This is a genomic window from Cellulosimicrobium sp. G4 BAM 1002 (assembly GCF_057126935.1).
The window spans coordinates 1997049-2227734 of sequence record NZ_CP182109.1; the positions used below are offsets into that span (position 1 = coordinate 1997049).

197 protein-coding genes, 7 tRNA genes, 3 rRNA genes, 3 pseudogenes and 1 riboswitch (2 of these 211 only partly in view) are annotated in these 230686 nt (G+C 73.5%); of the genes and pseudogenes, 140 read left to right on the forward strand and 70 right to left on the reverse strand.

The window, feature by feature from the left end; translation table 11 throughout:
- Together ACMXGY_RS08965 and ACMXGY_RS08970 are read right to left on the reverse strand one after the other, a co-directional pair.
- A protein-coding gene (locus ACMXGY_RS08965; RefSeq protein WP_483776492.1) for a glutamate ABC transporter substrate-binding protein crosses the window boundary here: on the reverse strand, window positions 1-229 show its beginning. Its footprint begins 644 nt before the window's first position; 229 of the gene's 873 nt are visible here — the first part of the coding sequence; the start codon lies at window positions 227-229; the stop codon falls past the left edge of the window.
- A gap of 77 nt (window positions 230-306) precedes the next feature.
- Window positions 307-1173 (reverse strand): amino acid ABC transporter ATP-binding protein, encoded by an 867-nt coding sequence (locus ACMXGY_RS08970; protein WP_483776493.1) that lies wholly within the window; start codon window positions 1171-1173, stop codon window positions 307-309.
- Between the two features lie 101 nt (window positions 1174-1274).
- Here ACMXGY_RS08970 and miaB point away from each other — a divergent pair, with 101 nt between their 5' ends.
- Window positions 1275-2924: a tRNA (N6-isopentenyl adenosine(37)-C2)-methylthiotransferase MiaB gene (miaB, locus tag ACMXGY_RS08975; protein ID WP_483776494.1), complete on the forward strand. Its 1650-nt coding sequence runs from the start codon at window positions 1275-1277 to the stop codon at window positions 2922-2924.
- A gap of 155 nt (window positions 2925-3079) precedes the next feature.
- Here the strand turns inward: miaB and ACMXGY_RS08980 are convergent, their stop codons facing one another.
- Entirely contained in the window at window positions 3080-3592 is a 513-nt protein-coding gene (locus ACMXGY_RS08980; RefSeq protein ID WP_483776495.1) for a type III secretion system chaperone family protein, read from the reverse strand.
- Entirely contained in the window at window positions 3589-4194 is a 606-nt protein-coding gene (locus tag ACMXGY_RS08985; RefSeq protein ID WP_483776496.1) for a type III secretion system chaperone family protein, read from the reverse strand. Before ACMXGY_RS08985 ends, ACMXGY_RS08980 begins: the two co-directional genes overlap by 4 nt.
- Window positions 4195-4329: 135 nt before the next feature.
- Between ACMXGY_RS08985 and ACMXGY_RS08990 the strand changes: the two genes are divergently transcribed.
- The gene (locus tag ACMXGY_RS08990; protein WP_483776497.1) at window positions 4330-4974 is read left to right on the forward strand and encodes a hypothetical protein; all 645 of its coding nucleotides are present in this window, start codon (window positions 4330-4332) and stop codon (window positions 4972-4974) included.
- Here the strand turns inward: ACMXGY_RS08990 and ACMXGY_RS08995 are convergent.
- The 3 genes from ACMXGY_RS08995 to ACMXGY_RS09005 are packed head-to-tail and all read right to left on the reverse strand — an operon-like array spanning window position 4964 to window position 9431.
- A complete protein-coding gene (locus ACMXGY_RS08995) occupies window positions 4964-6922 on the reverse strand; it encodes a hypothetical protein (protein ID WP_483776498.1) in 1959 nt (652 codons plus the stop codon). The genes ACMXGY_RS08990 and ACMXGY_RS08995 overlap by 11 nt on opposite strands.
- Window positions 6919-8916 carry an HSP90 family protein gene (locus ACMXGY_RS09000; protein ID WP_483776499.1) on the reverse strand — a complete coding sequence of 666 codons (1998 nt, stop codon included), beginning with the start codon at window positions 8914-8916 and terminating at the stop codon, window positions 6919-6921. Before ACMXGY_RS09000 ends, ACMXGY_RS08995 begins: the two co-directional genes overlap by 4 nt.
- Window positions 8913-9431 carry a type III secretion system chaperone family protein gene (locus tag ACMXGY_RS09005; RefSeq protein ID WP_483776500.1) on the reverse strand — a complete coding sequence of 173 codons (519 nt, stop codon included), beginning with the start codon at window positions 9429-9431 and terminating at the stop codon, window positions 8913-8915. Before ACMXGY_RS09005 ends, ACMXGY_RS09000 begins: the two co-directional genes overlap by 4 nt.
- A 134-nt stretch (window positions 9432-9565) precedes the next feature.
- Here ACMXGY_RS09005 and miaA point away from each other — a divergent pair, with 134 nt between their 5' ends.
- A complete protein-coding gene (gene miaA, locus ACMXGY_RS09010) occupies window positions 9566-10651 on the forward strand; it encodes a tRNA (adenosine(37)-N6)-dimethylallyltransferase MiaA (protein WP_483776501.1) in 1086 nt (361 codons plus the stop codon).
- Window positions 10648-11547, forward strand: a pseudogene (gene dapF, locus ACMXGY_RS09015) (diaminopimelate epimerase); the annotation flags it as partial. The gene miaA and the pseudogene dapF, both read left to right, overlap by 4 nt.
- A gap of 231 nt (window positions 11548-11778) precedes the next feature.
- Here the strand turns inward: dapF and ACMXGY_RS09020 are convergent.
- Window positions 11779-12432 carry a class I SAM-dependent methyltransferase gene (locus ACMXGY_RS09020; RefSeq protein WP_483776502.1) on the reverse strand — a complete coding sequence of 218 codons (654 nt, stop codon included), beginning with the start codon at window positions 12430-12432 and terminating at the stop codon, window positions 11779-11781.
- A 114-nt stretch (window positions 12433-12546) separates the two neighbouring features.
- Between ACMXGY_RS09020 and hflX the strand changes: the two genes are divergently transcribed.
- The 3 genes from hflX to ACMXGY_RS09035 all read left to right on the forward strand — a co-directional run bounded on the left by hflX (window position 12547) and on the right by ACMXGY_RS09035 (window position 17375).
- Window positions 12547-14094 (forward strand): GTPase HflX, encoded by a 1548-nt coding sequence (gene hflX, locus ACMXGY_RS09025; RefSeq protein ID WP_483776503.1) that lies wholly within the window; start codon window positions 12547-12549, stop codon window positions 14092-14094.
- A 115-nt stretch (window positions 14095-14209) separates the two neighbouring features.
- On the forward strand, window positions 14210-16333 hold the full coding sequence (locus ACMXGY_RS09030; protein ID WP_483776504.1) for an ATP-dependent DNA helicase: 2124 nt from the start codon (window positions 14210-14212) through the stop codon (window positions 16331-16333).
- A 28-nt stretch (window positions 16334-16361) separates the two neighbouring features.
- Window positions 16362-17375 (forward strand): L-lactate dehydrogenase, encoded by a 1014-nt coding sequence (locus tag ACMXGY_RS09035; RefSeq protein WP_483776505.1) that lies wholly within the window; start codon window positions 16362-16364, stop codon window positions 17373-17375.
- A gap of 64 nt (window positions 17376-17439) precedes the next feature.
- Here ACMXGY_RS09035 and lexA read toward each other — a convergent pair whose 3' ends face one another.
- Window positions 17440-18168: a transcriptional repressor LexA gene (gene lexA / locus ACMXGY_RS09040; protein WP_483776506.1), complete on the reverse strand. Its 729-nt coding sequence runs from the start codon at window positions 18166-18168 to the stop codon at window positions 17440-17442.
- Between the two features lie 340 nt (window positions 18169-18508).
- Here lexA and ACMXGY_RS09045 point away from each other — a divergent pair, with 340 nt between their 5' ends.
- Both ACMXGY_RS09045 and nrdR read left to right on the forward strand, forming a co-directional pair.
- A complete protein-coding gene (locus tag ACMXGY_RS09045; RefSeq protein WP_483776507.1) occupies window positions 18509-18868 on the forward strand; it encodes a LysM peptidoglycan-binding domain-containing protein in 360 nt (119 codons plus the stop codon).
- 394 nt (window positions 18869-19262) lie between these two features.
- Window positions 19263-19826 (forward strand): transcriptional regulator NrdR, encoded by a 564-nt coding sequence (nrdR, locus tag ACMXGY_RS09050; RefSeq protein WP_483776508.1) that lies wholly within the window; start codon window positions 19263-19265, stop codon window positions 19824-19826.
- A 40-nt stretch (window positions 19827-19866) separates the two neighbouring features.
- Here the strand turns inward: nrdR and ACMXGY_RS09055 are convergent, their stop codons facing one another.
- Window positions 19867-20922: an aldo/keto reductase gene (locus ACMXGY_RS09055; protein WP_483776509.1), complete on the reverse strand. Its 1056-nt coding sequence runs from the start codon at window positions 20920-20922 to the stop codon at window positions 19867-19869.
- 144 nt (window positions 20923-21066) lie between these two features.
- Here ACMXGY_RS09055 and ACMXGY_RS09060 point away from each other — a divergent pair, with 144 nt between their 5' ends.
- A complete protein-coding gene (locus ACMXGY_RS09060) occupies window positions 21067-21261 on the forward strand; it encodes a DUF5302 domain-containing protein (protein WP_483776510.1) in 195 nt (64 codons plus the stop codon).
- A 68-nt stretch (window positions 21262-21329) separates the two neighbouring features.
- Here the strand turns inward: ACMXGY_RS09060 and ACMXGY_RS09065 are convergent, their stop codons facing one another.
- The 3 genes from ACMXGY_RS09065 to ACMXGY_RS09075 all read right to left on the reverse strand — a co-directional run bounded on the left by ACMXGY_RS09065 (window position 21330) and on the right by ACMXGY_RS09075 (window position 25400).
- Window positions 21330-21749 (reverse strand): pyridoxamine 5'-phosphate oxidase family protein, encoded by a 420-nt coding sequence (locus tag ACMXGY_RS09065; RefSeq protein WP_483776511.1) that lies wholly within the window; start codon window positions 21747-21749, stop codon window positions 21330-21332.
- A gap of 119 nt (window positions 21750-21868) precedes the next feature.
- Window positions 21869-23068, reverse strand: coding sequence for a phosphoglycerate dehydrogenase (gene serA / locus ACMXGY_RS09070; protein ID WP_483776512.1), 1200 nt, complete (start codon window positions 23066-23068; stop codon window positions 21869-21871).
- A gap of 76 nt (window positions 23069-23144) precedes the next feature.
- Window positions 23145-25400, reverse strand: coding sequence for a HelD family protein (locus ACMXGY_RS09075; RefSeq protein WP_483776513.1), 2256 nt, complete (start codon window positions 25398-25400; stop codon window positions 23145-23147).
- Between the two features lie 159 nt (window positions 25401-25559).
- Here ACMXGY_RS09075 and ACMXGY_RS09080 point away from each other — a divergent pair, with 159 nt between their 5' ends.
- From ACMXGY_RS09080 to ACMXGY_RS09100, 5 genes are all read left to right on the forward strand, one after another.
- Window positions 25560-26876, forward strand: a complete 1317-nt coding sequence (locus ACMXGY_RS09080; protein ID WP_483776514.1) for a PP2C family protein-serine/threonine phosphatase — start codon at window positions 25560-25562, stop codon at window positions 26874-26876.
- Entirely contained in the window at window positions 26873-28555 is a 1683-nt protein-coding gene (locus ACMXGY_RS09085; RefSeq protein ID WP_483776515.1) for a sensor histidine kinase, read from the forward strand. The genes ACMXGY_RS09080 and ACMXGY_RS09085 overlap by 4 nt, the downstream gene beginning before the upstream one ends.
- Complete coding sequence (locus ACMXGY_RS09090; protein ID WP_483776516.1) at window positions 28552-28992, forward strand: response regulator; 441 nt, start codon at window positions 28552-28554, stop codon at window positions 28990-28992. Before ACMXGY_RS09085 ends, ACMXGY_RS09090 begins: the two co-directional genes overlap by 4 nt.
- A 155-nt stretch (window positions 28993-29147) precedes the next feature.
- Window positions 29148-30074 (forward strand): proteasome assembly chaperone family protein, encoded by a 927-nt coding sequence (locus ACMXGY_RS09095; protein ID WP_483776517.1) that lies wholly within the window; start codon window positions 29148-29150, stop codon window positions 30072-30074.
- 306 nt (window positions 30075-30380) lie between these two features.
- Entirely contained in the window at window positions 30381-30584 is a 204-nt protein-coding gene (locus tag ACMXGY_RS09100; RefSeq protein ID WP_125775282.1) for a cold-shock protein, read from the forward strand.
- Between the two features lie 81 nt (window positions 30585-30665).
- On the opposite strand, the gene ACMXGY_RS09105 is transcribed toward ACMXGY_RS09100, so the two are convergent.
- On the reverse strand, window positions 30666-31625 hold the full coding sequence (locus ACMXGY_RS09105) for a spermidine synthase (RefSeq protein ID WP_483776518.1): 960 nt from the start codon (window positions 31623-31625) through the stop codon (window positions 30666-30668).
- A gap of 89 nt (window positions 31626-31714) precedes the next feature.
- Between ACMXGY_RS09105 and ACMXGY_RS09110 the strand changes: the two genes are divergently transcribed.
- From ACMXGY_RS09110 to ACMXGY_RS09120, 3 genes are read left to right on the forward strand one after another with little or no spacing between them, the layout of a single operon-like run.
- Window positions 31715-32158 (forward strand): SAV_6107 family HEPN domain-containing protein, encoded by a 444-nt coding sequence (locus ACMXGY_RS09110; protein WP_483776519.1) that lies wholly within the window; start codon window positions 31715-31717, stop codon window positions 32156-32158.
- Between the two features lie 19 nt (window positions 32159-32177).
- On the forward strand, window positions 32178-33434 hold the full coding sequence (gene dinB, locus ACMXGY_RS09115; protein WP_483776520.1) for a DNA polymerase IV: 1257 nt from the start codon (window positions 32178-32180) through the stop codon (window positions 33432-33434).
- A gap of 37 nt (window positions 33435-33471) precedes the next feature.
- Window positions 33472-33867 carry a DUF3040 domain-containing protein gene (locus ACMXGY_RS09120; RefSeq protein ID WP_483776521.1) on the forward strand — a complete coding sequence of 132 codons (396 nt, stop codon included), beginning with the start codon at window positions 33472-33474 and terminating at the stop codon, window positions 33865-33867.
- Here ACMXGY_RS09120 and ACMXGY_RS09125 read toward each other — a convergent pair.
- The 3 genes from ACMXGY_RS09125 to ACMXGY_RS09135 are packed head-to-tail and all read right to left on the reverse strand — an operon-like array spanning window position 33815 to window position 38464.
- Window positions 33815-36115: a transglutaminase TgpA family protein gene (locus ACMXGY_RS09125; RefSeq protein ID WP_483776522.1), complete on the reverse strand. Its 2301-nt coding sequence runs from the start codon at window positions 36113-36115 to the stop codon at window positions 33815-33817. The two genes, ACMXGY_RS09120 and ACMXGY_RS09125, sit on opposite strands and share 53 nt — an antisense overlap.
- Window positions 36112-37452: a DUF58 domain-containing protein gene (locus tag ACMXGY_RS09130; RefSeq protein WP_483776523.1), complete on the reverse strand. Its 1341-nt coding sequence runs from the start codon at window positions 37450-37452 to the stop codon at window positions 36112-36114. Before ACMXGY_RS09130 ends, ACMXGY_RS09125 begins: the two co-directional genes overlap by 4 nt.
- 1 nt (window position 37453) lies before the next feature.
- A complete protein-coding gene (locus ACMXGY_RS09135) occupies window positions 37454-38464 on the reverse strand; it encodes an AAA family ATPase (protein ID WP_483776524.1) in 1011 nt (336 codons plus the stop codon).
- Window positions 38465-38827: 363 nt separating this feature from the next.
- Between ACMXGY_RS09135 and mraZ the strand changes: the two genes are divergently transcribed.
- The 24 genes from mraZ (at window position 38828) to ACMXGY_RS09255 (ending at window position 65649) form a co-directional block, all read left to right on the forward strand.
- Complete coding sequence (gene mraZ / locus ACMXGY_RS09140; RefSeq protein ID WP_483776827.1) at window positions 38828-39262, forward strand: division/cell wall cluster transcriptional repressor MraZ; 435 nt, start codon at window positions 38828-38830, stop codon at window positions 39260-39262.
- 185 nt (window positions 39263-39447) lie between these two features.
- Window positions 39448-40509 carry a 16S rRNA (cytosine(1402)-N(4))-methyltransferase RsmH gene (gene rsmH / locus ACMXGY_RS09145; RefSeq protein WP_483776525.1) on the forward strand — a complete coding sequence of 354 codons (1062 nt, stop codon included), beginning with the start codon at window positions 39448-39450 and terminating at the stop codon, window positions 40507-40509.
- Window positions 40506-40958 (forward strand): cell division protein FtsL, encoded by a 453-nt coding sequence (ftsL, locus tag ACMXGY_RS09150; RefSeq protein ID WP_483776526.1) that lies wholly within the window; start codon window positions 40506-40508, stop codon window positions 40956-40958. The genes rsmH and ftsL overlap by 4 nt, the downstream gene beginning before the upstream one ends.
- A 275-nt stretch (window positions 40959-41233) precedes the next feature.
- Window positions 41234-42955, forward strand: a complete 1722-nt coding sequence (locus tag ACMXGY_RS09155) for a peptidoglycan D,D-transpeptidase FtsI family protein (RefSeq protein WP_483776527.1) — start codon at window positions 41234-41236, stop codon at window positions 42953-42955.
- A 115-nt stretch (window positions 42956-43070) separates the two neighbouring features.
- The gene (locus ACMXGY_RS09160; RefSeq protein WP_483776528.1) at window positions 43071-44726 is read left to right on the forward strand and encodes a UDP-N-acetylmuramoyl-L-alanyl-D-glutamate--2,6-diaminopimelate ligase; all 1656 of its coding nucleotides are present in this window, start codon (window positions 43071-43073) and stop codon (window positions 44724-44726) included.
- Window positions 44723-46162: a UDP-N-acetylmuramoyl-tripeptide--D-alanyl-D-alanine ligase gene (locus tag ACMXGY_RS09165; protein ID WP_483776529.1), complete on the forward strand. Its 1440-nt coding sequence runs from the start codon at window positions 44723-44725 to the stop codon at window positions 46160-46162. Before ACMXGY_RS09160 ends, ACMXGY_RS09165 begins: the two co-directional genes overlap by 4 nt.
- Entirely contained in the window at window positions 46159-47241 is a 1083-nt protein-coding gene (mraY, locus tag ACMXGY_RS09170; RefSeq protein ID WP_483776530.1) for a phospho-N-acetylmuramoyl-pentapeptide-transferase, read from the forward strand. Before ACMXGY_RS09165 ends, mraY begins: the two co-directional genes overlap by 4 nt.
- Complete coding sequence (gene murD / locus ACMXGY_RS09175; RefSeq protein WP_483776531.1) at window positions 47241-48686, forward strand: UDP-N-acetylmuramoyl-L-alanine--D-glutamate ligase; 1446 nt, start codon at window positions 47241-47243, stop codon at window positions 48684-48686. Before mraY ends, murD begins: the two co-directional genes overlap by 1 nt.
- Window positions 48687-48698: 12 nt before the next feature.
- Window positions 48699-50042, forward strand: a complete 1344-nt coding sequence (gene ftsW / locus ACMXGY_RS09180; protein WP_483776532.1) for a putative lipid II flippase FtsW — start codon at window positions 48699-48701, stop codon at window positions 50040-50042.
- 110 nt (window positions 50043-50152) lie between these two features.
- Complete coding sequence (gene murG, locus ACMXGY_RS09185; RefSeq protein ID WP_483776533.1) at window positions 50153-51307, forward strand: undecaprenyldiphospho-muramoylpentapeptide beta-N-acetylglucosaminyltransferase; 1155 nt, start codon at window positions 50153-50155, stop codon at window positions 51305-51307.
- Window positions 51308-51384: 77 nt separating this feature from the next.
- Window positions 51385-52755, forward strand: coding sequence for a UDP-N-acetylmuramate--L-alanine ligase (gene murC, locus ACMXGY_RS09190; RefSeq protein ID WP_483776828.1), 1371 nt, complete (start codon window positions 51385-51387; stop codon window positions 52753-52755).
- A gap of 314 nt (window positions 52756-53069) precedes the next feature.
- On the forward strand, window positions 53070-53795 hold the full coding sequence (locus tag ACMXGY_RS09195) for a cell division protein FtsQ/DivIB (protein ID WP_483776534.1): 726 nt from the start codon (window positions 53070-53072) through the stop codon (window positions 53793-53795).
- Window positions 53796-53933: 138 nt separating this feature from the next.
- The gene (gene ftsZ / locus ACMXGY_RS09200; protein ID WP_483776535.1) at window positions 53934-55283 is read left to right on the forward strand and encodes a cell division protein FtsZ; all 1350 of its coding nucleotides are present in this window, start codon (window positions 53934-53936) and stop codon (window positions 55281-55283) included.
- A 4-nt stretch (window positions 55284-55287) separates the two neighbouring features.
- Window positions 55288-56097 (forward strand): purine nucleoside phosphorylase YfiH/LACC1 family protein, encoded by an 810-nt coding sequence (locus ACMXGY_RS09205; protein WP_483776536.1) that lies wholly within the window; start codon window positions 55288-55290, stop codon window positions 56095-56097.
- 139 nt (window positions 56098-56236) lie between these two features.
- Window positions 56237-56725, forward strand: coding sequence for a cell division protein SepF (locus ACMXGY_RS09210; protein ID WP_483776537.1), 489 nt, complete (start codon window positions 56237-56239; stop codon window positions 56723-56725).
- Between the two features lie 163 nt (window positions 56726-56888).
- On the forward strand, window positions 56889-57179 hold the full coding sequence (locus tag ACMXGY_RS09215; protein ID WP_483776538.1) for a YggT family protein: 291 nt from the start codon (window positions 56889-56891) through the stop codon (window positions 57177-57179).
- Between the two features lie 217 nt (window positions 57180-57396).
- On the forward strand, window positions 57397-58065 hold the full coding sequence (locus tag ACMXGY_RS09220; protein WP_483776539.1) for a DivIVA domain-containing protein: 669 nt from the start codon (window positions 57397-57399) through the stop codon (window positions 58063-58065).
- 134 nt (window positions 58066-58199) lie between these two features.
- A complete protein-coding gene (locus tag ACMXGY_RS09225; protein ID WP_483776540.1) occupies window positions 58200-58661 on the forward strand; it encodes a TraR/DksA family transcriptional regulator in 462 nt (153 codons plus the stop codon).
- Between the two features lie 71 nt (window positions 58662-58732).
- Entirely contained in the window at window positions 58733-59467 is a 735-nt protein-coding gene (locus ACMXGY_RS09230) for a signal peptidase II (RefSeq protein ID WP_483776541.1), read from the forward strand.
- Window positions 59464-60396: an RluA family pseudouridine synthase gene (locus ACMXGY_RS09235; protein WP_483776542.1), complete on the forward strand. Its 933-nt coding sequence runs from the start codon at window positions 59464-59466 to the stop codon at window positions 60394-60396. Before ACMXGY_RS09230 ends, ACMXGY_RS09235 begins: the two co-directional genes overlap by 4 nt.
- Window positions 60393-60923: a GNAT family N-acetyltransferase gene (locus ACMXGY_RS09240; RefSeq protein WP_483776543.1), complete on the forward strand. Its 531-nt coding sequence runs from the start codon at window positions 60393-60395 to the stop codon at window positions 60921-60923. Before ACMXGY_RS09235 ends, ACMXGY_RS09240 begins: the two co-directional genes overlap by 4 nt.
- 218 nt (window positions 60924-61141) lie before the next feature.
- Entirely contained in the window at window positions 61142-64681 is a 3540-nt protein-coding gene (dnaE, locus tag ACMXGY_RS09245; RefSeq protein WP_483776544.1) for a DNA polymerase III subunit alpha, read from the forward strand.
- The gene (locus ACMXGY_RS09250; RefSeq protein WP_483776545.1) at window positions 64678-65196 is read left to right on the forward strand and encodes an NUDIX hydrolase; all 519 of its coding nucleotides are present in this window, start codon (window positions 64678-64680) and stop codon (window positions 65194-65196) included. The genes dnaE and ACMXGY_RS09250 overlap by 4 nt, the downstream gene beginning before the upstream one ends.
- A 48-nt stretch (window positions 65197-65244) precedes the next feature.
- Window positions 65245-65649: a pyridoxamine 5'-phosphate oxidase family protein gene (locus ACMXGY_RS09255; protein ID WP_483776546.1), complete on the forward strand. Its 405-nt coding sequence runs from the start codon at window positions 65245-65247 to the stop codon at window positions 65647-65649.
- 21 nt (window positions 65650-65670) lie between these two features.
- On the opposite strand, the gene ACMXGY_RS09260 is transcribed toward ACMXGY_RS09255, so the two are convergent.
- Entirely contained in the window at window positions 65671-65904 is a 234-nt protein-coding gene (locus ACMXGY_RS09260) for an RNA-binding S4 domain-containing protein (RefSeq protein ID WP_483776547.1), read from the reverse strand.
- Between the two features lie 121 nt (window positions 65905-66025).
- On the opposite strand from ACMXGY_RS09260, the gene hisD reads away from it, so the two are divergent.
- On the forward strand, window positions 66026-67351 hold the full coding sequence (gene hisD, locus ACMXGY_RS09265) for a histidinol dehydrogenase (protein WP_483776548.1): 1326 nt from the start codon (window positions 66026-66028) through the stop codon (window positions 67349-67351).
- Between the two features lie 8 nt (window positions 67352-67359).
- On the forward strand, window positions 67360-67848 hold the full coding sequence (locus tag ACMXGY_RS09270; protein WP_483776549.1) for a GNAT family N-acetyltransferase: 489 nt from the start codon (window positions 67360-67362) through the stop codon (window positions 67846-67848).
- 7 nt (window positions 67849-67855) lie between these two features.
- On the opposite strand, the gene ACMXGY_RS09275 is transcribed toward ACMXGY_RS09270, so the two are convergent.
- From ACMXGY_RS09275 to ACMXGY_RS09285, 3 genes are all read right to left on the reverse strand, one after another.
- The gene (locus ACMXGY_RS09275) at window positions 67856-70114 is read right to left on the reverse strand and encodes a RecQ family ATP-dependent DNA helicase (RefSeq protein WP_483776829.1); all 2259 of its coding nucleotides are present in this window, start codon (window positions 70112-70114) and stop codon (window positions 67856-67858) included.
- A gap of 268 nt (window positions 70115-70382) precedes the next feature.
- Window positions 70383-71405 (reverse strand): alcohol dehydrogenase AdhP, encoded by a 1023-nt coding sequence (adhP, locus tag ACMXGY_RS09280; RefSeq protein ID WP_483776830.1) that lies wholly within the window; start codon window positions 71403-71405, stop codon window positions 70383-70385.
- 81 nt (window positions 71406-71486) lie between these two features.
- Entirely contained in the window at window positions 71487-71966 is a 480-nt protein-coding gene (locus ACMXGY_RS09285) for a hypothetical protein (protein ID WP_483776550.1), read from the reverse strand.
- A gap of 184 nt (window positions 71967-72150) precedes the next feature.
- Between ACMXGY_RS09285 and ACMXGY_RS09290 the strand changes: the two genes are divergently transcribed.
- From ACMXGY_RS09290 to ACMXGY_RS09320, 7 genes are all read left to right on the forward strand, one after another.
- Window positions 72151-72633: a Rieske (2Fe-2S) protein gene (locus ACMXGY_RS09290; RefSeq protein ID WP_483776551.1), complete on the forward strand. Its 483-nt coding sequence runs from the start codon at window positions 72151-72153 to the stop codon at window positions 72631-72633.
- A gap of 70 nt (window positions 72634-72703) precedes the next feature.
- Window positions 72704-73867, forward strand: coding sequence for a histidinol-phosphate transaminase (locus ACMXGY_RS09295; RefSeq protein ID WP_483776552.1), 1164 nt, complete (start codon window positions 72704-72706; stop codon window positions 73865-73867).
- On the forward strand, window positions 73864-74463 hold the full coding sequence (gene hisB, locus ACMXGY_RS09300; RefSeq protein ID WP_483776553.1) for an imidazoleglycerol-phosphate dehydratase HisB: 600 nt from the start codon (window positions 73864-73866) through the stop codon (window positions 74461-74463). The genes ACMXGY_RS09295 and hisB overlap by 4 nt, the downstream gene beginning before the upstream one ends.
- Complete coding sequence (locus tag ACMXGY_RS09305) at window positions 74460-74978, forward strand: hypothetical protein (RefSeq protein WP_483776554.1); 519 nt, start codon at window positions 74460-74462, stop codon at window positions 74976-74978. The genes hisB and ACMXGY_RS09305 overlap by 4 nt, the downstream gene beginning before the upstream one ends.
- Window positions 74975-75634 carry an imidazole glycerol phosphate synthase subunit HisH gene (gene hisH / locus ACMXGY_RS09310; RefSeq protein ID WP_483776555.1) on the forward strand — a complete coding sequence of 220 codons (660 nt, stop codon included), beginning with the start codon at window positions 74975-74977 and terminating at the stop codon, window positions 75632-75634. Before ACMXGY_RS09305 ends, hisH begins: the two co-directional genes overlap by 4 nt.
- 85 nt (window positions 75635-75719) lie before the next feature.
- Complete coding sequence (gene priA, locus ACMXGY_RS09315) at window positions 75720-76451, forward strand: bifunctional 1-(5-phosphoribosyl)-5-((5-phosphoribosylamino)methylideneamino)imidazole-4-carboxamide isomerase/phosphoribosylanthranilate isomerase PriA (protein WP_483776556.1); 732 nt, start codon at window positions 75720-75722, stop codon at window positions 76449-76451.
- Complete coding sequence (locus ACMXGY_RS09320; RefSeq protein WP_483776557.1) at window positions 76448-77194, forward strand: SseB family protein; 747 nt, start codon at window positions 76448-76450, stop codon at window positions 77192-77194. The genes priA and ACMXGY_RS09320 overlap by 4 nt, the downstream gene beginning before the upstream one ends.
- Before the next feature lie 42 nt (window positions 77195-77236).
- On the opposite strand, the gene ACMXGY_RS09325 is transcribed toward ACMXGY_RS09320, so the two are convergent.
- The 6 genes from ACMXGY_RS09325 to ACMXGY_RS09350 all read right to left on the reverse strand — a co-directional run bounded on the left by ACMXGY_RS09325 (window position 77237) and on the right by ACMXGY_RS09350 (window position 82031).
- On the reverse strand, window positions 77237-77752 hold the full coding sequence (locus tag ACMXGY_RS09325) for a hypothetical protein (RefSeq protein ID WP_483776558.1): 516 nt from the start codon (window positions 77750-77752) through the stop codon (window positions 77237-77239).
- A gap of 96 nt (window positions 77753-77848) precedes the next feature.
- Window positions 77849-78601, reverse strand: coding sequence for a S1C family serine protease (locus ACMXGY_RS09330; RefSeq protein WP_483776559.1), 753 nt, complete (start codon window positions 78599-78601; stop codon window positions 77849-77851).
- Entirely contained in the window at window positions 78598-79323 is a 726-nt protein-coding gene (locus ACMXGY_RS09335; RefSeq protein ID WP_483776560.1) for a hypothetical protein, read from the reverse strand. Before ACMXGY_RS09335 ends, ACMXGY_RS09330 begins: the two co-directional genes overlap by 4 nt.
- On the reverse strand, window positions 79320-79691 hold the full coding sequence (locus ACMXGY_RS09340; protein ID WP_483776561.1) for a DUF1844 domain-containing protein: 372 nt from the start codon (window positions 79689-79691) through the stop codon (window positions 79320-79322). Before ACMXGY_RS09340 ends, ACMXGY_RS09335 begins: the two co-directional genes overlap by 4 nt.
- A 196-nt stretch (window positions 79692-79887) precedes the next feature.
- Complete coding sequence (locus ACMXGY_RS09345; RefSeq protein WP_483776562.1) at window positions 79888-81402, reverse strand: catalase; 1515 nt, start codon at window positions 81400-81402, stop codon at window positions 79888-79890.
- Between the two features lie 164 nt (window positions 81403-81566).
- Window positions 81567-82031: a Fur family transcriptional regulator gene (locus ACMXGY_RS09350; protein ID WP_483776563.1), complete on the reverse strand. Its 465-nt coding sequence runs from the start codon at window positions 82029-82031 to the stop codon at window positions 81567-81569.
- 455 nt (window positions 82032-82486) lie between these two features.
- On the opposite strand from ACMXGY_RS09350, the gene infC reads away from it, so the two are divergent.
- The 10 genes from infC (at window position 82487) to thiD (ending at window position 92719) form a co-directional block, all read left to right on the forward strand.
- Window positions 82487-83500 carry a translation initiation factor IF-3 gene (gene infC / locus ACMXGY_RS09355; protein WP_483776831.1) on the forward strand — a complete coding sequence of 338 codons (1014 nt, stop codon included), beginning with the start codon at window positions 82487-82489 and terminating at the stop codon, window positions 83498-83500.
- A 100-nt stretch (window positions 83501-83600) separates the two neighbouring features.
- On the forward strand, window positions 83601-83795 hold the full coding sequence (gene rpmI / locus ACMXGY_RS09360; protein ID WP_047233980.1) for a 50S ribosomal protein L35: 195 nt from the start codon (window positions 83601-83603) through the stop codon (window positions 83793-83795).
- Between the two features lie 68 nt (window positions 83796-83863).
- Window positions 83864-84250 (forward strand): 50S ribosomal protein L20, encoded by a 387-nt coding sequence (gene rplT, locus ACMXGY_RS09365; protein WP_024840664.1) that lies wholly within the window; start codon window positions 83864-83866, stop codon window positions 84248-84250.
- Between the two features lie 92 nt (window positions 84251-84342).
- Window positions 84343-85206 carry a TrmH family RNA methyltransferase gene (locus tag ACMXGY_RS09370; RefSeq protein WP_483776564.1) on the forward strand — a complete coding sequence of 288 codons (864 nt, stop codon included), beginning with the start codon at window positions 84343-84345 and terminating at the stop codon, window positions 85204-85206.
- Window positions 85203-85871 carry an RNA 2',3'-cyclic phosphodiesterase gene (thpR, locus tag ACMXGY_RS09375; RefSeq protein ID WP_483776565.1) on the forward strand — a complete coding sequence of 223 codons (669 nt, stop codon included), beginning with the start codon at window positions 85203-85205 and terminating at the stop codon, window positions 85869-85871. The genes ACMXGY_RS09370 and thpR overlap by 4 nt, the downstream gene beginning before the upstream one ends.
- 284 nt (window positions 85872-86155) lie before the next feature.
- On the forward strand, window positions 86156-87265 hold the full coding sequence (pheS, locus tag ACMXGY_RS09380; RefSeq protein ID WP_483776566.1) for a phenylalanine--tRNA ligase subunit alpha: 1110 nt from the start codon (window positions 86156-86158) through the stop codon (window positions 87263-87265).
- Window positions 87265-89880 carry a phenylalanine--tRNA ligase subunit beta gene (gene pheT, locus ACMXGY_RS09385; protein WP_483776567.1) on the forward strand — a complete coding sequence of 872 codons (2616 nt, stop codon included), beginning with the start codon at window positions 87265-87267 and terminating at the stop codon, window positions 89878-89880. The genes pheS and pheT overlap by 1 nt, the downstream gene beginning before the upstream one ends.
- Complete coding sequence (locus tag ACMXGY_RS09390; protein ID WP_483776568.1) at window positions 89877-90770, forward strand: SDR family oxidoreductase; 894 nt, start codon at window positions 89877-89879, stop codon at window positions 90768-90770. Before pheT ends, ACMXGY_RS09390 begins: the two co-directional genes overlap by 4 nt.
- 233 nt (window positions 90771-91003) lie before the next feature.
- The gene (locus ACMXGY_RS09395; RefSeq protein WP_483776569.1) at window positions 91004-91675 is read left to right on the forward strand and encodes a YceI family protein; all 672 of its coding nucleotides are present in this window, start codon (window positions 91004-91006) and stop codon (window positions 91673-91675) included.
- Window positions 91676-91692: 17 nt separating this feature from the next.
- Window positions 91693-91791, forward strand: a riboswitch (TPP riboswitch).
- Window positions 91784-92719 (forward strand): bifunctional hydroxymethylpyrimidine kinase/phosphomethylpyrimidine kinase, encoded by a 936-nt coding sequence (thiD, locus tag ACMXGY_RS09400; RefSeq protein WP_483776570.1) that lies wholly within the window; start codon window positions 91784-91786, stop codon window positions 92717-92719. Its footprint overlaps the riboswitch before it by 8 nt.
- Here thiD and ACMXGY_RS09405 read toward each other — a convergent pair.
- Window positions 92680-92958: a hypothetical protein gene (locus ACMXGY_RS09405; protein WP_483776571.1), complete on the reverse strand. Its 279-nt coding sequence runs from the start codon at window positions 92956-92958 to the stop codon at window positions 92680-92682. The genes thiD and ACMXGY_RS09405 overlap by 40 nt on opposite strands.
- On the reverse strand, window positions 92955-93980 hold the full coding sequence (locus tag ACMXGY_RS09410) for a quinone oxidoreductase family protein (RefSeq protein WP_483776572.1): 1026 nt from the start codon (window positions 93978-93980) through the stop codon (window positions 92955-92957). Before ACMXGY_RS09410 ends, ACMXGY_RS09405 begins: the two co-directional genes overlap by 4 nt.
- A gap of 296 nt (window positions 93981-94276) precedes the next feature.
- Between ACMXGY_RS09410 and ACMXGY_RS09415 the strand changes: the two genes are divergently transcribed.
- From ACMXGY_RS09415 to ACMXGY_RS09540, 26 genes are all read left to right on the forward strand, one after another.
- Window positions 94277-94657 carry a VOC family protein gene (locus ACMXGY_RS09415; RefSeq protein ID WP_483776573.1) on the forward strand — a complete coding sequence of 127 codons (381 nt, stop codon included), beginning with the start codon at window positions 94277-94279 and terminating at the stop codon, window positions 94655-94657.
- Between the two features lie 224 nt (window positions 94658-94881).
- The gene (gene argC / locus ACMXGY_RS09420) at window positions 94882-95976 is read left to right on the forward strand and encodes an N-acetyl-gamma-glutamyl-phosphate reductase (protein WP_483776574.1); all 1095 of its coding nucleotides are present in this window, start codon (window positions 94882-94884) and stop codon (window positions 95974-95976) included.
- Window positions 95973-97184 carry a bifunctional glutamate N-acetyltransferase/amino-acid acetyltransferase ArgJ gene (gene argJ, locus ACMXGY_RS09425; protein ID WP_483776575.1) on the forward strand — a complete coding sequence of 404 codons (1212 nt, stop codon included), beginning with the start codon at window positions 95973-95975 and terminating at the stop codon, window positions 97182-97184. Before argC ends, argJ begins: the two co-directional genes overlap by 4 nt.
- Window positions 97181-98161 carry an acetylglutamate kinase gene (argB, locus tag ACMXGY_RS09430; RefSeq protein WP_483776576.1) on the forward strand — a complete coding sequence of 327 codons (981 nt, stop codon included), beginning with the start codon at window positions 97181-97183 and terminating at the stop codon, window positions 98159-98161. Before argJ ends, argB begins: the two co-directional genes overlap by 4 nt.
- Window positions 98162-98184: 23 nt before the next feature.
- Window positions 98185-99459 carry an acetylornithine transaminase gene (locus ACMXGY_RS09435; protein WP_483776832.1) on the forward strand — a complete coding sequence of 425 codons (1275 nt, stop codon included), beginning with the start codon at window positions 98185-98187 and terminating at the stop codon, window positions 99457-99459.
- Window positions 99459-100394, forward strand: coding sequence for an ornithine carbamoyltransferase (argF, locus tag ACMXGY_RS09440; RefSeq protein ID WP_483776577.1), 936 nt, complete (start codon window positions 99459-99461; stop codon window positions 100392-100394). The genes ACMXGY_RS09435 and argF overlap by 1 nt, the downstream gene beginning before the upstream one ends.
- Window positions 100391-100903: an arginine repressor gene (locus ACMXGY_RS09445; RefSeq protein WP_483776578.1), complete on the forward strand. Its 513-nt coding sequence runs from the start codon at window positions 100391-100393 to the stop codon at window positions 100901-100903. Before argF ends, ACMXGY_RS09445 begins: the two co-directional genes overlap by 4 nt.
- A 57-nt stretch (window positions 100904-100960) precedes the next feature.
- Entirely contained in the window at window positions 100961-102469 is a 1509-nt protein-coding gene (gene argH / locus ACMXGY_RS09450; RefSeq protein ID WP_483776579.1) for an argininosuccinate lyase, read from the forward strand.
- Window positions 102470-102512: 43 nt separating this feature from the next.
- Complete coding sequence (locus ACMXGY_RS09455; RefSeq protein WP_483776580.1) at window positions 102513-103187, forward strand: uridine kinase family protein; 675 nt, start codon at window positions 102513-102515, stop codon at window positions 103185-103187.
- 24 nt (window positions 103188-103211) lie between these two features.
- On the forward strand, window positions 103212-103901 hold the full coding sequence (locus ACMXGY_RS09460) for a DNA-3-methyladenine glycosylase (RefSeq protein ID WP_483776581.1): 690 nt from the start codon (window positions 103212-103214) through the stop codon (window positions 103899-103901).
- 113 nt (window positions 103902-104014) lie between these two features.
- Complete coding sequence (gene tyrS / locus ACMXGY_RS09465) at window positions 104015-105277, forward strand: tyrosine--tRNA ligase (protein ID WP_483776582.1); 1263 nt, start codon at window positions 104015-104017, stop codon at window positions 105275-105277.
- A 600-nt stretch (window positions 105278-105877) separates the two neighbouring features.
- Window positions 105878-107401, forward strand: a 16S ribosomal RNA gene (locus ACMXGY_RS09470).
- A gap of 510 nt (window positions 107402-107911) precedes the next feature.
- A 23S ribosomal RNA gene (locus tag ACMXGY_RS09475) occupies window positions 107912-111019 on the forward strand.
- 104 nt (window positions 111020-111123) lie between these two features.
- Window positions 111124-111240 (forward strand): 5S ribosomal RNA (rrf, locus tag ACMXGY_RS09480).
- Together the 16S, 23S and 5S rRNA genes form the textbook arrangement of a ribosomal RNA operon.
- A 734-nt stretch (window positions 111241-111974) precedes the next feature.
- Entirely contained in the window at window positions 111975-112637 is a 663-nt protein-coding gene (locus ACMXGY_RS09485) for a hypothetical protein (protein ID WP_483776583.1), read from the forward strand.
- Window positions 112634-113656, forward strand: coding sequence for an HAD-IIA family hydrolase (locus tag ACMXGY_RS09490; protein ID WP_483776584.1), 1023 nt, complete (start codon window positions 112634-112636; stop codon window positions 113654-113656). The genes ACMXGY_RS09485 and ACMXGY_RS09490 overlap by 4 nt, the downstream gene beginning before the upstream one ends.
- 186 nt (window positions 113657-113842) lie before the next feature.
- Entirely contained in the window at window positions 113843-114013 is a 171-nt protein-coding gene (locus ACMXGY_RS09495; RefSeq protein WP_483776585.1) for a hypothetical protein, read from the forward strand.
- Window positions 114014-114015: 2 nt separating this feature from the next.
- Window positions 114016-115005 carry a TlyA family RNA methyltransferase gene (locus ACMXGY_RS09500; RefSeq protein ID WP_483776586.1) on the forward strand — a complete coding sequence of 330 codons (990 nt, stop codon included), beginning with the start codon at window positions 114016-114018 and terminating at the stop codon, window positions 115003-115005.
- Window positions 115002-115973 (forward strand): NAD kinase, encoded by a 972-nt coding sequence (locus ACMXGY_RS09505; protein WP_483776587.1) that lies wholly within the window; start codon window positions 115002-115004, stop codon window positions 115971-115973. The genes ACMXGY_RS09500 and ACMXGY_RS09505 overlap by 4 nt, the downstream gene beginning before the upstream one ends.
- A 2-nt stretch (window positions 115974-115975) precedes the next feature.
- Window positions 115976-117739 carry a DNA repair protein RecN gene (gene recN / locus ACMXGY_RS09510; RefSeq protein WP_483776833.1) on the forward strand — a complete coding sequence of 588 codons (1764 nt, stop codon included), beginning with the start codon at window positions 115976-115978 and terminating at the stop codon, window positions 117737-117739.
- Between the two features lie 6 nt (window positions 117740-117745).
- Window positions 117746-118933: a putative cytokinetic ring protein SteA gene (steA, locus tag ACMXGY_RS09515; protein ID WP_483776588.1), complete on the forward strand. Its 1188-nt coding sequence runs from the start codon at window positions 117746-117748 to the stop codon at window positions 118931-118933.
- Between the two features lie 120 nt (window positions 118934-119053).
- Window positions 119054-120133, forward strand: a complete 1080-nt coding sequence (locus ACMXGY_RS09520; RefSeq protein WP_483776589.1) for a copper transporter — start codon at window positions 119054-119056, stop codon at window positions 120131-120133.
- Window position 120134: 1 nt separating this feature from the next.
- Window positions 120135-120974: a hypothetical protein gene (locus tag ACMXGY_RS09525; RefSeq protein WP_483776590.1), complete on the forward strand. Its 840-nt coding sequence runs from the start codon at window positions 120135-120137 to the stop codon at window positions 120972-120974.
- Window positions 120971-122647, forward strand: a complete 1677-nt coding sequence (gene murJ, locus ACMXGY_RS09530) for a murein biosynthesis integral membrane protein MurJ (RefSeq protein WP_483776591.1) — start codon at window positions 120971-120973, stop codon at window positions 122645-122647. Before ACMXGY_RS09525 ends, murJ begins: the two co-directional genes overlap by 4 nt.
- Before the next feature lie 74 nt (window positions 122648-122721).
- Entirely contained in the window at window positions 122722-124407 is a 1686-nt protein-coding gene (locus tag ACMXGY_RS09535) for a CTP synthase (RefSeq protein WP_483776592.1), read from the forward strand.
- On the forward strand, window positions 124407-125081 hold the full coding sequence (locus tag ACMXGY_RS09540; RefSeq protein ID WP_483776593.1) for an NUDIX domain-containing protein: 675 nt from the start codon (window positions 124407-124409) through the stop codon (window positions 125079-125081). Before ACMXGY_RS09535 ends, ACMXGY_RS09540 begins: the two co-directional genes overlap by 1 nt.
- A gap of 505 nt (window positions 125082-125586) precedes the next feature.
- Here ACMXGY_RS09540 and ACMXGY_RS09545 read toward each other — a convergent pair.
- The 3 genes from ACMXGY_RS09545 to ACMXGY_RS09555 form a co-directional block, all read right to left on the reverse strand.
- Window positions 125587-126564 (reverse strand): COX15/CtaA family protein, encoded by a 978-nt coding sequence (locus ACMXGY_RS09545; RefSeq protein ID WP_483776594.1) that lies wholly within the window; start codon window positions 126562-126564, stop codon window positions 125587-125589.
- Between the two features lie 79 nt (window positions 126565-126643).
- A complete protein-coding gene (locus ACMXGY_RS09550; protein WP_483776595.1) occupies window positions 126644-127456 on the reverse strand; it encodes an ABC transporter permease in 813 nt (270 codons plus the stop codon).
- Window positions 127453-128385 carry an ABC transporter ATP-binding protein gene (locus ACMXGY_RS09555; protein WP_483776596.1) on the reverse strand — a complete coding sequence of 311 codons (933 nt, stop codon included), beginning with the start codon at window positions 128383-128385 and terminating at the stop codon, window positions 127453-127455. Before ACMXGY_RS09555 ends, ACMXGY_RS09550 begins: the two co-directional genes overlap by 4 nt.
- Before the next feature lie 208 nt (window positions 128386-128593).
- Between ACMXGY_RS09555 and ACMXGY_RS09560 the strand changes: the two genes are divergently transcribed.
- The 14 genes from ACMXGY_RS09560 (at window position 128594) to ACMXGY_RS09625 (ending at window position 143302) form a co-directional block, all read left to right on the forward strand.
- On the forward strand, window positions 128594-129367 hold the full coding sequence (locus ACMXGY_RS09560) for a helix-turn-helix transcriptional regulator (RefSeq protein WP_483776597.1): 774 nt from the start codon (window positions 128594-128596) through the stop codon (window positions 129365-129367).
- A gap of 102 nt (window positions 129368-129469) precedes the next feature.
- A complete protein-coding gene (gene sufB / locus ACMXGY_RS09565) occupies window positions 129470-130930 on the forward strand; it encodes a Fe-S cluster assembly protein SufB (RefSeq protein ID WP_483776598.1) in 1461 nt (486 codons plus the stop codon).
- A 1-nt stretch (window position 130931) separates the two neighbouring features.
- On the forward strand, window positions 130932-132185 hold the full coding sequence (sufD, locus tag ACMXGY_RS09570; protein ID WP_483776599.1) for a Fe-S cluster assembly protein SufD: 1254 nt from the start codon (window positions 130932-130934) through the stop codon (window positions 132183-132185).
- Entirely contained in the window at window positions 132182-132526 is a 345-nt protein-coding gene (locus ACMXGY_RS09575; protein WP_483776600.1) for a non-heme iron oxygenase ferredoxin subunit, read from the forward strand. The genes sufD and ACMXGY_RS09575 overlap by 4 nt, the downstream gene beginning before the upstream one ends.
- Window positions 132527-132593: 67 nt before the next feature.
- Window positions 132594-133376, forward strand: a complete 783-nt coding sequence (sufC, locus tag ACMXGY_RS09580; RefSeq protein ID WP_483776601.1) for a Fe-S cluster assembly ATPase SufC — start codon at window positions 132594-132596, stop codon at window positions 133374-133376.
- A gap of 31 nt (window positions 133377-133407) precedes the next feature.
- Window positions 133408-134727 (forward strand): cysteine desulfurase, encoded by a 1320-nt coding sequence (locus ACMXGY_RS09585; protein ID WP_483776602.1) that lies wholly within the window; start codon window positions 133408-133410, stop codon window positions 134725-134727.
- Window positions 134728-134736: 9 nt separating this feature from the next.
- A complete protein-coding gene (gene sufU, locus ACMXGY_RS09590; protein ID WP_483776603.1) occupies window positions 134737-135255 on the forward strand; it encodes a Fe-S cluster assembly sulfur transfer protein SufU in 519 nt (172 codons plus the stop codon).
- Entirely contained in the window at window positions 135252-135608 is a 357-nt protein-coding gene (locus ACMXGY_RS09595) for a metal-sulfur cluster assembly factor (RefSeq protein WP_483776604.1), read from the forward strand. The genes sufU and ACMXGY_RS09595 overlap by 4 nt, the downstream gene beginning before the upstream one ends.
- A 173-nt stretch (window positions 135609-135781) precedes the next feature.
- Window positions 135782-137164, forward strand: a complete 1383-nt coding sequence (locus tag ACMXGY_RS09600; RefSeq protein ID WP_483776605.1) for a helix-turn-helix domain-containing protein — start codon at window positions 135782-135784, stop codon at window positions 137162-137164.
- Window positions 137165-137526: 362 nt separating this feature from the next.
- Complete coding sequence (gene nirB / locus ACMXGY_RS09605; RefSeq protein WP_483776606.1) at window positions 137527-140082, forward strand: nitrite reductase large subunit NirB; 2556 nt, start codon at window positions 137527-137529, stop codon at window positions 140080-140082.
- The gene (locus tag ACMXGY_RS09610) at window positions 140079-140465 is read left to right on the forward strand and encodes a nitrite reductase small subunit NirD (protein ID WP_483776607.1); all 387 of its coding nucleotides are present in this window, start codon (window positions 140079-140081) and stop codon (window positions 140463-140465) included. The genes nirB and ACMXGY_RS09610 overlap by 4 nt, the downstream gene beginning before the upstream one ends.
- A gap of 156 nt (window positions 140466-140621) precedes the next feature.
- The gene (locus ACMXGY_RS09615; protein WP_483776608.1) at window positions 140622-141857 is read left to right on the forward strand and encodes a glycosyltransferase; all 1236 of its coding nucleotides are present in this window, start codon (window positions 140622-140624) and stop codon (window positions 141855-141857) included.
- Window positions 141835-142518 carry a lysophospholipid acyltransferase family protein gene (locus ACMXGY_RS09620; RefSeq protein WP_483776609.1) on the forward strand — a complete coding sequence of 228 codons (684 nt, stop codon included), beginning with the start codon at window positions 141835-141837 and terminating at the stop codon, window positions 142516-142518. Before ACMXGY_RS09615 ends, ACMXGY_RS09620 begins: the two co-directional genes overlap by 23 nt.
- A gap of 70 nt (window positions 142519-142588) precedes the next feature.
- Window positions 142589-143302, forward strand: coding sequence for a lysoplasmalogenase (locus ACMXGY_RS09625; RefSeq protein ID WP_483776610.1), 714 nt, complete (start codon window positions 142589-142591; stop codon window positions 143300-143302).
- On the opposite strand, the gene ACMXGY_RS09630 is transcribed toward ACMXGY_RS09625, so the two are convergent.
- Together ACMXGY_RS09630 and ACMXGY_RS09635 are read right to left on the reverse strand one after the other, a co-directional pair.
- Window positions 143299-144585, reverse strand: coding sequence for a PP2C family protein-serine/threonine phosphatase (locus ACMXGY_RS09630; protein ID WP_483776611.1), 1287 nt, complete (start codon window positions 144583-144585; stop codon window positions 143299-143301). The genes ACMXGY_RS09625 and ACMXGY_RS09630 overlap by 4 nt on opposite strands.
- A gap of 123 nt (window positions 144586-144708) precedes the next feature.
- Window positions 144709-147159 carry a DNA gyrase/topoisomerase IV subunit A gene (locus ACMXGY_RS09635; RefSeq protein WP_483776612.1) on the reverse strand — a complete coding sequence of 817 codons (2451 nt, stop codon included), beginning with the start codon at window positions 147157-147159 and terminating at the stop codon, window positions 144709-144711.
- A 246-nt stretch (window positions 147160-147405) separates the two neighbouring features.
- On the opposite strand from ACMXGY_RS09635, the gene ACMXGY_RS09640 reads away from it, so the two are divergent.
- The 4 genes from ACMXGY_RS09640 to ACMXGY_RS09655 all read left to right on the forward strand — a co-directional run bounded on the left by ACMXGY_RS09640 (window position 147406) and on the right by ACMXGY_RS09655 (window position 152902).
- Window positions 147406-150276 (forward strand): bifunctional acetate--CoA ligase family protein/GNAT family N-acetyltransferase, encoded by a 2871-nt coding sequence (locus tag ACMXGY_RS09640; protein ID WP_483776613.1) that lies wholly within the window; start codon window positions 147406-147408, stop codon window positions 150274-150276.
- Window positions 150277-150346: 70 nt separating this feature from the next.
- The gene (locus ACMXGY_RS09645; protein WP_483776614.1) at window positions 150347-150940 is read left to right on the forward strand and encodes a DUF5998 family protein; all 594 of its coding nucleotides are present in this window, start codon (window positions 150347-150349) and stop codon (window positions 150938-150940) included.
- The gene (locus tag ACMXGY_RS09650) at window positions 150937-152166 is read left to right on the forward strand and encodes an alkaline phosphatase family protein (protein WP_483776615.1); all 1230 of its coding nucleotides are present in this window, start codon (window positions 150937-150939) and stop codon (window positions 152164-152166) included. Before ACMXGY_RS09645 ends, ACMXGY_RS09650 begins: the two co-directional genes overlap by 4 nt.
- Before the next feature lie 94 nt (window positions 152167-152260).
- The gene (locus ACMXGY_RS09655; protein ID WP_483776616.1) at window positions 152261-152902 is read left to right on the forward strand and encodes a thymidine kinase; all 642 of its coding nucleotides are present in this window, start codon (window positions 152261-152263) and stop codon (window positions 152900-152902) included.
- 14 nt (window positions 152903-152916) lie between these two features.
- Here ACMXGY_RS09655 and sepH read toward each other — a convergent pair whose 3' ends face one another.
- Entirely contained in the window at window positions 152917-154071 is a 1155-nt protein-coding gene (gene sepH / locus ACMXGY_RS09660) for a septation protein SepH (RefSeq protein ID WP_483776617.1), read from the reverse strand.
- Between the two features lie 156 nt (window positions 154072-154227).
- On the opposite strand from sepH, the gene ACMXGY_RS09665 reads away from it, so the two are divergent.
- The 3 genes from ACMXGY_RS09665 (at window position 154228) to ACMXGY_RS09675 (ending at window position 156410) form a co-directional block, all read left to right on the forward strand.
- Complete coding sequence (locus ACMXGY_RS09665; RefSeq protein WP_483776618.1) at window positions 154228-154893, forward strand: trimeric intracellular cation channel family protein; 666 nt, start codon at window positions 154228-154230, stop codon at window positions 154891-154893.
- Window positions 154894-154896: 3 nt separating this feature from the next.
- A complete protein-coding gene (locus tag ACMXGY_RS09670) occupies window positions 154897-155748 on the forward strand; it encodes an inositol monophosphatase family protein (RefSeq protein WP_483776619.1) in 852 nt (283 codons plus the stop codon).
- 362 nt (window positions 155749-156110) lie between these two features.
- Window positions 156111-156410: a DUF4193 domain-containing protein gene (locus ACMXGY_RS09675; protein WP_483776620.1), complete on the forward strand. Its 300-nt coding sequence runs from the start codon at window positions 156111-156113 to the stop codon at window positions 156408-156410.
- A gap of 125 nt (window positions 156411-156535) precedes the next feature.
- On the opposite strand, the gene ACMXGY_RS09680 is transcribed toward ACMXGY_RS09675, so the two are convergent.
- Window positions 156536-157072: a DUF3093 domain-containing protein gene (locus tag ACMXGY_RS09680; RefSeq protein WP_483776621.1), complete on the reverse strand. Its 537-nt coding sequence runs from the start codon at window positions 157070-157072 to the stop codon at window positions 156536-156538.
- Between the two features lie 116 nt (window positions 157073-157188).
- On the opposite strand from ACMXGY_RS09680, the gene dut reads away from it, so the two are divergent.
- From dut to ACMXGY_RS09705, 5 genes are all read left to right on the forward strand, one after another.
- Window positions 157189-157665 carry a dUTP diphosphatase gene (gene dut, locus ACMXGY_RS09685; RefSeq protein ID WP_483776622.1) on the forward strand — a complete coding sequence of 159 codons (477 nt, stop codon included), beginning with the start codon at window positions 157189-157191 and terminating at the stop codon, window positions 157663-157665.
- 103 nt (window positions 157666-157768) lie between these two features.
- Entirely contained in the window at window positions 157769-158533 is a 765-nt protein-coding gene (locus ACMXGY_RS09690) for a DUF3710 domain-containing protein (RefSeq protein ID WP_483776623.1), read from the forward strand.
- 1 nt (window position 158534) lies between these two features.
- A complete protein-coding gene (locus tag ACMXGY_RS09695; protein WP_483776624.1) occupies window positions 158535-158909 on the forward strand; it encodes an OB-fold nucleic acid binding domain-containing protein in 375 nt (124 codons plus the stop codon).
- 88 nt (window positions 158910-158997) lie between these two features.
- On the forward strand, window positions 158998-159894 hold the full coding sequence (locus ACMXGY_RS09700) for a DUF3159 domain-containing protein (RefSeq protein WP_483776625.1): 897 nt from the start codon (window positions 158998-159000) through the stop codon (window positions 159892-159894).
- A 66-nt stretch (window positions 159895-159960) separates the two neighbouring features.
- Entirely contained in the window at window positions 159961-160302 is a 342-nt protein-coding gene (locus ACMXGY_RS09705; RefSeq protein ID WP_483776626.1) for an Imm10 family immunity protein, read from the forward strand.
- 584 nt (window positions 160303-160886) lie between these two features.
- On the opposite strand, the gene ACMXGY_RS09710 is transcribed toward ACMXGY_RS09705, so the two are convergent.
- Complete coding sequence (locus tag ACMXGY_RS09710) at window positions 160887-161636, reverse strand: potassium channel family protein (protein WP_483776627.1); 750 nt, start codon at window positions 161634-161636, stop codon at window positions 160887-160889.
- The gene (locus tag ACMXGY_RS09715; RefSeq protein ID WP_483776834.1) at window positions 161636-162289 is read right to left on the reverse strand and encodes a potassium channel family protein; all 654 of its coding nucleotides are present in this window, start codon (window positions 162287-162289) and stop codon (window positions 161636-161638) included. Before ACMXGY_RS09715 ends, ACMXGY_RS09710 begins: the two co-directional genes overlap by 1 nt.
- Window positions 162290-162427: 138 nt before the next feature.
- On the opposite strand from ACMXGY_RS09715, the gene ACMXGY_RS09720 reads away from it, so the two are divergent.
- The 4 genes from ACMXGY_RS09720 to ACMXGY_RS09735 all read left to right on the forward strand — a co-directional run bounded on the left by ACMXGY_RS09720 (window position 162428) and on the right by ACMXGY_RS09735 (window position 169227).
- Window positions 162428-164431, forward strand: coding sequence for an APC family permease (locus ACMXGY_RS09720; protein WP_483776628.1), 2004 nt, complete (start codon window positions 162428-162430; stop codon window positions 164429-164431).
- Between the two features lie 181 nt (window positions 164432-164612).
- Window positions 164613-165872, forward strand: a complete 1260-nt coding sequence (locus ACMXGY_RS09725) for a class I SAM-dependent RNA methyltransferase (RefSeq protein WP_483776629.1) — start codon at window positions 164613-164615, stop codon at window positions 165870-165872.
- Window positions 165873-165957: 85 nt separating this feature from the next.
- Window positions 165958-166164, forward strand: a complete 207-nt coding sequence (locus ACMXGY_RS09730) for a hypothetical protein (protein WP_483776630.1) — start codon at window positions 165958-165960, stop codon at window positions 166162-166164.
- A gap of 243 nt (window positions 166165-166407) precedes the next feature.
- Window positions 166408-169227 carry an aconitate hydratase gene (locus ACMXGY_RS09735; RefSeq protein ID WP_483776631.1) on the forward strand — a complete coding sequence of 940 codons (2820 nt, stop codon included), beginning with the start codon at window positions 166408-166410 and terminating at the stop codon, window positions 169225-169227.
- A gap of 185 nt (window positions 169228-169412) precedes the next feature.
- Here ACMXGY_RS09735 and ACMXGY_RS09740 read toward each other — a convergent pair whose 3' ends face one another.
- Entirely contained in the window at window positions 169413-170336 is a 924-nt protein-coding gene (locus ACMXGY_RS09740; RefSeq protein ID WP_483776632.1) for a sugar phosphate isomerase/epimerase family protein, read from the reverse strand.
- 201 nt (window positions 170337-170537) lie between these two features.
- Between ACMXGY_RS09740 and ACMXGY_RS09745 the strand changes: the two genes are divergently transcribed.
- On the forward strand, window positions 170538-171026 hold the full coding sequence (locus ACMXGY_RS09745) for a DUF1801 domain-containing protein (RefSeq protein ID WP_483776633.1): 489 nt from the start codon (window positions 170538-170540) through the stop codon (window positions 171024-171026).
- A gap of 28 nt (window positions 171027-171054) precedes the next feature.
- Here the strand turns inward: ACMXGY_RS09745 and ACMXGY_RS09750 are convergent, their stop codons facing one another.
- Both ACMXGY_RS09750 and ACMXGY_RS09755 read right to left on the reverse strand, forming a co-directional pair.
- Complete coding sequence (locus ACMXGY_RS09750) at window positions 171055-171744, reverse strand: NUDIX hydrolase (protein WP_483776634.1); 690 nt, start codon at window positions 171742-171744, stop codon at window positions 171055-171057.
- Window positions 171741-173192, reverse strand: a complete 1452-nt coding sequence (locus ACMXGY_RS09755; RefSeq protein WP_483776635.1) for a GuaB1 family IMP dehydrogenase-related protein — start codon at window positions 173190-173192, stop codon at window positions 171741-171743. Before ACMXGY_RS09755 ends, ACMXGY_RS09750 begins: the two co-directional genes overlap by 4 nt.
- 204 nt (window positions 173193-173396) lie before the next feature.
- On the opposite strand from ACMXGY_RS09755, the gene dxs reads away from it, so the two are divergent.
- The gene (gene dxs, locus ACMXGY_RS09760) at window positions 173397-175319 is read left to right on the forward strand and encodes a 1-deoxy-D-xylulose-5-phosphate synthase (protein WP_483776636.1); all 1923 of its coding nucleotides are present in this window, start codon (window positions 173397-173399) and stop codon (window positions 175317-175319) included.
- Between the two features lie 83 nt (window positions 175320-175402).
- Window positions 175403-176062 (forward strand): HAD family hydrolase, encoded by a 660-nt coding sequence (locus tag ACMXGY_RS09765; protein ID WP_483776637.1) that lies wholly within the window; start codon window positions 175403-175405, stop codon window positions 176060-176062.
- 64 nt (window positions 176063-176126) lie between these two features.
- Here the strand turns inward: ACMXGY_RS09765 and ACMXGY_RS09770 are convergent, their stop codons facing one another.
- On the reverse strand, window positions 176127-177224 hold the full coding sequence (locus tag ACMXGY_RS09770) for a carboxylate-amine ligase (protein ID WP_483776638.1): 1098 nt from the start codon (window positions 177222-177224) through the stop codon (window positions 176127-176129).
- A gap of 341 nt (window positions 177225-177565) precedes the next feature.
- Here ACMXGY_RS09770 and pflB point away from each other — a divergent pair, with 341 nt between their 5' ends.
- The 5 genes and pseudogenes from pflB to ACMXGY_RS09795 all read left to right on the forward strand — a co-directional run bounded on the left by pflB (window position 177566) and on the right by ACMXGY_RS09795 (window position 184490).
- A complete protein-coding gene (gene pflB, locus ACMXGY_RS09775; protein ID WP_483776639.1) occupies window positions 177566-179872 on the forward strand; it encodes a formate C-acetyltransferase in 2307 nt (768 codons plus the stop codon).
- An 11-nt stretch (window positions 179873-179883) separates the two neighbouring features.
- Window positions 179884-180823 (forward strand): annotated as a pseudogene (pflA, locus tag ACMXGY_RS09780) (pyruvate formate-lyase-activating protein).
- A 92-nt stretch (window positions 180824-180915) separates the two neighbouring features.
- A pseudogene (locus ACMXGY_RS09785) lies at window positions 180916-181509 on the forward strand (GrpB family protein); the annotation flags it as partial.
- Window positions 181479-183725 (forward strand): DEAD/DEAH box helicase, encoded by a 2247-nt coding sequence (locus ACMXGY_RS09790; protein WP_483776640.1) that lies wholly within the window; start codon window positions 181479-181481, stop codon window positions 183723-183725. The pseudogene ACMXGY_RS09785 and the gene ACMXGY_RS09790, both read left to right, overlap by 31 nt.
- Before the next feature lie 9 nt (window positions 183726-183734).
- The gene (locus ACMXGY_RS09795; RefSeq protein WP_483776641.1) at window positions 183735-184490 is read left to right on the forward strand and encodes a PIG-L deacetylase family protein; all 756 of its coding nucleotides are present in this window, start codon (window positions 183735-183737) and stop codon (window positions 184488-184490) included.
- Window positions 184491-184606: 116 nt separating this feature from the next.
- Here ACMXGY_RS09795 and ACMXGY_RS09800 read toward each other — a convergent pair whose 3' ends face one another.
- From ACMXGY_RS09800 to ACMXGY_RS09820, 5 genes are all read right to left on the reverse strand, one after another.
- Window positions 184607-186757 (reverse strand): 3-hydroxyacyl-CoA dehydrogenase NAD-binding domain-containing protein, encoded by a 2151-nt coding sequence (locus ACMXGY_RS09800; protein WP_483776835.1) that lies wholly within the window; start codon window positions 186755-186757, stop codon window positions 184607-184609.
- A gap of 62 nt (window positions 186758-186819) precedes the next feature.
- Entirely contained in the window at window positions 186820-188118 is a 1299-nt protein-coding gene (locus ACMXGY_RS09805) for a thiolase family protein (protein ID WP_483776642.1), read from the reverse strand.
- Window positions 188119-188303: 185 nt separating this feature from the next.
- Window positions 188304-189359 (reverse strand): lipid II:glycine glycyltransferase FemX, encoded by a 1056-nt coding sequence (locus tag ACMXGY_RS09810; RefSeq protein ID WP_483776643.1) that lies wholly within the window; start codon window positions 189357-189359, stop codon window positions 188304-188306.
- A 9-nt stretch (window positions 189360-189368) separates the two neighbouring features.
- Window positions 189369-190658, reverse strand: coding sequence for a ribonuclease D (locus tag ACMXGY_RS09815; RefSeq protein ID WP_483776644.1), 1290 nt, complete (start codon window positions 190656-190658; stop codon window positions 189369-189371).
- A complete protein-coding gene (locus ACMXGY_RS09820) occupies window positions 190655-191257 on the reverse strand; it encodes a DUF3000 domain-containing protein (RefSeq protein ID WP_483776645.1) in 603 nt (200 codons plus the stop codon). The genes ACMXGY_RS09815 and ACMXGY_RS09820 overlap by 4 nt, the downstream gene beginning before the upstream one ends.
- Window positions 191258-191507: 250 nt before the next feature.
- Here ACMXGY_RS09820 and gndA point away from each other — a divergent pair, with 250 nt between their 5' ends.
- The 4 genes from gndA (at window position 191508) to ACMXGY_RS09840 (ending at window position 198665) form a co-directional block, all read left to right on the forward strand.
- On the forward strand, window positions 191508-192944 hold the full coding sequence (gene gndA, locus ACMXGY_RS09825) for an NADP-dependent phosphogluconate dehydrogenase (protein WP_483776646.1): 1437 nt from the start codon (window positions 191508-191510) through the stop codon (window positions 192942-192944).
- A 93-nt stretch (window positions 192945-193037) separates the two neighbouring features.
- A complete protein-coding gene (locus ACMXGY_RS09830) occupies window positions 193038-194222 on the forward strand; it encodes a DegT/DnrJ/EryC1/StrS family aminotransferase (RefSeq protein WP_483776647.1) in 1185 nt (394 codons plus the stop codon).
- 118 nt (window positions 194223-194340) lie between these two features.
- Window positions 194341-197079, forward strand: coding sequence for a cation-translocating P-type ATPase (locus ACMXGY_RS09835; RefSeq protein ID WP_483776648.1), 2739 nt, complete (start codon window positions 194341-194343; stop codon window positions 197077-197079).
- A 65-nt stretch (window positions 197080-197144) separates the two neighbouring features.
- Window positions 197145-198665, forward strand: a complete 1521-nt coding sequence (locus ACMXGY_RS09840; RefSeq protein WP_483776836.1) for an MFS transporter — start codon at window positions 197145-197147, stop codon at window positions 198663-198665.
- Window positions 198666-198669: 4 nt separating this feature from the next.
- Here the strand turns inward: ACMXGY_RS09840 and ACMXGY_RS09845 are convergent, their stop codons facing one another.
- Window positions 198670-201309 (reverse strand): winged helix-turn-helix domain-containing protein, encoded by a 2640-nt coding sequence (locus ACMXGY_RS09845; protein ID WP_483776649.1) that lies wholly within the window; start codon window positions 201307-201309, stop codon window positions 198670-198672.
- 113 nt (window positions 201310-201422) lie between these two features.
- On the reverse strand, window positions 201423-201806 hold the full coding sequence (locus tag ACMXGY_RS09850) for an SHOCT domain-containing protein (RefSeq protein WP_483776650.1): 384 nt from the start codon (window positions 201804-201806) through the stop codon (window positions 201423-201425).
- Window positions 201807-202010: 204 nt separating this feature from the next.
- Here ACMXGY_RS09850 and ACMXGY_RS09855 point away from each other — a divergent pair, with 204 nt between their 5' ends.
- From ACMXGY_RS09855 to ACMXGY_RS09870, 4 genes are all read left to right on the forward strand, one after another.
- Window positions 202011-202922: a DUF6325 family protein gene (locus ACMXGY_RS09855; RefSeq protein ID WP_483776651.1), complete on the forward strand. Its 912-nt coding sequence runs from the start codon at window positions 202011-202013 to the stop codon at window positions 202920-202922.
- Window positions 202923-202957: 35 nt separating this feature from the next.
- Window positions 202958-203290 carry an SHOCT domain-containing protein gene (locus tag ACMXGY_RS09860; protein WP_483776652.1) on the forward strand — a complete coding sequence of 111 codons (333 nt, stop codon included), beginning with the start codon at window positions 202958-202960 and terminating at the stop codon, window positions 203288-203290.
- 46 nt (window positions 203291-203336) lie between these two features.
- Window positions 203337-204788 (forward strand): anaerobic C4-dicarboxylate transporter family protein, encoded by a 1452-nt coding sequence (locus tag ACMXGY_RS09865; protein ID WP_483776653.1) that lies wholly within the window; start codon window positions 203337-203339, stop codon window positions 204786-204788.
- 71 nt (window positions 204789-204859) lie between these two features.
- Entirely contained in the window at window positions 204860-206212 is a 1353-nt protein-coding gene (locus ACMXGY_RS09870) for a M20/M25/M40 family metallo-hydrolase (protein ID WP_483776654.1), read from the forward strand.
- Window positions 206213-206238: 26 nt separating this feature from the next.
- Here the strand turns inward: ACMXGY_RS09870 and ACMXGY_RS09875 are convergent, their stop codons facing one another.
- Window positions 206239-207471 carry a carboxylate--amine ligase gene (locus tag ACMXGY_RS09875; protein ID WP_483776655.1) on the reverse strand — a complete coding sequence of 411 codons (1233 nt, stop codon included), beginning with the start codon at window positions 207469-207471 and terminating at the stop codon, window positions 206239-206241.
- Between the two features lie 98 nt (window positions 207472-207569).
- Window positions 207570-208199, reverse strand: coding sequence for an HAD family hydrolase (locus tag ACMXGY_RS09880; protein ID WP_483776656.1), 630 nt, complete (start codon window positions 208197-208199; stop codon window positions 207570-207572).
- An 85-nt stretch (window positions 208200-208284) separates the two neighbouring features.
- Between ACMXGY_RS09880 and cuyB the strand changes: the two genes are divergently transcribed.
- Complete coding sequence (cuyB, locus tag ACMXGY_RS09885; protein ID WP_483776657.1) at window positions 208285-209025, forward strand: cysteate racemase; 741 nt, start codon at window positions 208285-208287, stop codon at window positions 209023-209025.
- Between the two features lie 57 nt (window positions 209026-209082).
- Here cuyB and ACMXGY_RS09890 read toward each other — a convergent pair whose 3' ends face one another.
- Both ACMXGY_RS09890 and ACMXGY_RS09895 read right to left on the reverse strand, forming a co-directional pair.
- A complete protein-coding gene (locus ACMXGY_RS09890; protein WP_483776658.1) occupies window positions 209083-209568 on the reverse strand; it encodes a hypothetical protein in 486 nt (161 codons plus the stop codon).
- 5 nt (window positions 209569-209573) lie between these two features.
- Window positions 209574-210467, reverse strand: coding sequence for a dihydrofolate reductase family protein (locus ACMXGY_RS09895; RefSeq protein WP_483776659.1), 894 nt, complete (start codon window positions 210465-210467; stop codon window positions 209574-209576).
- Window positions 210468-210504: 37 nt separating this feature from the next.
- On the opposite strand from ACMXGY_RS09895, the gene zapE reads away from it, so the two are divergent.
- Window positions 210505-211620, forward strand: a complete 1116-nt coding sequence (gene zapE, locus ACMXGY_RS09900) for a cell division protein ZapE (RefSeq protein ID WP_483776660.1) — start codon at window positions 210505-210507, stop codon at window positions 211618-211620.
- A 7-nt stretch (window positions 211621-211627) separates the two neighbouring features.
- Here the strand turns inward: zapE and ACMXGY_RS09905 are convergent, their stop codons facing one another.
- From ACMXGY_RS09905 to glgX, 5 genes are read right to left on the reverse strand one after another with little or no spacing between them, the layout of a single operon-like run.
- The gene (locus tag ACMXGY_RS09905) at window positions 211628-212173 is read right to left on the reverse strand and encodes a GNAT family N-acetyltransferase (protein ID WP_483776661.1); all 546 of its coding nucleotides are present in this window, start codon (window positions 212171-212173) and stop codon (window positions 211628-211630) included.
- Window positions 212170-213099 (reverse strand): PPK2 family polyphosphate kinase, encoded by a 930-nt coding sequence (locus tag ACMXGY_RS09910; RefSeq protein ID WP_483776662.1) that lies wholly within the window; start codon window positions 213097-213099, stop codon window positions 212170-212172. The genes ACMXGY_RS09905 and ACMXGY_RS09910 overlap by 4 nt, the downstream gene beginning before the upstream one ends.
- 14 nt (window positions 213100-213113) lie before the next feature.
- Window positions 213114-214952, reverse strand: a complete 1839-nt coding sequence (treZ, locus tag ACMXGY_RS09915) for a malto-oligosyltrehalose trehalohydrolase (RefSeq protein ID WP_483776837.1) — start codon at window positions 214950-214952, stop codon at window positions 213114-213116.
- A 29-nt stretch (window positions 214953-214981) separates the two neighbouring features.
- Window positions 214982-217618, reverse strand: coding sequence for a malto-oligosyltrehalose synthase (gene treY, locus ACMXGY_RS09920; RefSeq protein WP_483776663.1), 2637 nt, complete (start codon window positions 217616-217618; stop codon window positions 214982-214984).
- Window positions 217615-219834 (reverse strand): glycogen debranching protein GlgX, encoded by a 2220-nt coding sequence (gene glgX / locus ACMXGY_RS09925; protein WP_483776664.1) that lies wholly within the window; start codon window positions 219832-219834, stop codon window positions 217615-217617. The genes treY and glgX overlap by 4 nt, the downstream gene beginning before the upstream one ends.
- 203 nt (window positions 219835-220037) lie before the next feature.
- On the opposite strand from glgX, the gene ACMXGY_RS09930 reads away from it, so the two are divergent.
- Window positions 220038-220250 (forward strand): hypothetical protein, encoded by a 213-nt coding sequence (locus ACMXGY_RS09930; protein ID WP_483776665.1) that lies wholly within the window; start codon window positions 220038-220040, stop codon window positions 220248-220250.
- A gap of 3 nt (window positions 220251-220253) precedes the next feature.
- On the opposite strand, the gene ACMXGY_RS09935 is transcribed toward ACMXGY_RS09930, so the two are convergent.
- The 9 genes from ACMXGY_RS09935 to ACMXGY_RS09975 form a co-directional block, all read right to left on the reverse strand.
- Window positions 220254-220565 (reverse strand): hypothetical protein, encoded by a 312-nt coding sequence (locus ACMXGY_RS09935; RefSeq protein WP_483776666.1) that lies wholly within the window; start codon window positions 220563-220565, stop codon window positions 220254-220256.
- Between the two features lie 29 nt (window positions 220566-220594).
- Window positions 220595-220951, reverse strand: coding sequence for a DUF2277 domain-containing protein (locus tag ACMXGY_RS09940; protein WP_483776667.1), 357 nt, complete (start codon window positions 220949-220951; stop codon window positions 220595-220597).
- 55 nt (window positions 220952-221006) lie between these two features.
- Complete coding sequence (locus tag ACMXGY_RS09945) at window positions 221007-221897, reverse strand: hypothetical protein (RefSeq protein WP_483776668.1); 891 nt, start codon at window positions 221895-221897, stop codon at window positions 221007-221009.
- 62 nt (window positions 221898-221959) lie between these two features.
- Window positions 221960-222034 (reverse strand) — tRNA-Val (locus ACMXGY_RS09950).
- Window positions 222035-222062: 28 nt separating this feature from the next.
- Window positions 222063-222133 (reverse strand) — tRNA-Cys (locus tag ACMXGY_RS09955).
- Between the two features lie 50 nt (window positions 222134-222183).
- Window positions 222184-222255, reverse strand: a tRNA-Gly gene (locus tag ACMXGY_RS09960).
- 159 nt (window positions 222256-222414) lie between these two features.
- A tRNA-Val gene (locus tag ACMXGY_RS09965) sits at window positions 222415-222486 on the reverse strand.
- A gap of 21 nt (window positions 222487-222507) precedes the next feature.
- Window positions 222508-222578 (reverse strand) — tRNA-Cys (locus ACMXGY_RS09970).
- 47 nt (window positions 222579-222625) lie between these two features.
- A tRNA-Gly gene (locus tag ACMXGY_RS09975) sits at window positions 222626-222697 on the reverse strand.
- A gap of 153 nt (window positions 222698-222850) precedes the next feature.
- Here ACMXGY_RS09975 and ACMXGY_RS09980 point away from each other — a divergent pair.
- From ACMXGY_RS09980 to ACMXGY_RS09995, 4 genes are all read left to right on the forward strand, one after another.
- Window positions 222851-223993, forward strand: coding sequence for a chorismate-binding protein (locus ACMXGY_RS09980; RefSeq protein WP_483776669.1), 1143 nt, complete (start codon window positions 222851-222853; stop codon window positions 223991-223993).
- Window positions 223990-224910 carry an aminotransferase class IV gene (locus ACMXGY_RS09985; protein ID WP_483776670.1) on the forward strand — a complete coding sequence of 307 codons (921 nt, stop codon included), beginning with the start codon at window positions 223990-223992 and terminating at the stop codon, window positions 224908-224910. The genes ACMXGY_RS09980 and ACMXGY_RS09985 overlap by 4 nt, the downstream gene beginning before the upstream one ends.
- Window positions 224911-224976: 66 nt before the next feature.
- Window positions 224977-225048: transfer RNA gene (locus ACMXGY_RS09990), tRNA-Val, on the forward strand.
- A 375-nt stretch (window positions 225049-225423) separates the two neighbouring features.
- Window positions 225424-227979, forward strand: coding sequence for an excinuclease ABC subunit UvrA (locus ACMXGY_RS09995; protein ID WP_483776671.1), 2556 nt, complete (start codon window positions 225424-225426; stop codon window positions 227977-227979).
- Between the two features lie 14 nt (window positions 227980-227993).
- Here the strand turns inward: ACMXGY_RS09995 and ACMXGY_RS10000 are convergent, their stop codons facing one another.
- The 3 genes from ACMXGY_RS10000 to ACMXGY_RS10010 form a co-directional block, all read right to left on the reverse strand.
- Window positions 227994-229475 (reverse strand): MFS transporter, encoded by a 1482-nt coding sequence (locus ACMXGY_RS10000; protein WP_483776672.1) that lies wholly within the window; start codon window positions 229473-229475, stop codon window positions 227994-227996.
- Window positions 229476-229700: 225 nt separating this feature from the next.
- Window positions 229701-230408 carry a phosphonatase-like hydrolase gene (locus ACMXGY_RS10005; protein ID WP_483776673.1) on the reverse strand — a complete coding sequence of 236 codons (708 nt, stop codon included), beginning with the start codon at window positions 230406-230408 and terminating at the stop codon, window positions 229701-229703.
- Between the two features lie 58 nt (window positions 230409-230466).
- A protein-coding gene (locus ACMXGY_RS10010) for a TIGR03364 family FAD-dependent oxidoreductase (protein ID WP_483776674.1) crosses the window boundary here: on the reverse strand, window positions 230467-230686 show its 3' end. Its footprint extends 905 nt past the window's final position; 220 of the gene's 1125 nt are visible here — the last part of the coding sequence; its start codon lies beyond the right edge, outside the window; it ends in the stop codon at window positions 230467-230469.

Sequence of the window (230686 nt, forward strand, 5' to 3'; positions counted from 1 at the left end):
CGACGTCGACGTCGAACCCGGTGTACTCGGAGCCGTCCTGGTAGCCGAGGCCCGGCTGGTCGAACTTGATGCCGATCCTGATCGTGCCTTCGGCGCCGTCCGTGGCGCCGGCGGACTGCTCGGGGTCCGTGGTGGTGCTGTCGCTACCGACCTCCCCGCCGCCGCACGCGGCGAGCGTGACCGCCGTGAGTGCGGCGAGGACGGCGGCACCTGCGTGTCGTGTGCGCATCGTTCAATACCCTTCGTGAGTGGTGGCCGTCCGTCGAGGTGTGCCTGGCGGACGACCGGTGGGGCTGCTCGGATCGGTCAGTGGGTGAGGATCTTCGAGAGGAAGTCCTTCGCGCGGTCGCTCCGGGGCGCGGTGAAGAACTCCTCGGGCGGCGCCTCCTCGACGATCTGCCCGTCGGACATGAACACGACGCGGTTCGCGGCCTTGCGGGCGAACCCCATCTCGTGCGTGACGACGATCATCGTCATCCCCTCCCTGGCGAGGGCGACCATGACGTCGAGGACCTCGTTGATCATCTCCGGGTCGAGCGCCGACGTCGGCTCGTCGAAGAGCATGACCTTGGGTCGCATGGCGAGCGCCCGGGCGATCGCGACGCGCTGCTGCTGGCCGCCGGAGAGCTGGGCCGGCATCTTCTGCGACTGGTTCTTCACGCCGACACGGTCGAGGAGCTCGAGCGCGCGGTTCTTGGCGTCCGCGGACCGCTCGCGCCGGACCTTGACCGGACCGAGGGTGACGTTGTCGAGGATCGTCTTGTGCGCGAAGAGGTTGAACGACTGGAAGACCATGCCGACGTCGGACCGCAGCTGTGCGAGCGCCTTCCCCTCCTCGGGCAGAGGGACGCCGTCGATGCGGATCTCGCCCGAGTCGATGGTCTCGAGGCGGTTGATCGCGCGGCAGAGCGTGGACTTGCCCGACCCGGACGGGCCGATGACGACGAGCACCTCGCCGCGGCGGACCGTGAGGTTGATGTCCTGCAGGACGTGCAGGGCGCCGAAGTGCTTGTTGACGTCGACGAGCTCGACCAGGGGGTCACCGAGCGCGTCGTCGGACTGCGGCGTCACGTCTTGGGGCCCGGAGTCGGCTGCTGGCACGCTGGCGCCGGTGGGCGCGTCCGTCTCCGACGGCACGACACCGTCGGACGACGTGGGGGAGTCGTCGACCATTTTTCGAACATAGGGGGCATCTGTTGCGGGCGCCACCGAATCGCGCAACAGTCAGGCAACAGTTCAGTAACACCGGTGGTGGCGCCGTACCCTGGACGGTGATGTCCACGATCGCCCCCGCACCCCACCCGCAGCCCGTCGTCGCCGACGAGACGCCGCGCACCTATCTCGTGCGCACGCTCGGCTGCCAGATGAACGTCCACGACTCCGAGCACATGGCCGGCATGCTCGAGCAGGCCGGCTACACGCGCGCGACCGCGCAGGACGAGGCCGCGAACCGCGCGGACGTGGTCGTCATCAACACGTGCGCGGTGCGCGAGAACGCGGCGACGCGCCTGTACGGGAACCTGGGCCAGCTCGCGTCGGTCAAGGCGCAGCGCCCCGGCATGCAGATCGCGGTCGGCGGCTGCCTCGCGCAGAAGGACCGCGGGACGATCGTCGACAAGGCGCCCTGGGTCGACGTCGTCTTCGGCACGCACAACCTCGACGCGCTGCCCGTGCTGCTCGAGCGCGCGCGGCACAACGAGGCCGCACAGGTCGAGATCGCGGAGTCGCTGCAGGTCTTCCCCTCCACGCTGCCGACCAAGCGCGAGTCGGTCTACGCCGGCTGGGTCTCGATCAGCGTCGGCTGCAACAACACCTGCACCTTCTGCATCGTGCCCCACCTGCGCGGCAAGGAGCGCGACCGCCGCCCGGGTGACGTGCTCGCCGAGGTCGGCGCGCTCGTCGACGCGGGCGCGATCGAGGTGACGCTGCTCGGGCAGAACGTCAACAGCTACGGCGTGGAGTTCGGCGACCGTGGCGCGTTCGCCAAGCTGCTGCGCGCGTGCGGGACCATCGACGGCCTCGAGCGCGTCCGCTTCACCTCCCCCCACCCTGCCGCGTTCACCGACGACGTGATCGAGGCGATGGCGCAGACCCCGAACGTCATGCCGCAGCTGCACATGCCGCTCCAGTCCGGCTCGGACCGCGTCCTACGCGCCATGCGACGCTCCTACCGCTCCGAGCGGTACCTCGGGATCCTCGACCGCGTCCGGGCCGTCATGCCCGACGCCGCGATCACCACCGACATCATCGTCGGCTTCCCCGGGGAGACCGAGGAGGACTTCGCCCAGACGCTGCGGGTCGTCGAGGCGTCGCGCTTCGCGTCGGCGTTCACGTTCCAGTACTCGCCGCGTCCCGGCACGCAGGCCGCGACGATGGACGGCCAGCTTCCAAAAGAGGTCGTCCAGGAGCGCTACGAGCGCCTCCAGGCCCTCCAGGACCGCATCGCCGGCGAGGAGTCGGCCCGCCAGGTCGGTCGCACCGTCGACGTGCTGGTCGGCGAGGGCACCGGCCGCAAGGACGGCGCGACCCACCGCGTGACGGGCCGCGCCCCCGACAACCGCCTCGTCCACCTCGCGCTCCCCGACGGGGTCGCGCTCCCGGCGCACGACGACGCCGGCGCGCCGGGCGTCGTGGCGTCGCCGGAGTCCGTCGACCCGCGCCTGGCGGCCACGCCGGACGCACGCCTGCCCCGCCCGGGCGACGTCGTCACCGTCGACGTGACACGCTCGGCGCCGTACCACCTCATCGCCGACTCGGCGCTCGCGGGCGGGACGTTCTCCGTCCGCCGCACCCGCTCCGGCGACGCGTGGGCATCGCGTGAGCGCGCCCGGCTCGGCGGTGGTGACGACGCCCACGGGCACGGTCACGGCGGCGCCACCCCGTCCGGCCCCGTCGTCCTCGGCCTGCCGACCGTCCGCCCGTAGGACCGGCCCGTTGGGCCGTGCCGGTTCGTGGGTCGCTGGGGCGTGGGTCGCCGGGGCGTGGCCGGGGGGCGGCGGAGGGTTGGCGGCGCAGCGCCCGTGGATCCGAACACCGGCAACGACCCGACCGCGGCCCCGGCGAAGAGCGCGTCGAGCGATCAGTCCTCGAGGATCCCCGGCGGGAGCTGGGCGCCGACGGCGTGGAAGAGCTGGACGGCGGTGCCCAGTCCGCACGAGACGGTCTGCGCGAGCTGGGCGTCCGTGGCGCCGTGCTCGAAGTCGACGGACACCTCCGCGTACACCGCGAGACGACCGCCCTCCTCGCGCACGTAGACCTTCGGCCAGATCCGTTCCCGGTTCCAGTCGTTGACGGCCTGGAGCACGACGAGTCGCACCTCGAGCGGCAACGACGTCGTCCAGCGACCCCGCACCTGCAGGATCTCGGAGCGGTCGCCGAGGAGCAGGAACCAGAACCGGTGCCCGTCCCACGTGCCGGTGATGTCGCCGTCGTCGTCGACGCGGAAGTGGTAGCCGCGCCGCGTGAGGTGGTCGCCGATGCGGGCCATCGAGAGCGGGCGCGGCAGCTCCTCGTCGCGCGGGAGCGACTCCGGTGGCTTCGGGCGACGGTTGCCGAACAGGCGGGAGAACCAGCCGGTGCGTGCCGGGGTCATGGCGCCAGCCTCGCCGGGTCGGGGTAGTACTCGTCGAGCGAGTCGAAGAACATCGACCCCGTGCTCAGACCGCACTGGAGGAGCTGGTCGAGCTGGTCGTCGGTCACGCCGTGCTCGAGGTCGACGGTCACCTCGGTGAAGACCTGGATCATCCCGTTGTCCCGCACACGGGTGTACGTCTTGGGCCAGATGCGGTCGGCGTTCCACTCGTTGCAGAACTCGAGGATCTCCTCCAGCCGCTCGATCGCGAGGTCGCGGTTCCACTGGCCGCGCACCTGGAGGATCTCGTCGTTGTTGCCGAAGAGCAGGAAGTAGAAGAGGCGGCCGTGCCACAGGCCGCCGACGTCGCCGTCGGAGTCGACGAAGTAGCTGTAGCCGCTGTCGGTGATCCACTCGACGACCCGGTCGAGCGTGAGGCGCGTGGGGGCTCGACGCTCGTCGGTCACGACCTGGCCGAGCTCGCGGGCGAGGAGGTCCTCGACCTGCGAGCGCAGGGCGTCGTCCCCGAGTCCTGCACCCTGTCCGGACGCAGCGGCGTCCCGGGACCCGCCCGACTCGCCCTCCCGCCGGTCGTCGTCGTCCCGCGCTCCGAAGAACCTCACCGTCCCACCGTACTCGTGCACCGCAGCGGACGTCGCATCGCCGGCCCGCTGCGGCAACCCGGCGGTGACCGCCCGGGGACGGCGACGGGGACGGTGCGGGACGGCGCGACGGCGTTCGGCGGCTACGGTGGGGCCGTGACCGTCTGCGCCGTCGTCCTGCCCGGCAGCCCGCTCCTCGTCCCCGGAGCAGCGGGGCGGGCCGTCGTGCTGCGCGACGTCCGGGACGCGGTGCTCGCGGCGCTGCGCGAGCTCGTCGCCGACGCCCAGCAGGTGGTCGTCGTGGCGATGGGGCACGACGCCGTCCGGGACGTCGTGCGGGGACCCGCGCGCGCCTCCCTCGCTGCGGCAGGCGTGCCCGACACGCGCATCGACGACTCCTGGCTCCGGCCGACCCGGACCGACGCGCCGCGCGTCGCCGGCCTGGCGGCGTCGGTCGCCCTGCTTGCACTGTCCGCTGCGGGGTGGGCGGGACCCGTCGACGTCGTCGAGGTCGGCGCCCGCGCAGCCGACGACGACACGGACGACGCGAGCCGCACCGGGTCCCCCCGCGAGCGCTGCCGTGCGCTGGGCGAGGAGCTGCGTCGTCGGGGTGCGCGCGTCGTCGTCGTCGAGGACCCGCGCTCGAGCGCGGTGACCGCGGTGCTCGAGGGGGTGGTCGACCCGGCGTGGGAGGTCCACGCGGACGTATTGACCGGGGAGCACGAGGAGCGGGCGTACGAGGTGCGGCGCTTCACGCACCGCACCTCGTCGTCCACGCAGGCCGCGAACGTCAGTCGCTGAGGGCCGCCGCGACGGTCCCCGCCTCCTGGTCCCGCCCGAGCGTGCGCAACGCCGCGACCAGGTCGTTCGCGACCGTCGCGCGCAGGGGCTGGTCGTGCACGATCGCGAACCCCTCCATCGCCGACTCGAGCAGGTCGACCGCAGCCACTTCGTCGCCCTGCTCCCGGCGTGAGCGTCCCGCGAGCCAGAACGCGTGCGCCGCGTCGCCGACCTCTCCCGCTCGCGCGAACTCCTCGGCCACCGCCTCGGCGAGCGTGGCCGCCTCGTCGAGGTCGCCGGCCGTCGCGAGCAGCCGGGCCCGGGTGTCGCGCAGCTCGCGCCGTTCACGGGCCTGCGCGGCCGCGTCGCGCTCGACGAGGTCGGCGGCGCGCTCGACCTCGTCGGACCCGTCGGCTGCGTCCAGGTCGGTGAGCGTGCGGTCGACCTGGGCGAGAGCCACGCCGACGTCGCCGCGACCGGCCGCCACCCGGGCGAGCGCCCGGACCACGGGGCCGACGTAGCGGGCCGGGACGCCGCCGGCTCGTGCGAGCGCGATCGCCCGCGCGAACGCGGGCGCCGCCCCGGCGTCGTCGCCTTCCGCCGCGGCGAGCTGCGCGGCCTCGGCGAGCGCGAAGCCCGCCCGGTCGAGGTGCCCGTCCGTCTCGAGGAGCGCGGACGCTCGGCGCAGGAGCCGCGCCGCTCGGACCGGGTCGGCCGCCGCGACGTCGTCCGCGAGGGCGAGCAGACCCTCGGCGTCGTCCGGCTCCGTGCTCGCCGGACCGGCCGTCTCCTGAGCCGGGACCGCCGCTCCCGTGGAGCCGTCCGCCTCCGCCGTGGCCGTCGGCGCGGTGCCCACCGCGGTCGGCTCGGGGCCCAGCACCGACAGGTCGAGGGGCACGACCGCGCCGGAGCGCTCCCACGCCGCTGCGAGCCGCGCGGACGCCGCGTCGGTCCCGTTGCGCACGTCGAACGCGCGGGCGAGGGCGAGCGCCTCGCGCCGCACCCAGTCGTCGAGCTCGGCGAGCGTGGACGCGGGCACCTCACGGAGGCGTAGCGGCGCCTCACCGTGGTCGGGCCGCAGGGTCCGTGTCGCGACGCCGACGCTCGTGAGGAAGCCCAGCCGCTCGCCGGGCGAGTCCGCCTCGAGGAGGAACGACTGGTGCTCGACGAGGAGGCGCAGGACGCGGTCCGCGTTGCCGGTGCGGGCGAGGAACTCGAGGTGCCGGCCCTTCGGTCCGGTCATGGCCACCCCGTTGTCGAGGTGGCGCTGCCCACGGCGGTGCGTACGCGCCGCCGCCTCGAGGTCACGGACCTCGAGATAGGCGAGCTGGAGGTGCGACAGCATGTCGCCCGGCTCGGTCGCGCACGACGGCGAGCCCTCGAGCACCCGCTCCAGCAGCCGGATGCCCTCGTCGTGGCGGCCCGTCTCGAAGAGGTACGCCGCACGGTCGCCGGGCTGGCACGCCTCGCACTGCGAGTACTCGTCACGGGGGGTCGCGACCCACGCGAGGTAGGCGTCCTCGACGTCGGCCGTGCCGCGCTCGCGGGCCCACTCGAACCGTTCGAGGGCGACGGCGTTCGTCCCGTTCCCCGCGAGGGCGTAGCGGTGCGCCATGTCGTCGAGGGTGCGCTCGATCTGGCTCGCCGGGACGTCCGGGAACTCCATGAGGTGCCCGACCATCCACTTGAACGACCAGAACAGGGAGTGCGCGTCGTCGGCGTCGAAGTGCTCCGGGTGCTCGTCCCACCAGCGCAGCATCTTGGTGAACGGCAGGTACGCCTTGGCGACCTCGCCACCCCAGACGTACGACTCGACGAGGACGAACAGCGCGTACGCGCGCGCGCCGTGCGGGCCCTCGGCCTCGATGCGCTCCACCTCGGCGGCCGCGGCCGTGGAGCGGGCGAGGCCGTAGGGCATCCGCCGGACGTCGTAGAGCGCGGCGTTCGCCTGGTCCACGGACCGGGTCATGAGATCTCCTCGTCGGTGTCCTGATCAGGGTGCTCGGAGGCCGCACCGCGCTCCCGGCCCCCGTCGGGGCCGACGGCGCGCGGACCGAGGGCTCGCGCGAGCAGCAGCGTGAGCGAGTCGTTCATGACGTCCGCCTCGGCGGCCTGCAGCGCCTTGCCCGACGCGAGCAGCGCGGTCACGTACAGCGAACGCACGCCGGCGCCGCGCACGTCCTCCTCGGGCGACGCGAGGAGCGCCCGGACGGTGTCGTTCGCGTCGTTGAGCACGAGCTGCCGCGCGCGGGCCGGTGCGCTGAGCCCGGCCACGATCCCGCCCCACAGGTCGTCGGTCTCGGCGACGCGAGCCGCCTCGCGTGCGTGGTCGCCGTCGCGGTCGTGGAGGAGCATCGCCGGCAGCGCACCGGGCTCGAACCGCCGCAGCGCGACGTCGCAGTCCTGGTCGGCGAGCGCGTCCCCGAGCGAGGCGAGCGCGTCCGCGACCTCGAGCTCGCGCAGGGGCTCGACCTCGTCGAGGACGTGCGCGACGTCGTCGGACGTCGCGGGGACGAGCCGCCACCCGGGGAACCGTGCCGCGACCCGGGCCAGCAGGTCGGCGTCGTAGACGTATCCGCCGTTGACGACGGGCAGGCCCTGCGCGGCCGCGACCGGGGCGATGCGCCGGAACTCCTCGACGCTGGTCGTGAACAGCAGCCGCCCGTCCGGGTGGGCGCGCGCCAGGTCGGCGAGCGTCCCCGTCCCGGCCGTGGTCTCGAACGGCAGCACGCGTGCCGCGACGTCGAGCATCTCGTCGTCGGTGAGGGCGAGCGCGCGGACCGCGAGGTGATGGGTCTCGAGGAAGCGTCGCGACAGGACCGAGTCGGTCTCGAGGGTCTCCAGCAGCCACCGGCGGACCTGGGCGCCCAGCGCGTCCCGCGTCGCGAGCAGGACCTCGTCCTCGTACAGGCCCTCGCGCGACGCGGTCGGCCGCAGCACCGACGCGTCGAGCACGCACCGCACGAAGAAGGCCCACGGCGGCAGCAGGTCGTCGACGGCGCTGCCGAGGAGCATGCGCTTGAGGTACACGCGGTGCCGGGCCGTCGTCGTCGGCGGGACCGCGGCCGGCAGCACGTAGGCGACCCCGGACAGCCCCGCCAGGGGCAGGTCGAGGTCGATGCGCGCGAGCGGCGTGAACCCGAGCGTGCGCTCGCCGTAGGCCAGGAGCGCGGCGTCGCGCGCTGCGGTGGTCGCGTGGGGCGCCTGCCACGGCAGCTCCTCGCCGCTGAGGCGGCGCAGCGCGACATCGGGCTCGCCGACGCCCGACGTGTCGTCGAGACGTGTCTCGACCAGCACCTCCACCGGCAGGAGCGACCCGAAGTCCTGCGCGAGCGCGACGACCGTCTCCGGGGCGAGCCAGTGCTCGGTGTCGCGCCGGGGGAGCAGCCGCACGACGCTGCCCGCCTCCACGGGTGCCGCAGGGTCGTCGGGCGCGAGCTCGACGAGCTCGTACCGGCCGTCGGCGCGTCCGCGCCAGCGCACCGGTGCGGCGGGCCGCCCCTCGGCGTCGACACGGGCCGAGCGCGAGACGAGCTCGATCTCGTCGGCGACCATGAACGCCGAGAGCAGGCCGATGCCGAACTGGCCGAGGAACTCCTCGCGCCCGGTGCCGAGCTCGACGTCCCGCTTGGAGCTCCTGCCGATCGTGGCGAGGAGCTCGCGCGCCTCGTCCCTCGTCAGGCCGACGCCCGTGTCGCGGACCTCGAGGCCACCGCCCGTGAGCGGACGCAGGAGGATCCGGGCAGGCACCTGCGCGGCCCCGAGCGCGGCGCGAGCCGTGATCGCGTCGACGCCGTTCTGCAGCAGCTCGCGGAGGTAGACGCGGGGGCTCGAGTACAGGTGCCGCGCGAGGAGGTCGACGACGCCCCGCAGGTCGACCTGGAACGCGGCACTCGCACCGGCGACGTCGGTTCCCGCCGCGCTACGACCGGCGTCCTCGCTCGGCTCGTGCGCCGCGCTCACCGCGGGTCGACGTCGGTGCCGGCGCCGGTGTCGACACCGGCGCCGTCGGCGACGGCCTGGGCGGCCGTGTCCGGGAACCGCTCGTCGAGCAGGTCGAAGAACTGCAGACCCGTGAACAGGCCGCACTCGACCAGCTGACCGAGCTGGTCGTCGGCGACGCCGAACTCCAGGTCGGTGGCGACCTCGGTGTACACCGCGAGCTCGTCGCCCTCCACGCGGCCGTAGACCTTGGGCCAGATCTTGTCGCGGTTGAACTCGTTGGCGACGAGCGCGACCTGCGCCCCGGCCGCGGCGGGCAGCGTGCGGTGCCAGCGGCCGCGGACCTGCAGGATCTCCTCCTTCTCGCCCATGAGGAAGAAGAAGAACACCTTGCCGTCCCAGTTGCCCCCGAGGTCGCCGTCGGAGTCGACGAAGAACCGCCAGTCGCGGCTCGTGAGGAACGCCTGGATCCGCTCGCGCGACAGGGGCGCGTTCTGCGTCGTCGGGGCGTCGTCCGGCTTGGTGAAGAAACCCATGGCTCGAGTCCTTGTCGTCTGCGTGTCGGTCGGGCGGCGCGCGCCCGGGCCCGTGCCCCGACGTGCACGGACACCCTATGCAACGCCACCGACACCCCGCGGCGTCGGCAGGGCCGGACGGTACCGTTGCGCGGGTGAAACCCGAGCACGACCCGACCGTCCGCGCTCCCGCGCGCCTGTCCTCACCAGGAACCGCGACGGGCGACCGGCCCACGGACGGACGTCGCGTCGTCGTCGCCGTCGTGGGGCCGACGGCGACGGGCAAGTCCGACCTCGCGCTCGACCTCGCCGAGCGCCTGTCGCTGCCGGGCGCGCCGGCCGAGATCGTCAACGCCGACGCGTTCCAGCTCTACCGCGGCATGGACGTCGGCACCGCGAAGGTGCCCCCGGACGAGCGGCGGGGGGTGCGCCACCACCTGCTCGACGTTCTGGACCCGGACGAGGACGCCTCGGTCGCGCGCTACCAGGAGCAGGCCCGGAGCGCGCTCGACGAGATCGACGCCCGCGGCGCCCGCGCGGTCGTGGTCGGCGGCTCGGGGCTGTACGTACGAGCCCTGCTCGACGACCTGCGCTTCCCGGGCACCGACCCCGACGTGCGGGCGGCGCTCGAGGCGCGCGCCGAGACCGGGGGCGCGCGGGCGCTGCACGACGAGCTCGCGCGGCGCGACCCCGCGGCGGCTGCGAGCATCGGACCCTCGAACACGCGCCGGATCGTGCGGGCGCTCGAGGTCATGGAGCTGACCGGCGAGCCGTTCAGCGCGAACCTGCCGCGCGAGGTCTACGTGCGACCCACGGTCCAGATCGGCCTCGACTGCGACCGTGCGGTCCTCGACGCGCGGGTCGCCGGGCGCGTCGAGCGGATGTGGTCGCACGGGCTCGTCGACGAGGTGCGCCGGCTGGAGGCGGCGGGCATGGGGCGCACCGCGCGCCGCGCCGTCGGGTACGCCGAGGTGCTCGCGTACCTGCACGGCGAGAGCGACGAGGCGACGGCCCGCGAGGCCGTGACCGCGAACACGCGGCGCCTCGCGCGCAAGCAGATGGGCTGGTTCGGGCGCGACCCGCGCGTCCACTGGCTCGACGCGCAGTCACCGACGCTCGAGACCGACGCGCTCGCCGTCGTGCGCGCCGCCGACGCCGCTGCGGCGGCCGGTCCGCCGCACGGAACCGAGCCGGACGAAGCGGACAGGCCAGCGCGCGTCCGCCGTAGTCTGGGCTCATGACGCGCACCCGGTTCACCAAGGGCCACGGCACCCGCAACGACTTCGTCCTGCTCGCGGACACCACGGGCGAGCTCGACCTCACGCCCGAGCTCGTGCGCGCCCTGGCGGACCGTCGTGGCGGGATCGGCGGCGACGGCGTCATCCGGCTCGTCCCGACCGCGCTCGTACCCGAGTCGCGCGACGTGCTCGCCGAGGACCCGCACGCCATCTGGTTCATGGACTACCGCAACGCCGACGGCTCGGTCGCCGAGATGTGCGGCAACGGGGTGCGGGTGTTCGCCGCGTTCGCCGAGCGCCTGGGCCTCGTGAGCTTCGCGGGCGGCACCGAGGTCCAGGTCGGAACGCGCGCGGGCGTGAAGCGCGTGCGCAAGGAGGCGGACGGCTGGTTCGCCGTCGACATGGGCCCGTGGTTCCTTCCGGGCGGCCGCCCGGCGCTGCACGACGGGTACGACGCGACCGTCGTGGTCCGGGGCTGGGACGTCCCGCGGCCGGCGCTGAGCGTCGACCTCGGCAACCCGCACACCGTCCTCGCCGTCGCACGCGAGGACGTGCTCGAACGTGCCGACCTCACGGCGGCGCCGGTCGTCGAGCCGCACCCGGCGCACGGGACCAACGTCGAGCTCGTCGTGCCGCTGGGGGAGACCACCGCCGACGACGGCACGGTCGTCGGCCGCGTGCGCATGCGCGTGCACGAGCGCGGGGTCGGTGAGACGCCGTCGTGCGGCACCGGTGCGTGCGCGGCGGCGCTCGCCGTGCGGGTCTGGGGCGGCCCGGACGCGCCCGACACCTGGCTCGTGGACGTCCCCGGAGGTTCCGTCCGGGTCCGGGCGCTCGAGGGCGACCGGGTCGAGCTCGCCGGGCCCGCGGAGCTCGTGTACTCGGGCGAGGTGGACCTCGGCGCGCTCGTCGCGCCGGTCGAGCCGGTCGTCCTGACGGCCGGCGAGGCCGGGGAGCAGGTCGCCGCGACCGCCACCTCCGAGGACGTGCCCGTGGCACCGGCGCACGACCGGTCGACGGCGACGGAGACAGCGGCAGCGACCGCACCGTCGTCGAGCGGTCCCGGGACGACGAGCGACCAGGACGCGCAGGCCTCCGTCTGACGACGGTCGTAGGCGGCCGTGCGCGGCTCAGGCCGGGGCGCGGACCTCGAGGACGCGGAATCCCTTGGCGCTCGCGGCCCGCTCGACGCTCGCGCCGGGAAGGAGCGGCTGCAGGTGCTCGGCGAGCCAGCGCTGGAGCGAGTCCGAGCCGAGGTTGCGCTGCACCACGAGGTGCGCGACCGCGCCCGGCGCGAGGCGCGGGAGCCAGTGCAGGAGCATCGCGTGCAGCGCCTCCTTGCCGACGCGGATCGGTGGGTTCGACCACAGCGCGGCGAAGGCGACGTCGTCGGGCACGTCGTCCGGCGTGACCGCACGGACGTTGGTCAGCCCGAGGCGCTCGGCGTTGCGGCGCACGAGGTCGAGCGCGCGCTCGTTGACGTCGACGGCCCACACGGTCGCGGCGGGTGCCTCGATCGCCATCGTCAGGGCCACCGGTCCCCAGCCGCACCCGAGGTCGAGCACCTGCGCGGGGGCGCTGCCGCCGCGAGCGGAGAGCACGTCGTCGAGCGCCGGGACCGTGCGGAGCAGCACCTGCGTGCCCAGGTCGAGCCGCCCGGGGGAGAAGACGCCGGAGGCGACCTCGACCTCGACGTCGCGGCCCGCGAGGCGCACGGAGATCGTGCGCCGCTCGGCGGCGGACGCCGGCTGCGCCGTGAAGTAGTGGTCGTGCTCGTCGGTCACGACGGGTGATCCTACGCGGCACCCGTGGAATCCGGTGGCTCCGGGACGATTTCCCGTGCCACGCTTGTTCTAGCACCGGGCGCACGAGCGTCCAGCACCGACGGAAGGCGGCACATGACCCAGACCCCAGCGAACCCCACCGCGGCTCAGGACGAGCCGACCGGCGTGACGCGGGACATCGCGAGCGACGTCGTGGCACGGGTGCTCGCTCGGGCCGGGACGGCGCGCGCCGAGGGCGGCACGGTCCACGCAGAGCACGACGGCGAGCAGCTCGAGCTCGCGGAGCGCAGCGCGCTGCGGCGTGTCGCGGGCCTGTCGACCGAGCTCCAGGACGTCACCGAGGTCGAGTACCGGCAGCTGCGCCTCGAGAAGGTCGTGCTCGTCGGGCTGTGGAGCCCCGGCTCCGACCCGCGCGAGGACGGCGCGCCGTCGTCCGCGGAGGAGGCGGAGATCTCCCTGCGCGAGCTCGCGGCGCTCGCCGAGACCGCGGGCTCCCAGGTTCTCGACGGCGTCATCCAGCGGCGCGCCAAGCCCGACCCGGGGACCTATCTCGGGTCCGGCAAGGCCGTGGAGCTGGCCGACGTCGTCGCGGCGACGGGCGCGGACACGGTCGTCATCGACGGCGAGCTCGCACCCTCGCAGCGGCGTGCCCTGGAGGACATCGTCAAGGTCAAGGTCATCGACCGGACCGCGCTGATCCTCGACATCTTCGCCCAGCACGCCAAGTCACGGGAGGGCAAGGCCCAGGTCGAGCTCGCCCAGCTCGAGTACCTCCTGCCGCGCCTGCGCGGCTGGGGCGAGTCGATGTCCCGCCAGGCCGGTGGCCAGGTGGGCGGCGCCGGGGCGGGCATGGGCTCGCGCGGACCCGGTGAGACGAAGATCGAGCTCGACCGGCGGCGCATCCGCAACCGCATGGCCAAGCTGCGCCGCGAGATCCAGGCCATGGCGCCGGGTCGCGAGACGAAGCGCGCGTCGCGCAAGCGGCACGCCGTCCCCGCCGTCGCCATCGCCGGGTACACCAACGCCGGCAAGTCCAGCCTGCTCAACGCGATCACGGGCGCGGGCGTGCTCGTCGAGAACGCCCTGTTCGCGACGCTCGACCCGACGGTGCGCCGCACGCGCACCGAGGACGGGCGCGTCTACACGCTCGCCGACACCGTCGGCTTCGTGCGCGCGCTGCCGCACCAGCTCGTCGAGGCGTTCCGCTCCACGCTCGAGGAGGTCGGGCAGTCCGACCTGCTCCTGCACGTCGTCGACGCGTCCCACCCCGACCCGGAGGGCCAGATCGCGGCCGTCCGCCACGTGCTCGCCGACATCCCGGGCGTCGAGGACGTGCCGGAGGTCATCGTCCTCAACAAGGCCGACGTCGCGGACCCGGAGACGATCGCGCGCATCCGTCGTCGTGAGCGGCGGACCGTCGTCGTCTCGGCGCACACGGGCGAGGGCATCGCGGCGCTGCGCGAGCTCATCGCGCTCGAGCTGCCGCGCCCCGACGTCGCGATCGACCTCGTCGTGCCCTACAGCCGCGGCGACCTGGTGCACCGCGTGCACACCGAGGGCGAGATCGACCACGAGGAGCACACGCCCGAGGGCACGCTCCTGCGCGGCCGGGTCGCCGAGGCGCTCGCGGCCGAGCTCACCGGAGCCGCGGCCGGCGTCTGACGCACGCAGGACGACCCCGGGCCGTTGACGCCGACCCGGGGTCGTGCCGTGCTCGCTCCCCGGGGGTGTCCACAGGGCCCGACCCAGCGTCGGTGCGCGACCGTAGACTCGGCGGGTGCCCCCCTCCCGTGCCTCCGCCCGACCCGTCGTGGACCACACCGACCGAGCGGACGACGCCGGGCCGGACGACGGCCCGGCGGCGACGGCGTCCGTGCCGGAGGTCGACGCGCTCCTCGACCTCGCGGTCGGGCGGCTCGGGGGAGCGCGACGCGATGGGCAGCACGCGATGGCCGCGGCGGTCACCGCGGCGATCGAGGGCACCGAGCACCTCGTCGTCCAGGCCGGCACCGGCACCGGCAAGTCGCTCGGCTACCTGGTCCCCGCGGTACGGCACGCGGTGGCGACGGACGAACGCGTCGTCGTCTCGACGGCGACCCTCGCGCTCCAGCGCCAGGTGATCACACGCGACCTCCCGCTCGTCGCGGACGCCATCGCCGACCGCCTCCCGCGCCCCGCCTCGATCGCCCTGCTCAAGGGGTGGCACAACTACCTGTGCGTGCACAAGATCGCCGGCGGCTACCCGGTCGACGAGCCCACGCTGTTCGACCTGCCCGGCGAGTCCGCCGGCGCGGCGGACCACCCGGCCGCGCGGGGCGGGACGAGCGCGGCGGCGCTCGGCGAGCAGGTCGTGCGCCTGCGGGAGTGGGCCGACGAGACGGCGACCGGAGACCGCGACGACCTCGTGCCGGGCGTGAGCGACAAGGCCTGGCGCCAGGTGTCGGTGACCGCGCTCGAGTGCCTCGGCCAGCGGTGCCCGCTGCTCGCGGAGTGCTTCCCGGAGCGCGCACGGGCCGCCGCGCGCGAGGCCGACGTCGTCGTGACGAACCACGCGATGCTGGGCATCGCGGCGATGGGCTCACCCGGAGTCCTTCCCGAGCACGACGTGCTCGTGGTCGACGAGGCGCACGAGCTCGCCGACCGCGTGACCGCCGCGGCGACGGTGGACCTCTCCGTGCCCGCCATCGAGAGCGCCGCCCGGCTCGCACGGCGGCACGCCGGGGTGCAGACCGACGCCCTCGACGCGGCGTCGGCGGCGTTCGGGACGGTCGTCGGCGCGCTGCCGGCCGAGCGCTTCCCGGACGGGCTGCCGGAGGACGCGCGCACGGCCGTGGCGGCCGTGCGCGACGCCGCGCGCGAGGTGCTCTCGTCGCTCAAGCCCGAGACGGGCGTCACGAAGCCGGCACAGCCCGACACCGGTCTCAAGATGGCGCAGTCGACCATGCTCCAGCTCTTCGAGATCGCCGAGCGCATGGCGGCCGACCCCACCGGACACGACGTGCTGTGGTGCTCGCGCCCCGGGGAGGGCGGGTGGTCGGCCGACCGGTTCGGGGAGGGCGCGAGCCGCCTGCACGCCGCGCCCCTCGGCGTCTCCGGGCTCATCCGGACCCATCTGCTCGCGGAACGCACGGGCGTCTTCACCTCGGCCACGCTCGCGCTCGGCGGGACGTTCGACCCCGTCGCCCGGACGTTCGGGCTGGGTGGCGCAGACGGCGAGAAGGAGGACGCGCCGCGTTGGCGCGGCCTCGACGTCGGCAGCCCGTTCGACTACGCGCGCCAGGGGATCCTCTACGTCGCGAAGCACCTGCCGACCCCGGGTCGCGACGCGGCGACGGAGCACCAGCTCGACGAGATCGCCGCGCTCGTCGAGGCCGCCGGCGGTCGGACGCTCGGGCTGTTCTCGTCCCGGCGCGCGGCGGTCGCGGCGGCCGAGGCGATGCGCGAGCGGCTCGACGTGCCGATCCTGTGCCAGGGCGACGACCAGCTCCCGACGCTCGTCAAGGAGTTCGCCGCCGACCCGGCGACGTGCCTCTTCGGCACGCTGTCGCTGTGGCAGGGGGTCGACGTGCCGGGACCGTCCTGCCAGCTCGTCCTCATCGACCGGATCCCGTTCCCCCGCCCGGACGACCCGGTGAAGTCCGCGCGCGCCCGAGCCGTGGAGGCCTCGGGCGGGAACGGGTTCATGCAGGTCTCCGCCACGCACGCGGCGCTGCTGCTCGCGCAGGGCGCCGGGCGGCTCGTGCGGTCCACCCAGGACCGCGGCGTGGTCGCGGTGCTCGACCCGCGCCTGGCCACCGCGCGCTACGGCACGTTCCTCACGCGCTCGATGCCGGGCTTCTGGCAGACGACCGACCGCGACGTCGCCACCGCTGCGCTGCGGCGCCTGGTCACCCTAGGCTGAGGTCTCCGACCGACTTCACGGAGGCGAGATGACCACGAGCACGTCCGGGCAGGACAGCGAGGGCGCGACGACGGGAGGTTCCGGAGGGGGAGGCGCGCGGACCACGAAGCTCGCGATCGTGGGCGCTGGCGCCGTCGGGTCGACGCTCGCCTACGCGGCGCTCATGCGTGGCGCGGCGCGGACGGTCGCGCTGCTCGACGTCAACCGCGCCAAGGTCGAGGCCGAGGTCCTCGACCTCCAGCACGGCATCCAGTTCATGCCGATGGCCCGCGTCGAGGGCTCCGACGACGTCGCGGTGTGCGCGGACGCCGACGTCGTCGTGGTGACGGCGGGCGCCAAGCAGAAGCCCGGCCAGACGCGGCTCGACCTCGCCGAGGCCACCATCGGCCTCGTCCGCAAGATCTTGCCCGGGCTGGTGGAGGTCGCACCCGACGCGACCTACGTCATGGTCACGAACCCGGTCGACATCGTCACGTACGCCGCGCTCAAGATCTCCGGCCTGCCCCCGCAGCAGCTGTTCGGCAGCGGGACGGTCCTCGACTCGTCACGGCTGCGCTTCCTCGTCGCCCAGCACTGCGGGGTCGCGGTGCAGAACGTGCACGCCTACGTCGCCGGCGAGCACGGCGACACCGAGATCCCCCTGTGGAGCTCCGCCACGATCGGTGGGACACCCCTGCTGGAATGGCGCGGGATCGGCGGTGCGGGGCCGCTCACGGCGGAGGTTCGGGCAGAGATCGCGCACGAGGTGGTGCACTCGGCCTACCGGATCATCGAGGGCAAGGGGGCGACGAACTACGCCGTCGGCCTCGCCGGCACACGGATCATCGAGGCCGTGCTCGACGACGAGCACCGCATCCTGCCCGTGTCGACGCTGCTCGCGGGCGACTACGGCATCGAGGACGTGTGCCTGTCGTTGCCGACGCTCGTCGACCGGCGTGGGGCCGTAGAGCGCGTGGAGGTTCCCCTGTCGGGCGAGGAGCTCGCGGGACTGCACGCCTCGGCCGACTCGCTGAGGGCCGTCGCACGCCGCTTCGGGCTCTGAGCGCCCGAGCGTGAGCACGCACGGAGCCGGGTGATCGTCCTCGACCACCCGGCTCCCGGCGTGCTCAGAGGCTGCGCAGCACCGAGACGACGCGACCGAGGACCTGGGCGTCGTCGCCGGGGATCGGGTCGTACGCGGCGTTGCGCGGCATGAGCCAGACGTGCCCGTCGGCGCGGCGCAGACTCTTGACCGTCGCCTCGCCGTCGATCATCGCTGCGACGATCTCGCCGTTCTCCGCGACGGGCTGCCGGCGCACGACCACCCAGTCGCCGTCGCAGATCGCGGCCTCGATCATCGAGTCGCCCTGCACGCGGAGGAGGAACAGCTCGCCCTCGCCGACCAGCTGGCGAGGCAGCGGGAAGACGTCCTCGACCACCTGCTCGGCGAGGATCGGACCGCCTGCGGCGATCCGTCCGACGACGGGCACGTAGGACGGCGCGGGGTGCGCCTCGTCGTACTCGGGCTGGGGCGCGGACGCGGTGAGGGACGTGGCGCGCCGCGCGTCGTCGGGCTGGACGACCTCGATGGCCCGGGGCCGGTTCGGGTCCCGGCGCAGGTACCCCTTGCGCTCGAGCGTCGTGAGCTGGTGCTTCACCGACGACGGGCTCGTCAGGCCGACGGCCTCGCCGATCTCGCGCATGCTGGGCGGGTACCCGCGCTGCTCGACGCACGCCCTGATGGTCTCGAGCACGAGACGCTGGCGCGGGGTCAGCCCGTCGCCCCCCGCCGAGCCGTCCGGGAGCTCGCGCACCTCGGCGAGCCCCCGTGCGCTGTCCGTGCCTCGTCCCGCCATGGTCCGCTCCGCCCTCGTCCGTCGCGGGCCGCGGAGCTCGACTGCCCGCTCCCGGCCTCCCTCACCCGGGACGAGCGCCCCGGGCTCCGGCCGTGCCGGAGCGTCCAGGGATGGACATGTCCGGCGAACCGACCTGCCCCCAGGTTAGGGGAGAGCGCGACACGAATCAAACATTTGTTCGAGCATGTCTCGACTCCGTCGGTGGTTCGTGATAGACCTTCGTACAGATGTTCTACGTACAGGTGTTCGACCGGCGACATGTCGGCGGACGGACGACGGGGCTCGTGGGGCGGATCGACCGGGGAAGGCGATCCGCCCCAGGGGCCGGGACGGGGAAGACATGAGCACGATCACGCTGTCGGCGTCCGGGCCGGGCATCTCGCGGGTGCGTCAGCAGGCGCCCGAGGGTCGTCTGCGCCTCACGCGCCGAGGTCGGGTGGTGCTCGTCCTGCTCGTCGCTCTCGTCGCCCTGCTCGCCGCCCGGGTGGGTTCCGCGGTGGCAGGTGGCCCCGGTGAGCCCGTCGAGGTGCGGGTCCACGTGGTGTCGGCGGGCGAGACCCTGTGGGACCTCGCCGCGGCAGTCGCCGATCCGGGCGATGACCTCCGGGACGTCGTGGGTGGTCTCGTCGAGCTCAACGAGCTCCCGTCGGCCGGGCTCCAGGTGGGGCAGCGCGTGCTCCTGCCGGTCGAGAGCGCGTGACGCGGAGCTCGATGCCCTTCGCGCGCTCGCTCGGGGTGTGATCGAGGACACGTCGTGCGGCCGGACCTCGATCGCCCTCAGGGGTTGCGCGGAGTGATGAGGACTACCTAAGTTAGTCTCACCTCACACGCCGGGCTGGGGGGCTGGGCGAAGAGGCGAGGAGCACGCGGTCCACCGCGGCTCCTGCGCACGTCGGCGCGCGTGAGGCGAGTCATGCGCGAGATGGGGACGGGGGCGTCCCGACGGGGGCGGTCGGAATCGACCGCCCCCGTTCTGCTGTCCGCGCCCGGGAAGGTCCCACCCAGGGCGCGTGTTGCACGCGCACGCCGCGACGGCTTACGTTCGACGCGCCGACGCCGACGGCGCCGGCGCGACCCCGCGGAGGAGCCCGCCCATGCACTGCCCTTTCTGCCGCCACGCGGACTCCCGAGTCGTCGACTCGCGTACCTCCGACGACGGCGCGTCGATCCGCCGTCGGCGCCAGTGCCCGGAGTGCAACCGCCGGTTCACGACGATCGAGACCGCGAGCCTGTCCGTCGTCAAGAGGTCGGGCGTCACCGAGCCGTTCTCGAGGGAGAAGATCGTCAACGGCGTCCGCAAGGCGTGCCAGGGCCGCCCGGTCAACGAGGACGACCTGGCCGTCCTGGCGCAGCGCGTCGAGGAGACGATCCGCGCGAGCGGCAGCGCGGAGCTCGACGCCTACGAGATCGGTCTCGCGATCCTCGGCCCCCTGCGGGAGCTCGACGAGGTCGCCTACCTGCGGTTCGCGAGCGTCTACCAGGCGTTCGACTCCCTCGAGGACTTCGAGAGCGCGATCACCTCGTTGCGGGTCGAGCGCGCCGAACGTCGGCGCTCGGCGCCCGGGTCGGGCGACACCGTGGACCGCGACGGCGAGGGACCGGGCGGTGAAGGATCCGGCCCCGACGACCCGGTCCAGGAGGCGGCGTCGACGCGCTGACGGCACCCGCGGGAGATCCCGGGATCGAACCGCGGCCCGCCTACAGGTCGCTCGACCGGGCCGCCCAGATGTTGATGCCGCTGTCCGCGGGGATCGCCCGGACGGCGTCGAGCTCCTCGGCCGTGAGCGGCGGGCCGTCGAGCGCTGCGAGGTTCTCGTCGAGCTGCCGGGTCGAGCTCGCACCGAGGAGCACTGACGTCACGCGCTCGTCGCGCAGGGCCCACGCGACGGCGGTCTGCGCGAGCGACCTCCCGTTCGAGCGCGCGAGCCGGTCGAGCCGGCGGACGTGGGCGAGGTTCTCCTCGCGGAGGAACTCCCGGCGCAGCGGCCCGCCGCGCGCCGCGCGCGACGACTCGGGGACGCCGTCGAGGTAGCGGTCGGTGAGCATTCCCTGCGCGAGCGGTGAGAACGCGACGACCCCCGTGCCGGACCGTCCGGCCACGTCGAGCAGGCTCTGCCCGGCCGCGTCCGTCGGGTCCGGTTCCTCGATCCAGCGGTTGAGCATCGAGTACGACACCTGCGTCACGACGAGGTGCAGGCCGAGGCCGGCCGCGACGTCGAGCGCCTCTCGCGTACGGCGTGCCGAGTACGACGAGATCCCGGCGTACCGGGCCCGGCCGGAGCGAACCGCCGTCGCGAGGGCGCCGACGGTCTCGGTGAGCGGTGTCGTGGGGTCGAAGCGGTGGCTGTAGAAGATGTCGACGTGGTCGAGGCCGAGCCGGCGCAGCGACGCGTCGAGGGAGGAGAGCAGGTACTTGCGCGAGCCGCCCTCGCCGTACGGGCCAGGTCCCATGCGGTAGCCCGCCTTGGTCGTCACGACGAGCTCGTCGCGCACGGGCCGCAGGTCGCGGGCGAGCAGCCTGCCGAGCGACTCCTCGGCCGCGCCGCCGGGCGGGCCGTAGTTGTTCGCGAGGTCGAGGTGGGTCACGCCGCGGTCCACCGCGTGCAGCACGATCTCGCGCTGCGTGCCCGCAGGGTCGGCGTCGCCGTAGTTCTGCCACAGCCCCAGGGAGAGCGCGGGGAGCGTAAGACCGCTGCGGCCGAGCCGTCGGTGCGGGAGCGAGCCAGGGGCGGTCGGGAGCGGTGTGGGCGACACGTGCTCGACGCTACCGGACCCGGCACGAGCGGGCGGCTGCGCCGGCGGCGAAATCAGGTGGCGCTGCCGGAGGCGGTGCGAGACCCTGGCCGTGGGTCCGCCAGTCGGGCCCGTCCGCATCCCCCACCGACGAGGAGCCCGCCCATGGCGTCCGACGCGCAGCGACCTGCTGCAGACACCGCACCGACCGACGAGGCCAAGGCGAAGTTCCGCGAGGCGCTCGACCGCAAGAACGCGGCGCAGCACCGGACGGCGGACGGCGAGACGAACACCGGCTCGGTGCACGGCTCGGAGACCGTCGGCCCCGTCCAGCGCACGTTCCGCCGCAAGTCCGGCTGACCCGCCGCAGGCACCGCTCCGTCGTCCGGCTCCCCGTTCGGGGGCCGGACGACGTGCGTCCGGGGGCGTCAGCTCGCAGGACGCACGAACCGTCGTCCGGTCATCTCGTGCGGCTCGACGACGACCCACTCCTCGGTCGGCACGTCGACCGTCGGCGCGAGCCCGTCGACGGCACGCGCGACCTCGGCGATCTCGTGCTCCGTGACGAGTCGGCGTGCCACGCCGTGCACGACGACGCTCCACGCGCCGTCGTCGCTGACGTCGTCCCACTCCAGCGCGACGCGCTCGTTGGTCACGAGCGTCGCGAGCTTGGTCCCGGGCACGGTCCGGAAGGCGATCGTCCGGTCGTGCGCGCCGACCGTCACGGGGAAGATGTCGGGCTCGCCCCGCACGCTCACGGCGAGACGCGCGACGCGGGTGCCCTCCACGAGCTCCCACGACGCGTCGACGTCGAGGACCTGCGGTCCCTCGTTCGAGTATCCGGTCATGCCCCATCGTGGCACCGGGCCGCAGCGGGCGCGCAGCGGCGAAGGTCCCCGTCGCCGTGGACCTTCGCCGGATGCGCTCGCTCGGTGCCGTCGCGACCCGCGGTCGCCAGGTGCGGCGGTCAGTCGAGGACGCGCAGCGCGATCGTCTGGTCCATGCCCGCGAGGGCCTCGATGACCGCCGGCTCGACGCGCGAGCCGACGTCGGTGACGACGTAGCCGAGCTCGCCGCGGGTCGCGAGGAGCTGGCCCTCGATGTTGGTGCCGTGCTCGGCGAGGGTCGCGTTGACGGCGGCGAGCACGCCCGGGGTGTTGCGGTGCAGGTGCGTGATGCGCGTGATGCCCGTGGTCTGCTCGAGCGCGAGGTTCGGCAGGTTGACGCTCAGCGTCGTCGAACCGGTGGTCAGGTAGTCGCGCAGCTTCGCGGAGACGAACTGACCGATGGCCTCCTGGGCCTCCTCGGTCGACCCGCCGATGTGCGGCGTGAGGATGACGTTCGGCAGGCCGCGCAGCTCGGAGTCGAACGCGTCGCCCTTGCGCTTCGGCTCGTGCGGGAAGACGTCGACGGCCGCCCCGGAGACGTGGCCCGCGACGATCGCCTCGCGCAGGGCGCCGTAGTCGACGACGAAGCCACGCGACAGGTTGAGGAAGATCGCGCCCGGGCGCATGCGGGCGAACTGCTTCGCGCCGAACAGGCCGGCGTTCCCCTGGCGGCCGTCGACGTGCAGCGTCACGACGTCGGCCTGCTCGAGCAGCTCGTCGAGCGTGTCCATGCGGCGCGCGTTGCCGAGCGCGAGCTTCTCGGCCGTGTCGTAGAACACCACCGACATGCCGAGGTTCTCGGCGACGACGGAGAGCTGGGTGCCGATGTTGCCGTAGCCGACGATGCCGAGCGTGCGGCCGCGCACCTCGTGCGCGCCCTCCGCCGACTTGTCCCAGCGGCCCTCGTGCAGGGCCTTGTCGCGCTCGGTGAGGCGGCGCGTCAGCGCGATGATCTCGGCGAGCGCGATCTCGACCACCGAGCGCGTGTTCTGGAACGGGGCGTTGAAGACGGCCACGCCCTGGGTCGCGGCGGACCGCAGGTCGATCTGGTTGGTGCCGATGCAGAACGCGCCGAGCGCCACGAGGTCGGGGGCGTGCTCGAGCACGTTCGCGGTGACGTTCGTCTTGGACCGGATGCCGAGCAGGTGGACGCCGTCCAGAGCCTCGATGAGCTCGGACTCGTCGAGGGCGCCGGTGCGGACGGTGACGTCGATCCCGGCGGCCTCGAGGTTCGAGGCGGCGAGGGGGTGCAGGTTTTCGAGGAGGAGGGCGCGTAGCACCCACCCATGGTGCGCCGTGGAGTGCGCGCCGACCAAACGGGTCTTGACCCTCGGGACGAGGTGAACGGCGTCCCGGTCACGCCACGGGCGGCTCAGCGATCCCGACCGGCAGGTCGCGCGCGTGCACGACGACGAGCCGCTGCGTCGGGCGCGTCATGGCGACGTACAGGTCCGACGGACCCGACGGTCCCTCCGCGACGTCGGCCGGCTCGACGAGCACGACGGCGTCGAACTCGAGGCCCTTGACCTCCACGGGGTCGAGCACGACGACGGACGCGTCGGTGCTGCCGTCCTCGACGCCGAGCCCTCTGCGCAGGCCGGCGGTGCTCCCGCGCGCCGCCACGACGGCGACGCGACCGGCGTCGTCCGCCACGAACTCCGCCCGCGCGGCCTCGACCTGCGCGCGGACCGCCGCGACGAGGTCCGTCGTCCCGTCGGGACCGGCCGGCTCGGCCAGGCCCTCGCTCGGGACGGTGACGACGCGCAGCGCGTCGGGGACCTCGCGCGCGGACGTCAGGGGCGAGACCGGCAGGCCCGCGGCGACGGCCGCGCGCCGGGCCGCGTCCGCGACCGCGGCCGGGGTGCGGTAGTTGACGGTGAGCTCCTCGAGCCGCCACGCGTCGCGGAACACCGGGTCGAGCATCCCCCGCCACGAGCGGGCGCCCGCGGGCGACGACGTCTGCGCCACGTCGCCGACGATCGTGAACGAGCGCGTCGGGCAGCGACGCACGAGCATGCGCCACGCCATCGCCGACAGCTCCTGCGCCTCGTCGACCACGACGTGCCCGTACGTCCACGACCGGTCCTGCACGGCGCGCTCCGCCGTCGTGAGCCGGGGACCGCTCGCGGCGAACCGTTCGGCGAGAACGTCGGCGCCGACGATCCCGGCGCCCGCGCCCGACGACTCGAGCACCTGGCGCGCGTACTCGAGGTCCTGCGCGCGCTGCGCCGCCTGGGCCGCGGCCTCCGCGCGCTCGGCCTGGTCGTCCTCGCCGAGCAGCTCGGCCGCCTCGTCGAGGAGCGGGACGTCCGCCGGGGTCCAGGGAGAGCCCTTCGGCCGCGCGAGCAGCCGCCGGTCCTCCGGCGAGAGCTCGGGCGCCGCCTCGGCGAGGCGGTGCGGCTTGGTGAACAGGTCCTCCACGAGCCGCTCGGGCGTGAGGGGGAGCCACGCGAGGTTCAGCGCCACACGCACGTCGCGGTGCGAGCGCAGGTCCTCGAGGACGACGGCCCGGTCCTCGCCGACGAGCGGCTCGCCGAGCTGCGTGCCGTACTGGTCCACGAGCCGCGAGAGCATCTCGCGCACGAACGTCACGCGAGCGAGGTTGTGCGGCTTGTGCGCGCGCCGCGCCTTCGCGATCGCGTCCCGCACGTCCCGCCGGCGGATCACGAGGTCGCGGCCGTCGAGACGCACCGGGACGTCCTGCGCGGGGACGCGCTCGCGGGCCCGCACGGCGCGGCGCACCGCGCGCGCCATGACCGCCCGCCCCTTGACGCGCGCGACCTGCGGGTCCTCGTGGCCGTCCGCGACGATCCCGGGCAGGAGGTCTGCGATCGTCGTGCTGACGACACCGGTCTCGCCCAGGGACGGCAGCACCTGGTCGATGTAGCGCAGGAACGACAGGCTCGGGCCCACCAGCAGCACGCCGGAGCGCTCGAGCACGCGCCGGTGCGCGTAGAGCAGGTACGCCGCGCGGTGCAGCGCGACCGCGGTCTTGCCCGTGCCCGGCCCGCCCTGCACGACGAGCGCGCCGGCCAGCGCCGAGCGGATGATCGTGTCCTGCTCGGCCTGGATCGTCGCGACGATGTCGCCCATGCGCCCCGTGCGGCCCGCCGCCATCGCGGCGAGCAGCGCGCCCTCGCCGGACAGCGTGGTCCCGGTGACGTCGGCGGGCGCGTCGAGGTCGAGGAGCTCGTCCTCGAGCCCGGTCACCTCGCGCCCGCGCGTCACGAGGTGGCGACGGCGCACGACTCCGTCGGGGTGTGCCGCCGTCGCGCGGTAGAAGGCCTGGGCGGCGGGAGCACGCCAGTCGGTGAGCAGGGACGTGTGCTCGGCGTCGGCGAGCCCGATGCGGCCGACGTACCGGGCGGCGCCGTCCTCCAGGTCGAGGCGGCCGAACGCCAGGCGGTCCTCGACGGCGTCGAGCTGGGCGACGCGGTCCTCGTAGAGGGTCGCGAACGCGTCGCGCTCGCTGCGGTTCTGCGGCGACCCCGAAGGGCCCGAGCGACGCACGGCGTCGAGCCGTGCCCGTGCCGCCGCGCGCAGCTCGTCGAGGCGCGCGTAGAGGGTGTCCACGACGTCCTGCTCGAGCCGGAGCTCGTCGATGCGTCCCACGCTGTCCCTTCGTCGACCCGCTCCCCGTCGTCCCCGCCGGTGCGGCCGTCCATTATGGCGCACCGGGAGCCCGTCGCAGACACGCGCGCGAGCGGGAGGGCCGCACGGGAGCCGCCCGCTAGGATCGGGGGCCATGGCGACCAGAGGGGAGCGGGCGTCGTGACCGGGAACGACCGGCAGGTCCCCCCCGAGGGGCCCTCGGCACGGGGCGAGGTGCCGCGCCCGCAGCGCGCCGTGCTCGCGCCCACCGACGAGCTGCGCATCCTCCTCGTCGAGGACGACGACGGCGACGCGGTCCTCGTCGGGGAGCTGCTCTCCGACGCGAACCTCAAGGTCGAGCTCCACCGGGCGACGACGCTCGACGCCGCGCTCGACATGCTCCGCACCCACCACGTCGACTGCGTCCTGCTGGACCTCGGCCTCCCGGACTCCGTGGGCCTGTCCGCCGTCGAGCGGGTCCGGGCGGGCACCCACCCGCCCGCCCTCGTCGTGCTCACGGGCCACGCCGGCATCGACCTCGGCGTGCAGGCGGTCGCGGCCGGAGCCGACGACTACCTCGTCAAGGGCGAGGTCGACGGCGACCTGCTCGGGCGCTCGGTGCGCTACGCGGTCCAGCGCCGCATGTCCGTCGAGCAGCAGCGCGCGCTGTACCGCAGCGAGGTCCGGGCCGCGGAGACGGCCCGCCTGGAGCGTGCGCTCCTGCCCACCCCGCTCGTGCAGGACGACCGCCTCGACGTGATGGTCGGGTACGTCCCGGGAGGCAACGGCCTCCTGGGCGGGGACTTCTACGACGCCGTCGAGCGCCCGGACGGGTCCGTCCTGTGCGTCATCGGCGACGTCGCGGGCCACGGACCGGACGAGGCCGCGCTGGGGGCGACGCTGCGCACCGCATGGCGCACCATCGTCCTCAGCGACACCGAGCCGGGCGCGATCCTGCCGCTGCTCGAGCGCGTCCTCGTGCCGGAGCGCGCGCGCTCCGAGGTCTTCGTGACCCTGTGCCAGGTCGTCGTCTCCGCGGACCGGCGCCGCGCCCAGATCTACCTCGCGGGTCACCTCGCGCCGCTGCTCCTGCGGGAGACGTCGACGGAGATCCGCCCGACGGCCCGGGGCCGCGCGCTCGGGATCCCGGTCTCCGGTGGCTGGACGCCGCAGGAGGTCGACCTGGGGGAGCGCTGGGCACTCATGCTCTACACCGACGGACTCGTCGAGGCCACCGTCGCGGGGCGGCGGGAGGGTGCCGACGTCCGCGCGCGACCGGAGCGCGTCGGGGTCGAGGGCCTGCGCAGCGCCGTCGACGCGGCGCTCGAGCACGGTACGGAAGGAGTCGTGGAGCGCGTCTTCCACCGCGTGCGGGACCTGCACGGCGGGCCGCTGGCGGACGACGCCGCGCTCCTCGTCATCGGCTGGGGCGGCGACGCCACGTCGCCCGGCGAGCGCACGGCGACGCTCGCGGACTCCGACGAGTGGGCCCGGTGAGCGTGGCACCCGACGGCCGGCGCGGCGCAGCGCCCCGTACCGCCACCCGCGCCCCGACGCTGCGTCGCAGGCTCGGCTGGGCGCTCGTCGTCGCCGGGGTGATCCTCCTCGGGGTCCTCGCGACGTCGGCGATCGCGCTGTCGCGCGTGGTCACGCTGCAGGGCGAGGTCACCGGGCCGTACTTCGAGGCCGTCACGCAGGCGGACGCAGCCTACGTCGGACTGCTCGACGCCGAGGTCGCCGTGCGGGCCTTCGTCGCCACCGCGGACGCCACCGCGCTCGAGGCGTACACGCGGGCCGTCGGCCCCGACGCGCGCGGCGTGGTCCCCGACCCGACGCTCCTCGAGGGCCTGGAGATCGACGACGACCTCGCCGCGGCGATGGCGCAGGCCGACGAGTCCGTCCGTGCCTGGGTGACGGAGTACGCCGAGCCGGCGATCGAGACGACCGAGGAGCAGTGGCCGGCCCGGGTCACCGCACGCGAGCAGACGCGCGGGGCCGAGCTGTTCGGGCAGGCGCGGTCGGACACGTCCGACTACGTCGCTGCGCTGCGCGCGGACCGGGTCGAGCACGTCGAGGCGCTCGACCGGTGGAGCCGTGCGCTCTTCGGGAGCGTCCTCGTCCTCGTCGGCTCGGCGCTCGCGGTGGGCATCATCCTCTGGGTCTGCCTCAAGCGGTGGGTGACGGAGCCGATGGCGGCGCTCGCGCACCGCGTGCGGCTCGTGAGCTCGGGACGGCTCGACGAGCCCGTCGTGACGTCGGGCCCGGCCGAGATCGCCGACCTCGCGCAGGACGTCGAGCACATGCGGGTCGAGCTCGTGAACCAGGTCGCCGAGATCAAGGCGTCGCACGAGGACGCGGCGCGCTCGCACCAGCTCCTGGCCGAGCAGGCGAGCGAACTCGAGCGCTCGAACCGCGACCTCGAGCAGTTCGCGTACGTCGCGTCGCACGACCTGCAGGAGCCGCTGCGCAAGGTCGCGAGCTTCACCCAGCTCCTGAAGAAGCGGTACGGGGGCGAGCTCGACGAGCGCGCCGACCAGTACATCGACTTCGCGGTCGACGGCGCCAAGCGCATGCAACGGCTCATCCAGGACCTGCTCGGGTTCTCCCGCGTCGGGCGCACCGGGACCGAGCGGGTCGACGTGGACCTCGAGCGCGCGCTCGAGACAGTGGTCGAGGACGCCTCCGAGACCATCGCCGCGACCGGCGCGACGATCACGCACGACCCGCTGCCCGTCGTCGTCGGCGAGAGCGCCCTGCTCCACCAGCTGCTCGCCAACCTCCTGGGCAACGCCCTGAAGTTCCGTGACCCCGACCGCGCCCCCGTCGTGCACGTCGGCGTCCTCGCGCGGGACACGCACTGGGAGTTCTCCGTCGCGGACAACGGGATCGGGATCGACCCGCAGTACGCGGAGCGCGTGTTCGTGATCTTCCAGCGCCTGCACGCCAAGGACGTGTACGAGGGCACGGGGATCGGGCTCGCGCTGTGCAAGCGCATCGTCGAGTACCACGGCGGCCGCATCTGGATCGAGCCGCGCGAGGGCGGCACGACGATCCGCTTCACGCTCGCCCACGCGTACGTGCACGCCCAGGTCGGCTACGCTCGCTCCGACCGCGGCGACGCGACGCTGGAGACGGCACCCCGCGCGGGCCACGACGACGAGGAGAGCACCGCATGAGCAACGGCAGCAAGCCGATCGACGTCCTGCTGGTCGAGGACGACCCCGGCGACGTGCTCATGACGCGCGAGGCCTTCGAGGACCACAAGGTCACGAACCGCCTCTCGGTGGTCTCCGACGGCGTGAGCGCGCTCGAGTTCCTGCGCAAGCAGGGCGAGCACGCCGACGCGCCGACACCCGACCTCATCCTCCTCGACCTCAACCTGCCCCGGATGGACGGCCGCGAGGTCCTCGCCGAGCTCAAGGAGGACGAGGCGCTGCGCAAGATCCCGGTCGTCGTCCTCACGACGTCCGAGGCCGAGGAGGACGTGGTGCGCAGCTACTCCCTGCACGCGAACGCCTACGTGACCAAGCCCGTGGACTTCGACCGGTTCATCGACGTCGTGCGGCAGATCGACGACTTCTTCGTCTCGGTCGTGCGCCTGCCGGGTCGCTGAGCGCGCACCGGCCGACCAGGCGTCGGCCGGACCGGTGCCGACCACCCGCCGACGCGGGAAGGATCGGGCCGCCCCTCTTGTTACGGTCCTCAGGCCCTTCGCGCTGCTCGCGGCGCCGGGGCGCAGAAGTGGCAGGGACGTGACGAGGAGGATGCATGCTGGACCCTCGAGGGATCTACGAGCTCGACGAGCAGGCCGTCGCGCGCCTGTGGCCGACGGCTCCCGAACCCGGTGCGGGGCCCGTGCTGCTCCACGCCGTGGCGGGGTTCGTGGACGCCGGGAACGCGGGCGAGATCGCCGTCGAGCACCTGCTTGAGATCGGTGAGGTGACACGCGTCGCGACCTTCGACGTCGACCAGCTCCTCGACTACCGCTCGAAGCGCGCGACCATGACCTTCAGCACCGACCGCTGGAGCGACTACGACGAGCCTCACCTGGTGATCGACCACGTGCGCGACGCCGAGGGCAGCGGCTTCCTGCTCCTGCACGGCGCGGAGCCGGACGTGCAGTGGGAGCGCGTCGTCGCCGCGCTGCGCGACGTCGTCGAGCGCCTCGGCGTGTCGCTCACCGTCGGCTTCCACGGGATCCCCATGGGCATCCCGCACACGCGACCGCTGTCGGTGACGGCGCACGCGACACGGCCCGAGCTGATCGGCGAGCACTCGTCGTGGTTCGGCACCGTGAAGGTCCCGGCGAGCCTTGCGGCCCTCCTCGAGCTCCGGCTCGGGCGCGCGGGCCACGACGCCGTCGGCTACACCGTGCACGTGCCCCACTACCTCGCGCAGTCGGCGTACCCGCCCGCGGCGGTCGTCGCGCTCGAGCAGGTCCAGCGGGTCACGGGCCTCGACCTCGCGACCGCTGGTCTCGCGGAGGCCGCGCAGGACGCGACGACCGAGGTCGAGCGCCAGGTCCGCGACTCCGAGGAGGTCGCGGCGGTCGTGCGGGCGCTCGAGGAGCAGTACGACGCGTTCGCGCGCTCCGTCGGGCGCACGAGCCTGCTCGCCGAGTCGGCGCCGATCCCCACGGCAGAGGAGCTCGGCGCGGAGTTCGAGCGCTTCCTCGCCCAGCAGTCCGGGGACTGACACCACCGGCGCGCGACAGCTGTCCGCCGCTATGTGCCGAAAAATCATCACGGATCGGCGCGTCCTGCGTGGCGGACCTCACACGGCGCGTGCCACACTGTCACCCGTTGCAGTGACGTACTTGCGCACGACCCGGTGCAGGTCACGCGTGGTTCTTCCCGACGGGGCGGGCCGCGCCGGGGCCTGCCGGCCGTCCTCGGCCGGGCCGCCGGCGAAGGACGTGGGACATGGCATTGCGGCGCACCGGGGGTGGACGAAGGGTCCGCTCGCTGATGTCCCGGATGGACAGAAGGTCAGAGGAAGAGCATGGCGCAGGGTTCTGTGAAGTGGTTCAACGCCGAGAAGGGCTACGGGTTCATCGCGCAGGACGGCGGCGGTGCCGACGTCTTCGTGCACTACTCGGCGATCGAGACGAACGGGTACCGCACGCTCGAAGAGGCGCAGCGGGTCGAGTTCGAGATCACCCAGGGTCCGAAGGGCCCGCAGGCGGAGCAGGTCCGTCCGCTCTGACGTCTCCGACGTCCCGGCCGTCGAGCCGGTCGGAGCAGTCCGCAGGAGCCGCACCCGGCACGGGGTGCGGCTCCTGCCGTCTCAGGGGTCTGCCGTCGAGCCGTCCGTCGGCGCCGCCGGGTCCGTGAACGGCGTGGCCGAGCCCACGAACGTGGTGAGCTCGGCCCCGACGAGCACGCGTGCCGGGGCCGGAAGCGAGCGGACGGCACGTGCCAGGCCGGGGCCGTCGAGGTCGAGAGGACCGCCCTCGCGCACGGCGACGAGCACGACGTTGCCGTAGCGCCGCCCCTTGAGCTGTCCGGGCTCGGCGATCGCGGCGAGCCGCGCGCCGTCGGCCCCCTCGACGGGCTCCGACGTCGACGGACCGGTCAGCGCCGTGGCGAGCGTCGCGAGCTCGCGCCGGGTCGCGGTGAGCGGGGGCCGGTCGGCGCAGTTGACGAGGTAGACGCCTCCCGGGCGCAGCACGCGGCGCACGTCCGCCACGGCGTCGAGCGTGACGAGGTGCTCGGGGGTGCTGTCGCCGTGGAAGACGTCGCGCACGACGACGTCGAACGACGCGTCGGGAAGGCTCGCCACGGCGCGGCGGGCGTCGTCCGGACGCAGTCGCAGGCGAGGGGATCGCGGCAGGTCGAACCACTCGCGCACGAGCTCCAGCAGCCGCGCGTCGACGTCGACGCCGAGCTGGCTCGAGCCGGGGCGGGTGTGCTCGACCCAGCGCGCGAGGCTGCAGCCCGCCGCGCCGAGGTGCAGGACGCGCAGCGGGCCAGGGGGAAGCTCGTCGACGACGGCCGCCATCTGCTGCATGTACTCGAACGCGAGCATCCCCGGGTCGTCGAGGTCGAGGTGGGAGCTGGGTACCCCGTTGACGAACAGGGTGACGGCCGAGGGGTGGTCGGGGTCGCGCTCGACGTGCGCCGTCCCCGTGGACGTCGGGACGGGTTCCCCGGGCAGGTCCGCGGGAAGCGTTCGCGTACCCCGTCGACGGGACGATGTGGGTGGCCCCGAGGATCCTGGTGGGCGACGGGCGGTGCGGCGAGCCATGGGCCCACCGTACGGGCCGCGGGTCGGGTTCCGGTCGCGACGTTGACAGAGTCGAACAGGTGTTCGATAGTGGGAGCGGGAGGTGCGCGATGACGAACGACGCAGGCGCAAGGGGTCCGGCCGCGGTACCGGCGGACGTGCACCGGCTGCTGGCACGCGCGGAGGCCGAGCTCGTCGCGGCGTCGCTCGCGACGAACCCCGCGGAGCGGTTCCTGCACGCGCACCTCGGCGCGCTCCGGGCGGCCTCCGCGGTCGTCGCGCTGCGGGGTCGGCCGGTCCGCCGTGGGCGCGCCCGGCCGGTGTGGGACCAGCTGGCCGACGCGGAGCCGGCGCTCGCCGCCTGGTCGGTCTACTTCGCGAGCGGCGCTCGGGTGCGTGCGGCCGTGGACGCAGGACGGTTCGACGCCGTCGACGCACGCCGCGCGGACGAGCTCCTCGCGTGCGCCGAGGACTTCCGTGACGAGGTCGCGATGCTCGTCGACCCGGCGGCTGGCTTCGTCCGCCTGCCGGGGCTCCGGACCGTGGCCTCGTGACCAGCGCCTCGAGCCGGACGTGAGCCGCGGGCCGCGCGCCGTCGTCCGGCGCGACTGGGGTGACGACGAGGAGGGCTGCTCCATCCTCCACGTCGACATGGACGCGTTCTTCGCGTCCGTGGAGCTGGCGCGTCGGCCGCAGCTCGTGGGACGGCCGGTCATCGTCGGCGGGGCGGAGCGCGGGGTCGTCCTGGCCGCCACGTACGAGGCGCGGGCTTTCGGGGTCCACTCCGCGATGCCGATGGTCACCGCTCGCAGGCTGTGCCCCCAGGCGATCGTCGTCCCGCCCGACCACGCGCGCTACTACGAGGTCTCGGCCTCGGTCATGGGGATCTTGGGTGAGGTCACCGCGCTGGTCGAGCAGGTGAGCGTCGACGAGGCGTTCCTCGACGTGAGCGGCGCGCGACGCCGGCTCGGCGCGCCGACGCGGATCGGTGCCGAGCTGCGCCGCCGGGTGCGCTCCGAGCACGGGATCACGTGCTCGGTGGGCATCGCGACGACCAAGTTCGTCGCCAAGCTCGCCTCCACGCACGCGAAGCCGGACGGCATGCTGCTCGTGCCGGCCGCCGCGACCGTCCCGTTCCTGCGCACGCTGCCCGTCGGCGCGCTGTGGGGCGTGGGGGAGCGGACCGAGCAGGCCCTCGCCCAGTGGGGGATCCGGACCGTCGCGGAGCTCGCGGACACGGACGTCGCGTCGTTGCAGTCGGCCGTCGGCAAGGTCGCCGGCGCCCACCTGCACGACCTCGCGTGGGGCCGCGACCCCCGGCCGGTCCGGCCGGAGCGGTCGGAGCGCAGCATCGGGGCCGAGACCACCTTCTCCCACGACCTGCGTGACCTCTCCGCGGTCCAGGCGCGGGTCCTCGAGCTCGCCGACCGGTGCGCCGCCCGGCTGCGCGGCCAGGGCCTGGTGACCCGGACGGTGAGCGTCAAGGTCCGCACGAGCGACTTCCGCACGGTCACCCGGGCGCGGACGCTGGGGGCACCGACCGACGTGGCGCGCGAGATCTACCTGGTGGCACGCGAGCTCGTCGCCGGGGTCGACCTGCGAGGCCTGGCGGTCCGTCTCGTGGGTGTGCGCGCCGAGGGGCTCGAGCCGCGCGCGGAGGCGGTCGTCCAGCCGACTCTCGAGGAGGCGGTCGAGGAGACGTCGGCGTCGCGGCGGCGTGTCGAGGAGGCTGTCGACGCGGTCCGGGGGCGGTTCGGGGTGAGATCCATCGCCATGGGGCCCTCCAGGGGCCCCTCGACTACCACGCCCGCGGATGTCGATCTATCCTGAGGGGGACATACGACCACCGTGGAGAAACGGGGTGCTCATGCCTCTGTCTGAGTACGAGCAGCGGGTATTGGAGCAGATGGAGCGCGCGCTCACCTCGGACGATCCGCGGTTGGCGAACACTCTGCAGGCGCCACGACGACGATCTGCGCTGCGCTACGTCCTGGCAGGAGTAGGCGTCGTCGGCGGCCTGCTGCTCCTGGTGCTCGGCGCAGCGATGTCCCAGACCTGGATCGGAGTGGTGGGGTTCATCCTCATGTTCGCCGGGGTCGTGCTGGTGTTCCAGGGCCCACGGGCGTCGAAGAGCGGCCCGGTCGGCACGGTCGAGCCCGACGGCACGGTGCGTCCTGCCGCGACCAGCAAGCCGGCGCGCAAGCCGTTCCTCAGCCGACTGGAAGAGCGCTGGGACCGGCGACGCGATCAGGACGGTCGCTGAGCGACTGTTCCACCGCGCCGACGGCGGCGTCCACGAGCGCGCGGAGGTGCTCGGTCGCGAGACCCCTCGGTCGGCGCGCGTAGCGCTCCTCCTCGAGCGCGGTCGCGAGCTCCGCGAGCGTCTCGGCGAGGTCCTCGTCGAGCGGGTGCGGGCCGCGCCGGGCTGACAGCGTGGCGAGGACTCTCTCGGGAACCTGTCTCGGGGTGGTCGACGACGGCCACCGCACCCCGAGGTCGCCGAGCCGTTCGACGAGCTCGCTCCACGCGTCCTCGGCGTCGTGCAGGCCGTCGTCCTGCGTCCGCCGTCGGACCAGCATCCAGACCGCCCCGACCACGATGGCGACGACGAGCAGAGCGGCTCCGACGACGACCGGCCAGGGCGCGCCCTGGTCCTGCACACCGTCCAGCGTCCCGCCGGTCCCGGGCACGTCCGGTGCCTGGCTCGCGGGTGCTGAGGGCGCGGGTGCCGAGGCGCCCGGGGTCGGGACGTTGCCCGGGTCGGCTACTCCTCCCGGCGTGATGCTCACGGGGGTCGCCCAGCGCGGCGTCGGTCCGGTCTGCTGCGCCGGCGTGGGCTCGAACCGCACCCAGCCCTGCCCCGGGAAGTAGAGCTCCGGCCACGCGTGCGAGTCCCGGCCGGTGACCTGATAGGCGGTGTCGCCCACCTGTTCGCCCGGGAGGAACCCCACGCCGAGACGCGCGGGGATGCCCAGGGTCCTCGCCATCATCGTCATCGACGTCGCGAACTGGACGCAGTAGCCCGTCCGGTCCTGGAGGAAGTCCCACACCGCGTCGCCGGAGTCACCGGGTGCGATCTCGGTCGAGTAGGTGAACTGCGAGGTGTCGCGGAAGTAGGTCTGGAGGGCGAGCGCCTGGTCGTACCGGGTCGTGGCGCCCTCGACGATCGCGTTCGCGAGGTCGCGGATGTCCTGCTCGTGGTCGGAGGCCGGCACGTCGAGGTAGTTGGGGTCGTCCGGGTCGTCACCCGAGGCGGCACGCAGGACCTCCGCGTCGAGAGCGCGCGGGAAGACCTCGAGCTCGTACGACGTCCCGTCGTCGGTGGCCTGCGCACCGACGACCTCGTCGCGCACGGGGTCGTACGCCCACTCCCCGCCGATGTCGAGCGTGCGGGGCTCCGTCGGGACGGGAAGCTTGGTGTCGCGCAGCGACTCGAGCGTGACGTCCACCGTCGTCGGCCCCTCGCCCGCGGTGTCGTCGGGCCAGAGGATCCGGTCCGGGTCGTCGACCGGCTCGCCGTCGCGGTCCGCGCCGCGCCGCCAGTTCGTCCCGTCGAAGCCCGTGAGCGTGAAGACCCGCAGGGGGCCGACGTCGTCGCCGTCCGTGCGGTACCGCAGGACCACCTCGTCGGAGCGCTCCGCGAGGTCGCGGCGCATGTCGAGGTCGTCCGAGAGCCGGACGGTCTGCCCGGCCGAGGAGAAGAGCCGGGACCAGGACGCGGAGGCCACCTCGGGCAGCGAGGCGCTGGCCGTCCCGATGCCGAGCCCGACGAGTGCGACCGCGAGCGCGGTGACGACGGCGCCGACCGCACGCAGGCCACCCGCGGCGCGGTCGTCCACGCCACGTGCTCCGGCCTTGCCGCGGCGCACGGTGCGATGGGGGTTGTCGGCCGCGAGGAGCAGGACGAGCGCGGTCACCGTCACGACGAACGCCGCGGGCGGGACCTCGCCGACGATGACGAGGCCGGGGACCCACAGCGCGAGCAGTGGGATGGCCACACCGGCGCCGAGCCGGAGACCTCCGGCCATGAGGTCGGCGACGAGGAAGACGACGACGGCACCGCCTACCGCCATCAGCGCGATGGGCAGGCTCGGGTCGATCGGCGCGACCTCGGCGAGGGTGAGCTCGCGGGCCGTGGTCAGCCGCGAGACGAGACGATCGACGTTGGTCAGACCGATGAGCAGGGAGAACCGGTCCGTCGGCCCGCCGTACAGTCCGAGGAGCGCCCAGAGCCCGACGACGAGTCCGGCGAGCGACGGCAGCAGTGCGGCGGGCGGCGCGAGCGTCTCGCCGCGCGCTGCGTGCGAGCGCTCGAGGGCGTAGCGGGACAGCCCGGTCACCAGAGCCAGCACCGCGATCGTCCGCGTCGCGGTCCCGGTCCAGCCGCCCGGACCGATCACGCTCCCCAGCGCGTACGTCGACGCGAGGGTCGCCACGGCGACGCACACGCTGGTCGCGAGGACGCGCAGCGCGAGATCGCTCGAGAGGGGGTTGTTGCCGGGGGTGGTCATCGAGAGCCCTCCACGAGCAGGGTCCAGGCGCGCTCGAGGGGCGCGGACGGGTCGACGAGGACGGCGTGGCCCCCGGTCGACCGCAGGGCGGAGACGGTCTCGAGGGCGTCGGCGTGCTCCGGGGCCCAGGGCCGGGGGCTCACGACGAGCGCCCGGTGGAGCCCGTCGGCGGCCATCGCGGCGACGGTGTGCCGGGCGACGGAGCCGAGCGGCCCGAGCACCGCGACGGTGATCTCTCCGGGTCGCCGGTCGCGACGCAGGGCGTCGGCGGTCGCGACGACGGACCGGTCCGCGTCGGCCACCGCCTGGTGGCCATGGAGGTCGACGGTCGCGTCGAGGAGGTCGGCGGGCCCCTCGCCCGACCTGTTGACGCGGAAGCCGACGCCCGAGACGACCGGGGCGAGCGACGTCGGGACGAGCCGCACGGGGTGGCCGGCCTGCAGGAGCGAGACGGCGATCGACGCCGCGCACTCGACCGCCCACTCGCCGTCGGCGAGGGCACGGGAGCTCGTGGCGGCGAGCTCCGGGTGCGGCAGGAGGCCTCGGTCGAGGAGCACGGTGACGGGCGGCAGGCCGGCGCTCTCGTCGGCGCGGACCATCAGCTGCCCGCGCCGGGCGGCGCTGGCCCAGTGCACGCGCCGGGGGTCGTCGCCGGCGACGTAGTCGCGCAGCACGGAGTCGTCGCTCGAGGAGAGCCGGGCACCCGACGCGGAGCGCTCGTGCTCGCCGAACGCGCGCGTCCCGCGCACGGGGAGCTCGACGGTGCGGGGCCACACGGCCACCGACGTCGGCTCGCCGAGCTCCTGGGTCGCGCTGACGAGGCCGAACAGGTCGACGCGCGTCGTGAGCAGCGGTCCGAGCGCCCACCGCCCTCGCCGCAGCGGGCGCAGACGGTACCGCACGGCGATGTGGTCGCCCACGGTCGCGACCTGGGCGCGCAGCGAGCCCTGGTCGCACAGCTCGTGCGCCGCCTGCTCGCTGATCCGCAGCCGGGAGAGCGTCGTCGCGGTGGTCGCCGTCGTGCGCGCGGCCGCGACCGTGAGGCGTGCGGTCGTGAACTGGCCCCGCACGGCGGGGTTGGGCTGGACGCGGCGGGCGACGTGGAGCGCGCCGCGGCCACGGTCGATGCGCCGGACCGTCATCCAGCACCACGCCGCGCCGACCGCCAGCAACGCTGCGGCGCCCAGACCGACGAGGTCCTGGAGCCCCAGCGTGACGCCGAGGACGACGAGCGCGCCACCGGCCACGAGCACGGTCGTGCCGCGCCGCGTCGGGCGCGCCCGGGCGAGGCCCCGGCGGGTACGGCGGAGCCTCGCGAGGAGCGGGGAGTCGCGCACGTCAGCGTCGCTCGGTCGCGTCCAGGGCGGGGATCGGTGTCTGCGCCACGATCGAGGCGACGACGGCCTCGGAGTCCTGGCCGGAGAGGCGCGCCTCGGTCGTGATGACGAGGCGGTGGGCGAGCACCGGGACGGCGAGGTACTGCACGTCGTCGGGCAGCACGTGGTCTCGACCGGACATCGCGGCCACGGACTTGGCGGCTCGCAGGAGCTGCAGCGAGGTGCGGGGCGAGGCGCCGAGGCGCAGGCCCGGGTGCTCGCGGGTCGCGGTGACGAGGTCGAGGACGTAGCGCTTGACGGCCGTCGAGGCGTAGACCGACCGGACGACGTCGGCGAACCGCAGGACGTCGGCACCGGTCGTCACCGGTCGCAGGTGGGCGAGCGGCGTGTCCGCCTCCTGGCGGTCGAGCATCCGCAGCTCTGCCTCGAGGTCGGGGTACCCGACGGTCAGGCGCGCCATGAACCGGTCGCGCTGCGCCTCGGGGAGCGGGTACGTGCCCTCCATCTCGACCGGGTTCTGGGTGGCGACGACGAGGAACGGGCTGGGGAGCAGGTGCGTCGTCCCGTCGACCGTCGTCTGGCCTTCCTCCATGCACTCGAGGAGGGCCGACTGCGTCTTGGGGGACGCCCGGTTGATCTCGTCCCCGATGACGATGTTGGAGAAGACCGGTCCGGGCCGGAACTCGAACTCGTGGTTCGCCGCCCGGTAGATGTTGACCCCGGTGAGGTCGCTGGGCAGCAGGTCGGGCGTGAACTGGATGCGGCCGACCTTGCAGTCGATCGTCCGCGCGAGCGCCTTCGCGAGCGTCGTCTTCCCGACTCCCGGGACGTCCTCGATGAGCAGGTGTCCCTGTGCGAGGAGCACCGCGACGGTGATGGTGACGAGGTCCGGGCGGCCCGTGACCACGGACTCGATGCCCGACCGGATGCGTCCGGTCGTCTCGACGAGCTCGTCGAGGCCGTCGAGGCCGCTCTGGTCGGACGACGCGAGGGGGGCGATGTCGGGGAGCACGAAGACCTCCGTCGTCGGTGGCGCAGGGCGTGGTACGGGAACCGCAGGTGGGAACGAGCCTAGTTGAACCGGAGCCCTCGTCCGACCGCAGAGGGCGTGCCGGCGCACCCGAGGGCCCGCGTCGTCCGTGCGGTGTCCGCCGTTGCGGCGTCCGGGGCACCGCGACGCGCCATGGGGAGTCCTCCCCTCCACCGCGCTCCACCCGCTCTCACCTGCGGAGATCCTGCGAAGCCGGGTGAAAGTGCCGGGCTTCGCCGAGAGCGGTGGAGGGAAGTGGAGTACCGTGGAGGAACAGGGAGCAGGAGGGGAGGTGCCAGGTGCATGTCCGGCTTCGAGGACGACGTGCTCGGCGGCTCTTCCGGCCTGCTCCTGGGCACCTTCACGCCACGCCTGGACGACAAGGGGAGGCTCATCCTCCCGGCGAAGTTCAGGCCGCGGCTCGCACCGGGGCTCGTCATGACGCGGGGGCAGGAGCGTTGTCTGTTCCTGCTGCCGATGGACGAGTTCCGGCGCATGTACGACCAGGTCCGTCAGGCACCGGTGACGAGCAAGCAGGCTCGGGACTACCTGCGCGTCTTCCTCTCGGGGGCGAGCGACGAGATCCCCGACCGGCAGGGACGCGTCTCGATCCCGGCGCCGCTGCGGGCCTACGCGGGTCTCGACCGTGACGTCGCCGTGATCGGCGCCGGCACGCGCGTCGAGATCTGGGACGCACAGGCCTGGGAGACGTACCTCGCGGAGCAGGAGTCGGCGTACTCCGACACCGCCGAGGAGGTGTTCCCCGACCTGCGGTTCTGAGCACGACGAGCACGTGATGAGCACGGAGGGCCTTCTGCCCTCGCACGGTGAGGCCTCCTCCCGCCCGGTCTGGCGCACTTCCCCGGCGCCAGAAAGGACGCGGAGGGAGACCTGACCGTACGAGGACGGCCGGTCCGCACCCACGGCGCAGGCAGGCACGACGACGAGGAAGGAGGGCACGGACCATGACGACACCCGACGACGCGGCAGAGCGGCACGTCCCCGTGCTGCTCCAGCGCTGCGTCGACCTCCTCGCGCCGGCGCTCGCGGAGCCCGGCGCGGTGCTGGTCGACTGCACGCTCGGCATGGGGGGTCACACCGAGGCGGTCCTCGACCAGGTACCGACGGCGCGTGTCGTGGGCATCGACCGCGATCCCGAGGCGATCGACCGCGCGTCACGACGTCTCGCACGGTTCGGCGACCGGTTCCGCGCGGTGCATGCCGTCTACGACGAGATCGGCGACGTCGTGGCGGACGTCATGGGCGCACCGGTCCAGGGCGTGCTCATGGACCTCGGGGTGTCGTCGCTGCAGATCGACGAGAGCGAGCGCGGCTTCTCCTACGCGCACGACGCCCCGCTCGACATGCGCATGGACGCGACCACGGGCAGCACGGCGGCCGACGTCCTCAACACGTACGACGAGCGCGAGCTCACGCGCATCCTGCGCGAGTACGGCGAGGAGCGGTTCGCGCAGCGCATCGCGCGGGCCGTCGTGCGTCGTCGCGAGGAGCGTCCCTGGACGCGCAGCGCCGACCTGGTCGACCTCGTGCGCGCGTCGATCCCGGCGGCCACGCGCACGACGGGCGGCAACCCGGCCAAGCGGACCTTCCAGGCGCTGCGCATCGAGGTGAACGGCGAGCTCGAGGTGCTCGAGCGGGCCGTCCCGGCCGCGGTGGAGGCGCTCGCGGTCGGTGGCCGGATCGTCGTGGAGTCGTACCACTCGCTCGAGGACCGCATCGTCAAGCGCGAGCTGGCTGCCGGGGCGACGGTCAGCTCCCCGCCGGGACTGCCCGTGGTGCCGGAGTCGGACGAGCCATACCTGCGCCTGCTCACCCGTGGCGCCGAGGAGGCGCCGACGGCGGAGCGCGAGACGAACCCGCGGTCCGCCTCGGTCCGCCTGCGTGCCGCCGAGCGCACGCGCCCGACCCCCGACCACCGCCGCCCGTCCGCCCGCCGCCCGACGTCGGGCGGCCCGACCCACCGACCGACCCGCAGACCGAACGACCCGGGGGAGAGGACACGATGAGCGCACAGAGGTCCGCGGCGACCGCCCGCCCGCTCCCGCGCACGGCGCGGCCGGCGCCGTCGCGCCGACCCGACCTGACCGCCCTGCCCGGTGGCGCTGCCGAGCGCGGCGCGCGCTCACGGCTCGAGCTCGTGCGTGCGCCGCTCCAGGCGCGCTCGCGCGTCCCGTTCCTGGTCCTGTGCATGTCGCTCCTCGGCGCGGCGCTCCTGTGTGCTCTCCTGGTGAACACGACGATGGCGCGCAACTCCTACGAGATGTCGGAGCTGCGCCGGGAGGTGGGGCGCGTGGCGCAGGACACGCAGAGCCTGCAGGCGCAGGTGGACGAGAACAGGTCGACGCTGCACGAGCAGGCGCGCGGTCTCGGCATGGTCGAGGCGAAGGACCCCGCGATGGTCCGGCTGGCCGACGGCACGGTCCTCGGCTTCCCGCAGGAGGGGGCCGGCCAGTGACGCAGGGGACGGGAGCGCGGCGCGCGACCGGGCAGCGGCCCGCGGCGTCGTCGGCTCGTCCCGCGCGCACGACCTCGACCGCAGCACGTCCGGCGCCGGCGCGGTCGACGCAGAGCGGGACCGGGAAGGGCCGGTCGACGCAGGGTCGGTCCACGAGGACCAGGTCCGCCTCGGCGCAGGTCGCTCGCGGGGGGGCGCGACCGCCGAGCCGCCCGGCCCGGCCCACCCGCCCCCCACGCGAGCCCGGGCGCCCAGAGCGGCGCCAGCGCTGGCTCATGGGTATCGCGGGGCTCGTCGTGGCGCTCTTCGTGGCGCAGCTCGTCAACGTCCAGGTGCTCCGCGGTCCCGCGCTGGCAGCGGACGCGCGGGAGGACCGGCTGCGCAGCACCACCACGATCGCGCACCGCGGCGACGTCACGGACGCCGACGGCGTCGTGCTCGCACGGTCCGTCGACCGGTACACGATCGGTGCCGACCGCACGGCGATCCAGAGCTTCACGCCGGGCAACAGCGTGCTCGCCGACGGCCAGCCGCTGAAGGAGGGTGGTGCGGTCGGCATCGCGAAGCTCCTGGCGCCCGTCCTCGGTGAGCCCGCGCCCGAGCTGGCCGCGAAGCTCAACGGGACGGGCTACGTCGTGCTCGCGAAGGAGCAGGTCCCGGAGGTGCAGCGCGCGATCGCGGAGCTGCGCCTGTCGGCCTACATCCGGTCCGACCTCACGAGCAAGCGCACCTACCCGGCGAGCACGGTGGCGGGCAACCTCGTGGGTTTCGTGGACAGCGACCAGGTCGGTCAGGGCGGCATCGAGGCCGCGTACGACGACGTCCTCGCCGGCACGCCCGGCTCCCGTCAGTGCGAGGCGGGACTGGGAGGCCAGCTCATCCCGACCGGCCACTGCGAGGTCGTCGACGCCGTGCCCGGGCGGAACGTGCAGCTCACGGTGTCGCGCGACGTGCAGTGGAAGGCGCAGGACGCGGTGGACCGCGCCGTGAGCGAGACCGGCGCGGAGTTCGCGATCGCGGTCGTGCAGAACGTGCGCACGGGCGAGGTGCTCGCGCTCGCCGACTCCGGCACGGTGAACCCGAACGACCGCACGACGGACGCGGTGTCCCGGCCGAGCCGGGCGGTGTCGAACGTGTTCGACCCCGGGTCGACCGGCAAGGTGGTCACGATGGCCGCGGCCATCGAGGGGGGGTACGCCGACGCGGCGACCCAGTTCGAGGTGGCCGACCGGTACACGACGCCCAACGGCCAGACTTTCAAGGACTCGCACGACCACCCGGTGCAGCGGTTGACGCTCGCGGGAGTGCTCGCGGAGTCCTCGAACACCGGCACGGTCCAGGTGGGCGAGCAGATCCCCAAGCAGGTCCGTTACGACTACCTGCGCAAGTTCGGGTTCGGGGAGAAGACCGGTCTCGGGCTCCCGGGCGAGTCGGCGGGCATCCTCCACCCGGCCGACGAGTGGGACGGGCGCACGGAGTACGCGGTGCTGTTCGGCCAGAGCGTCTCGGTGAACGCGATCCAGGCGACGAACGTGTTCTCGACGATCGCGAACGGCGGCCTCCGGGCGACACCCCGCATCGTCGCCGGGACGACGGACGAGCACGGCGAGCTCGTGCCGGCCGCCACGCCCGCGCCGGAGCGCGTCGTCTCGCAGGAGACCGCCGACACGGTGCTGCACATGATGGAGTCGGTCGTCGAGGACGGCACCGGGTCGAGCGCCGCCGTGCCCGGCTACCGGATCGCCGGAAAGACGGGCACGGCCGAGGCCGCCGGCGCCGATGGGCAGCTCTCCGGGATCATGGCGTCGTTCATCGGCGTGGCCCCGGCGGACGACCCCCAGTACACGGTGTCGGTCTTCCTCAAGAACCCGCACTCGTCGATCTTCGGCGGAGTGGTGGCGGCGCCGGTCTTCAGCGAGATCATGGGCTTCACCCTCGAGCACCAGGGCGTGCCGCCGAGCACGGAGCCTTACGTGCCTCTCCCGACGACGTGGTGATGCTCACCACGGCGCGCGCCCCCGGCGGTGCCGACCGGCGGGATCGCGGCCTCCTCCTGCGCTGCCGGGCACGCTGCTTGCGGGGCAGTGGTGGCCGGCACGGTAGGTTCTACACGTGACATCCCCGATCGACCGTCTTCGTCCTGCCGCGACCACCCGTCGCACGGTCGAGGACCTGGCCGCACGGTTCGGTCTCGACGTCCGCGCAGGTGGGGAGCCCGGCGCGCCGTCGGCGCCCGCCGCCGTGCACGTGTGGTCCGTCGCCTCCGACGACCGCACGGCGGACGAGGGCGACCTGTTCGTCGCGCTCCCCGGTGCGCGGGCGCACGGTGCCCGGTTCGCCGCCGCCGCCGTCGGCCGTGGCGCGCACGCCGTCCTCACCGACGAGCAGGGCGCCGGGCTGCTGGAGACGGCGGGCATCGCGGTGCCCGTGCTCGTCGCGCAGGACCCGCGCGCGCTGCTCGGGCCGGTCGCGGCCTGGGTCTACGGCAGCCCTGCGCAGGACCTGACCACGTTCGGCGTCACGGGCACGAACGGCAAGACCACCACGACCTACCTCGTCGACCACGCGCTGCGCGCGCTCGGCTGGAAGGGTGGCCTGATCGGCACGGTCGAGATGCGCTCGGGCGACCGCGTGCTCCCCAGCCGCCTGACGACGCCCGAGGCTGCCGACCTCCAGGCGCTGCTCGCCGCGATGCGCGAGGACGAGGTGCGCACGCTCGCGATGGAGGTCTCGTCGCACGCGCTCGCGCTGCACCGCGTGGACGGGCTCGTGTTCGACGTCGTCGGCTTCACGAACCTCAGCCAGGACCACCTGGACTTCCACGGCGACCTGCAGGAGTACTTCGAGGCGAAGGCGCTGCTCTTCACGCCCGAGCACGCGCGGCGGGGCGTCGTGGTGGTCGACGACGCGTGGGGCGAGCGCATGGTCGCGGCGGCCCGCGTCCCCGTCGCGACGCTGCGCGTCGCGGGAGGCGACGACGGCGGGACCTCGGCCGACGTGGACTGGACCGTGACCGAGGTCGTGCCGCAGGACGCGGGCGGCACGGCGTTCACGCTCCGGCACCGCGACGGTCGCTCCCTGCGCACGACGACGTCACTGCCCGGGTCGTTCAACGTCGCCAACGCGGCGCTCGCCCTGGCGCTCGTGCTCGAGGCCGGGACCGACGCGCGCGACCTCGAGTCGGCGCTGGATGCCGCCGGCGGCCTCGCGCCGGCGGTCCCCGGTCGCATGGAGGTCGTCTCCCAGCCCCCGCACCTCCCACGCGTCGTCGTCGACTTCGCGCACAACCCGGACGCCCTCGCGCTCGCGCTGGACGCCCTGCGGCCGACGACGCCCGGTCGCCTCGTCGTGGTCTTCGGCGCCACGGGCGACCGGGACCGCGGCAAGCGCCCGACCATGGGCGGTGTCGCTGTCGAGGGCGCCGACGTCGTCGTGGTCACGGACGACGACCCCCACGGCGAGGATCCCGCCTCGATCCGGGCCGAGGTCCTGCCGGGCGCGCTGGCTGCCCGCGAGGCCGCCGCGGCGGCGCCGGAGCCGCGCGACGTCGTCGTGCGGGAGGTCGCGCCGCGCGCGCGGGCGATCCACGAGGCGATCGCCGCCGCAGGCCCGGACGACACCGTGCTCGTCGCGGGCCGCGGGCACGAGGTCTGGCAGGAGATCGCGGGCGTGGACCACCCGCTGGACGACCGCGTCGAGGCGCGCGCCGCGCTCGAGCGCCGCGCCGCACCCCCCGCCCCGCACGACCCGAAGGAGCACCACGCATGATCGAGCTCACTGCGGCCCAGGTGGCCGCAGCGACCGGTGGACGGCTGTCCGCCGACCCCGAGGCACGGGTCGGGGGGCCCGTCGTCGTCGACTCCCGTCGGGTCGCACCGGGATCGCTCTTCGTCGCGCTGCCCGGCGAGCACGTCGACGGTCACGACTACGCGGCGACCGCTGTCGCCGCCGGAGCGACGCTCGTCCTCGCAGCCCGTGAGCTCGACGTCCCGTGCGTGGTCGTCGACGACGTCCAGGTGGCGCTCGGCGAGCTCGCCCGGCACGTCCTCGCGACGCTGCGCGAGCAGGGCCACCTCCGCGTCGTCGGCGTCACGGGCTCCGTGGGCAAGACGACGACGAAGGACCTGCTCGGCCAGCTCCTGGCACCGCAGGGCCCCACCGTCGTCCCGCGCGGCTCGTTCAACAACGAGATCGGCCTGCCGCTGACCGTGCTCGAGGCGGACGAGTCCACGCGGTACCTCGTGCTCGAGATGGGCGCGAGCGGGGTCGGGCACCTCACCTACCTCACGCGCATCGCCCCGCCGGACGTCTCCGTGGTCCTCGTGGTGGGCAGCGCGCACCTGGGCGAGTTCGGCGGCATCGACGCCGTCGCGCGCGCGAAGTCGGAGATCGTGACGGGCCTGGCACCGGGCGGGGTCGCCGTCCTCAACGCGGACGACCTGCGGGTGGCCGCGATGGCCGACCTGGCCCCGGGGGCCGTCATGACGTTCGGGACGATCCCCTCCGCCGACGTGCGGGCGCAGGACCTGCGCATCGACCGCAGCGGCCGCGCCGCGTTCACGCTGCGCGTGCGGCGTGCGGCGCTGGGGGCGCGGCCCGCGGAGGGCGCCGAGTCGGCCGACGTCCAGGCCGACGTGACCCTCGGGCTCGTGGGCGAGCACCACGTGACGAACGCGCTCGCGGCGGCGGCGGCGGCCCTGCGGCTCGGGGTCCCGCTCCACGACGTCGCGGCACGCCTCTCCGACGCGCGCGCGCTCAGCCCCCACCGCATGCAGGTCACCGAGCGCCCCGACGGCGTCACCGTGATCGACGACTCCTACAACGCGAACCCCGACTCCATGCGCGCCGCGCTCAAGGCGCTCGCCGTCATGGCGGGGCGCGACCGGCGCTCGGTCGCCGTGCTCGGCGAGATGCTCGAGCTCGGCGACGACTCGCGCGTCGCGCACGACGACATCGGCCGGCTCGTGGTGCGATTGAACATCAAGCTGCTCGTCGTCGTCGGCGAGGGTGCCGGCGGGATCCACGACGGCGCGACCCAGGAAGGGTCGTGGGGCGACGAGACGCGCTTCGTGGCGGACGTGGAGGAGGCCTCGGCCCTCCTGCGCGACGAGCTGCGAGAAGGGGACGTGGTGCTCGTGAAGGCTTCCAACGGCTCCGGGCTGTGGCGTCTCGGCGACGAGCTCGCCGGAGGGGACGGGGCATGATCGCGATCATCGTCGCGGCGGGCGTCTCCCTGCTCGTCGCCCTCTTCGGCACGCCGCTGTTCATCCGGTTCCTCGTGCACCGCAACTACGGGCAGTTCGTCCGGCAGGACGGACCGACGGCGCACTTCACCAAGCGCGGCACGCCCACGATGGGCGGGGTCGTCATCATCGGCGCGACGCTGCTGGGCTGGGCGATGTCGTACGTCGTCTCCGGGCGGCTGCCGAGCGTCTCCGGCCTGCTCGTGCTGTTCCTCATGACGGGCCTCGGGATCGTCGGGTTCCTCGACGACTTCACGAAGATCCGCAAGCAGCGCAGCCTCGGGCTCACCGCACGGGCGAAGATCGTCGGGCAGGGCGCCGTCGGCATCACGTTCGCGGTGCTCGCCCTGATGTTCCCCAACGAGCACGGGCGCACGCCCGCGTCGACCCGCATCTCGTTCCTGCGCGACACGAACCTCGACCTCGCGTTCGCGGGCGCGACCGTCGGGCTGATCCTCTTCGTCATCTGGGCGAACTTCCTCATCACCGCCTGGTCGAACGCGGTGAACCTCACCGACGGGCTCGACGGCCTCGCCACGGGAGTCTCGCTCATCGTGTTCGGCTCGTACGTGCTCGTCGGCATCTGGCAGTTCAACCAGACCTGCCAACGCCTCGCCTCGGCCGGTCCGAGCTGCTACGAGACGCGCGACCCGCAGGACATGGCGATCGTCGCCTCTGCCATCGTCGGCGCGTGCTTCGGCTTCCTGTGGTGGAACGCGAGCCCGGCCAAGATCTTCATGGGCGACACCGGCTCGCTCGCGCTCGGCGGCGCGCTCGCCGGCCTGTCGATCCTCACGCGCACCGAGTTCCTCGCGCTCATCATCGGCGGCCTGTTCGTCATCATCGTGCTGTCCGACGTCATCCAGATCGGCTTCTTCAAGATGACGGGCCGGCGCGTGTTCAAGATGGCGCCGCTGCACCACCACTTCGAGCTCTCCGGGTGGGGCGAGGTCACGATCGTCATCCGGTTCTGGCTCATCGCCGGGCTCTTCGCGGCGCTCGGCATCGGGATCTTCTACGCCGAGTGGGTGGTCGGCTAGTGCGCGACCGTCACGACCTCGCCGTCCCGCTCGACGAGGCGCGCGTCGTCGTCGCGGGCCTGGGCGTCTCCGGCCGAGCCGCGGCGGCCGCTCTCGTGTCCCGCGCGGCCGCCGTCGTCACGCTCGACGACCGCGCCGACGACGCCGACCTGCGCGACGCCGCAGACGTCGACCTCGGCGCGACGGACCTCGTGGTCGTCAGCCCGGGCTGGCCGCCCAGCCACCCGCTGCTCGTCGGGGCCGCCGAGCGGGGCGTGCCCGTGTGGAGCGAGGTCGAGCTGGCGTGGCGCCTGCGCGTCGCCGGGCCGTCGGGGGAGCCCGCGCCGTGGCTCGCCGTCACGGGCACGAACGGCAAGACGACCACCGTCGAGATGCTCGAGACGATCCTGCGGACCGCGGGTCTGCGCGCGGCAGCCGTCGGCAACGTCGGGACCCCGGTCGTCGAGGCCGTGCTCGACCCGACGCTCGAGGTCCTCGCCGTCGAGCTGTCGAGCTTCCAGCTCCACTTCACGCACACCACCTCGCCCGAGGCGGGAGCGGTGCTCAACGTCGCGCCGGACCACCTCGACTGGCACGGGGGCCTCGACGCGTACGCGGCGGACAAGGGCCGGGTCTTCGAGGACGCCCGGGTCGCTTGCGTGTACAACGTCGCGGACGCGCGCACCGAGGCGCTGGTGCGCGAGGCCGACGTCGTCGAGGGAGCTCGCGCCGTCGGGTTCACGCTCGGCGCGCCCACGCGCGGCCAGCTCGGTCTGATCGAGGACGTGCTCGTGGACCGGGCCTTCCACGCCCCCGCCGACGCGCGCGACCGGCACACCTACGCCGCGGAGCTCGCGACGCTCGACGACCTCGCGCACCTCGCCGGGGCCGACGGCGTCGTGCCGGCGCACGTCGTCGCGAACGCGCTCGCCGCGGCCGCCCTGGCCCGCGCGCACGGCGTGACGGCCGTCGCCGTGCGGGACGGGCTGCGCGCGTTCCGCACGGGCGCGCACCGCATCCAGCAGGTCGCGGCCGTCGACGGCGTCGCCTACGTCGACGACTCCAAGGCCACGAACGCCCACGCCGCGTCCGCGTCGCTCGCCGCCTTCGCGCCGGGCACGGTCGTGTGGGTCGCGGGCGGGCTCGCGAAGGGCGCGTCGTTCGACGACCTCGTCGCCGCACGAGCGGACCGGCTGCGTGCCGTCGTGCTCATCGGGGTGGACGCCGAGCCGTTCGCGGGCGCGCTCGCCCGACACGCGCCGGATATCCCCGTCGTGCGCGTGGAACCTGGTGACACTGGGTCCGTGATGACCCGCGCCGTCGACTCCGCGCGCCGCCTCGCCCAGGCCGGCGACACGGTGCTGCTCGCGCCCGCCGGAGCCTCGATGGACCAGTTCCGCTCGTACGCCGCGCGCGGTGACGCGTTCGCCGACGCGGCGCGCGCGCTGGCGCCCGAGCACGGGTAGTCCGGGCCGGACATGACACAGACCACGAGCGGCCGGGGCACGACGGCGACGCGCACGACCCGCACCGGCAGCGCCCGTCCGGCACGTCGCACGCCGCGGACGACGGGGACCGCACGCGCCCCGCGCCCCGCGCCCGCACCGACCGAGCGCCAGTGGCTCGGCCAGTGGAACAGCACCGTGACGAGCTACTACCTGCTCGTCGGGGCGACCGCGCTCCTGACCATCATCGGCCTCGTCATGGTGTTCTCGAGCTCGGCGGTGACCGAGATCGCTGCGGGGAACTCGCCGTTCACGGCGCTGTTCACCCAGGGCAGGTACGTCCTCATCGGGCTGCCGCTGCTGCTCGTGGCCGCCCGGCTCCCCGTCCGCTGGTACAAGGCGCTGGCCTGGCCGGGACTCGTGGTCGCGCTCGCACTCCTCGTCGCGGTGCTGTTCGTCGGCACCACGCGAGGAGGCAACACCAACTGGATCCCGCTCGGCACGTTCTCCTTCCAGCCGTCCGAGCTCGCGAAGCTCGCGCTCGCGCTGTGGCTCGGGCTCGTGCTCGGACGCAAGCAGCACCTGCTCGGGCAGTGGAGCCACGTCGTCGTCCCGGCCGTGCCCGGTGCGATCGCCGTCGTCGGGCTCGTGCTCGCCGGCCACGACCTCGGCACCGCGCTCGTGGTCATGCTGCTCGTCGCGGGCGCGTTCTTCGTGTCCGGGGCGAGCACGCGGCTGCTCGCGCTCGGGGCGGCGGTCGCCGCGTTCGTCGTCGGCTACGGGTTCATCTACCTGCAGGACGGCAGCGACCGGCTCGACCGCATCGCCGCGACCTACGGAGAGTGCACCGACACCCTCGGAGAGTGCTACCAGTCGCTGCACGGCCTGTGGGCGCTCGGGACGGGGGGCCTGACCGGCGTCGGGCTCGGGGCGAGCCGCGAGAAGTGGAGCTACCTGCCCGAGGCGCACAACGACTACATCTTCGCCGTGATCGGCGAGGAGCTGGGCCTCCTCGGCACGCTCCTCGTCCTCGGGCTCTTCGTGGTCCTCGGTCTCGCGATGAGCCGCATCGTGCGCCGGCACCCCGATCCCTTCGTCAAGATCGCCACGGCCGCGATCGCGTGCTGGATCGTCGGGCAGGCGTTCATCAACATCGGGGTCGTGATCGGGCTCCTGCCCGTGATCGGCGTGCCGCTGCCGCTCGTGTCGGCGGGCGGCACCGCGCTCATCACGACCATGGCCGCCCTCGGGGTGGTCATCTCGTTCGCGCGCTCCGAGCCCGGCGCGGCCGAGGCGCTCGCGGCCAGGGGGAGCGTCGTGCGACGCTCGCTCGCGGTCGTCGGCCGGGCGGCGCGGCCACGACGACGGACCTCGTGAGCGGACGCCCGGGCACGGCGCGACGCGCTCGGGCGTGACGATGCAGCACGGGAAAGACATCAGGACGACCACGACGCGGCCCGGCCGCGCAGGAGAGGACGACGAGGTACGTGACGACGATCGGTTCGGTGGTGCTCGCGGGTGGCGGGACGGCGGGGCACGTGAACCCGCTGCTCGCGGTGGCGGACGAGCTCCGGGAGCGTGAGCCCTCCGTGGTGGTGACGGCGCTCGGCGTCGCGGGCGGGCTGGAGGACGACCTCGTGCCGGCGCGCGGCTACCCCCTGCGGCACGTGCCGCGCGTCCCGCTGCCGCGGCGGCCGAGCGCGGAGTGGATCAACCTCCCGGGGCGGCTCCGGTCGGCCGTCGACGCCGCGGGCGCGGTGATCGACGAGACGGGTGCGCGCGTCGTCGTCGGCTTCGGCGGGTACGTCTCGACGCCCGCGTACCTCGCGGCCCGACGCCGGGACGTGCCCGTGGTGATCCACGAGCAGAACGCCCGCCCCGGGCTGGCGAACCGGCTCGGGGCACGGTGGGCCACGCGCGTCGGTGTGACGTTCGCGGGCACGGCGCTCAAGGACGGCATCGTGACCGGCCTGCCGCTGCGCCGCGAGATCGCCGACCTCGTGGCCGCGCGCGAGGCCGACGCCGTCGCCGCCCGTGCCGACGCCGCAGCGCGCCTCGGGCTCGACCCGTACGCGCGCACGCTCGTGGTGACGGGCGGGTCGCTCGGCGCGCAGAGCCTCAACGAGGCGGTGTCGGGTGCCGCCGGCGCGCTCCTGGACGGAGGGGTCCAGGTGCTGCACCTCACGGGCAAGGGCAAGGCCGCGGCCGTGCGGGACGCCGCGGCGGATGCTGTGGCGTCGCGCCCGGGCGCTCGCTACGACGTGCGCGAGTACCTCCCCGAGATGCAGCTCGCGCTCGCCGTCGCGGACCTCGTGGTGTGCCGCGCGGGCGCGGGCACGGTGAGCGAGCTCGCCGCGCTCGGCATCCCGGCCGTGTACGTCCCGCTGCCCGTCGGCAACGGCGAGCAGCGGCTCAACGCCGGGCCCGTCGTCGGCGCCGGCGGCGGCGTCCTCGTCGACGACGCGCAGCTCACCGCGGCCTGGGTCGCGCAGCAGGTCTCCGCGCTCCTCGCAGACAAGGACCGGCTCGGAGCCATGGCCGACGCCGCGGCCGGTGCCGGCGTGCGCGACGGCGCCGCACGCGTCGCGGACCTCGTCGCCCAGGCGGTCGCCGAGGGCGCCGCGCAGGGGGCGAGGTCGTGACGGACCGTCGAGACGGCCTCCCCGTCCCGCTCGGCGAGCTGGGCACCGTCCATCTCGTCGGGGTCGGCGGCGCCGGCATGTCCGTGGTGGCGCGGCTGCTGGCGGCGCACGGCGTGCGCGTGCAGGGCTCCGACGCCAAGGAGAGCGAGACGCTCGCCGCGCTGCGCGCCGACGGCGTGCAGGTGTGGGCCGAGCACGACGCCCGGCACGTCGAGGGCGCGGACACCGTCGTCGTGTCGAGCGCGGTGCGCGAGTCCAACCCCGAGCTCGCCGCCGCGCGCGCCGCGGGCCTGCGCGTGCTGCACCGGTCGCAGGCGCTCGCGACGCTCATGGCCCAGGGCAGGTCCGTCGCGGTCGCGGGGGCGCACGGGAAGACCACCACCTCCGCGATGATCGCGACCGTCCTGCGGGGTGCGGGGCTCGACCCGTCGTTCGCGATCGGCGGCACCGTCCTCACGGAGGACGGTCCGGTCGCGGGCGGGCACCTGGGGTCCGACGTGCTCGTCGCGGAGGCCGACGAGTCGGACGGGTCGTTCCTCAACTACGCGCCCGACGTCGCCGTCGTGACGAACGTCGAGCCCGACCACCTGGACCACTACGGGTCGCGCGCCGCGTTCGAGCAGGCCTTCGTCGAGTTCGCCGGCCGCGTCGTCGAGGGCGGGACGCTCGTCGCGTGCGCCGACGACCCCGGTGCGAGCGCCCTGGCCGCGACGCACGCGGGCCACGGCGGCACCGTCGTCACGTACGGCACGTCCGCGGACGCCGACGTGCGGGTGTCGGACGTGCGGCCCGAGACGGACGACGACGGCCGGGTGGGCGTCCGGGCGACGCTCACCGGGGCGGTGGGCGACGCGGCGGTGGGTCCGGTCGTGCTGCGGCTGCGCGTGCCCGGCCACCACAACGCGCTCAACGCGACGGCCGCGGTCGTGACGGCCGTGCTGCTCGGCGTGGACCCGGCGACGGCCGTCACCGCCGCGCACGGCTTCCTCGGGACCGGCCGCCGCTTCGAGGCGCGTGGCGAGGCCGGGGGCGTGCGCGTCGTCGACGACTACGCGCACCACCCGACGGAGGTCGCGGCGCTGCTCGCGGCCTCGCGACCGGTCGCGGGGGACGGGCGGCTCCTCGTGCTGTTCCAGCCGCACCTGTACTCGCGTACCGCGACGTTCGCGCGCGAGTTCGCCGACGCGCTGTCGGCGGCGGACGAGGTCGTCGTCACGGGCGTGTATGCCGCGCGTGAGGACCCGGACCCGAGCGTCGGCGCGCACTCGATCGTCGACCTCATGGCGACCCCGGCGGCCGCGGTCGAGGACCGGGTCGAGGCGGCGCACCGGATCGCCGACGCCGCACGGCCCGGGGACCTGCTCCTCACGGTCGGGGCGGGTGACGTCACCGAGCTCGGTGCGGTCGTCCTCGACCGGCTCGCCGCCCGCGGAGGGGGCGCGCGCTGATGCGCCCGCCACCCCGCCCTCGCCCTGCCCAGCCCCGGCCCGACCGGGGCCGCGCCGGGGGGACGAGCGCCGGCGCGGCGTCGGGCACGAAGCCGCTCAGAGGGCCGAGTACGGGAGCGAGCACGACGGGACGGCCGCCCGCACCCCGCGAGGAGACGCCGACGCGACCCGTGCGGAAGGCGTCCGCCGCGCCGCGCGGGGAGCTCGTGCCGACCAGCGCTCCGCGGACGGGAGGCGCCGGCGCGGGCAGGGCCCGTGACGCCAGGACCGCGTCCCGTCCTCCGACGGCGCCGGTCGGCGTCGTCTCGCACGGGATGGCCGAGCGGCTCGCCGAGCGCGAGGCGATGCGCCGTCACCGCGTGCGGTCCCGGATCCTGTGGTGGACGGGTGGCGTGGTCGTGGCGGCCGCACTCGTCTGGGTCGCGTTCTTCTCGTCGGTGCTCGGCCTGGAGACGCGAGACGTGACGATCTCGGGCGAGGGGACGGTGATCGACCCGGCGCAGGTCGAGGCCGTCGTCGCCGAGGCGGCGGGCGTCCCGCTGCCCCGCCTCGACACCGTCGCGCTGCGCGAGCGCGTGCTCGGGCTCAACGGCGTCCGGGACGTCGAGATCCGCCGGGTGTGGCCGTCGGGGCTGGACGTGCGGCTCGAGTCGCGCGAACCGGTCGTCGCGGTCCCGGTGGACCAGGGCTTCGCCCTGCTCGACGCGGACGGCGTCCAGGTCCGCACGGACCCCGTCGTGCCGGAGGGCCTGCCCGAGATCGACGCGCCGCTCGACGAGCGCGGAGCGCGCGCGCTCGACGCCGCTCTCGTCCTGCTCAACGCGCTGCCCGCCGACCTGCACGCGCAGGTCGCGGAGGTCTCGGCCCCGACGCGCGACGCGGTCCAGATGACGCTCCGTGACGGCGTGGTCGTCGAGTGGGGGAGCGCCGAGGACGCGGCGCTCAAGGTGCGCGTGCTGCAGACGCTTCGGGCCGTGCCGGAGAACGCCGGGGTGACGCACTACGACGTCTCGGCGCCCACGATGCCGGTGACGCGATGAGGGATCCCCGACACGCGCGAGGCGGTCGTTGATGATGGGCAGGTCGACACCTACGGTCGACCCATGAACGACCTGACATAACTATAACCCTCTAGTTGAGGGTGAAGGTTCAGGGCTGACCGATCGAGAGGCATTGACGTGGCAACTCCGCAGAACTACCTAGCAGTGATCAAGGTGGTCGGCATCGGCGGTGGGGGCGTGAACGCCGTCAACCGGATGATCGAGGTCGGCCTCAAGGGCGTCGAGTTCATCGCCATCAACACGGACGCCCAGGCGCTCCTCATGTCCGACGCCGACGTCAAGCTCGACGTCGGTCGTGAGCTGACCCGTGGCCTGGGTGCCGGGGCCGACCCCGAGGTCGGCAAGAAGGCCGCCGAGGACCACGCCGAGGAGATCGAGGACGTCCTGCGCGGCGCGGACATGGTCTTCGTCACCGCCGGTGAGGGCGGCGGCACGGGCACGGGTGGCGCACCAGTCGTCGCGCGCATCGCTCGCTCGCTCGGTGCCCTGACGGTCGGTGTCGTGACCCGGCCCTTCACCTTCGAGGGCCGCCGCCGCTCCGTCCAGGCGGACCAGGGCATCGAGAACCTCCGCAACGAGGTCGACACCCTCATCGTCATCCCCAACGACCGCCTCCTGTCGATGTCCGACCGCAACGTCAGCGCGCTCCAGGCCTTCCACCAGGCCGACCAGGTGCTGCTCTCCGGCGTGCAGGGCATCACCGACCTCATCACGACGCCGGGCCTCATCAACCTCGACTTCGCGGACGTCAAGTCCGTCATGCAGGGTGCCGGCAGCGCGCTGATGGGCATCGGCAACGCGCGCGGCGACGACCGCGCCGTCCAGGCCGCCGAGATGGCGATCTCCTCGCCCCTGCTCGAGGCGAGCATCGACGGTGCGCACGGCGTGCTGCTGTCCATCCAGGGTGGCTCCGACCTCGGCCTGTTCGAGATCAACGAGGCGGCGCGGCTCGTGCACGAGGCGGCGCACACCGAGGCGAACATCATCTTCGGTGCGGTGATCGACGACGCGCTGGGCGACGAGGTGCGCGTCACCGTGATCGCGGCCGGCTTCGACGGCGGAGCACCGCAGGTCCGCGGCGACTCGCGCGCGCTCGGCCAGGTCGCCGGCGCCCAGCGCCCGGCGACGAGCGCGATCCCCGCGGTGCCGGGCGCCGCCCGCCAGGTGCCGCCGGCCCCCGCCCCGACCACCGGGGCGCACACGCTCCCGCGCCCGGTGGTGCCGATCCAGAGCGAGGGCGACGACGTGCCCGTCACGCTCGACGGCGGCTCACGTCCCGTACCGGTCGGTCCCGCGACGGCGGCCCCGGCGTTCACGGTCGTCGGGTCGGAGCAGCCCGTGAACCACAACGCGGAGCCCGCCCCCGGCGGGCAGAACCCCACGGTCGAGGTGCCGCCGCGCATCTTCGACGAGGAGCCCGCGCGCCGCAAGGTCGAGGAGCTCGACGTCCCCGACTTCCTCAAGTGACGCCGTGACGGGTCGTGTCTCTCCCGGCGGGCGGGCCGGTGCCGTGCGCACCGGCCCGCTCGCCGTGCTCGAGGTGGACCTGGGGCCCGGCGTGCGCGCAGGGTTCACGACACGCGCGGGCGGCGTCTCGCCCGCACCGTGGGACTCGCTCGACCTCGGGCTCGGGGTGCAGGACGACGCCGGGCGCGTCCGCACCAACCGCGCCCTGGCGGCCGGGTGGCTCGGCGCGCCCGTCGCGTTCGCGACCCAGGTGCACGGCACCCACGTCGTGCGCCTCGACGGGCCGGTCGGCTCGGGTGCGCACGCACCGGACACCGTCGGTGAGGCGGACGCGATCGTCGGAACCGGTCCCGGGAACGGCCTGGGCGTGCTGGTCGCCGACTGCGTGCCCGTGCTCCTCGCGGATGCCGAGGCGGGTGTGGTCGGCGTCGCGCACGCGGGCCGTCGGGGTCTGGCAGAGGGCGTCGTCGTCGCCGCGCTGGCGGCGATGGTGGCCGCCGGTGCGCGGCCCGACCGGGTGCGCGCCGCCGTCGGCCCGTGCGCGTGCGGTCGCTGCTACGAGGTCCCCGCGACGATGCGCGACGACCTGGCGCTCGGCCGCCCTGCGACCCGGTCGACGACCTCGTGGGGGACGGCGGCGCTCGACCTGCCGGCGGGAGTCGTCGCCGACCTCGAGTCCGCCGGCGTCTCTGCCGTGCAGCGTGTCGAGGCGTGCACGATCGAGGACGAGCGCTTCTTCTCGCACCGCCGGGCCGTGCGCCAGGGCACGACGACGGGGCGTTTCGCCGGCCTCGTCGCGCTCGTCGACCGCTGAGGTCGCCACGCAGGGTGCACCGGACGAGGTTCACCCGTCCCGGGCGTGTCGTGCCGTGCTCCCGCGACGTGCTCGGTTAGCGTGAATCACCGGTCCGACGGCCGGGACCGACGGTTCGATCGAGGACGGAGCAAGGCCCATGGCAGGAGCACTGCGCAAGACCATGCTGTATCTGGGCCTCGCTGATGATCGCGGCGAGGACGAGCAGGACGAGTACGTCGACGAGCTCGACGAGACGGGGGCGGACGTGTCGCACGACTACCAGGCCCAGGTGACGCCGCTGCACCGCGGCCTCGGGCCCCGAGAGGTTCCGCAGACCAGCATGTCTGCCGCCGAGCTGCGACGGATCACGACGGTCCACCCGCGGTCCTACAACGACGCGCGCGTGATCGGCGAGGCGTTCCGGGGCGGGACGCCCGTGATCATGAACCTCTCGGACATGGACGACGCGGACGCGAAGCGCCTCGTCGACTTCTCGGCGGGCCTGATCTTCGGCCTGCACGGCGCGATCGAGCGCGTGACGAACAAGGTCTTCCTCCTGTCGCCCGAGCACGTGGAGATCACGGGCGAGGAGCAGGCCGCCGCCACGCCGCCGCCCGGACGCGCCGGGTTCTACAACCAGAGCTGAGCCGCAGCCGAGGCTGAGCCGCCGCGCGTCCTCGCGCGCCGTCGACCGCAGGGGCAGGTGCCGACCAGGCGCCTGCCCCTGCGGTCTGCCCGTCGGGCCAACCGGCGACAGCGGGGTGTGTCCCGTGGCCGGGAGCGCCGCCGTCGTCTGGCACAGTTGACCCGTGATCTGGGACCTCATCACAGGGATCGTCGGATTCCTGCTCTGGCTCTACCTGCTGCTGCTCATCGGTCGGCTCGTCTTCGACTGGGTGCAGTTCTTCGCGCGCGAGTGGCGGCCGCGGGGTGCGGTGCTCGTGCTCGCCGAGGTGATCTACTCCGCGACCGACCCGCCGCTGCGCGCGCTGCGCCGCCTCATCCCGCCGCTCACGCTCGGCCAGGTGCGGCTCGACCTCGCCTTCATCATCCTGTTCTTCGCGGTGACGATCGCGGCGCAGGTCGTGGCCGGTCTCTGAGACTCACGTCACGCGCGGCCCGGCCCGGCATCGGGCGCTACGTCCGGTTCGCCCCGACCTGATCGGTGCCCGGACGCGGCGCGGACGACGGGGCGACCGCGACCGCGGCGCGCGAGCGCACGGCCGCTCCCGCCCCTCGAGGGCAATCTCCGCTACTTTGGACTCTGGTGATCGCGAGGTCGCCCGGACCGACACGCAAACGCTATGAGGTGAACCGATGGCACTGCTCACTGCAGAGGACATCCTGAACAAGAAGTTCTCGGCGACGAAGTTCCGCGAGGGCTACGACGTCGAAGAGGTCGACGACTTCTTGGACGAGGTGGTGAGGACCCTCAACTCCGTGCAGGAGGAGAACGAGGACCTCAAGTCGAAGCTCGCTGCCGCGGAGCGTCGCATCGCCGAGCTCAGCCGGGCCGACGCGTCCAACGCTGCGGTGCAGCCCGCCGTCGTCGACGCGCCCCAGGCGCCTGCGCCGGAGCCGGCACCCGCCGCGCCGATCTCGCAGGCCGTCGTCGCGAAGAACGGCGCCGAGCCCGAGTCCGCGACCGGCATGCTCCAGCTGGCCCAGAAGCTGCACGACGACTACGTGCGCTCGGGCCAGGAGGAGGGCGACCGGCTCATCGCGGAGGCGAAGGAGGAGGGCACGCGCATCGTGCGCGAGGCCGAGGAGACGTCGCACCGCACGCTCTCGCAGCTCGAGCAGGAGCGCTCGCTCCTGGAGCGCAAGATCGACGAGCTGCGCATCTTCGAGCGCGACTACCGCACGCGCCTCAAGAGCTACCTGCAGAACCTGCTGGGTGACCTGGACAACCGGGGCAGCGCGCTCCCGCCGCGCAGCAACGTCGGCGGGGCGAGCCGCACGAGCGACCTCGCACCCGGCATCTAGCACCTGCGTCGACCGTCCGGCAGCGGCCGGTACGCCACGCACCTGCGCCTCCCCGCCCCGGCGGACCGGCGTGGTGTGTTGTGCGTACCGGTCGCTGCGTCTACTCTCACGGCACTCGATCCAGGAGGGGCGCCATGACCAAGCTCACCACCGCGGCCAGGTCGGCCGTGCGCGAACAGTTCCCGAACCTCGCGAAGGACGTGAAGTCCTTCCCCGTGCGCGACGGCGAGGAGCCCTGGACCCTGCGCGAGGTCGAGGAGCTGGCAGCCGAGCTGCTCTCTGAGCGGGAGCGCCTGGAGGGCGAGCTCGCCTCGGCCGACGAGGAGCTCTCGAACCTGCTGCGCCACTCGGGCGACGGCGCCGGCGACGACCAGGCGGACTCCGGTTCCAGCGCGCTCGAGCGCGAGCAGGAGCTCACCCTGGTCAACAACGTGCGCGACCTGCTCGCACAGACGTCGCACGCGCTCGACCGCATCGCGGCCGGGACGTACGCGACGTGCGAGGCCACGGGGCTGCCCATCGGCAAGGCGCGCCTGCAAGCCTTCCCGCGGGCGAACCTCTCGGTCGAGGCCAAGCAGCGCGAAGAGCGCCGCTGAGGCGTTCGGCGGTGGCCGGCGGCACCGGGCCGGCACCCGGCGGGAGCGGCGACGTGGCAGACTTGCCGCCGATGTCCACCTCCGCCCAGCCCGAGCCGTCCGAGCACGTCGACGCGGCCACCGCCACCACCACGCCGAGCCGCGGACCCCGCAAGGTCCTCGTGGCCTGGACCGTCGTCCTCGCCGTGCTCGTCCTCGCGATCGACCAGCTCACCAAGAGGTGGGCCGAGTCCACCCTCGAGGTCGGCGCCGATCCCGTCCCGCTGATCGGTGACCTCCTCTCGCTGCGGCTCATCTACAACCCGGGCGCCGCGCTCTCGATCGCGACCGGGATGACGTGGCTCCTCACCATCGTCGTGGTTGTGGTCGTCGTGGTGATCATCCGCATGGTGAGCCGGATCGGCTCCCGCGCCTGGGCCGTGGCGCTGGGTCTCCTGCTCGGCGGCGCACTCGGGAACCTGGTCGACCGGTTCTTCCGCGAGCCCGGTTTCGCGCGCGGTCACGTCGTCGACTTCATCGCGTACGGCAACTGGTTCGTGGGGAACGTCGCGGACATCGCCATCGTCGGCGCGGCGGTCATGATCGCGGTGCTCTCCGTCGTCGGGATCGGCCTGGACGGCACGCGTCACGGCCGCGACGAGCCCACGGACGAGTCGAAGACCGAGGCCGCGGAGGCCGTCGCTCCCGGCACAGCGGCGCGGCCCGCGGACGGACCGGGCGCCACCGCCGGTGACGATCTGCCGGAGGTCGCCGAGCCGGACCCCGGGAGCGCGACGGGCCGCACCGAGCGCGAGGTGGAGCGGTGAGCCTGCGCTCCCTTCCCGTCCCGGACGGGCTCGCGGGCGAGCGCGTCGACGCCGGCCTCTCACGGCTCCTCGGCCTGTCCCGGACGCGAGCGGCCGAGCTCGCCGCGGACGGCGCCGTCCGCCTGGACGGCCGGGAGGTCGGCAAGTCCGACCGGCTCGTCCCCGGCGCGTGGCTCGAGGTCGACGTGCCCGACGCCGCTCCCGCCGCCGTCGAGGTCGTCGCCGAGCCCGTGCCCGGCATGGGCATCGTCTACGACGACGACGACGTCGTGGTCGTCGACAAGCCCGTGGGCGTCGCCGCGCACCCCTCGCCGGGCTGGACCGGACCCACCGTCGTCGGCGCGCTCGCCGCCGCGGGCTACCGGATCTCGACGTCCGGCGCCGCCGAACGACAGGGCATCGTGCACCGGCTCGACGTCGGGACCTCGGGGCTCATGGTGGTCGCGAAGAGCGAGGTCGCGTACACCGCGCTCAAGCGCGCCTTCAAGGAGCGCACGGTCGACAAGGTGTACCACGCGCTCGTCCAGGGCCACCCGGAACCCACGACGGGCACGATCGACGCCCCCATCGGCCGGCACCCGAGCGCCGACTGGAAGTTCGCCGTCACCGCCGAGGGAAAGCCGAGCGTCACCCACTACGAGGTCCTCGAGATGCTGCCCGCGGCGTCCCTCGTCGAGGTGCACCTCGAGACCGGACGCACGCACCAGATCCGCGTGCACTTCTCCGCGTTGCGCCACCCGTGCGTCGGCGACCTCACGTACGGGGCAGACCCCGTGCTCGCGTCTCGCGTCGAGCTCACCCGGCAGTGGCTGCACGCCATGCGTCTCGGGTTCGAGCACCCGACCACCGGGCAGTGGCTCGAGCTGACGAGCGAGTACCCCGACGACCTCGCCCACGCCCTCGACGTCCTGCGCGGGGCGTACGCATGAGCGCACGGTCCGACGTCGACCCGTCGCGTCCGGGCGCGGCCTCGCGCCTCCTGGCCGAGGTCGTGACCGACGACGCCGGTCTCGCCGCGGCGCACGCCGTGCGTCTCGCCGTGTTCGTCGACGAGCAGGGCGTGCCCGTCGAGGAGGAGATCGACGACCTCGACACTGACCCCACGACGACGCACGTCCTCGTCCGTGACCGCGCCCAGGACGGCGCCGTCGTCGGCACCGGTCGACTCCTGACCGACGCGGCCCACCCCGGCGAGGTCCACATCGGCCGGGTCGCGGTCGCCGCCTCCGCGCGCGGCACCGGCGCGGGCGCCGTCGTCATGCGGGCGCTCGAGCAGATCGCCCTCGCCGACCACGCCGTCCCCAGCCCCGACGGGCGCCCCACCGTGACGGTCCTCCTCTCCGCCCAGGTGCAGGCGATCGGCTTCTACGAACGCCTCGGCTACGCCGTCTCCGGCCCGGTCTACCTCGACGCCGGCATCGACCACCGCGACGCCTCGAGGACCCTCATCGCCTGAACGCTCTCGTCCGCTCGGGTCTACGAGCCCGCGTGGTCGGGACTGCCCGCGGGCTCGTCCCGCGGCACACCCCGCCACCCCGCTCTGGCGACCCGCAGCTACGGAACCAGGCCACCGCTCGGGCGACCCGGACCGCGTCTGCGGCCTGTGCGACTCCGCACACCGCACGGCGCTCGAGGGTGCGACGGAGGGTGGGTACCCCGTCTTAGGATCGATGCATGCCGACCGCGACCGAGGACTTCGTCCACCTTCACGTCCACACCGAGTACTCGATGCTGGACGGCGCGGCGCGGATCGGGGACCTGTTCGACGAGGTCGAGCGGCTCGGGCAGAAGGCGATCGCGACGACGGACCACGGGTACGTGTTCGGGGCGTTCGAGTTCTGGTCGCGGGCGAAGGCCAAGGGCATCAAGCCGATCATCGGTGTCGAGGCGTACATCACGCCGGGCACGAGCCGGTTCGACCAGACGCGCGTGCGGTTCGGCGAGAAGGGGCAGGAGTCGGACGACGTCTCGGCGCGCGGTGCGTACACGCACATGACGCTGCTCGCGAAGGACGACGAAGGGCTGCACAACCTGTTCCGGGCGTCGTCGCTCGCGTCGCTCGAGGGCCAGATGGGCAAGTGGCCGCGCATGGACCGCGACCTGCTGCAGCGGTACGGCAAGGGGCTGATCGCGACGAGCGGCTGCCCGTCGGGAGAGATCCAGACGCGGTTGCGGCTGGGGCAGTGGGACGAGGCCGTGCGCACGGCGGGCGAGCTGCAGGACATCTTCGGGCGCGAGAACTTCTTCGTCGAGCTCATGGACCACGGGCTGGACATCGAGACGCGGGTCACGAAGGACCTGCTGCGCCTCGCCGAGACCATCGGCGCGCGGATCGTCGGGACGAACGACCTGCACTACGTGCGCGAGGAGGACGCGTCGAGCCAGGAAGCGCTGCTCGCGATCAACTCGGGCTCGACGCTGGACGACCCAGACCGGTTCAAGTTCGACGGCACGGGCTACTACGTGAAGTCCGCGGCAGAGATGCGGCGCGTGTTCGCGGAGCTGCCCGAGGCGTGCGACAACACGCTGCTCATCGCCGAGCAGTGCGAGGTGTCGTTCAACACGAGCGCGAACTACATGCCGCGGTTCCCGGTGCCCGAGGGCGAGGACGAGACGAGCTGGTTCGTCAAGGAGATCGAGCGGGGCCTGCACCGCCGGTACCCGAATGGGATCCCGGAGGCGTCGCGGAAGCAGGCGCAGTACGAGACCGAGGTCATCATCCAGATGGGCTTCCCGGGGTACTTCCTCGTGGTCGCCGACTTCATCAACTGGGCCAAGGAGCAGGGCATCCGCGTGGGCCCGGGTCGTGGCTCGGCCGCGGGGTCGATGGCGTCGTACCTCATGGGCATCACGGAGCTCGACCCGCTCGAGCACGGACTGATCTTCGAGCGGTTCCTCAACCCCGAGCGCGTCTCGATGCCCGACGTCGACGTCGACTTCGACGAGCGTCGGCGCGGGGAGGTCATCCGGTACGTCACGGAGAAGTACGGCGACGACCGCGTCGCGCAGATCGTCACCTACGGCACCATCAAGGCGAAGCAGGCGCTCAAGGACTCGGCACGCCTGCTCGGCTTCCCCTTCGCGATGGGGGAGAAGCTCACCAAGGCGATGCCTCCGGCGGTCATGGGCAAGGACATCCCGCTGTCGGGCATCTTCGACCCGAAGCACGAGCGGTACGCGGAGGCCGGCGAGTTCCGCCAGCTGCACGACACGGACCCGGAGGCGCAGCGCGTCGTCGAGCTCGCGCGCGGCATCGAGGGTCTGAAGCGGCAATGGGGCGTGCACGCGGCGGGCGTCATCATGTCGAGCGACCCGCTCATCGACATCATCCCGATCATGCGCCGACCGCAGGACGGCGCGGTCATCACGCAGTTCGACTACCCGACGTCCGAGGGCCTCGGCCTCATCAAGATGGACTTCCTCGGGCTGCGCAACCTCACGATCCTCGACGACGCGCTCGAGAACATCGAGATGAACGGCAAGGACCCGATCGAGATCGAGTCCCTGACGCTGGACGACAAGGCGTCGTACGACCTGCTGGCCCGGGGTGACACGCTCGGCGTCTTCCAGCTCGACGGCGGGCCCATGCGCGCGCTCCTGCGCCAGATGAAGCCCGACAAGTTCGACGACCTCTCGGCCGTCATCGCGCTGTACCGTCCGGGCCCGATGGGCATGAACTCGCACACGAACTACGCGCTGCGCAAGAACGGGCTGCAGAAGATCGAGCCGATCCACCCGGAGCTCGAGCAGCCGCTCGCGGAGATCCTGGACGAGACCTACGGGCTCATCGTCTACCAGGAGCAGGTGCAGAGGGCCGCGCAGATCCTCGCGGGGTACTCGCTCGGCCAGGCCGACCTGTTGCGCCGTGCGATGGGCAAGAAGAAGAAGGAGATCCTCGACAAGGAGTTCGTGCCGTTCCAGGCCGGCTGTCGCGAGCGGGGCTACTCCGACCCGGCGATCCAGGCGGTGTGGGACACGCTGGTCCCGTTCGCCGGGTACGCCTTCAACAAGGCGCACTCGGCCGGGTACGGGCTGGTCGCCTACTGGACGGCGTTCCTCAAGGCGAACTACCCCACCGAGTACATGGCGGCGCTCCTGCAGAGCGTGCGGGACGACAAGGACAAGCTCGCCCTGTACCTCAACGAGTGCCGGCGCATGCACATCACGGTGCTGCCGCCCGACGTGAACGACTCTGCGGCGAAGTTCACGGCCGTCGGTGGCGACATCCGGTTCGGTCTCACGGGTGTGCGCAACGTCGGTGCGAACGTGGTGGACGCGATCATCCGTACGCGGGAGGAGAAGGGCGCCTTCACGTCGTTCACGGACTTCCTCGACAAGGTGCCGGCCGTCGTCTGCAACAAGCGGACGATCGAGTCGCTCATCAAGGCGGGGGCCTTCGACTCGCTCGGTCACCCGCGTCGCGCCCTGCTCGTGGTGCACGAGCAGGCGGTGGACTCGGTGATCAGCGTCAAGCGAAAGGAGGCGGAGGGCCAGTTCGACCTCTTCGCCGACTTCGGGGGCGCCGACGACGAGGCGGGGATGTCGTTCTCCGTCGAGGTGCCGGAGCTGCCGGACTGGGACAAGAAGCAGCGCCTCGCGTTCGAGCGCGAGATGCTCGGCCTCTACGTCTCGGACCACCCGCTCTCGGGTCTCGAGCACGTGCTGACCCGCGCGGCGGACACCGGCATCGCGAACCTGCTCGCCGACGAGGGTCGCCCGGACGGGTCGACCGTGGTGATCGCGGGCCTCATCACGTCGCTCCAGCGCAAGATGAGCAAGAACGGGAACCCCTGGGCCGCGGTGACGATCGAGGACCTCGAGGGCGCGGTCGAGGTCATGTTCTTCGGCGAGACGTACCTCGCGTACTCGACGATCCTCGCGGAGGACCAGGTCGTCGTGCTGCGCGGCCGCGTGCGGCGCCGCGACGACACGATGCAGCTCCAGGCGATGGAGGTGTCGCTGCCGGACATCACCGTCGGTGCCGAGTCCCCCGTCGCGGTGAAGGTCCCGCACACGCGGTGCGTCGAGCCGGTCATCACGCGCCTGCGCGACGTCCTGGCCACCCACCCGGGATCGGCGGAGGTCCACGTGCAGGTGCTCGAGCCGGGCAAGACGACGGTCGTGCGCGTCGGGGACGCGCTGCGCGTCGAGAAGTCGCCCGCGCTGTTCGGCGACCTCAAGGCCCTGCTCGGCCCGTCGTGCCTCGTCGGGTGACCGCCGCGACGGATCCTGCGGCCGCGGCGTCGTCGTCGTGGGACGACGGCTCCGCGTCGCACCGGTTCCGGGTAGTCCCCGCGGCGTACGTGCTGCTCCGGCGCGAGGACCGGGTGCTGCTCCAGCTCCGGCGAGGCACCGGCTACCGCGACGGTCACTGGGCTGCCGCGGCCGCGGGCCACGTCGAGCCGGGGGAGTCGGTCGTCGCCGCCGCGCTCCGCGAGGCCCGCGAGGAGCTCGGTATCGGCGTCGCCGCCGAGGACCTGCACCCCGTCACGACGCTGCACCGGGGCGAGCCCGGCGGGCCGGCCCTGGAGCAGCGCGTCGACTTCTTCTTCGAGGCGACGCGCTGGACCGGGGACCCGGTCCTCCAGGAAGCGGACAAGGCGGCCGACCTGCGGTGGTTCGCGCTCGACGCGCTCCCGGAGCCCGTCGTGCCGCACGAGCACCACGTGCTGTGCGCCCTGCGCCGACCCGAGGTGCCGCCGATCATGACGTTCGGCTTCGACCTCTGACCGGCGCCGGCGGGGAGCAGTCCGCGGCGAAGCCGTAGGCTCGGGCCCGTGATCCGCCTCAACCCTGAGCAGCTCGTCTTCGTCACCGAACGCCACCTGGCGACGCTCACGACGCTGCGCGCCGACGGTTCCCCGCACGTGGTCCCTGTCGCCTTCACGTGGGACCAGGAGGCCGGCGTGCTCCGCATCACGACGAACCGCGCGTCGGTCAAGGCGCGCAACGCGCGCCGGGAGGGCGAAGGCGGCGGGGTACCCCGGGCTGCCGTGTGCCAGGTCGAGGGCGGCCGGTGGATCACGCTCGAGGGCACGATCGAGGTCGTCGAGGACGCGGACGAGGTCGCCGACGCCGTGGCCCGTTACGCGCGCAGGTACCGCCCGCTCGAGCACAACCCGGAACGCGTCGTGCTGCGGCTCACCCCGGACAAGGTGATGGCCTCGACGTACATGGCGTGATCGGCAGAGCCCGCCCGCGGGTCAGGCGACGGTCGCGCTCTGCGCCCCCTGCGGATGGTCGACGGCGACGACGTCGCCACGGTGCAGCTGGCGGCCTCGCCGCGTGTCGACCTCACCGTTGACCCGGACCTCGCCCTCGGTGATGAGCTCGCGTGCCTCGGCACCGGAGTCGACGAGCCCGGCGAGCTTGAGGAACTGCCCGAGGCGGATGACGTCGTCGGAGATCTCGACCGGGCGGGCGTCGCTGGAGTTCATGGACCCATTCTCCCCGGCGCGGGGAGCCGGTACGAACCCGGCAGGCGCACGGCCGCCGGAGCGGGGGACCGGTGGGCGAAACGTCTCGTCTCGACGGTGCGCGGGCTCCTAGACTCGTCCCATGATCTCCCGCATCGATCTTCGAGGGCGTTCCCTGTCCGCACGCGAGCTCGTCGAGACCCTGCCGCGCGCAGAGCTCGGCGTCGAGGACGCGGCGCATCGGGTCGCCCCGATCATCGACGCGGTCCGCACGCGCGGCGCCGACGCCCTGCGGGAGTACGCCGAGCGGTTCGACGGCGTGCGCCCCGAGCACCTGCGGGTGCCGGCCACCGCTCTCGAGTCGGCGCTCGCGGAGCTCGACCCGACGGTGCGCGCGGGCCTCGAGGAGGCGATCCGACGGGTCCGCGTCGTGCACGCGGCGCAGCGCCCGCAGGACTTCACGGTCCAGGTCGCCCCCGGGGCGCAGGTCCGGCAGCGCTGGGTGCCCGTGCGGCGGGTCGGGCTGTACGCCCCGGGCGGCCTGGCCGTCTACCCGTCGTCGGTCGTCATGAACGTCGTCGCGGCACAGGAGGCCGGGGTGCCGAGCCTCGCGGTCGCCTCGCCGCCGCAGAAGGACAGCGGCGGGCTGCCGCACCCGACGATCCTCGCGGCGTGCGCGCTGCTGGGCGTCGAGGAGGTGTACGCCGTCGGGGGTGCGCAGGCGGTCGCCATGTTCGCCTACGGCGCGGCGGGGAGCGAGCCGCAGGACGGCGAGGTGCTGTGCGAGCCCGTCGACGTCGTGACCGGGCCGGGCAACGTCTACGTCGCCGCGGCCAAGCGGCTCGTCCGGGGAGTCGTCGGCATCGACGCCGAGGCCGGCCCGACGGAGATCGCGATCCTCGCCGACGGGTCGGCGGACCCCGGCCACGTCGCGTCCGACCTCATCAGCCAGGCCGAGCACGACCCGCTCGCCGCAGCCGTGCTCGTCACGCCGTCGGTGGAGCTGGCCGCTGCCGTCGAGGCGCGGCTGGCCGACCTGGTGACCGCGACCAAGCACACCGAGCGCGTCGCACAGGCCCTCGCCGGGCCGCAGTCCGCCGTCGTCCTGGTCGACGACCTCGAGCACGGGCTCCAGGTCGTCGACGCCTACGGCGCCGAGCACCTCGAGATCCAGGCGGCGGACGCGGCCGGTCTCGCAGAGCGTGTCCAGAGCGCGGGGGCGATCTTCGTCGGCCCCTGGTCGCCGGTCTCGCTCGGCGACTACATGGCCGGGTCGAACCACGTGCTCCCCACGGGCGGCTGCGCGCACTTCTCGAGCGGCCTCGGCGTGCACAGCTACGTCAAGGCGGTCCAGGTGATCGAGTACGACCGCGACGCGCTCGAGGAGCTCGCCGACAGGATCGTCGCGGTCGCGAACGACGAGGACCTGCCCGCGCACGGCGAGGCGGTCCGCGCCCGGTTCCTGTGACCGCTCGCGTGAGCGCCCACGGAGCGACACGCCGCGCGGTGCCCGCGGACGCGGAGGCGCTCGTCGCGCTGCGCGTCCTGCTCATGCGGGCGATGGGTGAGCCCGACGCCGACGAACCGGGCTGGCAGGACTCCGCTCGCTCGTGGTTCGCGCGCGAGCTCGCGGGCGACGAGGCCGTGGCGTTCGTCGTGGACGCCCCGGGCACGCCGGGCGGGGTCACGTCGAGCGTCGTGGCGTGCGCCCTCGTGACGCTGCACCACGACGCGCCGTCGGCCCGCAATCCCCACGGCACGACGGCGCACCTGACGAACGTCTGCACCGTCGAGAGCGCACGGGGCCGTGGGTACGCGCGCGCGTGCGTGGACGCCGCCCTCGACTGGGCCCGGGCGGCCGGTGCCGACTCCGTCTCGTTGCACGCGACGCCGGACGGGGAGCGGCTCTACCGGTCCCTGGGCTTCGACGACACCCGGTACACCGAGCTGCGGCTGCGGTGGTGACCGGCGCTCAGCGGACGCCGAGGACGAACGGGTAGACGGCGGAGGCACCTGCTCGGCGGAGCGTCCGGGCCGCGACGGTGATCGTCCAGCCCGAGTCGGTCGAGTCGTCCACGAGCAGGACGCGACGGCCGGCGAGACCGGCCAGCGCCGCCTCGCCGAGCTCGAGGCGGAGCCGCCCGGCGACGCCGGCGAGCCGCGTCGCCGAGTTCACGTCGTGGCGCCCCGGCTCCTCGCGTCCCGGCACCGGGCCGATCGCCCCGATGAGGGGCTTGCCGAGGTAGGACGCGAGCCCGTTCGCGAGGTGGAACGTGAGCTGTGGCCGGGTCACGGACCGCACCGCGACGACGCCGTCGACGAGGAGCCGCCGCTCGGGCGCCGCCGCTCCGTCGGCCGGCGCGTCCTCGCCCGTGGTCGCGCCGCCGTCTGCCGCGGTCGGATCGTGGTCGGGCGCGACCTCGTACAGCGCGGCCCACTCGTCGAGCACCCGCGCTGCCGCTCGACGCAGCGCGACCGGCGTCTCGCCGTCGGGCGTGGTGGAGGCGAAGAGCTCACGGAGCGGTGCGGACCAGCCCAGCCCGTCGAGGCGGGCCACCGCGCGCCCCGCCTCGGCCTGCTCCTCGGCCGGGATGCGGCCCTTGAGGTCGAGCCCGAGGCGGTCCATGCCGCTCGGCCACTGGCGGCGTGCCGTGATCTCGACGCCCGGACGGTCCATGTCGGCACGCGCTGCGGAGACGGCCTCCGGGTCGGGCGCGCCGGGCAGCTCGACCCCGCCGCACCGGTCGCAGCGCCCGCACTCCCAGCCGTCCTCGAGCTCCGGGTCGTCGAGTGCGGCACGCAGGAACGCCATGCGGCAGCCGTCGGTGGTCTCGTAGTCGAGCATCGCCTGCTGCTCGGCACGGCGGGTCGCGTCGACGCGCTCGTACCGCTCGGCGTCGTACGCCCACGGGCGGCCAGTCGCCTCCCAGCCACCCTTGACGCGCCGGACCGCGCCGTCGACGTCGAGCACCTTGAGCATGCCCTCGAGCCGCGACCGCTTGAGGTCGACCTGCGTCTCGAGCTGCGCGACCGACTGGGTGCCGCCCGCGTCGAGCGCGTCGAGCGTCGTGCGCACCTGCGCCTGCGGCGGGAACGCGGTCGAGGCGAACCACTCCCAGATGCGCTGGTCCTCGTCGCCGGGCAGGAGCACGACGACCGCGCTGTCGACGCCACGGCCCGCGCGCCCGACCTGCTGGTAGTACGCGATGGGCGAGCTCGGGGCACCGAGGTGCACGACGAACGCGAGGTCCGGCTTGTCGAAGCCCATGCCGAGCGCCGATGTCGCGACGAGGGCCTTGACGCGGTTCTCCTTGAGGTCCTGCTCGAGGCGCTCCCGCTCAGCGGGGTCGGTCTGACCCGTGTAGGCCGCGACCGCGAGGCCCGCGGCGCGGAGCTGGCTCGCGACCTGCTCGGCGGCGGACACCGTGAGGCAGTAGACGATGCCCGACCCGTCGACGTCCTGCAGCGTCTCGACGAGCCACGCGACGCGCGTCGGCTGGTCGAACCGGGGGAGGACCGCCAGGTGCAGCGACTCGCGGTCGAGGCCGCCGCGCAGCACGAGGACCTCCTCGGACGCACCGGGTGCCGCGTCCGCGCGGGACACCCCGAGCTGCTCGGCGACGTCGGCCGTCACGCGGGCGTTCGCCGTCGCCGTGGTCGCGAGCACGGGGATGCCCGTCGGCAGGTCGGTGAGGAGCGTCCGGATGCGCCGGTAGTCGGGGCGGAAGTCGTGCCCCCAGTCGGAGATGCAGTGCGCCTCGTCGATGACGACGAGCCCCGCGTCGGCGGCCAGGCGGGGCAGCACCTCGTCGCGGAACCCCGGGTTGTTGAGCCGCTCGGGCGAGCACAGGAGCACGTCCACCTCGCCCGCGGCGACCGCCCGGTGCACGTCGTCCCACTCGGTGACGTTGGCGGAGTTGATCGTCACGGCCCGGATGCCGGCACGCGCCGCCGCCGCGATCTGGTCGCGCATGAGGGCGAGCAGCGGCGAGACGATGACCGTCGGTCCCGCGCCCCGGTCGCGCAGAAGGCGCGTCGCGACGAAGTAGACGGCCGACTTGCCCCACCCCGTGCGCTGCACGACGAGAGCGCGGCGCCGGAACGCGACGAGCGCCTCGATCGCGCGCCACTGGTCGTCGCGCAGCCGCGCGTCGTCGCGGCCCACGAGGGCCCGCAGCGCGGTCTCGGCGTCCTCGCGCAGCGACTCTCCGTCGAGCAGCCCGCGGAGCATGGCGAGCTTCGCGCGCCGCACCGCCTCGCCGTCGTCGCCCGGCGCCGGCGGCTGCGGATCCGGCGCCTGTACGGCTGGCGCGGACGAGGTGGGTGCCGGCGCGGGCGACGACGGCTCCGGCGCGGGCTCGCCCCAGGGGTCGCCCGGCTCGTCGAGCGGCGGCTCGTCGGCCGGGTCGAAGGGCAGGTCGGCGTACGGGTCGGTGGAGCTCACCCGCCCGATCGTAGGCGCAGGCGCCCACGACCGTGCGCGTCGTGCACAGGGAGGGTCAGGAGCGCATGTCCATGACGACGCGACCGTCGATCTTCCCGGCCACCATCTCGGCGAAGATGTCGTTGATCTCGTCGAGCGGGCGCACGGTGTACGTGGGGCTGATCTTGCCCCGCGCGAAGAAGTCGAGCGCCTCCGCCATGTCCTTGCGTGTCCCGACGATCGAGCCGCGGACCGTCAGCCCGAACAGGACCGTGGTGAAGATGTCGAGCGGGAACTTCTCGGGCGGCAGCCCGACGAGTGAGACGGTCCCGCCGCGGCGCAGCGCCCCGACGGCCTGCGGGAACGCGTGGGCGTTGACGGCGGTGACGAGCGCGCCGTGCACCCCGCCGCCGGTCTGCTCCTGGATTTCGGCGGCGGCGTCGGGAGACGTCGCCGCGTTCACGGTGACCTCCGCGCCGTGCTTGCGCGCGAGCGCGAGCTTGTCGTCGTCGACGTCGACCGCGGCGACCCGGCGGCCCATCGCCACCGCGTACTGCACGGCGATGTGGCCGAGCCCGCCGATGCCGGAGACGAGCACCCACTCGCCCGGCTGGGTGTCGGTGACCTTGAGGCCCTTGTAGACGGTCACGCCCGCGCACAGGATCGGCCCGACGGCGGACAGGTCCACGCCCTCGGGGACGATCGGCGCGTAGCGCGAGTCGACCAGCATGTAGCGACCGAAGGACCCGTCGACCGAGTACCCGCCGTTCTTCTGGTTCGGGCACAGCGTCTCCCAGCCCGTCTCGCAGTACTCGCACTCGCCGCACGCGCTCCACAGCCACGCGTTGCCGACGAGGTCGCCCACCGCGACCCGCGTCACGCGGTCCCCGACGGCGACCACGCGCCCGACCCCCTCGTGCCCCGGCACGAACGGCGGTGACGGCTTGACGGGCCAGTCGCCGTGCGCGGCGTGGAGGTCGGTGTGGCAGACACCCGTGTAGTCGACCTCGACGAGCGCCTCGTAGGGGCCGGGCGTCGGCACCTCGATCTCCTCGACGCTCAGCGGCTCGCCGAACGAACGGACGACTGCGGCACGCATGGTGGACACGACGATCACCTCGGGTCTCGAAGGACGGTGGTGGGCGGGCGGGCGGTTCCCGACCACGCCTCGTCCTCGACGTTACGCCTCGCGGCCGGCAGGCCGGGGGCCCGCGCGGGAACTGGTGACGGTCGACGCCGCGGTGCGGGACCTTCGCCTCTCCACCACCAGGGCCAGCGTCCCGCCGACCACCGCGACCCACTCGCTCACCGCCGCGAGCACCTGCTGCGTGCCGCCCACGGTCTCGTTCACCCCGAAGAAGCCCACGGTCGTCGACAGGTAGAAGGCCACGAGCGTGAGGGCGCCGAACCCGATCGCGCCGAGCAGCGGGAGCCAGTGCCGCCAGACGAGCACGAGGAGCCCCAGGACGAGGCCCGCCACGGCGTTGAGCGCGAACAACGCACCGACCACCTCGATGTCCCGGTAGCCCTCGACGAACAGCACGAGGTGGATGTCGGCCGAGAGCAGCAGCCCGGCCGCGGTCAGGCCGCGCAGGACCCAGGCGCCCAGTGCGCGGCCCTCGCGCGGCGGCGGGGTCGGCGGGCCTCCGGTCACGGTCATCGTCGCTCCGTGCGGTCGGGTGCGAGTCGTGCTCGGCTGCGGCGTGCGGCGAGCGCGCTCCGTGCGGGCTCCGTGCAGGCTCCGTGCGCCGGTGCTTCAATTGAACCGCCGTCGACGACGCGGCGCGCGTCGGACGGCGGCGACGGCACCGAGCCCGCCGCCGCACCGAGCAAGGAGGCCGGCCATGGACGCACGTCCCGCTCTCGACGTCACCGCGCCTGGCACCGGTCCGTGCCTCTCGCGACGCGCCGTGCTCGCGGGCTCCGGCGCGGGTGCCGCGGCCCTGCTGCTCGTCGCGTGCGGTGGGGACCCGCCGTCGGGCACGCAGGACGGTACCGGCGACGACGGTGCCGAGAGCGGCCAGGCCGTCGAGCCGGGGCAGGTCCTCGCGAGCGCCGACGACGTCCCCGTGGGTGGTGCGCTCGCCGTCACCGTCGGGGGCGCGCAGCTGCTCGTCACCCAGCCCGAGGAGGGGACGTTCGCGGCCTTCTCCGCGATCTGCACGCACGAGCGCTGCACCGTGGGCCCGGGCGAGGGCGAGCTGCTCTGCCCGTGCCACGCGTCGCGGTACGACCTCGCGACCGGCGCGGTGCTCGGCGGGCCTGCGCCGTCGCCGCTGCCGGAGGTGCCCGTCACGGTCGAGGGCGGCGACGTCACGTCGGCGTGAGGGTCGCGCCGGGCTGCCCGCGTGCCGGACGTCACGGCGGTGGCTGCGCCACGGTTCGTAGACTGTCCCGGTGACCTCACCCTCCGTCGCCGGGAGGCGTCCTCTCCCGCTGCGCCCCGAGCTCGCTGGCATCGCGCCGTACGGTGCGCCCCAGCTCGACGTGCCCGTGCTGCTCAACGTCAACGAGAACCCGTACGCGCCGGGCGAGCGGGTCGTCGCGTCGATCACCGCCGCGGTGCACGACGCCGCGACGGGCCTCAACCGCTACCCCGACCGCGACTTCCTCGCGCTGCGCTCGGACCTCGCCGCGTACCTCGGCACGGAGGCGGGCGTCGCGCTGGGCGCCGACCAGCTCTGGGCGGCGAACGGGTCGAACGAGATCATGCTCCACGTCCTGCAGGCGTTCGGCGGCCCCGGGCGCACGGCGGTCTCCTTCGCGCCGACGTACTCGATGTACCCCGAGTACGCGCGCGACACCCACACGCGCTGGGTCGTGGGCCGGCGCGCGGAGGACTTCACGCTCGACCCGGACCACGTGCGTGACGTGATCGCGCGCGAGCAGCCGTCGGTGGTCCTGCTCGCGAGCCCGAACAACCCCACGGGCACCGCGCTGCCGGCGGCGACCGTGGAGGCCGTGTGCGAGGCGGCGCTCGCCGTCCGCGTCCCCGCGGCCGACGGCGCCGACGCGCCCGCCGTCGTCGTGGTCGACGAGGCGTACGGCGAGTTCCGTCGGGAGGGCACGCCGTCGGCCCTCGAGCTCCTCGAGCGGTACCCGAACCTCGCCGTGACGCGCACCATGTCCAAGGCCTTCGCGCTCGCGGGCGCCCGCGTCGGCTACCTCGCGGCGTCGGTCGACCTCGTCGACGCGCTGCGCGTCGTGCGCCTGCCCTACCACCTGTCGGCCGTGACCCAGGCGGTGGCGCGCGCCGCGCTCGCCCACTCCGGCGAGCTGCTCGCCCAGGTCGACGCGCTGCGCGCCGAGCGCGACGCGACGGTCGCGTGGCTGCGTGCGCAGCGGCACCCCGACGGCTCGGCGTTCGCGGTGGCGGAGTCCGACGCCAACTTCGTGCTGTTCGGCACGTTCCCGGATCGGCACGCAGTCTGGGCGGGCTTGTTGGAGCGGGGCGTCCTCATCCGGGAGACTGGTCCCGACGGCTGGCTGCGGGTGTCGATCGGCACCGGCGAGGAGATGCGGGCGTTCAAGGACGCCCTCGTGGAGGTGGCAGGACTGTGAAGCGCACCGCGCGCATCGAGCGCGCGACGTCCGAGTCGAGCGTGCTCGTCGAGCTCGACCTCGACGGGACCGGACGGACGGAGATCTCGACGACCGTCCCGTTCTACGACCACATGCTCACCGCACTGGGCAAGCACTCGCTCATCGACCTCACGGTCGAGGCGACGGGCGACACCCACATCGACGCGCACCACACGGTCGAGGACGTCGCGATCGCGATCGGCGAGGCCCTGCGCGTCGCGCTCGGCGACAAGTCCGGCATCTCGCGCTTCGGCGACGCGACCGTCCCGCTCGACGAGGCCCTCGCGCTCGCGGTCGTGGACGTGTCCGGCCGGCCGTACCTCGTACACTCCGGCGAGCCGGAGGGGCAGGAGTACCACCTCATCGGCGGCCACTTCACCGGGTCGCTGACGCGCCACGTGCTCGAGTCGATCGCGCACCACGCCGGCATCTGCCTGCACGTGCGCGTGCTGGCCGGCCGCGACCCGCACCACATCGTCGAGGCGCAGTTCAAGGCGCTCGCCCGTGCGCTGCGCGCGGCCGTGGCCCCCGACCCGCGGGTCGAGGGCATCCCGTCCACCAAGGGAGCGCTGTGAGCACGCACGACGACGCCGACGGCACGCTGGACGGCGTGGAGATCCCCGACGACCTCTCGGGCCTGACCGGCTCGTCCGACCCCGACCTCGTGGTGCTCATCACGCAGGTCGCGGGGGCCGAGCCGCTCGCCGCGGCGTGCTCGCTGGCCCAGGTCGAGGCCGACGTCGTCGCGACGGACGTGGGTGCCCTGGCAGTCCTCCGCGACCGGACGGGCGACGCTCCCGCGCACGCCGCGGCCGCGCTGACCACGCTCGTCAAGGGGGTGCCGCTCGTGCTCGTCGAGCGTCGCGGCGAACAGCTCGCCATGACGCGCTGGGCCGACGGCGCAGCGGGGGACCAGCTCGCCCCGGGCCTCGTGCTGGGTGGCGCACCCGAGGAGCTCGAGGACCTGCTCACGGGCGCGACGACGGTCGCCGACCTCCCCGGGGTCGTCGCGAGCTCGTCGATCTCCCGGTGGAAGGCGATGCGCCTGCTCACGGCAGCCGCCCGCCGGGCGAAGAAGGGCGGGGCATGAGCGAGCAGACCGCCCGGCGACCGTCCGTCGTCGTGCTCGACTACGGCTTCGGCAACGTGCGCTCCGCCGTGCGTGCGCTGGAGCGGGTCGGCGCGGACGTCGAGCTCACCGCGGACAGGTCACGCGCCCAGGACGCCGACGGGCTCGTCGTCCCCGGCGTGGGCGCGTTCGCGGCGGTCATGGCCGGCCTGCGCGCGGTGCGCGGGGACGAGATCGTCGACCGGCGGCTCGCCGGCGGTCGACCGGTCCTCGGGATCTGCGTGGGCATGCAGGTGATGTTCGAGCAGGGGGACGAGCACGGCACGCTGACCGACGGCCTGGGGGAGTGGCGCGGTCTCGTGGACCGCCTCGAGGCACCGATCGTCCCGCACATGGGCTGGGACACCGTCGACGCGCCCGAGGGCAGCGTGCTTTTCCGCGGCGTCGAGGACGAGCGCTTCTACTTCGTCCACTCGTACGCGGCGCGCTCGTTCACGACGGGCGACGACCTGCCCGCGGACTCGCCGATCCGCCGACCGCTCGTCACGTGGTCCGACCACGGCGGGCGGTTCGTCGCCGCCGTCGAGAACGGCCCGCTCTCCGCGACGCAGTTCCACCCCGAGAAGTCCGGGGACGCGGGCGCGACCCTGCTCGAGAACTGGGTCCGCTCGCTCTGACCGACCCGCGCGCCGAGACCACCACGTCCGGTGCGCACCGCACGGCGCACGCGACGCGCCACCGCCTACACCGATGGAGATCCCCGTGACCGACCGCCTCGTGCTGCTCCCCGCCGTCGACGTCGCCGACGGCCAGGCCGTCCGCCTCGTCCAGGGCGAGGCGGGCTCCGAGACCTCCTACGGCGACCCGCTCGCCGCCGCGCTCGACTGGCAGTCCGGCGGGGCGGAGTGGATCCACCTCGTGGACCTCGACGCCGCGTTCGGGCGCGGGTCCAACGCGGAGCTGCTGGCCGACGTCGTCGCGCGCCTCGACGTGCAGGTCGAGCTCTCGGGCGGCATCCGCGACGACGCGTCGCTCGAGCGTGCGCTCGCGACCGGCGCGCGCCGCGTGAACCTCGGCACGGCGGCGCTCGAGAACCCGGACTGGACCGCGAAGGTCATCGCCGAGCACGGCGACGCGATCGCCGTCGGGCTCGACGTGCGCGGCACGACCCTCGCCGCGCGCGGCTGGACGCAGGAGGGCGGCGACCTGTGGGAGGTCCTCGACCGCCTCGAGGCCGCGGGCTGCGCGCGCTACGTCGTCACCGACGTGACGAAGGACGGCACGCTGCGCGGGCCGAACATCGACCTCCTGCGCGACGTCGCGGCGCGCACCGACGCCCCCGTCGTCGCGTCCGGCGGCATCTCGAGCCTCGAGGACCTCGAGGCGCTGCGCGCGCTCGTCCCCGCCGGCGTCGAGGGCGCGATCGTCGGCAAGGCCCTCTACGCCGGCGCGTTCACGCTGCCCCAGGCGCTCGACGTCGCGGGCCGGCCGTGACGAGCGACGAGGGCGCCGGCAAGGCGCTGCCACCGTCCTCGGGCTTCGCGGGGGACGACGGCTCGGCGGACCCCGCGCTCGCGGCCCTTCTCGGCGCGTACGCGGCGGGCACGGCGAGCCTGGCCGACGTCGTCGCGCGCCTCGGCGAGACGCGCGTGCTCGTCCCGATCCTCGCCGAGCTCGAGAGCGCCGAGCAGGGCGAGCACGGGCACGTCGTCGACAAGGAGGCCTCCGCGGGGGTCGTCGCGATCGAGGCTCCCGACGGTCGTCGGGCGCTGCCGGTGTTCACGTCCGTCGCGTCGATGGCGGCGTGGCGCGCGAGCGCGCGGCCCGTCCCCGTCGACGCCCGCCGTGCGGCGTTGTCGGCCGTGAGCGAGGACTGGTCGCTCCTCGTCGTCGACCCCGCGGGCCCGGTGACCGCGCTCGTTCCCCGCCCCGCGGTGTGGGCGCTCGCGCAGGGCAAGGGGTGGGAGCCTGCGGTCGTGGGCGACGCCGTGGCCCCCGACGTGCTCGCGGCCGTCCAGGACGCGGTCTCGGGCATCGCGCACGTCGCGCGCGTGTGGGCCGAGCCCGGGCGGCGTGCCGAGGTCGCGGTCGTGCTGCGCATCGACGCGGGCCTCGACCGGGCGGGCCTCGACGCGGTGCTCGCCCAGGTCAACGCCGCGCTCGCGACGAGCGCCGTCGTCTCCGAGCGCGTCGACGGCCTCGAGCTCCGGATCGGCCGGGCGGACCAGGCGTCCTGACGTGCTGCAGCACGGGAGCCTCGGCCCGCCGAGCGCGCGCCGTCAGTGGCGACGCAGGCGGCTGATCCCCCACGCGAGCGCGGCGGAGAACGCGACGACGGCCCCGAGCGCCTGACCGCCGAGGATCACGCGGTTGAGGTCGAGCGCAGGCTGCCACCGCACGCCGCTGTCGTCGACGACGTAGACGCCCTTCGCGACCACGCGCACGCCGAACCCGCCGCCTCCGCCCGAGCCCTCGCCGCCCGCCTCGGCGTCGGCGTTCCCCGAACCGGGGTCGGGTTTCGGGGCCGTGTCCGACCCGCTCTCGGGCTCCGGGTTCGCTGCGGCGGCGCCGAACTTCCGGCGCCAGTCGGCCGCGCCCTTGCCGGACAGCTCGCCCGCGCCGGAGCCCCAGCCCGAGCCGGTGCCGCCCCAGACCGTCGCCACGGGGATCACGAGCGTCCCGTCGCGCTCGTAGGACTCCCCGAAGACGCGGCGGACGGTGAGCGTGTCACGGGCGGCGTGCGTGATGTGGGCCGGGTCGACGTTGGGCGTGTCCGAGCTCGCGTGTGTGCTCATGGCACCCGAGAGTAGACCCGGCGGTCCCGGAGCGCACTGGTTCCGTTCGGCCCCGCCGCGCCGGGTCGTCAGGATCGCGCGGGAAGCCCCAGGCGGTCAGGCGTCGCACTCCGGGAGCGCGGTGAACGCGGTCTCGTCCGCGAGCATCGTCTGCAGCGTGCTCACGGGGACGAGCAGGGACTTGTCGGTCGACGTCTTGGCGTAGACGACGCCGATGACCTCGCCGGCCTCGTTGAGCGCCGCGGAGCCCGAGCTCCCCGGCTCGACGGGCGCGTCGGTGACGAGCACCTCGCCGAGGTTCTCGTGGAGCGGGTCGGTCGTCGTGCCGATGACCGAGCCCTGCGTGACCGTGAGCCTCCCGCCCTCGGGGTAGCCGACGACGGTCACGAGGTCCCCGGGTTCCGGGTCCGCGGCGGCGAGGGTCGGGGCCGTCGGGAGGTCCTCCGCGGTCCGCACGACGGCGAGGTCCGCGAGGCCGGCGACGCTCGCCGTCTGCGCGGCGATGTCGCGGCCGTCGTACGTGAGGAGCTGCAGCGACCGGGACGAGTCGACGACGTGCTTGTTGGTGATGAGCGTGCGCGAGTCCACGGCGAAGCCCGATCCTGTCGACAGCCCGTCGCAGCGCACGTTGCGGATGCGCACGGCCATGCGTGTGACCGCGTCGAACCCGTCCGGCGAGAGGTTCTCCGACCCGGCCGGGTCGTCCTGCGGCGCGAAGGACGGGACGACCGATCCCGGGACGGGCTCGGGGAGCTCGGGCAGCACGCCGCAGCCCGCGAGCGAGCCGGTGGCGAGGGCACCGACCAGGACCAGGGCGGCGACCTGCGGGGCGGAGCGTCGCCGCGTCATCCGGCGAGCTCCTGCTGGAGCTGGGTGTTGGCGTCGGCCGCGGCCTGGCACAGCTCGTCGACCTGCCCTGAGAAGCGCTCCAGGTCGGCCGGGTCGTAGGCGTCGCGGTTGTTGAGGTAGCCGATGAGCTGCGTCTGCGCCGTCGTGCACTGGCCGAGCGCGGCGGCGACCTTGCCGGCGGCCTCGGACACGCGGCTCTGGTAGTCGAGGTACTGCTGGGACGCCTCGTTCTCGTCGCCCAGCTGCGCCTTCTCGTTCGCGAGCTCGCCGATGCGGTCCTGCGCGGTCGTGAGCTGGGTCCGCGCGGACTCGAGCTCGGCGTTGGCCCCGTCGAGCTCGCCCTGCAGCCGCGCGACGTCCTCGCCCAGCGCGCGGGCCTCGGCCTCCCAGTCCGCGCTGGACTCCTGCCACCGCGTCGTCGTGACCCACAGGTACGCGCCGACGCCGAGCGCGGCGGCCAGGGCGAGCGACAGGACGACGATCGCGACGGTCACGCCGCGCCGCCGACGCCGCGGGACGGCGTCCGTGCCCTCGGGCGCTCCGGCCCCGGTCGGTGTCGTCCGGTCGGGCTCGGGGCCCGGGACGGGGGAGCCGGGCGCAGGACCGGGTGAGGTGGGCGACGGGGCGGGGGCGAAGGACGGCGGCGCCGGCGGACCGGCGAACGGGCTGTCCGGGCTCGGCGGGACGGCGCCGTGCTGCGGCGGGACCGGGGGCGTGCTCAACTCACGGCGCCCGTGTACTTCTCGCCCGGGCCCTCGCCGAGGGGGTCCGGGTACACCGAGGCCTCGCGGAACGCGAGCTGGAGCGAGCGCAGGCCGTCGCGGAGGGAGCGGGCGTGCTGGTTGCCGATGTCGGGTGCGCTCGCGGTGACGAGCGCAGCGAGCGCGTTGATGAGCTTGCGGGCCTCGTCGAGGTCCAGGTGTCCCTGGGCCTCGGCGTCCTCGGCGAGCCCGCACTTGACCGCGGCGGCGCTCATCAGGTGGACGGCGGCGGACGTGATGACCTCGACGGCCGCCACGTCGGCGATGTCCCGCACCGCGTCGGTGGTCGGGTCGGGCACGGCGGCGTTCTCGGTACTCATGCCGACCATCTTTCCATCCGGCGGCGTCGTGGTGCGCACCTCGACGGGCGCCGACCCGCGCTTCGCCGAGAGGGCGACCCCCACCGAGAGAGCGACCCCCGCCGAGAGAGCGACGTACCGGACTCGTACGTCGCTACCTCGGCGGGTGATCGCTGTCTCGCGCGGCGGCTCTGCCCGGGTGGCGCAGGCCCGTAGCGGAGGAGCGTCAGACGCGGACGGGCTCCGCGGCGGTGCCCGGCTGCCCGCCCTCGACGGGTGCGCCCTGCGCCTCGAGCGCGGCGCGCAGCGCGCGGCCGAGACCGGCGTCGACGTAGGTCCAGTACTGGATCGCCCGCTCGCGGATGTCCTCGCTGCGGACGGCACCGACGTGACCGGTGATGGTCTCGAGGAAGCGCTCGCGCGCGGCGTCGTCGAAGACCTCGCGGTACAGCGTGCCGGCCTGCCCGAAGTCGTCGTCCTCCGGGTGCAGCGTGGCGGCGGAGCGCGTCAGCTCGCCGTCCGCCTCCCAGCCGAGCGACTCGGCGGCGCGGGCCGGGTCGGCATGCGCGCCGCCCCGGCTGTTCGGTGCGTAGACCGGCGTCGTCGCGGACGAGAAGGAGTAGCGCATGGCGCCGTCCTTGGCGTACGAGTGGCCGCCCTCGGCCGCCGCGTGCGGCGCGTTGACCGGGAGCTCGGCGTGGTTGGTGCCGACGCGGTACCGGTGCGCGTCCGCGTAGGAGAAGATCCGCGCGAGGAGCATCTTGTCCGGGCTCGCGGCGATCCCGGGCACGAAGCTGCTCGGCGCGAACGTCGCCTGCTCGATCTGCGCGAAGTAGTTCTCCGGGTTGCGGTTCAGCTCCATGACGCCGACCTCGATCAGCGGGTAGTCCGCGTGCGGCCAGACCTTGGTGAGGTCGAACGGGTTGAAGCGGTAGGTCTTCGCGTCCTCGTAGGGCATGACCTGCACGGAGAGCGTCCAGCGCGGGAAGTCGCCGGCCTCGATGTGCTCGTAGAGGTCACGGATGTGGTGGTCGGAGTCCGAGCCCGCGAGCTGCGAGGCCTCGTCGGGCGTGAGGTTGTCGATGCCCTGCTGGGTCGTGAAGTGGTACTTGACCCAGAAGCGCTCGCCCGCGGCGTTGATCCACTGGTAGGTGTGGGAGCCGAACCCGTCCATGTGGCGCCAGCTCGACGGCAGACCGCGGTCGCCCATGAGCCACGTGACCTGGTGCGCGGACTCGGGGGACAGGGTCCAGAAGTCCCACTGCATGTCGTTGTCGCGCAGGTTGGAGCCCGGGAGGCGCTTCTGCGAGCGGATGAAGTCCGGGAACTTGATGCCGTCGCGCAGGAAGAACACCGGCGTGTTGTTGCCGACGAGGTCGTAGTTGCCCTCGGTCGTGTAGAACTTCAGCGCGAAGCCGCGGGGGTCGCGCCACGTGTCGGGCGAGCCCTGCTCGCCGGCCACGGAGGAGAAGCGCGCGAGCATCTCGGTCGTGGTGCCGGGCTGGAAGAGCGCGGCGCGTGTGTACGCGCTCACGTCCTGGGTGACCGTGAAGGTGCCGAACGCGCCGCCACCCTTCGCGTGCACGACGCGCTCCGGGACGCGCTCGCGGTTGAACTGGGCCAGCTTCTCGACGAGGTAGTGGTCGTGCAGCACGATCGGGCCGTCGGCGCCGACGGACTGCGAGTGGGCGTCCGAGGCGACCGGTGCGCCGGCGTTCGTGGTGGTGAAGGGGACGGTCATGGTGCTCCTTCCGGGACCCGTCGAGACGGGCCCATGAACGGGATATTCGTGATGAAACAGTCAGGAAGCGGGTAGCGGGTGCCACAGAGGTCGTGCGTGAGGGGGCGGTGGTCGTGGTCGGGGGCCTCGGCGACGAGACCCGCGCCGGACGCCGGTCCGGGCGGTCAGTCCGCGCAGTCGGGGCACAGGCCCCAGAAGGTCACCTCGGCCGTGTCGATCCGGAACCCGGCGGTGCTGCTCGGGGTGAGGCACGGCGCGTGGCCGACCGTGCAGTCGACGTCGGCGACCGATCCGCAGCGGCGACAGACGACGTGGTGGTGGTTGTCGCCGAGGCGGCGCTCGTAGCGGGCCGGGTGGCCTGCCGGCTCGATCCTCCGGACGAGACCCTTGTCCGTGAGCGTGTGCAGCACGTCGTAGACGGCCTGGACGGACACCGAGCCGAGCGCCGAGCGAGCCGCCCGCAGGACGTCGTCGGCGTCGGCGTGCTGCTGCGCCTCGACGGCGTCCAGCACCGCGAGGCGCGCCGCGGTGACCCGCAGGCCGCGGTCGCGCAGCTCTTCCTCGTGCCGCGCGCGACGGGCCGTCGCCGGCTCGGTCGCCGCGGGGCGCGGCGTCGCTGCTGTCGTCATGCACCGATCCTAACCACGTAGTCTGGAATTCTTCCAATGATGGAGCGAGTCCGCACTGCCGAGGCCATCACGGCGAGCGGGCGGTGTTCGAGTGCAGGGTGATCCGTCGGCTCTGGTAGTCTTGGTGGCTGACCGACCTGTGCGTCCGTGCGCTCCCGAGTTTCGGGGCGGCGTGGGGTGCCGTGCAGGTGCGCAAGTGGATTCCATCCCACCCGGGTCTCGACTGTCGACGTACGTCGCGACAGAGGCCGGGTCTGGTCCGGTCGGGCACCCTGTGGGGTTCCGTCCGCCGTGGTCGGCGTGACCTGTCACGCCTGCCTGACCTGATGGCCTCCGCCCTGCGCTCAGGGACGGGGGCCTTCCTCGTTCCGGGTGGTCTACCGACGACTTCCTAGGAGCATCACATCAGCGAGCCTCGCATCAACGATCGGATCCGCGTCCCCGAGGTCCGACTCATCGGTCCCGGCGGGGAGCAGGTCGGCGTCGTCCGCACCGAGGTTGCCCTGAGCCTTGCCCAGGACGCCGACCTCGACCTGGTCGAGGTCGCCCCGGACGCCCGGCCCCCCGTCGCCAAGCTCATGGACTTCGGCAAGTTCAAGTACGAGTCCGACATGAAGGCGCGCGAGGCGCGGCGGAACCAGGCGAACACGGTCCTCAAGGAGATCCGCTTCCGCCTGAAGATCGACCCGCACGACTACGGCACCAAGAAGGGCCACGTCGAGCGCTTCCTCGCGGCGGGCGACAAGGTCAAGGTCATGATCATGTTCCGCGGTCGCGAGCAGTCGCGCCCCGAGATGGGCGTGCGCCTGCTGCAGCGTCTCGCGGAGGACGTCGCGGAGCTCGGCTTCGTCGAGTCGATGCCGAAGCAGGACGGCCGCAACATGACCATGGTGCTCGGCCCGGTGAAGAAGAAGGCCGACGCCAAGAGCGAGCAGCGCAAGCGCGCTCAGGAGGCCGAGCCGCGCCTCACCAAGTCGGCGCAGCGCGCCGCGTCGAAGAACCCCGACGAGCACGGTGCCGAGGACTCGGTCGAGCTCCAGGAGCATGACGACCAGACCGTCGAGGCTCCGGCGCCCGAGGCCACGGTGGCCGAGGCGGTGCAGGACGCGCCGGCGGCCGCCGCGGCGGAGGAGGCACCCGCCCCGGAGGCCCCCGCACCGGCGCCGAAGACTGCTCCGGCTCCCGAGGAGGCCCCGGCGCCGAAGGCTGCTCCCGCTCCCAAGGCTGCTCCCGCTCCCAAGGCCGCACCGGCGCCGAAGGCTGCTCCGGCCTCGGCCTCCCGGCCGCGGCCGGCGGCGGACTCCAAGCCCGCCGCACCGCGTCCGCCCGCGCCCAGGCCGGCGTCGTCGGGCACCGCCACGCCGGCGTCGTCGGGCGCCGTGAAGCCGGCGGCACCCAAGCCCGCTGTTCCCAAGCCGGGGGCTCCGCGCCCCACGCCGAAGCCCGCACCGCGTGGCAAGGCCGGCTGACGGCAGCACGAACTTGATCGGGGTCCGGGCCCACCGGCCCGGACCCGAGCACGTCGGCCACCGCGAGGTGGCTGACCGGACACAAGGAGAGACGGCAGCCATGCCGAAGAACAAGACGCACTCGGGTGCCAAGAAGCGCTTCCGCATCACGGGTACCGGCAAGGTCATGCGTGAGCAGGCCAACGCTCGACACCTGCTCGAGCACAAGGCGACCAAGCGCAAGCGCCGCCTCGCCCAGGACCAGGTGGTCTCGCCCGCCGACGTCAAGACCATCAAGAAGCTGCTCGGCAAGTGACCCGGCGCGGCGACGGGATCCGTCGCCGACCGGCTCACCCCTGAGCCCCGAACTGCAAGGAGCATCACGTGGCACGCGTGAAGCGGGCGGTCAACGCCCAGAAGAAGCGCCGTACGACCCTCGAGCGCGCCAGCGGCTACCGCGGCCAGCGCTCGCGCCTCTACCGCAAGGCGAAGGAGCAGGTCACCCACTCCCTCGTCTACTCCTACCGTGACCGCAAGGCGCGCAAGGGAGACTTCCGCAAGCTGTGGATCCAGCGCATCAACGCTGCGTCGCGCGCGCAGGGCCTGACGTACAATCGCCTCATCCAGGGCCTCAAGGCCGCGGGTGTCGAGGTCGACCGTCGCCTGCTCGCGGAGCTCGCGGTCAACGACGTGGCGGCGTTCAACGCCCTCGTCCAGGTCGCGAAGGACGCCCTCCCCGAGGACGTCAACGCGCCGAAGGCCGCAGCCTGACCAGCGCCTCGCCAGGCCACCAGTCGGCCACGGACGCCCGGACGGCGCCCGGCCCGCTCGAACCCACGCTGACGAACGCTCGCAGCGACCGGGTGAAGGCGGTCCGGGCACTGTCCGGGCGTCCGGCGCGTTCGCGCCACGGCCAGCTCCTCGTCGAGGGACCGCAGGGCGTGCGCGAGGCGGTGCGCCATGCGCCCGCCCGTGTCCGCGACGTCTACGTGACACCGGCCGCGGGCGCACGCCACCCGGAGATCGTCGCCGACGCGCGCGCGGCCGGACTGCACGTGCACGTCGCGACGGCGGAGGTGCTCGGCGCGATGAGCGACGACGCGCAAGGCGTGCTCGCCGTGGTCCGGACCGAGTCACCTCGCCTGGACGACGTCCTGCGCTCGCTCGCCACGCCCGGTCGCGAGCGTCCCGCGCTCGTCGCGGTGCTCGCCACGGTGCGGGACCCGGGCAACGCGGGCACCGTGATCCGGGCAGCCGACGCGGCGGGTGCGGACGCCGTCGTGCTCGCGGGCGAGAGCGTCGACGTGCACAACCCCAAGGTCGTGCGCTCGACCGCCGGGTCGCTCTTCCACGTCCCCGTCGTGACCGGGGTGGGGCTCGCCGAGGCCGTCGACGCGCTGCGCGCGACCGGTCTGACCGTGCTCGCGGCCGACGGTGCAGGGGACCTCGACCTCGACGACCTCCTCGACGTCGCCGGGACGACGGGCGCGGCGCCGGAAGGCGGCGTCGCCGCGGCGCGGGTCGACCTCGCTCGCCCCACCGCGTGGGTCTTCGGGAACGAGGCCTGGGGGCTGCCGGAGGCGGACCGCGCGCTCGCGGACGCCGTCGTGCGGGTCCCGATCCGGGGCCGGGCGGAGTCGCTCAACCTCGCGACGGCCGCGACCGTCTGCCTCTACGCGTCGAGTCGCGCGCACCGGCCGGCCCGCACGCGGGGAACGGTCGGATGAGGCTGTTCGCCGCGCTGTACCCCGACAGTGCGGCGCTCGACCACCTCGCCCTCGCCCTCGCCCTCGCGAGCGCGCACGCGCTCGAGGCGCGCCGGTCCGACGGTGGACCGCTCGTGCGCTGGACTCCGCCCGAGCTGTGGCACCTGACCGTCTCGTTCTTCGGCGACGTCCCCGAGGGTGCCGTCCCCGACCTCGCCGCCGCGCTCGAGCCGGTGACCGCGGTGGTCCCGCCCCTGTCGCTGCGCCTGCAGGGCGCGGGGGTCTTCGACCGACGCGTGCTGTGGGTCGGCGTCGGGGGAGCGGGCGCCGACGCGCTGCGCGACCTCAGCGCCGCCGTGGCCGTGGCCGCCGGGGAGGCGGGAGTATGCGTCGATCGCCGTCCGCGCCAGCGCGCTCATCTCACGGTCGCCCGTGCTGCGGCCGGAGCCCGGCAGGCGCAGCGCCGAGCCTCCGCCCGGGCGCGCAGCCACGGCCGCGCTGCGCCCGCCACGGCGGCGGGCGACCCGCTCGCGTCGCCGGCCGCCGCCCTCGCGGTCTACTCGGGTCCGGCCTGGACGGCACGCGAGCTGCACCTGGTCGAGTCCGACCTCTCGGACGCCTCGGGCCGCCCCGTCCACCGCACCGTGGCGTCGGTGCCGTTCGACGTGGCGGCTCCTCCCGGCTGACGGCGGGCCGACGAGTGTCCATGGCCCGTCAGGTGCCCGTGTGCGAGGATGGCCGGGTGCGCACGCGAGACGATCGTCGATTTCCCGGGCCCGTCACGGGCCCGCGCGACTGACGCGTGCACCCCTCCCGCCGGCGGCGGGACGGACCGGCCCCGGACGGGCGCCCTAGAATGACGCCGACGCGCGCACCCGTGCGCGCCTCGCGCGTCCGCCTCGCGTGACGCATCCCGCGAGGCCACACCGCCGCAGGCCCCCGCAGTCCAGCCACCGCCAGGAAGGCACGCATGTCCAGCCCTGACGCCGAGGTCGTCCCCGCCCCGCGCGGGTCCGACGGCCCGGACACCCTCACCGCACCCTCCCCGCTCGACGCCGACGCGCTGCAGCGCACGCTCGACGCCGCACTCGCCGCGATCGCGGCGGCCGGTGACCTCGACGCGCTCAAGCTCGTGCGCACGGAGCACACGGGAGACCGCAGCCCGCTCGCGCTCGCGAACCGGCAGATCGGCTCGCTCGCTCCCGAGGACAAGAAGACCGCCGGCAAGCTCCTCGGCCCGCTGCGCGGACGTGTGAACCAGGCGCTCGCCGCGCGCCAGGCCGAGCTCGAGGCCGAGCGCGACGATCGCGTCCTCGTCGAGGAGGCCGTGGACGTCACCCTGCCGGTGCGACGCACGCCGGCCGGGGCGCGCCACCCGCTGGAGACGCTGCAGGAGCGCGTCGCCGACTTCTTCGTCGGACTCGGCTGGGAGATCGCCGAGGGCCCCGAGGTCGAGTCGGAGTGGTTCAACTTCGACGCGCTGAACTTCGGTGTCGACCACCCCGCGCGCCAGATGCAGGACACGTTCTACGTCGACGGCACGGGAGAGACGCCGTCGAACCTCGTGCTGCGCACGCACACGTCCCCGGTCCAGGCGCGCTCGCTCCTCGAGCGCGGCGTCCCGCTGTACGTCGCGTGCCCGGGCAAGACGTTCCGCACCGACGCGCTCGACGCGACGCACACGCCCGTCTTCCACCAGGTCGAGGGCCTCGCGGTCGACAAGGGCCTGACGATGGCGAACCTGCTCGGGACGCTCGATGCGTTCGCGCGCGCCATGTTCGGTCCCGAGGCGCGCACGCGCCTGCGACCGAGCTACTTCCCGTTCACCGAGCCGAGCGCCGAGATGGACCTGTGGTTCCCGCAGAAGAAGGGCGGGCCGGGCTGGATCGAGTGGGGTGGGTGCGGGATGGTCAACCCGAACGTGCTCCGCGCCGTCGGGGTCGACCCCGACGTGTACTCGGGCTTCGCCTTCGGCATGGGCATCGAGCGCACGCTCATGCTGCGCCACGGGATCGCGGACATGCACGACATGGTGGAGGGCGACGCCCGCTTCTCCGCCCAGTTCGGAACGGAGATCTGATGCCCTACGTCGCCATCGACTGGCTGGGCGACCACGTCGAGCTGCCCGAGGGCCTCACCGCCGAGCGGCTCGCCGCCGACCTCGTGCGCGTGGGCCTCGAGGAGGAGGCCGTCCACGGCGCGGCCGTGACGGGTCCGCTCGTCGTCGGGCGCGTCCTGCAGATGACGCCCGAGCCGCAGAAGAACGGCAAGACGATCAACTGGTGCCTGGTCGACGTCGGTCCGGAGCACAACGTCGCCGAGATCAAGGGCGTGGACCCCGCCGACATGCCGGCGGGCGGTGCGCGCGGCATCGTGTGCGGCGCGCACAACTTCGCGCCGGACGACCTCGTCGTCGTCGCGCTGCCGGGCGCCGTCCTGCCCGGCCCGTTCGCCATCGCGAGCCGCAAGACGTACGGGCACGTGTCGGACGGCATGATCTGCTCGCAGCGCGAGCTCGGCCTCGGCGAGGACCACGACGGCATCATCGTGCTGCCGCGGCTCGGGTACGCGGCCCAGGACCTCACGCCGGGCCAGGACGCGATCGCGCTGCTGGGCCTCGGCGACGAGGTGCTCGAGATCAACGTGACGCCCGACCGTGGCTACGCGTTCTCCTACCGCGGTGTCGCGCGCGAGTTCTCGCACTCGACGGGCGCGCGCTTCACCGACCCGGGTCTGCCCGCGTCGCTGCCGACCCCGCCGCCCGCGGCGACGCCCGACGGCTTCCCCGTCGAGGTCGACGACGACGCGCCGATCCACGGCACGCTCGGGTGCGACCGGTTCGTCACACGCGTCGTGCGGGGGATCGACCCGGCGGCGACGACGCCGGCGTGGATGCAGCGCCGGCTCACGGCGTCGGGCATGCGGCCGATCTCGCTCGCGGTGGACGTGACGAACTACGTCATGCTCGACCTGGGTCAGCCCCTGCACGCGTACGACCTCGACCAGGTCGCGGCGCCGGTCGTCGTGCGGCGCGCGACCCCGGGCGAGCGCCTCGTGACCCTCGACGACGCCGACCGCGCGCTCGACCCCGAGGACCTCCTCATCACCGACAGCCCCGACGGCGCGCGGGCCTCGCGCGTGCTCGGGCTCGCGGGCGTGATGGGTGGCGCGTCCTCGGAGGTCGGTCCGACGACGACCGCCGTGCTCGTCGAGGCCGCGCACTTCGACCCGGTGTCCGTCGCGCGCACGTCTCGGCGCCACAAGCTGTCGAGCGAGGCCGCGAAGCGGTTCGAGCGCGGCGTCGACCCCCGGCTGCCCGCGGTCGCGGCGCAGCGCGTGGTCGACCTGCTCGTCGAGCTCGGCGGGGGGACCGCCGACCCGGCGGTGAGCGACCTCGACCGCGTCCCGGCGCCGTCGTCGATCCGGCTCGCGGTCGGGGAGGCCGAGCGACTCGTCGGCGTGCCCTACACGCTCGAGCAGGTCGTGGGGGCGCTCGGGGCGATCGGCTGCACCGTCGAGCGGGCCGTCGACGGCCCGGACGCGGCGGACGCGGTCGTCGTGACCCCGCCGTCGTGGCGTCCCGACCTCACCGAGCCCGCGGAGCTCGTCGAGGAGATCGCGCGGCTCGTCGGGTACGACGAGATCCCGTCGGTCCTCCCGGCCGCACCGGGCGGCCGCGGGCTGACCCGCGAGCAGCGCGTGCGTCGTTCGGTCGCGCGGGCGCTCGCGGAGGACGGGTTCGTCGAGACGCTGAGTTACCCGTTCGTCGGGGACGCCGAGCACGACGCCCTGCGCCTGCCCGCGGACGACGACCGCCGTCGGGCGCTGCGCCTGCTCAACCCGATCGCCGACGACCGGCCCCTGATGCGCACGGACGTGCTCAGCACGCTGCTGGAGACGGTGCGCCGCAACGTCGGCCGCGGCCTGACGGACGTCGCGCTGTTCGAGGTCGGGCTCGTGACGCACCCGCGCCCGGGCGCCCCGGGCGCTCCTGCACTGCCAGGGGGCGTGCGGCCGAGCGACGAGGACCTCGCGGCGATCGCTGCCGCCGTGCCGGACCAGCCGCGCCACGTCGCAGGCGTCCTCGTCGGGCGGCGCGAGCGCGCCGGTTGGTGGGGACCGGGCCGTGCGGCGGACTGGACGGACGCGCTGGCCGCGGCCCGCCTGGTCGCCGACCGCGTGGGTGCGGAGGTGACGGTCGTCGCCGACACCACGCGTGCCCCGTTCCACCCCGGGCGCTGTGCCCGCCTCGAGCTCGCGGACGGGACCGTCGTCGGGCACGCGGGCGAGCTGCACCCGAAGGTGCTCGAGAACCTCGGGCTGCCGGCCCGCTCGGTGGCGTTCGAGCTCGACCTGTCGGCGCTCGTCGCCGGGTCGCAGGACACGCCGGTACAGGCGACGCCGGTGTCCGCATTCCCCGCCGCCAAGGAGGACCTCGCGTTCGTCGTGGACGCGGCGGTCACCGCCGAGGCGCTGCGGGCGGCCGTGGCCGAGGGTGCGGGCGACCTGCTCGAGGACCTCGCGCTGTTCGACGTGTTCACCGGCGAGCAGGTGGGCGAGGGCCGCAAGTCGCTCGCGTTCTCCCTGCGCCTGCGCGCCGCGGACAGGACGCTGACCGCCGACGACGTCGCGCGCGTGCGCGAGGGCGCGGTCGCCGCGGCACGAGAGCGCGTGGGCGCGGAGCTCCGCGCGTGAGCGCCGTCGAGGACCGCCCGGGCACGCCGGTGCAGACCGTCGCGCCCGCGCGCACGGCGCTCGTCACGGGGGCGTCGCGCGGCATCGGCCGGGCGGTCGCCGTGGGCCTGGCCGCCGCGGGCCTCGACGTGGCGCTGCTCGCGCGCGACGCGGACCGGCTCGCGGCCGTCGCCGACGAGATCGCCGGGCTCGACCACGGCGCCGGGCGCGCCGTCGTCGTGACGGCGGACGTGACGGACCCGGGGTCGGTGGCGACCGCGGTCGCCGCGGCCGAGGACGCGCTCGGGAGCCTCGACCTGCTCGTGAACAACGCGGGCCGAGTCGACGCCGAGGTCCCGCTGTGGGAGGCCGACCCCGACGAGTGGTGGGCGGTCCTCGAGACGAACGTGCGCGGGCCGTTCCTGCTCGCCCGTGCGGTGGTGCCGGGGATGCTCGCGCGCGGCGGCGGCCGCGTCGTCGACCTCAACAGCGGCGCGGGCTCGCACGACATGGACGGGGCGAGCGCGTACAACGCCAGCAAGACCGCGCTCCTGCGCCTCGGTGCCAACCTGCACCGGTCGGGGTCCGCACACGGGCTGCGGACGTTCGAGGTGGCGCCGGGCGTCGTGCGGACGGACATGACCGCATCGATGGTCATGCACGAGGGCCGCACCGAGTGGACCCCCGTCGAGCGGACGGTCGAGATGGTCGTCGCGATCGCGCGCGGTGAGCTCGACGCGTTCTCCGGCGCGTTCGTCCGCGTGACGCACGACTCGCCGGCGTCGCTCCGCGCGGCGGTCGACGCGGCGGCCGCCGGAGAGGGCGTCGTCCCGGGAGCGGACGGCCGTCGTCTGCGCGTCACGCGGTGGGGCGAGGAGGACCCGATGCCCGGAGAGCTCCCGAGCCGCTGACCCTTCCACCGCCACGCCCTGCGCCGCAGAAGCCTCGCCGACGCCGTCCGACCCTCGGGTCGGGCGGCGTCCGCGCGTGCGCCGTCCGGACGCCGTGCCGCGGGGAGGGCGGTACATGTCACGCCGTGGTTAGTTGAGCATTCACCTTCTGATCCGCGATGCTGATCTGGACACCTGACCAGAACCGGGCGGACGCAGACGTCGCGGCTCGACAGCGACGCCTGGAGCGACAGATGACGACGACACGGCCGGTCCGACAGTGGAACGGCATGACCGTGCCCGACGCGGGGACCTACGTCCTCGACGAGGCGCACAAGCGCGTCGGCTTCCAGGGCCAGCACATGATGGTCTCGCCCGTGCGCGGGGAGTTCACCCGGGCGAGCGCGACGGTCCTCGTCGGCGACGACCCGCTCGCCTCGGCCGTCAGCGCGACCATCGACGCCGCGAGCCTCACGACGCACCACGAGGAGCGCGACGTCCACCTGCGCAGCGCCGACTTCCTCGACGTCGAGACCTACCCGACGCTCGAGTTCCGCAGCACGTCGGTCACGTGGCAGGGCAGCCAGGACGACCAGATCCTCTCGTGGGCGCGCCTGCGCAACCGCTCGCCGGAGCGCGCCGAGCTCTCCGCGGACCGTGTGCAGGCGGCCGCCGCTCCGGCGCGCTTCCTCGTGAGCGGACTCCTCACGATCCGGGACGTCACCCACCGGATCGACCTGACGATGCAGTACGGCGGGGCGCGGCGCGACCCCTACGGGCGCGACATCTTCGGCTTCCACGCGACCGGCGAGTTCGACCGCGAGGACTACGGGCTCGTCTGGAACGTGCTGCTCGAGACCGGCGGGTTCCTCGTCGGCAAGAAGGTCACGCTCGAGATCGCGGGGGAGGCGATCCACCAGGCGTGAGCCGCCCGCTAGCATGAGCGCACGACACGGGGTGCCCCGGGAGGGCCGGGGCTGAGATCACACCCGTCGAACCTGATCTAGCTCGTACTAGCGAAGGGATGTCCGGCGATGACGCTCGCCCTGCCCGCACCGTCCTCCTCCTCCGCCCCCGGGCCGTCGCGCCCGCGCGTCCTGTCCGTCGCGGGCACCGACCCGACCGGCGGGGCGGGGATCCAGGCCGACCTCAAGACGTTCTGCGCCCACGGGGCGTACGGGATGGCCGTGACGACAGCGCTCGTCGCGCAGAACACGCACGGTGTGCGGTCGGTGCACGTGCCCGGCCCGGACTTCCTCCGCGCGCAGCTCGACGCCGTGTCGGACGACGTCGAGATCGACGCCGTGAAGATCGGGATGGTGGCCGACGCCGAGAACGCGCACGCGATCGGGGCGTGGCTCGACGACCTGGGGGTCGCTCGGGCCGCCGTCGGGGCCCGTCGCCCGTGGGTCGTCCTCGACCCCGTCATGGTCGCGACGTCGGGCCACCGGCTGCTCGACGCCGGCGCCGAGCAGGCCGTGCGAGACCTCGCGACACGGTCCGACGTCGTGACGCCCAACCTCCCCGAGCTCGCCGTCCTCGCGGAGCAGGCCGTCGCCACGACGTGGGACGACGCGCTGCGCCAGGCGAGCGGGTACGCCACGACGAGCGGCGCCGTCGTGCTGCTCAAGGGCGGGCACCTCACCGGCGCGACCTCGCCGGACGCGCTCGTCGTGCCGGGCGGGCGCTCGGGCACGGGATCGGGCACCGCGCCGGCGGTGACGACGTTCGACGCGGAGCGCGTGGACACGCTGCACACCCACGGCACGGGGTGCTCGCTGTCGGCGGCGCTCGCGGCCCTGCGCCCGCAGCGAGAGAGCTGGGACGAGGCGGTCGGGGAGGCCAAGGAGTGGCTCACGGGCGCGCTCCGGGCGGGGGCTGCGCTCCGGGTCGGGACCGGGCGCGGCCCGGTGGACCACCTGCACGCGCTTCAGGCGCGCGCGACGTCCGAGGTCGTCCCGGCCGGGTAGACGCACTCCGTGCCCGGCGGCCACCACCGCCAACGGGACTCGACCTGGGCCTCGCTGACGCCCTCCGGCCGCTCGGCGACGCACCGCTCCTCGCCCTGGCGCACGCCGATCGTCAGGTAGTAGGCGACGAACGTCCCCGTGACCAGGACGGCGAGCACCGTCACCGCGCGTCGGAGCGCGGGGGAGGGGCCGCCGTCGGACCCTTCCCCGGGGCGCGGTGGCACCCAGTCCCAGCTCATGCGGTTTCCGTGCTCGCGTCGGCTGCCGACGGCGTCGCGGTCGGGACGAGCAGCACCTTGCCCGTCGTGGCGCGCCCCTCGAGCGCGCGGTGCGCGTCGGCCGCCTCGGCGAGCGGGAACGTCGCGCCGACGCGGACGTGGAGCGTGCCGCCCGCCACGGCGCCGAGCACCTCGGTCGCGCGCTCGACGAGCTCGGTGCGCGTCGCCGTGTGGTCGGCGAGCTTGGGGCGCGTGAGGAACAGCGACCCGCCCGCGTTGAGGCGCTGCGGGTCGAACGGCGGCACCTGGCCCGACGACCCGCCGAACAGGACCAGCGTGCCCCGCCGGTGCAGGGACGCGAGCGACGCGTCGAACGTGTCCTTGCCGACCGAGTCGTACGCCGCGGCCACGCCCTCGCCGCCCGTGAGCCCGCGCACGACCTCGGGCAGCTCCGTGGCGAGGTCCGCGAACGCCGTGTACTGGATCACGTGCTCGGCGCCCGCGCCCCGCGAGAGCTCGGCCTTCTCGGGCGTGGATACCGTCGAGATGACGTGCGCGCCGCGCGCGACGAGCATCTGGGTCAGCAGCAGGCCGACGCCGCCGGCCCCCGCGTGCACGAGGACGCGGTCGCCCGGCTGCACGGGGTAGGACGACGTGCACAGGTAGTGCGCCGTCAGGCCCTGGAGCGCGACGGCCGTCGCGTCCTCGAACGACACCGCTTCCGGCACGTGCAGCGCCTCGCGGGCCGCGACGACGACGAGCTCCGCGTACGACCCCGATGCCTCGGTCCACACGACCCGGTCGCCGGCCGCGAACTCCTCGACCCCCTCGCCGACCTCGACGACCGTCCCGGCGCCCTCGCTGCCGACGACGTGCGGGTAGTCCATCGCGTACGTGCCGGACCGCTTGTACGTGTCGATGAAGTTCACGCCCGCCACCGCCGCGCGGACGAGCAGCTCGCCCGGTCCCGGCGACGGGTCGGGCAGCTCGGTGTACTCCAGGACCTCGGGGCCACCCGCCTCGCGGGCCACGATCGCGTGCATGGCTCCACCCTAGGGCCGCGGGGTCGGGTCTACGGCCCGCGTGGTCGGGGCGGCTAGACGGCCCGCGTGGTCGGGCGGGTGGTCGGGGCGGGTCGTGTGCTCGGGCTGCCGCGCCGTCGCCCTGGTCCGTCGTCCTCGCTTCGTGGAGCGCGGCTCTGACGCCCTTCGCACACGACCCGCCCCGACCCTCGTCGGCTCGCCATCTCCTGCCCCGACCTTCACGGCTCAACCTCGGTCGGGGGTTTCGTGCGCCCGCTCGCGCGGGCGATGTCGGTGGCGGGTGGGAGCTTCGGGTCATGAGCACCCACGAGCACGGCATCCACCACTCCATCGACTACGTCGAGCTTCCTGTCACGGACCTCGCCGCCGCGCAGGCGTTCTACGGTGCGGCGTTCGGCTGGGAGTTCGTCCCCTACGGCCCGGAGTACGCCGGCATCCGCACGTCGGCGGAGGCCGGGCAGGACGAGGCGGGAGGACTGCGCCTCGCCGAGAGGAGCGACGTCACGCGAGGCGGCCCGTTCGTCCTGATGTTCTCCGAGGACCTCGACGCGACCGTCGCCGCGGTGACCGCCGCCGGGGGAGAGGTCGTGAGCGGACCCTACGACTTCCCGGGCGGTCGCAGGTTCCACTTCCTCGACCCGAGCGGCAACGAGCTGGGCGTCTGGGCGACCGCCTGACCCGGATCGACAGGGCCGACCGCGGCGACCGGACCGACGGCAAACCGGACCGGCAGACGAGCGGTGGGGGCGGACCGTGTGCGAAGGACGTCAGGGCGCGCTCGTGGAGCGAGGACGAGGGAGCAGGGCGACGGCGCGCCAGTCCGAGCACACGGTCCGCCCTCTCCGCGGACCCGACCACCAGCGGACCCGCGGCATGGCTGAGTGCATAAGTATGTATAGTGATGCATATGACTATCAGAGTCGCGGTCGCGGGTGCGTCCGGTTACGCGGGCGGGGAGACGCTCCGCCTGCTCGCCGGGCACCCCGAGGTGGAGGTCGGCGCCGTCACGGCGCACAGCAACGCGGGCTCGCTGCTCGGTGAGCACCAGCCGCACCTGCGCTCCCTCGCCGACCGCGTGCTGCTCCCCACGACCGTCGAGAACCTCGTGGGCCACGACGTCGTCGTGCTGGCACTGCCGCACGGCGCGTCGGGCGAGATCGCGGCCCAGCTCCCGGACGACGTGCTCGTCCTCGACCTGGGTGCGGACCACCGGCTCGAGTCGGCGACGGACTGGCAGGCGTTCTACGGCTCGGAGCACGCGGGCACCTGGCCGTACGGCCTGCCGGAGCTGCTGCTCACGCGCGGCACGACCGCAGGCGCGAGCGAGACGAAGCAGCGCGAGGTCCTCGCGGGCGCGCGCCGCGTCGCGGTACCCGGCTGCAACGTCACGGCCGTGACGCTCGGGATCCAGCCCGGCATCGCTGCAGGGCTCGTCGAGGGCCAGGACCTCGTCGCGGTGCTCGCGAACGGCTACTCCGGCGCGGGGAAGTCGCTCAAGGGGCACCTCCTCGCGTCCGAGGCGCTCGGGTCGGCCCAGCCGTACGCCGTCGGCGGCTCGCACCGGCACATCCCCGAGATCGCGCAGAACCTGCGCTCCGCGGGCGCGCCCGCCGTGAGCATCTCGTTCACGCCGACGCTCGTGCCGATGTCGCGCGGCATCCTCGCCACCGTCACGGCCCGCCTGTCCGACGTCGCGGCGCGCCTCGCGCCGGGCGAGGTCGCCGCGCGCGTGAGGCAGGCCTGGGAGGACGCGTACGTCGGCGAGCCCTTCGTCCGTGTCCTGCCCGAGGGGCAGTGGCCGACGACGGCCATGACCCTCGGCGCGAACACGGCCCTCGTCCAGGTCGCGGTCGACCACGCCGCGGGTCGCGTCGTCACCGTCACGGCGATCGACAACCTCGTCAAGGGCACCGCGGGCGCCGCGGTGCAGTCCATGAACATCGCGCTCGGCCTGCCGCAGGCGCTGGGCCTCACGACCGAAGGGGTCGCCCCGTGACCGTCACCTCGCCACTCGGCTTCCGGGCCGCCGGCGTCGCCGCCGGGCTCAAGTCGACGGGCGCGAAGGACGTCGCGCTGGTCGTCAACGACGGGCCGCTCGACGTCGCGGCCGCCGTGCTGACCACCAACCGCGTCTTCGCCGCCCCCGTCGCCTGGACGCGCCAGGCCGTGAGCGACGGGCGCGCGACCGCCGTCGTGCTCAACTCGGGCGGCGCCAACGCGTGCACCGGCCCCGAGGGCTTCGCCGACACGCACCGCACCGCCGAGCACGTCGCGGACGTGCTCGCGACGTCCGCCGGCGACGTGCTCGTGTGCTCGACGGGCCTCATCGGCGTGCGCCTGCCCATGGAGAGCCTGCTCGCGGGGGTCGACGCCGCGGCGGGCGCCCTCGCCGACCCGGTCGCCGCGGTCGATGGCGGTGGTGACGCCGCGCTCGCGATCATGACGACGGACACCGTGCCCAAGACGGTCTCCGTGGTCCGGGAGGTCTCGGACGCCACCGCGACGGACGGCGCCGCGACGTGGTCCGTCGGCGGCATGGCGAAGGGCGCGGGCATGCTCGCGCCGGGGCTCGCGACGATGCTCTGCGTGCTCACGACGGACGCCGTCGTCGACGCCGCGACGGCCGACGCCGCGCTGCGCGCGGCGACCCGCACGACGTTCGACCGGGTGGACTCCGACGGCTGCATGTCGACCAACGACACCGTCATCCTGCTCGCGTCGGGCGCGTCCGGGGTCGAGGTGCAGCTCGACGAGCTCACCGACGCCGTGACCGACGCGTGCGCGTCGCTCGCGCGCCAGCTCGTGGCCGACGCCGAGGGCGCGAGCCACGAGATCGCCGTCACCGTGGTGAACGCGTCGAGCGAGCACGCCGCCGTGGCCGTCGCCCGTGCGGTGACCCGCTCCAACCTCTTCAAGACCGCCATCTTCGGCAACGACCCCAACTGGGGCCGCATCGTCTCCGCCGTCGGCACGGTCCCCGAGGACGTCGCGCCGTTCGACGCGCTCCTGCTCGACGTGACCGTCAACGGGGTCCAGGTGTGCCGGGCCGGGGGAGTGGGCGAGCCGCGCGAGCTCGTCGACCTCGCCGCCGAGCGCGAGGTGCGGGTCGAGATCGACCTCCACGCCGGCACCGCCTCCGCGACCGTCTGGACCAACGACCTCACGCACGACTACGTCCACGAGAACAGCGCGTACTCCTCATGAGCGACCAGGTGCCTTCCCCCGACGACGCCGCCTTCGACACGCGCACCGACCTGCGCCCGGAGCAGAAGGCCGAGGTGCTCGTCGAGGCCCTGCCGTGGCTCCAGGAGTTCGCGGGCGCGCTCGTCGTCGTGAAGTACGGCGGCAACGCCATGGTCGACGACACGCTCAAGGCCGCGTTCGCCCAGGACATGGTGTTCCTGCGCCGCGTCGGTCTGCGGCCCGTCGTCGTGCACGGCGGCGGCCCCCAGATCTCCGCGATGCTGGACCGGCTCGGCATCGAGTCCGAGTTCCGCGGCGGCCTGCGCGTCACGACGCCCGAGGCGATGGACGTCGTGCGCATGGTGCTCACGGGCCAGGTCTCGCGCGAGCTCGTCGGGCTGATCAACGCCCACGGGCCGTACGCCGTCGGGCTCTCGGGCGAGGACGGCGGCCTGCTCCAGGCCCAGCGACGCCACGCGACGGTCGACGGCGAGCCCGTCGACGTCGGGCTGGTCGGCGACGTGGTCGAGGTGCACCCGTCCGCGGTCCAGGACCTGCTCGACGCCGGGCGCATCCCCGTCGTGTCGACGATCGCGCCCGACCTCGAGGACCCGACCCAGGTGCTCAACGTCAACGCCGACACCGCCGCCGCGGCGCTCGCGGTGGCGCTCGGCGCGAAGAAGCTCGTCGTGCTCACCGACGTCGAGGGCCTCTACACGTCGTGGCCGGACAGGGGCTCGCTCGTCGCGCAGATCACGCGCTCGGAGCTGGCCGCGCTGCTGCCGTCCCTCGAGTCCGGCATGGTCCCGAAGATGGAGGCGTGCCTGCGCGCCGTCGAGGGCGGCGTGCCGGCCGCGACCGTGATCGACGGTCGTGTGCCCCACTCGACGTTGCTCGAGGTCTTCACGACGCAGGGCAACGGGACCATGGTCGTCCCGGACCCCGTCGGCGCGCCCACGAGGGCAGCCGCCACCACGACCGCCGGAGGTGCCGCGTGAACCAGCTCGACCGCCAGACCGACCTGGGCGCGACGACCTCGGTGACCACGGACCAGGGCGCAGGGTCCGTCGCGCAGTGGACCGACCGGTACACGCACGCCGTCATGGACACGTTCGGCCCGCCGCAGCGCGTGCTCGTGCGCGGCGAGGGCGCGTACGTGTGGGACGCCGACGGCAAGCGCTACCTCGACCTGCTCGCCGGGATCGCGGTCAACGCCCTCGGGCACGCGCACCCGACGCTCACCGCGGCGGTCAGCGCGCAGCTCGGCACGCTCGGCCACGTGTCGAACTTCTTCGGCACGCCCACGCAGATCGCGCTCGCCGAGCGCCTCCTCGCGCTCGCCGAGGCTCCTGCCGGCTCGCGCGTGTTCCTCACCAACTCCGGGACCGAGGCCAACGAGGCGGCGTTCAAGATGACGCGCCGCACCGGGCGCACACGGGTCCTCGCGCTCCAGGGCGGGTTCCACGGCCGCTCGATGGGCGCGCTCGCCCTCACGTCCAAGGCCGCGTACCGCGAGCCGTTCGAGCCCCTCCCCGGCGGGGTGGAGTTCGTCGCGTTCGACGACGTCGCCGCGCTCGAGGAGGCGTTCTCGCCCGCGGTCGTGGCCGAGCGCGGGGAGGTCGCGGCGCTCGTCGTCGAGCCCGTGCAGGGTGAGGCGGGCGTCCGCTCGCTCTCGCCCGGGTACCTCGTCGCCGCACGCGAGCTCACCGCCCGGCACGGCGCGCTGCTCGTCCTCGACGAGGTCCAGACGGGTGTGGGGCGCACGGGGTCGTGGTTCGCCTACCAGCAGCAGGAGGTGGGCGGCGGCATCGTGCCCGACGTCGTCACGCTCGCCAAGGGCCTCGGCGGCGGCTTCCCCGTGGGCGCGGTGGTCGCGTACGGCGAGCGCGCTGCGACGCTGCTCGCCCGCGGGCAGCACGGCACCACGTTCGGGGGAAACCCCGTAGCCGCTGCGGCGGCGCTCGCGACGCTCGGCGTGATCGAGCGCGACGGGCTCCTCGAGAACGTGCGGACCGTCGGGGCGTCGCTGCGCGAGGGGATCGCCGCCACCGGGAACCCGCTCGTCACGGGCGTGCGGGGCCGCGGACTGCTGCTCGCGGTGCAGCTCACGCGTCCCGTCGCCGCCGACGTCGCGCGCACCGCGCTCGAGGCGGGCTTCGTCGTCAACGCGGTCGCGCCGGACGCGATCCGTCTCGCCCCGCCCCTGATCCTCACGACCGACCAGGCCCGCGACGTCGTCGCGTTCTTCGCGTCGGTGACCGTTCCCGAGACCGACCTGACAACGAGGAGCTCCTGATGGCCCCCCGGCACTTCCTGCGCGACGACGACCTCACGCCCGCCGAGCAGCGCCGGGTCCTCGAGATCGGGCTCGCGTTCCGCGACGACCGCACGTTCCGCCAGCCGCTGAGCGGCCCCCAGGGCGTCGCCGTGCTGTTCGACAAGCCGACGCTGCGCACGCAGCTCTCGTTCGCCACGGGCATCGCCGAGCTGGGCGGGTTCCCCGTCGTCGTCGACGGGCGCCTCGCGCAGATCGGCGTGCGCGAGTCGATCGCGGACACGACCCGCGTGCTCGACCGCCAGGCGTCGGCGATCGTGTGGCGCACGTTCGGGCAGGACCGCATCGAGGAGATGGCCTCGATCAGCCGCGTCCCGGTCGTCAACGCGCTCACGGACGACTTCCACCCGTGCCAGATCCTCGCGGACCTCCTGACCGTCGCCCAGCTCCGCGGCGGCACCGGTGCGCTGCCCGGGCAGACGCTCGCCTACGTGGGCGACGGCGCCAACAACATGGCGCACTCCTACCTGCTGGGCGGCGCCACCGCCGGGCTGCACGTGCGCGTCGGCACGCCCGACGGGTTCGCGCCCAACCCGACGTTCGTCGCCGACGCGGAGCGCATCGCGGCCGAGACCGGCGGATCGGTGCTCGTCACGGCGGACCCGGTCGAGGCGGTCGCCGGCGCGGACGTCGTCGCGACCGACACGTGGGTGTCCATGGGCGACGAGGACGAAGCCGACGCGCGGTCCACCCCGTTCGTGCCGTACCAGCTGGACGACGCGCTCCTCGCGCACGCGAAGCCCGACGCGATCGTCCTGCACTGCCTGCCCGCGTACCGCGGCAAGGAGATCACCGCCGAGGTGATCGACGGCCCGCGCTCGGCCGTGTGGGACGAGGCGGAGAACCGGCTGCACGCGCAGAAGGCCCTGCTGACCTACCTCCTGGAGCAGTCGTGAGCGAGAGCCGCACGGCGACGACCAAGACGGCGCGGCACGCGCGCATCGCCGAGATCGTGCGCCGCACCGAGATCCACTCGCAGGCCGAGCTCGCCAAGGCGCTCGCGGCCGATGGGCTCACGGTCACGCAGGCGACCCTCTCGCGCGACCTCATCGAGCTGCGTGCCGAGAAGGTCCGCGGCGCGTCCGGTGCGCTCGTCTACGCCGTGCCGGGGGAGGGAGGGGACCGCAGCGTGCAGAGCGTCGAGTCGCCCGAGTACCTCGCGGCGCGCCTCGCGCGGTTGTGCTCGGAGATGCTCGTGTCCGCGGAGGCGTCGGCGAACCTCGTCGTCCTGCGCACGCCGCCCGGCGCGGCGAACTACCTCGCCTCCGCGATCGACCACTCCGTCCTGCCGGGGGTGCTCGGGTGCATCGCCGGCGACGACACCATCCTCGTCATCGCCCGCGACCCGCTCGGGGGCGCGGACCTCGCGCAACGGTTCCTGGACCTGTCCGGGCCCGCCGCCTGAACCGCTGCCAGACTGGTCCGCGGAACCACCCCTGCTCGGCACCAAGGAGCTTCGACCATGCCCGACACCACCCCCGGGACCTCTCCGGACGACACGACCGCGCAGGACGTCGCCGGCGTCACCGAGACCGACACCGACGCCGGCGTGGACGCTCCCGCCGAGGATCGCGTCAGCCTCTGGGGCGGCCGCTTCGCCGGTGGCCCGTCCCGTGAGCTGCAGGCCCTGTCGCAGTCGACGCACTTCGACTGGCAGCTCGCCTCGTACGACATCGCGGGCTCGAAGGCGCACGCGAAGGTGCTGCGCTCCGCCGGCCTCCTCGACGACGACGAGCTCGTCGCCATGCACGACGCCCTCGACCGGCTCGCGGCGGACGTCGAGTCCGGCGCGTTCGTCCCGGTGCTCGAGGACGAGGACGTGCACACCGCGCTCGAGCGCGGCCTGATCGAGCGGGCTGGCCCCGCCGTCGGCGGCAAGCTGCGCGCGGGCCGGTCCCGCAACGACCAGATCGCGACGCTCGTGCGGATGTACCTGCGCCACGAGGCGCGCCACGTCGGGCGGCTCGTGCTCGACCTCGTCGACGCGCTCGTCGCCCAGGCGCAGGCGGCGGGCGACGCCCCGATGCCGGGCCGCACGCACCTGCAGCACGCCCAGCCGGTGCTGCTCGCCCATCACCTGCTCGCGCACGCGTGGCCCCTGCTGCGCGACGTGGACCGGTTCATCGACTGGGACGTGCGCGCCGCGCGCTCGCCCTACGGCTCGGGCGCGCTCGCGGGCTCGTCGCTGGGCCTGGACCCGGCCGCGGTCGCGACGGACCTCGGGTTCGACGGCCCGGTGGAGAACTCGATCGACGGGACGGCGTCGCGTGACGTCGTCGCGGAGTTCGCGTTCGTCGCGGCGATGCTCGCGGTGGACCTCTCGCGGATCTCCGAGGAGATCATCCTGTGGAACACCAAGGAGTTCGGCTTCGTCCGCCTCGACGACGCGTACTCCACCGGGTCGAGCATCATGCCGCAGAAGAAGAACCCCGACATCGCGGAGCTCGCCCGTGGCAAGGCCGGTCGCGTGATCGGCGACCTCACGGGCCTGCTCACGACGCTCAAGGGTCTGCCGCTCGCGTACAACCGCGACCTGCAGGAGGACAAGGAGCCGGTCTTCGACCAGGTGTCGACCCTCACGGTCCTGCTTCCCGCGTTCACCGGCATGGTCGCGACCCTCACGTTCGACACCGACCGCATGGCGTCGCTCGCGCCGCAGGGCTTCTCGCTCGCGACGGACGTCGCGGAGTGGCTCGTGCGCGAGGGCGTGCCGTTCCGCGTCGCGCACGAGGTCGCGGGCGCGTGCGTGCAGGTCTGCGAGGAGCGCGGCATCGAGCTCTGGGACCTGTCCGACGACGACCTCGCCGACATCTCCGAGCACCTCACCCCGGGCGTGCGCGACGTGCTGAGCGTCGAGGGCTCGCTCGCGTCGCGCGACGCGGTCGGCGGTACGGCGCCGGTACGGGTGGCCGAGCAGCTCGAGGCCGTGAAGGAGCGCGCGGCCGAGTACCGCTTCTGGGCGCAGGACTGACGGTGCCCGTGCCCGTGTCGCCCGCCGGGCGGGGAGGCGGTCGGTGAGCGTCGGTCCCGACGTCCTGGCGGAGCTCGTGCGACTCGTGGGCGACGCCGCCCCGCGCCTGGCGGTCCGGGTCGGTCCGGGTGAGGAGGTCGGCACTGGCCGACCCGCGCCGTCGGGCATCCGGCTCGTGGTGGTCGACGGCCCGGCGGGCTCCGGGAAGACGACGCTCGCGGCGCAGCTCGGGGACGCCCTGCCCGCGCAGGTGCTCCACATGGACGACCTCTACGAGGGGTGGCGCGGCCTCGAGCCCGCATGGGACCGGCTCGACGCGTGGGTGCTCACGCCGCTCGGCGGCGGGCGCCCCGGGCGCTACCGGCGCTTCGACTGGGGGCTGGACCGGTTCGCCGAGTGGCACGACGTGCCGCTCGCGCCGTTCCTCGTCGTCGAGGGGTGCGGCTCGGCGCGTCGCGAGTCGGACACCGTGGCCGCCCTCCGGATCTGGGTCGAGGCGCCCGACGACGTGCGGCTGCGGCGCGGCCTCGACCGCGACGGCGAGACCATGCGCGAGAGCTGGGTCGCGTGGATGGCGGCCGAGCGCGAGCACTACGCGCGCAACGCGACGCGCGAGCGCGCCGACGTCGTGCTCGACGGCTGGGGGAACGTCGTCCGCGCACCCGGGGTGGACGGTTCGCCGTCGGGCCCCACCGCACCCGGGCGTGACGAGGCGTAGATTGCCCCGGACGGAGGTGGTGCGATGAACGCGGACGCGGCGACCGGGACGGTCGGGAGCTCGCGCGCCGTCGGGTCGTGGGAGGCGCCCGGGCGCGGGTGGTACGCGCGGGACGTGCACGACGTCGCGCGCGACCTCCTCGGCACCCTGCTGACCCGACGCAGCGACGAGGGCAGCGTCACCCTGCGCATCACCGAGGTCGAGGCGTACGACGGCGAGCGCGACCCCGGGTCGCACGCCTACCGAGGACGCACCGAGCGCAACCGCGCGATGTTCGGCGAGCCGGGCCGGCTGTACGTCTACCGGCATCTCGGCCTGCACCACTGCGTGAACGTCGTGTGCGGCCGGGTGGGGCGCGCGTCGGCCGTGCTGCTGCGGGCGGGCGAGGTGATCGACGGCGTCGAGCTGGCCCGGTCCCGCCGGCTCGCTGCCGGCCGCTGCGACTCCGACCGTCAGATCGCGCGCGGACCGGCGCGCCTCGCCGTGGCGCTCGACCTGGACCTGCGCCACTACGGCGCGGAGCTCACGGACCCGGACGGCGAGCTCGTGCTGCACCGCCCGGCGGGCGGCACGCGGCGCCCGGCCGTCGCGAGCGGCCCGCGTGTCGGCGTCTCCGGGTCGGGAGGCGACGGGGACCTGTACCCGTGGCGCTACTGGCTCGCCGGCGACCCCACGGTCTCGGCCTACCGCAGGGTGAGCGCGCGGTCCCGCTGACCGCGCTCCGGGCGGTGGCCGGCTCCGGTCGGTCGGCACGGCAGACTAGGACCCGCGGCCCGACCTGGGCCGTTCATACGTGCCCGCGGCGGGCACTCGACGAAGGAGCAGAAGTGAGCGACGTTCTCGACGAGCTGCAATGGCGGGGCCTGGTGGCGCAGTCCACCGACGAGGCCGCGCTGCGCACCGCGCTGGCCGAGGGCCCGATCTCGTACTACTGCGGCTTCGACCCGACGGCCCCGAGCCTGCACCACGGGCACCTGGTCCAGCTCATCCTCCTGCGCCACCTGCAGCTCGCCGGCCACCGGCCGGTCGCGCTCGTCGGCGGCGCGACGGGGATGATCGGGGACCCGCGCCAGTCCGGCGAGCGCGTGCTCAACTCCAAGGAGACCGTCGCGGAGTGGACCGAGCGCCTCAAGGGCCAGGTCTCGCGGTTCCTCGACTTCGAGGGCGAGAACGCGGCGCGCGTCGTGAACAACCTCGACTGGATCTCGGGCCTGTCGGCGATCGACCTCCTGCGCGACGTCGGCAAGCACTACCGGCTGGGCACGATGCTCGCGAAGGACACCGTGGCCAGGCGGCTGCGCTCCGACGAGGGCATCAGCTTCACGGAGTTCAGCTACCAGATCCTGCAGGGCATCGACTTCCGCGAGCTGTTCCTGCGGCACGGCGTCACGCTGCAGACCGGCGGGAACGACCAGTGGGGCAACCTGCTCTCGGGCGTCGAGCTCATCCGCAAGTCCGAGGGCGCCGCGGTGCACGTCATGACGACGCCGCTCATCACCAAGGCGGACGGGACGAAGTTCGGCAAGACCGAGGGCGGCGCCGTGTGGCTCGACCCCGAGATGATGAGCCCGTACGCCTTCTACCAGTTCTGGCTCAACGCGGCCGACGACGACGTCGTGCGGTTCCTGAAGATCTTCACCTTCCGGACCCGCGACGAGATCGCCGAGCTCGAGGCGGCGGTGCGCGAACGGCCGGGTGCCCGGGAGGCCCAGCGGACGCTCGCCGCGGACGTCACCACGCTGGTGCACGGGTCGGACGCCACGGAGTCGGTGATCCGGGCGAGCCAGGCGCTGTTCGGGCGCGGCGAGCTCTCCGGGCTCGACGCGGCCACGCTCGGCGCGGCGGTGGCCGAGCTCCCGCGGACGACGGCGCAGACCGGCGACCCGGTCCTCGACCTCTTCGTGGGCTCCGGCCTGGTCGCGTCGAAGGCTGCTGCGCGCCGTGCCGTCGCCGAGGGCGGGGCGTACGTCAACAACGTCAAGGTCACGGACGCCGACGCGGTCCTCGCGCCGGCGGACCTCCTCCACGGCCGCTTCGCGCTCCTGCGTCGCGGCAAGAAGACCCTGGGCGTCGCGGCGGCGGGGGACTGAGGACGACACGTACCCGGAAGGGCCGGGCCGCCCGCAAGGCGGCCCGGCCCTCCTGCGTCCCGGGTCCTCGGGAGGCGATTTGGCAGCCTGCCGGAGCGCGTGTACTGTTCTCGATGTTCGCCCGGCAGGGAGGAACGGACACCGAGTCCCAGATCGCACGATCTGGTGGTGGCTGGTCCCCCGGGCGGTCTCCCTCGAAGAACGTCGGACGCTCTGCGCGCCTGGACGAACCTCGAGGCGGCCCATGGCCATCCTCCAGCGCTCGGAACACCGAGTTGGAGCGGGCGTCGCGGGTCTGGTAGATTAGAGAAGTTGCCCCAAGCGAGGTTCTGCCCGGTCGGGTGGTGCTGAGTTGGTGTGTGTCGGTTGTTTGAGAACTCAACAGTGTGCTTGTTAGTCAATGCCATTTTTTGTCCCGTGGCATGGCTGGTCGTCTTGCCCGTTGTGGGTGGGGTGGTTGGTTGTGTCTGGGATTCCTTTGGTTGAATTTCGGAAGATGATGTCATCTTTCGTGTTGATGCCAGTTTTGTGAACCTCTTCGGGGGTTTGCTTCGTATGGATTGTCTGCTGCCGGGTTTGCCTGGTGGTTGGCGTTGTTCATTTACGGAGAGTTTGATCCTGGCTCAGGACGAACGCTGGCGGCGTGCTTAACACATGCAAGTCGAACGATGATGCCCAGCTTGCTGGGTTGATTAGTGGCGAACGGGTGAGTAACACGTGAGTAACCTGCCCCTGACTTTGGGATAACTCCGGGAAACCGGGGCTAATACCGGATATGAGCCGTCCTCGCATGGGGGTGGTTGGAAAGTTTTTCGGTCAGGGATGGGCTCGCGGCCTATCAGCTTGTTGGTGGGGTGATGGCCTACCAAGGCGACGACGGGTAGCCGGCCTGAGAGGGCGACCGGCCACACTGGGACTGAGACACGGCCCAGACTCCTACGGGAGGCAGCAGTGGGGAATATTGCACAATGGGCGCAAGCCTGATGCAGCGACGCCGCGTGAGGGATGAAGGCCTTCGGGTTGTAAACCTCTTTCAGCAGGGAAGAAGCGCAAGTGACGGTACCTGCAGAAGAAGCGCCGGCTAACTACGTGCCAGCAGCCGCGGTAATACGTAGGGCGCAAGCGTTGTCCGGAATTATTGGGCGTAAAGAGCTCGTAGGCGGTTTGTCGCGTCTGGTGTGAAAACTCGAGGCTCAACCTCGAGCTTGCATCGGGTACGGGCAGACTAGAGTGCGGTAGGGGAGACTGGAATTCCTGGTGTAGCGGTGGAATGCGCAGATATCAGGAGGAACACCGATGGCGAAGGCAGGTCTCTGGGCCGCAACTGACGCTGAGGAGCGAAAGCATGGGGAGCGAACAGGATTAGATACCCTGGTAGTCCATGCCGTAAACGTTGGGCACTAGGTGTGGGGCTCATTCCACGAGTTCTGTGCCGCAGCAAACGCATTAAGTGCCCCGCCTGGGGAGTACGGCCGCAAGGCTAAAACTCAAAGGAATTGACGGGGGCCCGCACAAGCGGCGGAGCATGCGGATTAATTCGATGCAACGCGAAGAACCTTACCAAGGCTTGACATGCACGGGAAGCCACCAGAGATGGTGGTCTCTTTGGACACTCGTGCACAGGTGGTGCATGGTTGTCGTCAGCTCGTGTCGTGAGATGTTGGGTTAAGTCCCGCAACGAGCGCAACCCTCGTCCCATGTTGCCAGCGGGTTATGCCGGGGACTCATGGGAGACTGCCGGGGTCAACTCGGAGGAAGGTGGGGATGACGTCAAATCATCATGCCCCTTATGTCTTGGGCTTCACGCATGCTACAATGGCCGGTACAAAGGGCTGCGATACCGTAAGGTGGAGCGAATCCCAAAAAGCCGGTCTCAGTTCGGATTGGGGTCTGCAACTCGACCCCATGAAGTCGGAGTCGCTAGTAATCGCAGATCAGCAACGCTGCGGTGAATACGTTCCCGGGCCTTGTACACACCGCCCGTCAAGTCACGAAAGTCGGTAACACCCGAAGCTCATGGCCCAACCGGTTTACCGGGGGGAGTGGTCGAAGGTGGGACTGGCGATTGGGACTAAGTCGTAACAAGGTAGCCGTACCGGAAGGTGCGGCTGGATCACCTCCTTTCTAAGGAGCTACCAACACTCATCGTCGCCGGCCCTGTGCTGGTGGGTGGGTGTTCAGGTGCCACGCCATCGCCGAACGCGCGTTTGGGTGGTTGCTCATGGGTGGAACATTGACGAAAGAGCGTCGGGTCGTCGCTGGTGCCTAGTACCTGCGTCTGCTGGTCCTTCGGGGCTGGTGGGTGTGGTGGAACGGTGGTGGTGGGGTCGGGCGCTTGTCGAGCACACTGTTGGGTCCTCAGGTCACCGGCCACCGGTTGGTGGGGTGCCTGGTACGGGCCGGTCCTTCGACCACGAACCGCTGTCCTGGTTGTTCGTCGCTGTGCTTCCTTCGGGGGGTGTGGGGGCGGGTGTGCTGGGGTGGTAGGCGGGTCGGGTGGGGTCGGGGTCGTTGGTTGTTTGAGAACTGCACAGTGGACGCGAGCATCTTTGTAAGATCAAGACCTGCTTGCTGGTCGGTCCTTCGGGGTCGTTCTGGTGGGTGTGGTTCTTGGTTTCTGCAGTTTTGTTGTTTGTTGAAGTTTTTAAGGGCACAGGGTGGATGCCTTGGCACTAGGAGCCGAAGAAGGACGTTGTAGCCTGCGATAAGCCTCGGGGAGCTGGCAAACGAGCTGTGATCCGAGGGTGTCCGAATGGGGGAACCCCGCACGAGTCATGTCGTGTGACCCGCACCTGAATATATAGGGTGTGTGGAGGGAACGTCGGGAAGTGAAACATCTCAGTACCGACAGGAAGAGATATTCCGTGAGTAGTGGCGAGCGAAAGCGGATGAGGCCAAACCGGGCGCGTGTTCAAGCTGTCAGGCGTTGCGTGTTCGGGGTTGTGGGACCCTTCTGGTGGATCTGACAGTCTGCCGGGGAGTCAGAAAGTCGCGTCATAGTCGAACCGCATTGAAAGGCGGACCACAGACGGTGCCAGTCCGGTAGACGAAATGGCGTGGCCTCCCGAAGGGGATCCCAAGTAGCACGGGGCCCGAGAAATCTCGTGTGAATCTGGCAAGACCACTTGCTAAGCCTAAATACTACCTAGTGACCGATAGCGGACCAGTACCGTGAGGGAAAGGTGAAAAGTACCCCGGGAGGGGAGTGAAATAGTACCTGAAACCGTGTGCCTACAATCCGTTGGAGCCTCCTTGGTTGGGGTGACAGCGTGCCTTTTGAAGAATGAGCCTGCGAGTTAGTGCTCAGTGGCGAGGTTAACCCGTGTGGGGAAGCCGTAGCGAAAGCGAGTCCGAACAGGGCGATACAGTCGCTGGGTCTAGACCCGAAGCGAAGTGATCTAGCCATGGGCAGGTTGAAGCGCGGGTAAGACCGCGTGGAGGACCGAACCCACCAGGGTTGAAAACCTGGGGGATGACCTGTGGTTAGGGGTGAAAGGCCAATCAAACTTCGTGATAGCTGGTTCTCCCCGAAATGCATTTAGGTGCAGCGTCACGTGTTTCTTGCCGGAGGTAGAGCTACTGGATGGCCGATGGGCCCTACAAGGTTACTGACGTCAGCCAAACTCCGAATGCCGGTAAGTGGAAGCGTGGCAGTGAGACTGCGGGGGATAAGCTCCGTAGTCGAGAGGGAAACAGCCCAGACCACCGGCTAAGGCCCCTAAGCGTGTGCTAAGTGGGAAAGGATGTGGAGTTGCACAGACAACCAGGAGGTTGGCTTAGAAGCAGCCACCCTTGAAAGAGTGCGTAATAGCTCACTGGTCAAGTGATTCCGCGCCGACAATGTAGCGGGGCTCAAGTACACCGCCGAAGCCGTGGCATCTGCGCTCAACTCAGGCCTTCGTGGTCCAGAGGCGCAGGTGGGTAGGGGAGCGTCGTGTGGGCAGTGAAGCCGCGGGGGAACCCAGCGGTGGAGCCCACACGAGTGAGAATGCAGGCATGAGTAGCGAAAGACGGGTGAGAAACCCGTCCGCCGAATGACCAAGGGTTCCAGGGCCAGGTTAATCCGCCCTGGGTAAGTCGGGACCTAAGGCGAGGCCGACAGGCGTAGTCGATGGACAAGGAGTTGATATTCTCCTACCGGCGAAGAACCGCCCATACCGAGCCCGGTGATGCTAACCGTCCGAACGTGCCCACCGACCCTTCGGGGTCAACGGGCACCGGAGCACGGGACCCGAACCGGTAGTAGGTAAGCGTATTAACAGGGGTGACGCAGGAAGGTAGCCCGGCGTGGCGATGGTTGACCACGTCCAAGGCTGTAGGCCGTCTGGTAGGCAAATCCGCCAGGCATACAGGCTGAGAGCTGACGGTGAGCGCGCATGCGCGAACTGGGTGATCCTATGCTGCCAAGAAAAGCCTCGGCGCGAGGTTCTAGCCGCCCGTACCCCAAACCGACTCAGGTGGTCAGGTAGAGAATACCAAGGCGATCGAGCGAATCGTGGTTAAGGAACTCGGCAAAATGCCCCCGTAACTTCGGGAGAAGGGGGGCCCGAAACGTGAACCGACTTGCTCGGGGAGCGTGGACGGCCGCAGAGACCAGGGAGAAGCGACTGTTTACTAAAAACACAGGTCCGTGCGAAGTCGCAAGACGATGTATACGGACTGACGCCTGCCCGGTGCTGGAAGGTTAAGAGGACGGGTCAACCCTTCGGGGTGAAGCTCAGAATTTAAGCCCCAGTAAACGGCGGTGGTAACTATAACCATCCTAAGGTAGCGAAATTCCTTGTCGGGTAAGTTCCGACCTGCACGAATGGCGTAACGACTTCTCCGCTGTCTCAACCGCGAACTCGGCGAAATTGCACTACGAGTAAAGATGCTCGTTACGCGCAGCAGGACGGAAAGACCCCGGGACCTTTACTATAGCTTGGTATTGGTGTTCGGTGCGGTTTGTGTAGGATAGGTGGGAGACTGTGAAGTCCGCACGCCAGTGCGGGTGGAGTCAACGTTGAAATACCACTCTGACCGCTTCGGATGTCTAACCTCGGTCCGTGATCCGGACCAGGGACAGTGCCTGGTGGGTAGTTTAACTGGGGCGGTTGCCTCCTAAAATGTAACGGAGGCGCTCAAAGGTTCCCTCAGCCTGGTTGGCAATCAGGTGTCGAGTGCAAGTGCACAAGGGAGCTTGACTGTGAGACTGACAGGTCGAGCAGGGACGAAAGTCGGAACTAGTGATCCGGCGGTGGCTTGTGGAAGCGCCGTCGCTCAACGGATAAAAGGTACCCCGGGGATAACAGGCTGATCTTGCCCAAGAGTCCATATCGACGGCATGGTTTGGCACCTCGATGTCGGCTCGTCGCATCCTGGGGCTGGAGTAGGTCCCAAGGGTTGGGCTGTTCGCCCATTAAAGCGGTACGCGAGCTGGGTTTAGAACGTCGTGAGACAGTTCGGTCCCTATCCGCTGCGCGCGCAGGAAACTTGAGAAGGGCTGTCCCTAGTACGAGAGGACCGGGACGGACGAACCTCTGGTGTGCCAGTTGTTCCGCCAGGAGCACCGCTGGTTGGCTACGTTCGGAAGGGATAACCGCTGAAAGCATCTAAGCGGGAAGCCTGCTTCAAGATGAGGTTTCCACACCCCTTGCGGGTGAGAGGCACCCAGCAGAACACTGGGTAGATAGGCCGGACGTGGAAGCGGGGACCAACGACCCGTGCAGCTGACCGGTACTAATCAGCCGACAACTTCAACACCCAACACTTTTTGTGCTACGCGTCCACTGTGCGGTTCCCGAACCACCAACACCACACCCCCACACACAGGGGGTCACCCGTGAGTGTTGACAGGTTCACAGCGTTACGGCGGTCACAGCGAAGGGGAAACGCCCGGTCCCATACCGAACCCGGAAGCTAAGCCCTTCAGCGCCGATGGTACTGCCCTGGAGACGGGGTGGGAGAGTAGGACGCCGCCGGACAACCCTTCACCGAAGGCCCACCCCTCAAGGGGTGGGCCTTCGGCATTTCTGCCGGATGCCGGGAGCGGCCCGCAGATCCTGCGCACCCGGGCGCCGGCGTCGCTACGGCCTCTGCCCGTGCGGCCGCGGCGTGGGAAGATGTTCTGCGCATCGAAAGACACGAGAGGGACATCCTGGTGAACGACACGGCTCACGAGCCCGAGCAAGACCGTCCGGCCACGGGCGAGGACCGTGCGGGCCGTCGGGACAATAACGCACGTCCTGATCGTTCGAAGAGGACCGGTCGACCCGCCGACGGTGGGCCCCGTCGCTCGGGTGACGCCACGGGCCGCCCTCGTTCCGGTGATGGTGCGGGGCGCGCGCGCTACGGCGACGCCCAGGGTCGTCCCCGTCCTGCGGGCGACGCAGGACGGTCCGGTGACGCCGATCGGCGGCGTGGCCCCCGCCGCGACGACCGGGGCAAGCCCGGCTCCGACGCGCGGGGTGGCCGTCCGGACCGTGACGGTGACCGCCGCCGCGGCCCCGTCGGCGCGGGCCAGGATCGTCGCGGGCACGCGCCGCGCGGCGGGACCGGTCGTGAGCGTGAGCGTCCCGACCAGCGCCCGGAGCCGCGTCACCCCGCCGGCCCGGACCTGCCGGAGGACGCGCAGATCTCGCAGCTGGACCGCGCCGCGCGCGGTCGGCTGCGCACCCTGAGCAAGGACACGGCCGATGTCGTCGGCCGGCACCTCGTCATGGCGGGTCGGCTCATCGACTCCGACCCGGAGCTGGCGTACGAGCACGCTCAGGCGGCGGTCCGCCGCGCGGGTCGCGTGGACGTCGTCCGGGAGGCCGCCGGGCTGACGGCGTACCAGACCGGGCGTTACGCCGAGGCGCTGCGCGAGCTCCGGACCGTGCGCCGCCTCAACGGGTCGTCGGAGCACCTGCCGATCATGGCGGACTGCGAGCGTGGTCTCGGCCGCCCCGAGCGCGCGCTCGCGCTCGCCGCGTCGGAGGAGGCCGGGACGCTCGACGACGTCGGTCGCACCGAGCTGGCGATCGTCACGAGCGGCGCGCGCGTCGACCTGGGTGAGCTCGACGCGGCCCTGGCCGCTCTCGACCAGGTGCCCGCGGTGGGGAAGCGCGGAGAGCTGGGTGTCCGTGTCCTCCAGGCTCGCGCCTCCGTCCTCGAGGTCGCCGGGCGCACGGACGAGGCGGCGGAGCTGTTGGCGGGCATCGACGCGGACGTCCTCGCGGCTGCTCTCGGCGAGCCGGCGGAGGACGTCGTCGTGTACGACCTCACCGAGGAGCCGGCGAGCCCGGAGGACGCGGACGCGGCCGGCCCTGACAGTGCCGGAGATGCCGACCCGAACGGCTCCGGCGCGTCGGTCGAGGACGGCGCAGAGGGTACTCGGTGAGCGCGGGTCTCCTCGCGAGCGACCGACCGCTCGCGGAGCGGTACGACCTCGCGCTCGTGGACCTCGACGGGGTCGCGTACCGCGGGCACGAGCCGATCGATCACGCGGCGGCCGGGCTGGCCGCCGCGCGCGAGCGCGGGATGCGTCTCGTCTTCGTGACGAACAACGCGTCGCGCGAGCCCGGTTCGGTCGCGGAACAGCTCAGCGGGCTCGACATCCCGACGACGGCCGACGAGGTCATGACGGCCGCGCAGGCGGCGGCTGCCCTGCTGCGGACGCGTCTGGAGCCCGGCGCGAAGGTGCTCGTGGTCGGCGGCGCCGGTCTCGTCACCGCGGTGCACGACGCCGGGTTCGTCATCGTCGAGAGCGCCGACGACGATCCGGTCGCCGTGGCGCAGGGGTTCGCGCCCGAGCTCGGCTGGGCGCAGCTCGCCGAAGCGGCGTACGCGGTGCAGCGCGGGGCGTGGCACGTCGCGAGCAACCTCGACCTCTCGCTGCCGACGGCGCGCGGGTTCGCGCCGGGCAACGGGTCGCTGGTCGGCGCGGTCCGCGCTGCGACCGGTGTCGAGCCGGACAGCGCCGGGAAGCCGTCGCCGACGATGTACGCGCTCGCCGTCGACCGTGCCGGCGCGCAGGCACCGCTCGTGATCGGCGACCGCCTCGACACCGACCTCGCGGGCGCACGTGCCGGCGGGTACCCAGGGCTCCACGTCCTCACGGGCGTGAGCACGGCCCGCGACGCGGTGCTCGCCGAACCGGGCCTGCGGCCGCACTACGTCGGCGCGGACCTGCGCAGCCTGCTCGAGCCGCACCCCGCTCCCGAGCGCACGGACGACGGATGGTGGACGTGCGGCGACAGCACGGCCCGCGTCGACGACGGGACGCTCCGCCTCGACGTGCGTGGCACCGCGACGATCGACACCGTCCGCGTCGCGGCCGCGGCCGCTTGGGCGGCGGCCGACGCGGGCGAGCCGGTCGACCCGGCGAGCGTGCCCGAGCTCCCCGTCGGGACGCACTGACTGCTGTCGCCCGCTGCGCGCGATCACCCGAGGTCGGTGCCCGAGGTCGGTGCGGCACGGCGTGCCGGGGCGCGGGGCGGCACCGGCGCGTGGGACGGTGCGGGTAGCGTGAGGCCGGACGCCCGGGACGGCCGGGGACGACGAGCAGGCGGGAGGCAGCACATGGCCCACGAGCAGGAACGGCCTGTGCCAGTGCCGCACCCGGGGCCGGGCGCCCACGCCGCCGGCGCGACGTCGCTCGACGACGCCCTCGCCCTCCTCGACGGCCTGGACGACCTGGCGACCGCCGACCACGCGCGCGTGCTGGAGTCGGTGCACGAGGCCCTGGTCGCCGAGCTCGCCCGCGCGGAGGACTGAGCGTGGCGGAGCGCGAGGGTGCGCGCCTCGACAGCGAGCTCGTGCGGCGTGGGCTCGCCCGGTCGCGGCGGCACGCGGCGGAGCTCGTCACCGCGGGCCGGGTCACGCGCGACGGCGTCGTGGTGTCCAAGCCTGCGCTTCCCGTCGGGCCGACGACCATCCTCGCGGTGACGGCCGACCCGGCCGACCCCGGGTACGCCTCTCGGGCCGCCTTCAAGCTCGCGGGTGTGCTCGACGCCCTGGATGCTCTCGATCCCGACGGCGGTCCGGCGTCCGGACTGGGGAGCGTCCCGTCCACTCCCGTCGTCGACGGCGCGCTCTGCCTCGATCTGGGTGCCTCGACCGGGGGCTTCACGGACGTCCTGCTCCGGCGCGGGGCGCGCGAGGTGGTCGCGGTCGACGTCGGGCACGACCAGCTCGTCCCTGCGCTGCGAGCGGACCCGCGCGTCGTCGTGCACGAGGGGCTCAACGTGCGCGACCTCGCGCCCGAGCACGTCGGGGCGTCTCCTGACCTCGTCGTCGGGGACCTGTCCTTCATCTCGCTGGCGATGGTGCTTCCCGCGGTCGCGGGGGTGGTCGGGCCGGGCGCCGACCTGCTCCTCCTCGTCAAGCCGCAGTTCGAGGTCGGGCGCGAGCGCATCGGCAGCGGGGGCGTCGTGCGCGACCCGGCGCTGCACGTCGAGGTCGTCGTGGCCGTCGCGCGCCACGCGCAGCTCGTCGGGCTGCGGGCTCTCGCCGTCGTCCCGAGCCCGCTGCCCGGTCCGAGCGGCAACCGCGAGTACTTCTGGTGGCTGCGCTCGGGCGACCCGCGCTCGGCGAACGACGCCGAGCTCGAGCCGGCCGCGCGTCGCGCCGTGGCCTGGCAGCCAGGACCCGAGACGGGGCCGCCACCGGTCGTCCTCGTGCCCGCGGCGGGCGCGCGCCCCGCGAAGACCCCGACCGGCGACGGGCACGTCGACCGGGACCGACACCTGGCTGGAGGAGCACCGTGACGCGTCGCGTGCTGATCGTCACCCACGGCGGCCGCCCCGAGGCGGTCGTCGCGCTGCGTGAGGCGGTCACCGAGCTCGAGCGCGCGGGCTTCAGCGTCGCGCTCCACGACGACGACCTCGCCGAGACCTTCGGGGACCACATGGCGCGGACCCGGGCGCGCGAGGGCGTGACGGAGTCCGAGGTCGTCATGGTGCTCGGTGGTGACGGGACGATCCTGCGCGCCGCGGAGCTCACGCACGGGACGGACGTCCCGCTCCTCGGGGTCAACCTCGGCCACGTGGGCTTCCTCGCGGAGAGCGAGCGCGAGGACCTGCGCGCCGCCGTCGAGCGGCTGGCCGACCACGACTACACGGTCGAGGAGCGCACCGTCGTGGACGTGCGCGCGCACCTGCCCGGTCGCGCCGAGCCGCTGGTCGGGTGGGCGCTCAACGAGGCGACGGTCGAGAAGGCCCAGCGCGAGCGCATGATCGAGGTCGTGCTCGGCGTCGACGGGCGTCCCCTGTCGTCGTTCGGCTGCGACGGCGTCGTCACGGCGACGGCGACCGGCTCGACGGCCCACGCGTTCTCCGCCGGGGGCCCCGTCATGTGGCCCGACGTCGACGCCGTGCTCGTGGTGCCGCTCGCGGCGCACGCCCTGTTCGCGCGCCCGCTCGTCGTCGGCCCGAGCTCGACGATCACGGTGGACGTGCTGCCGCACTCGGCGTCGTCGGGCGTGCTGACGTGCGACGGCCGGCGCCGGATCGACCTGCCTAACGGCTCGCGCGTCGAGGTGCGGCGTGGTGCGACCCCGCTGCGGCTCGCACGGCTGAGCACGGCGCCGTTCACCGACCGGCTCGTGTCGAAGTTCTCCCTGCCGGTCGTGGGGTGGCGCGAGCGCGCGGCGAGCGTGGCGGCGACGAACGGCCGGGGTGCCGACGCGCGCACGGTCGAGGACGACGCGGCCGGTGCCGCCGACGAGGAGGGGTGAGCGTGCTCGAGGAGATCGCGATCGAGAACCTCGGAGTGATCCGGGCGGCACGCGTGCCGATCGGGGACGGGCTGACGGTCATCACCGGTGAGACCGGTGCGGGCAAGACGATGGTCCTCACCGGGCTCGGCCTGCTGATGGGCGGCAAGGCCGACCCGGCCACGGTGCGTCCCGGCGCGGCGAGCGCCGTCGTGGAGGGTCGTGTGCGCGTCGCCGACCGCCCTGGCGTCGCGCGGCGCGTCGACGACGCGGGCGGACACGTGGACGACGACGGCACCGTCGTGATCCTGCGCACGGTCGCCGCGGAGGGTCGCTCGCGCGCGCACCTGGGTGGTCGGAGCGTCCCGCAGGCCGTGCTCGCCGAGATCGCGGACGACCTCGTCACGGTCCACGGCCAGTCCGACCAGCTGCGGTTGCGGACCCCGGGCCACCAGCGTGCCGCCCTGGACGCCTTCGCGGGCCCGGAGCACGCCGCGTTGCTCCGCCAGTACCGGGGGGCGTGGACCGAGCGCGTCGCGCTCCAGGCGGAGATCGACGACATCGAGACGCGTGCGGGCGAGCGGGCGCGTGAGGCGGAGCTGCTGCGCCTGGGTCTGGCCGAGGTCGAGCGGGTCGCGCCGCGGCCGGGGGAGGACGCCGAGCTCACCGCCCTCGTCGCCCGCCTCGGGAACGTCGAGGAGCTGCGCGTCGCCGCGCAGTCCGCCCACGACGCCGTCGCCGGCGACGACGCCACGGAGCCGCAGGAGAACGCCGTCGTCGCCGTGGACCGCGCGCGACGCGCGCTCGAGTCCGCGGCGCACACCGACCCCGCTCTCGCCCGGTTCGCCGAGCGGCTGGCCGAGGTGGGCTACACCCTGGCGGACGTCGCGACGGAGATCTCCGGGTACGTGGAGGACCTCGCCGCGGACCCGGCGGGGCTCGAGACGGCGCACGCGCGCCTCGCGGAGCTCGGCACGTTGACGCGCAGCTACGGGGAGACGGTCGACGACGTGCTCGCGTGGGCGAGCGACGCCGGGCTGCGGCTCCTCGACCTCGACGACGGCGGGGAGCGGCTGCGCGCGGCGACCGAGCGGCGCAGCGAGCTCGACGCGGAGCTCGAGCGGGTCGGGACCGCGATCACGGCCTCGCGCGAGCGGGCCGGGGCCGAGCTCGCGGCGGCCGTGACCGACGAGCTGCGCGGGCTGGCGATGGGGGGAGCGAGTCTCGGCGTCGACGTCGAGCGCGCCGACGAGCCGGGCCCGTGGGGCGCCGACTCCGTCACGTTCTCGCTCGTCGCGCACCCCGGGGCACCGGCGCGCCCGCTCGGCAAGGGCGCGTCGGGCGGCGAGCTCTCGCGCGTGATGCTCGCGATCGAGGTGGCGCTCGCGACGGCGGCCGTCGGCGGCGCCGACGGAGGCGACCAGGTGCTGCCCACGTTCGTCTTCGACGAGGTGGACGCCGGGGTCGGCGGGAAGGCGGCGGTCGAGGTCGGCCGGCGGCTCGCGGCCCTCGCGCGCCGGGCGCAGGTCGTCGTCGTGACGCACCTCGCCCAGGTCGCGGCGTTCGCGGACGTGCAGCTCGTGGTGACGAAGTCGTCGGGCTCCGGCGAGGCGGGCGGTCCGGACGACGGAGACCCGTCCGGACCCGTCACCGTCACCGGTGTGCGCGAGGTCACCGGCGAGGACCGGGTGCGCGAGCTCGCGCGGATGCTGTCGGGGCAGGAGGACTCCGACGCCGCCCGCCGGCACGCGCTGGAGCTTCTCGAGTCGTCGGTCGTGGGACGATAGGCGACGATGAGACTCACTCTGCGCAAAACCTCTCCGCAGGAGGCCGGCTCGGGCATGCTCGGCCCGGCCAAGGTCGACGCGCGCACGAAGGCGCTGACCAAGCGGCTGCAGCCCGGCGACGTCGCGGTGATCGACCACGTCGACATCGACCGGGTCGCGGCCGACGCCCTGGTCGCCGCGAAGCCGGTGGCGGTGCTCAACGCCGCCCGCTCGGTGTCGGGGCGGTACCCCAACCTCGGCCCCGACATCCTCGTCGAGGCCGGAATCGTCCTCGTCGACGACCTCGGGCCGGCGGTCATGGCGATCCCCGACGGACGCGACCTGCGCCTCGACGGCGGCAAGGTGTTCCTCGGCGACGACCTCGTGGCCGAGGGTGTCCGGCAGACGCCGGAGACGGTCGCACGCAGCCTTGAGGAGGCCCGTGCGAACCTGTCGGTCGAGATCGAGTCGTTCGCCGAGAACACGATGGAGTACCTGCGCCGCGAGCGCGACCTCCTGCTCGACGGCGTCGGTGTGCCCGACATCCGCACGGCCATCGACGGACGCCAGGTCCTCATCGTCGTGCGTGGCTACCACTACCGCGAGGACCTCGCGACGCTGCGCCCCTACATCACCGAGTACCGCCCGGTGCTCATCGGGGTCGACGGCGGCGCGGACGCGATCCTCGACGCGGGGTGGAAGCCCGACCTGATCGTCGGGGACATGGACTCGGTCTCGGACCGCGCGCTGAGCAGCGGCGCGGAGATCGTGGTCCACGCGTACCGCGACGGGAAGGCGCCCGGGCTGGAACGTGTCCAGGCACTCGGGGTCGAGCCCGTCGTGTTCCCGGCGACGGGCACGAGCGAGGACATCGCGATGCTCCTCGCCGACGACAAGGGCGCCGAGGTCATCGTCGCCGTCGGCACGCACGCGACGCTCGTCGAGTTCCTCGACAAGGGCCGAGCCGGCATGGCCAGCACGTTCCTCACGCGCCTGCGCGTCGGCGGCAAGCTCGTCGACGCCAAGGGCGTCTCGCGCCTGTACCGGCACCGCATCTCGAACCTGCAGCTCTGGCTGCTGTCCGTCGCCGGACTCCTCGCCGTCGTCGCGGCGCTCTGGTCCACCGCGGCGGGGCAGACGTTCTTCGGCATCGTCGGCGCCCGCTTCGACGACCTGTGGTCGTGGGTCGGTTCGCTCTTCTCGGGCGGCGGCTGACGCGCAGGCGCGTGACCGACGTCGTCGTCGGTCGTGCCCGAACCCAGCACCGGCGCGCGCCGGCGCACCCCTGACCATCGCCAGCAGGCAGCAGCACTCACCGAAGGACACCACCGCACAGTGATCGACTTCAGGTACCACATCGTCTCGTTGATCTCGGTCTTCCTCGCCCTGGCCGTGGGGATTATCCTCGGCGCGGGCCCGCTCCAGGGCGCGATCGGCGACCAGCTCACGGGGCAGGTCGAGCAGCTGCGCACCGAGCGCAACGAGCTGCGCGACCAGCTCGACGCGGCGAACGTGACCGTCGACAACGACGCCCGCTTCATCGAGGCGGCCGGACCGCAGCTCGTCGCGGGGTCGCTCCAGGACCGTCGGGTCGCGGTCGTCGACCTCGACGGGGCTGACGGCGAGCGCGACACTGCGATCACGGAGCAGCTCGAGAGCGCCGGGGCGTCCGTCGTCGGGCACGTCCGTCTGACGGACTCGTGGACGAGCCAGGACGAGGAGAGCGCACGGGCGACCGTCGCGGACGGCCTGGGTGACAAGCTGGGGGAGGTCCCGCAGGACGCGACGGCCGAGCAGCGGCTCTCCCGGGCGCTCGCGCTGTCGCTCACCGGCGCGACCACCGCCAGCACCGAGGTGCGCAGCCCTGAGGCGATCGAGCTCGAGGCGCTCCTCGAGCGCTTCGCCCTCGTGGACGTCGTCTCCGAGCAGACGCTGCCCGCGGACATGATCCTGCTGCTCGCGGGCCCGGCGCCCGAGCAGGCAGCGCCTGCCGCGGAGGGCGAGGAGGCTCCCGCTCCCGACACGTACGTCGTCGACATCGAGGTCCAGGTCGCGGTCGCGGCACAGGACGTCGCCGAGGCGGCGCTCGTCGCCGGGCCCACGGCGACGGGTGGTGGCGTCATCTCCACGATCCGCGGCGACGAGGAGCTCGCTGGCGTGCTCTCCACGGTCAGCGGGATCGAGGCCGAACCGGGCAGGATCAGCGTGCCTCTCGCGCTCGCGGCGCGGCTCGCGGACCAGGTGGGGCAGTACGGGTTCGAGGAGAACGCGACGGCGGTCCTCCCGCCGGCGGTCGAGCTGCCGCCCGTGACCCGGACGGCGCAGGGCGCGCAGGGCACCGCGGCGGGGGAGGACCCGGGCACCGAGCAGACCGCGGACACCGCACCCACCGCCGACGGCACGGGGGAGGGCTGACGTGGGGCGCCTCCTGTCGACGCTCGCCGCTGCGGGCGTCGCCGCGGCGGTGACCACGGTCGTGCGGCGTGCCGCGGACCAGCGCCCCCCGGGAGGGACCGACCGGTGGACCCGGACGAACCACCGGGGCGAGCCCATCAGCCTGCTCGAGGGTCCGGCCGTCGCAGCGGGTCTCGTCGCAGGGAGCCTCGCGGGCGGCGGTGACGCACGCACGCGCGGCGCCGTGGCGCTCGCGACGGCGAGCGCGGGAAGCTTCGGCCTCGTGGACGACCTCGCCGAGGACACCTCCACGCGGACCAAGGGACTGCGGGGGCACCTGGGCGCGCTCGCGCACGGCCAGGTGACGACCGGGGGCCTGAAGGTCCTGGGCATCGGCGGGACGGCGCTCGTCGCGGCGGCGATCGGGACCCGCCGCACCGGTGGGGCGTTCGCACACCTCGTCGACGTCGGGGTCAACGGCGCGCTCGTGGCCGGGACGGCGAACCTGCTGAACCTCCTCGACCTGCGCCCCGGGCGTGCGCTCAAGGCGGCGACAGCCGTGTCCGCGCCGTTCCTGGCGACCTCGGCCGCGCCGACGACGGGCGCCGTCCTGGGTGCGGCCGTCGCCGCCGCGCCCGGGGACCTGGCCGAGCGCGACATGCTCGGCGACTGCGGCGCGAACGCGCTCGGCGCCGTCCTCGGGTCGCAGGTCGCGTTCACCGCGCCGCGCGCGGTGCGCTGGCTCGCGCTCGCGGGCGTCGTCGGGCTGACGCTCGCGAGCGAGAAGGTCAGCTTCTCGCGTGTCATCGAGGGCAACGACGTGCTCCGGCGCGTGGACACGTGGGGCCGGCGCCCGGCGTGAGCGCGCGGTCGGGGCGGCTGCGCGCCGCCACGGGCACGCTGGCGGGCGCCGCCGCGATGATCACCGTCGTGACGATCGCGAGCCGGCTCGTGGGGTTCGCGCGCTCGCTCGTGCAGTCGGCGGCCGTCGGGACCGAGGGCGTCGGGTCCGCGTACCAGGCGGCGAACCTCCTGCCGAACGTGCTGTTCGAGGTCGCCGCCGGGGGAGCGCTCGCCGGGTCCGTGGTGCCGCTCCTCGCGGGGCCGATCGCACGACGCGCGGGCACCGACGTCTCGCGGATCGCGTCCGCGATGCTCGGGTGGACGCTCCTCGTGCTCGTCCCGCTCGGGGCGGTCCTCGCGCTCCTCGCGCAGCCGATCGCCGCGCTGCTCATGCGGGAGCACCCCGAGCTCGTGGAGGTCACGGCGACGTTCGTGCGCGTGTTCGCGCTCCAGGTCCCGCTCTACGGGCTCGCCGTCGTGCTCGGCAGCATCCTGCAGGCGCACAAGCGGTTCTTCTGGCAGGCGTTCTCGCCGCTCCTGTCGAGCGTCGCCGTCATCGTGGTCTTCCTCGTCTTCGCGCGCCTCGCCGACGGCGACCAGGGCGACGTCGCGGCCCTCTCGGGCGCGGCGATCGCGTGGCTCGGGTGGGGGACCACGGCGGGCGTCGCGGTGCTCGCGCTGCCGCTCGTGCTGCCCGTGCACCGGGCGGGCGTCCGGCTCCGCCCGACGCTGCGCTTCGGCGGTGGCGAGGCCGTCCGGGCGCGCAACCTCGCGTTCGCCGGGATCGGTGCGCTCGTCGCCCAGCAGCTCTCGGTCCTTGCGATCCTCGGCGCCTCGTACCGGTACGGGCCGGAGCAGACGTTCCCGACCTACTGGTTCGCGCAGCAGGTGTACCTGCTCCCGTACGCCGTGCTCGCGTTCCCGCTCGCGACGAGCACCTTCCCGCGCCTCGCCGAGCACGTCGCGCACGACCGGCACGGCGCCTACCGCCGGCTGCTCGCGACGACGACGCGCACGCTCCTGGTCGTCGCGGGTCTCGGCGCAGCAGCCCTGATCGCGGCGTCCGACGCCGTGGAGGCGGTGTTCACGCAGATCGCGACCGGCTCCGTCGTCGGGCTCGGGGGCGCGGTCGCCGGGATGGCCGTGGGGATCGTCGGCTTCTCGCTGATCCTGCACCTGTCCCGCGCGCTGTACACGATCGACCGGCAGCGCGTGGCGGTCGTCGTGACGGCTGCGGGATGGATCGTCGTCGCGGCGGCCGCCTACGTCCTTCCCGCCGTGACGGGCGTCCGGGACCAGGCCGGGGTGCTCCTGCAGCTCGGCCTCGCGACCGCGGTCGGGATGTCCGTCGCCGGCGCCGGGCTGCTCGTGGCGACCCGTCGCCATGCCGGCCGCGAGGCGACGCGTGGCGTGCCGCGCACGCTCGTCGTCGTCGCGCTCGGCGTCGTGCTGGGGGCGCTGGCAGGCTCCGGGGTGTCGCGGGCGCTCCTGCCCGACGACGCAGGGTGGCTCCCGGCCGTCGGCGTCGGCGCGCTCGCGGCGGCCGTCGCGGGCGCCGTCGTGGTGGGGACCGCGCTCGTCGGCGACCGCGGTGCGCTGCTCGACCTCGTACGTCGTGGTCGGGGATCGCGCAGCGAGGGCGCGCGCGACGGGGCCGGCCGCGACGCCGGCACGGGTGACGCCGCGCCCTGAGGCGGCCCGACTGTGAGGCGACCGACGTGCCGGTCCGCTCGCCGTCGTCGGCCACGCTGTTAGGATGGAGTTCCGTGGCAGATCACCTGAACCGGCCCTCCTCCCGCCTCAACGCCTCGGGCGCTCGCTCCGAGCACCGCACCGCGCACGTCTTCGTCACCGGCGGCGTCGCCTCCTCGCTCGGCAAGGGCCTCACGGCTTCCAGCCTCGGTCGTCTGCTCCGCTCGCGCGGCCTGCGGGTCACCATGCAGAAGCTCGACCCGTACCTCAACGTCGATCCCGGGACGATGAACCCGTTCCAGCACGGCGAGGTGTTCGTCACCGAGGACGGGGCCGAGACGGACCTCGACATCGGCCACTACGAGCGCTTCCTCGACGTAGACCTCGAGGCCTCGGCGAACGTCACCACCGGTCAGGTCTACTCCCAGGTCATCGCGCGCGAGCGCCGCGGCGAGTACCTCGGCGACACGGTCCAGGTCATCCCGCACATCACCGACGAGATCAAGTCGCGGATGCGCGCCCAGGCCGGCGAGGACGTCGACGTCATCATCACCGAGGTCGGTGGCACCGTCGGCGACATCGAGTCGCAGCCGTTCCTCGAGGCCGCGCGCCAGGTGCGTCACGAGCTCGGGCGCGACGACGTCTTCTTCCTCCACGTCTCGCTCGTGCCGTACATCGGCCCCTCGGGCGAGCTCAAGACGAAGCCGACGCAGCACTCCGTGGCCGCACTGCGCTCGATCGGTATCCAGCCGGACGCGATCGTGCTGCGCGCCGACCGCGTGGTCCCGGAGCCGGTGAAGCGCAAGATCGCCCTCATGTGCGACGTCGACAACGAGGCCGTCGTCAACGCCGTCGACGCCCCGAGCATCTACGACATCCCGCGCGTCCTGCACTCGGAGGGCCTCGACGCCTACGTCGTGCGCCGCCTCGGCCTGCCGTTCCACGACGTCGAGTGGGACGGGTGGAGCCAGCTCCTGGAGCGGGTGCACACCCCGGCCCACCGCGTCGAGGTCGCGCTGGTCGGCAAGTACATCGACCTTCCCGACGCCTACCTCTCCGTGACCGAGGCCCTGCGCGCGGGCGGCTTCGCGAACGACGCCAAGGTCACGATCCGCTGGGTCGCTTCCGACGAGTGCCAGACCCCTGCCGGCGCCGACGACGCCCTGCACGGCGTCGACGCGGTGCTGGTCCCCGGCGGGTTCGGCGTGCGCGGCATCGAGGGCAAGCTCGGCGCGCTGCGCTGGGCGCGCGAGAACAGGGTGCCGACGCTCGGCATCTGCCTCGGTCTGCAGTCGATGGTCATCGAGTACGCGCGCAACGTGCTGGGCATCGAGGACGCGTCCTCGACCGAGTTCGACCCGGGCACGTCGCACCCCGTCATCGCGACCATGGAGGAGCAGCTCGCGATCGTGGGCGGCGACGGCGACCTCGGCGGCACCATGCGGCTCGGGTCGTACGAGGCCGCGCTCACCCCGGGCTCGGTCGTCGCGAAGACGTACGGGGCGGAGCACGTCATGGAGCGCCACCGCCACCGCTACGAGGTGAACAACACCTACCGCAAGCAGCTCGAGGAGGCGGGTCTCGTGATCAGCGGCACCTCGCCCGACTCGTCGCTCGTCGAGTTCGTCGAGCTCCCCGCCGACGTGCACCCGTACTACGTGAGCACGCAGGCGCACCCGGAGTTCAAGTCGCGCCCCACGCGCGCGCACCCGCTGTTCGCGGGGCTCGTCGCCGCGGCGCTCGAGAACCAGGCGGACTGATGGCCGCCGAGGCGGGCGCGAGCGCGCCGGCGAGCTCCGCGGGAGGAACCGGGCCCGCCACGGTCGACGCCCTCGCGCCGCGACCGGTCGTCGAGACGTCGGTCGTGCACCACGGTCGCGTGTTCGACCTCCGCTCCGACGTCGTCCAGCTCGACGACGGGCGCGTCACCCGCGAGTACCTCGACCACCCCGGGGCGGTCGCGATCGTCGTCCTCGACGACGACGAGCGCGTGCTCCTCCTGCGCCAGTACCGCCACCCGGTGCGGCGCGAGCTCTGGGAGGTGCCCGCGGGCCTCCTCGACGTCGACGGGGAGGACGCACAGCTCGCCGGCGCCCGCGAGCTCGCGGAGGAGGCCGACCTGCGCGCCGCCCGCTGGGACGTCCTCGCGGACTACTTCACCACGCCGGGCGGCTCGAACGAGGCCCTGCGCGTGTTCCTCGCCCGCGACCTGTCGCCCGTCCCCGACGACGAGCGGTTCGAGCGCGAGGCCGAGGAGCTCGACATGGAACTGCGCTGGGTACCGCTCGACGACGCCGTCCGTGCCGTCCTCGCGGGCGAGCTGCACAACCCGTCCGCCGTCGTCGGCATCCTGGCCGCCGCGGCGTCGCGCGCGGACGGCTGGGCGTCGCTGCGCCCGTCGGACGCGCCGTGGCCGGAGCGGCGCGGCGGCTGATCCTCTGCCGAGGTAGAACCCTGGTCGCGCGAAGTCGAACCGTGGTTCCTTGTCCGACGGCGCGTGGTTGCCCTGGGTGTCGGGGTGGGTGGGGGCGCCGCGTCTTCCATCCGCCGCTCGTTTCTCGCGGCTCCCGCCAGGCCCGACCACGACGCGGCGCCCCCACCCACCCCTCCGGCGTCGTCCCACCCTGGTCTGTGCGCACCCGGGCCTAGCCCGGTGCTGCGCCGAGCATGTCGTTGCGGCTCGTCCTGGACGCTCGACGGGCGAGAACCGCATGCTCGACCAGTCGGGACCGCATGGTCGCCACGAGCGGCCGCACCACGTCGCCCGGGATGCGCGAGCCGTCGGCGTCGCCGTGGCACGGTTCTGCTGGCGTCGACGGCGCTCTCTCGCCGTTCACGGTTCTACCCCGGTGCACCGGGGTTCTACCCGGGCTGACCAGAGTTCTATGTCGGCGGACCCGAGTCCTGCTTCGGCGGGAGCGAACCGGTTCGCCGCCGGGTCAGGCGCGGGTGCGGGTGGTGAGGACGACGCGCGTCGTGCCGGCGACGAGGAGCGCGGAGCCGAGCATGTGGAGCCCCACGAGGAGGGCCGGCAGGCCGGTGAAGTACTGGACGTAGCCGATCGCTCCCTGCGCGAGCGTGATGGCGAGGAGCAGCCACGCGGCGCGGCGGACCTGCTGGGGGCCGCGGCGGACGCTCACGAGGTACGCGACGAGCGCGGCGACGAAGACCCACACGGCCCACGCGTGGATCTTGCTCATGAGGGCGGGGTCGACGGCGAAGCGGTAGCCGACCTCGGCGTCGCCGCTGTGCGGGCCTGCGCCGGTGACGATCACGCCGAGGACCACGACGACGGCGGTGAGCGCGGCGAGCACCCAGGCGAGCGTACGGGTGTGGTGACCGACCGTGGGGACGGGCGGGGCGTCGCCCTCGCCGGACCGGTGCAGCAGGAGGAGCGACACGGCGACGAGCGCCGCCGACACCAGGAAGTGGACCGACACCCACCCCGGGTGGAGGTGGAGCAGCACGATGACGCCGCCGATCACGGCCTGCGCTCCGACACCGAGCAGCGGAACCGCGCCGAGCAAGCGGTACGACAGCGTGCGCGAGCGGTCCGTCCAGACGAGCAGGAGCACGGCGACGGCGATGACGCTCAGCACCCCGGTGAGCGTGCGGTTCCCGAACTCGACGAACTCGTGGTAGCTCGTCGCGGGGTGGAGCTCGGCCGTGAACTGGCCGGGGTGGCACTCGGGCCACGTCGAGCAGCCGAGCCCGGACTCGGTGAGCCGCACGGCGCCGCCGGTGACGATGATGCCGATCTGGCCGACGAGGTTCGCGACGAGCACCGGCCGGGTCCAGCGCCGCAGCGGCGCGAGCCGGTCGGGACGGTCTGCGGCGCCTCCGGTGGCGCGGGGCGTGGTGCCGGCAGCGGCGCGGTCGGTGGCGGCGGGATCGAGCGCGGGGGGCGGGGTGCTCACCGTCCCACGGTATCGGGGGTGTGCGTGAGCCTCGGAATCCTGCGGGTGTGAGATGCGACGTCCTGCCGCCGGTGACCACTCAGGTCCAGCGGAACAGCTTGCCCGCGCCCCAGCCGAGAGCGGCGGTCCAGCCCAGCAGGACGACGACGGAGAACGGCGGCACGCTGCCGTCGAGGAGCGCGCCGCGCATCGCCTCGCCCAGCGCGCCCGACGGGAGCAGGAGCGCGACGTGCGCGAGCGGGCCCGGGAGCTGGTCGGCCGGGACGAGGACCCCGCCGCCGACCGTGAGCAGCACGAGCACGAGGTTCGCGACGGCGAGCACGCCCTCGGCGCGCAGCGTGCCCGCGAGCAGCATCGCGAGCGACGTGAACGCCGCCGTGCCCAGGAGCACGGCGAGCAGGGCCGCCGGGATCCCGGCGGGGTCCGGCTGCCAGCCGAGCGCGAGCGCGACCGCGCTGATGACGACGACCTGCACCGCCTCGACCGCGAGCACGCCCAGCACCTTGCCCGCGAGCAGCCCGCCGCGCCCCAGAGGGGTGGTCGACATGAGGCGCAGGACGCCGTTGCGCCGGTCGAAGGCCGTCGCGATCGCCTGCGACGTGAACGCCGTCGACATGACGGCGAGCGCGAGCACGCCGGGCGTCACGAAGTCGACGCGCGAGGCTCCGCCCGTGTCGAGCTCGACGAACGAGGTGAGGACGAGCCCGAGCAGGAGCATCACGGGCAGGATGATCGTCACGAGCAGCTGCTCGCCGTTGCGCAGGATCATGCGCGTCTCGAACGCGGTCTGCGACGCGACGCGGCGCCACGCGGGCGCAGCGAGCGCGTTCGGGGACGGCGCCTCGCTCGTCGTGGCGGGCGCCGTCGTCGGCAGGTTCTCGGGCGAGGTCATCGCAGGTGCCGTCCCGTGAGGTCGAGGAACACGTCCTCGAGCGTGCGGCGGCCCACCGTGACGCGCGACGCGAGGACGCCGCGCGCGGCGAGCCACGTCGTCAGCGCCACGAGCGTCGCGGGGTCGGCCGGGCCGGTGAGGGTGTACGAGCCGGGCTGCGGCTCGGCGACCGCCCACGGCCCGGCGAGCGCAGCGACCAGGCCGTCCAGGTCGAGCCCCGCCTCGGCCTCGAAGCGCAACGTGCGGTCCGTCTCGCCGTCGGCGCCGGTCTCGAGGAGGTCGCGCGTCGCGCCCGCGGCGATGACCTTCCCCTGGTCGACGACGTACACCTGGTCGGCCAGGTCTTCGGCCTCGTCCATGAGGTGCGTCGTGAGCACGATGCCGACGCCGTCGGCGCGCAGCTCGCGCACCAGCTCCCACACGGCGTGGCGGCTCTGCGGGTCCATGCCCGCGCTCGGCTCGTCGAGGAACACGACCTCCGGCCTCCCGACGACCGCCGCGGCGAGGGCGAGCCGCTGCCGCTGGCCACCCGAGAGGCGGCGCACGGTCGTGCGCGCGAAGCTCTCGAGGCCCAGGCGCTCCGTGAGTTCGCCGACGTCGCGCGGGTCCGCGTACATGGAGGCGACGTGCCGCAGCATCTCGAGCGCACGGACGCCGGTGGGCAGGCCGCCGTCCTGCAGCATGACCCCGACGCGCGGGCGCAGGTCGCGCGCGTCGGTCACCGGGTCGAGCCCGAGCACCTGGACGCGACCGGCGTCGGGGGAGCGCAGGCCCTCGCAGCACTCGACCGTCGTCGTCTTGCCGGCGCCGTTGGGCCCGAGGACCGCGGTGATCGCGCCCCGCTCGGCGGTGAGCGACACGCCGTCGACGACAGCACGACCGTCGTAGCGCTTCACGAGGTCGTGCACGAGCACGGCAGGGGCGGGCACCCGGCCGATTCTAGGGGCAGGCCCGGGCGTGGTTGTCCTGCTCGGGACCAGGCCGCAGCGGGTGTCGCGTACGCCACATCCCGCCCGTCCCGTGCCCGTCTGAGGCTCCCCTTGCTTGCGCTCAGGCAATTAGGGAACAACCATGTTCTCTATATCGAGCTGCGTGCTGTGCGCACGCGTGCCCGCGACGACGCCGCAGGAGGTGTGCATGGCCGCAGGATCCGCCCGACCGGACGCGCTGCGTCCCGCCGCGCCCGAGGCGCCGGCCGTGCACGTCGCGAGCGACGTCGACCGCCGCACGCGCGAGCGCGTGCTCGAGCTCGTGGCGAGCGAGGGCCCCGTGAGCGCCGCCGAGCTCGCGGCGACCCTCGGGCTCACGCCCGCCGCGGTCCGCCGCCACCTCGCCCTCCTGGAGGAGGACGACCTCGTCGCCGTGCACGACGCCGGGCACGCCACCGGCATGCGCGGCCGGCCCGCGCGGCGCTACGTGACGACGGCTGCCGGTCAGGGCGAGCTCACGGGCACCTATGCCGATCTCGCGACCGACGCGCTGCGGTACCTGCGCGACGTCGCCGGCCCCGACGCGGTCGAGCGCTTCGCGCACGAGCGCCTCGCCGGGCTCGCCGACCGCTACGCCGCGCGCCTCGACGCCGACGACGTCGAGGGCCGGGCCGTGCAGCTCGCCGCGGCGCTCGCGGACGACGGCTACGCCGCGAGCGTCCGGCCCGTCCCGGGCACCCTCGCCGTGCAGCTGTGCCAGGGCCACTGCCCGGTGCAGCACGTCGCGGAAGAGTTCCCGCAGCTGTGCGAGGCGGAGGCGCAGGTCTTCGCCAAGCTGCTCGGCTCGCACGTGCAGCGGCTCGCGACCCTCGCCTCGGGCGGGCACGCGTGCACGACGAACGTCCCGCTCCACCCCGCCGCCCGGCTCCCGGGCGCGGGCGACGTCCGCACGCGCGGGAGACCGCCGTCGGACCCGACCTGACGCCCCGAGCGAGTACCACGCACCTGCCCGACCTGCCGGGTCATCCCGGCCGCCCCCGAACCGACTGCCCCCTCCGCATCGACGGACAGTGGAAGGAACACCATGAGCGCTCCCACCCAGGACGCCGCCGGCACGGCCCAGCCGACCGGTGAGAAGCAGACCGACGACCAGATCATCGCCTCGATCGGCGCCTACGAGTACGGCTGGCACGACGCCGACGCCGCCGGCGCCACGGCGCAGCGCGGCCTCTCCGAGGACGTCGTGCGCAACATCTCCGCGCTGAAGAACGAGCCCGAGTGGATGCTCAAGACCCGGCTCAAGGCGCTGCGCCTCTTCGACAAGAAGCCCATGCCGAGCTGGGGCTCCGACCTCACGGGCATCGACTTCGACAACATCAAGTACTTCGTGCGGTCCACGGAGAAGCAGGCGGCCTCGTGGGAGGACCTGCCCGAGGACATCAAGGCGACGTACGACAAGCTCGGCATCCCCGAGGCGGAGAAGCAGCGCCTCGTCGCGGGCGTCGCGGCGCAGTACGAGTCCGAGGTGGTCTACCACCAGATCAACGAGGAGCTCGAGCGCCAGGGCGTCATCTTCCTCGACACCGACACCGCGCTGCGCGAGCACCCGGAGCTCTTCCAGGAGTACTTCGGCACCGTCATCCCGTCGGGCGACAACAAGTTCGCGGCGCTCAACTCGGCCGTGTGGTCGGGCGGGTCGTTCGTCTACGTGCCGCCGGGCGTGCACGTCGAGATCCCGCTGCAGGCCTACTTCCGCATCAACACGGAGAACATGGGCCAGTTCGAGCGGACGCTGATCATCGCGGACGAGGGCTCGTACGTGCACTACGTCGAGGGCTGCACCGCGCCGATCTACTCGTCCGACTCGCTGCACTCCGCGGTCGTCGAGATCATCGTCAAGAAGAACGCGCGCGTGCGCTACACGACCATCCAGAACTGGTCGAACAACGTGTACAACCTCGTGACCAAGCGGGCGACCGCGGCCGAGGGCGCGACGATGGAGTGGGTCGACGGCAACATCGGCTCCAAGGTCACCATGAAGTACCCGGCGATCTACCTGCTCGGCGAGCACGCGCGCGGCGAGACGCTGTCCATCGCGTTCGCGGGCGAGGGCCAGCACCAGGACGCGGGCGCCAAGATGGTGCACGCGGCGCCGCACACGTCGTCGTCGATCGTGTCGAAGTCCGTGGCGCGCGGTGGCGGGCGCACGTCGTACCGCGGCCTGGTCCAGGTGCTCGAGGGCGCCGCGCACTCGGCCTCGACCGTCCTGTGCGACGCGCTGCTCGTCGACCAGATCTCCCGCTCCGACACCTACCCGTACGTCGACGTCCGCGAGGACGACGTGTCCATGGGGCACGAGGCGACGGTCTCGCGGGTGAGCGAGGACCAGCTGTTCTACCTCATGTCCCGAGGCATGGAGGAGACCGAGGCGATGGCCATGATCGTGCGCGGGTTCGTCGAGCCCATCGCGCGCGAGCTGCCCATGGAGTACGCGCTCGAGCTCAACCGCCTCATCGAGCTGCAGATGGAAGGGTCCGTCGGCTGATATGACCACCACCACCATTCCCGAAGAGGCCGGACTGACCACCGACCACTCGCGCGCGCAGGCCGACGGGGCGCACTCCCACGGAGTCGTCCCCCAGGGCTCGCGCGCCGAGCGCCTCACGTCGTTCGACCTCGCCGACATCCCCGTGCCCTCCGGGCGCGAGGAGGAGTGGCGCTTCTCGCCCGTCGCGCGGCTCGCGCCGCTGTTCGAGGAGAAGCTCGTCGGCCAGAGCGGCGGCGGCGACGTGCGCGTCACGGTCGTCGAGGCGCCCGAGGTCGAGGTCTCGATCGTCGGTCGCGACGACGAGCGGCTCGGCACCGCCGGCAAGCCCGGCGACCGCACCGCCGTGACGGCCTGGAACGCGTTCGAGCAGGCCACGGTCATCACCGTGCCGAAGGAGGCCGTCGCGTCCGACGTCACGTCCGTGCGGATCGAGGGCCACGGCTCCACGCCGACGGCGAGCCACGTCCTCGTGCGCGCCGAGCGGCACTCGGAGGCCGTCGTCCTGCTCGACCACGTCGGGACCGCCACGCTCAACGAGACGGTCGAGATCGTCGTCGAGGACGGTGCGCACCTCACCGTCGTCTCCGTGCAGGACTGGGCGGACGGCGCCGTGCACGCGTCGTCGCACCGGGCCCGCATCGGTCGCGACGCGCGCCTCAAGCACGTCGTCGTGACGCTCGGCGGCGACGTCGTGCGCCTCACCCCGGACGCGGAGTTCACCGCCGAGGGCGGCGACGTCGAGATGGTCGGCCTGTACTTCGCCGACGCCGACCAGCACCAGGAGCACCGCCTCTTCGTCGACCACGCCGTCCCGCGCTGCAAGTCGCGCGTCACGTACAAGGGCGCGCTGCAGGGCGAGGGCGCGCACACGGTGTGGGTGGGCGACGTGCTCATCCAGGCCGAGGCCGAGGGCACGGACACGTACGAGCTCAACCGCAACCTCGTCCTCACGGACGGCGCGCGGGCCGACTCGGTGCCGAACCTCGAGATCGAGACGGGCGAGATCGAGGGCGCGGGGCACGCGTCCGCGACCGGTCGCTTCGACGACGAGCAGCTGTTCTACCTGCAGGCTCGCGGCATCCCGGAGACCGAGGCGCGCCGCCTCGTCGTCCGCGGGTTCTTCGCCGAGCTGATCCAGGAGATCGGCGTCGCATCGGTCGAGGAGCGCCTGCTCGAGGCGATCGAGCGCGAGCTCAGCAAGTCCATGTCGATCATCGACGGGAGCGCCGAGCCCGCCGAGGCCTCGGCGTGACCGCACAGCCCGCCTGCACGACGGCGGACCTCGGCCCGGAGGAGGCGCTGCGTGTCGAGCTCCCGGCCGCCGACGGGCGGGTCGTCGAGGTCGCCGTCATCCGTGACGGGGACGGCGACTGGCACGCGATCTCGGACATCTGCTCCCACGGGGCGGTGTCCCTGTCGGACGGCGAGGTCGAAGGATGCTTCGTCGAGTGCTGGCTGCACGGCTCGCAGTTCGACGTGCGGACCGGCATGCCGACGGCGCTGCCCGCGATGCGTCCGGTTCCCGTCTACCCGGTGACGGTCGACGGCGAGCAGGTGCTCGTCGACGTCGACCGCGTCGTCGCCCCGACCTGATCCGCCCCTCGTGACCCGGCGCCGCGCGCGCCCCACAGCTCACCAGAACCTCTTGGAGAAGAACCAGATGTCCACTCTCGAGATCCGCGACCTGCACGTCAGCGTCGAGACCAAGGAAGGGCCGAAGCCGATCCTGCGCGGCGTCGACCTGACGATCGCCAGCGGCGAGGTCCACGCCATCATGGGCCCGAACGGCTCCGGCAAGTCCACGCTCGCCTACTCCATCGCCGGCCACCCGAAGTACCAGGTGACGAGCGGCACCGTGACGCTCGACGGCGAGGACGTCCTCGCGATGAGCGTCGACGAGCGCGCCCGCGCGGGCCTGTTCCTCGCGATGCAGTACCCCGTCGAGGTCCCCGGCGTGAGCGTGTCGAACTTCCTGCGCACCGCGAAGACCGCGATCGACGGCGAGGCGCCCGCGCTGCGCCACTGGGTCAAGGACGTCAAGGGCGCCATGGAGCGCCTGCGCATGGACGACTCGTTCGCCGAGCGCTCGGTCAACGAGGGCTTCTCGGGCGGCGAGAAGAAGCGCCACGAGATCCTCCAGATGGAGCTGCTCAAGCCCAAGTTCGCCGTGCTCGACGAGACCGACTCCGGCCTCGACGTCGACGCGCTGCGCATCGTCTCCGAGGGCGTCAACCGCGTCCACGGCGAGACCGACGCCGGCATCCTGCTCATCACGCACTACACGCGCATCCTGCGCTACATCAAGCCGGACTTCGTCCACGTCTTCGTCGACGGCAAGGTCGCCGAGGAGGGTGGCTCGGAGCTCGCCGACCGCCTGGAGGAGGAGGGCTACGACCGCTACCTCACCGGCTCGGTCGAGTCCGCGTCGGCCGCGTCCGCCTGACGGACCGGTCGACCGACCAGAGGAGACGACCATGACGACCACCGCGCACCCCGCCGACCAGCACGCCGGCACGCCGGCCCGCCTGACCGCCGGCGAGCTCGCCGCCGTGCGGGCGGACTTCCCGCTGCTCGAGCGCACCGTGCGCGGTGGTCGTCCGCTCGTCTACCTCGACTCCGCGGCGACGTCGCAGAAGCCGCAGGTCGTCCTCGACACCGAGGTCGACTTCTACGAGGAGCGCAACGCCGCTGTGCACCGCGGTGCGCACCAGCTCGCCGAGGAGGCGACCGAGGCGTTCGAGGACGCGCGGGCGGACGTCGCGGCGTTCGTCGGTGCGCGGCCGGGCGAGATCGTCTGGACGTCGGGCGCGACGGCCGCGATCAACCTCGTCGCGTACGGGATCTCGAACGCGACGCTCGGTCGCGGGGGAGAGGCGGCGCGCCGCTTCGTGCTCGTCCCGGGCGACGAGATCGTGGTCACCGAGGCGGAGCACCACGCCAACATCGTCCCGTGGCAGGAGCTCGCGGCCCGCACGGGCGCCGTCCTGCGCTGGTTCGGCGTGGACGACGACGGCCGCGTGCGGGTCGAGGACGCGGCGAGTGTCATCACGGACCGGACGCGCGTCGTCGCGTTCACGCACGTGTCGAACGTGACGGGCGCCGTGACCCCGATCGCGCCGATCGTGGCCCGGGCGCGCGAGGTCGGCGCGCTCACCGTGCTCGACGCGTGCCAGTCCGTGCCGCACCTGCCGATCGACCTGCCCGCGCTCGGCGTCGACTTCGCGGTGTTCTCGTCCCACAAGATGCTCGGGCCGACCGGCGTCGGCGCGCTGTACGGGCGGCGCGAGCTGCTCGAGGCCCTTCCGCCCGTGACGACCGGCGGGTCGATGATCGAGGTCGTCACGATGACCGAGTCGACCTACATGGCGCCGCCGCAGCGCTTCGAGGCGGGCACGCAGGCCGTCGCGCAGGTCGTCGGGTTCGGGGCGGCCGCGCGGTACCTCCAGGAGCTCGGCATGGAGGGCGTCGCGGCGCACGAGCACGAGCTCGCCGCCGAGCTGCTGCGCATCGGGGAGATCCCGGGCGTGCGGATCGTCGGCCCGCGCGAGCCGGTCGACCGGCTCGCCGTCGTGTCGTTCGTCGTGGACGGCGTGCACGCGCACGACGTCGGGCAGGTGCTCGACGACGCCGGCATCGCCGTGCGCGTCGGTCACCACTGCGCGCAGCCCCTGCACCGCCGGTTCGGCGTCGCGGCCACGGCCCGCGCGTCCGCGTCCGTGTACACGACGCGCGAGGACGTCGACGCGTTCCGGGAAGCATTGACCGGGGTCCGCGCGTTCTTCTCGGTGGACTGAGAGGACTTCATGAGCTCGATCGAGCAGATGTACCAGCAGGTCATCCTCGACCACGCGAAGACCCCGCACGGGCGGGGCCTCGTCGAGGTGGCCGACGGCGCGGCAAGCGGCCAGTCGCACCAGGTGAACCCCACGTGCGGCGACGAGGTGACGCTGCGCGTCGAGCTCGCCGGCGCGCCCGGAGCGCACGAGATCGCTCGGGTGAGCTGGGAGGGCCAGGGCTGCAGCATCTCGCAGGCCTCGCTGTCCGTGCTCACGGATCTGGTCTCGGGCCGGCCCGCGAGCGAGGCCGAGCACCTCGGCGAGGTGTTCCGCGAGCTCATGGGCTCGCGCGGCAAGGGCCTCGACGACGACGCGGAGGACGAGCTCGGCGACGCCACGGCGTTCACCGGCGTCTCGCGCTACCCTGCCCGCATCAAGTGCGCCCTGCTCGGCTGGGCGGCGCTGCGGGACTCGCTCGTGACCTCGGGCGCACTGGACCAGACGACCGCGGCGGACGCCGCGGCGACGACGGAGGAGAACCGATGAGCACCGACACGACCGGCGCGCCCGCGGGCGGCGCCGCACCGAGCCCGCCCACCGCGGCGGACGTCGAGGAGGCGCTGCGCGACGTCATCGACCCCGAGCTCGGCATCAACGTCGTCGACCTCGGCCTCGTGTACGGCGTGCAGGTCGACCAGAACAACCACGCGGTCATCGACATGACGCTCACGTCCGCGGCCTGCCCGCTGACCGACGTCATCGAGGACCAGTCCGCCCAGGCGCTCGACGGCCTCGTCGACGGCTTCCGCGTCAACTGGGTCTGGATGCCGCCGTGGGGCCCGGAGAAGATCACCGACGACGGCAAGGACCAGCTCCGCGCGCTGGGCTTCAACGTCTGACGGATCACTGCCCGTCGACCCGACGCCGCGTCCCCGTACCGGGGGCGCGGCGTTCTGCTGCCACCGCGGTGTCGTCGCTGGTCACGATCGGCTTGCGAATCCTTCTGGTGCGTTGACGTGGAGTGTCCTGAGTGTTGGGATATGGGCGCCCACACCACTTTTCGGAGGATGACGTGACACAGCAGGACCAGACCGGCTCGGGCGGTTCCCCGCGACAGGTGCGTTACCGCGGCAGGTACCTCCCGATGGTCGCGGTGGTCGTCGCGGCGACGATCGCGACCGCCCTGGCGTACAGCGGGATGGTCCTGTTCGGTCTCGAGGTCGCGCACATGACGCCGCTCGAGGCGTACGGCCTGGCGGGCTTCCTCGAGGTCAGCCTCGTCGCCGTGGCGCTCATGGCGCGCAACGCTGCGCTCGAGGGTCGCCCGTACGGCGTCCTCCTCACGCTCACCTGGGTGCTCTCGGGCACCTCGGGCGTGTTCGCGGCCCTGCACGAGATCGCCGTCCCGACCGCGAGCACCCCGTACATGGTGGTGTTCCGGTTCGTGCCGCCGCTGGTCGCCGCACTCATGTGGCACCTCGCGCTCGTGGGGGAGCGGCACATGGTCACGGGCCACACCCTCGACGAGCGTCGCCGCGAGACGCGGGTGCACGGATACGTCTCCGCCCTGGAGCAGTGGCGCGACGCACGCGTCGACAGCTCGGGCTCGTCGTCGGACCTGCGCAAGGTCCGGGCCGCTCACCAGCGCCAGCGCGCCGCCCGCGACGCCGCCCTCAAGCTGCTGACGGTCGAGGACTTCGAGCGCCGCATGCAGGTCTGGGTCGACCGCCTGGAGGCGGCGGAGCGCCACGGCAACCGGCTCGACCTCATCGGGGCGAGCTCCGTGAAGCGCGGCACCGCCCGCGGGTCGGCCGAGGCGCCTGCGGTCGTCGTCGCGCGGACCGCTGCGCCCGCTGAGGCACGCAACCTGGAGACCCTCGCGCTGGAGTCGGCGCGCGACGACGAGGTCCGCGCGGTCGAGGCGCCTCAGCCGGTCGAGGCCCGTCGCACCGTCGAGCCCCAGGCCGCCGCACCGGTCAAGGAGTCCCCGGCCGCCTCGGCGCCGGTCGAGGCCCCGGCCGTCGAGCCGGACGAGAAGCCCTACGTGCCCGAGACGGCGTTCGAGGCGCTTCCTGATCTCGAGGCGCGGGTGAAGGAGCTTTTCGGGCGCGCCCAGCCGCTCCCCTGGGACCAGCCCGTCCCGGAGGACACCGGCGCGACGCCGGTCGTGGAGCCCCCGGCCGTGACGGGCCACACGCGGCGCGTCGAGGTCTTCGACCTCGCCCGCCCCGGAGCCGGCGCGGAGTCCGCGGCGACCGAGGCGGACGAGGCCTTCCTCGGCGAGGACCCGACCGAGCGCGACCGCCGCATCGTCGAGCTCGCCCGCCAGGGCGTGAGCCAGCGCGAGATCGCCCAGCAGGTCTCGGTGGCGCGGTCGACCGTCAGCCGCGTCGTGCGCCGCTACGAGGACCAGAAGCCCGTGGCGGACGACGACCGCGAGCTCGCGAACGCCTGACGCGAGCGGTCGTGTCCGACGCCACCGGTCGTCCACCGGTCGACGTCTGAGCGCCTCCAGCCGACGCCGCGCCCCACAGCGGGGGCGCGGCGTCGTGCTGTCTCCTCCGCGCCCGTGCGCGCGCGGGGGATGCCCTTCGGAGGAAGTACTGAGGACCTTGGTCCCAGACGGCAGATGTGGTCAGACCACCTCTCCTAGAGTCGGGAGCAGGCACCGGTCGCAACCGAACCGGGACCTCGACGCAGCCCCGCCTCTCGAAAGTGCGTACCGTGCCCTCCCTCTCTCACTCCCCGTCGGACGCGAGCACCCCTACAGCCGGCGGCCCTCTGGACGGCGACCGGATCGTCGTCGTCGGTGCCGGCATGACGGCCCACCGCCTGGTCGCGGGCCTGCGCTCGCGCGACCCCGAGGGCGGCTGGTCTCTCACGGTGATCGGCGACGAGCCGCACGAGCCGTACGACCGCGTCCACCTGTCCGAGTGGTTCGACGCGCGCGACGCGAAGGCGCTCACCCTGGACCGTGGCGTGTGGGACGACCCGCGCGTCACGCTCGTCACCGGGGACGCGGTCGCGTCGCTCGACCGCACCACGAGCGTCGTGACGACGCGCTCGGGCCGTCAGGTGCACTACGACCGCGCCGTGCTCGCGACGGGCTCGTGGGCGTGGACGCCGCGCGCGGAGGGTACGGACCTGCCGGGCCTGTTCACGTACCGCACGCTGGACGACGTCGAGCGGCTGGCCGAGTGGGTGCGCCTGCGCGAGCGGGCGCTCGGGCGGGCGGTGCGCGGCGTCGTCGTGGGCGGCGGCGTGCTGGGCCTCGAGGCGGCGGCCGCGCTCCAGCGCCTCGGCGCGGAGGCGACGGTCGTCGAGTTCGCCGACCGGCTCATGAGCGTCCAGCTCGACCAGGGCGGCGGCGAGATGCTGCGCCTGCTCGTCGAGGACCTCGGCGTCACGGTCCGCACGGGCGCGGGCGCGCACCGGTTCCTGCCCGCGGGCGACGGGTCCGTGGGCTCGGTCGAGCTCACCGACGGCTCCGCGTTGCCGACGGACGTCGTCGTCTTCTCCGTGGGCATCCGGCCGCGCGACCGCGTGGCGCGCGAGGCGGGTCTGGCGATCGGCGAGCGCGGCGGCGTCGTCGTCGGCGAGGCGTGCCAGACCTCCGACCCCGACGTCTGGGCGATCGGCGAGTGCGCGTCGGTCGACGGCGTGTGCGCGGGTCTGGTCGCTCCGGGCAACGACATGGCGGATGTCGTCGTCGACCGCTTCCTCGGCGGCGAGCGCGCGCACCGCCGCGCCGACGACGCGACCAAGCTCAAGGGTGTGGGCGTCGAGGCCGCGTCGTTCGGCGACGTCAACGCGGTGAGCGCGGGAGCGCTGGAGGTGTCGTTCGTCGACCCGATCCACCGCCGGTACCGCAAGCTCGTGCTCTCCGACGACGCGACGACGCTGCTGGGTGGCGTGTTCGTCGGCGACATCGAGCTCTACTCGGCGCTGCGCCCGCTGCTGGGCCGCCCCCTCGGCGCCGACCCCGCGGCCGTCATCGCGCCCGACGGCGACGGCCTGGCCGACACGGAGCTGCCCGACGAGGCCGTGGTCTGCTCGTGCAACAACGTGGACGCCGGGACCGTCCGCTCGGCGGTGTCCGAGCACGGGTGCCGGACGATCGGGCAGGTCAAGGACTGCACGACCGCGGGCACCGTGTGCGGGTCGTGCGTCCCGGCGCTCACCAAGCTGCTGAACGCCGAGCTGTCCCGGGCGGGCGTCGCCGTCTCTGACGCCCTGTGTGAGCACTTCTCGATGTCCCGGGCCACGCTGTACCGGCTCGTCCGCGAGGAGGGGCTGCGCACGTTCTCCGAGGTCGTCGCGGCGCACGGGACGGGGCGCGGCTGCGCCGTCTGCCGCCCGACGGTCGCGTCGATCCTCTCGACGCTGCGCCGCGGCCACGTGCTCGAGGGCGAGCACGCCGCGCTGCAGGACACCAACGACCACGTCATGGCGAACCTCCAGAAGAACGGGACGTACTCGGTGATCCCGCGGATGCCCGGGGGAGAGGTGCGCGCGGACCAGCTCCTGGAGTTCGCGAAGGTCGCCGACGACCTCGGGCTCTACGTCCGCGTCACCGGCGGGCAGCGCCTGGCCATGTTCGGGGCTCGCCTCGACCAGCTCCCGGAGATCTGGCGACGCCTGACCGCCGTGGGCTTCGAGTCCGGGCACGCGTACGGGAAGTCGCTGCGCACGGTCAAGACGTGCGTCGGGCGCACGTGGTGCCGGTTCGGCGTGCAGGACTCCTCGGCGATGGCCGTGCGGCTCGAGCTGCGCTACCGCGGTCTGCGCTCGCCCCACAAGATCAAGTTCGGCGTCTCGGGCTGCGCGCGCGAGTGCGCGGAGGCGCGCGGCAAGGACGTCGGCATCATCGCGACCCACAAGGGCTGGAACCTCTACGTCGGCGGCAACGGCGGGTCGCAGCCCGCGCACGCGCAGCTCCTCGCCGAGGACCTCGACGACGAGACGCTGGTCCGCTACGTCGACCGGTTCCTCATGCTCTACGTCCAGGAGGCCGACCGCCTGCAGCGCACGGCGCCGTGGGTCGCGGAGCGTGCGGGTGGGCTCGAGGAGCTGCGGCGCGTCGTCGTCGAGGACTCGCTCGGCATCGCCGACGATCTCGAGGCCGCGATGGCCGAGCACGTGCGCGACTACGAGGACGAGTGGAGCGTCACGCTCGCCGACCCGGCCAAGCTGCGCAAGTTCACGCCGTTCGTCAACGCGCCCGAGGCGATCGACGGCGACCTCGTGTTCGTCCCCGAGCGTGGTCAGGTGCGTCCCGCGGACGAGGGCGACGCCGTCGCCTACCCCGACCCGCGCGCCGCCCGCGACGTCGCGCTCGTCGCGGCCCGTGCCGAGCTGGAGGACGCCCGATGACCACGTTCGTCGACCTCTGCGCGCTCGACGACCTCGACCCCGAGCGCGGGGTCGGCGCCCTCCTGGGAGACACCCAGATCGCCGTCTTCCGGCTCGCCGACGGCTCCGTGCGCGCCGTCCAGCAGCGTGACCCGTACTCCGGCGCCAACGTCATGTCGCGCGGCCTCGTGGGTACGCACCGGGTCACCGGCGACGACGGCACGGAACGCGACGTCGACACGGTCACCACGCCCATGCTCAAGCAGGTCTGGGACGTCGACACCGGCGAGGTGCTCGACGCCGGCGGCAAGGACCGCAGGCCGCTGACCGTCTTCACGGCCCGGGTGGTCGACGGACGCGTCCTCGTCGCCGATGCCCCCGGCACGTCCCCTCGCGCGCGCTGACCGGCGACGCTGCGCGCGTCGTCGCCCCGGGAGCGCCACGCGGCCGCACGACACGCAGCCGACAGGTCCGGGCCTGGTCGACGGTGATCCCCTAGCCTGGCGGCATCCCGTCACCCGGCGCGGACCGTCCGCCGAGCGTTCTCGAGGGAGTCGCGCGTGCGCGTCCTGCTCGTCATCGACCAGTTCGAGGATCCCACCAACGGGACCACGGTCTCGGCCCGCCGTTTCGCGGACGCCCTCCGCGGGCGTGGCCACGAGGTGCGCGTGGTGTGCTGCCGCGGTGTCGCGGCCCGCACGCGCGGCGCCGGCCCCGGGACGTCCGGGGACGACGTCGCCGGGTACCGGCTCGAACAGCTCGGCGTGCCGGGCTTCAACCGCGTCATCGCGGGTCAGGGCTGGGTGCTCGCCAAGCCCGACGACGACGTGCTGCGCGACGCGCTGGGCTGGGCCGACGTCGCCCATGTCATGACGCCGTTCTGGCTCGGCTCTCGGGCCAAGCGGCTCGCCGACGCCCTCGGTGTCCCGTCCACGGCCGCGTTCCACGTGCAGCCGGAGAACGTCACGTACAGCCTCGGGGTCGGGCGCGTCGGGCCGCTGAACGACCTCGTGTACGCGGTGTTCCGGCCGTTCTACGACCGGTTCGGGCACGTCCACTGCCCCAGCCGGTTCATCGCCGGGGAGCTCCGTGACCACGGGTACCGGTCGTCCCTGCACGTGGTGTCGAACGGCGTCGACCCGCGCTTCGTCCCGTGCAGGGCGCCCAAGAGCGCCGACCTTGCCGGCAGGTTCGTCATCACGATGACCGGGCGGCTGTCCCGCGAGAAGCGGCAGGACGTGCTCGTCGACGCGGTCCGCCGCTCCCGGCACGCCGACCGCATCCAGCTCGTGCTCGCCGGTCGCGGGCCGCTCGCAGAGCGGTACGCGCAGCGGGGCGCGACGCTCCCGCACCCGCCGAGGATCGGCTTCCTCGCCCAGGACGAGCTCCGGGACGTGCTCGCGATGAGCGACCTGTACGTGCACGCTGCCGACGCCGAGATCGAGGCCGTCGGCTGCCTCGAGGCCGTCGCCACCGGCCTGGTGCCGGTGATCTCCGACTCCCGCGCGTCGGCGACCGGGCAGTTCGCGCTCGACGGGCGCAGCCTGTTCCGCGCCGGGGACGCCGGGGACCTCGCGCGAAAGATCGACTACTGGATCGAGCACGACGACGAGCGCGCCCGGATGGGTGCCGCCTACGCCGAGGTCGGCAAGGAGCACGCGCTCGACGTGTGCGTCCCGCAGATCGAGGACATGCTGCGCCAGGCGGTCGTCGAGTCACGGGTCGCGGCGGGTCCCGTGGCGCTCGACCGGGACGACACCGAGGGCAGGGCGCGTGGGCACTCGCCGGGGCACTGACCGTGCGCGTGGGTCCGCGACGCCGGAGCTCTGGAGCCGCTTCGACGAGGTCTTCTTCGACGTCGCCATGGCGGTCGTGCGCGGGTACGGGTACGTCGTCCACGGGCTGCGGGTCACCGGTCGCGAGCACCTCGCGGCCGAGCGCGGCGGCGTCGTCACGATCGCCAACCACGTGCACTACCTGGACGGCCCGTGGGTCGCCGGGCAGTATCGCGGCCGGCGCGCCGCCGTCGTCTCCCAGCCCTCGAACTTCCACCTGCCCGTGGCCGGCGTCCTGGTCGGCCACCTGCTCGCCGTCCCGCTGCCGCGCGGGCCCGGAGAGCTCCTCGCGTTCGAGGCGCGGCTGCGCCGGACCGTCGAGGCGGGCCAGGGAGTCCACTTCTTCCCCGAGGGCGAGCTGGCGATGTACGACACGACCCTGCGCCCGTTCCGGCGCGGCGCGTTCGTGTACGCCTGCCGACTGGGCGTGCCGGTCGTGCCGATGGTCTTCACCTACGGCCGTCGGTCCTGGTGGCGCCCCCGGCCGCCGATCCTGCTGACGATCCTGCCGGCCGAGCGACCTCGAGGCTCCGGACCCGCTGACATCGCCGAGCTCATGGCCCGCTGCCGGGCGGCGATGGAGGCGGTCGTCCTCGGGTCTCCCGACGACGTCCGGTGCTGAGGACTCACGGGCCTACGATTCCCCTGTCGGCAACGGTGCCGACCGCACGACCGAAGGAGTCACGACGCCCATGCTCGCCGCGTGGGGCGCGCTCGCCCTGCTCACCCTCGTCCACCTCGCCGCTCAGCTCGCAGGTGCCTCGACGCTCGCCGGCGCGTCGCAGTGGTTCCTCATGCCCGCGCTCGCGGGCTGCCTGTGGCTCGCCACGCGGCCCGCTGGCGGTCTGAGCCGACGCCGCCCTCGCCTCGTCCGCCTCACGCTCCTCGCGCTGGGCTTCTCGTGGCTCGGCGACACGGCGCCGGACCTCGCCGACGGCGACGCCGCGTTCCTCGTGATGGTGGGCTGCTTCCTCTGCGCGCAGGTGACCTACACGCTCGCGTTCTGGCCCTACCGAGCGGGCTCCGTCCTCCGGCGCCCGCTCGCTCTCGCGCCGTACCTGCTCGCCTTCATCCTGCTCGTCGTGGCGTGCGCGCCCGGTGCCGGGCCTCTGCTCGTCCCGGTCGTCGTCTACGGCGCGTGCCTCGTGCTGATGGCCTTGACGGCGACGGGCGTCCATCGCCTCGCAGCCGTCGGCGGCGCGGTCTTCCTCGTGTCCGACGCGCTCATCGCGCTGGACGCGTTCGCGCCCTGGTACGCCCTGCCCGCCCACGGTTTCTGGGTCATGCTCACCTACGTCGTCGGGCAGGTGCTGCTGGTCCTCGGCGTCCTGCGCCGCACCACGAGGGCCGACGGGCGGGACCCGAGCAGCGCGGGAGCCCTCGCCGCCGGGCGGCCGGCCATCTAGGCAAGAAGGTCGCGGGGCTGCGGACGCCCGGAGTCGGGTCGCGCCTCGACGTGGACGGCGACGAGCGCGACGTCGTCGTCGGCGCCGGCCGGGACGAGGTCGGTGAGCAGGAGGTCGAGCAGGTGGTCGGGCTCGACGTCTCCGAGCGCGGTGACCCGTCCGGGCAGCTCGTCCAGGGTGTCGCGCAGGGACCGGTGCCGGCGCTCGACGAGGCCGTCGGTGTAGAGGAGCAGGGTGTCACCGGGCTGGAGGGTCGTCTCGTGGTCGTGGCGGTCGCCCCCGAGCCCGAGGCCGAGCAGGGCGTCCGGTCGAGCGGTCAGCAGCCGTGCCGAGCAGTCCGCCGAGCGCACGACCGGCGGGAGGTGCCCCGCACTGCACCACGCGAGCGGGCGCGGTTCTCCGGGTGCGGCCGGGCCTATCCGCGCGACGGCGGCCGTCGCGAGCGCGTCGAGCCCGAGGCCCGTCGCGGTGTCCTCGGCGGCGTCGAGCATCGCGGAGGGACCGGCGCCCGTGCTGTACCCGACCGCGCGCACGACGCCGCGCAGGTGGCCCATGCGTGCCGCTGCGGAGACATCGTGGCCGGTGACGTCGCCCACCACGACGACGGTGTGCTCGTCGCGCTGCACGAATGCGTCGTACCAGTCGCCGCCCACGTGGACCTCGGGCACCGCGGGGCGGTAGCGGACGTCGATGCGCAGCCCGGGCGGCTGAGGTGGCGGCGTGAGGATCGAGTCCTGGAGCTCCAGCGCGGCGCGGCGCTCTCGCACGAGCGTCGCGGTGTAGCGGCGCACGGTCGACCCGACGGTGAGCACGTGGTCGAGGACGGCGCGGTCCACGGGTTCGCCGTCCGAGGACGTCGGCTCCGCGTCGACCTGCGGCGCGCCCACGATCCCTGTCACGTCCTCGGCGCGGTGCACGACGACGGACGTCCGCCCCGAGGGGTCGACCACCGGCACGTTCGTCGTGATCCACCACCGCTTCGTCCAGCGGCCCTCGGCGTCGCGCAGGTCGTACCTGTGGGGGCCGATCATCTCGAGACGACCCGTCGCCGCGACGCGCTCCAGCGACTCGACGACCTCCGTCGCGTCGGCCTCGTCCTCCGTGTGCACGGGGAACACGTCGAGGTAGTGCCTCCCCACGACGGCCGAGGCCGGCTCGCCGATCGTGCGGAGGAAGGCCTCGTTGGCGTCGAGGATCATGAGCTCCGACGACAGGACGAGCTTGGGTGCGGTGAGCGCGGCGAAGACGGCGTGGTAGTCCACGTCACCCGCCGGGTACCGCACGGCCGCCTCCCTCGCACGCCCTGGTTGCCTCCAGCTACGAGCCTGGACGGCGTCCGGCCTGCCCGCATCTCGACGAACGAGGCGCCGCAAGCCCGCGTCCGCGTCCACGACGGGAGGCGCCGGTCAGCCCACCGCGGTGATCGGCGACGCGAGCGGCGCGCCGGAGCCGTCGCGGCGCTGGTCGACCTCGGGCAGGTCGAGCGCCTGGCCGCCGGACCCGACGGCGCGCGCCGGCCCCTGGCCGACCCAGGCGAGGATGAGCGCGTCCTCGCCCTTGAGGAACCGGTGGGCCCGGACACCGCCGGTGCCGCGTCCCTTGCCGGGGTAGAGCTCGTACGGCGTGACCTTGCCCGCCCCGGTCTGCGTTCCCGGCAGCGCGCTCGAGGACCCGGCGACCGTGACGACCGTCGAGAGGTCCCGCACGTCCGCCGGAACGACCCCGAAGAACGCCACGCGCTGTCCCTCGGCGAGGCGGATGCCCGCCATGCCGCCGGCCGCGCGGCCCTGCGGTCGCACGGACGTCGCCTCGAAGTGCAGGAGGGACGCGTCGCTGCTGACGAACACGAGCTCGTCCGCGTCGGTCGCGGGCGCAGCGCCCACCACGGTGTCACCGTCCTTGAGGCCGATGACCTCCCACGCGTCGCGGTTGCCGGGCACGTCGCCCGGTGCGACGCGCTTGACGACGCCCTGCGCGGTGCCGAGCGCGAGCGGGGGAGCGTCGGCGTCGAGCGACGTGATCGTCACGGCGTCCTCGCCCGGGTCGAGCGCGACGACCTCGCTGAGCGGGACACCGCCCGACAGGCTCGGGGCGTTGTCGGTCGGGGGGATCGCCGGGAGGTCGAGCACGGACACGCGGACGATGCGCCCGCGGCTCGTGACGAGACCGACCTCGCCGCGCGCCGTCGTGCGCACGCGGGCGCGCAGCACGTCGTGGGCGGCCCGGGGGCCCGACCGCGCGGGCTCCGTCTCGTCGCTCGTGCGCGCGAGCAGACCCGTGGCGGAGAACAGCGCCCAGCAGGCGGTGTCGGCGACCTCGAGGGGGACAGCTGCGGTCGTCGTCGGCGCGGCGCCCGCCGACTCGAGGAGGATCGTGCGGCGCGGCGTCCCGTACGTCTTGGCGACGTCCGCCATCTCGGCGGAGACGACGCCCCGCAGCCGGGCGTCGCTGCCGAGGATCTCCTGCAGCTCCTCGATCTCGCGGCGCAGCGACTCCTGCTCCTTCTCGAGCTCGATGCGCGAGAACTTCGTCAGGCGCCGCAGCTGCAGCTCGAGGATGTACTCCGACTGCGGCTCCGACAGGTCGAACACGGTCTGCAGGCGATCGCGCGCGGTCCGGGCGTCGTCGGAGGTACGGATCACCTGGATGACCTCGTCGATGTCGACGATCGCGATGAGCAGCCCGTCCACGAGGTGCAGGCGCTCGGAGCGCTTGCGCAGGCGGTGCTCGGACCGGCGGCGCACGACGTCGATGCGGTGGTCGACCCACACCGTGAGCATCTCGCGCAGACCCAGCGTGCGGGGCTGGCCGTCGACGAGCGCGACGTTGTTCATGCCGAACGAGTCCTCGAGCGGCGTGAACTTGTAGAGCTGCTCCAGGACGGCCTCGGGGTTGAACCCCGTCTTCACCTCGATGACGATCCGCAGGCCGTGCGCGCGGTCCGTGAGGTCGGTCGCGGCGGTGATGCCCTGGATCTTCTTCGTCTTGACGCCGTCGGCGATCTTCTCGATCACCTTCTCGGGGCCGACGAGGTAGGGCAGCTCCGTGATGACGATGCCCTTGCGGCGCGGCGTGAGGTTCTCGACGCGTGCCGTCGCGCGGGTGCGGAACGTCCCGCGGCCGGTGCGGTAGGCGTCGCGCACGCCGTCGAGGCCGACGATCTTGCCGCCCGTCGGCAGGTCGGGGCCGGGGACGAAGCGCATGAGGGCGTCGAGGTCGGCGTCGGGGTGCGCCACGAGGTGGCGAGCCGCTGCGACGACCTCGACGAGGTTGTGCGGCGCCATGTTCGTCGCCATGCCCACCGCGATCCCCGACGCACCGTTGACCAGCAGGTTCGGGATCGCCGCGGGCAGCACGTCGGGCTGCTGCAGCTTGTTGTCGTAGTTCGGCACGAAGTCGACGACGTCCTCGTCGAGCCCCGCCGTCATCGCGAGCGACGAGGGGGCGAGACGCGCCTCGGTGTACCGGGAGGCGGCCGGGCCGTCGTCGAGCGTGCCGAAGTTGCCGTGACCGTCGACGAGCGGCAGGCGCAGCGAGAAGTCCTGCGAGAGGCGGACGAGCGCGTCGTAGATCGCCGTGTCGCCGTGCGGGTGGAGCTTGCCCATGACCTCCCCGACGACGCGCGCCGACTTCACGTGCGCGCGGTCCGGGCGCAGACCCATGTCGGCCATCATGTAGAGGATCCGGCGCTGCACGGGCTTGAGCCCGTCGCGCGCGTCTGGAAGCGCGCGCGAGTAGATGACGGAGTACGCGTACTCGAGGAACGACGTCTCCATCTCCGCCTGGACGTCGATGTCGACGATCTTCTCGTTCACCTCGGCCGGGTCGATCGAGGGGGTCGAGGGCTTGCGCGCCATGGGCCTGCGGGCTCCTGCCGTTCGGTGCGTCCGTGCGGACGCGGTTCTTCGCGGACGTGCGGGGTCGTGCGGTCGGCCGGGGCGCTCGCCGCCCGGTGCCGCACGTGAGGGTACGCCACGCGTCCGACACCCGGTGGCGAGCGCCCGGCCGGACCAGGACGCCCCCATTGTCCTCCCGTCCCCGGCCGCGACGGCGCAGGCGCGCGGCGTCCCGCCGTCGCCGGGTCCACCGCATAGCCTGGGCACGTGAGCGACGGCGACGCCGCCGGGCCCGACCCGGCACTGCACCCGGCCCGGTACCCGGTCGAGTGGGAGGCGGACGTCGTCCTGCGCGACGGGACGACGACGCACGTGCGCCCCATCAGGCCGGACGACGCCGACGCGCTCCAGCGCTTCCACGTCGCCCAGTCCGAGCGGTCCACGTACCTGCGCTTCTTCGCCCCGATGGAACGGCTCTCCGCGCGCGACCTCGACCGGTTCACGCGCGTGGACCACACCGACCGCGTCGCGCTCGTCGCGGTCCGGCCCCGCAGCGGCACCGACGACGGCCCGGCCGACCCGGGCCCCGGCTCCGCCGGTCACGACATCATCGGCGTCGCCCGGTTCGACCGTACGGGCCCGCACGAGGCGGAGGTCGCGTTCAACATCGCGGACTCCGCGCAGGGGCGCGGGCTCGGCTCCGTCCTGCTCGAGCACATCGCCGCGGCCGCGCGCGAGCGCGGCGTCCAGCGCTTCACGGCCGAGGTGCTGCCGCAGAACGGCAAGATGCTCGCCGTGTTCCGCGAGGCGGGGTACGACGTCCACCAGCAGATGGACGACGGCTTCGTCCTCGTGAGCGTCGACCTCGACCCGACCGAGCGCTCGCGTGCGGTGATGGCCGACCGCGAGCACCGCGCCGAGGCGCGCAGCATGCAGGGTCTGCTCCGCGCGGCGAGCGTCGTCCTCGTGGGGCCCGGGTCGGCGCCGGCCGACGGAACCCTGCTCGAGCCGGGTCCCGTGGCCGACGGCGACGCGGGAGCCCCCGTCGAAGCCCTCCTCGCCCGGCGCGCGCTCGCCGCGCTGGTCCGCAGCGACGGCGTCACCGTCCACGTCACGGGCGTCCGGGCGGAGGGCCCGGGGGCCACGACCGACGGTGCGGCCCCCGGGGCTGCGACCGTGCCGCACGAGCATGTGTCGCTCTCCGACGTCCCCGGTCCCGTCGACCTCGCCGTCGTGGCGCTGCGCCCGCCCGAGGCGATCGACGTCGTCGGGCACCTCGCGCGCCTGGGCGTGCGCGGCGTCGTCGTGCTCTCCGCCGGGTTCGCCGAGACCGGTCCCGAGGGCCTCGCGCTGCAGCGCGAGCTCCTGCGCGTCGCGCACACGGCGGGGCTGCGCGTCGTGGGGCCCGCGAGCTACGGGCTCCTCGCCACGGGCGGTACGCGCGACCGCCCGGCGCTCGCGGCGACGCTCGCGACGGACCTGCCGCTGCCCGGCGCCGTGGGCCTGTTCAGCCAGTCGGCGCCCATGGCGGTCACGCTCCTGGCGACGACGGCACGGCGCGGGCTCGGCGTCTCGTCGTTCCTCTCAGCCGGCCACCGCGCGGACGTCTCGGGCAACGACCTCATGCAGTTCTGGCAGGACGACCCGGCCACGCGGGTGGTGTGCCTCTACCTCGAGTCGATCGGCAACCCGCGCAAGTTCTCGCGCATCGCGCGCCGGCTCGCGTCGGTCAAGCCCGTCGTCGTCGTGACGGCGGGGCGCTCGGGCCACGTCGTGCCGCCCGGGCACGCGGTGCGCTCGACGCGCGCCCCGCGCCGGACGCTCGAGGAGATGCTGCGCCAGTCGGGCGTCATCCGGGCCGAGAACACGCACCACATGATCGACATCGCGCAGCTCCTCGCGCACCAGCCGCTCCCGAGCGGTCGGCGCGTGGGCATCCTCGCGAGCTCCGCGTCGCTCGCCGCGCTCGTCGCCGAGGCGGCGGCGTCGGCGGGCCTCGTCGTCGCGAGTTCCGACTTCCTGCCCGAGGACGCCACGACCTCCGACGTGGAGGCGACGGTGGACGAGCTCTACGCGCCGGACGCGTGCGACGTCGTCGTCGTGGTCCAGGTGCCGGTCGTGCGCCCCCGGCGCGCCGACCTCTCGCGGGCGGTCGCGCGCGCCGCGGCACGCACGGGCCGCACGACCGTCGCGAGCATGCTCGGCCTGCACGGCCTCACCGACGAGCTGTCGGCCCCGGACCCCGTCGCCCCGGAGGGCGCGGGTACGGGCGAGGCTCGCCGCGTCCCCGCGTACTCGACGCCGGAGGACGCCGTCGCCGCCCTCGGTGCCGTGGTGCGGTACGCCCGGTGGCGCGAGGCGGACCACGGCACGCCGGTACGGCCCGCGGGCGTCGACGCAGGGCGCGCACGGGCGCTCGTCGAGTCCGCGCTGACGGGCACGGCCGCCGTCGACCTCGACCCGACGGCGGCCGCCGAGCTGCTGGCCTGCTACGGCGTGCGCGTGTGGCCGGCCCGGCGGGTGCGGACGGCGGACGAGGCCGTCGAGGCCGCGCGCGAGGTCGGCTGGCCCGTCGCGCTCAAGAGCACGGCCGCCGGGCTCCGGCACCGTGCCGACCTCGGCGGCGTGCGGCTCGACATCGCGGACCCCGACGAGCTGCGCACGGACGTCGAGCAGATGCGCGCGGCCCTCGCCGGGGTGCTGCCGGATGCCGCCGACCAGCCGCTCGAGGTGCAGGCGATGGCCGACGCGGGCGTCGCGTGCGTGGTCCGCTCGACCGAGGACCCGCTCTTCGGCCCGGTCGTGTCCTTCGGCCTCGCGGGGGACGCGGTCGACCTCCTCGGCGACGTCGCCTACGGGGTGCCCCCGCTGACCGACGTGGACGTGGCGACGATGGTGCGCTCGGTGCGCGCCGCGCCGCGCCTGTTCGGGTACATGGGGACGCGCGTCGTGGCGACCGCCGCGCTGGAGGACGTGCTCGCGCGCGTGTCCGTGCTCGCCGACGACCTGCCCGAGGTGCGCAGCCTCGAGCTCTACCCCGTGGTCGTGTCCGAGCACGGTGCTGCGGTCCTCAGCGCGCGCGTGAGCCTCGCCGACGCCCAGCGCGCGGACGCGCTGCGGCGCGCGCTTCCCCACTGACCGGCGCGGTTCGTCCACACCTCGACCCACGGGCTGGCCGCCGCCGTGCGCCGGGTGGGAGAATGCGCGGGTGCCCTCAGCAACCTCGAACGCCTGGACCGACCTGACGACCCAGCTCCACCGCGCCGGGTACTACCCGGAGCTCGTCGCCGACGTCCTCGACGTCGCGATCGCGGGCGAGGAGATCGTCTCCCACCTCGTGCTCCCGGAGACGACGTTCGACGCCTCCGAGGTGCGCCGGCACCTGACGGTGCTCGTCCTCACCCCGTCCCGCCTCGTGACGTCGCACGTCGACGACCACCCGGCCGACAGCGAGAACCCGTCCGCGTCAGCCGCGGCCACGACCGAGTCGGTCCCGCTCACGGAGGTCCGCTCGGTTTCGCTCACGCACGTCGTCGCCGAGCCGCACGAGCACCGGTCGGGCGCCGCGCCGCTCGAGGTCACGCTCGCGCTCGGCTGGGGCGCGGTCTCGCGCGTGGACCTGGAGCCCGCGCAGTGCCCCGACCCGGCGTGCGACGCGGACCACGGCCTCACCGGCCAGATCACCCCGGACGACGTCGTGGTGCGCGTGAGCGCCGAGGCGGAGGGTCGTGACGCCGTGCGCGCCGCGGTCGACTTCGCGCGCGCCCTGTCGCGCGCCACCGCGGGGCACAGCGCCCGGTGAGCGACGCACGGACGGAACCGGCCCTCGCGGTGCCGCCGGCGCCTGCCACGGCACCGGGGGCGGCCCCCGGGCTGCCGCCCGGCCTCCTGGCACCGGTGACGGGAACCGGCGGTCTCGCAGCCGTCCTCCCGGGAGCGGCCGGGGCCCTCGAGGTCCCCCTCACCACGGCGACGGGCATCGAGAGCGACACCGCGCGCGCCGCGCTCGCCCTGCCGCGCGCCGAGCGCGTGTGCGTCGTCCTCGTCGACGGCCTGGGGCACGTCAACCTCGCGGAGCGCGCGGGCCACGCGCCGTTCCTGCGTTCGCTCCTGCCCGACGCGCGCCCCCTGACGTCCACGTTCCCGAGCACGACCGCCGCAGCGGTCGGGGCGTTCGGGACGGGCACCGCTCCGGGACGCACGGGGATGCTCGGGTACACGCAGCGCAACCCCGCGACCGGCGGGCTGGCGAACATGGTCTCCTGGGAGGGCGCGCCGCCCCCGGCGGAGCTGCAGCGTGAACCGTCCCTCCTCCAGCGTCTCGCCGACGCGGGGACGGCGGTCACGTCGACCGGTCCAGGGCGCTTCGCCGGGTCCGGCATGACCCTCGCCGCCCTGCGGGGCGGCACCTACGCCGCGGCCGAGGCGCTCGCTGGCCGCGTCGACGCGGCCGTCCGGGCGCTCGCCCGGCCCGGGCTCGTCTACCTCTACTGGGGCGAGGTCGACAAGGCGGGTCACCACCACGGGTCCACGTCGTGGCAGTGGGGCGACGAGCTCGAGGCCCTCGACCGGGAGCTCGCGCGTCTCGTCCGCTCGGTGCCGCGCGGCACGCTCGTGCTCGTCACGGCCGACCACGGCATGGTCGACGTCGACCCGGCGCTGCGCCGCGACGTCGCGACCGACCCCGTCCTCGGGCGGGGCGTGCAGCTCGTCGGGGGCGAGCCGCGGGCGGTGCACGTCTACGCCGAGCCGGGCGAGACGGCGGCCGTCGCCGCCCGCTGGCGCGACGTCCTGGGCGACGACGCGCTCGTCCTCGAGCGTGACGAGGTCCTCGCACGCGGCTACCTCGGTCCGGACCCGCGGTCCGATGCCGTCGCGGCGGCCGGCGACGTCGTGGTGGCGATGCGCGGGCGGGCCACGGTCGTGGACTCCCGCACCCAGACACCGGCGTCGCTCACGCTCGTGGGCGTGCACGGCTCGCTCACGGAGCGCGAAATGCGCGTGCCGCTGCTCGTCGCGACCGCCTGACGCACGGTCCTGGTAGCCCCGGACCCGTTCTCGACCACCCGACCGACCACCCGGCCGTCCGACCGGCGGACCGCACCAGCGATGGAGGACCCTCGTGGCAGAGCTCGTCTTCTTCTCCGGGACCATGGACAGCGGCAAGTCCACGCTCGCCCTCCAGCTCGACCACAACCACGCCGCGCGCGGGCGGCGGGGGCTGATCTTCTCGCGCGACGACCGCGCCGGCACCGACCGGCTCTCGTCCCGTCTGGGTCTGGAGGTCGCCGCGCGCGAGGTCACGGACGCCACCGACTTCTGGGCGCTCGTCACGGCCGAGCCGGTGCCGGTCGAGTACCTCGTGTGCGACGAGGCGCAGTTCTACTCGCAGGCGCAGGTCGAGCAGCTCGCGCGCCTCGTCGACGAGACGGAGATCGACGTCTTCGCGTTCGGGATCACCGCGGACTTCCGGACCCGGCTCTTCCCCGGGTCGGCGCGCCTCATCGAGCTCGCGGACAGGGTCGAGGTGCTCCAGGTGCAGTCGCTGTGCTGGTGCGGGCGCCGCGCGACGCACAACGCGCGCACGGTCGACGGCCGCATGGTCGTCGAGGGCGACCAGGTCGTCGTCGGGGACGTCGACGCCGGGTCCGGCGAGATCGGCTACGAGGTGCTGTGCCGCCGTCACCACATGCGCCGGATGACGACGTCCGTGGCCCGGACGCTCGCGCGCACCGACGAGCTGTCGCTCGACCTTCCCCGCTGACGCGGACGGGCGGCTCAGCCCTCCGGCCGCGCCCCGAAGACGATCTCGTCCCAGCTCGGCACCTTCGCGCGCGAGCGGTTCTTGCCCTTGCGGGCCTCCCGTGCCGCCTGAGGACGACCGGGACGGCCGCTCTCCTGGTCGGCGGCGCCCTCCGGCCGCGCCGCCTCCGCCCGGGCCGTCGCGCCGCCGTCGGACCGCTCGCCCTCCGCGTCCTGGTCCTGGGATCCGTCGATGCCGGCGTCCGACGTCCGGACCGCGTCCTGCGGGAGGCCGTCCGGCCCGGTGGGGTCCTCGCGTGCCGGGGCCGGTCCCTGCGCGCGGATCGTGGGGAGATGGACGACGGTGGCACCGGACGACGCGCCTGCGTCCTCGGTCGGTACGTCGCGACCCGGACCACCCTGCGGCCCGAAGCCCTCGAACGGTTCCTGCTCGGGGACCGCCGTCGGACCGGAGGGGTCCGTGCGCGGACGCACGCCGCGCCGCTGGCTCAGGTCGTCCAGGAGCTCGGCCGTCCCGTCCTCCGGCTCGGGACGCGCACCCCGGGACGAGCGCGTCGCCGCGTCGACGTCGAACACGGCGAGGCTTCCCGGCGTCGGGTCCGGGGGAGCGTCCGTCCCCGAGAGCCAGCGGGCCTCGTCGTCGAGGGGGTGCAGGGCGCGCGAGGCGGGGTCGTAGGTCCAGCGCGCCGCGCGTCGTCCGGAGCCGACGGCGAAGGACGCCGTGACGACCCACTGCGCGCCACGCTCCCGTGCCGCCGACCACTCGACCTCGGACGGGTCGACGTCGCGCGCCTGGAGCCGCTTCGTGACCAGGTCGTCGACGGTGGGGGAGTCGTCCTCGTGGTCCGGGCGCGACTTGCGCAGCCGGTCCACGACGTACTCCTGCTCGGCGACCACGGGACCGGCGAAGCGCCGGACGTGCTCCACCGCGAGGCCCGCCGCGTCGGCGACGTGCTCCACGGAGTCGCCGGCCCGCAGCCGTGCCTGGATCTCGCGCGGGGACAGGTTGCGCTCCCCCTCGGCGCGCAGGTGCTCCAGGTGGGGCCTGTCGCGTCGGACGGCGGCGCGCAGCGCCTCGGTGATGGGAAGCGTGAACTGCACGCCGCCACCTCCGCCGAGGACGAGGTGCTCCCCGTCCTCGTGCAGTCTCACCAGCTCCAGCTCGTCCATCGGTCCTCCCGTGTCGCTGCGCCCTGTGACGCTCCGCGGTGCGCCCGGGCCCCGGCACCGCGCCACCGCTCCCTCGAGGGTGCCATCGTCGCACCCGGTCCGGGCGCAACCCGCCCGGTGTGCCGCCGACTCGCGCACAGGGCGCGGAGGGCTGGGATGATGCCGCGTGTGATCCTCGACCTCGTGCCCGGCGACGCCCTCGAGCTCGGCGGCGTCTTCTTCGCCGCACTCTCCGGTGGGCTGGCGGCCGTGCGCAAGAGGTTCGACCTCGTCGGGGTGCTCGTCCTCGCGTGGGTGGCGGGCCTCGGCGGCGGACTGCTGCGCGACGTGCTCATCGGCGCGATCCCGCCGGTCGGCATCTCGGACTGGCGCCTGGTCGCCGTCGCGGGGCTCGCCGGGGTCGTGACGTTCTTCTGGCACCCGCGGCTCGAGCGCCTGCGGCGCAGCATCATCGTGCTCGACGCCGGTGCGCTCGCCCTGTTCGTCCTCTCCGGCACGATGAAGGGGCTCGAGTACGGGGTCGGGCCCCTCGCCGCCGTCTTCGCGGGCGTGCTCACCGGGGTGGGCGGGGGGATCCTGCGCGACCTGCTCACGAACGAGGTGCCCCTGCTCTTCCAGGACAAGCAGCTCTACGCGATCCCCGCGCTCGCGGGCGCGGGGCTCACCGCCGTGCTGTGGGAGGCGGGCGCCCTCGGACCCCTGTCGCAGGCGGGGGTGCTCGCGCTCGTCTTCGGCTTCCGCCTCGTGTCCCTGCGACTCGGGTGGTCGGCTCCCGGTCCGTGGGAGGGTCGCCGGGCACGCTCCGGGTCGGGCAGGATGTGAGCCGTGCGCCTCTTCATCGACGATCCCCGCCAGCCCGACGACGTCACCGTGGCCGACCTGCGAGAGCTCGCCGAGCGTCTCGCACGCTCGGCCGGTGAGCTGGTGCGTGCCGGCCGTCCCGAGCGTGTCGAGGTCGCCTCGACCAAGTCGACGCTGACCGATGTCGTCACGCGCATGGACGCCGACTCCGAGGCCCTGCTGCGCCGGGAGATCGCCGCGGCCCGCCCGGACGACGCGATCCTCGGCGAGGAGGAGGGGTCGTCCGCGGGCACGTCGGGCATCACCTGGGTGATCGACCCGATCGACGGCACGGTCAACTACCTGTACGGGATCGCGTCGTACGCGGTGTCCGTCGCCGCGGTCGTGGGCCCGCCCGACCCCCAGGAGTGGACGGCGCTCGCGGGCGCGGTGCACTCGGTCGTCGACGGCCGTACCTGGACGGCGGGCCTGGGTACCGGCGCGACGCTCGACGGGCGCCCGCTCCGCGTGGCCGCTCCGACCGACCTCGGGCAGTGCCTGGTGGGGACCGGGTTCGGCTACGACGCCGACCGTCGTCGCGCGCAGGCGCGGGTGCTGGTCGACGTGCTCCCGCAGGTGCGCGACATCCGCCGCCTGGGTTCCGCGGCGATCGACCTGTGCCTCGTCGCCAGCGGCGAGCTCGACCTCTACTACGAGCGTGGCCTCAACCCGTGGGACCTGGCGGCCGGCGCGCTCGTCGCGCACGAGGCCGGCGCACGGGTGACGGGTCTGCGCGGGCGTGCCGCGGACCACGAGATGACGGTCGCGGGACCGCCCGAGGTGGCCGAGCGGCTCGTGCGGATCCTCGAGGACGTCGGCGCGGACGCCGACGACTGACGGCGGTCGAGGGACCTCGACGACGACCCGCACGCCTCTCTCCGGGCTGCGTGCGACCCACCGTGAGGCGGGTGGGAGCGTTCCCTGCGTCCTCCGGATTCCGCCCGTGACGAACGACACGGGCGCCCACGGCGCCACAGGGTGCATCCGGCCAGGAAATGGTGCAGAATCCGGTGGCCCGCCGGGAACAATTCCGGTGCGCCGTGCATTGATCAGCGTGCACGTGCCACGACGACCTCGGGGCACGACACGTCACGGGGCTCGCGCCCCGCACCCGTGCCGCCCGGCACGACCGGCCATCGCCGATCGTCCCGGACGGGCACTGTCGCGATCGACGAATACTCCGGAGAGTGACCCCACAGATGGCAACAGACTACGACGCCCCCCGCAAGACGGAAGAGGACCTCAGCGAGGACTCGCTGCAGGAGCTCCAGGCTCGTCGCTCCGACAAGAGCTCGGGCGTCGTTGACGAGGACGAGACCGAGGCGGCGGAAGGTTTCGAGCTGCCCGGTGCCGACCTGTCCGGCGAGGAGCTCTCCGTCCGGGTCCTGCCTCGGCAGGCCGACGAGTTCACGTGCGCGAGCTGCTTCCTCGTGCACCACCGCAGCCAGCTCGCGTACGAGAAGAACGGGCAGCAGATCTGCTCGGAGTGCGCCGCCTGACCTGCTGCACCCGCTCCTGACGTCCGGCCGTCGCCCTGAGGGGCGGCGGCCGTCGTCGTGCCACCCGTACGCCGTGGGGCTCGCGGCGCGGTCGCGTCGGGTCGTGCGGCGTCGGGTCGGGCGGGTCAGACCACGGCGCTGGACGCGCGCAGCGCGTCGGCGAGACGCTGCGGGCTGCGGGTCGACACGAGCCAGTACGGGGTCGGGTCCTGCGGGTCCTCGAGCTCCACGCGCACGCCCGTCCGGGCCCATGCCCGCAGGCAGACGTACGCGCGCGCGTCGAGCCGGGGACCGAGCTGGGTGCGCATGGCCTCGGCGTCGAGCGTCGTCACCTGGCCGAGCACCGACACGGGGATGCGCGCGCGTCCGGCCCGGAGCTCGCCGTCGTGCACGGCGACGACCGGGGAGGTCCACCACAGCGCGACGAGCCCCGCCACGGCTGCCAGCGCTCCGGTCCCCACCGCGATCGCACGGCTCGCCGGCCACAGCGCGATCCCGAGCACGAGCGCGAAGCCCAGCGCGGCGGCCCAGCCGCCCACGCCGGGCAGCACGCGTTCCGTGTACGACGGCGCGCTGGGGACGGGCCGCGGCGCAGCGCCCTGGGACGCGTCCTGGGGCACGGCGTTCGACGGTCGTGTGCTGCGGTCGGCGGCGTCGGTCATGGATCCATCATCCCAGCCGCGCGGCCGCTGCCGTGCTCGCCGGGTCCACGCCGTCCGCGCACCGTCTCCCCCCTGCGTGCTCGCTGCGTGCGCGCAGGCCCACTAGGCTCTGCCGGGTGCCGACCGACCAGCAGCCCACGACCGGGGACGTCGACGTCCTCATCACCCTCCTCGACGACGTGCCCCTGCCGGCGTACTCCCACCCGGGGGACGCGGGCGCCGACCTCGTGACGACGGTCGACGTCGAGCTCGGGCCCGGGGAACGGGCCGTGGTGCCCACGGGCGTCGCGATCGCGCTGCCCGACGGTTACGCGGCCTTCGTCCACCCCCGCTCGGGCCTCGCCGCGCGGCACGGGCTCACGGTCGTCAACGCGCCGGGCACGGTCGACGCCGGCTACCGGGGGGAGATCAAGGTGACGCTGCTCAACACGGACGCGCGCGAGCCCGTCACCCTGCGCCGCGGCGACCGGGTCGCCCAGCTCGTCGTGCAGAAGGTCGAGCGCGCCCGGTTCGTCCGGGCCGAGCGGCTGCCCGGATCGCACCGCGGGGAGGGCGGCTTCGGGTCGAGCGGGGGCTGGAACGCCGCACCCTGACCCGCGGCACCGCTACCCCCGTCCTGCGGGCTAGTGTGGAAGTGCGGGACGAGCGTCCCGCGAGGAGTCCCGGCCACGCCGGGCAGGTGAAGGAGTTCGTCCCGTGGGTCTGTTCCGCCGCTCCAGGTCGTCCGAGCCGGCCGAGTCCTCGGCGCCGTCGAGCACGTCGTCCGAGCCGGACGTCGACGTGTCGACGGCCGAGAAGCCCGTCAACGCGACGCCCGGAGGAAGCGCCGACGGCACCGCCGCGCGAGGACCGTTCGACTCGTCGCAGGTCTCGGAGCGTGGCGCCCGCGTCGACCTCGGCGCGGTGTGGCTCCCCGGCGTGCCGGGCATGGAGCTGCGCATGGAGGTCGACAAGAAGACGCAGCGCATCACGGGCGTCTCGTGCGCCGTCGCCGGATCGGGCCTGCAGGTCCAGGCGTTCGCCGCGCCGCGCACCGAGGGGATCTGGGACGAGATCCGCGGCGAGATCGCCGCGTCCGTCACGAAGCAGGGCGGGACGGTCGACGACGTCCCCGGCCCGTTCGGGCGCGAGCTGCTCGCGCGCATCCCCGCCCAGACTCCCGACGGCCGCCCCGGTGTGCGTCCTGCGCGCTTCGTCGGGGTCGACGGGCCGCGCTGGTTCCTGCGCGGGGTCGTCACGGGCAAGGCCGCGGTCGACCCGGCCGAGGCGCGGCTGCTCGAGTCCGTCTTCGCCAACATCGTCGTGGTGCGCGACCAGAGCCCGCGCCCGCCGCGCGACCTGCTCACCCTCCACCTGCCCGGCAAGGCGCCGGCGCCGGTCACCCCCGCACCGGCCGGTGCGCCCGAGACCCCGTCGTTCGACCCGCTCACTCGCGGGCCGGAGATCACGGAGATCCGCTGACATGTCCCCGACCCTGCGTGACGCGTGGCGTACCGCTCTCGCCTCCCAGGAGGAGATCGCGGCCGACGAGGAGCGCGTCGAGGCTGCCCGGCAGACGGGCTGCCACGCCGTCGCCGACCTTCCGAACCGGCGTCGGGCCAAGGTCTCGGGCATCCTGCGCTCGGTGGTGCTGCGGCCCCGCGAAGGCGTCCCGACCGTCGAGGTCGAGCTCTTCGACGGCTCGGGCGTCATCGACCTCGTGTGGCTCGGCCGACGCCGCATCGTCGGAGTCGAGCCCGGGCGCCGCGCGCTCGTCGAGGGCCTCGTGTGCGAGGTCGACGGACGACGGACCATGTTCAACCCGCGGTACGAGCTCCTGCCCAAGCCGGGGGAGTGACGGCCCGGCGCCGGCCCACAGGTCTGGCCGGCGCACCCGACGCCACGTACGATCCCCGCGCACCGACCGCTACCGAGGACGCCCACAGATGACGAGCAGCAGCGACCCGGCCGCACCCGACCGCGACGGTGGTGCGGCCACCGCGGCCGCCCACGACGCCGAGGTCGCCGAGACCGTCGTCGACGACGTCGCGGCACCCGAGGACGGCCCCGCCCGCGGCGTGCGGGCGCTCGCGGGCGACCAGTTCTCCGTCGCCGACGCCGTCGGTGGCGTGCGCGGGCTGGTCGAGTCCGTCGCACCAGGGCTCGTCTTCGTCGTCGTCTACGTGGCGACGACCGACCTGCAGTGGGCACTGGTCACGTCGGTCGCGGCGGCGTTGGTCGCCGTCGCCGCACGGCTGGTCCAGCGCACACCCGTGACGCAGGCGTTCGGCGGTCTGCTCGGCGTGGCCATCGGCGTGCTGTGGGCGTGGCGCTCCGGCGAGGCGCAGGACTACTTCGCGTGGGGGCTCTGGACCAACGCGGCCTACCTCGTCGCCCTCGTCGTGTCCGTGCTGGTGCGGTGGCCCCTCGTCGGCCTCGTGGTGGAGGGCTTCCGCAGCGGGTTCGGGGTCGGCGGTGCGACCGCCTCGGCGACGTCGGACACGGCCTCGGCGACGCGAGGTGCCGCGACGCCCGAGGCTGCCGTGGAGCCGGAGACCAACGGCGAGCCCGGTGCCTTCGCGCGCTGGGCGCGCACGTGGCGGTCGGACCGGACGCTCATGCGCCGGTACACGGCGGCGACCTGGCTCTGGGTCGGGCTGTTCGCCGCGCGTCTCGCGGTCCAGGTGCCGCTCTACCTCCAGGGCGACGTCGGCTGGCTCGGTACCGCGCGCCTCGTCATGGGCATCCCGCTGTGGGCGCTCGTCCTCTGGCTCACCTGGATCCTCGTCCGCCGCCCGCACGTCGCCGCGACGAACGGAGACACGACGACGGGTCGCTCCTAGGTAGGGCGTGTCTCTCACGTCGGGTGCCCGCGCAACCATGCTCACTCAAGGGGCAGAATCAAGGCTGTGATCAGGGTCGGCTTCACGCGCAGCATCGAGGACGACTACGAGGCGATCGTGCTGCTGGACGTGGAGTCAGGCGACACGATCGAGTTTCAACGCTCGCTGGCTCACGACCCGCAGGACGTGGCCCTGGACCAGGACACCTATGCGATCGTGCGTGGTGGTGCCGCCGTGCACTACGGCGGACTTGTCCGGTTCGACGTGCAGGGCGATGTCCTCGCGCTCGAGTTGGACTCTGACGCAGCAGAAGTGCTCGAGCTGCCCAATCTGGTCGAGCTCATCTTGGACGATGCAGCACGCGGGGTTGTCGATCTGCACCTGCCCCGGATCGTGGCGCCGACCTGATGATCTGGCGTGCTGACGCCCAGAGCCGGGAGGACCGCGCGTGGCGCTTCCACGCGGTCTGCCACGGCCCGAACCGCTCGGGATGATGATCGCGCCACGCGATGGCCCGTCCGGTACTGATGCACGATCTTCTCCACGACCTGACGATGGTCACGCCACGGACGCGGACACCCCGAGACCCGCGGCATCAACGGGACGATCGACACACCCTGCTCGTCAGACAAATCCCGACCGTGATGCACGACCGCACACTCTGCAACATCGCGGCGGCTCCGCGAGGAGAAGAGACATGCCTCAGACGCACTTCTGGATCTCGTCTCGCCGCGCTCGTGCCTCTCGGTGGCGTTGGCGGCGACGGAACTGTGCCCTGAGTCGCCGTTGAGCGGTTTCCATGCGGTCTGCCGACGGGTCTGCTGCCCGCTCGTAGTACTCGCATTCTGCGTCGTCGCGCCCGCCGTCCGCTTCGACCAAGCGGCCCAAGGAGACCTTGCTGGATTCGCCTCTTGGGAGCGCCGCAACCCACGGCCCCTTGGCCGATTCGCTACCCACGTGCCCAGGGTAGGGCAGCGAGCATCCGGGTGTCGTCAGGCGAGCTCGGGGGGCGTCTGCGTGACGTCGTCCGGAACGTGCGCGCGCAGTTCCGCGGCGTCGGTGTCCGGGTCGACGGCGTCCTGCTCGCCTGCGAGGAGGCGGCTCAGCGCGGACTCGTCGGACTCGTTGCCCGTGACGAGGAGGAGCTCGTCACCGGCCTCGAGGGTGTCGTCGGCGCTCGGTGCGATCGGCCGGGTGCCGCGCACGATCGCCGCTAGCACGGTGTCGACCGGCCAGCGCACCTCGCCGACGCGGTGTCCGACGAGCGGGGACGCGGGCGGGAGCGTGACCTCGAGGATGTCCGCCCCCGACTGGTGGAACGTGAAGATGCGCACGAGGTCGCCGACGGCGACGGCCTCCTCGACCATCGCGGTCATGATGCGCGGCGTCGACACGGCGACGTCGACGCCCCACGACTCGTCGAACATCCACTCGTTCTTCGGGTTGTTGACGCGTGCGACGGTGCGCGGGACGCCGAACTCCGTCTTCGCGAGGAGCGAGACGACGAGGTTGACCTTGTCGTCGCCCGTCGCGGCGACGATGACGTCGCACTCGTCGACCTTCGCCTCAGCGAGCGAGGAGAGCTCGCACGCGTCCGCGAGCAACCAGTCCGCCTCGGCGACCTGGGCGACGCGCATCGCGGCGGGCTGCTTGTCGATCAGCATGACCTCGTGGTCGTGGCTGAGGAGCTCCCGGGCGATCGAGCGGCCGACGGAGCCCGCTCCCGCGATGACGACGCGCATCACTCGACCTCGACCTTCGGTGCGTGGGTGAGGACGCGCTCGACGGCGGCGGTGCCGTCGGCGGTCATGAGGACGTGGAGCTCGTCGTTCTCCTGCAGGACGGTGCGCTCCGTGACGAGCACACCGTCGCCGAACCGCCCGACGAACGCGACCCGCGCGCCCGTCGCCTCCTCGATCGCACGGACCGTGCGTCCGACCCAGTCCGGGTGGAAGTCGAGCTGCGCGAGCCGCACCTGGCCCGACGGGTCCCGGTACTCGTCGGTCGCGCCGAGCGGCAGCATGCGGCGCAGCACCTGGTCGGCGGTCCAGCGCACCGTCGCGACGGTCGGGATGCCGAGCCGCTGGTAGATCTCTGCCCGCTGCGGGTCGTAGATGCGGGCGACGACCTTCTCCACGCCGAAGGTCTCGCGCACCACGCGTGCCGACAGGATGTTCGAGTTGTCGCCGTCGGACACGGCCGCGAACGCGTACGCGTCCTCGATGCCCGCCTGGACCAGGGTGTCGCGGTCGAAGCCGACCCCCGTCACCTTCTTGCCGGTGAACTCGCCCGGCAGCCGCCGGAACGCGTCGGGGTTCTGGTCGACGATCGCGACGGAGTGGCCGCTCGCCTCCAACGACTGGGCGAGCGTCGCGCCCACACGGCCGCAGCCCATGATGACGAAGTGCACGCCACGAACGCTATACCGCCGGGGGCCGCTCGCGCGCGTCCCGCGACCGAGGAGCGCCCGCCGGGGAAGTCCCCCCGCGTGACGGGGCGCGACCGGGCCCGGGCGGGCATAGCATGATGCCTCGTGTCGGAGATCGCTGATGCCGCGAAGCGGCTGCTCGTCGGACGCCCTGTGCGGAGCGACCGGCTGGGCCACACGCTGCTCCCCAAACGCGTGGCGCTGCCCGTGTTCGCGTCCGACGCGCTGTCGTCCGTCGCGTACGCCCCGGACGAGATCCTCCTGACCCTGGCCCTCGCGGGCCTGACCGCCACGATGATCTCGCCCTGGGTGGGGCTCGCGGTCGTGGTCGTGCTGCTCACCGTCGTCGCGTCGTACCGCCAGAACGTGCGCGCGTACCCGTCGGGCGGCGGAGACTACGAGGTCGCGACCGTCAACCTCGGCCCCACGGCGGGCGTCGGTGTCGCGTCGGCGCTCATGGTCGACTACGTGCTGACCGTGGCCGTGTCGATCTCCTCCGGCGCGCAGTACGCGGCGAGCGCGATCCCCGCGCTGCGCGACCACGAGGCGGCGTTCGCCATCGGGCTCGTGGTGCTCCTGACGCTCGTCAACCTGCGTGGGGTCAAGGAGTCCGGGACCTTCTTCGCGATCCCGGTCTACCTCTTCATGCTCGCGATCGGCACGACGGCGGTCGTCGGGTTCTTCCGCTACCTCACCGGGTCACTGGGGCAGGCGGAGAGCGCGCAGTTCGAGCTGACCGCCGAGAGCGGCTTCGACCAGGGTCTCGTCGGCATCGCCGGGGCGTTCCTCGTCGCCCGGGCCTTCGCGTCCGGGTGCGCCGCGCTCACGGGTGTGGAGGCCATCAGCAACGGCGTGCCCGCCTTCCGCAAGCCCAAGTCGCGGAACGCCGCGACGACGCTCGCCCTGCTCGGCGGCATCTCCGCCGTGATGATCCTCGCGATCCTCTTCCTCGCGCGCGCGACCGGCGTCCACTACGCGGAGGACCCGCACTCCCAGATGTCGCTCGACGGGGAGCCCCTGCCCGTCGACTACGTGCAGCACCCCGTCATCGGTCAGCTCGCCGAGACCGTGTTCAGCGGTGCCCCGTGGCTCTTCTTCATCGTCTCGGCCGTGACCGGGCTCATCCTCGTCCTCGCGGCCAACACGGCGTTCAACGGCTTCCCGGTGCTCGGCTCGATCCTCGCGAAGGACGGGTACCTGCCGCGCCAGCTCCACACGCGCGGCGACCGGCTCGCGTTCTCGAACGGCATCGTCACTCTCGCCGTCGCGGCGATCGTGCTCATCTGGGCGTTCGACGCCCAGGTGACGCGGCTCATCCAGCTCTACATCGTGGGCGTCTTCGTGTCCTTCACCCTGTCGCAGCTCGGCATGGTCCGGCACTGGACCCGGGCGCTGCGGACCGAGCACCAGCCGCGCGAACGGGCCCGCATGCGGCGCTCCCGGGTCGTCAACACCGTGGGGCTCGCGATGACCGGCACGGTGCTCGTCATCGTCCTCGTCACGAAGTTCACGCACGGCGCCTGGATCGCGATCCTCGCGATGGCGCTCGTGTTCGTCCTCATGAAGTCGATCCGCAAGCACTACGACTCCGTGCGCGACGAGCTGGCGCTCGGCGACGACCTCATGTCGGCCCGAGCGCTGCCGAGCCGCGTGCACGCGATCGTGCTCGTGTCGAAGATCCACAAGCCGACCCTGCGGGCGCTCGCGTACGCGCGCGCCTCGCGCCCCTCGGTGCTCGAGGCGGTGACGGTGGGCGTCGACGCCGAGGACGTCGACGACCTCATGCGGCAGTGGGAGGCGCTCGACCTCCCGGTGCCGCTGCGCGTGCTCGACTCCCCGTTCCGGGAGATCACCCGCCCGGTCCTGTCCTACGTGCGCTCGGTGCGGCGCGAGTCCCCGCGAGAGCTCGTCGTCGTGTACATCCCCGAGTACGTCGTCGGGCACTGGTGGGAGCAGCTCCTGCACAACCAGAGCGCGCTGCGCCTCAAGGGGCGGCTCCTGTTCACGCCGGGCGTCGTCGTCGCCTCCGTGCCGTGGCAGCTCTCGTCCACGCAGGGGCAGACGGGCCTCGAGGGTGAGGGCTACCGCCAGCGGTTCCCGGGCTACTGACGGCGTTCGGCGGGCCGTCCGGGATACTGGAGCCATGCCGTCCCCCTCGAGTGGTCCCGCCGTGCCCTCCGACCGACCGTCCGACCGTCCGTCCCGCGGCCCGGCCGGTGGCGCCGACGCGCGCCCGCGCCAGCGCACGTCACGGGGGCGCGGCGAGCGGCAGACGCGCCAGTCGCCGCGCGTGAACCCTCGACCTGAGGTCGACATCGAGGTCGAGCTCGAGATCGGTCCGGTCGCCCACGGCGGGCACTGCGTCGCGCGGCACGACGGCCGTGTGGTGTTCGTCCGGCACACGCTCCCGGGCGAGCGGGTCCGGGCGCGGGTCACGGAGGCCGGCGACGACGCGAAGTTCTGGCGTGCCGACGCCGTGGAGGTCCTCGAGGCGTCACCCGACCGCGTGCCGTCGGTGTGGCCGGAGGCCGGGCCGGGCGGCGTCGGTGGTGGCGAGCTCGCGCACGTCGCCCTCCCGGCCCAGCGCCGGTGGAAGCGCGACGTGCTCGCCGAGCAGCTGCGCCGCCTGGCCGGCATCGACCTCGACGTCTCTCACCCTCAGGTGGAGGTCGAGGGTCTGCCGGGCGACGACGTGCGCGGCGGGCTCGGGTACCGCACGCGCATCGACCTCGTGGCCGACGACGCGGGCCGGGCCGGCATGCACCGGTTCCGCTCGCACGAGGTCCTCGCGCTGGAGGCGATGCCGCTCGCCACCGACGAGGTCGCCGAGCTCGCCACCCACGAGAAGGTCTGGTCGCGCCGGTGGCGACCCGGGACGCGGCTCGAGCTCGTCGCCCCGCCGGGGACGGCGCCCGTCCTCCTGGTCGACGGCGAGCCGTGGCGCGGCGGGTCGCTCGACCAGCGCGACAACGCGCGTCGCAGCGTCACCGAGCAGGTCGCGGTGGGCGACCGCACGTACGAGTTCCGAGTGGCGGCCGACGGCTTCTGGCAGGTCCACCGGCACGCGCCGGCGACGCTCGCGCAGGCGGTGCTCGACGGCGTCGGCGACGTCACGGGTGCGCGCGTGCTCGACCTGTACTCGGGCGCCGGCCTGTTCACGTCGCCGCTCGCGGCCGCGGTCGGGCCGTCGGGGACCGTCGTGGCGATCGAGGGCGACGAGCGGGCGGTGCGCGACGCGCGGCGCAACGCGCACGGTCTCGACCAGGTCGACCTGCGGCACGGGCCGGTCGAGCACGTGCTCCGGGCGGACGAGGCGGGCGCCGACGTCGTCGTGCTCGACCCGCCGCGCGTGGGCGCGGGGCGCAAGGTGGTCGACGCGATCGCGGCACGGCGTCCGTCGCGCATCGTGTACGTCGCGTGCGACCCCGCGGCGCTCGCGCGCGACGTCTCCTACCTCGCGGGCCACGGCTACGCGCTCGAGGGCCTGCGGGCCTTCGACCTCTTCCCGCACACGCACCACCTCGAGGCCGTGGCGGTCCTGACCCGCTGAGGCCCGCGACCGCCGCCGTCGCCCGGCGGGGCGGCGGGGAGGAGGATGGGAGAGGCAGGGCGAGCGCGGAGGGAGCGTGGCGAGGGTGACGACGACACGACCGGCCGAGACTGCCTCGATGGCGGCGGACCCCGGCGACGTGCGCGACATCGTCGGGGTCGGCGTGCTGCTGGCGAACGGACGCCTGGCCGGGCGGAGCTTCGCGACGCGCGCGGAGGCCGAGGCGTGGGCGCGGCCCGAGGAGGGCGAGCAGGTCGTCGAGCTCAACCTGCTGTGCGACTGCGACCTCTGAGCCGCGGCGTCAGGGGCCGCACCGCGTCCGCCCAGGATGCGGCGACCCATATATCTTGACGTCAAGATATATGGGGTATGCTGGTCGCGGTGCAGGTCGCAGCGGGTCGTGGACGAGCCGCCGACCACCGCACCGGCCGTCCCGAGGGATCCGGCCGGAGCGGCGCACCGGCCCGGCGTAGTCTGGGCGAAGCCCCCTGAACCATGGCATCCGTGCCACCGTCTCGCCACGAAGGAGCTACGAGTGAGCAGCGTCGACACGTTCGGGTCGAAGGGAACGCTGGAGGTCGGTGAGAACTCGTACGAGATCTTCCGCCTGTCCGCCGTCGAGGGTGTCGAGCGCCTCCCGTACAGCCTGAAGATCCTCGCCGAGAACCTCCTGCGCACGGAGGACGGCGCCAACATCACGGCGGACCACGTCCGCGCGCTCGCGTCCTGGGACCCCGCCGCCCAGCCCGACACCGAGATCCAGTTCACGCCGGCGCGCGTGATCATGCAGGACTTCACCGGTGTGCCGTGCGTCGTCGACCTCGCGACCATGCGCGAGGCCGTCGCCGAGCTCGGCGGCGACCCGTCGCGCATCAACCCGCTCGCCCCGGCCGAGATGGTCATCGACCACTCCGTCCAGATCGACGTGGCGGGCCGCGCGGACGCGTTCGAGCGCAACGTCGAGTTCGAGTACCAGCGCAACCACGAGCGCTACCAGTTCCTGCGCTGGGGCCAGACGGCGTTCGACGACTTCAAGGTCGTCCCCCCGGGCACCGGCATCGTGCACCAGGTCAATATCGAGTACCTCGCGCGCACCGTCATGACCCGTGAGGTGGGCGGCGTGCTGCGCGCCTACCCGGACACGTGCGTCGGTACCGACTCGCACACGACGATGGTCAACGGCCTCGGCGTGCTCGGTTGGGGCGTCGGCGGCATCGAGGCCGAGGCGGCCATGCTCGGCCAGCCCGTCTCGATGCTCATCCCGCGCGTCGTCGGCTTCAAGCTCAACGGCTCGATCCCCGCGGGCGTCACCGCGACGGACGTCGTGCTCACCATCACCCAGATGCTGCGCCAGCACGGCGTGGTCGGGAAGTTCGTCGAGTTCTACGGCGCGGGCGTGGCCCAGGTGCCGCTCGCGAACCGCGCGACCATCGGCAACATGAGCCCCGAGTTCGGCTCGACCGCCGCGATCTTCCCGATCGACGGCGTGACGATCGACTACCTGCGCCTCACCGGCCGCAGCGACGAGCAGCTCGCGCTCGTCGAGGCGTACGCCAAGGAGCAGGGCCTGTGGCTCGACCCGACCGACCCGAGCTACGTCGAGCCCGTGTTCTCGGAGTACCTCGAGCTCGACCTGTCGACGGTCGTCCCGTCGATCGCGGGCCCGAAGCGCCCGCAGGACCGCATCGAGCTGGGCGAGGCGAAGGAGTCGTTCGCCTCGGCGATCCTCGACTACGTCGACGCGCAGGAGGCGGCGCCGTTCACGGGCCTCGACGAGTCGGTCGACGAGACGTTCCCCGCGTCCGACCCGATCGCCGCCGCCGCGCACGACAACGAGTCCGACCACCCGGTCGCGCCCGGTCACGCGGACAGCGCGAAGCGCCCGCACAAGGTCGTGCCCGTCACGCTCGCGGACGGCACGGCGACCGAGCTCGACCACGGGCACGTCGTCATCGCGTCGATCACGTCGTGCACCAACACGTCGAACCCGTCGGTCATGCTCGCCGCGGCGCTCCTCGCGAAGAACGCGGTCGACCGCGGCCTCGCGTCCAAGCCGTGGGTCAAGACGTCGATGGCGCCGGGCTCGCAGGTCGTCACGAACTACTACGAGAAGTCCGGCATGTGGCCGTACCTCGAGAAGCTCGGCTTCCACCTCGTCGGCTACGGCTGCGCGACGTGCATCGGCAACTCGGGCCCCCTCGCCGAGGAGATCTCGGCGACGGTCAACGAGCACGACCTCTCGGTCGTCTCGGTCCTGTCGGGCAACCGCAACTTCGAGGGCCGCATCAACCCCGACGTGAAGATGAACTACCTCGCGTCGCCGCCGCTGGTCATCGCGTACGCGCTCGCCGGCACGATGGACTTCGACTTCGACGCCGAGCCGCTGGGCACCGACCCGCACGGCGAGCCCGTCTTCCTCAAGGACATCTGGCCCTCGCCCGAGGACGTCCAGGCGACGATCGACTCGTCGATCGACCGCGACATGTTCACCAAGGACTACGCCGACGTCTTCACGGGCGACGACCGGTGGCGCGCGCTCGAGACGCCCGAGGGCGACACGTTCGAGTGGGACCAGGAGTCCACCTACGTCCGCAAGCCCCCGTACTTCGAGGGCATGCAGGCCGAGCCGGCGCCCGTCACGGACTTCTCCGGCGCCCGCGTGCTGGCGAAGCTCGGCGACTCGGTCACGACGGACCACATCAGCCCCGCGGGTGCGATCAAGGCGGACTCGCCGGCCGGCAAGTACCTCGCCGAGCACGGCGTGGGGCGTCGCGACTTCAACTCCTACGGCTCGCGCCGCGGGAACCACGAGGTCATGATCCGCGGCACGTTCGCGAACATCCGTCTGCGCAACCAGCTCCTCGACAACGTCGAGGGTGGCTACACGTTCAACTTCGTGAAGAACGCGCAGGACACGATCTACGACGCCGCGCAGGACTACGCCGCGCAGGGCACGCCGCTGGTCATCCTCGGCGGCAAGGAGTACGGGTCGGGCTCGTCGCGCGACTGGGCGGCCAAGGGCACGGCGCTCCTCGGCGTCAAGGCGGTCATCACCGAGAGCTTCGAGCGCATCCACCGCTCCAACCTCATCGGGATGGGCGTCCTGCCGCTGCAGTTCCCGGCGGGCGAGAACGCCGCGTCGCTCGGCCTCGACGGCACCGAGACGTTCGACATCTCCGGCGTCACGGCGCTCAACGAGGGCACGACTCCCTCGACCGTGAAGGTCACCGCGACGAAGGCCGACGGCACCGCAGTCGAGTTCGACGCCGTCGTGCGCATCGACACGCCCGGCGAGGCGGACTACTACCGCAACGGCGGCATCCTGCAGTACGTGCTGCGCTCGCTCGTCGCCTGAGTCAGGAGTGCAGCGCAGGTGAGGGACGAGGCGCTCGCCCGCAGCGGAGCGTAGGAATCGGACGACCGACAGGTCTCGTCGCCTGACGCGGCACCGCACGACGACGGACGCCCCGTCGCTCCTTCGTGGAGCGGCGGGGCGTCCGTCGTGCGGCCCGAGCAGGTCGTGGCGACGTGCCGGGCTCGTCAGTAGGTCAGGCTCGTCAGGTAGTCGAACGAGTCAGCGGCGAAGTTCCGCCCGTCGGGGGCGAAGTCGTACTCGACGGTGTAGTACTTCACCTTGCCCTGGGCGGCCTGCAGGATGGGCTCCCACTCGATCTCGCCCTCGCCGACGTCGGCGAACGTCGCCCGGGCGTCCCCGTTGAGGAAGCCGTCCTTGACGTGCAGGAGCTCGATGCGGTCGCCGTACTCCTCGAGGAGGGCCACGACGTCCACACCGGCGTCGTACGCCCACAGCACGTCGACCTCGAACGTCACGTACCGGGGGTCGGTGTTGTCGGCGATGATCTCCCACGCCGACTTCAGCTCGCCGGTCTCGGGTACGACGTACTGCGTCGTGAACTCCTGCTGGTGGTTGTGGCCGAAGATCTTGTGCAGGCCCTGCTTCTTGGCCCGCTCGCCGAGCCGGTCGAGCGTCTCGGCGGTCGCGAGCACGTCCTCGTAGCTGCCGATCCCCGGGCTCGCGAAGCCGCCCGAGCCGACGTAGTGCTGCCCGATGGTCTTGGCGTACGCCAGGGTCTGGTCGAACGTGGCCTCGTCGGTGCTGTTGTGCGACGCCGAGGCCTTGAGGCCGTGCTTCTTGAGCAGCGCGGCGAACTCCTCCGCCGTGTAGCCCGAGAAGTTGCCGCTGAACGGCTCGACGTTCTTGTACCCCATGGCGGCCAGCTCGCCGAGGACGGCGTCGAGGCCGACCTCGTTCACCCAGGGGATGAGGCTGAACATCTGGATCGAGACCTTGCTCGCCGGCACGGTGCGGCCGGCGTCTGCGGGACGACCCTCGCCCTGGCCGGCAGCAGCAGCGCCGGACGCCGCGCCCAGCAGGAGGGCCAGGGTGGCCGCGGAGCCCGCGGTGGCGCGCAGGGTACGGGTCGTGAAGCTGGACTTCGTCATCGTGTTCCTCTCGACATCCTCGTCGCACCGCCGACACCGACGGTGTGCCGGTCCACGACGCCTCCGTCGCGACCGGTCCGCCGACCCTAGGCACGACTTCTGCCGTACGTCAATCAGAAGTCGCATGTCGTCGAGCGAATGGGTGGCCGCCCTGCCGTGGTCGGCGGTGACGCCGGGACCACCGCGGAGCACACTGGTCCCATGGGATCGAACGAGAGCACGACCCGGCCGACCGGCGCGGACGTCTCGGCGTTCGTCGGGGCGGTGGAGCACCCCGTGCGGCGCCGTGACGCGCTCCGGCTCGTCCGGCTGATGTCCGAGGTGACGAGCGAGCCGGCGCGCATGTGGGGTCCGTCGATCGTCGGCTTCGGCTCCTACCACTACCGCTACGCGAGCGGCCGCGAGGGCGACATGGCGGCGGTCGGGTTCTCGCCGCGCAAGGCCGCGACGACGCTGTACCTCACCGACGGCGTCGACGAGCACGCCGAGCTGCTCGCGCGGCTCGGGCCGCACACGGTCGGCAAGGCCTGCGTGTACGTCAAGGACCTCGACGACGTGGACCTCGACGTGCTCGCCGAGATGGTCCGGCGGTCGTACGCGACGCTCACCGGGACGCCCGCGTTCGGCAAGCGGCTCTCCGGACCGCCGGCCACGTCGACCTCGGCGGAGGGCGTCGCGGGCACCCCGTGACCGTACCGCCGGACGGCCTCTGCGCAGGTCAGAGCGGTGCGTCGAGCGTCCGCGACCGGTCCCACGGCTCGGTCCAGCCGAGCCGGTCGAACAGCGCGTCGAGGATGCCGCCCGTGAAGCCCCACACCAGGTGCTCCCGGCCGTCCGCCTCGACGAGGAAGCCGGGGCTCTTGTGCACGCGCCGGCCGTTGCGAACCGTGACGGTCCGGCGCCGGACCGGGTCGAGGAGGTCGGCGACCGGCACGCGGAACACGTGCGCCGACTCGGCGACGTCCACGGCGCGGACGGGCGTCGGCCGGGACCACCACCCGAGCACCGGGGTGACGAGGTGGTTGCTCACGGGCACGGGCAGCTCGCCCAGGGTGCCGAGGACGTCGACGCCGGAACGATCGAGGCCCGTCTCCTCCACGGCCTCGCGCAGCGCCGCATCGACGGGGCCGTCGTCGCCGGGGTCGATGCGCCCGCCCGGGAAGGCGACCTGCCCGGGGTGGTGACCGAGCGTGGCCGCCCGGGCGAGGAGGAGCACGTCGAGGTCACGCGGGACCGCTCCGGCCGGGTGCGCGGCGGGCGCGCCGTCGAGCACGCCGAACAGCAGGAGCACCGCCGCGGGCCGGGCGCGGTCGTCGAGCGAGCCGACGGCGAGCCGCCAGGGCACCGGCCACGCGCCACCGTCGACGGCGAGCGCGGCGAGCTGGTCCCGCGCGGGCACGCCGGTCACCAGCTCACCGGGAGCGGGCGGCCCTCCTCGTACCCCGCGGCGGACTGGATGCCCACGACGGCGCGCTCGGCGAACTCCGCGAGGCTCGTCGCGCCGGCGTACGTGGCCGAGCTGCGCAGCCCGGACGTGATCTCGTCGAGCAGGTCCTCGACGCCCGGCCGGTGCGGGTCGAGGAACATTCGCCCGGAGCTGATGCCCTCCTCGTAGAGCGCCTTGCGGGCGCGGTCGAACGGCGACCCGCCGGCGTTCCTCGCCGCGACGGCGCGCGCCGAGGCCATCCCGAAGCTCTCCTTGTAGAGGCGCCCGGTGCCGTCGTCGTGCAGGTCGCCCGGGGACTCGTAGGTGCCGGCGAACCAGGAGCCGATCATGACCTGGGACGCGCCCGCGGCGAGCGCGAGGGCGACGTCGCGGGGGTGGCGCACCCCGCCGTCGGCCCACACGTGCTTGCCGAGCTCGCGCGCCGCCGCGGCGCACTCGAGGACCGCGGAGAACTGCGGGCGCCCGACGGCGGTCATCATGCGCGTCGTGCACATCGCGCCCGGGCCCACGCCGACCTTGACGATGTCCGCGCCGGCGGCGACGAGGTCGCGCACGCCGTCGGCCGTCACGACGTTGCCCGCGACCACGGGGACGTCCGGGCCGACGGACCGCACCGCGTCGAGCGCCTGGAGCATCTTGGTCTGGTGCCCGTGCGCGGTGTCCACGACGAGCACGTCGACGCCCGCCGCGAGCAGCTCCTTCGCCTTGGCCGCGACGTCGCCGTTGATCCCGACGGCGGCCCCGACCCGCAGGCGGCCCTGGCCGTCGAGCGCGGGGGAGTACACCGAGGAGCGGAGCGCGCCCTTGCGCGTGAGGACGCCGAGCAGCGAGCCGTCGCGCGTGACCGGCGCGACCTTGAGGCGGGCGCCGTGGAGCTGGTCGAACGCGGCCTCGAGCCCGGACCGGCCGCCGTCGAGAACGGACGCGTCGAGGACGAGCGGGTCGGTCGTCATGACCTGGTGCACCTGGGTGAAACGGTCGACGTCGGCGCAGTCGGCCTCCGTGACGACGCCGACCGGGCGGCCGGCGTCGACGACCACCGCGGCGCCGTGCGCGCGCTTGCCGATGAGCGTCAGGGCAGTGTGCACGGTGTCGTGGGGGCCCACGACGACGGGTGTCTCGATGACCGGGTCCTTGGACTTCACGTCCGCGACGACGTCGGCGACGACGTCGGTGGGCACGTCCTGCGGGATGATCGCGATGCCGCCCCGGCGCGAGATCGTCTCGGCCATGCGCCGGCCGGCGACGGCGGTCATGTTGGCCACGACGAGCGGGATCGTCGTGCCCGTGCCGTCGTCGGTCGAGAGGTCGACGTCGAAGCGCGACGCGACCTCGGAGCGCGACGGGACGAGGAACACGTCGCCGTAGGTGAGGTCGGTCGCGGGGGACTGTCCGGGCAGGAAGCGCATGGCTCCATCCTACGAGGTCGTGCCGATCCATTGTCCGCAGAGCGGAATGACGATTCCATCGTCGGGCGATGCGTGCGGCTGCCGCCGGAGTGTGCGTCAATGGCGTGAAGGTCCCGTCGCCCCGCGCACCGTTGCGCGGGTCACCCGCCCGGAGCGCCTAGAGTTGCTCGGGCTGGTCGCACGGGAACGGAACGGGAGCACTGCATGAGCCTGCTGAGCACGATCACCTCGCCGGAGGACGTGCAACGGCTGACACCGGGGCAGGCACGACAGCTCGCCGCCGAGATCCGCACGTTCCTCGTCGACTCCGTCTCGCGCACCGGCGGGCACCTCGGGCCGAACCTCGGAGTCGTCGAGCTCACGCTCGCGATGCACCGGGTGTTCTCCTCGCCCACGGACACGTTCGTGTTCGACACGGGCCACCAGTCCTACGTGCACAAGCTGCTCACGGGCCGCCAGGACTTCTCGGCGCTGCGCAAGAAGGACGGCCTGTCGGGCTACCCGTCGCGCGCCGAGTCCGAGCACGACGTCGTCGAGAACTCCCACGCGTCGACCGCGCTGTCCTGGGGCGACGGGATCGCGAAGGCGAACGTCGTGCGCGGGCTCACCGACCGGCACGTCGTCGCGGTCATCGGTGACGGCGCCCTGACGGGCGGCATGGCCTGGGAGGCGCTCAACAACATCGCCGAGTCCCAGGACCGACGCCTCGTCATCATCGTCAACGACAACGGGCGCTCGTACTCGCCGACCATCGGCGGCCTCGCGCACCACCTGTCGACGCTGCGCACGACGCACGGCTACGAGAGCTTCCTGCAGTGGGGCAAGCGCACGCTCTCCCGGTCGGGCGCTCCCGGGCGGTTCGCGTACGAGTGGCTGCACGGCCTGAAGAAGGGCCTCAAGGACGTCGTCGCGCCGCAGGGAATGTTCGAGGACCTCGGCATCAAGTACGTCGGCCCGGTCGACGGCCACGACATCGAGGCGATGGAGCACGCGCTGCGCCGGGCCAAGGCGTACGGCGCGCCCGTCATCGTGCACGCCATCACGGAGAAGGGCCGCGGGTACACGCCCGCCGAGCAGGACGTCGCGGACCGCTTCCACGCCGTCGGCAAGATCCACCCCGAGACCGGGCTGCCCGTCGCGCCGTCGCGCTTCGGCTGGACGAGCGTCTTCGCCGACGAGATCGTGCAGATCGGCCGTCGCCGGTCCGACGTCGTCGCGATCACCGCGGCCATGCTCGAACCCGTGGGGCTCAAGCCGTTCGCGCAGGCGTTCCCCGAGCGGACGTTCGACGTCGGCATCGCGGAGCAGCACGCCGCGACGTCGGCCGCCGGCATGGCGTTCGCCGGCCTGCACCCCGTCGTCGCCGTGTACGCGACGTTCCTCAACCGCGCGTTCGACCAGGTCCTCATGGACGTCGCGCTCCACAAGGCGGGCGTGACGTTCGTGCTCGACCGCGCCGGCATCACCGGTGACGACGGCGCGAGCCACAACGGCATGTGGGACATGGCGATGCTGCGCATCGTGCCCGGCCTGCGCCTCGCCGCGCCGCGTGACGAGGCCACGCTGCGCGCCGCGCTGCGTGAGGCCGTGGACGTCGACGACGCCCCGACCGTCGTGCGCTACCCCAAGGGCGCGCTCTCGGACGCGCTGCCCGCCGTCGACACCGTCGACGGCGTGGACCTGCTCGCCGTCCCGGCCGGGTCGACGCAGGCCGGAGCGGCGTCGGGCGCCGCGGCCCCGACCCGTCGCCGGGTGCTCCTCGTCGGCGCCGGGTCGATGGCGCGCGTGGCCCTGGGTGCGGCCGAGTCCCTGACGGCGCACGGCGTGGACGTGACCGTCGCGTCGCCCACGTGGGTCCTGCCCGTGCCCAGCGCGCTCGTCAAGCTCGCGGGGGAGCACGACCTCGTCGTGAGCGTCGAGGACGGAGTCGCGGACGGCGGGACGGGATCGCTCCTCGCGCAGCGCTCGCTCGAGTCGGGCGTGCGGACGCCCGTGCACGCGCTCGGCCTGCCCGCGCAGTTCCTCGACCACGCGACGCGCGACCAGGTCGCCTCGGCCTACCGCCTCACGGCGGCCGACGTCGCGCGCGACGTCCTCGACGCGCTCGCGGCCCTCGCGCGCGACTGACGGCCGCGCGACCGACGCCGGCACGGCGAGGCCGGCCTGGTACGCCGGCGCACCAGGCCGACGCGCGGGGTAGGGTCCGGCGCGTGATCTGGCTCCTCGACCTCGACAACACGCTCGTCGGCCGGGACGACGCGTTCGCCGCCTGGGCGCGCAGCGCCGTCGCCGACGCGGGCGGCGACGCTGCCGACGTCGCCGCGATCGTCTCCGCCGACGAGGGCGGCCACGCCCCGAAGCGGGACGTGGCGCGCGTGATCGTCGACCGGCTCGGGTGGGCCGCCGACCTGGACGCCGTCGTCGCGCGGTTCCGCCTCGGCATCCTCCAGCACGTCCAGGCCTATCCGGGCGTGCTCGCCGCGCTCGACGGGCTCCGTGCCGCCGGTGACCGCGTCGTCGTCGTGACGAACGGCACGTCCGCCCAGCAGCGCGGCAAGATCGCGCGCTGCGGCGTCGAGCCGCACGTGGACGCCGTCGTCGTGTCCGACGAGGAGGGCGTCGCCAAGCCGGACCCGCGGCTCCTCGAGATCGCCCTGGAGCGGGTCGGCGCGACCGACGTCGATCGGCAGCAGGTGTGGATGGTCGGCGACGCCGCCCATCTCGACGTCGCCGCGGGACGGGCGGCGGGCGTGCGCACGGCCTGGGTCTCGCACGGGCGCGCCTGGACGGACGGTGACGGGCTCGAGGTCACGGCTGCCACGACGGTGCACGCGCTCGTGCTCGCGTCGTCGGCACCCGCTACGGTCTGACCGGACGGACCGTGGCGGACCCGCGCCCGGTCCGTCCGGGGCGGACGAGCGGGGGAGCCGTCTTTCAGGAGTGCGTGACCTCGACGGCGCGCTCGACGACGGCCCGCAGGTCGCCCCCGCCGTCGGCGTGCCAGGCACGCTGACGTGCGGCACCTGTGCCGCCCGCCCAGAGCCGGCCGAGCAGCTCGGTGACCGCGTCGAGGTCGCCCGCGTCGACGAGTGCGTCGCGCACGTGCGCGACGAGCTGGCCGACGACGTCGTGCGCGGGCGCCGGGCGCCAGGTGAGCGGGGAGACGAGGTCCTCGGCGAGGCCCGAGCGGCCGGCGCGCCACGACGCCGTGCGCAGGATCTCGGGGCGCAGCTCAGGTCCCGGCGTGCCGTCCGCGGCCTGGCGGGCGGCCGTCTCGACGAGCCCCCGGCTGAGCGCCGCGACGAGGGTCGCCGTGTCCGGGTCGAGGCACACGTCGGCGACGCGGATCTCGACCGTCGGGTAGCGCGACGACAGGCGGGCGTCGAAGTAGACCATGTTCTCGTCGAGGATCGTGCCGGTCGCCACGAGGCCGTCGACCGCCTCGTGGTACGCCTCGGGCGACCCGAAGGCCCGGGTCGGGCCCGACGTCGGCCAGCGCGACCAGACCTGGGACCGGAAGCTCGCGTACCCGCTGTCCTGGCCCTGCCAGAACGGGGAGTTCGTGCTCAGCGCGAGCAGCGTCGACAGCCAGGGCCCGATGCGGTCGAGGACCGCGACGCCCTCCGCGTCGTCCGCGACGGCGACGTGCACGTGGCACCCGCTCGTGAGCTGCTCGCGTGCCGTGAGGCCGAAGGCCGCGCGCGCCTCGAGGTAGCGCAGGCGCGAGACGGTGGTGCCCTCGAACGGCAGGGGAGAGGTCGACAGCGCGGCGACGCGCGCTCCGACCCGGTCGGCGGCCTCCTGGGCGCGCCGGCGGCCGTCGCGGATCTCCGTCGCGAGGTCGTCGAGCTCGCGCCGCGGATGGGTCGCGGTCTCGAGCTGCTCCTCCATGAACTCCGACTCGAGCGAGCCGGTCCCGCCGCCCTTGTCGTCCGTGCCCGACGCCTCGAGCGCCTCGGCCGCCCGGGCGACCGGGTGGCCGTCCTCCCCGACGAGCAGGAACTCTTCCTCGACCCCTACGGTGCGCTTCACCCGGGCAGTCTCACACGGATGCCGTCGGCACGTCCGGTGAGCGTGTGACGAGCGTCCGTGTCCTGCGTCACGGCCGCGCGCAGCCTGCGCGATCGAGGGTCGGACAGCCTTGTGAAGGTCATCACAAGACCGGGGCACGATCGCGGGCAAGGGGCCGGGAAACCGCAGGATCCCGCCGTTCCTGGAGGGTCCCGCCCGGCTCGGGACCTAGGTCCCCGGAGGGCCCGGAACCCCTCCGCGAGGGGCGTCGGGTCCCTAGCCTGGAGGTGGCGAAGGAACCCGTCGGGAGACGGGAGCCGGCCGACGCGCGGACCCGCGCGCCAGGTTCGAGGGAGGTCCAGATGACCAGCGTTTCCGAGGCACCCGGCACGACGAGCGGCGGCACCCGCGCCGCGGAGGGCGACACGGCCGACACCGCACGCGTGCCCGCGTGGGAGGGCTTCGTCGACGGCCCGTGGCGCGACCACGTGGACGTCCGCGACTTCATCCAGCGCAACTACCGCCCGTACACGGGCGACGCCTCGTTCCTCGCCGGGCCCACGGAGCGCACGACCGGGATCTGGTCGACGCTGTCGGCGATGTTCCCCGAGGAGCGGGAGATGGGGATCTACGACGTCGACCCGCACACGCCGGCCGGGATCACCGCCCACGCCCCCGGGTACATCGACAAGGCGCACGAGGTCATCGTCGGCCTGCAGACCGACGCCCCGCTCAAGCGCGCGATCATGCCGAACGGCGGCTGGCGCATGGTCGAGGGTGCTCTGCAGACCTACGGCTACGAGGTCGACGAGACCCTCAAGAAGGTCTTCACCGAGTACCGCAAGACGCACAACCAGGGCGTGTTCGACGTCTACCCGCCCAACGTGCGCGCTGCCCGCAGCTCGCACATCATCACCGGCCTGCCCGACGCCTACGGCCGCGGCCGGATCATCGGCGACTACCGCCGCGTCGCGCTCTACGGCGTCGACGCGCTGGTCGCCGCTAAGAAGCTCGACAAGCTCGAGCTGGACACGCAGCCGTTCAGCGAGAAGGTCGTGCGCGAGCGCGAGGAGCACGCGGAGCAGATCCGCGCGCTCGGCGAGCTCAAGGACATGGCGGCCGAGTACGGCTACGACATCTCCGGTCCGGCGACGACGGCCCGCGAGGCCGTGCAGTGGCTCTACTTCGCCTACCTCGCCGCGGTGAAGGAGCAGAACGGCGCCGCGATGTCGCTCGGGCGCACGTCGACGTTCCTCGACGTCTTCATCGACCGCGACCTCGAGGCCGGCCGGATCACGGAGTCGCAGGCGCAGGAGATCGTCGACGACTTCGTCATCAAGCTGCGCATCGTCCGGTTCCTGCGCACGCCCGAGTACGACGCGCTGTTCTCCGGCGACCCGACGTGGGTCACCGAGACGATCGGCGGCATGGGCGAGGACGGGCGGCCCCTCGTCACGAAGAACTCGTTCCGCTTCCTCCAGACGCTGTACAACCTCGGCCCGGCCCCCGAGCCGAACATGACGGTGTTCTGGAGCCCGGAGCTGCCGCAGGGCTTCAAGGACTTCTGCGCGCAGGTGTCGATCGACACGTCGGCCGTGCAGTACGAGTCCGACGAGCTCATCCGCTCCGCCTGGGGCGACGACGCGGCGATCGCGTGCTGCGTGTCCCCGATGCGGGTCGGCAAGCAGATGCAGTTCTTCGGCGCCCGTGTGAACCTCGCCAAGACCCTGCTCTACGCGATCAACGGCGGGCGCGACGAGATCTCGGGCAAGCAGGTCTCCCCGGTGGCGGCGCCCGTCGAGGGCGACGTCCTCGACTTCGACGACGTCATGGCCAAGTTCGACGCGACGATGGACTGGCTCGCCGCGACCTACGTCGAGGCGCTCAACTGCATCCACTGGTCGCACGACAAGTACGCGTACGAGCGCCTCGAGATGGCGCTGCACGACAAGGACGTGCTGCGGACCATGGCGTGCGGCATCGCGGGCCTGTCCGTCGCGGCCGACTCGCTGTCCGCGATCAAGCACGCGAAGGTCTCCGTGGTGCGCGACGAGCGCGGTCTCGTCGTCGACTACGTCACCGAGGGCGAGTACCCGACGTACGGCAACGACGACGACCGGGCCGACGCGATCGCCGTCGACCTCGTCGAGCGGTTCATGGCGAAGGTGCGCACGCACCCGACCTACCGCGACGCGGTGCCTACCCAGTCGGTCCTGACCATCACGTCGAACGTCGTGTACGGCAAGGCGACGGGCAACACGCCCGACGGCCGTCGGGCGGGCGAGCCGTTCGCGCCGGGCGCGAACCCGATGAACGGCCGCGACACGCACGGCATGCTCGCCTCGGCGCTCTCCGTGGCCAAGCTCCCGTACGACGAGGCGCAGGACGGCATCTCGCTCACCAACACCGTGGTGCCGAGCGGCCTCGGACGCACGAAGGACGAGCAGGTCACGAACCTCGCCGGCCTCCTCGACGCCTACGTGGGGTCGAACGGCTACCACATGAACGTCAACGTGCTGAACCGCGAGACGCTCCTGGACGCCATGGACCACCCCGAGAACTACCCGCAGCTGACGATCCGCGTGTCCGGGTACGCGGTGAACTTCGTCCGCCTCACGCGCGAGCAGCAGCTCGACGTGCTCTCGCGCACCTTCCACGGCGCGCTCTGAGGAGATCCCTGATGACCGTCACCCTTCCCGGCCCCGGCGTCCTGCCCGACGACGCGACGCACCTCGACGTGCCGGGGGACCCCGCGCCGTCAGGTGCCGCGGCGGGTCATGCGCGCCGCGCGGGCGCGGGCCTGGACGGGCTGGCGGTCGCGGACGTGGACCGGGCCGACAAGCTCGCGGCGATGCGCGCGGGCGAGCTCGGCTCGGTCCACTCCTGGGAGCTCGTCACGGCCGTGGACGGGCCGGGGACCCGCCTCACGGTGTTCCTCAACGGGTGCCCGCTGCGGTGCCTGTACTGCCACAACCCCGACACGTTCGCCATGAAGGACGGCAGGCCCGTCACGGCGGACGAGCTCCTCGGGCGCGTCAAGCGTTACCTGCCGGTGTTCCGTGCCACCCACGGAGGGCTCACGCTCTCGGGGGGCGAGGTGCTCATGCAGCCCGCGTTCGCCGCGCGCGTGCTGCGCGGCGCGAAGGCGATGGGCGTGCACACCACGCTCGACACCTCGGGCTTCCTCGGCGCGAACGCGACCGACGCCATGCTCGACGACACCGACCTCGTGCTGCTCGACGTGAAGTCCGGCGACCCGGACACGTACAGGAAGGTCACGAGCCGCGACCTCGAGCCGACCCTGCGGTTCGGCCGGCGGATCGCCGAGCGAGGGCTCGTCGGGCCGGCGCCGGTCGTGTGGGTCCGGTTCGTGCTCGTGCCGGGCCTCACCGACGACGTGGAGAACGTCGAGAAGGTCGCCGCGTACGCCGCGTCCCTGAACGAGATCCGCCCGGGCACGGTGGGCCCGCGTCGAGGTGCTGCCGTTCCACCAGATGGGCCGCGACAAGTGGGACGCGCTCGGGCGCACCTACGAGCTCGAGGACACCCCCGCACCCTCGCCCGAGCTCACCGAGCGCGTGCGCGACCAGTTCCGCGCGCACGGCCTCCTCACGTACTAAGGAGCATCCGCCCTCCCCCGAGGAGAGGGACGGGCGACGGTCGGTTCGGGGGCCGTAAAGTTCCTTGGGTGCCGGCCGCGACCCTTGACGCCCATGACCCTCGATGGCGCGCGATCGGCGTGCGGTGGACCGAGCGCGTCGCCGAGGCGCTGAGCGATCTCGACGACCGCGACGGCACGGACCCGGTGGTGGAGCACATCGGGTCCACCGCGGTGCCCGGGCTCGCGGCGAAGCGGATCATCGACCTGCAGGTGCGCGTGTCGCCGCTGCCCGCGGAGGCCGCGCTGCTGGAGGTGCTCGGCCCCCTCGGGTTCTCGATCGCACGGGGCTCGCGTCCGGACTCCCCGGGCGTGTACCGCGACATCCCGCGACCGGGCGCCGACCCGGACCCGTCCCGGTACCGCAAGAGGCTCCTCACGCACCCCGGGAACGACGGCGAGCCGCCCGTCATCCTGCACGTCCGCCTTCTCGGGTCGCCGTTCGCCGAGTACGTGGTCGCCTTCCGCGACTGGCTGCGCGCCCAGCCCGCCGAGGCGGCCGCCTACGAGGCGACGAAGCGCGGTCTCGCCGCACGTCACGCCGACGCCGACGACTATGACGACTACACGCGCGACAAGACGGCGTTCCTCGACGGGGCGCAGCCGCGGATGGAGCGATGGCTCGCGTCGCGCGACGCCGCGACGTGAACGACGACGGGCCGCCCGTGCCCGACGTGCGAGGTGCGCGCGACGTCGTCGCCCAGGCCGACGAGCTCACCGGCCTGCTCGCGGCGCTCGCGGCGGCGCCGACCGCAGCACGCGAGCAGGTCCGCGCCGCGTTCGGCGAGAGCCGCGAGGAGAAGGTCCTCGCGCGGCTCGACACCGTCGGCGTCGGCGCTCTGCGCGACGTCACGCGCGAACGGCTGCGGCTCGGGGCGCTCGCGGACGCCGGGGTCGGCACGGTGGGTGAGGTCGCCCGCCTCGGGCGCGTCGGCCTCGAGAAGGTGCCCGGCATCGGGCCGCAGACCGCGACGCACCTGATCGCGGCGGCGGAGCAGGTCGCGCGCGCCGTCCGGGAGAGCCTGCGCTTCCGCATCGACCTCACCCCGACCGACCCCGTCGCGACCGCGCTCGTGCAGGCGCTGCACACGCTCGACCAGGCCGACGCCGTCGTCGCCCGGTACGGGGACCAGGTGCGGCACGCTCTCGCCGCGCACGCGCGCGTCCGCGACGACGCCCGGGCCGTGACGAGCGGAGCCCGCCGGTTCTTCGCGTGGGGCGAGCGCCGACGTCGTGCGTTCGCCGCCCTGGCCGCGCTCGCGGGACTGCTGCAGGAGGCGCGCGCGTCCGGCCTCGTCGAGGAGGCCGGGCGGATCACCGCTCTGCTCGACGAGCCGGCGCGCCCGTACGACGCCTGGCAGGACTTCCGGCGTCGCTCCGCGGCGTACTACGCGCTGCTCGACGGCGTCGCCCCCACCGGACGGGATCTCGCCGCCGCCGAGGGCCACCTCCCGACGGAGCTCGTCGACCGGGTCCAGTCGCAGGCGCTCGACGAGACGCGCCTGCGCGTCTCGTTGCGCGGCTACCAGGCCTTCGGGGCGCGGTTCGCGCTCGCGCAGCGGCGCGTCGTGCTCGGCGACGAGATGGGTCTCGGCAAGACGGTCCAGGCGATCGCCGTGGTCGCGCACCTCGTCGCGCGTGGCGCGACGCACGCGGTCGTGGTGTGCCCGGCGAGCGTGCTCGAGAACTGGGTGCGCGAGGTGCGCGCGCACTCGACGCTCGTCGTGCACGCCGTCCACGGCGAGGACCGCGACGCGGCCCTCGCGGCCTGGCGGGACTCCGGCGGCGTCGCCGTCGTGACGTTCGCCGGCCTGCGGCGCGCGGGCACGGATGCCCTCGTTGCGGCCGGTCCCGCGGCGCTCGTCGTCGACGAGGCGCACTACGTGAAGAACCCCCGTGCGAAGCGCTCCGTCGCGACCGCGACGCTCGCGGCAGCCGTGCCGCACGTGCTGCTCCTGTCCGGCACGCCCCTGGAGAACCGGGTCGACGAGCTGCGCACCCTGCTCTCCTACGTGCAGCCCGAGCTCGCGGCGAGCCTCGACCCGGCGCAGGGTGCCGCCGGCCCGGACGTCTTCCGCCGTGCCGTGGCGCCCGCTTACCTGCGGCGCAACGCCGACGACGTGCTCGAGGAGCTGCCCGAGCTCGTCCAGGTCGACGAGTGGGAGCGGCTCGGCCCGGTCGACGGCGCCGCATACCGCGAGGCGGTCGCGGCGGGTGCGTTCATGGCGATGCGGCGGGCGGCGTTCGCCGTCGAGCACCCGGAGGACTCGGCGAAGCTGCGGCGCCTCGTGGAGATCGCGCGCGAGGCCGTCGAGAACGGGCGCAAGGTCGTCGTGTTCTCGTACTTCCGGGACGTCGTGGACGTCGTCGTCCGGGCCCTCGGGGACCTCGCGCTCGACCCGCTCACGGGGTCCGTCGCTGCGAGCACCCGGCAGTCGATCGTCGACGACTTCACCCTGTCCGAGACGCCACGCGTTCTCGTGAGCCAGATCGACGTCGGGGGAGTGGGGCTCAACCTCCAGGCCGCGTCGGTCGTGATCCTGTGCGAGCCGCAGACCAAGCCCACGACCGAGGCGCAGGCGATCGCGCGCGCGCACCGCATGGGCCAGGTCGAGACGGTGCAGGTCCACCGGCTGCTCACGGTCGACAGCGTCGACGAGCACCTCGTGCGCCTCGTCGGCACCAAGACCCGACTGTTCGACGCCTACGCACGGCGCAGCGCGCTCGCCGAGGAGGTCGCGGGCGCCGTCGACGTGTCGGAGGCGACGCTCGCGCGCGCCGTCGTCGACGCCGAGCGCGCCCGGCTCTTCGTCGACCCCACCGTGACGTCGACCGAGGACGCGCCGGTCGAGCCACGGGCATAGCGTGGCGGCATGACCACACCGGACATCCTGCCCCCGCTCGTCCCGCTGCCCGAGGACTGGTCCACGGCCCTCGCCGTCGTGGCCCACCCGGACGACATGGAGTTCGGCGCGGCCGCCGCCGTCGCGCGCTGGACCGGCCAGGGCAAGCGGGTCGTGTACTGCATGGTGACGAGCGGCGAGGCCGGCATCGACGGGATGGACCCCGACGAGGCGCGGCGCGTGCGCGAGGCGGAGCAGGTCGAGTCCGCGCGCCTCGTCGGCGTCGAGGAGGTCGAGTTCCTCGGCCAGCCCGACGGCGTGCTCGAGTACGGGATCCCGCTGCGCCGCGCGATCGCCGGCGCGATCCGTCGGCACCGGCCCGACGTGGTCGTCACGGGGAACTACCGCGAGACGTTTCCCGGAGGCATGCTCAACCAGGCCGACCACATCGCGACCGGGCGCGCCGTGGTCGACGCGGTGCGCGACGCCGGGAACCGGTGGGTGTTCCGCGAGCAGGTCGAGACCGACGAGCTGGAACCGTGGGGCAGGGTGCGGCAGGTCTGGGTCGCCGCCTCGCCCGACGCCGCGCACGGCGTCGACGTGAGCGCGACCTTCGAGGCGGGCGTCGCGTCGCTGCGCGCGCACGCGGCGTACCTCGACGGGCTGGGTTGGGCCGACTTCGACCCCGCCGCGTTCCTCGCCTCCATGAGCGCCCCGACGGGCGAGCGGATGGGTGTCACGCACGCGGTCGCGTTCGAGGTGCTGCGCATGGGCTGGGAGGACTGAGTCTCCGGCGGGTCGTGCTCGGATCGCCACGCGATGCGCCTGCGGCCGGTCGAGCATGCGGCTGTGGCCCGTCCCCGGGCAGGGACAGGCCACAACCGCATGCTCGGCGGGAGGGTTCAGGCGCGCGCCGCTGCCGGGACGTTCGCGACGCCGTCGGGCAGGAGCCGGCGGCCCAGCACCTTCTCGCTGTAACCCGTGCGGTCGAGGTACGGCGTGATGCCGCCGAGGTGGAAGCCCCACCCGGCGCCGAGGATCATGCACAGGTCGATCTGCGACGGGCTCGCCACGACGCCCTCGTCGAGCATGAGCCCGATCTCCTGCGTGAGGGCGGTGAGCACGGAGTCGAGCACGCCCGCCTCGTCGAGCGCACCCGGGCCACCGGCCTCGCCCGTGCCGAACACCCGCTGGATCGCCGGGTCGACGGGCTTCGGCAGGCCCTTCGGCGCGTCGAGCACGACGGGGATCTGCTCGTCCACGATGCGCTGGAGGCCGGGGGAGACCGGGAACCGGTCGCCGAGGTCCTCGCGCAGCGACGTGAGGACGTGCAGCCCGACCGCCGGGCCGACGAGGTCGAACAGCGCGAACGGCGGCATGGGCAGCCCGAGCGGCGCGACGGCGCGGTCCGCGACCTCGACCGACGTCCCGTTCTCGACCGCCTCGACGATCTTGCCCATGAGCAGGATGAGGAGGCGGTTGACGACGAAGCCGGGCCGGTCCGCGACGAGCACCGCGGTCTTGCGCAGCTTCTTCGTCATGGCGAACGCCGTGGCGAGCGCGGCGTCGTCCGTCTTCGCGGCCTGGATGATCTCGACGAGAGGCATCTGCGCGACGGGGTTGAAGAAGTGCATCCCGACGACGCGCTCGGGGTGCTGCAGGTCCGCGGCCATCTCGGTGATGGAGAGCGCCGAGGTGTTCGTGAGCAGCACCGTCTCGGGGGAGACGATCCCCTCGAGCTCGGCGAAGACCTTCTTCTTGAGCGGGAGGATCTCGGTGACGGCCTCGATCACGACGTCGCACGCGGCGAAGTCCCCGATCTCGGTCGTGCCGTGCACGGAGCCGACGATGCGCGCGGCGGCGTCCTGCGACATCCGGCCGGTGCGCACGAGCTTCTCGACGGTCGAGCGCACGTAGCCGAGGCCCTTGTCCACGCGCTCCTGGTCGAGGTCGCGCATGACGACGGGCACCTGGAGGCGCTGGGCGAACAGGAGCGCGATCTGCGCCGCCATGAGGCCCGCCCCCACGATGCCGACCCGCGTCACGGGCCGCGCGAGCTTCGCGTCGGGCGCGCCCTGCGGACGCTTGCCCTGCGAGACGAGCTGGAACGCGTAGACGCTCGCGCGCATCTCGTCGCTCATGATGAGGTCCGCGAGGGCCTCGTCCTCGGCGGCGAACGCCTCGTCCTTCGTCGCGGTCCGCGCCGCGGCGACGAGGTCGAGGGCGCGGTACGGGGCGGGCCGGGACCCGGCGACGACGGCGTCGAGCTGCTTGCGGGTCGCGCCGACGACCGCGTCCCAGACCGGGGCGGGGTCGAGCTCGCGCCGCTCGACGACGATCTCGCCCGCGAGGACCGCGGCGGTCCAGCGCAGCGAGGACTCGAGGAAGTCGGGCGCCTCGAAGATCGCGTCGGCGAGGCCGATCTCGTAGGCCTCCTTGGCCTTGAACGGCTTGTTCGCGGCGGGGCGGGCGAGGATGACGTCCATCGCCTTCTCGACGCCGACGAGCCGAGGCACGAGGTACGCGCCGCCCCAGCCGGGTACGAGGCCCAGGCCGACCTCGGGCAGGGCGAGAGCGGGGGCGTCGGTCGCGACCGTCCGGTAGTCGCAGTTGAGCGCGACCTCGAGCCCGCCGCCGAGCGCCAGGCCGTTGATGTACGCGAACGTGGGCACGCCCATCTCGCCGAGCAGCCGGTAGGCCGCGTGGCCGCTGCGCCCGAGCTCGAGCGCCATGTCGTGCGACGTCACGGTCGCGACCTGCCGGAGGTCCGCGCCCGCGGCGAGGAAGTACGGCTTGCCGGTCACCGCGACGGCGACGATCTCGCCGTCGGCGGCACGCTGCTGCAGCGCGCGCAGGGCCGCCGTGAGCTCCGCGATGCCCTCGGGGCCGAGCGTCGACGGCTTCGTGTGGTCGAGCCCGTTGTCGAGCGTGACGAGCGCGAGCGTGCCGCGGCCGCCGGGCAGTTCGACGTCGCGCACGAGCGAGTGGGTGACGCGCTCACCGCGTGCCGGGGCGGGTCCGCCGTCGCGCGGTGACGACGCGTCCGGGGCGATGGTCTGGTCGGCCGACGTCGTGCCGGGTCGCGTCGTGGTCTCGGAGGTGGTCTCGCTCACGGTCAGTTCTCCCCGTCGGTCGCGGTGGTCGTGTCGGCGGCGCCGTGGCCGGAGTAGTCGGCGTGGTGCGGGTTCTCCCAGATCACCGTGCCGCCCATGCCGAGACCGACGCACATGGTGGTCAGGCCGTAGCGCACCTCGGGGTGCTGCTCGAACTGGCGCGCGAGCTGGGTCATGAGGCGCACGCCCGACGACGCGAGGGGGTGCCCCATGGCGATGGCGCCGCCGTAGAGGTTGACGCGCGGGTCGTCGTCGGGCAGGCCGAAGTGGTCGAGGAACGCGAGCACCTGGACCGCGAACGCCTCGTTGATCTCGAACAGGCCGATGTCCTCGATCGTCAGGCCCGCGGAGGCGAGCGCACGCTCGGTCGCCGGGACCGGGCCGATGCCCATGACCTCGGGGTCGACGCCCGCGTAGGCGTAGGAGACCAGGCGCATCCGGGCCGGGAGGCCCAGCTCGTCGGCGACGTCGCCCGCCGCGAGGAGGCACGCCGTCGCGCCGTCGGTGAGCGGCGAGGCGTTGCCCGCCGTGACGCGGCCGCCCGGGCGGAACGGGGTCTTCAGGTCGCGGATCGCGTCCACGGTCGTGCCGGGACGGGGCAGCTCGTCGGCCGTGGCCAGTCCCCAGCCGAGCTCGGCCGACCGGGTCGCGATCGGCACGAGGGCGTCGGAGATGTCGCCGTTCGCCAGGGCCTTGGCGTACTTGGCCTGGCTCTCGACGCCGTACGCGTCCGCGCGCTCCTTGGTGAGGTGCGGGAACCGGTCGTGCAGGTTCTCGGCCGTCGCGCCCATGACGAGCGCCGAGGAGTCGACGAGCTTCTCGGCGACGAAGCGGGGGTTCGGGTCGGCGCCCTCGCCCATCGGGTGGTGGCCCATGTGCTCGACGCCACCGGCGATCGTCACGTCCTGCGCGCCGACGGCGATGTTCGCCGCGGTCGTGGTCACCGCGGTCATCGCTCCCGCGCACATGCGGTCGATCGCGAAGCCGGGGACGGACTTGGGCAGCCCGGCGAGGACGGCGACGCTGCGCCCGAGGGTGAGGCCCTGGTCGCCGGTCTGGGTCGTCGCGGCGAGCGCGAGCTCGTCGATCCGCTCGGCCGGGAGCTCGGGACGACGGCGCAGGAGCTCGCGGATCGTCTTCACCGCGAGGTCGTCGGCACGGGTCTCGGCGAAGATCCCGTCGGGGCGCGCCTTGCCGAACGGGCTGCGCACACCTTCCACGAAGACGACGTCGCGCACGGCGCGGTGGCGCGAGCGCTGGGTGGCGGCCTGGGTGCGAGGGGCCTCGTTGGCCACGGTCATGGCATCTCCATCCGATGCAGATGGTCGGGACGGCGGTGTCCGGAGCGGCACCGCTCGGTTCGTTCACGTGTGCTGATACACGCTACCGCGAGTATCGGGAAAGTACGAGTAGATCGTACGCGACGAAAGAGACCCGGTATCGCATCGGCGATACCGGGTCTCTCGTGGGGCGGGGCGCGGAGCGCTCAGCGGCTCCCGCGCAGCTTTCGGACGACCTTCTTCGCGGTGGGCAGGCCCTTGTTCCAGGCGGAGTACCACATCGAGAACGGGACGTCGACGCTCCCGAGGAGCTCGTCGTCGTGCTGCGCGAAGCTGCGCTTGAACTCGCTGATCCCGTCGTTGAGCAGCCCGTTCATGTCGTACCGCACGAGCCCGGCGTCCTGGGCGAGCGTGATCGCGTGCCACTTCACGGGGGCGTTGGCGCGGAGCTTGCGCCCGGCGTCGTTGATCCCGCCGTAGAGCTCGAAGGAGGTCGTCGCGGACGACACGCACCAGACGAAGGACACCGGCGCGCCCTCGGAGAACGCCGCGACCAGCACGGAGTGCTCGCCGAGCTCGCGGTGGATCGCGAGGTAGTACTCGTCGTCGTGCAGCGCGAAGCCCGCACGCTCGGCAGTCTCGTGGTAGACCGCGAGCACCTGGCGGACCTCCGCCTCGTCCGTGACGCGACGCACCTCGAGCCCGGTGCGGGCGGCCTTGCGGATGTCGTACCGCGTGGTCTTGCCCATGGCCTTCGTCAGCTCGTCCTGGCTCTTCGTCAGGTCGAGGATCAGCGTGACCGGGTAGAGGATCGGGTTCGCGGCGGGGCGGGCGTCGGGCAGGTCGAGGTGCGTGCCCACGGGCCAGTCCGGCTCGATCGTCACGCCGACGCCGCCGACGTGCTCCTTGCACCACGCGACGACGGCACGCGTCACGGCGTCGCGCGTCGCGTCGTCGCCGACGCCCGGCCCGGCGCCCCAACCGTCCGCTCCCGCCGCCACGGCGGGCGCGACCACCGGGCCGCGCGGGACGTGGCACAGCGCCTTGAACTGCGCGGGCAGCGACCGGACCAGCACCTGGGCGAGCCCCTGCACCCGGCCCTCTGCGTCGACCGCCTCCACGCGGTGCGGGGTCCACGCGCCGGTCGCCTTCACCTCGCCCCAGCCCCAGAGCTGCAGCGGGTGGCCGCCCAGCTCGTTCACCCGGGCGTCCCAGGAGGCGCGGTCGGTGACTGTCCGGATCGTCAGGTTCGCGTCGTGCACCGGACGACCCTACCGTCCCGGGACGGTCGCGAAGGCGGTCGCGAGCCGGTCGGCGAGCAGCTCGACCTGCCACTCGCGTGCCCCTCGCCCACGCAAGAACTGCGCGACGTGCTCGGCGTCCGCGGGCTGCGGCGGCGTCCAGCACAGTCGGCGCAGGGCGTCCGGCTGCAGCAGGTTCTCCAGCGGGACCGAGAGCTCGTCAGACAGCGCCTGCACGACGCCGCGGGCCGCCTCCAGGCGGGCCGCGGCGCCCGGGTCGCGGTCGGCCCAGGCGCGCGGGGGTGGCGGGGCGTCCGTGCGGGGCCCGCGAGTCGAGGGCAGGGCCCCCGCGGGGAGCGCGAGCGCCTCGTCGATCGCCTGCTGCCAGTAGGCGGCGCGCCGCCGGGTGCCCTTCCCGGCGAAGGCCGGGATCTCGACGAGCTGGGCGACGGACCGCGGCAGCGACTCCGCGGCGGCGAGGATCGCGCGGTCGGGCAGGACGCGCCCGGGGGCGATGTCGCGACGCCGGGCGTTGACGTCGCGCGCCTGCCACAGGCTGCGCACGACGGCGAGCCGGCGCGGGTCGCGCAAGGTGTGCGTCCCGGAGGTGCGTCGCCAGGGGTCGACGCGCGGCGCCGGCGGACCGGCGGTGCGCACCGCCTCGAACTCCTGGGCGGCCCACTCGCTCTTCCCGGCTGCGTCGAGCCGCTCGCCGAGCGCCTGGCGCAGCGGGACGAGCACCTCCACGTCGAGCGCCGCGTACCGCAGCCACTCCTCGGGCAGGGGCCGCGTCGACCAGTCGACCGCGGAGTGCTCCTTGGCGAGCCCGAGGCCGAGGACCTCGGCGACGACGGCGGCGAGACCCACGCGCTCCATGCCGAGCAGGCGGGCCGCGAGCTCGGTGTCGAAGACGCGCGCGGGGACCACGCCGTGCTCGGCGAAGCCCGGCAGGTCCTGCGACGCGGCGTGCAGGACCCACTCCGCGTCGCCGACCGCGTCGAGCAGCGGCGAGAGGTCGGGCACGCCGACGGGGTCCACGAGAGCCGTGCCCGCACCCTCACGCCGGACCTGGAACAGGTAGGTGCGCTGCCCGTAGCGGTATCCCGACGCGCGCTCGGCGTCCGCGGCGACGGGACCGGACCCGGCGGCGAACGCCTCGACGACGCGCGCGAACGCGTCGGGGGTGTCGACGACACGCCCCAGGCCGTCGGACGGCTCGGTGAGCGGTGTGACCACCGGGACGGTGGGCGCGTCCTGCGGTGGTGCGTCGTCGGGAAGGTCGCCGACGGGGGGCGGTGCGGGTGCTGCGGCCGAGCTCATGGACCCACGGTATTGCGTCGAGCGGGTGCCCGGTGCGCGAGGGGCGTGACGCCCTGGGGCACGGGGGGCAGCCCGGCCGCCGTGCACAGGAGCTGGGACCAGGCCGCGAGGTGGCTCCCGAGCTCGTCCGAGAGGGGGGTCCAGGAGGCGCGCATCTCGAGCTCGACGTCGTCGTCCTTGCCGGCGAGCGCGCCGAAGCTCTGCGACAGGACCCGGGTCACGGTGCCGCTCTCGGCGCGCGCCGTCGCGCCCTGGTCGCGCAGCGCGTCCTCGAACCAGGACCAGGCCACCTGGGCGAGCATCTCCTCGGCACCCATCTCGGGCTCGAGCGTCGCGCGCACGAGCGTGACCACGCGGAAGCGCCCTTGCCACGCCTCTTGCCCCTCGGGGTCGAACAGCAGGATGAACCGCCCGGACGCCAGGTCCGGGTCGTCGTCCTGCGCGCCTGCGACCTCGCCGGTGAGCGCGACGGACCAGGGGGCGATCCGGCGCGGCGCGGGCACCTCGCGCAGCGTCACCTCCGGTCGCAGCCGACGCGCCGCGAGGGCGTCGAGCGCGGCACGGAACTCCGGCGGGGCGTCCGTCCCGCGAGCGGTCATCACACCGCGCACACTACGAGCCCGACGTCGTGCGGCCGTGGCGCCGCGCGCGGGCGTCACCGAATCGTGATCGGCTGTCTCCGTGGTGCGTGGTCGGCCGCCGCCGGCCGTGACCGGATCGTCACCACCGCTGCGGGTGACCGGATGGTGGCAGCCCCCGGGCCGGTCGGTACCGGAGGACTAGGCTGACCGCGTATCCGCCCCGTACCGGTCACGCACCGTTACCGAACCCCGAGGAGCAGGGAAGCAGATGTCAGCACGTGCACAGATCGGTGTGACCGGACTCGCGGTCATGGGTCGCAACCTGGCCCGCAACTTCGCCCGTCACGGCTACACGGTCGCGGTGCACAACCGCTCGTACGCCAAGACCGAGTCGCTGATCGCCGAGGCGGGCAGCGAGGGCGACTTCGTCCCGTCCGAGTCGATGGCCGACTTCGTGGCGTCGCTCGAGCGGCCGCGCAAGGTCGTGATCATGGTCAAGGCGGGCGCCGCGACGGACGCCGTGATCGACGAGCTCGTGCCGCTCCTCGAGGAGGGCGACATCGTCGTCGACGCGGGCAACGCGCACTTCCCCGACACGATCCGCCGCGAGAAGGCGCTCGCGGCGAAGGGGCTGCACTTCGTCGGCACCGGCGTCTCCGGCGGCGAGGAGGGCGCGCTCAACGGCCCGTCGATCATGCCCGGCGGCACGCGCGAGTCGTACGCGAGCCTCGGCCCGATCCTCGAGGACATCTCGGCGAAGGTCGACGGCACGCCGTGCTGCACCTACGTCGGCCCGGACGGCGCCGGCCACTTCGTCAAGATGGTCCACAACGGCATCGAGTACGCCGACATGCAGCTCATCGCCGAGGCATACGACCTGCTCAAGCAGGGCCTCGGCGCGTCGGCGGCGGAGATCGGCAAGATCTTCGAGGACTGGAACACGGGCGACCTCGAGTCGTTCCTCATCGAGATCACGGCGGACGTGCTCCAGCACGTCGACGCGGAGACCGGCTCGGCGTTCGTCGACGTCGTGCTCGACCAGGCGGAGCAGAAGGGCACCGGTCGCTGGACCGTGCAGAACGGCCTCGACCTCGGCGTCCCGATCACCGGCATCGCCGAGGCGACGTTCGCCCGGGCGCTGTCCGGCTCCGTGCCGCAGCGCGAGGCGGGCCGTGCGGCCCTGCCCGCCGACACGCAGGACTGGGACGTCAAGGACCGGGACGCGTTCGTCGAGGACGTTCGCCTCGCGCTCTACGCGTCGAAGGTCGTCGCGTACTCGCAGGGCTTCGACCAGATCGCCGCGGCGTCGGCCGAGTTCGGCTGGGACATCGACCGCGGGGCGATGGCGCGCATCTGGCGCGGCGGCTGCATCATCCGCGCACGGTTCCTCAACCGCATCACCGAGGCGTACGAGCGCGACGAGCAGCTCCCGCTGCTCCTCGCCGACGAGTACTTCACGGGCGCGGTCGGCAACGGCCTCGCCGCGTGGCGCCGGGTCGTCGCGGGGGCGGCGCAGAACGGCGTCCCGACGCCGGCGTTCTCGTCGTCGCTCGCGTACTACGACGGCGTCCGGGCCGAGCGCCTGCCCGCCGCGCTCATCCAGGCGCAGCGCGACTTCTTCGGCGCGCACACGTACCGCCGCGTCGACAAGCCGGGCGTGTTCCACACCGAGTGGTCGGGCGACCGGACCGAGTCCGACGCCTGACACCCACCGCCCGACGGCGGCCGTGACGCTCCGGCGTGACGGCCGCCGTCGGCATTCGCCGAACGACGCCGATCCACGACGACACGGAGACCGATGAGCCGCCATCCGCAGGACGCGACCGCGACGAGGATGCTCGCCGACCGGACGGGCACCGACCCCGCCGACTGGTTCCTCGTGTTCAAGGCCCGGTACGGCATGGAGGTCGTGCTCCGTGCGCTCGCCGAGTCTCGTGGGGCGGGCGACGTCGTCACCCAGGTGTTCACGTGCTCGACGGCGGTCGACCCCGTCCTCGTCGCCGGGCTCCGGCCCGTCTACGCCGAGGTCTCCCCGGCGACCGTCGCGATCGACCCCGACCGGCTCGCGGCCGGCCCCGCGACGCGCGCCGTCGTGCTCCAGAACACGTTCGGCATCGTCGACGACGCCACCGCCCTGCGCCTGCGCGACGCGGCGCGCTCGGTCGGCGCCCTTCTCCTCGAGGACAGCGCGCACTGCGTGACGCGCCTCGCGCGGGACGCCGACGGCAAGCCCGTCGCGGACGTCTCGTTCCACTCGTTCGGCGTCGAGAAGATGCTGCCGACACGCTTCGGGGGTGCGGTGTGGGTCAGCCCGTCGCTCGACCCGGCGCTGCGCGCCGCGATCGTCTCCGCGCTCGACGCGCTGCCCGTCGTGGGTGCCCGGCTCGACCTCGCCGCGCGCAGCTTCCGCACGCAGGTGCGCGTGCTCAACCGGCTCCCCGGCGCTGCCGCCGGGAAGGTGCGCGGGGCGCTGACCGCGGTCGGCGCCTACGAGCCCGCGATCGCCCCGGTGGAGAACCGTGGCGGGCTCGCGCACGCGCCGCAGCGGCCGTCGGCGTGGGTCGTCGGGCAGATGGTCGACGCGCTGCGGTCGAGCGGCGACGTCGAGGCCCGCCGTGCGGACACCGTCGCGGAGTACGTGCGCGGGCTGTCCGACGTCGTCGAGGTCCCGGCGGGCATCGGAGAGCGGGCGCCGCTGGTCCGGTTCCCGTTCTTCGCGCCCGACGCCGCCACCGCCGACCGGCTCGTCGCCGAGCTCACCGCAGCCGGCTTCTACGTCGGGAAGTGGTACCGGCCCGCGCTGTTCCCCGGCCCGGACGACCCCGCGGTGTACGGGTACACGCCCGGGGACCCGGCGCTCGCCACGACCGAGGACCTCGTGGCGCGTGTCGTGAACCTGCCGACGACGGTCGGCGTCGCCACGGCGCGCCGCGTCGTCGAGGCCGTGCGCTCGGCACTGGGAGCCAGGCCCGCCGTGGTCTGAGCGACGCGGCTCCCTCCGACCGGCGACTCCGCGGGGCGCCGAGGGCTCACCCCTGGCGGGTGAGGCTCTCGACGCGGTCGGCTGTGACCGTGGGAGGGAGCGCCGGAAGGAGCCCAGGATGACGGCTGCGCAGATCTCTCGACAACAGGTCCCGCCGAGCCCGGGTCCCTGGCACACCGCCTCCGTCTCGGAGGTGTGCGCCGAGCTGGGTGTCGACCCGGCCGTCGGCCTCACGTCGGCCGAGGTCGCGGAGCGTCGCGCGCGGTACGGCCCGAACGCGCTGGCCGAGGAGCGCAAGGAGCCGGCCTGGCAGGCGTTCCTGCGGCAGTACCGCGATCTCATGCAGCTCGTGCTCGTCGGTGCCGCGGTCGTCAGCATCCTTGCCCTCGGCGACGTCACCACGGGTGTGGTCGTCCTGCTCCTCACGGTCCTCAACGCCCTCATGGGGCTGCACCAGGAGGGCAAGGCGGCGCAGAGCGTGGCCGCGCTGCGCGAGATGCTCGTCATGACGGCGACCGTCCGCCGCGACGGACGCCAGGAGCAGGTGCCGGCGGAGGAGCTCGTGCCGGGTGACGTCGTGGGCTTCGAGGCGGGGAGCAAGATCCCCGCCGACGGCCGGCTCGTCGTCGCGGCCTCGCTCGAGATCGAGGAGGCGGGGCTCACGGGCGAGAGCACGCCCGTCGCCAAGGGAGTCGCGCCGGTCGGCGCCGAGGACGCGCCGCTCGGCGACCGGACCGACATGGCGTACATGAACTCGCAGGTCACCCGTGGCCGCGGTGAGATGGTCGTCACGGCGACGGGCATGACGACCGAGGTCGGCCGCATCTCCGGGATGCTCAGCGGCGTCGAGCAGGACAAGACCCCGCTGACGCGCCAGCTCGACCGCATCACCGTGATCATCACCGTGATGGCGGCGGTCGCGCTCGTCGTCGTGGTCGTGCTCGGGCTGGCACGCGGGGAGGACTTCGACAGCCTCTTCGTGGTCGGCATCAGCCTCGCGATCGCGGCCATCCCGACCGGCTTGCCCGCCGTCGTGACGATGCTCCTCTCGCTCGGTACGCGTCGGCTCGCGGACGAGGGTGCGATCGTCAAGCGGCTCAAGTCCGTGGAGACCCTCGGCTCGACGTCGGCGATCTGCTCCGACAAGACCGGGACCCTCACGCTCAACCAGATGACCGCCCGGCGCCTCGTGCTCGCCGGGCGACGGTTCTCCGTCGACGGCGAGGGCTACTCGACGACGGGCCGCATCCTCGCGGCGGCGGGCTCGACCGACGTCCCGCTCGAGCCCGTCGCGCTGCCGATGGCGCTCGCGAGCGACGCCGTCGTGCGGGACGGCGAGTGCCTCGGGGACCCGACGGAGGGCGCGCTCGTCGTGCTTGCCGCCAAGGCCGGCCTGGACGTGGAGGAGACGCGTCGCGACCACCCGCGCGTCGCGGAGGTGCCGTTCGACACCGAGTACAAGCTCATGGCGACGTTCCACGAGATCGACGGCGCGGTCCGTTGCTACGTCAAGGGCGCACCGGACGTGCTCCTCGCGCGGTCGAGCCGGTACCTCACCGCCGACGGGGGCACGGCGACGCTCGACGACGACGCACGCGCGCTGGTCTCCCGGGAGAACGACGGGCTCGCGGCCGAGGGGATGCGGGTCCTCGCGGTCGCGCGTCGCGACGTCACCCCGGCCGACCTGGAGGGTGACCTGCTCGGTCTCGCCCAGGACCTCGAGCTGCTCGCGCTCGTCGGGATCGTCGACCCGCCGCGGCGCGAGGCGCGGGACGCGATCGCGGAGTGCAAGGACGCGGGGATCCGGGTGCGGATGATCACCGGCGACCACGTGACGACCGCCGCCGCGATCGCCGGGCAGCTCGGCATCGAGGGACGAGCGCTGACCGGCGCCGAGTTCGCGGCGATGAGCGACGCGCAGCTCGAGGCCGAGGTCGCCGGCATCGGTGTCGTGGCGCGTGTGGCCCCCGAGGACAAGGTGCGGCTCGTCGACGTGCTCAAGCGCCAGGGCGACGTCGTCGCGATGACCGGTGACGGCGTGAACGACGCCCCCGCGCTCGCCCGGGCGGACATCGGCGTCGCGATGGGGATCACGGGGACGGAGGTCACGAAGGACGCCGCCGAGATGATCCTCACCGACGACAACTTCGCGACGATCGTCAAGGCCGTCGAGGGCGGCCGCGGGCTCTACGACAACCTCATGAAGTACATCCGCTTCCAGATGGTCGTGCTCATCGGCTTCATCCTCACGTTCGTGGGCGCCGGGATCTTCACGATCGCGGGCGGCACGCCGCTGACGCCGCTCCAGATCCTGTGGGTCAACTTCGCGATCGACGTGCTGCTCGCGATCGGGCTCGGCTTCGACGCGGCCTCGCCGGGTCTCATGCGACGCAGGCCGCGCTCGCCCTCCGAGCCGGTCATCGGGCGCGCGCTCGGCGCGCGCCTCGCTCTGGGCGGCGTCCTCATCGCCGTCGGGACGCTCGTGGCCGTCGCGTGGGGCGAGGACCGCTACGACCTGCCGGTCGCGACGACGATGGGCCTCACGGCCATGTCGCTCCTGCACGTCGTCGCGGCGCTCGAGTGGCGCGACCCGCGCGCGAGCATCCTCTCGTTCGACACGCTCGCCAACGGCCGGTTCGTCGTCCTCCTGCTCTCCTCGCTCGGGCTGACGTTCCTCGTCACGACCCTCGACGGCCTCGAGCGGATCTTCGGCACGGTGAGCCTCGACGGCGAGCAGTGGGGCGTGTGCGCGCTCGTGGCCGTCGCGTTCCTCGTCCTCGTCGAGCTCGGCAAGCTCGTCCTGCGCCACGTCGGTCCGGGCCGAGCGGAGCCCGTGCGCGGGCTGCCTCGGGCCTGAGGCGCGTCGTGACCGGGGGAGGGGTGACGGGGACGGTCGACCGGCGCCTCGCGGTGCTGCTGGCGATGGCGATGTTCGTCCTCGTCGTCGACACCTCGTTCATGAACGTCTCGATCTCGGCGGTCGTCCACGACCTGGGGACGACCGTCAGCGGAGTCCAGACCGCCATCGCCCTCGAGGCTCTCGTCTCCGCCGCGTTCATCCTCATCGGCAGCAAGGTGAGCGACCTCGTCGGCCGACGTCGTGGCTACGTGCTCGGGCTCCTCGGCTACGGCGTGGGTGCGGTCGCGATGACGCTCGCCCAGAGCCTCACCGCGGTCGTCGTCTTCTGGTCGCTGGTCGGCGGCCTGGGCGCGGCACTCCTCCTGCCGTCCATGCAGGCCCTCGTGCACGGGAGCTTCGAGGGTGCGGCGCGGACGAAGGTGTATGCCCTCGTCGGGGCGTCGGCGTCGGTGGCGGCGGCGGTCGGACCGCTCCTCGGCGGCTTCATCACGACGTACCTGTCGTGGCGCGTCGCGTTCGCGCTCGAGGCGGTCGTCATCGTCGTCGTGCTCTCGGGCATCCGGCTCGTGCGCGAGGTCCCCTTCACGGGCGACCGGTCGGTCGACGTCGTCGGGGCGGTGCTCTCCGTCCTCGGCATGGGGGGTGTCGTGCTCGGGGTCCTCGTGTGGCAGGAGGGCGGCGAGGCGGTGGGCCTGCTCGTGGCGGTCGGCGTCGTCGGTCTGGTCGGTCTCGCGCGGTGGGTGCTCCGGCGCGAGCGACGGGGCGCCGCGCCCCTCGTCGACCCGGTGCTGTTCCGTTCCCCGGCGTTCCGCGTCGGCGTCTCGCAGCAGACCCTGCAGCAGGTCGCGCTCGGCGGCGCCATGATCGCGCTGCCCGTGTTCCTCCAGATGGCTCTCGGCTACGACGCGATGCTCGCCGGCCTCTCGCTGGCACCCCTGTCGCTCAGCATGTTCGCCGCGGCGATCGTCGCGGGCCGCCGGGCGGGTCGGCGTCGACCCGCCACGCTCGTCCTGGCGGGCTTCGCGCTCCTCGTGGTGGGGATCGCGGCGCTCCTGCCCGTCGTGCCCCGTGCGACGTCGGGGTGGTACCTCGCGATCCCGCTCGTGGTCGCCGGCTGCGGCCTCGGGCTCCTCGTCTCGCAGCTCAACGCCTTCACGCTCTCCCCGATCGCCGAGGAACGTGTGGGGGAGGCTGCGGGCGTGAACTCCGCCGCGGGTTCGTTCGGGCTGTCGCTCGGGCTCGCCCTCGCGGGTGCCGTCATGCTCGCGTCGCTCGCGACGGGGTTCACCGCCCAGGCGCAGGCCAGCCGCGTGCTGCCGCCCGAGGACAAGGCACAGGTGAGCCAGGTCCTCGAGGAGGACGCCGAGGTCATGAGCGACGCCCAGCTCGTCGAGCTGCTCGCGGACGAACCCGCCCCCGTGCGCGAGGAGATCCTGCGGATCAACGACGACGTGCGCGCGCGGGCCCTCCAGGTCGCCCTCCTCGTCCCGCTGGGCGCAGGGCTCCTCGGCGTGGCGCAGGCGCTGCGCATGCGGCGTCTGCCCGACCCGGTGCCGGGCGCGGCACCGGCCGCGCTGGGCTGAGGCGTCAGGGCAGGATGCCGAGCTCGCGGCCGCGGCGGACCGCGTCGCGCCGAGACCCGACGCCGAGCTTGCGGTACAGCGCCTTGAGGTGCGCCTTGACGGTGTTGACGGACACGAAGAAGTCCTCGGCGATCTCCACGTTGCTCTCCATCGTGGGCAGGGCCGCGAGGACCGCGAGCTCCCGCTCGGTGAGGGGCTCGACGAGCGGCGTGGGCTCGGGAGCGACCGCGCCGCGGGAGAAGTGGGCACGGAGCCGTCTGCCGAGGCCGTCGTCCCGGCCTGCCGCTGCTCGGGCGAGCAGCGGCCGCAGCTCCGCACCGGGGATCGTGAGGAACGGGCGGGCGAGCTGCTCCTCGGAAGCGAGGTCCAGCGCCTGGGCGAGGAGCACGTGAGCGCGGCGGGTGCCGGCGTGCGCGAGCGCGGAGGCCTCGACGAGGGCGGCCTCGACGCGAGAGAGCGTTCCGACCTCGCCGTCCGTGTCGTCCGCGACGCCCTCGACCTCACGCAGCGCTGCCCCGCTCCGGCCGTCGGCCAGCAGCCGGCGCGCGTCGCACACGGCGAGGACGGCCGAGGAGCCGAGCCCTTCACGCTCGACCCGCCCTCCCGCCGGGCCGAGGCGCGGCCCCCTGAGGTGCACCTCCGTGGACGTCCGTACCCACAGGTCCGCCAGGACCGGAGGCACCGGGACCGGACCGAGCGTCCGGTCGGCGGATGCGAGCGCGTGGCGTGCTGCCTGGGCGTGCCCCCGAGCCGCGGCGACCAGCGCCTGGAGCAGCCGGACGGCGACCTCCGAGGCGGGCTCGCGGCCCCCGCCGTCAGCAGCCAGCGCGTGCGCGAGCTGGCGTTCCAGGCCCTCGTCCGAGGCGCGCAGGTAGCGCACCCAGGCGAGCGCCGCGTGCGCGGCTCGCGCGTGGGTGAACATCTCCCAGCCCCGTGCCACGGCATCCGTCGTGGTCGCCCGAGCGGACGCCTGGCCCTCCTCCAGCCGTCCGTCTGCGACGAGGCGGAGCGCCGTCGCGGCTCGCGCGCCGAGGTGGACCAGCCGGGCGCCGCTCGTGTCGTCGCGCGTCGTGGGGACCCAGGCCTCGGCCGGCGTGGCGCACCACGCCAGTCCCGCGGCACGGTGCGAGGCGGCCAGCCGCCGGTACGTCTCGAGCGCCGGGAACGGGTACGGCGCGTCGTCCGCTGCGGCCTGCGCGGCCCCGGCCGTCGTCGTGAGCCGGTGCACGTCGCCCTGCGCGCGTGCGGTCGACGCGTCGACCAGCTCCAGGAGCACGGCAGCCGCGGGCTGTTCGTCCGGGTCGAGGAGCGCACGCGCCCGGACGACATGGCGGGCCGCGGCGTCGAACCGCTCGTCCACGCCGGCGAGCGCCCCCGCGCACAGGGACAGCAGCGCGTCCGGTCCCAGCGTCGCAAAGGGGATCGTCCGCACGATGTCGGCGACCGTCTCGCGGTGCGGCCCGGCGAGCTGCGCAGCGGCGCCCTCGACGAAGATCCCGCTCACGAGCGGCCAGTCCACCGCGGCCGCCGCGTGCTCGAGCGCACGCAGCGGGTCGCCGTCCCGCGCGAACCACCGGGCCGCGGTCCGGTGCGCCTCGCGCAGACCGGCAGGGTCCTCGACGCCGAGCTGGTGCAGGAGCATCTCCCGCAGGAGCGGGTGGTACCGGAACCAGGTGCGGCCCTCGCCGACGGTCGTGACGAACCCGTCCGCTGCGGCGAGGTCGGGCAGCAGGTTGCGGACGCGGAGGTCAGGGTCGAGCTCGGCGGCAAGGTCGGGGCAGACGGCCGAGGCGACGCTCGTGCGGAGCAGGAAGCGGCGCGTCGCCGGGTCCCGGCGGTCGAGCACCTCGGCGAGGAGGAACTCCGCCGCCGAGCGGCTCGCGCGGGCCCGGCTCACGGCGTCGGACGACTCCAGGTGCAACGCGACCCCGACCGCCCAGCCACCCGTCTCCTCCAGCACCCGCTCGACGTCGCCGGGCTCCAGGTCTCGCCCGTGCTCGGGGGCGAGCGTCGCGACCGCTTCGGCGTCGAACGCGAGGTCGGCGGCTCCGACCTCCGCCACCTCGCCCAGCACCCGGAGCCGTTGCAGCCGGACCAGCGGGTCGACGCGGGTGAGCGCCACGACGTGGAGGGGCAGCGGGTAGCGCAGCAGGTCGTCGACGGTCGCCGCGACCTCGGAGCACGCCGCGAAGTGGAAGTCGTCGAGGACGAGGACGACGGGCTCCGGCAGGCGCTCGACCGCGGCGAGCACCTGGCGCAGGAGCCCGGGAGACATCCGTGGAGGAACGACCAGCGTCTCCAGCGGATGCCCGGCGGGGACGACGCCCGCGTCACGCAGTGCCGCGAGCACGTCAGCCCAGAACGCGGCCGGCTTGTCGTCGAACGGCTCGAGCGTCAGCCAGGCGACCCGTCGGCCGGTACCACCGCGTGCCCAGTGCGCGACGGCGGTGGTCTTGCCCCAGCCGGGCCCGGCCGACACGAGGGTCAGGCGATGCGTCACCGCGTCGTCGAGCACCGCCTCGACGGCCGGACGCGGCACGGTGGCCCGGGGAAGGTCGGGGACGGCTGTGCGGGCGCGCAGCGACTCCGGGGCAGCCGCGACGCGCGCGTCCCCCCGCTCGGCACGCGGCTCGACCGAGGCCATGGGGCCACCGTACGCCTGCGTTCACCAGGAGGCCGGGCGAGACGGTGTCGCTCTTCGGCCTGACCCGCACCGACCGGCCCGGCCAGGTCATCCACGACGGCGCGCACGAGGCTTCAGGCGAGAGCCCTCGCCTTGAGCGCGGCGAACTCGTCGGCGTCGATCGTGCCGGCGTCGTAGAGCGCCTTGGCGTCGGCGATCTCACCCGCGGGCGACCGCCCGGTGCCGGCCGTGGCCCGGACGTAGTCGTCCGTCATCTGGCGACGGAAGCGGTCCTCCTCCGCGTGCCGCTCGGCCATGCCGCGTCCGCGCGCGATGACGTAGACCAGCGCCGAGAGGTACGGCACGACGATCAGGGCGATCATCCACAGCGCCTTCCACCATCCGCTCAGGGCCTTGTCGCGGAAGAGGTCGCCGATGATCTGGAACAGCACGACGAGGTAGGCGATGAAGAAGAACCACCACACCATGAGCCAGAACCAGTCCCAGAAGCCGTCCATCGCCGCACTCCTCACGTCCGGTCACGGACGTCCGTGACGGTCCCACTGTCGACCGGTGGCACGCGACTCCTCCTCACCCGCCGGGGGTAGTCGGTCCGCGGGAGCCCGTGCCACCCGCTCGGGGTGATCCGCCCGGAGGCGTGATCTCTGCATCCTGGTGCGACGGCGCGAGGCCGTTCGACGTCGCGAGGCAAGGAGAGGCGCATGGCCCGGACGACGATGGTCGAGGTCACGCTCCGTGGTCCGGTCGTGCTTCCCGCGGCCGACGTCGCCGAGCTGGGCGTACGCCGCTCGGTCGAGTGCACGGTGCTCGAGGCGACGGTGCGCGACCAGGCCGCGCTCTACGGGCTGCTCCAGCGCCTCGCCGCGCTGGGGCTCGAGCTGCTCGAGCTGCGCACGACCGCACCTGGGACGCGGGCGGACGTGGAGGTCGTCGTCCGCGGCCCCGTCGGGGCGCTCGTGCAGGAGATGCTCGACGACGTCGACCGGACGGTCCCGACGGTCCTCACCTCCTACCGGATGCGGGAGGTGGACCTCGCCGGCCTCCTCGCCGCCGTCGCAGGACGTCGATCACCCGCGCAGGGTGAGGACACGGCCGTCGACGGGAGGCACCGTGAAGCGTGGGACGTCATCGTGGGCGGCCCGTTCCCTGCCAGCACGACCGGAGAGCGACCGATGGACCGAGAGATCGACGAGATGGGACCGATCGACTACATCGTCGTGGAGTTTCCCGAGAACCGGCTCGACGGCGAGGCGCTGCCACTACTGCTCGACCTCGTGGAGCGCGGCATCATCCGGGTCCTCGACCTGGCCTTCGTCGAGAAGAGCGCGAGCGGCGAGGTGTACGGCATCGAGCTGGAGAACCTCGACGTCACGGGAGACTTCGACGTGACGGTGTTCGAGGGAGCCTCCTCGGGGATCCTCGGCGAGGACGACCTCCGGGAGGCCGGCGAGGCGCTCCAGCCGGGCAGCGCTGCCGGCGTGCTCGTGTACGAGAACGCGTGGGCGGGGCCTTTCGCCTCCGCCCTGCGCCGCGGCGGCGGCGCGCTCGTCGCCGGCGGGCGCCTCCCGGTGCAGTCGATCCTCGCGGCGCTCGACGCCGCCGAGGCCGGCTGAGCAGACGTCGACCCCGACCGAGAGGACACACCACCATGGGACTGCTCCGAGGCGTCGCGCGGACTGCCGTCGTCGCCGGGACGGCGAGCGCCGTCTCCGGCCGCGTGCAGCGCCGCCAGCAGGGCCGCTGGGCCGAGCAGGACGCACGTCAGGCCCAGGAGGCGGCCGGCTACGGCCCGCCAGCCCCGGCCGCACCAGCGCAGTACGCGGCACCCCCCGCGCCGGCGGCCCCGCCGCCAGCGGCTGCGGGCGGTTCCGACATGGACGCGACCATCGCGCAGCTGCGCGAGCTCGCGGCACTGCACGAGCAGGGAGTCCTCACGGACGCCGAGCTCGCCGCGCAGAAGGCGCGCGTCCTCGGTTCCTGAGGCTCGGGGCCGACCACACCGGCGTGGTCGACGAGAGAGGCACGACATGGACGTCGTCTTCGTCCTCGAGGCGTTGGTCGTCCTCGGGGCGATCGTCATGGGTACCCGCTCCGGCGGGGTCGGTGTCGGCCTGTGGGGTGGGCTCGGCACCGCGGTGCTCGTCTTCGTGTTCGGGGAGGCTCCAGGCGCTCCGCCCGCCGCGGCTCTCGCCATCATCCTCGCGGTCGTCACCGCCGCGGCGCTCATGCAGGCCGCCGGGGGGATCGACTGGATGGTGGCCGTCGCCGCCCGCATCATCGAGCGGCACCCGCGGCAGATCACGCTCATCGCTCCGCTCACCGCGTTCGCCTTCTGCGTCGGAGCCGGGACCGGGAACATCATCTACCCCCTGCTGCCGGTCATCTACGACGTCTCGTACCGCAACGGGATCCGGCCGTCGCGACCGCTCACCCTCACCGTCGTCCAGTCCGGCATCGCCCTCGCCGCGTCTCCCGTCTCCGCGGCGATGGCAGCCATGCTCACCCTCACCGACGTCGCGCCCTACGACCTCGGCCTCACGCAGATCCTGGCGATCACGCTGCCCGCCTGCGTGGTCGGCATCGTCGTCACCGCACTCGTCGTCAACCGCACGGGCAAGGAGCTCGGGGAAGACCCCGAGGTGCTGGCGAGGATCGCGGCGGGCGAGCTGGAGGCACCGGCCGCGGTGGCCGCCGGTGCGGAGGCGCCCCGCAGCCCGAGCGTCGTGGGTGCGGGTCGCGGTGCGGAACCGTCTGCTCCCAGCACGGCGACCGGGGGCTCGGGCGACGCTCCCGTGTCCGTCGCGTCGACGCTCACGTACACGAGCCGCGGGCGGAACTCGGCCCTCGCCTTCCTCGCCGGAGTCCTGGCGATCGTCGTCCTCGGGCTGTTCCCGGGACTGCGCCCGTCCTTCGAGGTGCCCGGCGAGGGCCTCGTACCCATCGACATGACGACGACCATCGTCCTGGTCATGTTCGTGGTCGGCGTCGCGATCCTCTTCCTGGGCCGGCCGCAGGTCGGCGACGTCCCCGACCAGTCCGTGTTCAAGGCCGGCATGATCTCGGCGATCGCCCTGTTCGGGATCGCGTGGCTCACCGCGACGTTCATCACGGCGCACGAGGAGCTGATCGTCAGCACGATCGGCGCCTGGGTCACCGACTGGCGGTTCATCTTCGCCCTCGCCGTCTTCCTGGTGGCCGCCCTGACGACGAGCCAGTCGACCGCCACCCGGACCATCGTGCCGATCGGGCTGGCCGCGGGCCTCTCGCCGGGACTCGTCACCGGGATGTGGGCCGGGGCTCTCGGCGGCGTCTACACGCTGCCCGCCAACGGCACCCAGATCGCCGCCGCGAACTTCGACCTGTCCGGGACCACGAAGCTCGGCACCAAGCTCCTGGACCACAGCTTCTTCGTGCCGATGCTCGTCCTGTCGGCCACGACGATCGTCGTCGGCGCACTGATCGGCGCCATCTTCTTCTGAACCGCACGACCGAGCCTCTGGTCCCCCCGCGCCCGTCCACGGCGGGCCGCACCGCACGACAGGAGCACCTCATGGAGACGGACGACGTCGCCGCACGTGCCTCGGCGCTCATGCCGGCGCTGCTCGACTCTCTCGCCGAGCTCGTCGCGATCCCCTCCGTCGCCTTCCCGGGATACCCGCCCGGTCCGGTCGAGGAGATGGCCCGCGCCGCGTCGAGGATGCTCCACGAGGCGGGGGTGCGCGACGCGCGACTCATGGAGGTGCCGTCCGGATACCCGCCCGTCTACGGCGAGCTTCCCGGACCTCCGGGGTCGCCGGTGGTCGTGCTCTACGCCCACTACGACGTCCAGCCCGCGCCGCCGGAGCAGGGCTGGACGACCGACCCGTGGTCGCCGGCGCTGAGGTCCGATGGTCGTCTGAGCGGACGGGGCGCCGCGGACGACAAGGGTGGCATCGCCTGCCACCTCGGCACGCTGCAGCTGTTCGAGGGGCGCCCGCCCTGCACCCTGAGGATCGTGCTCGAGGGCATGGAGGAGACCGAGAGCAACCTCGAGGCGTTCGTCGAGGCGCACCCCGAGCTGTTCGTGTGCGACGCCTTCGTGGTCTGTGACATGGGCAACCTCCGCACCGGCGAACCCGTCCTGACGACGGCGCTGCGAGGTGACGTGGCGTGCGTCGTGACGGTCAGCACGCTCCAGCACCCGCTGCACTCCGGCATCTTCGGCGGGCCGACGCCGGACGCGATGATGGCGATGGCCCGGCTGCTCTCCACGCTGCAGGACGACGCCGGTGACGTCGCCGTCCCGGGCGTCACGTCGGGGACGTGGGAGGGCGAAGGGCCTTCGTCCGAGGAGTTCCTGGCCAGCGCGGACCTGCTCGACGGTGTCGAGCTCGTCGGGACGGGAAGCGTCGGGGACAGGCTGTGGACGAAGCCGTCCATCAACGCCATCGGCGTGGACACGACGAGCGTCGCGGGATCTTCCAACGTGCTCATCCCGCGAGCCCGCGCCAAGATCTCGATGCGGATCGTCCCAGGCGCCGACCCGGTCCGAGAGCTCGACGCGCTCGTCGCCCATCTCGAACGCTCCGCGCCCTGGGGGGCTCAGGTCGAGGTCGAACGCACCAAGACCGCCCCGCCGTTCCAGTGCCCGACCGACGGACCGGCGGTCCGTGCCGCACGCGAGGCGCTCACGGACGCCTTCGGCAAGGCCGCGGGAGACGTGGGCAGCGGAGGGTCCATCCCTCTCCTGCGCACCCTCGCCCAGGTCGCCCCGGGCGCCGAGTTCATCCTGTGGGGCCCGGAGGACGTGGCCGGAGCGCGGATCCACGCCTCCGACGAGAGCGTCGACCCTGACGAGATCGAGCGCATGGTCGTCGCACAGACACTGTTCCTCGCCCGGTTCGCGGCGCTGAAGAGCCTGTGATCCTCACGCGCCCGAGCCCGGCGGCGTCAGGCCGCCGGGCGTGAGCGCGCGAACTTCACGTAGTCGAGCGTGTGGCGCAGGTCGACGCGCCACACGTCGACCCGGCGTCGCAGGCTCCTGTCCGGCGCGTAGCGCAGCGTGTGCCACACCCCGTGCTTGCGCGCCTTCTTGACACGGTGGCGCAGCGAGACCGGGACGAGCGCCCGGACGACCGGGTAGGGCACGTTGACCCACAGCCGTGCGTCGGACGTGACCTGTTCGAGAAGCTCGCGCCCGTGGACCAGGTCCTCGACGTAGCAGCGCGCGAGGTTGCCGCCCGCGGCCATCGTGTAGAAGCTCGCCGCGCCCTGGCGCAGGTTGACCTCGAGGATCTTGCTCGTGCCGGTGCGGCGGTCGTACATGACGTCGAGGTTCGCCGCGCCGACGTAGCCCAGGCTGTCGAGCAGGTGCCGGACCGACTCCGTGAGCTTGTCGTCCTTCATCGTCACGACGGCGTTGTAGTTCCCGACGAGCTTCGGGTCGTACTCGCCGAGCACGATCTGGGCGGCCGACAGGAACCGCAGGCGACCGTGCCGGTCGGAGTACGTGTTGACCACGCGCATGACCGACTCGTCGCCCGCGAGGTACTCCTGGACGATGAGGTCGTCGGCGTAGCCGGCCGCGTAGACGCGGCGCGCGACGTCGCGCAGCTCGGCGGCGTCGGAGACGAGGTATACCTTCTTCTTCCCCTCGAACCGCAGGCGCGGGTAGGTGTCCGTGTCGGACGGCTTGAGGATCAGGGGGTAGGGGAAGGGCAGGTCCTCGCCGAAGCCGGGCGCGTCGACGTCCGCCGCCGTCGCGATCACGGTCTCCGGGTGCGGAACCCCGAGCTCGGCGCACGTGCGGTAGAAGTCGGTCTTGTTCATGAGGCGCGCGGCCAGCTCCTGGCCGACGAGCGGGATGACGTAGAGGTCCTCGAGCTCGGCCCGGTGCGCGATCACGACGTTCGTGTAGAACTCGATGTTCGCGATGAGCAGGCGCTTGCGGCCCGGGAACTCGGCGGCCAGCTCGCGCAGGACCGCGACGATGCGCTCGGGGTCGTCGAAGTCGCGGTAGGTGCGCACGTCGACGATGCGGGAGTCCGCCGTCTCCCGCAGGGGGAAGCGGCCGAGCGCCAGGGTGCGGATGCCGTACGCCTCGTGCAACGACCTCGCGATGTTGTAGGTGTTGAGGTTGGTCCCCAGGACGATGGGGAGGAACTCGGCGTTGCCGTACGTCATCGCGGGGGGTCGTCCGTTCTTCTGGTTCCGTGCGTGTCGGGCACTCGTCGGGTGCACCAGGCCGTCCGCCATCCTACGAGGACGCTGCCCGGCCGGGCTCAGACAGCGCGCAGTCCTGCGGCGTCGACTCCGTGCTCGCCGAGGAGCCGGACGAGCTCGTCGTGGCCGCGCGAGACGTCCCAGTGCACGCCCACCATGCCCGCGGCGCGCGCGCCGTCGACGTTGCGCTCCGTGTCGTCGACGAACAGCACGGACGACGGGTCCGCGCCCATCCCGCGCGCCGCCTCGGCGAAGAACCGCGGGTCGGGCTTCGCGAGCCCGAGCTCGCACGAGTACCAGCTCGAGTCGAACTCGTCGTCGTAGCCCAGCGTGGAGCGCATGAACTCTACGCGCCGGCGCTCCTGGTTGGTGCCCAGGTGCACGCCGTAGCCGCGCGACCGGAGCGCGCGGACGAGCGCGAACGACTCCTCGACGACCACGAGCGCGTCGCACCACACGGCGCGGTACACGACCTCGGCGGGCTCGGCGACGCCGTAGCGCCGGAGCCCGGCGGCGAGGACCGGCAGGAAGTCGCCGTCCCCGACGAGCATCGGCAGCTCCTCGCTCCAGGTCTCGCGGACGAAGTCGCGGGTCCGGTCGCCGAGGTAGGTCTCGACGGCCGCCCACCAGCCGGCGGGCACGTGCTGGAGCACGCCGTCGGCGTCGAACAGGACGTGGCGGACGCTCATGGCCGCCACCCTAGCGACCGGCCGGACCATCGTCCCGGTCCCGGCCGCGCCGTGTTCGTCGGTTCGCGCGCCGTAGGATCCACGGGTGACGTCGCGACCGGACCAGGACAGCACGCAGCCCCTCGTCGGAGTGCTCGGAGGTGTCGGACCGCTCGCCACGGCGTACTTCCTGCAGCTCCTCGTGGCGCTCACCGAGGCGGAGCGCGACCAGGACCACGTGGACGCCGTCGTGCTCAACCACGCGACGATCCCGGACCGGACGGACTTCATCCTCGGCCGGTCGGACGCCGACCCCGGGCCGGTGCTCGCGCGCGACGCGCAGCGCCTGGAGGCGTTCGGCGCGGACTTCCTCGTCATGCCGTGCAACACGGCGCACTACTTCACGCAGCAGGTGCTCGACGCGATCACCGTCCCGTTCGTGTCGATCATCACCACGACGGTCGACGCGGCGCGTGAGCGGGTCCCCGGCCTAGGGGCCGTCGGCCTGCTCGCGACGGCCGGGACGGCCGCGTCGGGCGTGTACCAGGACGCGTTCGCGCAGCACGGCGTCCAGACCCTCGTGCCGGACGAGGCGGACCAGGCGCTCGTCTCGCGCATCATCTACGAGCAGGTCAAGGCGGGCCGACCCGTGGACCTCGACACGTTCCGCGCGGTCGCCGGACGCCTCGTCGACCGGGGGGCCCAGGTGATCGTGCTCGGGTGCACCGAGCTCTCGGTCGTCGCCGTCGACCACGACCTGCTCGCCGACCCGCTCTACCTCGACTCCACCGACCAGCTCGCGCGCGCGACCATTCGACGCGCCGGGCACCGCGTCCGCGAGGTGTGACCACCTCGACCTCCGCGGACCCGGTCATCCCACGGGCGCGGGGCGCCGCGGGCTGGGTCAGCCGAGCTCGCTGGTCCCGGAGTAGAGGTGCAGCACGGGGACGTGGAGCTCCTCGCGGGCGCGCGACGCCCAGTCGGTGTGGAACGTGTCCTCGACCGCGTGCGGGTAGGTGACGACGACGATCTCCCGCACGTCCCCGGCGGCGACGGCCTTGCGCAGGGCGGGCAGCGGGTCGTCGTCGGTGACGGACCCGTCGGCCTCGCGGCCGGCGTCCTGCAGCTCGGCGAGGCTGCGCTCGAGCTGCTCGGCCGCCGTCGCCTTCGCCTGGACCGGCGACGGCTCGCGCCCCAGGACCTCGTCCCAGGCCTCCTTGAGCTCGCCCACGCTGAGGTGGTCGACGATCGCGGAGACCAGGTTGCGCTCGGTGTCGGCCGGCACGAGCACGCGGTAGGCCAGCGTCTCGTCCGCGTGCAGCGACAGGATGTGCTGGACGTCGGCCGGGTTCAGCGTGTCTTCGGTCAGGACGAGGATCGTGTCGGTCACGCCGGTCAGCCTATCGGCAGCAGCCAGCGCGCGGCGGTCGTACCGGCGGGTGATCCCGGCCGGTCGACGGGGCTGTGCAGCAGGTGGGCGAGCCGTGGCGGCCGGGCGGCGGCGCCCGAAGGGTCGGCGGGGACACCCGACGGCGCCGCGCCCGCCACGATCCGGCCCGGGCCGCGGCCGACGACGACCGGCGTCGTCGTGACGCACAGCTCGTCGACGAGGTCGGCGGCGAGGAGGTCCCCGAGAAGCGTGGGGCCGCCCTCGGTCAGGACGCGCGTCAGGCCGCGCTCGGCCAGGGCCGCGAGCCCGGCTGCGAGGTCCACCTCACGAGGCTCGGCGCTCGCCACCTCGACGTCGTGCCCGACGACGAGCACGCGGTCCGCCGGCACGTCGCCCCGCGCGGGGTCCGCACCCTGCGGACCCGTGAGCACGTAAGGCGGCCGCTCGGCCCGGGCGAGCACCTCGGGGACCCGGCCCGTGCGCGTCACGACGGCGAGCTCGAGCGGCGCGGGACGCAGGTGCCCGAGCCCGCGGGGGCGGTCCAGCGCGGTGTACCCCTCGGCACGCGCCGTGCCGGCACCCACGAGAACGACGTCGGCGAGCGCGCGCAGCACGCGGAAGACCCGCCAGTCGGCGTCGTCGTTGATCGAGCCGGACCGGTGGTCCGGGCCCCAGGCCGCGCCGTCGACGCTCGCGACCATGTTCGCGCGCACGACCGACGCGCCACGTGACGGCGGTCCGTAGGCGTAGAGCGCGGCGAGACGCTCCTCCGTCGGGTCGGGCGGCACGTGCTCGGCGACCGGCAGCAGGAGGTCGAGAGCTGGCAGGTCCGCGCGCCCGCCGGCAGTCGCCGCGGCGGCGTCGGACGGGAGAGCGGAGGGGGTCGTGGCAGAGGTCACAGCAACCAGGCTAGTCACCGGCGTAGGCTGGATCCTCGTGACTGCAGCACCAGCGACCGACGGCAACCCGTCCGTCGGCACGACCGCCGACCGCGTCGGCCAGCCCTCGAGCACCGCCCGGAGCACCGTCCGCGCGCTGTCCGACGTCCGGCCCGCCGTGGCGCCCGCGCGGCTCCTCGCCGACCTGCTGCCTCCCCGCCACTTCGCCGACGCGCGCTTCTCGACGTACCGCGCGAACCCCGCCTACCCGAGCCAGGCGCGTACGGTCGCGCGCCTCGAGGAGGTCGCGACCGCCGTCGTGAAGCCCGCGCGCAAGGGGCTGTTCGGCACCCGGAAGCAGCCGGCGCCCGCGGTGTACATGGACGGCGGGTTCGGCGTCGGCAAGACGCACCTGCTGACGTCGCTCGCGCACGCCGTCGGCCTCGAGGTCAGCGCCTACGGGACGTTCGTCGAGTACACGAACCTCGTCGGTGCGCTCGGGTTCCAGGCGACCGTCGACGCTCTCGCGACCAAGAAGCTCGTGTGCATCGACGAGTTCGAGCTCGACGACCCGGGCGACACCGTCCTCATGTCCCGGCTGCTGCGCGAGCTCGCCGACCGCGGCGTGGCGCTCGCGGCGACGTCGAACACGCTGCCCGAGGCGCTCGGCGAGGGCCGCTTCGCGGCCGAGGACTTCCTGCGGGAGATCCAGGCGCTCGCCGCACGCTTCGAGGTGCTGCGCGTCGACGGCGAGGACTACCGCCACCGCGCCGTCGTCACGGACTCGAAGCCACTGCCCGAGGACGCCGTGCGCCGTGTCGCCGCGGCGAGCGCGGGGTCGACGCTCGACGCCTTCGACGACCTGCTCGCGCACCTCGCGCAGGTGCACCCGAGCCGGTACCGCGCCCTCCTGGACGGTGTCGAGGTCGTCGCGCTCACGGACGTGCACCCTGTCACGGAGCAGTCGGCCGCACTGCGGCTCGTCGTGCTCGTCGACCGGCTCTACGACCGCGACGTCCCGGTGCTGCTCTCGGGGACGGGGGAGTACCTCGGCGAGCGGAGCCTGTTCACCGAGGAGATGCTGCGCGGCGGGTACCGCAAGAAGTACTTCCGCGCGCTCTCGCGCCTCGGGGCGCTCGCGGAGGACGGCCGCCGGCTCGTGCGCGCCGCCTGACCGCCCGTCACCCGACCGGCCGGTCGAGCCGGTACACCACGTGCTCTCTCGAGTCGACCGGGTTGTCCGGCTCGAGGTCCGCCGTGCCGACGCGCGCGAAACCCGCCTTCTCGAGGGCGCGCCAGGACGCGACGTTCGCCGTCGAGACCGGCACGACGACCGTCGTGGCGCCGGGGTGGCGTGACCAGGTGTCGCGCGTCGCCGCCGCGATGACCCGCGCGCCGAGCCCGTGCCCCGTGCGGCCCGGGTCACCGATGAGGTAGTCGAGGGTCACCGCGCCGTCCGGGACCTCGACGCCCGCTCCCACGAGCTCGTCCCGGTATTCCCGGTAGTCGCGCATGAACGAGCGCTGCAGCAGCCCGACGGGTGCGCCGTCGACGAGGACGACCAGGTCCTCGCCGGGCTCGTCGCCGCGCACCGAGCGACCGAAGTCGCGCTCGACGGCCTCCGGCGTCGTCTCGTGGTGCCACCAGCGTGCGACGTGCGGCTGCGCGAGCCACCCCGCGAGCATCGCGAGGTCGCGCTGCTCCAGGGGTCGGAACGCGATGGTCACGTCGCGGCGAGGCGCTTCTTCTCGACCTTGACGTCGAAGTCCGCCGCCGGCCAGCCGAGGTCGAGGCGGCGCAGCGCGTCGAGCAGCAGCTCGCTCACCGCGAGGCGGGCGAACCACTTGCGGTCGGCGGGGACGACGTGCCACGGGGCGGTCTCGGTGCTCGTCCGCTCGAGCACGGACTGGTAGGCCTCCTGGTACGCGGGCCACCTCTTCCGGGAGTCGACGTCGTTCGGGTTGTACTTCCAGAACTTGTCCGGGCGCTCGAGTCGCTCCATGAGGCGGGCGCGCTGCTCCTCGTAGGACACGAACAGCGCGACCTTGACGATCGTCGTGCCCGACGCGAGGACCTTCTCCTCGAACCGGTTGATCTCGTCGTAGCGCCGCTCCCACACCTCGGGCGCCACGAGCTCGTCGACCCGGGCCACGAGCACGTCCTCGTAGTGCGAGCGGTCGAACACGCCGATGTACCCGGGCTCGGGGAGCGCGCGGCGGACCCGCCACAGGTAGTGGTGCTTGCGCTCCTCCGGGGTCGGCACGCCGAACGACCGGTGCGCGACGCCCTGCGGGTCGACGAGTCCGACGACGTGGCGGACGATGCCGCCCTTGCCCGAGGTGTCCATGCCCTGCAGCACGAGGAGCACCGACCGTGACCCCCCGGACCGGCCCTCCGCGAAGAGCCGCTCCTGGAGGTCCGAGAGCTCGTCGGCGTGGTGCGCCACGAGCGCCTGGCCGGCCGCCTTGTCGCCGTCGAAGCCGGGGGTCGAGGCCCGGTCGTACGCCGCGAGGTCGAAGCCGGCGGGTACGCGCAGCGCCTCGCTCGGCGGGACGTCCCACTCGGGGTGGGCTGCCGCCGCCGGAGCCGGGCGCTTCGCCGTCGCCTTGCCGGTGCCCTTGCCGCCGCCCTTGCCGTGCTTCTTCTTCGACATGCCCGTGAGCGTAGTCACACCCACGACAGCACGGCGACCGCACGCGCGGGCAGCTCGACGTCGCGGCCGCGCGCGCGCGTGGCGGGGTCCCACGCCGCGAGGAGGCGCGGGGCGCCTCCCAGGGCGAGGCGGAGCTGCCGAGGCTCTCGCCCGAGGTTCACGGCGACGGCGACGGTGCGACGGTCGACGACGAACGCCGGGCCGTCGTGCGGTGCGGCGGCGACGCGTGCCTCCTCGCCGGACGCGTCGTCGTCGGCGCCGGCGGGGCCGTGCACGCGTACCGCGGACAGGTCGCCCGAGCGGACGTCCGGACGGGCGCGCAGGGCGACCAGGTCCCGGTACCAGGCGAGGAGCCGGGCGTGCTCGCCCCGGTGCCGCTCACCCCAGTCGAGCACGCTCGCGGCCCGCGTCGCAGGGTCCTGGGGATCGGGGACCGCGATCCCGTCCCCCCAGCCGTGCCCGGCGAACTCGGCGGCGCGCCCGGCGCGGACCGCCTCCGCGAGCTCGGGTTCGGCGTGGTCGGTGAAGAACTGCCAGGGCGTCGAGGCTCCCCACTCCTCGCCCATGAAGAGCATCGGCGTGAACGGGGAGACGAGGACGAGCGCCGCGGCCGTCGCGAGGCCGCCGCCGTCGAGGGTCGACGACGTCCGGTCTCCGTGGGCGCGGTTGCCGACCTGGTCGTGGTTCTGCGCGGACACGACGAACGCGTGGCCGTCCGTCCCGGGAGGCAGCCGGTGCCCCCACGGCCGCCCGCGGAACGTCGAGTAGGTGCCGTCGTGCACGAAGACGCCGGTGAGCGCCTTGCGCAGCACGGCCACCGAGCCGAAGTCCACGTAGTAGCCCTGGCGCTCGCCGGTCAGCAGCGCGTGCAGGGCGTGGTGGACGTCGTCGGCCCACTGGGCGCCCATCCCGCGCCCGCCCTGCTCGACGCCCGTGACCGTGGCAGGGTCGTTCTCGTCCGACTCGGCGATCAGGGTGAGCGGGCGGCCGAGCTCCTGCCCGACGCGTTCCACGCGGCGCGAGAGCTCGGCGAGCACGTGCGTCGGCGAGTCGTCGACGAGGGCGTGCACCGCGTCGAGGCGCAGGGCGTCGAGGTGGAACTCGACGAACCAGCGCTCGGCGTTGTCGAGGATCCACTCGCGCACCTCGCGGCTGCTCGACCGGTCCAGGTTCATCGCCGAGCCCCACGGCGTGGTGTGCGCGTCCGTGAAGTAGGGCCCGAACTCGGGCAGGTAGTTCCCGGACGGCCCGAGGTGGTTGTAGACGACGTCGAGCACGACGGCGAGCCCGCGCGCGTGCGCCGCGTCGACGAAGCGCTGCAGCGCCCGCGGACCTCCGTACGGTGCGTGGACGGCGTACGGGTGGACGCCGTCGTAGCCCCAGCCCCACCGCCCGCCGAAGGCGGCGACCGGCATCAGCTCGACCGCGCCGACGCCCAGGCCGACGAGGTGGTCGAGGCGGTCGATCGCGGCGTCGAGCGTGCCCTGCGGGGTGAAGGTGCCGACGTGCAGCTCGTAGACGACCTCGCCGCGCACGTCCTTGCCCGCCCACGCGCCGTCGGTCCAGGCGAACGACGCGTCGAACGTCCGGCTCGGCCCGTGCACGCCGTACGGCTGCCACGGGCTGCGCGGGTCGGGACGGCCGGGGCCCCCGTCCACCGAGTAGCCGTAGTCCGTCTCCCAGGGCAGCTCGTGGTCGTACCCCCACCACCCGGGCACGTGCGCGCCGACGAGGCGCAGCGGGAGGCGGCGGGCGCCGTCGAACGTGCCCGACCCGGGCTCGGGGAGGAGCAGGTCGACGCTGCGGGCGGCAGGCGCCCAGACGATCGGGCGCGGCCCGGGCACCGACAGCATGGGCGTCGCGCGGGGCGGCGGGACGGGGGTCACGGCGCACCCCCCGGTGCGTCGGAGGTCGCGGCGGTACCGGAGGCGGCAGACGCGTCGCGGGGGACCAGGAGCGCGACCGGGCGGTCCGCGAGCAGGTCGTCGAGGCGTACGGTCCCCGGCGCGTGCTCACGCCCGGTGAGCACGTCGTGCCACGGGTGATCGGCAGCGGGGAGCGTCACGACGTGGTCCCGCCAGCCGCCGAGCCGGCGGACCGTCCCGGCGAGCCGCGTCACGACCGTGACGACGCGAGCGGTGCCGACGCCCGCCGGACCGTCGCCCGCCGCGGCGCCGTCGGTCGGACCGCCGTCCGTCGTGCGGGCGAACGCGAGCGCGCACGACGACGACGTCGCGAGCGGGGCGTAGCCCGCGCCCGGTCCGGTGAACGCCGACGGCAGAGCGCGTCGCACGCGCAGCGCGCGCGAGGTGACCAGGAGCTTCTCGTCGGCGAGCGTGCGGGCTGGACCGCCGTCGTCGAGTCGTCCGAGCCGCCGGGCGAGCGCCTCGGAGCCCACGGGTTGCCGGTTGTCGGGGTCGACGAGCGTCGGTGCGTAGGTCTCGCTGCCCTGGTAGACGTCCGCGACGCCGGGCGCGGTGAGCTGCGCGAGCTTGAGCCCGAGGCTCGCCGCCCGCAGCTCGTCGCGGTGGTCCCTCGCCCAGCGCGCGAAGGCCGCGAGCACGCGGTCGTCGGCCAGCGCCCGGCGGGCGAGGTCCTCCACCGCCCGTTCGTACGCCTCGTCGGGGCTCGTCCACGACGTCCCGACCTTCGCCTCGCGCAGCGCCTTGCGGAGGTAGTCGACGAGGCGGTCGGCCGCGATCGCGCCCTCGGCCGAGGCCGCGACGTCTGCGCCGTCCGCCGTGTCCGGGAGCCACGTCCCCGCGACCGTCTGCCACAGGAGGTTCTCGGCGAGGCCGTCGACGAGCGCGCCGCGGTAGGCCGACGTCGCGGCCCGGACCTCGTCGACGAGACGGGCCCAGCCGCGCGTGTCCTCCGAGAGCACGCCCAGCGCCGCGCGGGTGTCCTCGCCACGCTTGGTGTCGTGGGTCGAGCCGGCCGTGAGGCCGTACGGCGTGAGCGCCACGAAGCGCTGGGCGAACGCGTGCCAGTCGTGCGTGCCGAGGCTGAACCGGTCGGGCTCGCCCCCGACCTCGCACAGGCTCACGAGCTCGGTCCACCGGTAGAACGCCGTGTCCTCCACGCCCTTCGCCATCACCGCGCCGCACACCTGCTGGAACCGCACGACGAGCTCGTCGCGCCGCGCCTCACGGCGCCGGCCCGCGCTCCCGACCTCGCGGCCGAGCACGAGGTCCACCACGACGTCGAGCGTCTCGCCGCGCTCCGGGTCGAGCCGGGCCCGCGCGACCGCGGCCGCCTCCTCGACGGCCCGCACGGCCTCGTGGCGCGGCGGCGTGCCCGGAACGACGTAGGCGCGGTAGCGGTCGAACGCCACGAGCAGCTCGCGCAGGCACTGGTGCAGCCCGCGCCAGGTGTGGTCGCGCAGCCGTGGGTCGTCGTGGCAGACGGCGGCCGCGAGGTCGGTCAGGCGGTGCAGCTCGGCGTAGAGCGGGCCGGCGACGACCTCGCGCTTCGCCTTCTCGACGACGCCCTCCAGGCCGCCGGGCACCGCACCCGTCAGGCGGCTCATCACCGCGTCCAGGCCCGCCCGTCCGCCCGGGTCGACGAAGAGCTGCTGGAGCCGCCACGCGACGTCGTACCCGGTGGTCCCGGCCGTCGCCCAGTCGGAGGGCACCTGCTCCTCGCCCGCGAGGATCTTCTCCACCACGACCCAGGCGTCACCCGTGCGGCGCGCGAGGCGCTCGAGGTACTCCGCCGGGTCGGCGAGACCGTCCGGGTGGTCGATCCGCAGCCCGTCGACCGTGCCGTCCGCCACGAGGTCGAGCACGAGCGCGTGGGTCGCGTCGAAGACGCTCTCGTCCTCCACGCGCACCGCGACGAGCGTGCCCACGTCGAAGAACCGGCGGTAGTTGAGCTCCTCGTCGCCCACGCGCCAGAACGCGAGACGGTAGTGCTGGCGCTCCACGAGCTCGACCAGCGGCAGGTCCTCGGTCCCGGCCCGCACGGGGAAGACGTGGTCGAAGTACCGCAGGACGGCGCGCGCGCCAGGTTCGCCGGGGATCTCGACCGCGTCGAGCACGAGCTCGCCCGCCGCGAGCACGTCGCCGAGCCGCGAGCCCAGCACGGGCATGAGCACCGCGCCCTCGCCCGCCGACCAGTCCACGTCGAACCAGTGCGCGAACGGCGAGTCCGGCCCCTCCTCGAGGACCGACCACAGCGCGCGGTTGTGCCACGCGGGCGTGGGGACCGCCATGTGGTTCGGGACGACGTCGAGCACCATGCCGAGCCCCGTGGCGTGGGCGCTCGCGGCGAGGCGCTCGAGTCCGTCCCGCCCGCCCAGCTCGTCGCTGACGCGGGAGTGGTCGACGACGTCGTAGCCGTGGGTCGAGCCCGGCGCCGCCTGCAGGACGGGGGAGAGGTACAGGTGCGTGACCCCGAGGGACGCGAGGTACGGGACCTGGCGCGCTGCGTCGTCGAACGTGAGGTCGGGTCCGAGCTGGAGGCGGTAGGTCGAGACGGGCACGCGCGGGCGGGCGGGCCCGGGGGAGGCAGCCGTCATCGCGTCGACGGCCGGGTCAGCACGATGACGCTGCGACCCGTGACGGGGATCGTGTCCCCGGGGGCCAGCGCGTCGCCGACGTCGACGGTCCCGTCGGTGTCGAGCACGACGTCCCAGCTCTCGCCGTACTCCGCCGGCGGGACGGTGAAGTCCAGCACGTCGTGGTGGGCGTTGAGGAGCAGGAGGAACGAGTCGTCCACGATGGGCTCCCCGCGCCGGTCGCCCTCGGGGATCGCGTCGCCGTTGAGGAACACCATGACCGAGCGCGCGTACGAGTGGTCCCAGTCCTGCTGGTCCATCCGCGACCCCGTGATGTCGAGCCACTCGATGTCGGGCAGCCGTGCGGGGTCCGTCGTCCGGTCGTCCTCGCCCCGTCCGGCGAAGAATCTCCGCCGGTGCAGGACGGGGTGGTCGCGCCGCAGCCACACGACGCGGCGTGCGAAGTCGAGCAGGGCAGCACGCTCGTCGTCGAGGCCCTCGCCGTCGCCCCAGTCCATCCAGGTGATCTCGTTGTCCTGGCAGTACCCGTTGTTGTTGCCGCCCTGGGTGCGGCCGATCTCGTCGCCGTGCGCGAGCATCGGCACGCCCTGGGAGAGCAGGAGCGTCGTGAGGAAGTTGCGGCGCTGGCGCGCACGCAGCGCGCGGACCTCCGGGTCGTCGGTCGGGCCCTCGACGCCGCAGTTCCACGAGCGGTTGTGGTTCTCCCCGTCCCTGTTGTCCTCGCCGTTCGCCTCGTTGTGCTTCTCGTCGTACGACACGAGGTCGTTGAGCGTGAAGCCGTCGTGGGCCGTGACGAAGTTGATGGACGCGATGGGCTTGCGGCCGCTGTGCTCGTACAGGTCGGAGGACCCGGTGAGCCGGCTCGCGAACTCGGGCAGGGTCGAGGCCTCGCCGCGCCAGAAGTCGCGGACCGTGTCGCGGTAGTCGCCGTTCCACTCGGTCCACAGCGGGGGGAACCCGCCCACCTGGTAGCCGCCGTCGCCGAGGTCCCACGGCTCGGCGATGAGCTTGACCTGGGAGATCACCGGGTCCTGCTGGACGATGTCGAAGAACGCCGACAGCCGGTCGACCTCGTGGAACTGGCGCGCGAGCGTGGCCGCCAGGTCGAAGCGGAAGCCGTCGACGTGCATCTCCGTCACCCAGTACCGCAGCGAGTCCATGATGAGCTGCAGCACGTGCGGCGAGCGCATGAGCAGCGAGTTCCCCGTGCCGGTCGTGTCGAAGTAGTGCGCCTCGTCGCCGTCGACGAGGCGGTAGTACGCCTTGTTGTCGATGCCGCGGAAAGACAGCGTCGGGCCCATGTGGTTGCCCTCGGCCGTGTGGTTGTAGACCACGTCGAGGATGACCTCGATGCCCGCCTCGTGCAGCGCCTTGACCATGGTCTTGAACTCCATGACCTGCTGCCCGCGCGTCCCGTACGCCGCGTAGCCGTTGTGCGGCGCGAAGAACCCGATCGTGTTGTAGCCCCAGTAGTTGCTCAGACCGCGCTCGACGAGCGTGGGGTCGTTGACAAACTGGTGCACCGGCATGAGCTCGACGGCCGTCACGCCGAGCGTCACGAGGTGCTCGATCACCGCCGGGTGCGCCATGCCCGCGTACGTGCCCCGCAGCTCCTCCGGGACGTCCGGGTGGCGCATCGTCATGCCCTTGACGTGCGCCTCGTAGATCACGCTGTCGTGGTAGTCCCGGTTCGGCGGGCGGTCGTGACCCCAGTCGAAGAAGGGGTTGACGACGACAGAGACCATCGTGTGCGCGGCGGAGTCGTCGTCGTTGAGCGGGGGAGCCGACGCGGGGGAGTCGTCACCGGGCTCATGGCCGGCGCCGTCGTCGTCGGCGGTCTCCGCGGTCGCGGGACCGTCCGGCTCGGGCTGGTCGAACCGGTAGGAGAAGAGCGACTCGTCGCCGTCGATCTGTCCCTCGATCGCCTTGGCGTACGGGTCGAGCAGGAGCTTCGACGGGTTGCACCGGTGCCCGTTCGCGGGGTCGTACGGGCCGTGGACCCGGTAGCCGTACCGGGTCCCGGGACCCTTCCCCGGCAGGTAGACGTGCCACACGTGCGCGTCGACCTCCTCGAGGTCGACACGCTGCTCGGTGCCGTCGTCCTTGAGCAGGCAGAGCTCGACACGCTCCGCCACTTCCGAGAAGAGGGCGAAGTTGGTGCCCGTCCCGTCATACGTCGCCCCCAGAGGGTAGGGGTGGCCCGGCCAGGTCTGCATGCCCCCGAGGATTTCATGCGTGCGCGCTCGCTGTCGTCGCAGAGCACTCTCGACGTGCCGTCGAGGCACGGGCCGCTCCGACGTCGGATCAAATAGTGTGCCAAGCGCGAACGATCCGTACCGCCGCTCACGAGCTCGCCTACCATCGGCCTCGACGGCGGGGGCGGCGTGCGTGCCGCCTCCCGACCTGGTAGACCCGTGCCATGAGCACCGAAGCGCACCGCAGGGACGACCTCAACGAGTCCGACGTCGCCTCGGCCCGTCTGTCACCGCGCCGCGGCGACGAGGACGAGCACGGCGACGTGCTCACGGGCGGCGACGCGAGCAAAGCGCCGCACTCGCTGTCGGAGACGGAGCGGCGGCCCATCGAGGGCGCGTCGTCCGGCACGTCGTGGGACGACCCGGACGAGCTGTGACGCTCAGTCGACGCGGGGGAGCCGCGCTGCGTCGACGGGGATGAGCCGGGGCATGCCGGCGGGTGCGACCGCGCTCAGGGCGAGATAGCGCGCCTCGGCACGGTGGAGCCTGATGTGCTCGTCGACGGTCCAGTCCGGACCGTTGGTCAGGGCCATGCCGCACGAGCAGTCGATCGAGACGCGACCCGAGGCGTCCTCCCGGACCTGTCCGATGGTCACGTGCGCCGATCGGGCGTCGGCCTTGGCGCGCCGCATTCCGGCGCTCACGGGCTCGGTCGGGGCAGCGTCGTCGAGGGGCCGGAGGTCGAGATCCACGGCTCGAGCCTAGACGGCTCCCGCGGCGCTCAGGCGGGGGTGCGCTCCACGACGGTCTCGTCGTCGTGCGTGTGGGCGAGGCCGAGCGCGTGGGCGCGCTCGTGCTCGCGCTCGGCGGCCTCGCGCGCCGCGATGCGCGCCCGGACCTCCTCGCGCCGCAGGGGAGGGACGGTCGTCGGCGGGTTGCGCCGCTCGGGGAGCTCGTCGAGAAGTCGGGCGACGATCGCCGCGACCTCGTCGACGGCGCGCTCGAACGGCTCCTCGGTCGCGGCGCTCGTGCGCTGGATCCCCGTGACCTTGCGGACGAACTGGCGGGCGGCCGCCTCCACCTCCTCGTCGGTGGCAGGAGGCTCGAGACCGCGGAGGGTGGTGATGTTCCGGCACATGCTGCCGACGCTACGTCGGCGTGAGGAGAGTCACAAGGTCGCCGAGCCTCGACGGTCAGGCGAAGCGGGCCGCGACGGCGAGCGTCGCGCCGACCTCGACGCGGACGTCGGCGAGACGGATGCCGTCGGGCAGCTCTGCCGCGAGGTCGATGCTCTGCCCGTCCGCCTTCGCGACCTCGCCGCGTGCGGCGAGGAGGAGTGCCGCCACGACCGGGTTGCGGCTCGAGAGGCCGACGTCGCGCACGGTGAGCACCATCCGGGAGTCCACCTCGGCGGTCGCGGTCGCCCGCACGCTCGCCGAGAGGATGCCCTTGCGCACCCGGGCGAACCCGCGTACGGACACGCTTCGGGGCCCGTCCGACACGAGGTCGACGTCGAGCGAGACGAGACTGAGCCCGACGCCTTCCAGCTCCGTCGCCACGAGGCGGCGGGCGGTGGCCAGGACCGCGTCGCGGGGCGCCGCGACGCGGACGTGACCGCCCAGCGGCGCGTCGTCGCTCGGCTCCACGGCCTCGACGGCCAGGGAGCCGTCGGTGCCCTCGACCCACCGGAAGCGCAGCCCGTCGACCTCGGCGACGACGTCGACGGGCACGTCCTCGACCGTCAGCGGGTGCGCGTCGACGCGGAGCCGGTGCAGCGTCGCGTCCTCCCGTGAGCGCACGGCGTCGACCGTGTGGCTCCGTTGCCCGGAGGGGTCCCGCTCGACCGCGCCCGCCCCCCGCGAGCCGGCGACGCGGACGCGGACGCCGGTCAGGTCCACCTCGAGCCGCGTCACGTCGGGTCCGTCGAGCGCGGCATCGAGCCGCACGCGCTCGAGGCCGTCGACGTCGGGGCCGAGCGCCTCGACCACGGCCGGACGCAGCCGCGCGAGAAGGTCCGGGGCCGTCGTGGGTCGTGGAGCCGATCCGAGCGGCAGGGTGTCGACGGCGGGTCGCAGGTCGGGCATGGGCCCGAGGGTAGTGGACGGGACGACGAAGGCCGCCCCGGTGCTCCGGGACGGCCTCGTTCTGGTGGGCGATACTGGGATCGAACCAGTGACCTCTTCCGTGTCAGGGAAGCGCGCTACCGCTGCGCCAATCGCCCTCAGGGGAACTGCTGGGGTGCTGCAAGGAGGTGGAGATGGGATTCGAACCCACGTATACGGCTTTGCAGGCCGCTGCCTCGCCTCTCGGCCACTCCACCTTGAGACGCGTCCTCCCGCTCCCGGGAGCCGGGGAGGGAGTGGGCCTCCGAGCGGATGACGGGATTCGAACCCGCGACCCTCACCTTGGCAAGGTGATGCTCTACCACTGAGCCACATCCGCGCGACCGGTTCCGAGCCCCCCGAAGGACGCTCCGGCGTTCCGGCGCGATGCACATACTAGCCGACTTCCCGCGCGAAGCCCGCATCCGGGGTCGCGACGTCGGCGGAGACGACGACGGCCGCCCCTGCTGCTGCAGGGAACGGCCGTCGGTACCTCCGGTGGGCGATACTGGGATCGAACCAGTGACCTCTTCCGTGTCAGGGAAGCGCGCTACCGCTGCGCCAATCGCCCGAGGGTGCTGCTCGTACTACGAGGTGGAGATGGGATTCGAACCCACGTGCACGGCTTTGCAGGCCGCTGCCTCGCCTCTCGGCCACTCCACCGCGACCTGCCCGCCTGCTCCCCGAGGAGAACAGAGGGTGGGCCTCCGAGCGGATGACGGGATTCGAACCCGCGACCCTCACCTTGGCAAGGTGATGCTCTACCACTGAGCCACATCCGCGCGGCCGATGCTCCGACGGGGTTCTTGCGAGCCCCCGGCGTTCCGGCGCGTCCCAGACATTAGTCCACGTTCGCGCCCGACGTCCAACCGGCTCGGCGTCGGCGCGCGGGGCCGTCGCGGACCGCCCCCGTGGCCGGTGGGTAGCGTGGCCCCGTGCCTGCACCCGCGCCCGCACCAGGGACGACGCCGACGGGACCCGGATTCGCGCGCTTCGCCGGCCGGGCCGCGCGCGGCGTCGTCGAGTGCGTCGACCTGCTGCGCGAGCCGGAGCGGCTCGCGCAGGACGGGCCCTGGTTCGTCGTCGCCGACTTCGAGGCACGCGGGCGCGGCGGCCGTGCCCGCGCGTGGCGCTTCGCGGAGCGCGTCGACCCTGCCGAGCCGTCGCTGGCCGAAGGCCCGGAGGGCGGCACCGAGCCCGACGGCGGCGCGCGCCCCTGGCGCGGGCCCGCACCGACGTCCTGGACGAGCTCCATGGACCGCTCGGCGTACGAGGCCGCGGTCGCGCACGTGCGCGAGCAGGTGCGCGAGGGCGAGGTGTACCAGGCGAACGTGTGCCGCGTGCTCTCGGCCCCGCTCGACGGGCCGGGAGGAGGGGAGCCGGACGCCGCGGCGCTCGCCCGGCGGCTCGGCCGGGGCAACCCGGCGCCCTACGCGGGCGTCCTGCACGTGCCGACCGGGGCCGGCGTCGATCCCGTGTGGGTGGTCAGCGCGTCACCCGAGCTGTACCTGAGGGTCGTGGGCGGGACCGTGTCGTCCGGGCCGATCAAGGGCACCGCGACGACCGCCGTCGGGCTCACCGCCAAGGACCGTGCCGAGAACGTCATGATCACGGACCTCGTGCGCAACGACCTGCAGCGCGTGTGCGTGCCCGGCACGGTCGAGGTGACGGACCTCCTCGCGGTGGAGTCCCATCCGGGGCTCGTGCACCTCGTGAGCCGCGTCGCCGGGCGTGTGCTCCCGGAGCTCGTGGGCTCGGCGGGCCTGTGGCCCGCGCTCCTGGACGCGACGTTCCCGCCCGCCTCCGTCTCGGGCGCGCCGAAGTCGTCGGCGCTGCGCGTCATCGGCGAGCTCGAGACCGTGCCACGGGGCCCGTACTGCGGGGCGATCGGGTGGGTCGACGGCGACGAGGCCGAGCTCGCCGTCGGGATCCGCACGTTCTGGTGGTCCGACGGCGTGCTCCGGTTCGGCACGGGCGCCGGCATCACGTGGGGGAGCGACCCGACGCGCGAGTGGGAGGAGACCGAGCTCAAGGCACGGCGCCTCGTCGGCCTCGCCTCCGGCACACTGGAGCCATGAGCACTCCTGCGGCCACGACACCGGCGTCCGGGACCCCGTCCGAGAACCTCGTGATCTGGGCCGACGGCCGCATCGTCGGGCCCGCCGAGCACGCGCTGAGCGCCGTCGACCACGGGATCACGGTCGGGGACGGGGTCTTCGAGACGTGCGCCGTATTCGACGGGCAGGTGTTCGCCCTCACCCGCCACCTGCGCCGGCTCGCCCGTTCCGCGGCGGGCCTCGGTCTCGACGCGCCGGACGAGCAGCGCGTGCGCGACGGCGTCACGGCAGTCCTCGCCGAGGCCGACGCGCGGACGCTTGCCGGGGCGGGTGCGGTCGGGAGGCTGCGTATCACCGTCACCGCCGGCGTCGGACCCCTCGGGTCGGGGCGGACGCCGGGGGCGCAGACCGTCGTCGTCGCTGCCGGGCCCGCGACCATCTCCCCGACCGGGCGCGCGATCCGCTCGCCGTGGACGCGCAACGAGGGCTCGGCCGTCGCGGGTCTCAAGACGACGTCGTACGCCGAGAACGTCGTCGCGCTCGCCGACGCGATCGCGAAGGGTGGCGACGAGGCGCTGCTCGCCAACACCGCGGGCGACCTGTGCGAGGGCACCGGCGCCAACGTCTTCGTCGAGCGCGGGGGAGAGCTCGTCACGCCGCTGCTCGCGTCGGGCTGCCTCGCGGGGATCACGCGCGAGCTGCTCCTCGAGTGGGCGGACGAGGCCGGCCTCCCCGTGCGCGAGGCGCGCCCGGGAGAGCTGCCGTTCGACGTGCTCGACGAGGTGAGCGCCGGTGAGGCCGGGCTCCTGCTCACCGGCTCGGTGCGCAACGTCCAGCCCGTGACCTGGCTGGACGGCGTCGAGGTGGTGGCGGGGACCGTCTCGCTCGCCGCGCGCGAGCTCTTCGAGCGGTGCCGTCGGGAGCGCCTCGACCCGTGAGCGCCGTGGCGCGCCCGGCCGGTTTTTCGATCCGGTCCGGTTCAGGCTAGTATCGACCACGCACTCGGGCGATTGGCGCAGTGGTAGCGCGCTTCGTTCACACCGAAGAGGTCACTGGTTCGAACCCAGTATCGCCCACCCGACGCAGAAGGCCTCCTGAGCAGCGAGATCGCTGCCCAGGGGGCCTTCGTCGCGACCATGACTCGATCACGCCGGGGCGCTCTCTCGACACGCAGCACTGGATCTTCGTCGTCGCCTCGGCTCACCCGGCGGCGAGCTCGCCGTCGCGGCGTGGGCGCGCCCGTGCTTCTCGCAGCGGCGTGGACCCGTTCGAAGCCGCGGTGAACGCCGATCGACATCTGCCCCGGAGCCCGAGAACCGACCTGACACTGCAGGGATCGCCACACGACTTGCTGACCGGCGGCACATCGACGCGTTCTCACCGAGGATGACGGGACGGGCGGTTGCGCTGACTGTCCTACGGCTCGGCGAAAGGGCGAATCGGTGAGCAAGGTGGTGACGCGAACGACGTCGGCGAAGGGCTCCGGTTCGACTGCTCTGCCGGACGCGATCAGGGTGCACGGGGCGCGGGTGCACAACCTCAAGGACGTCGATGTCACGGTGCCGCTGAACAGGCTGGTGGCGATCGCGGGCGTCTCTGGCTCGGGCAAGTCCTCGCTCGCGCTCGGCGTCCTGTACGCCGAGGGCTCGCGGCGCTACCTGGAGGCGCTGTCGACCTACACGCGGCGGCGCCTGACCCAGGCCGCCCATGCGGCCGTGGACAGCGTGGAGCACGTGCCGGCCGCCCTCGCGCTGCGCCAGCGCCCCGGCGTCCCTGGCGTGCGCAGCACGTTCGGCACCTCCACCGAGCTGCTCAACAGCCTGCGGCTGCTCTTCTCGCGCCTCGGGCACCACCAGTGCCCGAACGGGCACCGCCTCGAGCCGACGATGGACGTCGCCCTCGACCTGCCGCTGACCTGCCCGGTGTGCCGGGTGGTGTTCGGGCCGCCGGGAGCGGAGTCGTTCGCCTTCAACAGCGACGGTGCGTGCCCGCGCTGCGCGGGCACCGGCACTGTGCGAGAGGTCGACGAGAGCGCACTCGTCCCCGACCCGTCGCGCAGCATCGACGACGGCGCGGTCGTACCGTGGCAGATGTTCGGGCTCGCCGCCGTGCCCAAGGTGGCCGCCGAGCTCGGGGTGCGCACCGACGTCCCGTTCGCGGACCTGACGGCGCAGGAGCGCGCGATCGTCTTCGACGGGGAGCCGGTCAAGCGCGTCATCCTGTACCCGGCCAAGAACGGCAAGCTCTTCGAGCTGAACGCGAGCTACCGCAACGCCCGCCAGGCCGTCGAGGAGGCGCTGCGGAAGACCAGCACGACGAAGGGCCTCGACCGGGTCGACCGGTTCCTGACCGTGCAGACCTGCCCGGACTGCCACGGCACCCGGCTGAGCGAGCAGGCCCGCTCGAGCCTGGTCGACGGCATCGACCTCGCCGAGGCCACCGCGAAGACCCTCGACGACGTCACCGCATGGGTCCGGACGGTCCCCGCCATGGTCCCGACGGCCATGGTCCCCATGGCCGAGAGCATCGTGACCCAGATGGTCGCGACCGCCCAGCGGCTCGTCGAGCTCGGCCTGGGGTACCTGACCCTCGACCGTGCCTCGTCGACCCTGTCCACCGGGGAACGCCAGCGCGTCGCCCTGTCCCGCGCGGTGCGCAACCGCACCACCGGCGTGCTCTACGTCCTGGACGAGCCCTCGATCGGGCTGCACCCCGCCAACGTCGACGGTCTCCTCGACGTCGTCCGCAGTCTGCTCTCGGACGGCAACTCCGTCGTCGTCGTCGACCACGACGTCCAGGTGCTGCGGCAGGCGGACCACCTCATCGAGATCGGCCCCGGCTCGGGGCGCGCGGGCGGCACGATCGTCGTCGACGGCGACCTCGAGACGGTGGAGCGCAGCACGGACTCGCTCATCGCGGGGTTCATCTCCGGCCGGGAGAAGGTCGTCGTCCGCGACCGGTGCGCCGTCGACGACGTGTTCACGGTCGGCCGCCTCCGGCTGCGGACCGCACCGCTGCACACCGTGCACGCCCTCGACCTCGACGTCCCGCGTGGCCGGCTCACCGCCGTCACCGGCGCCTCCGGCTCCGGCAAGACCACCCTGGTCCTGGAGAGCCTGGTCCCCGCGCTGAGGGCGGACGCCGCCGGGCAGCCGCTCCCGCAGCACGTCCGGAGCGTCACCCCGGACGGCGTCACCCGCGTCAACGTCGTGGACGCCTCACCCATCGGTGTCAACGTGCGGTCCACGGTGGCCACCTACAGCGGCGCGCTCGACGACCTGCGGCGCGCGTACGCCGCGACCCCGGCGGCGAAGGAACGCGGGCTCAAGGCGGGCGACTTCTCGTACAACACCGGCAGCCTGCGGTGCCCCACCTGCGACGGCACCGGGCAGATCGAGCTCGACGTCCAGTTCCTGCCCGACGTGGACATCCTCTGCCCCGACTGCGACGGATCGCGCTACGCACCGGAGGCGGACGCGATCCGCCGCGTGCCACGCAGGGGAGCGGGCGACGCCGAGGACGGTGGGCTGACGCTGCCGCAGCTGCTCGCCTGCACCGTCACGGAGGCGCTCGAGCACGCCGGCGACCTCGCGAAGGTCCGGTCCCGGCTGACGACCCTGGTGGACCTGGGACTGGGCTACCTCACCCTCGGCGAGGCGACGCCGGCCCTGTCCGGGGGCGAGGCGCAGCGGCTCAAGCTCGCCACCGAGCTCGACCGCGACCAGCGTGACGCCCTCTTCGTCCTGGACGAGCCCAGCGTCGGCCTGCACCCGCTCGACGTCCGGGTCCTGCTCGAGGTGCTGCAGCGGCTGGTCGACCGCGGAGCCACCGTCGTCTTCATCGAGCACGACCTCGACATGATCGCCAACGCCGACCACGTGATCGACCTCGGCCCCGGCGGCGGCGTGCACGGCGGGCGCATCACTGCCACGGGCACCCCGGAGCAGGTCGCCGCCAGCCCGGGCAGCGTGACCGGCCGGTACCTGCGCGGCACGCTCGGCTCGTGAGCGGCCGTCCGGTGTCAGGCGGGGACCAGGGCCGGTTCGACCGGCCGCTCCGGCGCCGGGGCCGTCGCCGACACGGGCAGCGTCGCCGGTCCGACGTCCGAGTGCGGCGGACGCCCGGTCGTGGCGGCAGGCGTCGCCGGCGCATCGACGGTGACCGGTCGTTCGGTGGTCGGGACGCGCAGTCGGCGGAGCAGCGCGCCTGCGCCGACGACCCCCGCGACGGCGAGCCCGCCGGCCACGAGCGCGCCGCGCGCGCCCAGGAGCTCCATGAGCAGGCCGAGGAGCGGCGGGCCCGCGAGGCCCCACGCGGTGCTCGCGCTGCGCCACACGCCCAGCACGCGGCCGCGCATCTGCGGCGGCGGGTCCGTCTGGAGCACGGTGGTCCCGGCCGTGTCCGAGACCGACTCGACGAGCGCCATCGGGCCGACGACGAGGAGCAGGACGGCCAGGGACGGCGCGAGCCCGGCGACGACCTGGAGCAGCGCGCCCGCGGCGGCGAGGACGGCGACGAGTCGGACCGTCGGGCGCCGCAGCCGCCCGGCCAGGACGGCCCCGAGGATCCCGCCGACGGCGAGCACGGTGGACACCGTGCCGAACTCCTGCGCGCTCCCGGCGAGCGCCCCGGTGACGAGGACGGCGAGCGTGAGGGTGTAGTTGCGGCCGAGGACGGCGCTGACCGCCGTGACGACGAGGAGCGCCACGAGCCGGGGACGGCCGAGGAAGAAGCGCAGCGCGCCGGGGTCGCGCGTCGCCGTCCCGCGGCCCACGACCGGCATGGAGGCATCGGGCTCGACGACCGGCACCGAGTCCGGGTCGAGGGCGGTCGGCTCGTCGACCTCCGCGCGGGGCGCGGACCGTGCGGCGTCGGGATGCAGCACGAGGAAAGGGACGACCGCGGCGACGCCGAGCAGCGACACCCCGTTGGCCACGTACGCGACGGCGGGCCCGGCGAGCGCGACGGCGCCTCCCGCCATCGCGACTCCGACGAGCCGTCCGGCGCTGTGCACGACGGACCCGATCCCGATGGCGGACGGGATGTCCTCGACGGGCACGAGGTCGTTGCCGAGGAGCGCGGTCGCCGGGCCGTCGACGGTCGCGACGAGGCCCGTGACGGCGGAGAGCGCGAGCAGCACAGGAAGGCTGAGGAGGTCCAGCGTGACGAGGCCTGCCGTCGTGAGGGCGACGAGGCCGAGCACCGCCTGGCTGACCGCGGCTGTGAGCTTGCGGGGCCACCGGTCGACGACGGCACCGCCCGCGACGCCGAGGAGCAGGCCGGGGGCGGCCTGGACGGCGAGCGAGAGGCCGGTCACGGCCGCGGAGCCGGTGATCTGCAGGACGAGGAGGTTCTGGACGGTCAGCTGCATCCAGGCGCCGGCGTTGGAGACGAGGTTCGCGCCGGACCACCAGCGCATCGAGCGGTGGCGCAGTGCGCGCCACGGGGAGCGGTCGGGGGTCGTCCGGGCAGGGCGGGACAGGGGCAGGGCAGGGAGAGGCACGGCACGCAATCACGGGTGAGGAGAGAGGCCCGTCCAGGAGCGGAGGGGCGGCTCGCGAGGGCAGACACCCGCGAACGGTTGATCATTCAAACAACCGCTCCCGGCAGCGCTCCACCTCGTGACCCCGATCGTGACCAAGGTCGCAGAGGGCCGCCGTCACGACCGAGGGGCCGCCGCCCCGGCAGGCGGCGGCCCCTCGAACTCCGGGCGTGGTCCGGCGCGCGCTCAGGACGCCGACGCGACGAGCCCTTCCGCACGCTCGGCGCCGTCGGCGAGGCTGCGCAGCAGCGCGGGCAGCCCGGCGACGCTCGCGAGGAGGTGCGTGTGCGGGGCGGCGGCGAGGACCTCGCGCGGCACGCCGCCGCTGAGCACGCCGACGACGGTGCCCGCCCCCGCGTTCGTGCCCGCCTCCAGGTCGAGCACGGTGTCGCCTGCCGTGAGCACGTCCGCGGCGCGTGTCACGCCTGTGCGCTCCATCGCCCGGAAGATCATGTACGGCGCGGGCCGGCCGGCGGGGACGTCATCGGTCGTGACGACGGCGTCGAGCAGACCGTCCTGCCAGCCGAGGCGCTCGAGCAGGAGGTTCGTGACGTCGGCGGAGAACCCGGTCGTCAGGGCGACGCGGGCACCGTGCTCACGCAGCGCGGCGAACGCGTCGAGCACGCCCGGCATCGGGACCGGGGGCGTCTCGTCGTACGCCTCGCGCAGGAGCCGCTCGAAGTCGACGAAGGTGTCCTCGACGGCGGTCGGGTCGCCGCCGAGCGCGAGCAGGGCGCGGATGGCGGTGCGCTTGTCCGCGCCCATCCACTGCGCCACGTCGGTCACGTCGGCGGTGCTGCCGTGCCGGCGCACCGCCTCGTGCAGCGCACGGTAGACGGCGCTGCCCTCCTCGACGGTGGTCCCGGCGATGTCCAGGGCGGCGAGAGCGATCATGGTCGTGTCCTTCCGGTGGTGGTGCAGGTTCGTGGTGGGATCGAAGCGACGGGTGAGGTCAGCCCGTGAGCGCGGCGCGGTCCAGGACGTCGACGGCGAGGCCGAGACCGGTCGTCATGCCGATACCGGTCGTGACGGTCGCGACGTGGACCCCCGGCTCGGGCTCGGCGACGAGGAACTCGCGGTCGGGGGCGGTCGCGTACGCGCCCTGCCAACGCTCGACGACCTGCAGGTCCGTACCGAGCAGGTCGCGCCCGAGGCGCAGGAGCACCTCGTAG

Bases quoted from the DNA above. Each gene is read 5' to 3' on its own strand.
- ACMXGY_RS08970 (WP_483776493.1), bottom strand. From the start codon at position 1,173: ATGGTCGACGACTCCCCCACGTCGTCCGACGGTGTCGTGCCGTCGGAG.
- miaB (WP_483776494.1), top strand. From the start codon at position 1,275: ATGTCCACGATCGCCCCCGCACCCCACCCGCAGCCCGTCGTCGCCGAC.
- ACMXGY_RS08980 (WP_483776495.1), bottom strand. From the start codon at position 3,592: ATGACCCCGGCACGCACCGGCTGGTTCTCCCGCCTGTTCGGCAACCGT.
- ACMXGY_RS08995 (WP_483776498.1), bottom strand. From the start codon at position 6,922: ATGACCCGGTCCGTGGACCAGGCGAACGCCGCGCTCTACGACGTCCGG.
- ACMXGY_RS09005 (WP_483776500.1), bottom strand. From the start codon at position 9,431: ATGGGTTTCTTCACCAAGCCGGACGACGCCCCGACGACGCAGAACGCG.
- hflX (WP_483776503.1), top strand. From the start codon at position 12,547: ATGACCCAGACCCCAGCGAACCCCACCGCGGCTCAGGACGAGCCGACC.
- ACMXGY_RS09035 (WP_483776505.1), top strand. From the start codon at position 16,362: ATGACCACGAGCACGTCCGGGCAGGACAGCGAGGGCGCGACGACGGGA.
- lexA (WP_483776506.1), bottom strand. From the start codon at position 18,168: ATGGCGGGACGAGGCACGGACAGCGCACGGGGGCTCGCCGAGGTGCGC.
- ACMXGY_RS09045 (WP_483776507.1), top strand. From the start codon at position 18,509: ATGAGCACGATCACGCTGTCGGCGTCCGGGCCGGGCATCTCGCGGGTG.
- nrdR (WP_483776508.1), top strand. From the start codon at position 19,263: ATGCACTGCCCTTTCTGCCGCCACGCGGACTCCCGAGTCGTCGACTCG.
- ACMXGY_RS09060 (WP_483776510.1), top strand. From the start codon at position 21,067: ATGGCGTCCGACGCGCAGCGACCTGCTGCAGACACCGCACCGACCGAC.
- ACMXGY_RS09065 (WP_483776511.1), bottom strand. From the start codon at position 21,749: ATGACCGGATACTCGAACGAGGGACCGCAGGTCCTCGACGTCGACGCG.
- ACMXGY_RS09090 (WP_483776516.1), top strand. From the start codon at position 28,552: ATGAGCAACGGCAGCAAGCCGATCGACGTCCTGCTGGTCGAGGACGAC.
- ACMXGY_RS09095 (WP_483776517.1), top strand. From the start codon at position 29,148: ATGCTGGACCCTCGAGGGATCTACGAGCTCGACGAGCAGGCCGTCGCG.
- ACMXGY_RS09100 (WP_125775282.1), top strand. From the start codon at position 30,381: ATGGCGCAGGGTTCTGTGAAGTGGTTCAACGCCGAGAAGGGCTACGGG.
- ACMXGY_RS09105 (WP_483776518.1), bottom strand. From the start codon at position 31,625: ATGGCTCGCCGCACCGCCCGTCGCCCACCAGGATCCTCGGGGCCACCC.
- ACMXGY_RS09110 (WP_483776519.1), top strand. From the start codon at position 31,715: ATGACGAACGACGCAGGCGCAAGGGGTCCGGCCGCGGTACCGGCGGAC.
- ACMXGY_RS09120 (WP_483776521.1), top strand. From the start codon at position 33,472: ATGCCTCTGTCTGAGTACGAGCAGCGGGTATTGGAGCAGATGGAGCGC.
- ACMXGY_RS09125 (WP_483776522.1), bottom strand. From the start codon at position 36,115: ATGACCACCCCCGGCAACAACCCCCTCTCGAGCGATCTCGCGCTGCGC.
- rsmH (WP_483776525.1), top strand. From the start codon at position 39,448: ATGACGACACCCGACGACGCGGCAGAGCGGCACGTCCCCGTGCTGCTC.
- ftsL (WP_483776526.1), top strand. From the start codon at position 40,506: ATGAGCGCACAGAGGTCCGCGGCGACCGCCCGCCCGCTCCCGCGCACG.
- ACMXGY_RS09155 (WP_483776527.1), top strand. From the start codon at position 41,234: ATGGGTATCGCGGGGCTCGTCGTGGCGCTCTTCGTGGCGCAGCTCGTC.
- ACMXGY_RS09165 (WP_483776529.1), top strand. From the start codon at position 44,723: ATGATCGAGCTCACTGCGGCCCAGGTGGCCGCAGCGACCGGTGGACGG.
- mraY (WP_483776530.1), top strand. From the start codon at position 46,159: ATGATCGCGATCATCGTCGCGGCGGGCGTCTCCCTGCTCGTCGCCCTC.
- ftsW (WP_483776532.1), top strand. From the start codon at position 48,699: ATGACACAGACCACGAGCGGCCGGGGCACGACGGCGACGCGCACGACC.
- murC (WP_483776828.1), top strand. From the start codon at position 51,385: ATGTCCGTGGTGGCGCGGCTGCTGGCGGCGCACGGCGTGCGCGTGCAG.
- ACMXGY_RS09195 (WP_483776534.1), top strand. From the start codon at position 53,070: ATGGCCGAGCGGCTCGCCGAGCGCGAGGCGATGCGCCGTCACCGCGTG.
- ACMXGY_RS09210 (WP_483776537.1), top strand. From the start codon at position 56,237: ATGGCAGGAGCACTGCGCAAGACCATGCTGTATCTGGGCCTCGCTGAT.
- ACMXGY_RS09220 (WP_483776539.1), top strand. From the start codon at position 57,397: ATGGCACTGCTCACTGCAGAGGACATCCTGAACAAGAAGTTCTCGGCG.
- ACMXGY_RS09225 (WP_483776540.1), top strand. From the start codon at position 58,200: ATGACCAAGCTCACCACCGCGGCCAGGTCGGCCGTGCGCGAACAGTTC.
- ACMXGY_RS09230 (WP_483776541.1), top strand. From the start codon at position 58,733: ATGTCCACCTCCGCCCAGCCCGAGCCGTCCGAGCACGTCGACGCGGCC.
- ACMXGY_RS09240 (WP_483776543.1), top strand. From the start codon at position 60,393: ATGAGCGCACGGTCCGACGTCGACCCGTCGCGTCCGGGCGCGGCCTCG.
- dnaE (WP_483776544.1), top strand. From the start codon at position 61,142: ATGCCGACCGCGACCGAGGACTTCGTCCACCTTCACGTCCACACCGAG.
- ACMXGY_RS09260 (WP_483776547.1), bottom strand. From the start codon at position 65,904: ATGAACTCCAGCGACGCCCGCCCGGTCGAGATCTCCGACGACGTCATC.
- hisD (WP_483776548.1), top strand. From the start codon at position 66,026: ATGATCTCCCGCATCGATCTTCGAGGGCGTTCCCTGTCCGCACGCGAG.
- ACMXGY_RS09275 (WP_483776829.1), bottom strand. From the start codon at position 70,114: ATGCTCCGCGGGCTGCTCGACGGAGAGTCGCTGCGCGAGGACGCCGAG.
- adhP (WP_483776830.1), bottom strand. From the start codon at position 71,405: ATGCGTGCCGCAGTCGTCCGTTCGTTCGGCGAGCCGCTGAGCGTCGAG.
- ACMXGY_RS09285 (WP_483776550.1), bottom strand. From the start codon at position 71,966: ATGACCGTGACCGGAGGCCCGCCGACCCCGCCGCCGCGCGAGGGCCGC.
- ACMXGY_RS09290 (WP_483776551.1), top strand. From the start codon at position 72,151: ATGGACGCACGTCCCGCTCTCGACGTCACCGCGCCTGGCACCGGTCCG.
- hisH (WP_483776555.1), top strand. From the start codon at position 74,975: ATGAGCGAGCAGACCGCCCGGCGACCGTCCGTCGTCGTGCTCGACTAC.
- ACMXGY_RS09325 (WP_483776558.1), bottom strand. From the start codon at position 77,752: ATGAGCACACACGCGAGCTCGGACACGCCCAACGTCGACCCGGCCCAC.
- ACMXGY_RS09330 (WP_483776559.1), bottom strand. From the start codon at position 78,601: ATGACGCGGCGACGCTCCGCCCCGCAGGTCGCCGCCCTGGTCCTGGTC.
- ACMXGY_RS09340 (WP_483776561.1), bottom strand. From the start codon at position 79,691: ATGGTCGGCATGAGTACCGAGAACGCCGCCGTGCCCGACCCGACCACC.
- ACMXGY_RS09345 (WP_483776562.1), bottom strand. From the start codon at position 81,402: ATGACCGTCCCCTTCACCACCACGAACGCCGGCGCACCGGTCGCCTCG.
- ACMXGY_RS09350 (WP_483776563.1), bottom strand. From the start codon at position 82,031: ATGACGACAGCAGCGACGCCGCGCCCCGCGGCGACCGAGCCGGCGACG.
- rpmI (WP_047233980.1), top strand. From the start codon at position 83,601: ATGCCGAAGAACAAGACGCACTCGGGTGCCAAGAAGCGCTTCCGCATC.
- thpR (WP_483776565.1), top strand. From the start codon at position 85,203: ATGAGGCTGTTCGCCGCGCTGTACCCCGACAGTGCGGCGCTCGACCAC.
- pheS (WP_483776566.1), top strand. From the start codon at position 86,156: ATGTCCAGCCCTGACGCCGAGGTCGTCCCCGCCCCGCGCGGGTCCGAC.
- pheT (WP_483776567.1), top strand. From the start codon at position 87,265: ATGCCCTACGTCGCCATCGACTGGCTGGGCGACCACGTCGAGCTGCCC.
- ACMXGY_RS09395 (WP_483776569.1), top strand. From the start codon at position 91,004: ATGACGACGACACGGCCGGTCCGACAGTGGAACGGCATGACCGTGCCC.
- thiD (WP_483776570.1), top strand. From the start codon at position 91,784: ATGACGCTCGCCCTGCCCGCACCGTCCTCCTCCTCCGCCCCCGGGCCG.
- ACMXGY_RS09405 (WP_483776571.1), bottom strand. From the start codon at position 92,958: ATGAGCTGGGACTGGGTGCCACCGCGCCCCGGGGAAGGGTCCGACGGC.
- ACMXGY_RS09410 (WP_483776572.1), bottom strand. From the start codon at position 93,980: ATGCACGCGATCGTGGCCCGCGAGGCGGGTGGCCCCGAGGTCCTGGAG.
- ACMXGY_RS09415 (WP_483776573.1), top strand. From the start codon at position 94,277: ATGAGCACCCACGAGCACGGCATCCACCACTCCATCGACTACGTCGAG.
- argC (WP_483776574.1), top strand. From the start codon at position 94,882: ATGCATATGACTATCAGAGTCGCGGTCGCGGGTGCGTCCGGTTACGCG.
- argB (WP_483776576.1), top strand. From the start codon at position 97,181: ATGAGCGACCAGGTGCCTTCCCCCGACGACGCCGCCTTCGACACGCGC.
- argF (WP_483776577.1), top strand. From the start codon at position 99,459: ATGGCCCCCCGGCACTTCCTGCGCGACGACGACCTCACGCCCGCCGAG.
- argH (WP_483776579.1), top strand. From the start codon at position 100,961: ATGCCCGACACCACCCCCGGGACCTCTCCGGACGACACGACCGCGCAG.
- ACMXGY_RS09460 (WP_483776581.1), top strand. From the start codon at position 103,212: ATGAACGCGGACGCGGCGACCGGGACGGTCGGGAGCTCGCGCGCCGTC.
- ACMXGY_RS09485 (WP_483776583.1), top strand. From the start codon at position 111,975: ATGGCGGGTCGGCTCATCGACTCCGACCCGGAGCTGGCGTACGAGCAC.
- steA (WP_483776588.1), top strand. From the start codon at position 117,746: ATGAGACTCACTCTGCGCAAAACCTCTCCGCAGGAGGCCGGCTCGGGC.
- ACMXGY_RS09540 (WP_483776593.1), top strand. From the start codon at position 124,407: ATGGCCGCCGAGGCGGGCGCGAGCGCGCCGGCGAGCTCCGCGGGAGGA.
- ACMXGY_RS09550 (WP_483776595.1), bottom strand. From the start codon at position 127,456: ATGACCTCGCCCGAGAACCTGCCGACGACGGCGCCCGCCACGACGAGC.
- ACMXGY_RS09560 (WP_483776597.1), top strand. From the start codon at position 128,594: ATGGCCGCAGGATCCGCCCGACCGGACGCGCTGCGTCCCGCCGCGCCC.
- sufB (WP_483776598.1), top strand. From the start codon at position 129,470: ATGAGCGCTCCCACCCAGGACGCCGCCGGCACGGCCCAGCCGACCGGT.
- sufD (WP_483776599.1), top strand. From the start codon at position 130,932: ATGACCACCACCACCATTCCCGAAGAGGCCGGACTGACCACCGACCAC.
- sufC (WP_483776601.1), top strand. From the start codon at position 132,594: ATGTCCACTCTCGAGATCCGCGACCTGCACGTCAGCGTCGAGACCAAG.
- ACMXGY_RS09585 (WP_483776602.1), top strand. From the start codon at position 133,408: ATGACGACCACCGCGCACCCCGCCGACCAGCACGCCGGCACGCCGGCC.
- sufU (WP_483776603.1), top strand. From the start codon at position 134,737: ATGAGCTCGATCGAGCAGATGTACCAGCAGGTCATCCTCGACCACGCG.
- ACMXGY_RS09595 (WP_483776604.1), top strand. From the start codon at position 135,252: ATGAGCACCGACACGACCGGCGCGCCCGCGGGCGGCGCCGCACCGAGC.
- nirB (WP_483776606.1), top strand. From the start codon at position 137,527: ATGACGGCCCACCGCCTGGTCGCGGGCCTGCGCTCGCGCGACCCCGAG.
- ACMXGY_RS09610 (WP_483776607.1), top strand. From the start codon at position 140,079: ATGACCACGTTCGTCGACCTCTGCGCGCTCGACGACCTCGACCCCGAG.
- ACMXGY_RS09625 (WP_483776610.1), top strand. From the start codon at position 142,589: ATGCTCGCCGCGTGGGGCGCGCTCGCCCTGCTCACCCTCGTCCACCTC.
- ACMXGY_RS09635 (WP_483776612.1), bottom strand. From the start codon at position 147,159: ATGGCGCGCAAGCCCTCGACCCCCTCGATCGACCCGGCCGAGGTGAAC.
- sepH (WP_483776617.1), bottom strand. From the start codon at position 154,071: ATGGACGAGCTGGAGCTGGTGAGACTGCACGAGGACGGGGAGCACCTC.
- ACMXGY_RS09665 (WP_483776618.1), top strand. From the start codon at position 154,228: ATGATGCCGCGTGTGATCCTCGACCTCGTGCCCGGCGACGCCCTCGAG.
- ACMXGY_RS09675 (WP_483776620.1), top strand. From the start codon at position 156,111: ATGGCAACAGACTACGACGCCCCCCGCAAGACGGAAGAGGACCTCAGC.
- ACMXGY_RS09680 (WP_483776621.1), bottom strand. From the start codon at position 157,072: ATGACCGACGCCGCCGACCGCAGCACACGACCGTCGAACGCCGTGCCC.
- ACMXGY_RS09695 (WP_483776624.1), top strand. From the start codon at position 158,535: ATGTCCCCGACCCTGCGTGACGCGTGGCGTACCGCTCTCGCCTCCCAG.
- ACMXGY_RS09700 (WP_483776625.1), top strand. From the start codon at position 158,998: ATGACGAGCAGCAGCGACCCGGCCGCACCCGACCGCGACGGTGGTGCG.
- ACMXGY_RS09710 (WP_483776627.1), bottom strand. From the start codon at position 161,636: ATGCGCGTCGTCATCGCGGGAGCGGGCTCCGTCGGCCGCTCGATCGCC.
- ACMXGY_RS09715 (WP_483776834.1), bottom strand. From the start codon at position 162,289: ATGGGCTGCGGCCGTGTGGGCGCGACGCTCGCCCAGTCGTTGGAGGCG.
- ACMXGY_RS09740 (WP_483776632.1), bottom strand. From the start codon at position 170,336: ATGACGAAGTCCAGCTTCACGACCCGTACCCTGCGCGCCACCGCGGGC.
- ACMXGY_RS09745 (WP_483776633.1), top strand. From the start codon at position 170,538: ATGGGATCGAACGAGAGCACGACCCGGCCGACCGGCGCGGACGTCTCG.
- ACMXGY_RS09755 (WP_483776635.1), bottom strand. From the start codon at position 173,192: ATGCGCTTCCTGCCCGGACAGTCCCCCGCGACCGACCTCACCTACGGC.
- dxs (WP_483776636.1), top strand. From the start codon at position 173,397: ATGAGCCTGCTGAGCACGATCACCTCGCCGGAGGACGTGCAACGGCTG.
- pflB (WP_483776639.1), top strand. From the start codon at position 177,566: ATGACCAGCGTTTCCGAGGCACCCGGCACGACGAGCGGCGGCACCCGC.
- ACMXGY_RS09790 (WP_483776640.1), top strand. From the start codon at position 181,479: ATGGCTCGCGTCGCGCGACGCCGCGACGTGAACGACGACGGGCCGCCC.
- ACMXGY_RS09795 (WP_483776641.1), top strand. From the start codon at position 183,735: ATGACCACACCGGACATCCTGCCCCCGCTCGTCCCGCTGCCCGAGGAC.
- ACMXGY_RS09805 (WP_483776642.1), bottom strand. From the start codon at position 188,118: ATGACCGTGGCCAACGAGGCCCCTCGCACCCAGGCCGCCACCCAGCGC.
- ACMXGY_RS09815 (WP_483776644.1), bottom strand. From the start codon at position 190,658: ATGAGCTCGGCCGCAGCACCCGCACCGCCCCCCGTCGGCGACCTTCCC.
- ACMXGY_RS09820 (WP_483776645.1), bottom strand. From the start codon at position 191,257: ATGACCGCTCGCGGGACGGACGCCCCGCCGGAGTTCCGTGCCGCGCTC.
- gndA (WP_483776646.1), top strand. From the start codon at position 191,508: ATGTCAGCACGTGCACAGATCGGTGTGACCGGACTCGCGGTCATGGGT.
- ACMXGY_RS09830 (WP_483776647.1), top strand. From the start codon at position 193,038: ATGAGCCGCCATCCGCAGGACGCGACCGCGACGAGGATGCTCGCCGAC.
- ACMXGY_RS09835 (WP_483776648.1), top strand. From the start codon at position 194,341: ATGACGGCTGCGCAGATCTCTCGACAACAGGTCCCGCCGAGCCCGGGT.
- ACMXGY_RS09840 (WP_483776836.1), top strand. From the start codon at position 197,145: ATGGCGATGTTCGTCCTCGTCGTCGACACCTCGTTCATGAACGTCTCG.
- ACMXGY_RS09845 (WP_483776649.1), bottom strand. From the start codon at position 201,309: ATGGCCTCGGTCGAGCCGCGTGCCGAGCGGGGGGACGCGCGCGTCGCG.
- ACMXGY_RS09850 (WP_483776650.1), bottom strand. From the start codon at position 201,806: ATGGACGGCTTCTGGGACTGGTTCTGGCTCATGGTGTGGTGGTTCTTC.
- ACMXGY_RS09855 (WP_483776651.1), top strand. From the start codon at position 202,011: ATGGCCCGGACGACGATGGTCGAGGTCACGCTCCGTGGTCCGGTCGTG.
- ACMXGY_RS09860 (WP_483776652.1), top strand. From the start codon at position 202,958: ATGGGACTGCTCCGAGGCGTCGCGCGGACTGCCGTCGTCGCCGGGACG.
- ACMXGY_RS09865 (WP_483776653.1), top strand. From the start codon at position 203,337: ATGGACGTCGTCTTCGTCCTCGAGGCGTTGGTCGTCCTCGGGGCGATC.
- ACMXGY_RS09870 (WP_483776654.1), top strand. From the start codon at position 204,860: ATGGAGACGGACGACGTCGCCGCACGTGCCTCGGCGCTCATGCCGGCG.
- ACMXGY_RS09875 (WP_483776655.1), bottom strand. From the start codon at position 207,471: ATGACGTACGGCAACGCCGAGTTCCTCCCCATCGTCCTGGGGACCAAC.
- ACMXGY_RS09880 (WP_483776656.1), bottom strand. From the start codon at position 208,199: ATGAGCGTCCGCCACGTCCTGTTCGACGCCGACGGCGTGCTCCAGCAC.
- ACMXGY_RS09910 (WP_483776662.1), bottom strand. From the start codon at position 213,099: ATGTCGAAGAAGAAGCACGGCAAGGGCGGCGGCAAGGGCACCGGCAAG.
- treZ (WP_483776837.1), bottom strand. From the start codon at position 214,952: ATGCTGTCGGTGCCCGGGCCGCGCCCGATCGTCTGGGCGCCTGCCGCC.
- treY (WP_483776663.1), bottom strand. From the start codon at position 217,618: ATGACGGCTGCCTCCCCCGGGCCCGCCCGCCCGCGCGTGCCCGTCTCG.
- glgX (WP_483776664.1), bottom strand. From the start codon at position 219,834: ATGCAGACCTGGCCGGGCCACCCCTACCCTCTGGGGGCGACGTATGAC.
- ACMXGY_RS09930 (WP_483776665.1), top strand. From the start codon at position 220,038: ATGAGCACCGAAGCGCACCGCAGGGACGACCTCAACGAGTCCGACGTC.
- ACMXGY_RS09940 (WP_483776667.1), bottom strand. From the start codon at position 220,951: ATGTGCCGGAACATCACCACCCTCCGCGGTCTCGAGCCTCCTGCCACC.
- ACMXGY_RS09945 (WP_483776668.1), bottom strand. From the start codon at position 221,897: ATGCCCGACCTGCGACCCGCCGTCGACACCCTGCCGCTCGGATCGGCT.
- ACMXGY_RS09985 (WP_483776670.1), top strand. From the start codon at position 223,990: ATGAGCACTCCTGCGGCCACGACACCGGCGTCCGGGACCCCGTCCGAG.
- ACMXGY_RS10005 (WP_483776673.1), bottom strand. From the start codon at position 230,408: ATGATCGCTCTCGCCGCCCTGGACATCGCCGGGACCACCGTCGAGGAG.